Genomic DNA, 230,686 nt, shown 5'->3' with positions numbered 1-230,686 from the left:
TTGCACCACTCACTGACACACCATAAGCACTGGCAAGGTGGACTGAGCTTCCAAAGAGAATTGCCACCAGTATTACCGCTGTCATTAATAGGTAATTGACGCCGGGCATGTAGACTTGTCCCGCGAGTGCTGATGACGTGTGCCGGATGGCAAAACGGGGCATCAAGCCAAGCTGGATTCCTTGTTTTGTCAGGGAGAAGGTCCCCGAGATACAGGCCTGGGAAGCGATGCAGGTTGCTACAGTTGCAAGAATAATCATTGGGTAGAGCGACCAGTCCGGGTACATCCGGTAAAAGGGGTTGTCTACCGCAGAGGTGTCACTAATAAGTAGAGCGCCCTGTCCCATATAGTTCAACACCAGGGCGGGGAACACCAAACCTATCCAGGCAATTCTTATAGGCATGCGTCCAAAATGCCCCATGTCGGTATATAGAGCCTCTCCTCCGGTAAACACCAGTAACACTGCACCTAATATCCAGAATGAAGCCATGCCATGGTTAGTGAGGAAGCTCACAGCATGCAGGGGATTAATGGAGTGGAGGATTACAGGGTTCTGGAGCACCCAGTAAAGGCCCGCGAGCAGCAAAACTAAGAACCAGATGGCGGTAATCGGGCCGAACAGTTTCCCTACGGTTTCGGTGCCGAAGCGCTGTACAAAAAACAATCCAAAGAGTATGCCGATAGAAATTGGCAGGATAAACGGTTTTAGAGTCTTGTTGACTATCTCCAGTCCTTCGACTGCGGAGAGTACGGAGATGGCTGGTGTGATAACGGCATCACCAAAAAATAGTGCCGCCCCACAGATCCCGCCGCCGATAATGAGCTTTCTTAATAATTCTCGCCCTTTTGTCGCTTCCAGGGCCAGTGTCATCAGCGCCATGATCCCACCTTCCCCTCGGTTGTCCAGGCGCATTACCAATATGACGTACTTAATAGTGACAATGAGGGTAAGTGCCCAGAAGACAGCAGAGACCCCACCAATAATGGTTTCGGTGTTATGGGGAATTCCAAACCGGGGATGGAAAATCAGTTTAAAGGCGTAGAGTGGGCTAGTGCCGATATCACCAAATACAACCCCGAGAGCGGCAAGTGATAGAACCCAGTGTTTTCTTGCGCCTTCTGAGCGAGATTCCATTTGCAACTCTTATCATCCGGTGTCATACAAAGGCAGTGATTTAAGACTTATCAGGGAGTTTGCTGTCATCACTTGGATGGTGGATATCAGCGCGCAAGAAATTAATTTTCCCTGAGACTGATCTTAGCAATACATTACCAAGGCACCATGTGAGCTACTGTGCAGGGTGCAAACTTACGAGCCGATAAAGTGAGATGTAAGAGAGGTATCCGCGTAATTGAGCAATCGTGTCAGGCAGTTATAAAAACAGCTCTTTTGGCGGGGATCTTATTGTTAGTAAGGCGGGACTACAGGAGCCTCCCCAATGAAAGCATCGGACCTTTTTATTCGTGCCCTGGAGAAAGAGGGCGTTGAGTATATCTTCGCGATTCCTGGTGAGGAAAACCTGGATATGCTGGAGTCTTTGCGGGGCTCAAAGATAAAACTAATTGTCACGCGCCATGAACAGGGTGCCGGTTTTATGGCTGCCACCTATGGTCGGCTTACGGGCAAGCCAGGTGTCTGTATGTCTACTTTAGGTCCGGGGGCCACGAATCTGGTGACTGCCGCAGCTTATGCCCAGCTCGGTGGAATGCCGATGGTGATGGTCACCGGTCAAAAACCTATCAAAAGTTCCAAGCAAGGGCAGTTTCAGATTATTGATATTGTTGACATGATGCGCCCCCTGACCAAATTCACCAAGACAATCGTGGGGGGCGACTATGTGCCAGCTCATGTCCGTGAAGCCTTTCGGCAATCTGAAGAGGAGCGGCCGGGGGCAACCCACTTGGAATTTCCTGAAGATATTGCCCGTGAACACTCCACCATGCCGGTCTTGGAGCCCAGCTATAACCGCAGGCCAATTGCCGAAGAGAAGGCAGTGCGTAAAGCTGCAGAAGCGATTGAGGCATCCCGTAAACCTCTGCTGTTGGTGGGAGCAGGCGCAAACCGTAAATTAACCGCCAAAATGTTGCGCAAGTTTGTCGACAAGCTGGGTATTCCGGTGGTGACAACTCAGATGGGTAAGGGAGTAATTGATGAATCGGGACCGCACTTTATTGGCAATACCGCGCTATCCGACGGGGATTTTGTTCACCGGGCCATTGAGCAGGCCGACCTGATTATCAATGTGGGCCACGATGTTGTAGAAAAGCCGCCTTTCTTTATGCGTCCCGGTGGCCCGGAAGTTGTACATATCAACTTCAATTCAGCGCAGGTGGATCCGGTCTACTTTCCGCAGATAGAGGTGGTTGGCGATATTGCCAACAGCTTGTGGCAGCTGGACCAGCACTTGGAACCCCAGGATCACTGGAGCTTTACCGATGCGCACCGTATCCGTGCCGCGCTTCAAAAGCATATCCAGGAGGGCTCAAATACCACCACTTTCCCAATTCGTCCGCAACGACTGGTGAAAGACCTCCGCGAAGTAATGCCGGAGAAGGGCATTATTGCGCTTGATAATGGCATGTTCAAAATATGGTTCGCGCGAAATTACCCGGCTTTAGCCCCCAATACCGTGCTGCTCGACAACGCACTGGCAACGATGGGGGCGGGCTTGCCTTCGGCAATGGCCGCCAAGTTGGTGTGCCCAGACCGCCGTGTGGTCGCTATCTGTGGGGATGGGGGCTTTATGATGAACTCCCAGGAGATTGAAACGGCGGTTCGCTTAAAGCTTGACCTTATCGTACTTATTTTGCGCGATGATGCCTACGGTATGATCAAGTGGAAGCAGGCGATGATGGAATTTGATGACTTTGGCCTGGATTTTGGTAATCCTGATTTTGTCGATTACGCAAAATCCTATGGTGCTCATGGCCACAGAATAACCGCCACGGATGAGTTTAAACCGATGATAGAAAAATGTTGCAGGGCGGGTGGGGTACACCTGGTGGATGTGCCTGTGGATTACAGTCACAACGACCGTATCCTGAATCATGAAATTCGCGAGTTGTCGAGTAAGTTGTAGGGGTAGCCGGCTCGGGTAAGGTAGTTGTAACAGGGAGGTGTTTGGCTTTCTTTTAAACAAGCTCCTCGGGCCCAAGTACTTTAAAGTAGGGGCCAATATCCAGCCTTATGGAGGACATGGCAATCTTGATCATTTCTCTGCGATCTTCGAGTATGTCCTCCTTAGCTATTCCATGTAGAACCATATAATCTTCATATTTCCCGGTAATAAAGTCCTCTTTCCGTATACCTTCGTAAGCTCTACATAAAACTCCATGAAGGTTCTCTATGAATTGGCGGCGGCTCTGCATTGTTTGTCGGGGCCCATGCTCGACTTCGAGTTCATGAGCATGTTCATAGTTGATATTCACCAAGCAAAAATTTGTTTTGTTCTCTTTCCATGCTCTTGCCGCCTGGTTGAGTTCTACGATCAGGGTGAAGGGCAGGTCGGCAAACATGGGATTGTGGTCAGTGAAATCGAGAAATGCGTATCCTGCCCTAAGGTAACTGCTGGCTCTTTCAGTGAGGTCGTAACTATGAATATCACCGGTACGGATTGACTCGCTATCGGTATCCATCTGGCAGTTGAGACACAAAAACCCTATTTCCACTTCTGAGCTGGCATGGCCGCAAGCATTGCAAATAAGTAGTGTGCCGGGTTTGTCGTAGTCACTGCCAAAGTGTAAAAGCTCCTTTCGACATTTGGGGCAAATCAGGTCTTCACCTTCCCTGAAGTCAGCTTCGCGTCCAAGGTAGGCGCAGCTGAAATGGTGCAGATAGAAGTCTTCGGTAAGGTTAGAGGATCTGCATACCGCGCACTCTTCGCGGACATTAAACTGGGAACCTCCACAGCCGTTACAGATATGGCGTCGATCGAAAAACTTGCCCAGTAGAAATCCTGATTCGATCAGTTTTTCGCATTCCGTCACAACCGTCGGGCTATCGAGGATAATATTAAAATCAACAGTCGCTTTGGAGTTGGGACTATAGTGCGGCGAGAGACTTACGCCAGATACAAATAATCGCGCTAGTATTTTGTCGCTATCTTTCTGAGTGGTGTGGAAATCCAGGTGGACTTGCGCGCGCCGATAATGAAAGTCGTCAATAACCTGGCTCACAACGGGTATATCCTGCGCACTAAGCTTTGAGCAATCCAGATCTGCCTTCTCGCCGACTGTTCCAGTGAGATCAATAACCGGGAGTAGATACAAGCCACCACGCATATGCCATATATGCGTCAGGTCATCTACTGATGCTGGCTCCTCAATCAAAATAGCGTCTTTGGATTCACCGGTATGCGATGTCACCTTGGAGTCGCCGGGCCAGCGAAAAAAGCTATATTCGTCACTTAGAAAGGAGATACTGATTCCTCCACGCCTATATAATTTTTGGTGCTTGAAAGATTAACTGAGTGTTTTAGCTTGTTTCATGCCAGTTATACGTAATTGTGTAATCTGTGATGTATATGACGTCCTTTTAACTGAATAGATTGTTGAGTATTAAGAAAAGATAGGTGAAAAATTGGCAATAGGCAGGGATAGGTGTGTTACTTCACTGGCAGGGATTAGGAATAATTGTATGACATAAAAAATAGTCGTCATCTGGGGGTTAATTAATGAATTTATCAATAATGATATCAATCCAGTCAATCTTTAGGGTTATGGTAACTTTCTCATTCACCGGAAATTTTGATGGGTCAAGTAAGACTATTTTGGCCAGCTGATTGCGCGATGTGGGTTTGAATGTATTTTGGAATTCCTGGGGTAGTGCGGCTGAGAGGGGGATCATTTCTACAAGCACTCCTTTATCTTTAAAGCGCCCACCAGCAACCAACACCTCCATTCCAGGCTTGATCGCGAACTGATATTGATTGGGCAAGTAGGCAAGGACATAGGCCTCCCCGGTGTAGATAGCCATTAGTGGCTCTCCGGCATCATAAACATTGCCTACATGGGGAACCGATGCGCCCACCAGCCCAGACGTAGGGCTTTGAATAATGCCGTTGTTGTAATGTTCTTCCAGTTTTCTTAATGCTTGTTCTGAGCGGTAGAGCGCCTCGTCTACAGATCTACGTTTTCCTTCTAATGTGGCGCTTTCTACTTGAAGTTTTACCAGGGTTTCACTGGCCTCGAAGCTATCTTTCAGTACATCTTGATAGCCGACCTCGCTGACAACGCCTTTATCCGCAAGCTTATTAATTCTATTTACGATTCTTCCAATTTGCTCCTTTCGTTCTTGTGCTGGTAGTAATAATTTTTTGGCGGTTTCGGCTATTAAAGTAAATTCTGCGGAGATTTGCATCAAGTTGGCCTGTCGGTTGGATAGGTCCGCTATACGCTCCAACAACTCCATAGATTCGATCTTTAGTAGCAGTTCACCTTCCTTTACCATTTGTCCTTCATCAACAGCAACCTCTACCACTTTTACTAGATAGCCCATTTCAATAACGCTTTGATCGCGTAGTACTAACCCATCGCTTCGCAGTAAAAACCAGTCACCCCATATATAGCGAATAACGCCAATGCCAAATAGGATTAACATGGCTAAATATATTCGACGGCTTGCAGAACCCCGGGTTTTTCGCTGTTCACTTTCGAAACTATCAGGGCGTAATCGTTTTCGCAGAGCCTTCATAAAAACTACTCGCGAACACGATGGACTTTTAGTGGTGCGAAAGAATCTTTATAGGATGTTCTAAAAATCCACTCCTGCACATATGCGTAGAGTCGAACAACTCTCATGAAGTTTACATAAAAGATGCTGTAAGCTGGAATATAAGGCCAAAGGGGAAGTGATTTAACTTTTGGAGTCGCATAAGAGGCTAAAGCAAAGGTAATTGTATCGAGCGCAATTAATACAACCTGGGCCCCAGCCAAAATAAACCAGGCATTTTCGCCATAACGCACGAATAGCCAGATTAAATAGACTGGTAAAGCTATTGCGGCAATAACATTGAAAACCAGGAATTCATATTGGTGAAAAAACTCTTTTAGCTGCATTCCTTGGCGGAACGGATTAATAAAATGCAGGTACTTGCGATAGCGAAGACGAATAGCATCCCGCTCCCACCTAAAGCGCTGGCGCATTAGAACGGTGATGCTGGTGGGAACATCGGTATAACAAATCGCCTCAGGTGCAAATTCCACTTTCCAACCGTAATCCCGCAAACGAAAGGTGATATCTAAGTCTTCTCCTCCGCCGGCATCAAAGCCGCCAATTTGATTCATTGCGGATACCCTAAAAGCACTGAAGGCACCGGAGGCACAACACATTTGGTCGAGCATTGCCAGTGAGTGTCGCCCCAAGCAAATACTGATTACATATTCAATAGCCTGGAAGGAGCTGAGTATATTTTCTGTGGAGTTTCGGACAATTACATTACCAGAAACCACGCCAACCCTGGGATCTGCAAAGCCTTGCATCACGTATTTCATAGCGTGGCGATCGAAGGTGCAATCGCAATCAATTGATGCGATAAAGTCGCCAGTTGAAAATCTCTGTCCTAAGTTGAGGGCTGAGGCCTTGCCTCCACGCAGTTCTGTTGCATGAGCGCCATCCAAGCGGCCCTTGTTTTGCAGGTAGTGAATATCGTCTCGGGTTTTATCTGTGGAGCCATCGCTGATTGCAATTACTTCATAGGGGATATAGCTTTGTTCCTGTAAGCGCTCGCCGCACTTTTCAATAGAGTTTTCTTCGTTGTGACCGGCGATGACTGCAGTGAGTCTGCCCAGGGATTCAATGTCCTCCTCGTACTCTGGTTTTGTGGCGAAAAAGAATACCGAGGTAAAAAACGACATTAAATATCTAGGGAATTCCAATACCACCACGATCCAAAACATCGTAAAGAGGGTGGCGTAGCTCTGAGTGGCAAAGAAAGTAATTCCATCATCGATCATTTCCCACATTTAGGTCTGCTCCTGAATAAGCGAATACAGGCCCCGGCTATTGCTGTTACCTATCTGTGATGTGGTAGTGAACTTATTTGGAGAACAGCGAGTGTCTTGCGGCACTTCGCTTGGGTGGACTAGGGGGCGAGCATGGAAGGTTGGTCTTACGCTTGGCTTCCATTCACTGGTAAGGGCTATCAGCTCACTGCTTGTATAGGCTAAGCCCAATTTTGATACCCCCTGACTTTGGCCCTTTATGCTATAGAGCCTGTAAAAGAGACCTTGGCTCAACCAGAGGGGCAGCCATAAGTCTCCCTAGAAGGAAATGCTATCTCTGAGACTGTCAGTATAGTCCACGGTGGTTTGAGGTGTCGGGCAATGCAGAGCCCCAGAGCCAGCAGAGGCTCTGGGTTGATTTATTCGCTGCTAATAGGAAGGGGGGAATTCGGAGGCGGCGGTTCAGCCTTTATCGAACCTCAAGGTCCAGATTGTATTGAGCAACCACGCGACCTATGTAGCCCAGTTTTAGAAACGTCGCACTAATCACCATAAAGATATGTCCTGCGACCTGTGCGGGAATTGAAAACAGGTGAGACAGGGGATAGCAAATAACAATCGTCAGAATAAGCAGGGGAACTGACAGAAGCAGCGTAAAGTTACCGGCTTTTAGTAGAAGCTTGAAACGCTCACGCAGTAAGGGGTTTTCCGTATTCAGCATATCGGCCTCAGGTTCAAACGGCGTCAATCTATCTTTAGCAACTGCTATGCCAAATATAAATACCAATAAAAACAAGGGGTTATGGTTTATTCTTGGTATTTATGTGTCAAATTGACCTTTATGGTTGCTGTGTCATAATGACTCTAAAAGGTCTTTTGGACTGATTTGGCTATGGTAGATACCAACGCAACCTTACTGCTCGAAGTGGCTCTGGACCTGGCTAATAGCCTTAACAACAGCGATCGTTTTGAGCGTCTGCTCTCTACTATCCGCAAAGCGATCAAGTGCGATGCTGTTGCCTTGCTTGGGCTCAATGGCGCTACACTCACCCCTCTCGCAGTTCAGGGGCTTGCCCGAAGGACTCTGGGGCGGCGATTCCTGATTGATGAGCATCCACGGCTAGCGCAAATCTGCGCCTCGGAACACCCGGTCCGCTTCCCATCTGACTGTCAGCTACCTGACCCTTTTGATGGGTTGCTGTTGGATAGGGAAGGGGATCTTCCCGTGCACTCTTGTATGGGCTTGCCTCTCTATTCAGATAACCATCTGATTGGTCTGGTAACTGTGGATAGCATGACAGCAGATGCCTATGCCCGAATCAGTGATCGAACCCTTGAGTTGATAGCCGCACTATCTGCGGCCACTTTGCGCACAGCCCTCGAGCTAAAAGCCCTGTCACACTCCGCCGAGCATGCCGAGCAATTGGTGAAAGACCTAACCCAGCAGGCACTGGAGCGGGATGGAGGCGAATTAATTGGGGAGAGCGCGGAAATGCAGTCCCTGCGCAGTGAGATAGAGCTGGTGGCTGGGTCGGATTACAACGTGCTGATTCTCGGTGAAACGGGGGTGGGGAAAGAGCTGGTGGCCCGTACCGTCCACAGGTTGTCGACTCGCAAGGAGAAGCCCTTAGTCTATTTGAACTGCGCTTCCCTGACTGAAACCCTGGCGGAAGCTGAACTTTTTGGCCACTCAAAAGGGGCCTTCACCGGCGCAGATCGCGAGAGGCCCGGTAAATTTTTACTGGCGAACGGCGGCACTATTTTCCTGGATGAGGTTGGCGAGTTACCGCTTGTGGTGCAGAGCAAACTGTTGCGTGTATTGCAAAGTGGTGAGATTCAGCCGGTAGGTAAGGATACGGTGCAGCATGTAGATGTTCGTATTGTAGCGGCGACTAATAGGGATTTACGCAAAGGGATTGATAACGGTACTTTCCGAGCTGATCTCTACCATCGCCTCTCTGTATATCCCCTTGAGGTCCCGCCTCTATGCCGGAGGGGTAATGATGTTCTGCTGTTGGCAGACTACTTCTTGGAGCGCTCCCGCAGGAAGCTGGGTTTTCGCCAGTTGCGTCTCAGTACAGAGGCCACCAATAAGCTACAGCGATACGCTTGGCCGGGTAATGTTCGCGAGTTGGAACATATTATCAGCCGCGCAGCCCTTAGGGCCCGCAAAGGTAGCTCTCCAGAAGCTATTGTTGCCATTACTGCAGCACAAATTGAAATTCCCGATGACCTGGTTATTCAGAAGCCTCCGCACAAACCGGTAGAGTCGCTGTCTGAGGCTATTGATTTAAGGGGGGAAACGGAAAACTATCAGCGCGAACTCATTGGGAGTGCCCTGGCTAAGACCGATGGGAACTGGAGTAAAGCGGCCAAATTACTATCCGTAGACCGAGGGAACTTGGTGCGTCTCGCTAAAAGATTGGGCGTTTACATCAAGAAAGAGGTTGTTCGAGGTAAGTAATCTATATGAAGCAAGGGGTTGCAATGTTGATTAGCGATAAAGGATTACGGTTTGCGCTGGTTGTAGGGGTAATTTCCCTGACTATCGGCTTACTGGCATTTGCGTATAACTGGAAAATTATTGGTGGGGGTTGGCCGTATTTCGGTACATTTTTATTTCCAGGCAATCTTGTACTGTCATTCTTCTCTGAAGAAATAGATTTCTGGCCAAAGTTTGCGCTGCAGATGAGTGGCCAGTTTTTGGTTCCTTTTTTGGTTACGCTCGGTGTTTTCAGATTAAAGAATTGATTAAGAAAGCGGGCTATAAGGTAATTGAGGTATAAGTTGGGGCAGATAGGCTTCCCGAATTGATGAGCGCTGTGAACTTTGCTATCGGTAATATCGACACATCGTTCTCCAGCGCTCGATTAATTGATGTAAGAGGATTTCCTATTTTCTCATCACTCGGAGCCCATTAAAGACGACTAACAAACTGGTCCCCATATCGGCAAAAACAGCCATCCACATGGTTGCTTCTCCGGCAAAAGCAAGCACTAGAAAGACCGCTTTAATGCCCAGCGCCAAGATAATGTTCTGCCAAAGAATGTGGGCCGTTGAACGAGATAGTTGAATAAAAGTGGCGATCTTGCCCAGATTGTCGTCCATCAGGGCTACATCAGCGGTTTCTATCGCTGTGTCGGTTCCCGTTGCTCCCATCGCAAACCCTATATCAGCACGGGCCAAGGCGGGGGCATCGTTAATGCCATCGCCAACCATACCAACCTGGCCTTTTCCTGATAGAGCATCCACTTCTCTGAGCTTGTCTTCCGGCAGTAGGTTGCCTTCAGCCCGATCGATGCCGACTTGTTTGGCAATCGCATCTGCAGTGTGCTGGTTGTCCCCGGAAAGCATCAGTGTTTTCACGCCCAGCTTGTGAAGGCTCTCAATGGCGTGTTGGCTCGATTCCTTCACGGTATCGGCGACAGCAAATATCGCCAGAACGGAGTTCTCCCGGGTCAGCATCACAACAGTTTTCCCTTCTTCCTCAAGGGTTCCCAATTGGCGCTCCAGCTCGGCGGAGCAAATGCCTAATTCTTCAATAAGCCGGTGGTTACCCAGGTAGCACTGATCCCCTTGAATTCTGCCCCTGACGCCGCGCCCGGCCAGGGCTTCAAAAGTATCCACTTCTTGTAGGCGTTCGTGGGGAATCTGAGCAAACTCCAGTACGGCCCTGGATACCGGATGATCGGAACGTTCGGCTAGGCTCGCCGCCAGGGTTTGTACCTCTTCCGCGGGCATTGGCGCTAACACTTTAAAATCCGTGACGGTTGGCAGGCCATGGGTGATGGTTCCAGTTTTATCCAATGCCAACCAGCGAAGGTGGCGCCCCTGCTCAAGGTAGGCCCCGCCTTTAACAAGGATTCCGTGGCGGGTGGCCGATGCCAAGCCGCTTACGATGGTGACAGGAGTTGCGATCACCAGTGCGCAGGGGCAGGCGATTACCAGTAACACGAGTGCGCGATAGATCCATTCCATCCAGCTGCCGGCAAAAAGCAGCGGCGGTATTACCGCAGTAGCCAGTGCCACTGCAAATACCAGGGGCGTATACCAGCGGGCGAATTGGTCGACAAAGCGCTGGGTTGGTGCGCGACTACCTTGTGCGGCTTCCACCGCATGAATAATTCGGGCGAGCAGGTTATCGTTGGCTGCTGCTGTAGATTGGTATTCGAGTGCCCCGGATTCGTTGATACTGCCGGCGAAAAGTTCATCTCCAGGACCTTTGTCTACCGGAAGGCTTTCCCCGGTAATTGGGGCCTGGTTTACTGCTGAATTGCCGCGTATTACCTCCCCATCTAGAGCGATACGTTCGCCGGGGCGCACCCGGATGGTTGTGCCAACCGGAACAATCTTGGCTGACATGGAAACCCACTCGCCATCTGGCCCCTGTACGGTGGCGGTTTCCGGGGCCAGGTCCATTAACTCCCGAATCGCATTGCGGGCACGATCCAGGGATTTGGCTTCAATTAATTCTGCCAGGGTGAATAACACCATCACCATTGCCGCTTCGGGCCAGTGACCGATAAGCAGGGCGCCGGTGACCGCGATGGACATCAGCGCGTTCATATTCAGGTTGCGATTGCTGAGCGCGATCCAGCCCTTTTTGTAGGTCGTGAGTCCGCCGCCAGCGATAGCGGCCAAGGCCAGTATCATCACCAGCCAATTGTTCCCCCCCTGTAACCAGAATACGACCTCGGAGGCAATCGCCGCCAAACCGGCGGCGCCCAATAACCACCAGTTTGCATGGGTGGTCGGTGGCGCGGAATCGATGTCATCTTCCGTGGCCAGGCGTGCGTCCAGATCAAGAGGAGTTAGGGTGTTGAGGATCTTGCTCTCCATACCTGGCGCGTGGCGCACCTGTAGGATTCGCTGCACCAGATTAAAGTCCAGCTGGTAAATGCCCTGCATACCGGAGAGCTTGGCACGGATTAGCCCCTCTTCAGTGGGGCAGTCCATCTTGCTAATGGAGAACAGGGATAGGTCACCTTTGTCGCTGTTGTTATTGGTGTTTTGAACTGGTGCCATGGTTGCGGCTTGGGTTTCCCCACTGCAGCCACAGCTGGAATCGCGCTTGACCATTATTCACTCTCGGATAGATCAGTCGGTGAGCCAGTATTACAATCCCTCTAGTAACTATAGAGTCAAGAGGGAGTGGCATGGCTTACAAGATTGGTGAAGCTGCCAGGAAGGTTGGCTGCAAAGTGGAAACGGTTCGCTTTTATGAGCAGGCGGGGTTACTTCCCGAGCCCGCTCGCTCTGAGGGCAACTTTCGACTCTATTCTGACACTCACCTTGAGCAGCTCCGCTTTATTCGCCACTGCCGCTCATTGGATATTCCCCTCGATGATATCCGTACCTTGTTGCAGCTAAAGGAGCACCCAGCTGAAAACTGCACCGATATCAATCAGGTGATCGATGAACAGATTGTACGAGTAGACGCACAACTGGAATCGCTGAAACAATTGCGAGCCAGTCTGCTTACATTGCGTAGCCAGTGTGTAAGTGGTGAGGCGGAAAATACCTGTGACATTCTGCGGGAACTAATGGGTTGTAGTTGTCACGATCTCCAAGCTGATAAACAAAGAAGATAGTTAGCCTCTGAGGTAATTTTGATGGCTTTAAGAAAGTTGCGCATAACTTTTATCGTTTTATGCTGTTTGGGATTGCTGCTGGCCATCTGGGCATTTTTTGTTGAGCCTTCGAGTTTAAGAATCAAACAAGATCGGATCGAAATAAAAGCTTGGCCAAAGACATGTAACGACCTCAGGATAGCGGTGCTCGCTGATCTGCATGTGGGCTCACCCTATAAGGGGCTAGAGAGCCTGCGTAAATTGGTCGCTGCCGTTAACAAAAGTAAGCCCGATCTTATCCTGTTGCCCGGGGATTTTGTTATTCAGGGCGTTGTGGGTGGTTCCTTCGTATCGCCAGAAGACGCAGCGCGAATTCTCAAGGCTCTCAGAGCACCTATGGGGGTGTTTGCGGTGCTGGGCAATCACGACTGGTGGCTCGATGCTGAGCGGGTAGAGTTGGCCCTTTCGCAGAATGGCATCCCTGTGCTGGAAGATCGCTCCCAGCTAATTACAAAGGGCAGTTGTAAACTGCGGCTTGTGGGTATCAGTGATTTTTGGGAGGGGCCCCATGATATTGATAGGGCGATGAGCGATGTGCAGGATGGGGAGACTGTCTTGGCTTTTACCCATAACCCTGACATTTTCCCTCAGCTGCCTGCCCGTATCACTTTGACAGTAGCTGGGCATACCCATGGCGGGCAAGTTTATTTACCTTTTATTGGCCGCCCAATAGTTCCCTCTAGTTATGGAGAGCGCTTTGCGATTGGCTACAAGGTAGAGGAAGGGAGGCACCTTTATGTAAGCCCGGGTGTGGGCACCAGTATTTTACCGGTTCGGTTTCTGGTTCCTCCAGAAGTGACAATATTGGCTGTCTCCAACGGGTCTTCTTAGATACTTAATTTTCGCAGGATAAAAATTCAGGATGATTACGATAAAAAGGCAGGTATTGTTTGGTGACTGCGACCCGGAAGGCATCGTCTACACCCCGCGATTCTCACACTTTGCCTTGGAAGCCACTCATGAAGCCATGGGGCAGTTAATGGGCGGGCCGGCAATTGCCACTATGAAGACCTTGGGGTTTTTAACCCCGGTTAGAGCCTTTGATCTCGAATTTCTTAGCCCCGTTAGATGGGATACTGAACTCCGAATGGCCGTTGAAGTATCCAAAATCAGTAAGCATGCTTTCTCGTTTTTGGTGAACGGCTATGTAGCAGATGAGCGGCTGGCATTTCGGGCGACTATTACCTATGTCACCATCTCCGTCTCCACAAGGGAAAAGATACCGGTCCCGGATCACTTCAGGGAACTGCTCACACCGTCTTGTCCCCAGTTATCGCTCCAGGTAAGCGGCTGTCGCCATACCGCCAGCGGTGCAGACTCCAATAATTGCTCTATGGGCGTCGCGCCGGCCCAGCTCTAACAGGGTCGAACCGAGATAGCGGATGCCCGACATACCGTAGGGGTGGCCGAGGGCAATCGCACCGCCATTGACATTGGTAATGTCCCAAGGGGTTTTAAGTTCAGCCTGGTTGTAGAGGGTGGTGACGGCAAAAGCTTCGTGCAGCTCCCAAAGGTCAATCATATCCTGGGTGAGTTGGTGGTGCTTCATAAGCCGGCTAACCGCTGGCGCTACCGCAATACTCATTTCTTTTGGCGCTACTGCACCAAGCTGCATACCGCGAAACAGCCCCAGAATAGGCAAATTTTTCTGTGCTGCCAGCTCAGCATCCATCATAACGACGGCGGCGGCTCCATCAGATAGTTGGGAAGCATTACCGGCAGTTACTGTCCCCCCGGTATTCACGGGCTCCAGTGCAGATAGGGCCTCCATGGTGGTGCCGGGGCGGGGGCCTTCATCTTCTGACAGGGTAACTTTCAGGCGATTGGTTTCGCCACTCTCCTTATCTTTCACAGCCATCACCGTATCAAACGGCGTGATTTCCTCGGCAAACTTTCCGGCCTTTTGAGCTTCAGCAACACGCTTTTGTGACTCAACCACATAGCGATCCTGATCCTCGCGACTGATATTGTATTGATCAGCGACATAGTCTGCGGTTTGGATCATGGTCCACCAAACTGCCGGCACTTTCTTTTGTAAGGGTTCATAGACAAAATGGTTCAGGTTCAAGTTGAACTGCACCAGGCTGATACTCTCGACGCCACCGGCCACCCCAATTTGCATTTCGCCTGCGGCAATACGATTGGCCACAATAGAAGCCGCATTAAGGCCAGATCCGCAGTAGCGATTAATAGTAAAACCCGGCACCTGAGACCCAAAGCCAGCATAGAGCGCCGCGTTGCGGGCCACATTGTGTCCGGTGGCTCCCTCGGGCAACCCGCACCCCAACACAACGTCTTCCACTTCCTGTGGCGTCAAACCGGCCTTATAAACGACCTCCCTCAGGACATGGGCAGCCATAGAAATACCGTGAGTTTCATTTAGTGCGCCCCGCCGGGCTTTGGCGATGGCAGTTCGGCAATAGGCAACAACGGCGACATCTCTCATGGGTGTAGCTCACACGATCGGGGAGGGGATGTGTTTACATTAGATCAGATAGAGGGGCTTGCAGGAGGGGACATGAGCCACGAGTTGTTTTCTAGCGTTACATTGCCAGTGGTGTGGTTGTTTTGGAATCTAATTCCACCATGCTTGGCAGTTAAGGTAATGAGGGAATCTGCGGTACACGTGATAACCCACTGGCGGTGACTGATTCTATGAGTTTTGCATAAGAGAGAGGGTAGAACGCAAACCTATTAAAGAAGAGGTAGTGGGGTTAATTTCAGAAATGCCGATGATAAGCGGTGTCGCGTGACGGCTAGTTAGGTTGCCTCTGTTGAATTAAGGGAAAGAACAATTACTTATATATGGCCGAGGTGGTGGAGTAATAAATCAGGTATTGGTGGGATTGTCTCTAAATAAACACTGGGCACGCGAGGATAGAATAAGTGCGGAGAAATTTCTAGGTGAAGTTCTATCTAGTTTTTCTTTTGCCTATCTTGTGTTTTGTAAGCAGTATTTTATCCGAAGGGTATGAAATAGATTTGGCAATGATGAGCAAAATGGAAAAATAAGCAGTGCACTGAAGTTATATGAATGTTATGGGTAAAAAAGGTTAATGTTGAGGCTGTGAACTACTGGCTATTGGTAGCAGCAATGCAAAAATACCATAAATAAATGGTCAATTATTCTGGATGCTCAGTACGGCCAAATAAGTTGGTAAATAGTAGCAGGTGGAGGCCCTCTGCCCAGTAAACGGCTGGATGCTGAGTTTGTTTGGTAGTGGTCAGCATTAAGTGTTTGTAGGGGCTGGCTAAGTTCTCTGTGATATAGATACCTCGTTTGTATAAGAGTGGAAGTTTTAGTGTATTTGAGAGTGTCTGAAGGTTTGCTTTTAGGTTTTGGTCGTTATGTTGGTACGCTTATATTAAGTCGATGTATCCGAGTTGCTTAGATATGACTTCTGTTTTTTAATTAAAGTGCAAATAGGCAGTATTGTCAGGGAAAAGGTATGTGTATATTAAAAATATAATTTTCAAATGGTACCAGTCTATAGAAAATGCCATAAGTCCAAGGTATATTCCGCGCACTTAAAATTACTTGATCGGAAAGGATGCTGGGATGAGTGTTTTACGGGTAGTTAGTGCGGTTTGGCTTTTGCTATTTTCTCTATGTGCTCATCCAGCAGCGACACTAAGGGTATCCCCAAGTTCGTCAACTGGGAGTTACACCCTCAGTTGGGATGCTCATTCCGATGTAAAATTCAACTATAAAATCGTTGAAAAATACAATGGCTCAGAAAGCTCCTCTACGGTGGGTGTGAGTATTCTGTCCAAGAGCTTTTCCAAGGTGAAGAATGGGACTTATACATATCAAGTATATGCTCAGGGCGAGTATTACAACCCTGAAGTTGGGGAGTATTTCCCTAAGAGTTACTCTGTTGGAAGTGCTGTTTCTGTAGTTGTAACTGTACCAAAACCCGGCGCTCCTGGTTCAATTTCTGTCCCTTCTTCAACTGACACTGATGGCTCCTATAGCGTTAGCTGGACTTCGTCGAGTGGAATTGTTGACTATTATCAGTATCGACAGTCAAAAAATAGTAGTTGGGGAAGTTGGGTTGGAATGGGGTCTAGTAAATCCAAATCCTTTAGCGGTATGGGTGATGGAACTTATAAATATCAAGCTAGGGCTTGTAATGACTCTGGATGTGGCAGTAGTAAAACCAGTGGCTCCTTTTCTGTTTTGCAAAAGCCTGGCACTCCCAGCTCTATCACTGTTCCCAGCGGTTATAATACAACTGGCTCCTATAACGTCAGCTGGGGAACTGCATCGGGAACTGTTGAATACTACTCATATAGGCAGCTTAAGGGGAGTAGCTGGGGGGCTTGGGTTAATAATGGTACAAGCCGGACAGAGCCTTTTTCAGATCAAGATGAAGCGCAATATCAATATCAGGTAAAAGCCTGTAATGCTACGGGTTGTGGCGGTACCAAAACTAGCAGTTCATTTATAGTTCTAGAGCTGCCTAGTGCTGTTACTGGACTTTCCTCACCTGTTTCTCAAGTAACATCCAGCGTTTTATTAAGCTGGAATCCGCCATCCAGTGGTTCCTACGATGAATATCTGATCGAAGAGATGCATGAAAGTGGAACTTGGATTGAGAGTAAGAGAGTCGATGCTGAAATCACCGAAGATACCCTCGATATTGAACTGCAAGGTGACTATACCTTTCGAGTTTCAGCTTGTAATGCTGCAGGTTGTGGTAGTACCTCAAATACTGTAACGGTTACAGCTGACGCAATAATGGTGGAGCCCTCGCCGTCAGAAGGAAATTATATTCTCCGTTGGTTACCTTACGATTCTGAAAATGGTTGGCAATATGAGATTACAGAAACATTCAATAATGTTTCTACTGTTTTGAGTGCAAAGAAATATGAAACGAGTAAGGAATTTACCAAAACCAAGAACGGCACTTACACCTACTGGGTAAGCCAGAATGTTGATGTTAACGGTGATGGCTCCGAGTTTAAATTTTATGATGTTGGCAATATTGATGTTGAGGTGATATTACCCTTACCGACCATGGTAGGTATTAGTGTTAGTGCTAACAAAAAATGGGTTAATGAATCAGTTGTTGTGTCGTATGCCCCCCTTACTAATGTGCATGTTGACTCGTATGAGCTTCAGTATAAGAGTACCGGAGGCTGGACCCCAATCAACAATGGGGACTCCGTAACCTTATCCAATTCAGGGACATATACCTTCCAGGTTCGTGCTCGCAATGACTCCGGTCCGGGCCCTTGGGGTCAGGTTGATGTTGAAGTCTATGAAAAACCCGAGGCTCCAAAACTGTTTGTAAATCATATCGGTAAAGATGGTGAAGTTGAGCTGTGGTGGGATGAGACTGCCGGTGATGCTGACTACTTTCAGCTTACCAGCTCTACTGATTCAAACTTTGAAGACCCAGGTCCTTTAAGCGGAACTAGCCATACACTTATTGATGCCCCTGTCGGTTACCAGAAATATCAACTGGCCGCTTGTCTATCAAAGATGAATGACTATTGCTCAGACTACTCTGAAGAGGCGATGGTTTATGTCTTTAACTTCGATGAAAATGATGAAGATCTAACTGTTCTTGCCGCGGCTACAGAAGATTCCCTCTTTAGTATCCCATCTGATGAAAATGTTGCGATTTGGGAGGGCGACATCTCTGTTAATGGCGGGGCGGTAAATTACAATTTTCCTGTCGCATTGCCCCCCGGCAGAAATGGCATGGCTCCAAGCCTTAGCGTGAGTTATAGCAGCCAGTCTGGGTACGGTAACCTTGGCTTTGGCTGGTCAATAGGCACCGGTGGAGCGGTGTCTCGCTGTCAAAAAACCTTTGCTATTGACGGAAAATCGACTCCTGTTCAGTTTGATTCCAGCGATAAACTCTGCCTTAACGGCCAGCGCCTGATTTTGGTGTCGGGTTCGTATGGGCAATCTGGCGCTGTTTATGCTACTGAGATTTATGATGGCAGTGAGATTACTCAAAAGGGGGGCGCAATAAGTTCAAGTTCCTCCTACTTTGAAGTAGAGACGAAAAACAACCAAATTCTGACATTTGGTGGAGGTAATAACGCGGTATTTGTGCCCAGTGGCACTTCCGCCCCCATGGCTTGGAAGCAGGCCTGGGAAGAAGATGCTTTTGGTAACAACATTGCCTGGAAGTATCAAACCGTCAGCGGTGAGCACCGCCTGGATGCAATCTATTACACCGGTTATCAAGGAGCCTATGGCAGTCGAGAAGTAGATTTTATCTATGAAACTGCCAATCGTTACCGGAGCCAGTTTGTTCACGGAGCAGAAGTGGTAAGCGCAAGCCGCCTTGAAAAATTAAAAATTTATATTAATGGAGCAGCTGGCCACGAGTATCGCTTTGATTATGCGAATGATAGTGCGATTGATCGCCTTGTTAGCTTGAGCTACTGCCCAACAGGTTCAAATTGTACGGTGAATGATATTGAATGGGGGCAGGAAGAGTCCCTGCTTGGCTCTGATATTCCCGCCGTTGATATTGAACCGAACTATGTCGAGCACGAAGATGGTTTGGCAACGCAAGCCGTGGGCGGCCGCGACTTTGATGGCGATGGTCTATTTGATATCTGGGCCCGGGATCAGGGAATCTACCTATCCTCTGAGCAACAGTGGGTAGACTATCCGGAAATTAATGATCTTAAGAGTTTGTCTAACCAGTTTGATGAATCCCGTATCGATATCAACCTGGATGGTCGTGATGATCTGCTATTTACCACCAGTGACAAAAAGCTGAAGTACGCAACTTGGGATTCCAGCAGCTCCAGCTTTAAGTTTGTTGATACTGGTATACAGTCCAAGTGTGAATATATTTTGGCGGTGCCGGCTAACCCGGCGGCACGGGCAATGGTCAACTTCTGTGAAAGTGCAGCTTCAGATATCGATGGCGATGGAGCGATTGATATCCTCATGCCCGATGAACAAGTGGATAACTACACTTATACCTATAATCTCTATCGCAACAATGCCGGCACCTTAGTTAAGCAAGCCCAGTTTGAGGCGGGTGCCTTCGGGGCAATTAGCATGAAGGACCTGGATGGCGATGGAGTTAAAGATGTTCTTGTGAGTGCCTCCCTGTTAAAGTCAGATAATAAAATTTACTGGTATAAAGTCACCGATATTAATGGAAGCTGGTCAGTCGGCGCAGAACAAACCATAACTGTTTCAGGCCTGGTTGGTAATCGCTTTTCTGATGGCCGTAGTACCATTAAGTGGGCAGATGTGAACGGTGATGGACTGCAAGATCTCCTGGCTTTAAGCACACCAAACGACCTTGAGTACGAATGGTATTACGCTCTTAATAAAGGGAATGGCTCTTTTACCAGCTTCGCCAGTACCGGCCTGGAAGAGTTCGCCTCGATACGTACGATGACTGGTAACACCTCCAATGGCGCTTACGCATGGAATCATTTGGCTTTTGCGGTTGATATCAACCATGATGGCATCGAAGACTTAATGGCACCGAGCCGCACTACCTACAAAGCCCTTTGTGATAACGGTTCTTACCAAAACAATCCGTGTAATATTGATACGGAGCTTGAAGCAGCCCCCGTTCAGTATGATGTGTATAAGTGGTCTGCCTATATCGCCACCTATGATGAGAGTGGCCTCAGCTATACCGAGCAGGACCTTGGCATCCAGTCTCATCAGGAAAACCTGTTCCAGGCAGATGTGAATGGCGATGGGGTAACAGATTACGGTGCCTATCTCGGTGCCAGCGGAAAGACCTATACTTACCGTGGTCCAACCCCGGGCGTTTATCTGTATCTTGGTAATCGCAGTGAGTACGACCTGGTGAGTGGCATTAAGTTGGCCGATGAGCGTATCGAACGACATCGTATCAACTATGCGACTCTGGTAGAGCAGCACGATAGTGGAAGTCGTATTTTTACACCTAACTCAGAGGCACAATCCTATCCCTATACCAACTTTATCAATGGTATGCGGATCGTAAAAAGTGTGGAGTCCGATAATGGAGTCGGCGGCTTTAATGAAGAGCGCTACACCTACAAAGGTGCAGTTGCTCACTTAAAGGGTAGGGGCTTTGCCGGGTTTGGCCAAATCACCCGCGAGGAAATGACCACCGGCAATCGTGATATCAGCACCTTCTATCAAGCATTCCCTTACACTGGAATATTGGAAAGTCGTCAGCAATACAGTGGTGATGACATCCTATTTTATGATTACCAGGTCAATACAAAGAAAAATAGCTTTGGCCAACCCAGCGGAACTTATCTGCCCCGCGTTACCAAGGACACGACCAAAGAATATGAAATCGGAGACAATGGTCTTGCTGCTACAGTCACCAACACCAGTGACTACGACAGCCTGGGCAATCAGGTTGAAGCGATACTTGTAGAAGTGGACCCCTACGGCCGCTCCAGCCAAACCACCACCAGCGAATTTTCTACTTCAGCTAGCTGTCGCAACACCCCGGTTTATACCCAGGTGGTTAGCCAGCGCAATAATTACGATGTTGGGGTTGGTAGTCTCAACACAACAGATCAGGATGTTCGCAGTGATTTCAGCAGCTTCGAAAACTGTGCGCCCAAACGCACCGAAATTACCGCCAGTGGCAGTACCCTTACCAAAGCGGTAGTACTGAGCTTTGATCAATACGGCAATGTAATAAGCTCCACCAAGCAGGGTGGCAGTGACGCAAACCGGGTTGCTACCAACGTTTACGACTCCGAAGGTTATTTTGTTGAATCGACGTACAACAACGAATGGGGTAGTGGCACAAGGAGCTATCAAACCACCAACCCCTGGTTTGGCACCGTAGTCTCGGCCACTGATCCCCTGAACCGTCAGGCCGATACCACCTTAAATGATTTCGGCCAGCCGCTTACAGTAACTTCTGATGCAGCCCCCACGGTCAAGAGTCGCCGCGCCTGGTGTGATGGAAGCTGTCCGCAAGATGCGCTGCAAAAGAGCGTTACCTGGAGCCTGGGCAGCCCACCGGTAACTGAATACCTGGACAGCCTCGGCCGCACCCTTCGCACTGAAACCCTGGGCTTCGACGGGCGCACCGTGGTTGCCAATAAAGCGTACGACCAGCGCGGCAATTTGGTTCGTACGGAAGAACCGCACTACGATGGCGCCACTACCACCTATGAAACCTGGTCTGACTTCGACGACATGAACCGGGCCGGCAAGCACGAGCGCTACAATAACCCGCTCAGCTTTACCACCAGCTACACCTACAGCAGTACCGGTGTTTCCGTAGATGTCGTCAATGGTGATGGGGCCAGCCTCTCCATGTTTAAGGCTTTTGCCGCGAACAAAAAATTGGTCTACACCCAGGACGCCAAGGGCGGTAAAACCTACTACCGCTACGACGGTGCCGGCCGCCTGGTCTCTTTAGTCGACGCTGCAGCCAACGATATTCGCTATGAATACAACGGCTTTGGGGAAGCCATAGCAGTAGATGATCCCAACAGCGGCCGCAGCAGCTTCGAATACAACGCCTTCGGTGAGCGCACTGTCAGTACCGATGCCAACAATCAGGTGACTGACACCTTCTACGATAAACTCGGCCGGGTTACTGGCACGGTCAACAATGGCGATACCATTGCCAGGTTGTACGACCAAAATGGCCACTACGGGCTTTTAACCACCGAAGCTCGCAACGAAGACTATATCCGCCTGTTTGAATACCAGCCGGGCACCTACCATCCGGCTGCTACTTACACGGTGATCGACGAAGAAAAAGTCTTCCTGGAAAGAACAGCCTGGGATACCACTTACCACCGGTCCACCGTTACCCGCGCTGCCGATGGGGAAATTTTCCGCAGCCGCTATAACAGTCGTGGCTACGGCTACCAGCACCAACACTATCAAGCGGATCAAAGCTGGGTCACCACCTGGACACTGACCGACGCCACCGCCAGCGGTGCCCCCGTGTTGCAGCAGTTTATGAGCGGCATTGAACAGAAGATCAACCGCTATGCCGGCAGCGATATCATCGATGGTATCTGTGCCGGCGGTGTTAATTGCCTGCAATCAGACCAGATCCAATCTATCGACTACCGTCACAACGCCTGGGGCAGTGTTACCGGCGAGGCCCACCAGCACAACGGCCTGGATTACGCCTACAGCTACGACACGCTACACCGCCTGGAAAGCCAGACCGTCACTTCCAGTGACTACCCCCAGTACGACCGTAGCGTAAGCTACACCTACGACGCCGTCGGTAATCTCACTTCAAAAAGCGACTACGCCACCAGCCTGAGCTACGGTAACAGCGCCAGAAGTGCCGGCGGCAATGCCGGTCCCCACGCCGTACGCCAAGTCACCACCACCGATGGCCAAAGCCACAGCCTGGTCTACGACAACGCCGGCAACCTGATTACCGGTATCGACGGCCTCAGTGTGGGATACGACAACTACAACCAAGCCAATCGTATCGAACGCAATGGCATCGTGACCGAGTACTTCTACGGCACCGGCATCGATGCCTATAAAAAAGTGGAGACAGAGGGTAGCGACGTTACCACCACCCTCTATATCGGCAATTACGAAGAGATCACTACCGACAGCGCTACCAAAGAGCGCACCACCCACGGTGGCTACCTGGTAATTACCCGTGAAAACGACAGCATAGAGCAGAGCATCCTACTGCAAGACCGCCTCGGCAGTATCACCACCATCGTCGATGCCAACCTGCAACCCGGTGATAGTGATTTTGTACGGCAGTTCCGCAGCTACGATCCCTTCGGCCAGAGTCGGGACTTCCAGGGGCAGGATCACCTGGATAGCTTTAACACAACGGATCAGGGCTTTACTGGCCACCGCCACCTGAACGACCAAAAGCTGATTCATATGCGCGGTAGGGTGTATGATTACCAGCTCGGCCGCTTCCTCTCTCCAGATCCGATTATTCTGGACCCGCAGGACAGCCAGAGCCTGAATGCCTATAGCTATGTGATGAATAATCCACTGGCGGGGACAGATCCTACGGGTTATTCGAATCAAGGTAGTGAAACGGGGCAGAAGCCAAATGGGCGCTCTAAGAGTGAGGATGATCCTACAACTGAGAGTGGGCAGAAAGCATTAAAAGTAGTTATTGGTGAGGCGAAAATCAGTAAAACGGGTAGCCGGATCAAGAGGACAGAAACGGTTGCCGCAAAGGTGGATGGTAATGGGAATGTTACCAGTTTTACCGTTCTTAGTCCGAAGCAGGGCTCTGGTCAGGATGCTACTTTTACTGCTGGTGAGGGAAGTCGGGCTGGTGGAGCGAGTGAGGGGCGCCAAGCTGATGGGGGGAGTGGTGCAGGGAATACTGCTACTAGTCAGTCTCAGGCTGAGGGAGGTGCTGTTACTAGTTCAGATGATGGTGCACAAAAGGGGCAAACGTTTGCGGGAAGAGCCGAAATATACCGAGATATGCAAGCGCAACTAAGTGCAGCCGGAATTGATACAGTTTGGTTTGGTGTCGCCGCTGACTTAAACGAGTTTTTTGCTGGCCGATCCGGGTTGCTCCTTACTTCCTACGAATATATGAATGAGCTAGGTATATCGTTGTTGGACCATAATACGAATATGTTTAATTCGCTTATGGCCGGTGATATAAGTTTAAGTGGTCAATCTCTTGATAATTTTTTGGTTCAAGGTGAGCAAATGCATGTCCAGTCTTTCACTGTTGCCAGATATGGTACGAGTGTTCCTGTTTCTGTGAGGGCTCCTGTTAATTTGGCGTTTAGTGTGGGAAGGATGGCTTTAGCATCTAATATCCGGTCTGGGGTCAATTACGTTGAGCGTAGATATAGTGAGAACTTTAATTTTTGGAATACTTCTCACAGGATATTATTGGGAGAGTCAATGATGTCAATGGCACGTCATGGTAATTAATAATATGAAAAAATCTTTAGATTCCGTTCCATATTTACTTTCGTTTATTTCTTTGGAGGTTCTGGTTTTTTTTATTTTGTACGTTGTCCACGCTCTAGCTTTAAAGGGGTTTGGTTTATCAGATGCCTTTGTAAAAGGTGGGTATGAATTCTTTTGGAGAATAATTTCTTTACAGATATTTATGCAGTTGGGTTTTTTGATGTTAGCTGCTAATTTTGAGTTTCATAAAAACTATGTAGTGATTCTTTTTTTATCCCTTTTGGCTTATTCGATTGCCTGCCTCATTTCGTTCTCTGATGCATCCTCTATTTGGAAGCTGATGCAAATTCCAAACAAAGATGAAATGGGCGAAGGGTTTGCGATTTTTATTAGTGTTACCACTGCCTATTTACTTTTTCTTTTTTGGGGTATGGTTAAGTCGTAAACAAATAAAGCAAGTAGCCCCGCTTTGCGGGGCTACTTGCTTTAATCAGCGGTAAAAATCAATCGCCACCTGAACGACCAAAAGCTGATTCATATGCGCGGCAGGGTGTATGATTATCAGCTCGGCCGCTTCCTCTCTCCAGATCCGATTATTCTGGACCCGCAGGATAGCCAAAGCCTGAATGCCTATAGCTATGTGATGAATAATCCACTGGCGGGGACAGATCCTACGGGTTATGCGGCAGAAGGCGGTGATACGGGGCAGAAGCCGAATGGGCGCTCCCACGGTGAGGATGATCCTACTACTGAGAGTGGGCAGAAGGCATCAAAAGAAGTTATTGGAACGGCGAAAATCAGTAAAACTGGTAGCCGGATCAAGAGAATATTTTCCTGAGAATATTTTCCTGGGAAGAATATTTTCCTGGACACCCAAAGAATATTTTCCTGGACACCCAAAGATTAGGTAGAGGCGCGAGCGGTGCTGTTAGTACCAGCTCTAGCGACTATTTCTTTCTGGTTTAGTGTTAAGGTGCAGTGAATGACTGAGAAGATATACTAGGGGTTGGAAAATCGTGGTTTGGATACAAGCCGGGAGGAGAAGTATCGATAGATTGGGTGGTAACTAGCAGGATGCTGCAGAAAGGAAGCGCCGACAGTCGCCTATACCGTGCACCCAGCGTTTATTGAGCTGTATACAGGCTTGTTGTACTGTCTCCACTGATCCCACCAATCCTTTGAAGCGACTTTCAAAGTTTCGAATATTTTCCTGGACACCCAAAGATTAGAGAGAGGTGCGAGCGGTGCTGTTAGTACCAGCCCTAGCGACTATTTCTTTCTGGTTTAGTGTTAAGGTGCAGTGAAAGACTGAGAAAATATACTAGGGGTTGGAAAATCGTGGTTTGGATACAAGCCGGGAGGAGAAGTATCGATAGATTGGGTGGTAACTAGCAGGATGCTGCAGAAAGGAAGCGCCGACAGTCGCCTATACCGTGCACCCAGCGTTTATTGAGCTGTATACAGGCTTGTTGTACTGTCTCCACTGATCCCCCCCCAAACCTTTAAAGCAACTTTCAAAGTTTCTGTTGAGGTGTAGCCAGTGTTTTGGTGAGATGCCTAGTCGTTTGAGGATGGGTGGCGTGCTTTCAGCAACATTACCTCGTTTTCTAGGGGCTAAATGTCGACTACTCCAATCCATTAGTTCTAAATAGTGATCCAGCCGAAAGGGCAGCCCTTCCGGCATGTTCAGTTTCTCACTTCCTGCTCCTTTTTATACGCACATAAATCTCTTCGCGGTGAACGGATAGGGATCTGGGGGCGCTGATTCCTATCTTTACTTGATTACCTTTAACCTCCAATACTGTGACTGAGATATTGGTTCCAATTCTCAAGTTCTCGCCAGTCTTACGCTTTAAAATCAACATGGTCATTGCCTACAGATACTAAAATCATATGCGGATCTTCCGCATGGGGATTGCTTGGTAAGTAATACGAGGCAGAAGTGAAGGGCGGTGCACGAGAACGGTAGGCGTAGAAGAAGAAAAGACGGACGCAACGCTGCCAGAGCTTGAAGAACCTCTTCAAGCCTCTGAATCTACTCCACTTTATTGAAGATGAGCGGGTTTCTAGCGTATTATCCACTGAGCCACTTTGATAGGTATGATATCAATTTGGTTAGCTGGCCCCGGGTGTTGGTAGCACCTTGGGTCAGCGCCTTTTACTTACACTTACGTCACGCTACCGTTCTCCTTTGAGATATGGGTTTTAAAACTCTTGGGTTTCTTGATCTTTTTGCTACGAGCCTATTCAGGCATACTCAATTACGGCCAAAATATCGATAAATATCTATCAATTTTACGCAGCTTTGACACTAAAACAAACTGAATAAAATCCAATAAGATCATTTTCGTGCCTATTTTTTTATGGTCTTTTATCCATAAAATCTCACTTTCCTATTAAAAGTTGCAGCTTAAATTGGAACCTTCTCTGATTTAAAAGGCAGAGTAAAAAAATAAAAATTATTAATGTTCCAGCAGCGGCCACAGCAGCTTCGAATACAACGCCTTCGGTGAGCGCACTGTCAGCACCGATGCCAACAACTAAGTGACTGACACCTTCTACGATAAGCTCGGCCGGGTTACCGGCGAAACCCACCAGCACAACGGCCTGGATTACGCCTACAGCTACGACACGCTGCACCGCCTGGAAAGCCAGACTGTCACCTCCAGTGACTACCCACAGTACGACCGCAGCGTAAACTACACCTACGACGCCGTCGGTAATCTCACTTCAAAAAGCGACTACGCCACCAGTCTGAGCTACGGCAACAGTGCCAGAAGTGCCGGCGGCAACGCCGGCCCCCACGCCGTACGTCAAGTCACCACCACCGATGGCCAAAGCCACAGCCTGGTTTACGACAACGCCGGCAACCTGATTACTGGCATTGATGGCCTCAGTGTGGGATACGACAACTACAACCAAGCCAATCGTATCGAACGCAATGGCATCGTCACCGAGTATTTCTACGGCACCGGTATCGATGCCTATAAAAAAGTGGAGACAGAGGGTAGCAACGTTACCACCACCCTCTATATCGGCAATTACGAAGAGATCACCACCAGCAGCTCCACCAAAGAGCGCACCACCCACGGTGGCTACCTGGTAATTACCCGTGAAAACGAAACCATAGAGCAAAGCATCCTACTGCAAGACCGCCTCGGCAGTATCACCACCATTGTCGATGCCAACTTGCAGCCTGGTGATAGTGATTTTGTCAGGCAGTTCCGCAGCTATGATCCCTTCGGCCAAAGCCGGGACTTCCAGGGGCAGGACAACCTGGATAGCTTTAACACAACCGACCAGGGCTTTACTGGCCACCGCCACCTGAACGACCAAAAGCTGATTCATATGCGCGGCAGGGTGTATGATTATCAGCTCGGCCGCTTTCTTTCTCCAGATCCGATTATTTTGGACCCTCAGGACAGCCAGAGCCTGAATGCCTATAGCTATGTGATGAATAATCCATTGGCGGCGACTGACCCTACAGGTTATGTGGAAAATAAAGGTGATACGGGGCAAAAGCACAATGGGCGCTCTAAGAGCGAAGATGATCCTACAACTGAGAGTGGGCAGAAGGCATTAAAAGTAGTTATTGGTAAGGCGAAAATCAGTAAAACCGGTAGCCGGATCAAGAGGACAGAAACGGTTGCCGCAGTAGTGGATGGTAATGGGAATGTTACCAGCTTTACCGTTCTTAGTGATTCTGGCCAGGGAGGGACACAGGGTGCTGGTCAGGGTGCGGCTTTTACTACTGGTGGACGATAGAATCCTAGATACTCAAAGATAGTGTTCTCTTATTCGCTGTGGCAGGTTTCCCTTTAGGGATTAGCCCTCCTATTCAGAGGTTAAGGTTGCGATGCCTTCCTTGGGCTTCAGTCCGAAATGCCGACTGATATCTTTTATTGTCATGTTGGATCTCACTTGGCAGTTTTACTATCCTGGTGAAGTGTCCAGAAGCATTGGATCACTGCCGATGGTAGATAGCAGGTATCGACTCCAGCCACTGTTTAAACTCTCCTCTCTTGAATATGTTTTACCTATTGTTAGATGGATAAGTTAAGGAAAATCTATTTGTTTGATATAGTCACCCTTTTGTTATAAGGAAATATTTAAGATGTTTTATAAGGGAAAAGGATTAGGGAGGCAGTTTGCTTGTCTTCTTTTAGGGTTATTGGCAACTAATCAGGGTTGGGCTTTTAAGCTAAAGAGCCATGTGTTTGTTGGGCAGCAAGTGATTAATGACCTTGCTGATGATGGCAGGGTCACTTTTGAAATCAATAATAATTACTATGATATTGATGTTCCTGATGATGTTTCTTCTGCGATCCTAGAGAACCAGTCCGCTTATCTGCTTGGCAATATAGGGCCTGATGCTTCTCCTGATTTCGTAGTTGGGCAGACCAGTGTTCACCCTGGAGCTTTGGATAAGAATGAAGCTGGAGATGCAATAGTCCAAGAGGATAGTACGCGCTATAACACAGACGATTGGCTGAAGTACTTGTTGACTCAAAAGGATGCCTCAAATACGGGTAAGGCGTATGTCTATGGATATCTCGGGCATGCTTCGGCAGATGTGTTTGCTCATACATACGTAAATCAGTATTCGGGTGATATTTTCGCTATTTTTGATGGCGAAAGTCTAAACGAAAAGCGCCATATTGCCCTTGAATCTTATATCGATTCAAGGGTGCCGGTGTTACGTGATTACCTGGGTGAGGCACTTGGCGAGCCTTATCAGAGGATTGACTTGAATGATGATGAGCTATTTGAGTTTCTAAGAGATAAGTTAATTTATGCGGATATCCCTACAGAACAATATGAAAAAAACCCGATGGCTTCTCATTTAGCTGCGATTTCAAAGTTTAGAGAGGAATTATATCGGCAGGCAACGGACGCTAGAGGATATTGGCACACTATTGATGTTTGGGTAGTTCAGTATCTTATCGAATACTATGCGGGTTATTCTGTGCCAGAATCACTTGCCAGTGATCTTGTAGATATTGGTAATGATCTTATTGACGAAACCAATGTTGCAATAGATAAGCTCCAATCAATTAATAGCAAACTTCTTAGTTATAAGCGAGACTTTGAAGATTTTGGGTTTGATTCAGTAACTTCTGCGCTGGATAAAGCTCAATCTTCTTACTCTGATCTGACCAATAAGAGGCAAGAGCTTGAAGAGGCGCTTTTAGATTGGCGCAGTGAGGTAGCTATTAATGGCTGCGAATTTGCAATTAAATCAATTGACCCCACTGGCTTGGTTGATGAGGCAATTAATCTTGATCCGGTTGCCAATATGTTGGGTCTTGATAGTGTGGAGGAGGTTGTTGAGTATTCTCTGGATCCGCTAGGTTTATTTGGTAGTCTATTTGGTGGGGATGATGGGGATCACTGGACTGAGACAGGTAATGGCATCTCGGCATATGAAGTTTTCTCTGATTCATATTTTAATGAGTGGTCCGAAAATCTAAAGGCTGATATTGAATCAGAACAGATAGCGTATACAAGAAATTTTGCTCTAGGGCACTTGCCTTTAATAAATAGTGGGGTTTTGGCAGCTCTTGAATTGACTCGGGAGATAATCCCTGCACCGTTTGTTCCCATTGCTGTTGGTGATGTTGTTGTCCCCATCGTTAACAATAAAACCTATGACTGGAATGTTCGTGTATCCACCTCTTATGATTATGTAGACCGTTTCTGGGTTAAAGAATCTAGTTCAGGAAAGATAGTAATTCATTTTGAAGCAGAAAAATTGGCCTCTGATGATGTGGGAGTTTGTGAAAATTTATCAAAGATGGTTTATTCAGCAGACTATGCAGCTCTTAATGCCATCCATAAGCTTGAGGACGAAGTTAATGATATGGCAGAAAAGAATATTGAGGATGTAGAAGCTGCTTATGAAGAGATGAAGGAGGCTGAGGACCACTTATACGCTATTCAAGATGCTGCTGTAGACTTGATGCAGCTGCTAAATAGCAATGTGAGTCCAGTTCAGTCAATATTCGAAATGTGGCAATCAAGTATTGATGTTGCAATGACTGAATATACTCGCACTACCGCTACCATGATGGTCAATACCATGAATGAAAATGCTAGCAATGTAGATCCTTTGTCAGATTGGGTATCTTGTTATGGCCCCACCTTTATAGGTGTTCCGTCACAGGCTTGTGATATATGGAAAAATACTAGTGGTATAATTGAGGCGCTCTCCAATGTTTTAGATATTCTTGATAGTGCTCCAATACCTGTAGGCTTGATTGATGCAAGGGAGGAGCTTCGAAAGGTAATCGATGGGTTAAAAGAAGAAGTAAAAGAGTATGCGATTGAAGAGGTGGAAGATATGCTGCCCACCGAGTTCAAGGAGCTAATCGATCTGCTTGATGCACCCATGACCGATACGGCACTAAATACCTGGTACTCAAAAAATGAGTCGCACAGTGAACATTTAGTTAAAATCCCGGATATGGCCTATAGGGTTACAGCAGAGATGCAGCTGGATGGCAATGGCGATTATAGTGCAAGTGGTTATCCGGTAGTTGCCAACGCAATTACTTTGGCAAAACTAGCCTTACTGGATGCCGAGGGCCTGAAAGCCTTGGCAAGGACCCAGGGTTTGAGTGAGTCTACTTTTAATGGGGTAAGCGCAGATAACTTAGTTGCGGGAGCCTTCAAAAGTATCGACGGTAACCATCAGTGGATGACATGTGCTCCTCCGTTACCAAGATCTATTGGTAGCGAAGATAAGTATCGCTTCTTCGATAATTACTCTTCCAGCTCAGGTTTCGTGCTTTGGCAGGACGGGAGTGCTAGAGAGTCTTTGTTTAACGGGTTATTTAAAGGACCGTTAACTTCTGGAGTGACGAACCCCTCTTTGATAGGTTTTGAGTGGATTCTTGATGCGGGCTCTGCTTATAAAACGCTGAGTGAAAGCTTCCCATATCCAGATGAACAGTGTGCTAGTGACAATAATTTTGATATGGGCTTGTAATACATGCCATCTAAAAACTTACCTTAAATAAAAGATTAAAAGGCTATATCTTGAGGAAAAAGGCACCTATTTTAGGTGTCTTCTTTGTCAAGCGGCTACTATCTGGGTTGTGGGCTGGTTATTTTTTGTGCAGGAGCGGTTAGTGATATCTACCGTTCCGTTAGTGAAAGCCTTAGCCCGCAATTCAAAAGTCTGCTTATTTAAGATTAAGTTGTAGTATCGGATAGTACAGAAAATCATCCTGGACACCCAAAGATTAGATAGAGGTACGAGCCGTGTTGTTAGTACCAGCTCTAGCGACTATTTCTTTCTGGTTTAGTGTTAAGGTGCAGTGAAAGACTGAGAAGATATACTTGGGGTTGGAAAATCTTGGTTTGGATACAAGCCGGGAGGAGAAGTATCGATAGATTGGGTGGTAACTAGCGGGATGCTGCAGAAAGGAAGCGCCGACAGTCGCCTATACCGTGCACCCAGCGTTTATTGAGCTGTATACAGGCTTGTTGTACTGTCTCCACTGATCCCACCAATCCTTTGAAGCGACTTTCAAAGTTTCTGTTGAGGTATAGCCAGTGTTTTGGTGAGATGCCTAGTCGTTTGAGGATGGGTGGCGTGCTTTCAGCAATATAACCTCGTTTTCTAGGATCTAAATATCGGCCACCCCAATCCACTAGTTCTAAATAGGACGACTTTTGTGGGTGTCCAGAATTTTTGTCCGTTCAGGGAGCTGGTCAGAGTACTGCTTTTACTGCTGGTGAGGGAAGTCGGGGAGGAGGATAGAATGGAGAAGGTAATCTAACTTCTGCTGATCACTTACAAAGGCCTCAAGAGAGTAGTTCGGAAAATGCACAATCGCGCTCTAAAAATGACCCGGAGGGAATTCGAGATGGTGTTTTAGAAAGGGGGCTTGATTTAGAAGTTGTTGATGGGGTACTAACAGGGGAAGTTGTATTTCAATGCCAATACGGCACCGCAGAATGTGGTGATGCTCTTGCTGATATGGCGTCCATTGTTAATGCTCATAGCAAGATTGATATTAGTTTTAGGCTCTCTGGAAGGGATGAGGCTTACGATATTGGTTTAAGGTTTGGGGATGAGAGTTCCTTATTTAATAAAGACCATGCAGGGGAATATGCTTCTCGAAGTGCTTTAGAGAGATTTCTTGGGCGGAAACCTATTATATACCTCAGGGCGTCTGGAAACCGAAGAATTACTACAGCAGCTCATGAGTTTGGACATGCTATGGGAATTGGACACCAAGCAAATCACACTAGTCGTTTGATGTCATATAGCCACCTTGATGGCGTTCCTAGGGCTAGACAGTTTTCTATGAAGCTGTTGGCTGGTTACACTCTCATTAAGGAGGCTAAAGATGAAGACTGAAATTTTTTGGAGTGTTTTGGGTTGCATCTTTAGTGTGTGCTCATATGCTGATATTGTTTTTGGAAATTGTGAGCTTGTTAAAGAAAATTTTTGTGTTAAAAGCAGTGCAGAAGAAAAGAAGTATTTTGCAATTCATTCCAAGGATTATCTTGATCGTCAGGTTGTTTGGCTATCAGAAGTTGATAGTCTAGATGGGAAGCATATTTGGCGTGATGAGCAAGAAGGTAAATCTTCTTTTTATGTGTTAGCGAAGGGTACCTCTTTGAGGGATATTGAATTTTTAGATACGAGAGACTCTATTTATGTAAAACTTGCTAATGATTCTGCTGGTAAGTCAATCCGCGAGTTCTTTCAACTATATGAGGTTCTAAAAAAAGGGCGGATGTCCGAAAAGCAGTTTGATCAAGCTTTCTATGGATTAAGTTTTTGGAAAAAGATTCTTTATGGTTTTGGATGGTTTAAGGATGCATATTTGAGTGAGAAGAACTTGCAATTAAAATCGCTTGTATTTGGCTCTAGTTTAGAGTGCCCTGATTGTTTGCATCTGGTTTTCCAGGCGGGAGAGAATCGTTGGCTTGTTTCTGGTAAAGTTGATAAAAGTAGCTCTATAAAGGTGGTTGATGTTTCGAGATTGGAATAAGGTTAGTTTTTTATTAGGAAGAGAGAGCTTTGGACGCCCAGTACAAACGATCCCAATTATTTAGGGTACCCATAGATTGAAAAGGAGGTGCTAGCAGAGACGCAGACGCCCTCTTGGCGAATTTTTCTTCTTTGATTGGTACTAAGACGTAATGGAAGGATCAAGAGTTAGGTTTTGGGGAGGCCTTCTTAGTAATGGTACTGCGCTTTCTGGGATTTAAATGTCGACCACTCCAGTCAATAGTTCTAAATAGTGATCCAGCCGAAAGGGCAGCCCTTTAGGCCTATTCAGACGCTCTCCACCTACAAGTGGTAGAAGTTCTTTGGGTTGCTCATCTAAGATTGCTGCACGAATGCGTTGTTGGATCGAGGTATGATTAGAGTCTTCTGGTGTTTTTGCCATATTGGCACGGATAGGGTTGAGGTCGACATAAGCCATACAGGCAGAGGGCTGGCTCAGGGGGCGGGCTAGGAGTGGCCATGGGTGAGCGAGGAGATTTAAATGTTGTTTCTCGATCTTTGAGAAACTTTATAGCGTTGGAGTTATAAAGATGAGATTAATTTTAGTGTTAATTATATCTGTTAGCTTGGGGGAGTTAGCCTATACCTATAATCCTAAATTGGGAGTTAATCCGATTTTATTTTTGTTTATAATTTTGGGGGCACTTCCATATGTCGCATTGTTAATAAGGTCTAGTTACTTTAGAAAAGAAATTAAGTGTTGGGTGGAAAACAATAATATAAAGGTTTTAGATGTACAGAATAATAATCTATTTAAAGGAAAGTTACGTTGGAGGGTGTCAGATATTCAAGATGTATTCCTTTTAAAGGGATGTGATGCTGAATATTGGGTCGCCTGTGGGACATGGTTTTTAGGTTCATTCAAGTGCGGATTGAAAGTTTACAAAGAATCAAACGGACACTTAAAGGTGGTGGCTTCCTTATAAGTCACAACATCTACACAAAAGGGGGATGTTGAAGTTTTTGGTAAGCTCAATAGGTCTTTGACTTGGCGTATAGGTGTGGGGGTTGGGTTATATGGAAAACTCGAAACTTCTCGTGTTAGTGCCGAGCTCGGTGGTGCTATTACCTGGGGTGGCGTTTACTCATAGAAAGGGATCTGGTCGGAGCTGAAAGGCAAGACTGGTTTTTAATTTGAGCTTGATAAGGTTATACAAGCGGAGTTGAAAGGAAAGTAGGTGAGTAAAATATTATATTACGGAGTAATTCCAGGTTCCGTAAAATTAGATAAGGAGTTTGCAATCAATGATAGCAATTTTTCTCAATAGTTGAACGGAGTTTCAGGGGTTACAGTCACAGTCTTTATCGTTAAATTTTTAATGAAAGTTGATTGGCTAAAATATGATTGTTATGAGCGGCAACATTTTTAAAAAGAATGGTTTTTGGGATTTCTGTAGGCTTGGGTTTCCTACATCTTTTATAGCGGGAATTTTAATTTCATATGCGCCCGCTAGCGAGCTTAGAGATGATGTTCTAATTTTTTGGGGTGCTGCATTAGTAGTTTTTACCTTCTTATTTACGGTGTTTGGTGTCTTTTGGAGTTTATGTAATCGAGAAAAGCTTGGTCTTTTGACTACCTCTGTATACATTTTGGTGTCAATTTTTTGCGTTGCGCTTTTTGGGTATTATTTATACATGTGCGAACGTAAAGGAGCCTTGCCATTGGGTGGCTGATTTATAGGCTTAAAACTAATTCTGGACGCCCACAGATTGGAGAGAAGTACGAGCCGTGTTGTTAGTGTCCGCTCTAGCGACCATTTCTTTCTGATTTAGTGTTAAGGTGCAGTGAAAGACTGAGAAGATATACTTGGGGTTGGAAAATCTTGGTTTGGATACAAACCGGGAGGAGAAGTATCGATAGATTGGGAGGTAACTAGCGGGATGCTGCAGAAAGTAAGCGCCGACAGTCGCCTATACCGTGTACCCAGAGTTTATTGAACTGGATACAGGCTTGCTGTACTGCCTCCACTGATCCCACCAATCCTTTAAAGTGACTTTCAAAGTTTCTGCTGAGGTATAGCCAGTATTTTATAGAGTGCGTGTAGCTAATGGAGACTATTCTAATTATACGCCTTAAGGTGATCGTTATGAAAAAAGAGTTGCTGTTAGTTTTTTGTGTATTGTTTTTTTCTGGTGGTGTGTTGGGCGATAGTGAGATGAGACTTTTCTTGGAAAACGTTGATTCAAAACTTCGGATTTATGTGATTAATGAGGGAGTGCGTGAAATTTATTTTAATAAACGATTTGCTGTTGGTCCTACTGGCGGCCCCAATGAGATTGTACTCCATATATTGGATCAGGAAGGGAGTCCTTTTCCATTTGATGCAAAGATTAGATTGCGTTCGGCAGGTAAAAAAGATTATGTATTTCTGGCGCCGGGGGACTTGGTTGGGCGTGAATATCCTATTGATAATTTGATCACCTATTATAGCTTACAGCCAGGTTCGTATAGTTTAAGAGCTTTTTATGGAAATCAGCATGCTGAACCAGAAGAATTGTCGAGAGTAAAACTTGAATCTAATGCGATAACATTACGAGTAGAGGATTAAGTAATTAGAAGCATATTCTGGACACCCAAAGATTAGATAGAGGTACGAGCCGTGTTGTTAGTCCCCGCTCTAGCGACTATTTCTTTCTGGTTTAGTGTTAAGGTGCAGTGAAAGACTGAGAAAATATACTTGGGGTTGGAAAATTGTGGGTTGGATACAAGCCGGGAAGAGAAGTATCGATAGATTGGGTGGTAACTAGTAGGATGCTGCAGAGAGGAAGCGCCGACAGTCGCCTATACTGTGCACCCACCGTTTATTGAGCTGTATACAGGCTTGTTGTACTGTCTCCACTGATCCCACCAATCCTTTAAAGCGACTTTCAAAGTTTTTGTTGAGGTATAGCCAGTGTTTTGGTGAGATGCCTAGTCGTTTGAGGATGGGGGGCGTACTTTCAGCAATATAACTTCGTTTTCTGGGGGCTAGATGTCGACCACCCCAGTTCATTAGTTCTAAATAGTGATCCAACTGAAAGGGCAACCCTTTAGGCCTATTCAGGCGCTCGCCACCTACAAACGGTAGAAGTTCTTTGGGTTGCTCACCTGCGATTGCCGTACGAAAACGTTGTTGGATCGAGGTATGATTAGAATCTTCTGCGTTTTTTCCATATGGGCACGGATAGGGTTGACGTCGACATAGGCCATGTAGGCAGCAAGAGCTCTTTCATCCAATAAAGCTTAGGACTTGAAGCGACCTCCCCAAAAACGGCCTGCACAATTATCTTCGGCATTGGCCTGGTGGGCGATAGGCTCGTTTGAGCTGCGCATAAACCAGGTAAGACCCATCAAATGATCATACTATAGCGCGACGATTTTCTTTAGCTCACCTTACAGTGATCGAGACTGTCCCTTTGAAGGTAGTCACGGGCCAATTCAGCGGTTTTCTTTGTCGATATAAAGTACGATATAGTTGTGGTTGCTCATAATTGCATAGGCAGCGATATCAAGGGCAAAGATCGAGGTCAGATTATGCATTCTGGATTCAATTCACTCGCGTCGTACCAGGCTCCATATCTCTACCACACAGAAATGCCCTCCGCACGCAGTGGAAGACGCAACGGTAGCAGGGGGTGGCGTCAACGAGACTTGCGCGCTACGAGGTAAGGGCATTGAGTCGATGCCTATATTGCCTCGCCAGGTGGTAGGCTTAAGAAATTTAGTTTTAATGTATATTATAATGACTGCAAATCTAACAAGCCGTTGAAACTTATGTTTCTACGGTTAGTGAAGACATAAATGCTTGGGGCGCTCCATGAATATGAAGAATGTAGTAATTAGTTTACACTTAGTAATTTGTTTTATCTCCATTTCCTTATCCTGCAATGCAGTAGCTAAAGTTGATTCTTGTCAAAATGATAAGTGCTTCGTGTCAATAGTTAGTTTAATCGCGAATGGGAGCGATTTTCATGGGGATAAAATTATAGTTCAAGGTGTTTTTTTCTCGGAGGGTAGAGATGCAGCTATTTACCTTGATGAAGGGTCGGAAAAGTTTCTCATTGATCAGAATGGAATTTATCTTTACATAAAAGATGGGGGGGAGGATATGAGCTTCTTAAATGGGAAATATGTAATTGCAGAAGGGATTTTCAATGCTGGTGAAAGAGGTAATTCTGGCGCTTTTAGTGGGGGGCTTGAGTCTATTGTACGAATTCATCCGTAAATTGATTTCTAATAGGGTAAATTCAAATTCAGGTCGCACTGAATACCTATACCGCTTGGCAAATTAATTTAGGACACCTAGTGTGCTGAGCTGAATCGGCCAATAAATTCAGACACCCAAAGATTAGAGATAAGTGCTGAGGATTCCTGAGGATTCTGGACACCCATGAATTGAGGGGGGAGGTGTTAGCTAAGCTGTAGATAACTCTTGGCGGCTATTTCTCCTTTGCTTGATACTAAGATGTAATGAAAAGGTCAAGAATTAGGTTTTAGGTAAAAAGCAAGAGGAACGAAGGCAGCTGAGGAGGGGGATAATCAGCAGGGTACTGCAGAAAGCAGGGGCCGACAGTCGCCTATACCGTGCCCCCAGCGTTTATTGAGCTGTATACAGGCTTGCTCTACTGTCTCCACAAATCCCACCAAACCTTTAAAACGGTAGCGACGGGCCAATTCAGCGGTTTTCTTTGTCGATATAAAGTACGATATGGTAGTGGTTACTCATAACTGCATAGGCAGCGATATCAAGGGCAAAGATCGAGGCCAGATTATGCATTCTGGATTCAATTCACTCACGGCGATACTCATAGTCATTACCAGATTCCATATCTCTACCACACAGGAATGCCTTTCGCAAACAGCGGGAGACGAAATGGTAGTAGGGGGTGAATTGTGCGCTACGAGGCAAAGGCATCGATCTTTGGCTGAGTGTATGATTATACAGTATTTGATCCAGTGGCCCCTGCTATGTCAATATTTTTGGTGCTTAAAGTGAGGACCTTTAGGGGGTAGAATTTTCTAAATTGCGCATCCCTAGCAGTTGGTTTGCTTCAGGGGGGGAGAGTGAGTGTTCCGAGCGGCGTAGGTCGAGTTTACTATAATATTGCTTTTATTTGTTATTCTGACAATGTATCTAATCCATACCACTTGCTGCAGCAAGTGGTATGGTGCTTCAATTGTTCCTACGGAAAGGTTTAAATAATGATGAAGAGAATTTGTTGTTTCTTTTTTACTATTATCCCTGGTTTTAGTATGGGAGGAGATGGATTATTAAATACAAAAGAAAGTGATGCATCTTTGCTTCCAGAGCTGGTTAAAGTTGTGGATACATTTGCAGATGAAAATAATCTTCAGTTTAGTGATGTTACTAAGTTGTTAAATCGATTTGTTTTTGAGCAGGAGCTAATAGCTAAAGGCGGGCTTGGTGCACTAGGGAAAAAGTCTTACCTAGATTTAACTTCGTCAAAAAATAAAATTTTTCTGGCTGATGGCAGAGAGTGGATAGGTGGGGATAATAGTGTCCAACAAGTTATTTTCTTGTTAAACGGAAAGGTTGTAGAGCGGTCTTCAGAGGTGGGAGTTATCGATTCGCTAACTGTTGTTATGTTTAGTTCTGAGCGCATTCAGACTTACGATTTGAAAAGGTTGGTAGGTGGATATTTTATAAGAAGGGAAGCTGAGCGTAGGAACTAGTTCAGGAAACACGGTAAGCTGTAACCGACGAACTTGAGACACCTATAAATTGAGGGAAAGTGGTTAGTTGAGATATGAGTACCCTCTTGGTGAGTTTTTCTTCTTTGCTTGATACTAAGACATAATGAAAAGATCAAGTGTTAGGTTTTTGGTAAAAACCAAGAGGAATGAAGGCAGCTGAGGACGGATAACCAGCAGGGTGCTGAAGAAATGTAGCGCCGGCAATCACGGATGCCATGTACCCAGCGTTTATCGAGCTGAATACACGCCTGCTTTACTGTCTTCACTGATCCCGCCAAACCTTTAAAGCGACTTTCAAAGTTTTTATTTAGGTAAAGCCAGCGTTTTGGTGAGATGCCTAGTCGATTAAGGGGGAGTGGAGTGCTTTCAGCAATATAACCTTATTTTCTAGGATCTAAATGTCGGCCACCCCAGTCCACTAGTTCTAAATGGTGATCCAGCCGAAAAGGCAGCCCTTTCGGCATATTCAGTCATCGTCTACAAGTGGTAATAGCTATTTGGGTTGCTTGCCTGAGGTGGCTGCATGAATACGTCGTTGAATCGAGGTATGGTCAGAACTTTCTGGTGTTTTTGCCATTTTGGCTCGGACAGGATTAAGATCGACATACGCCATGCAGGCGGCGAGGGCTCTTTCATCAAGCAAAGCTTGAGACTTAAAGCGTCCTTCCCAGAAGCGACATGTACAGTTATCTTCCGCATTGGCCTTGCGAGCGATAGATTCATTTAAGCAGCGCATAAACCAGCATCTCTCTCCAGAGAGCGACAAGCTCTTTGAGTTTTTTCATCTCACTGTGATCAAGGGTGTGGCCCTGAATATAGCGTTGGGCCAGTATGATGTACTAAAAAGCTCCTACCAGCGATGAATGACTTCAGTATCAAGCCAAGTTCTGGCTGTATTTGAGTCAATATAGAGAACAATATGGTAGTGATTACTCATTACCGCATAGATTGCGATATCAGGGGCAAAGATTGAAGCCAGATTATGCATCCTATATTCAATCCACTCGCGACCGGGTTCACAGTCATTGCCAGATTCTGATTTCACGGCAAACTCAATTCTAGCCACCCACAGATTGGTACTATTTGTGAGTTAAATTAATAAGTATTAAGAAAGTTATCTTGACCTCATCCTTCTCTTTATGGTTAATTTGATTTCATATGGCCAGTAAATAGCATCTTATAGTTTTTAATATATTCAGCCGGCTTTTATATGAACTAAAAGAGAAGAGTATTTCGATGATCAAAAAACTAAGTCTGATTACTATATTGTTATTTTTGTCTTCATGTGGATCTCTCCCTTTTAATATTCCACGCGACTACGTGCTTAATCCACAGTCTGGAAAAGGGGTGGCTGTTTTTTCTGTTACTGAAAATTGCCCTTCCAAAATGAGCATAAAGTATAGAAAGATAGGAGGGAGATCGGAGGAAGCTATTGCTATTAATCAGGAGAGTACTCTCCGTCCGGCACCTTTGCAGTGGGAGTTCCCTTGTGGCAGGGTGGTAATGCGAGAGCTTTCTGCAGGCGCTTATGAATTCACCTCGTTCATTTTAGTTGACCCCATTCCTGGGGTTACTTATATAAAACCAAGGAGACTACCTGAGAAGAAATTTACTATTGAGCCAGGAAAGATTACATATGCTGGTCATTTAAAGTTTACTTTCAGTGATAGCTTTGCAACGTTCTCATTAGAGGTTGAGAATCAGTGGGAGAGAGATTCTGAATACCTCCACTTACATGCTCCAAAAGTTGATAGTAGTCTAACCATGTTTCAGGTTGATCTTGAGGGGGAGGTGTTTTCTGGGAAAGCTACAGGTGTAAACATTATTTACTAAATAAATGACAGTGAATTATATGTCCCCAGATTTGGTTATTTGGACCCGCAGGATAGCCAGAGCCTGAATGCCTGTAGCTATGTGATGAATAATCCATTAGATCCTACGGGTTACGTGTATGAGGCTGGGCAGAAGCCGAATGGGCGTTCTCAGATTGAGAATGATCCTACAACTGAGAGTGGGCAGAGAACATTAAAAAACCATAAAAAGAGAAGAGGTTCCCCAATCCATAATATTGCGGCGAGTCGGATTGATCGTAGTAAAGGATAGAAAACTGATGTAGCAGGTAGTGGGGGCAGCATATCGATTTCCTCTAATCAGTCTCAGCCTGAGGGGGGGGCTGCTGCTGCCAGTTCAGATGATGATGTCAAAAGGGGCACAGCTTATCGCTGGGAGATAACCCGCTAAAGTGATAGGTTAGTGGCTAACCATGCAGTGGAGGATTATGCAAAGGCAAGCCAGGAGTGTTCTAAGTATAAAACTTATCAAGTAAGGTAATACATTTGGCGCTATTCGTCAGACAATGTTGAGCGAATAAATAATTCAATAGTTTTTTATGAGACCGTTATTGTGGCATTTCCTACAGGGCGAGGGTTTTACAATATATAACCCAGGGGATATAGATATATTGACGTCTACACAATATCATGATCGTAGAGGGGGAAGTAAAAGTCTTCGTGCCTGGACAACGACAACAAGAATGAATAGAGCGGATTGCTATTTATGAACCTTAATAGGCTGTTATTACCTGGCTATTGGTTGGTCATATTTTTACTTGTTGTACTGATTGATTTAACGAATGTCATAGCTTATGTATATTTACTTTTTTTTAATTCAGAGAATCAAAAGCTAATCAGCTCAATTCAGATGGGCTTTAAAGTTGGATTTATAGTTATTGCTTATCATTTGTATGTTTTTATTAAGCGGAAGATCTTGACAGATTTTGATAAAAAGCAATGACACCTTAATCTTGGATACCCATAGATTAGAGAGGTACGAGCCGTGTTGTTGGTACCAGCTTCTGAGGGTAGAGATGTAGCTATTTGGCTTGATGAAGGAGCAGAAAAGTTTTCATTAATCAGAATGTAACTTATCTTTATTTCAACGATGAAGGGGAAGATATGATCTTCCTATATGGAAAGCGCACAGCTGCAGAAGAGATTTTCAATACCCCTGAGAGCGGTGTTTCTGGTTTCGTAAGTGGTGGACTTGGTTCTATAGTACGAATTCAACCTTAAATTGATTCCTATTAGGATGAAACCAAATCAAGGTCGTACTAGATAGCTTTACAGCTCAGAGGTGGTGTGGTCTCAATCGGGATCGTTCTCCCCGCTAATGGTACGATGGTGTCATTTAGCGGCAGTCGGGCCGGATCCATTCCATCGACTACTGCTACAGCGCCTGGAGTAATTTTACCAGCGAGGCTCACTAGCATGCAGTTACGACAAGAGGTACCGCCAGGAAAGCCGCAGCCTGACCACCGGTATCAATGGCCAAAGTGGTGGGCGGCAGTTACACAGCCAAGATAACCTTAGTAAACGTAATGGCATAGTCACTGAACACTATTGTGACACCGGTATTGATGCGTATTGCAGGATAGAGGCAGAGGAGGGTAGCGTTACCACCGCGCTCTATGTCGACAACTACTAAGAAATTACTACTAGCAGTTCGACCAATGAACGCACCACTCACGGCGGCTACCTGGTAGTTGCTCGTGAAAACGAAGTCATTGAACAGAGCATTCTGTTAAAAGATCGACTGAGCAGCATTATCATTATTGTTGATGCCAACTGACAGGCCGGGGATAGAAATTTGCAAAGCAGTTCTGTCTTAGGTCAGAGTAGGGGCTACCTGAGGTTGCGAGCCTTAGGTAACCGATCAGGGCTTCACCGGCCATTCTTACCTGAATAACTAAAAAAACTGATTTGAATACGTAGCAAGGTGTACGATTATCGTATTGGCCGTTTCTTTTCACCGGACCTGATTATTTTGAATCCGAAGGATGGCGAGAGCTTGAATGGTTGCAGCTATGTGATGAATAATCCGTTGGTGGTATTGATCCTATGGGTTGCTTGCCCTAAAGCTATGAGGCAGGAACGAAGCTGAATGGGCGCTCTAGGAGTGGGGATGATCCTGCAACCGGGAGTGGCCAGAAGGCGTTAAAGGATAAGAAAAAGAGAGGAGGTCCCCTGAACCATAATACTGTGACAAGTCGGATTGATCGCATTTAAGGATAGAGTGCTCCTTTATCGGGCAGTGTGGGTAGCTATTGGGTGCCGATGGAATGGTTGAGTAAGAACGCCTGCTAGTGTTGGGGGTAATAGTCGCAACGGGCGGAGTATTGAATGCATCAGCGGCCCCTCATCAATATTGTGATTTTTAAACAGGGTTTCCTGGGAGGGCGCTTCGCGGCTCGACTGCGATCAAAGCACCATTGCCTGGTTCTCTGAGCTAAGTTTTGTATGCGTTTGGTCATCCTGATATAAGCTGATTTGCTGAAAAATTATTCAGGAATGGAGAATGAAGGTGGGTATAAAATAGGTTTTGTATGAAAATAAATAATTTTAGATTGATTATATGTATATGGTTGCTCTTTCAACTCAGTGGCTGTATTACCCCAGTAAAACCTATTGTTGATGGCCAGAATAACAGCCTGGATCTTGATGAAGGTTTTCTTTTGGTTGCGATAGATACCAATTTTAATCTAGACAAGATCAAAATAAAGGGAGCTAAGCATTTTTTACTCTCCAGAGAGAATCTTCATTCGGGTAGTAATTATATTCTATTTAAAGCTCCGGCTGGTGAATACAGGTTTGATAAAATTTTTCTGGGTTATGCTTTTTCTTACGATTTGGATGAGGAATATTGGTCTTTTCAGATTAACCCAGGTGTTATTAGCTATGTTGGTCATTTGGCAGTCGATCAAAGTCTTTTCCAGTTCCGAGCTCGCATAGAACTTGAAAACCGCTCCACCGAAGCGCTAGAGTTTCTCGAGGAGAGTTTTCCAGAACTTATAAAAATTAAAAACATCCAGTATGCTGGACCAGGAAAAGATGATTTCTTTGAAATTGTCGCGCAAACACAAGGGGAGTAGTAAATTATGAGGGTGTGCTTGCTTCTATTGGTATTCCTAATCGGATTTTCTTCTGTCAATGTTGCAGAAACTTTGCCTGCAAATTTGTTTTTTCGCAACCCTGAAGTGCTTTCCTTAAAGCTAGGGCCTGATGCGCGGTACCTTCTGGGGCATATGAATAAAACAAAAAATTATTTGGCATTGGTGGATACAAAGGGAAATGAAGAATATCCAATATTGCTATTTGATACCGGTCAGCTAGTCCTTAATGACTATTATTGGGTTGATGAGTCAACAGTATATTTTAAATATTTTAATAAGATCATAAAGGAGTCGAAGCATGGATTTGTTTATTTTGATTTTTCAGGTGTAAAGCCCGACTTTAATATTTTATATATTAAAGAAAGGGGTGCGCTGGTTGACCCTCTGGTAAAACAAAGGAATAAACTGCTTTTCTCCAAGAAAATGGGTGATTATTATCAAGTACATATTGTATCAACTCAGCAGCTTGTGCATGGAAAGTTATCTAAAGCTACATTGTTTAAGAAGTCTCTAAAAAACGTAATTAACTATTCGTGGGATGCAGCTAGCAATGCTTTGATAGCTACAACTCTAGAGGATGACTTAATAATAGTGTGGCATCTTCCAGAAGGAGAAAAGAAATGGGAACAACTATACTCTTCTACTAACTTGTCTGAAACGTTTCGGCCGGTGGGTTATTTTGATGAGGAGGTGTTGGCTGTATTAAGTAATGCAACCTCGGATAAGGTATCCCTTTACAAGTATAACATCAAGGACAAAGAATTTTCAGATGTACTATATCAGCATCCAAAATATGATCTGGTCAATGCCTTATTTGATCTAGAAAATAACTTGTCATCAGTATCATTTTTTGACCATGGAAGACTGGTGACCGAATATTTTGAGTCTGCATACAAGGATTTACAAGGTAAGTTTCATAAGGCACTTCCTGGAAAGCAAGTTGCAATTATTGATAGGAGTCCGGAACACAATAAAAGCTTAGCTTATGTGTTTGCCTCCGATGATCCAGGATCTTACTATCTGTTTGATACTGAAAATTTGGAAGCTAGACATCTTTATCAGTTGTATCCGGAATTCGATGGTAAGGACTTGGCTCCTTCTTTTTCATTAGCATCGCGCTCAAGTGATGGTGAAATAATAGAATCTATCATCACGCCCCCAAAACATAGTAATGGTGTTTTATTGGTGTACCCTCATGGGGGGCCAATTGGTGTTCGAGAATATCAATTTTATAATCCAGAAGTTCAGTTTCTTGCTAACCGCGGTTATACAGTTCTTCAAGTAAATTTCCGTGGATCTATTGGTTTTGGGAAAAAATTCAATAAAGAAGCCGTTGGTCAGTGGGGAAGGTTGATCGAGGATGACGTTATGTCTGCTGTTGCGAAGGCTAAGCAGGAATATAGTTTTCAGAATACCTGCACTATTGGCACAAGTTACGGCGGTTATTCTTCGATGATGTTGGCGATCAAACAGCCTGAAGAGTATGACTGTGTTATTTCTATGTATGGTGTTTATGATCTGCCTTTACTTTTTAATGCCAGTAACTTGAAAATGCAGGAAGGTTATCTGGAGTCAGTTTCCAGAACTGTTGGAGAAATGGATGAATCCCTAGCGAGGAACTCACCATTTCGCCTAGCTAATCATATAAGTGTTCCTACTTTGATTATTGCGGGTAAAGAAGACGATATATCAGGTTTTGAACAAGCCAATAGAATGCGGTATTTAATGCAGAAATTGAAATCTGACATTGAGTTTATTCCCTACAATGGCGTAGGACATGGGCATTCTAATTGGAACGGCGAATATCACCAATATGCCTATATTGATGATTTTCTTCGCAGGAAACTCTCTATTAAAGCTAAAGGCGAGAAAGCCGCGAACATTCTAGCAGATGATTTATTGTTTTTAAGTAATTCATACCGCCAGGGCGCCTGGACATATCCAGATAGTAATAAGGCCTTGGTTTATCTTAATAAATCGGCTCAGCTAGGGCATGATGAGTCTCAGTATAGACTTGGGGATCATTATTTGAATGCTAAGCTAGATTCTAAAAAAGCCAATTATTGGTTTCAAGAATCGGCTGGGCAAGGAAACGGGAAGGCAGCTTATGCTTTAGCGAAGCTTTATGGTGAGGGAATTATCTCAGGAAAAACTAAGGCGGAAATTTATGAGCTATTTGAGAAGGCAGAAGCATTAGGCTCGCATCTGGCCTACTTGGATGTAGCCAAATATCAGTGCTTCGGGAAGGGGGTAAAAAAGAATCTAGACGCCTGTATTGAAAAAATATTTTCAGAGAAGGATTTGAGTAATAAAAACCTATCTAGAAATCAGCTTGAACGTCTAGAAGAAGAATTCTGGAGCAAGAAGATAGAAATTATGGCAGAGGTTATTGATAGGGTTTCTTTTTCAAAAGGTCAGCTTGAAAGGGTCGGTCAATACTACAAGAGTATCGGCTTTGAACAACTATATCCAGAGCTTGCATCAATTGAGTTTGGTGAATTTTATGGAGAAAAATATCCATACACCCTAAAGAAGTCTACGAATCGCATTCCAATTCGAAAGAGTATGCGTTTCGGTGTTAATTATACCCTTAGGTCGAGTTCAAAAGATGATCAAAATACATATGCTGTTGCTCGGATAAAATGGACTACTCCCAATTTGTCTACACCAGTCGGTGAGATAACTAACTCGACTCAAAGCATGTCCTTTCCTAAGCTAAACCGAAAATCGGGGTATTATTATGTATTGGATTATGATTACGAGATGGTTGAGGGGGAGTGGATAATCGAGGGGTTTAATATTGATGGAAAGAAATTGTTTGAAAAAACTTTTCAAACTTATTTTCCTGAACTCTAAGATGTCCCGCCCGATACGCGTTTATAGAAGGGGAGGGTGTTCGGAACTCTGTGTCAGCCAAATAGCATTACAGGCTGACAATTCAGGATGCCCATAAATTGAAGGAGAGGTGCTAGCTGAGACGCTGGCGCCGTCTTAACGACTTTTCTTCTTTGATTGGAAAATTGCGAGCGGTATTGTTAGTTCCAACTCTAGCGACTATTTCTTTCTGGTTTAGTGTTAAGGTGTAGTGAAAGACTGAGAAAATCTACTAGGGGTTGGATAATCGTGGTTTGGATACAAGCCCTGAGGAAAAGTAGCGATAGATTGGGTGGTAATTAGCAGGATGCTGCAGATAGGAAGCGACGACAGTCACCTATACCGTGTACCCAGCGTTTATTGAGCTGGATACAGGCTTGCTGTACTGTCTCCACTGATCCCACTAAACCTTTCAAGCAACTTTCAAAGTTTTGTTTAGGTATAGCCAGTGTTTTGGTGAGATGCCTAGTCGTTTGAGGATGGATGGGCATGAATTCAGGACACTCAAAGTTTAGAGAGAAGTGCGAGCCGTGTTCAGGCTGTAGGAAAACTCTTAAAGGTTAGCTTTTTTGTTAAGATGGAGGTCTTGATGTGGAGATTATCCATATGCCCAATTTCAGATATTACGATTACAACCAAAATGTAATGGTCGTCATTAATTTCGAAGGACAACTACAGCCTGAAACCTTCGAGCTTACACTTCATCACCTGATTGATGACCATATTGCCCTCTCTGTCTTCCATAAAAAATATTTAAATTATAGCGGCGGGTGAGCCGTGTATAATCCGGGTATTCCACTGAAAATCATATTGTTTTCTTACTCAAAAAGCATTACCTCAGGCCGTTAAATCCAATGGCAAAGTGAGAACAATACCCTCTTCAAAGCACTGTCATGCGATGCCGTTCCGCACTTTACTAGTGTTACGAATTTCGTAAGCAGTTATCCTGATGTGATTGACTCAGTATTTGAGCAAGTGTTACTGGTCTGCGATCAGCAGGGGCTGCTTGGCAACGAACTTTTCACAATAGATAGATGCAAGATGCCATCCAATACAGCAAAGAACATTCGGGGACTTCTAAAGAGCTGAAAAAGAAGCAGGAAAATTCGCAAGAAGATCAAACATTGCCTCAAAGAGGGTAAGAGGTTCGATGGCAGGAAACCTAAAGAATAAGACCGAAAGCAAGCGGTAGCTAAAGCGGTGGATACTCTACAGAAAAACTTCGATAAAATTGATCAGTTCTTAAAGAATCACTCCTCAGGGTGGGGCAGGGTAAAAACCCTACAGAAGTAAAAAGTAATATCACGTACAATAGGTCAGCTAAGATGACTACCAGAATGGGAACCATCCAGGGCTATAACGGTGTTGCCGCAGTTGATTGGAAGCATCAGATAGTCGTTGAGGCACAGGCCATTGTTGAGGTGCAAGAACATCATACACCGAAGCCTATTCTCGATGGCATCAGTTGTCATTATCAGCGTGTAGGAATCGATGAAGACATATTGGCCAAGTAGGCCATCATTACTGTTGATACTGGATTCTCCAACGGTGCTAACTACAGCTACCTGCGAGAAAACGGTATTAATACCTACATCCCTGACAATAAATTACGTTCATGTGATAAAGCTTTTGCTAAGCAAAAAGCCAAGTATGGCATGCGCAAACAAAAACGCAGGGATAATGTCCAGCAGACTATCCCAGCTAGTGAGTTTAAATTCAATAAGAAAAAGAAAGCCTGCATCTGTCCGGCAGAAAAATCCATGTTCTTGTTAAAAGAAGAGCATGTCGATGAAGGTAAGAAAAAGCTATTGTTCAAAGGGCGCTTCACTGACTGCAGGGAATGCAGTCTTAAAAAACAATGTATGCGAATATTGGGACAAGCGGACGTGCAGCCACCGACTGGATAAAAAAGTGGGTTGATAGTATCGAGGGCAAGACCATTTATGGGCATCGAATGTCTATTGCCGAGTCAATGTTTGGGAACACTGGTACCAATAAGCGATTGAATCGCTTCTCGGCACGAAGAAAAAGTAAGGTTCAGGGGTAATGGCAGATGTTCTACTTGGTACAGAACATTGAAAAGTTGATGGGATATTGCAGTATCCACTGATTGAGTATAAATTAAGGACAAAATTCTAGTTGGGGGAACCTGAAGAGTGACAGCTTCTTCTAAAACTATTTTTCTACAGCCTCGTTGTTGATGGGTAGGATCAAAAGCTAACCAGCACCCTCTGCTATCACCAAGCGTGCCGATTGTTGTGAGAATCTAGGAATTAGTTCTGATAGGTTTATGGTGGTAATGCAGACCTGCAGCTTATTTCATGTTCTAGTTTCGATCACTTATCTTTGAGTTTTCTAATATTTTTCTGGTTCGCCTAACACTTATGTTTCATTTTATAGACTCATATGTGGGAATGTTTACTGGGAGAGTAAGATTTTAAAAATAGGTTCGCTTATTTTGATGGTTGAATAAAAAATAGCTAAAACTCCACTTCCGTAAAGTATAGATGCAAGTTTATAATGGCGCGAGAATAAAAATAGCTAAAGCCATGTGGATCAGTTGGTTTTAGGTAAGTTGTTTTATTTCTTCACGACTCTTACCACTAGGTAAGGATATCCTAAGTTAAGATGGTAAATATAGGTTAATATGAAAAAGTCACTCTTCAGCATTTTACTCCCTTTCTTGGCGTCGGGTGTTCACGCTACAACTTATGACCAGGTATTGGCTGAGTATAATGGCGGTGTTCTTGGTAGTGTAAATAATTGTGGAGTTAACTTTTCTGTTGCTCCTCAATATTTGCGGGGAGCTGGCTCTGTACAGATGTTGGAGCCAGGCGAATATTTCTATGGGATTTCCGCACTGGGTGAGGCTGGAGTCGTTTCAGTACTAAAGAATGGTGACGTATTTTATAGTCCTGATGGATTAAATATGGCAGGCGGTGGTGATACTGTATCATTAGGTAATGTAGGGAGCTATGATGATTTTTCTGAAAAACCATATGTTGTAGAAGTTGAAGGTGAAGAAAAGGTAATAATCCAAAAAAGAAGCTCTTATGGTGGTACAAGTATTGATGTTTTTGACTCATCTGGCATCGTGTTCTCTTTCAGTCATGGCGGTTTGAAATTTATCGGTTCTGTTAATGGTAAAATCATTACTCAGACGACTGAAGGAGATATCTATTCACTAGAGTCTATTGAAGATATTATAAGCTGGTCTGGGGCAGAGTTTATTGAGAATTCATCAAAGACTGTTGAGGTTGTGACATCATATAACGGTGGGTTGTTAACAATGGCAGATGGGGGGCTGTACTATTCCCCAGATGCGAATTATTTATTGACAGGGTCTGCAGTTGAAAATTTGCACTCTGAGGATAATGGAAACATTTCTCAGGTAATAGTTGTTTCTGAGGAGCCTACCTATATTCCTATTGCAAATTCTGATATAACATTTTTTATTCCGGTTGAAAATGATCATATCGTATATTCAACTTTTGATGGCGCTATAATCATGGATGGCGAAACTACATTAAGCCCCATTGATACTGAAAGCCTAAAGAGCAGCTTGCAGCAAAATACAATTATAGATGCTTTTGAAATCGATAAAACCGTTGACATGTTAAATTATCGAAAGGGCGAAGAGTATGGTTCTGGGTATTTTATTGCAGAAAATGTAGTTAATGAAACGTCAGGTATTGTACTCGGGCTTAATGGGAGACCTGCTACAGTTGAACTTTTTGATAAAGGTTGGAGTGGTTTTGAGTATAAATGGAGATATCAGGGAGAGGTGACTGGAACATTCTCGCATATATATGATGGCTCATTTATTGGTGAGAATGAAATGAGGGTTGAGGCAAATAATTCATGTGCGATTGTTGCCGCTGTGACATATGAGAATTTAACACCCTATGAATTTTCAATTGGTATGAGTGGAATATATGGCCTGCCTGAGGGTAATAGCGAATTTCCGTTGATTATAGGTGATGCAGGATCTGATACCCAATGGCCAATGTTAAATGCATTTTTCGCTTCCTGTAAAATGATATCAAAGATAGAATTATTTGGTAAAAGTATAGATTCAGATAAGTTGGAGAGCTATGGTTGTCCCACAGGGTATACGATTCCTGTGTTTAACCCTGATGCAGGCCAGCACTTTAAGTTTATCGATGGAGAGCTTGTCTGGAGTACCCTTTGATATTTGAGTTTGTCGGGTACAAAGAGTGACATTAGCTGTATTTGATGGAACGTTATAAGTTCCTTTTCTGTACTCCTATATGTGTGTGGGGTTGCTTTGTAAGCGCCCCACTATCTAGGGGTAAGTTCCTTGTGGCTTTAAAGGGGGGGTATCTGATTTTTTGCTTGCTTTGTTTTTTGTGTTAAAAATTAGATTTTAAATTTAATAACTTCCTTAGGTCTTATTAAGAGGGTTTATTTTTTCTTGATCAGTCTGTCGGTTGTAGTGGTCAACTATTTCAACTCTCTTTAGCAACTCTCTCTCTCTCCTTTAGGACACCCATAAATTGAGGGGGAGGTGCTAGCTGAGCCGCAGGCGCGTTCTTAATGACTTTTTCTTCTTTGATTGATACTAAGACGCACTGAAAGGATCAAGAGTTAGGTTTGGGGAAGCCAAGAGGAATGAAAGTAGCTAGGGAAGGGGAAAATACTCAGTAGGGTGCTGCAGAAAGGTAAAGCCGGCAATCACGGATGCCGTGTACCCAACGTTTATGGAGCTGGATACAAGCCTGCAGTATGGACTCTGCTGATCCAACCAAGCTTTTAAAGCGATTTTCAAAATAGCGATTGAGATAAAGCCAGTGTTTTGGTGGTATACCCAGTCGTTCGAGTATGGGAGGGGCGTTCTCAGAAATAGCGCTGCGCTTTCTGGGATCTAAATGTTGACCACTCCAATCCACTAGCGCTAAATAGTGATCCAGCCGAAAGGGCAGTCCTTTCGGCATACTCAGTCGCTCATCGCCTACAAGTGGCAGTAGCTCCTTGGGCTGTTTGCCTGAGGTGGCTGCATGAATACGTCGTTGAATCGAGGTATGATCAGAACTTTCTGGTGTTTTTGCCATTTTGGCTCGGATAGGATTAAGATCGACATACGCCATGCAGGCGGCGAGGGCTCTCTCATCAAGCAAAGCTTGGGACTTAAAGCGTCCTTCCCAGAAGCGACCTGTGCAGTTATCTTCCGCATTGGCTTTGCGAGCGATAGGTTCATTTAAGCAGCGCATAAACCAGCTGATATCCATCAATCTCTCTCTCCAGAGAGCGACAAGCTCTTTGAGCTTTTCCATCTCACTGTGATCAAGGGTGTGGCCCTGAATATAGCGTTGGGCCAGTATGGATGTACTGAAAAGCTCCTGCCAGCGATGAATGACTTCAGTATCGGGCCAAGTTTTTGCTGTATTTGAGTCAATATAGAGAACAATATGGTAGTGATTACTCATTACCGCATAGGCTGCGATATCAATAGCAAAAATGCCAGCCAGCTTTTGTATTCTGGCCTCTATCCAGTGGCGCCGGTGCTCATAGTTCTTTCCTGACTGGGTATCTTTCCCACAAAGAAATGCCCTGCGTACACAGCGAGAAACACAATGATAGTAAGGTGTTGTTTCAAGAGAGATCTGTGAGCATCGGGGCAAGGTCATGGTATCAAATTTTAACTGTTTTTATATACAGTATGCTGGCGAGGTTTCCATACCGTGTCAATAGAGAAGACGTTTAAACCTTTTTCTTTGGTGGGTGTCCAGAATGGTGGCATTCCAGAATGGTGGCATTCTTTGGTGGGCATCCAGAATGGTGGCAGAAAGGTATGGCATTGGTGGGTGTCCAGAATGGTACAGAATTGTAAAAGTGGTAGGACACCCTCCAAAAAGAGAGCCTCTTATGGCACTGATATCCTCGAGGATTGTGCGAGCTTAGTGTTTATCTATAAGCGCTTGTTATAAATATAGCATGGGTATAGCCCTTTCTCGTTCTATACTATTGATAGTGATTTCCCTATTGGGAAGAGCCTGCAATGAATAAAGCAAAACCTTTTCGTAAGCTTGGGGCTCAGGAAGCACTCTTTGTAGAGTTGACTGAAAAGTCAAACGGTGCAGTCCAGCTGGCTGTCTTCTTCAGGGCACGTAGGTCTTTGGGAGTCGAAGAATTAATAAAGGGAATGGAATACCTCCATAACCTGCATCCCATGCTCCATTCTCGAGTAGAAAAAAATCATCATGCTTATTGGTTCTGCGACGTAGAATTTGAAGCTATTCCTATAGAAATCAAGCGTGATGCATTGCCTTTAAATTATCAGGAAGAGTTCAAACGTTTAGGGGCTAAAATTCTTGAGCTGGAAAAGTATGTTTATCGTTTTACGGTCTATGTGAATGAGCATGGAGATGTGGAGTGGGTTGCTTTTATGGTAAGCCATGCTGCCATGGATGGACGTTCATTATTACTCTTGGTCAGAGATTTGGACCGGTACCTGAGAGGTGATTCAGGAGATAGGCCCTCTGCTTCGATAATGCAAAAATCGGTGGTGGATTATGTTAGCTCCATAAAGCATCTTAAAACAATACAACCGGTGGCTAGTGACGATAATAATGCTTGTTCAAAGTGGCCTGTAGAGCAAGCAGCAAATGCTTCCCTTCGAAAGGGATGTTCTATTTATCGGGTCCTCCCCAAAAGGTATTGTGACCAATTGTACCTACTTTCAAAACATGAGAATGTTCAAATTACCTCTATTTATAACGCTATTGCTATTATTGCTTCCCGGTCATTGCCAGGTTTTCGCCCCGTAACGGAGTTACTGCTGCCTATAAATGCGCAATTCTTGTGTAAACACCAGATAGATCGGGATGTTATAGGGGAGTGCACAACTATCTTAACTATATCCTTATCATCAGATGAAACCAGCCTCGACTTGTTAAGTCTCGCGCATTTAATTCAAAAAAAAGTCTATTTACAGTTGAGAAATGGGCACTTCTTTGAGTCTCCGCTTGTGCCCGATTACAGCCTCGTAGAGATCGAACGTTTAGCTCAAGAATCTAGCACTGAAAAAGATTACTTCCCTTCTGGGATTTGTGTATCCAATGTTGGGGATATAAGTGAGTATACGGGCCCTTTGACGTTCTTTGACTTTGGTGTGGTTATGACCGTTCAAACACATGGAGAACACCCCATAATGCTAGTGACTTGCACAATAGATGGAGAAGGGGTGTTTGTTTTCGGATATTGTGAACCATTGGTTAGCAAAGAGAGTGCTTTAAGGTACATAGAAAAATATATGAAGACATTAAGAGAGTTTTCTGAGAGCAATGGTCCTTATACAAGTTAACGGTCTACTGGGCATAACTAGAGTTTAATGAATTAGGTGCTGGTGCAATTTCTATACTCAGGCGAGCGGTTACGGATCCTTAGCTTCCACGGCCCGTTTTGAAATGGCTCAGAATTACCAAAGTTGGGAAAGTGGTGTGACACTGGCAGATACCTCCCCCCCAATTCAGAGCTATAGCGCAACAAGCCATTCTTGCGTGATGATGCAGATAGGGTTGGATATATACCTTATGGAGAAATAACTGGATACTGGGTGGAGGTTAACATGGCCTGGAGGAAAGGAAGTACCGACAATCGCTTGCGCTGCATACCTGCTGCGCAGGGCTGAGAGCAGGATTGGCACTCTTGAGCTAAAAGTGGTCAAAACTCAGTTTTCGTATTAGGACTGCCATATCTTGTGAGGCTGGGAAGCTGACGCCAGTTGGCAGCCAATTGCCACAACAATCTCTCTGGCCAGCCCAATGGGAAATGAATCTATTGGGGGGCTAAAGTTATATAGAGTCCCGTTCTGTAAAGACCCGCCTGAGGCATGAGTTAAAGCATCATTACTGCGCCTCAGGTAGGTTTGCCCCCTATTTGCTGAAGGTAGTGACACTTTGCCATCTGCTTATCAAAATCATTCCCTGGGTGTTGGGCTAGCTCTTATCGGCGGAGTGTTGATGGGCTGTGTCGGTATTGCCGGTAAGCTTGGTGCTGGCGCGGGCCTCAGTCCCTTTATGCTATTGACTGCACAGGTCGTATTACTTGCTCCATTGTCGGGTATGTTTCTCCTGATGCGGCAAGGGTTGGCGGGAATAAAGCCCGTGAATCCGCAAATCCTTGTTCTTCGCTCTATATCGGGTTTTGTCTATTTCGCTGCTTTCTACTGGGCACTGAAGGGAATACCAATCGCGGATGCGTTGGTACTTGAAAGCACGAATCCATTCTTCGCTATGTTGATGGCAAAGGTGTTTCTTGGCCACCGGGTTAGTACCGCCACAATCTTTTTAGCGATATTGGCATTCTTTGGCGTATGCCTAATTTTGATCCAGCATAGTGTTCAGGGCATTTTCAATCCCTACTCACTGCTTGCCTTGCTGGCGGGAGTGGCGCGTGCCGCAGGCAGTATCACAACGGGTGTTGCAGGTCGGACTGAACCGCCTGAGCGCATTATGTTCTATTTCTCTGTTGGGATGTTGGTCTTTAGTCTGTCTATTGTGTCCTGGGAGGGCGCGAAGGTGGAGACATCGTCTCTATGGATTCTTGCGATTCCTGCACTGCTGTTTGTCCCCCAGAACCTAGCCTACACAATCGCTAACCGTGTCGCACCTGCTTACTTGGTGGGAGCACTGTTTTACAGTGCGATCCTCGTTGGTGTGTTAGCCGATCGATTTATCTTCGGCACGGAATTCGGTATCCGTGGTGTGATAGGCATGGGTATAACGGTTGCCGCTGGGCTCGGGTTGGCCTGGCTGCGGGCGAAAGAGCTTAAATAATAGTCAGACTTTAAGCGTTCCGGTGTTGCAAGTACCTAAGCTCAGGGTTGATCTCAGTCCTTTGGGGGATTAGCTAAGAAGACTCTTAAGTATTCGGCGAGGAATCTATCCTTGATATCGGCTGTCATAACACATGTGAATCTATATGAGTTACCTTATTAAGAGAAGATAATGTTAAATGTTACAAAGCGTTGGTTCTTATCCCTGATATTATCTACAACTAGCTGTTCCTTTAGAAAATAAAATACTGGAGATTCCTTAACTCTCGTGTTTAAAATGTGTTCGGCAGAAGGCAGCACTTGCTGTGCTGTTTTCGGCAATTCTACAGAATTTATAAAGTGACTCTTAAAGTTTCGGTTAGTTTATAGCCAGTATTCCGACGAAAAGGTACTCATTTGAGTATAAGAGGGTGGTGCAAGTTAAGCTGGGGTAAGGTATGGCTTGTTTGAACTAAATTAGATGGTGAGTTTATATCGGGGTAAGTAAGGTGTAGTCAGTAGGATGACCTACGGCTTAAGTTAAGATAATATTACCATTACATAAAATTATCTAGGCTAGTGTATTTCATTTATATACAATATGTGAAATTTTATAGGGATATTACTGAAATGAGAGTTCTGGCACTAGCCTTTCTTGCGATTACTTTTTCTGGCTGTACATCAAATAGTGTTTCATTTTCTGGCTGCACATCATATGAGCAGTGCCCCAAAATGATATATTCACTTAAGGCATCGGATGAGTCTCGTGAAGCCGCAAAACAAAAAGGAGAGCCTGTCCCTTTATTTTCAACTCCTCCTATCTATCCATTACAGGCTGTAGAGGAAAAGATAGAGGGGTTTGTTGTTGTTGAATTTAATGTAGATGTAGATGGTCAAGTTACAGATCCGAAGGTGGTGAATTCCAATCCTGCTGGGGTTTTTGATGAGTCAGCATTGGCAGCTGTAATGCATACTAGGTATGAGCCATTAGATCAGAAATATTATGGGTATGGCATGAAGTATAATTTTGACTATCCATTCGAAAGTGATCATATAGTATGTCGAACTGATAAAGTATTGGGTAGCAGGATAAAAAAAGCCAAAGTTTGTGTTGATAGGAGAAAAACCAATCCCCTTATTGACCGGATACGTAGCGGGACGCACCACTGATATTACCTAATATTAAAGACAGGATTCGAGATTTGGTTAATTTGGGGCTAAGGAGCCTCTGGTCGTGAATTTCTGCCTTTACTAATATTGGATTGGTGGCTTTCGGGTATCGGTAGTTAATCTCATAGCCGAGGTTTTATGATTGCGTACCCTGTAGCTGGCAGCATTGTTTTTGTGCTAGCTGGCTTGCGGGGTTCTTTTATGACATTTGGCATGATAATAGGTGGTTGTCCACTTTTTGATGTTGCGTAGCTGATCTTTACTAATAGAACACCCCCTTTTTAAGTTGATGCTATGGCGGAGAAAGCTAATTTCTTATGCAAGCTATTTACACCGATAAAGACACCTAAGAGCTATGTTCAGCAATACTTAAAAGGTTATGGTTGCGTATCCACACTGGTCGTATATATCTTCGGTAAAAACAGCCAATCTGAACTAAGCAATTGTTTGAGTAAGCTCTATGATTTGGTTGCATTGACTTCTGCACCACATTCAAAACCCTATTATCTAGAGAAAATTACGGAACTTCAAAACGAATTGGTGGGTAGTCACGGAAGGAAGGAGCTCTATAAGAGATTAGAAAAGGCTGATATCCCTATTTATATTCATTTTGACAAGGTATCTGTATATTTTATAGTCAATCATGATTACTTTTCCGGTTATACCGGGCTGCTTTTCTCTAAGTATGCTAATTTTTTATTGAAGAAAGATAAGATTAAGTCAAATGAATATCTCCTAATCATAAGGCGCCTATATAACGGTAATGACCAATATTCATATTTTGATAGAGTCGTTGGTCTGGGTAAAGCTATCTTCTTAGGGATTGGTTTAATATTAAGTAATAAGAAGGAGGGTAGGGCTAACCCATTTTTTTTGAAGGAAGGAGGGGATGTATATGGAGAGCTGGATGATATCGTGTTGGTTTCAGCTAAAGTTGAGTCTGATGAGATATCTTTTGAGAACATTTTAACAACCCTGATAGATTCCTTTACTTGTATCTTTGATCGGCATAGGGCAAATATACTAATAACTCAGGAGTTCATTCACGGTATTCCCAAACAGGGAGGGAATTTGCGTGGAATAGGCAATACGGCTTCTGGTTTCTATTTTTCACTGAAAGGCTTGGATGATTTTGCCAGACATCAAATTTTTCTGTTAAAAAAATATCATATTGCATATTATGCAGTGGTACTACTTGATATGTTAAAGGTAGAGAAGAAACTTAATTCAAATATTAGCGAAGACTTTATCTTTAGTTACCTGCCAGCAAGAGAAGATGGTTGTATAGCAACCTATTCGATCACACGGGATGCTCTGGTTTTTGCAATTAGCAAATCTGTTGATGGTTATCACATTGATGTTACTGTAAATAAGGCTATTTTCTCACTTGAGACTGTCCTTTTTTTCCTAAAGCAGATTTCGGCTGAGGTCGAATTGCTTGAAATTTAAACTTAATCAGTGGGCTGCTTAAATGATTGTAAGTCCAAAGCGCTTAAATTCACGATTACTAAATTCGTAGTATCCGGGGATTTTCTTGCATATATATTGATAGTTCGGGTTTTTTAGATCCTTGAGTTTGATACTTTTTTCGTTCACGGCCTCTGCTGGGTCAATTTTATCTTGATGGTATACAACAGCCTTTTCCATATAAATGGGTCTTACCTTAAGGTTATTGATTACCCGGTAGGCTAGATCTATATCATCATACCCCCAGGTTCCATCATACTTTTCATCAAACAAGCCTGCTTTGATAACATGCTCTTTCTTAAACACCATATTACAGCCATAAAAATGACCCCAAGGATGCTCTGTGTTCGGTAGATGCTCAATTTTGCCCAAGCGCCTGTCTTTACTGAGCCCATAATTTGATGAACTATTAAACCTTGGGAAGTTGCTGAGGTATACGCCACTACTATCTATTTTGCTCGGAACTATTTCTTTGGAATTAATAAATTCCCTTATTCCTGCCATGCAGATATTTGATCCATGCTCATTAATTAATTTTTGGATTTCTGTTAAGTACTGGGGGGAGGGGATACAGTCACTATCTGTAAATATACACCAGTCATATTTGGCAATATTAACACCTAAATTGCGTGCCGAGTTGAGTGCAAATGGGTCTGGTAAAAGGTGCCTAAATAGTAAAGTTACAGTTAGTTGATTCTTGAATTTGTTGTAACATGAAATGATATTGGGATCTTGTGAGTTGTTGTCTACAATGATGAGTTCAAAATGGCTTTTGGGAAATGTTTGTAAAGAATAGCCTTGCAGAAGGTTATATAAGAGGTCAGCGTTGTTGTAACAGGGCATAATGATGCTGAATCGATCGGTCATACACCTAAACTTCCCATCGTTCTTAGATCAATAAATGACTTAGGTTATACATTAAATACACAATAAATCATCACAGGTTGACTTGGTGGCGAGACTAGCCGGATACCAAGCTTGATGGCTGAATTTTAGAGTCGCTTTAAGTAGATAGTGAGCAGGATTGCTACTGGTGGGATATATTTCTTATCTAGAGACATTTCAGGTGCCTTGCAAAATAGGTGGCGGGGAGCAAGAAAAAATGGTTGCTATAATACTTGGTTATTTATTGGGTTTAAAATGCTCATTAATAATCAAATAGAGCAACTGTATAAGTCTAGTTGCAAGTGGTTTCATTCGAGTTAGGTTTTTATCTTTCGTTATTGAATAGATAGCATTTGGCCTGAAGTACATTTTTATAGGAAAAATTCCTGTATGGCCCCCCTCGACCAATGGTATTTCTTATGATTGACTGGAAGTGCTGGGTTTGGCATTAGCTTTTCCCTATGGTTTGTGTTGAATGATACATGGAAACCATAGGTAAATGATTAAAGAAGAGAGAATCTCAACCAAAGATGGGATACAGCTTGGGGCCAAGCTTTTTACGCCCAATGAGGAGCCAAAAGCGGGCATTATCATTAACTCTGCTATGGCTGTGAAGCAAAGTTTCTATTGGGATTTCGCCAGCTTTTTAGCCCAGAATGGCTACTTGGTTCTGACTTATGACTACCGGGGCATTGGGAAGTCTTCTGTCGCCAACCAGAGAGACAAACGGCTGACTTTGAGTGCTTGGGGAGAGAATGATCTGGAGGCGGTAATTGACTGGTGTGGTAAACACTCTAAAGCGCTGGTTTGGCATTGTGTTTGTCACAGTGTCGGTGGACAAATCCTAGGTCTTGCATCAAATAATACTCAACTTTCAAGTGTGTACTGCGTATCAGCTCAAAGTGGCTTTTGGAGGCTTTGGGGGGCTAAGCATCAGCCAAAGCTAGTGCTGGCGTGGTACTTTGCCTTTCCGGTGTTATCGAGGGTTTTAGGGTGGGTGCCAGGCGCACTCTGGGGAGGGGAGAACCTACCTGCAGGTATTGCTAGCCAGTGGGCTTTTTGGGCCCGTCATAGGGACTATGTGGTCGATCGGCAGGGCAGACCTATTCGCGAGGGGTTTGAGCGCTTGCAGTGTGATATGAAGTTCCTGTTTATCGATGATGATAAGGACTTCGCGCCAGAGAAGGCGGTGCGTACATTAAGGGACTTCTATTGCAACGCAAATACGGATATTGAAACCATCCAGTCCAGTTCTATTGGCAATGGATCGATTGGCCATTTTGGATTCTTTAGGAAGAAGTTCAAGGATAGTCTTTGGCGCAACGTTTTAGACTGGTTGGAGTAGGCTGTTAGGGTGTTTTCGTGTGCTCGTAAAGTCGTAGTGTGACCAGATAGGGACGCATGTTAGCCCCATGAAAAGGCGTGTGCTGTGCAATAGTCTGCAAGAACCGGAAGGTCCCGTTTGCCTGCCTGATGGCCACATTTATGTCGCTGAAATGTCATCTTCGCGGCACTGTATAAGCCGTATTGATCCGACAGGGCAATACCAACGGGTAGGAGACCCCGGTTGGCGCCCCAACGGTTTGGCAATTGATGGGAGCGACAGCCTTTGGGTCGCCGGTGGGGGGAGGGAGCGGCTTGTGCGTATGGGGTTAGATGGGGCACTGCTTGATATCTATGGCGGACCAAAAAGCAAGCCTTTCTTATGGCCTAATGACTTGGCTTTTGCTGAAAACGGTTTGCTCTATATGACAGATTCCGGAATTGATCCGGGTGAGTTTGTTCAGGGGCAGGCTATCCGGGCTGATTTCCGAAATTGTCGTTACGATGGACGGGTATACGAGATAGACCCCCGCAGTGGTGATGTGTTGCGACAGCTGGATTCAGGGTTGCGCTTTCCCAATGGTATTGCCATTGATCTACAGGGCCGCTTATATGTGGGGGAGACTATTAGCGGCAATATCTACCGCTACGATCTCGCTTCTTTAGCAACTCCGAAACGGGAGGTTTTCAGCAATGTGGTTTTCGGAGCGCCAGAGGGATTTGTGGGACCTGATGGGATGGCTTTTGGTAGTGATGGGCGATTGTATTGTGCAGTTTTCGGTCAAGGTGATGTGACTGTTCTTGATAGTGATGGAAAAGTTGTCGAACGTATACCCACCTGTGGCAAGCGGCCCACTAATATTGCTTTTTGCGAAGACCCAAGGGGTGGGGCGGTGGTAACGATTTTGGATGTCGGGTGTTTAGAGTGGTTGGGGCTACCTTGCGCGGGCAGGCAGCTTTACCGTCCAAAAATATAGATTGGGTGGATTGTCGACTCAATGGTGTTGCCATGGGTTACAGAGAGGCGTTACTGGGTCAGTCGTTAGTTTTCTGTTGTATATAGTTGCGCCATCCATGAAACTTGGAGATGTCTTCCTGCTGCTGGGTTAAATAGTTTTCGCCCAATATCCCTAAGACTTGCTCACCATTTTCTAACCTCACTTTGCCTAATGTTAGCCCTGTCGCTTCTAAATAGAGCACTTCAATTAAATTGGCCTTGGGAAGGGACCAGATTTCAATGTCAAACCATGTTCCTCCTATAATCACTCGCTGCATAGAAGGGTACTGGCCTTTAATTACCCACATTCCGTAGATGGCCTCTGTTCTGTCCTCCCTGACAAAGGTTGCATCGTTTTGTAGCAGGTTGCTTTCTAACTCAAGGCCGCGCATCAATGGTCCATTTACTGCGACTTCTGTATATGTGCTCATATTGGTTGCCGATATCCGATATTCAATATTAGTGCTACTGATCGGTTTCATTACTACTCATACCCAAACTCTCCGCATAGGCTCGCCAGCCATGCCACTTGGAAATATCTTTCTGGTTTTGCACAATATAGTTTTCACCTAGTATCCCTAATACTTGTGTTCCATCCGCTAAAGCAACTTTACCTAAGACTAATCCTTTAGCCTCCTCCTCTAATAGGTTGACTAAGTTTGCTTGAGGAATTGACCAGATCTCCAGTGCAATCCATGTGCCGCCACTAAGCACTCTCTCCATTGCAGGGTATTTGTCTCCAATGGACCACATTCGATAGATTGGTGCTGTTTTAGCCTCACGAACAAAAGTGGCGTGGTTTTTCAGCATATGTTTTTCAAGGACGAATCCGCGCATTAGGGTGCCATTAACTGCGACGTCGATAGATTCAGCGTTCGCTAGTGGCACCAATAGCATTAAGCTAGCAGCAACATATCTGAGTATCCTGAGCATTGATTTATCTCGAGTTTAGGCTGTATGAATTTAGCTTATATATGGAAATAAGAAGACTCTAGATTATGCTTGGGTCTCGTTAATTATTTTAAATTGGTACCAGAGAAACATCTTGCCACTTACCAATAATCACTAATGGAGATACATTGTGAGTCTGACGGATTTATTGTTACCTACGTATATACAAATGTTGGAGGCTCTTTCCTGTTGGCTTGAGAAAGCAAAAGCAGAATTGCCAGAAGACAAGTCCGAAGCCCTCCTTAAAGCGAGGCTCGCTCCAGATATGTTTCCCTTATCATCCCAAGTTCGGTTTAGTTGCTTACAGGCGCAAGAGGCAATATTTCGATTGGGGCGGCGTGCGATTCCAGATTTTCTGGAGGAGTTGGCTCGAGAAGGGCAGGGAGCTGGTGAAAATCCTGGGTCCATTTCCGAAGCTCAAGAGCGAATTCGACAAGCGCTGATACGTTTAAGAGGCGTTACTCCAGAAACATTGATGTTGAGAAGGGATGAGCTTGTGACAATTAAACTTCCTAATGGGATGATTTTTGATATGACTGATGATCAATATGCCAGGGATTGGGCGTTACCCCAATTTTATTTCCATATTAATACGGCTTATGCAATCTTGAGAAACCAGGGTGTTTCATTGGGAAAAGCTGATTATGTGCAGCATGCTTTTGCTTACCTCAGGTCAGAGATGACTTCAGACGCCTAAATCACGGGAATACTTGATTTTTTTAATTTATGGCTAAAGAGATGTTGGTGTAAATTAATTTCAACTGACTTTTGTGCCTTAACCTTATAAAAGTTAAATTCAGTAGGTGAGGAGATTATTTGATAAAAAGTCAAACTTCTTTGTTGGTACGTTCTTCTATAGAATCCGCCCCCTTTCCGATTCTTCATGCGTACGATAACAGGAAGTTGATTTATGACCATCTCCCGCCGAACTTTTGTCCAGGCTATGGGTGTTGCACTTTTGACCCCCTTTGCGATTCGTTCTCTCGCGGACACTGATAGCGAAACCTATGCACGTTTTGTGCTGGGCGGCACCACATCTACTGATCAAATTGATAACGATGGAATTGTTTTTGATTTATCCGTGGCCTCGGGAGATCCCAGTCAAACAGGGGTGGTTCTTTGGACGCATATTAATCCAGACTCCTATATAGATGGCCAGTCTCTATATGTAGATGTTGCGTTGGATGAGGAATTTACTCAGCCAATTCTAAGTGCTGAAATCAATGCTAGTGATATCACGGCAGACCGCGATTACACCGTCAACATTGACCTGGAAGGCTATTTATCCTCTGACCAGCGTTATTATTACCGGTTCAAATACGGCACTATTTGTAGTCGTACTGGCCGCTGCCACACTTTGCCAACTGGCAGCCTTGAGACTCTAAAGATGGCTGTGGTCACTTGCCAGGATTACACCACCGGTTACTACAATGCCTATAACCATATTGCGGACGAAGATGTACATTGCGTACTGCACTTGGGGGACTTTATCTATGAATATGCCGAATATGAGGGTTTTGAAAGCTCAGTAGTGCATTCGCTCTCTCTGCCTTCTGGCGGTTCGGTTGCGATGGACCTTGAAGATTATCGCCATATCTATAAGGAGTACCGCAAGGATAAGAACTTGCAGCGGGCGATGGAAATGCACTCATTTATCATCACATGGGATGATCATGAAACGGCAGACAACGCCTACTGGGATTATGAGAGAGATACTCTGGGCGTGCCGTCTCACCCCTACCAGACCGGTGATAACGATCCTGATCAGCTGCGCCAGTTACGTCGCGATGCCCAGCAGGCTTGGATTGAATATGTCCCAGCACGGGTAAAAGTTGATGAGTCCGCAAGCCATGCTTTTGACTACTTGCAGATATATCGGTCATTCCAGTTTGGGGACTTGGTTGACCTTTATATGACAGACAGCCGCACTTATCGAACCAAGGAGCCTTGCACTGACGGTACTACTTGGGAAAATTACTGGTGTACAGATTACGAAAAAGATAGCCAAACCATGCTGGGTAAGACACAGCGGGATTGGTTGATAGATGGAATTGTAAATTCCAGTGCCCGCTGGAAAGTATGGGGGAACCAAACTCTACTGGCCCAATTGGCTGGGACTATCTTGGGGCGTTCACTGGTTTATGCCAACTATGATGCCTGGGACGGTTACCAGTGGGAGCGGGAACAGATTCTGTCGTCGGTTAAAGACAGTAACGTTGACAATTTTGTGGTACTGACAGGAGATCTTCATTCCAGCATCGCGTCGTACCTAAAAGTAGACTTCAGCAAAATCAGCAACTGGAACTACGACAACTTGGTCGGTGTTGAGCTGATGACCCCATCTATATCTTCTCCTAATATGAACGATACGATTGAAAAAGGTATTGATGTTGGCAGTGTGTTTACCTCATTGCTAAATGGTGGGGTTCAGGTCAACAATCCACATATCAAAGATTTTGTCAGTAATATCTATGGATATGCGGTGATTGAATTCAATGTTGATGAATTGAATTGGACCGTATACAACATTGATAAGAAGAGTGACAATCCGGATACCGAAAAGGCCATTTACAAGAAGTTTAATTATGAGCCGGTTGGCATGTGGTTGACTGAAAAATAACTAGCTGCCATTCAATATGAAGTTGGGGGCGCTGGCCCTCAACTTCATAAGATTCCCGTATATCTATTTCTTTTTCATCACAGCTAGAAAATCCTCCCCTGCTTCCGGAGCTAATGGGTCTGCGAGTACACATTTGATATATGCCTGCGGGTCATCTATACCCGACGATGGGCACAATGCTGTATCTGGCGTTGGGGCACTCTTGATAGATCAGACATCAAGTAAAAGGATATTACTTTGCTGCAAGACTCTTACCCTTACTACCTGGCCAATGAAGCAGTGCATGCCAACACCGATCTGGAAGTTACTGACAAGTATTCAGGGAAAGTAGCTACCCGGGTTGCAATGGCTGATGCCAAGGTTATTGACAGTGCCATCGACTGGGCGCTTTTGGCAGAAAAACCGATGGCTAATTTGCCGTCTTACACCCGCCAGGAAGTTTTACAGCATTGTGTTGTACGTTTTCGTGAAAGGTTTGAAGAGCTGGCCGAAGCGCTGTGTATTGAAGCTGGTAAGCCGATTCATGATTCGCGGGGCGAGGTACTGCGTCTAATCGATACGTTTCATGTAGCTTCTGAAGAAGCGGTGCGTATCAATGGTGAGATTATCAATCTTGAGATATCCAAACGCTCACGGGGCTATCGCGGATATGTCAGGCGAGTACCGGTAGGCGCATGTTCATTTATATCGCCGTTCAATTTCCCTTTGAACCTTGCTGCTCACAAGGTGGCACCTGCCATCGCTGCCGGATGTCCCTTTGTACTAAAACCCGCTAGCCGCACGCCCATAGGGGCATTGATCATCGCTGAAGTTCTGGCCGAAACACAGTTGCCGAAAGGCGCCTTTTCTGTATTGCCTTGCCATAGAGAGGGAGCAGAGCTGTTTACTGTGGATGATCGATTCAAGCTGCTGAGCTTTACCGGCTCACCGGCGGTGGGATGGGACCTAAAGGCCAGGGCGGGGCGAAAGAAAGTGGTTTTGGAGTTGGGAGGTAATGCAGCCTGCGTTATCGATCGGGATACAGATCTTGATGATGCTGTAGAGAGGCTGATTTTCGGTGCTTTCTATCAGTCGGGCCAAAGCTGTATCGGCGTCCAGAGGATCTATGGGCATTGCAGTCTATATGAAGACCTGAAGCGACGTCTGGTTGAGCGTACCAAAAAGCTTAAGAAAGGCGATCCTCGATCAGAAGATACATTTATTGGCCCAATGATTTCTGAGGGAGAGGCTACCCGCTTGCATACCTGGGTGGAAGAGGGGGTTCAAGCCGGGGGAACCCTGCTTTGTGGAGGTACACGAGATGGCGCCATGCTTGATCCAACGCTATTGGAAAACGTGCCCCATGACTGCTCCATTGTACAGCAGGAGGCATTTGGCCCTGTTGCAATTCTGGAGCCTTTCGATAGCTTTGATGATGTTTTAGACAAGGTGAATGACAGTGCCTTTGGTCTGCAGGCTGGCATATTCACTCGTGACCTTTACAAAGCCCAGCAAGCCTGGGATACCTTGGAAGTGGGTGGTGTGGTTATTGGTGATGTACCCAGCTGGCGGGTAGATAATATGCCCTATGGTGGTGTTAAGGATTCGGGGCTTGGTCGGGAAGGGGTACGCTGGGCTATTGCGGATATGACCGAGGAGCGATTGATGGTGGTACGTGAGTTAAATAGTTAGAAAATTAATAGGTCACCAGGCCCACAACTCTCCTTGCAGCTGTGGCCTTGGACTAAAGATTGACCTTACTTATTAGTTTGGGCATGTCTGGCTGAGATGCTGAGCATGAAACCGAAGATGTTGCTCAATAAAGCTGGCGATAAAGTAATAGCTGTGGTCATAACCGGAATGACGGCGAAGTTGGAGCGGGTAGTTGCTTGCTTTGGCAGCCGCTTCGAGCATCTCGGGTTTCAGCTGTTCAACAAGAAAGCTATCGGCTTCTCCTTGATCCACCAACATCGGCACAGGCTTGTCGGCATTTTTGAGCAGTTCGCTGCTATCGTAGTCTCGCCAACTATCCCGATCTTTGCCCAAATAGGTTTCAAAGGCTTTTTGTCCCCACGGACACTGAGAAGGATTGCTGATGGGGCTGAAGGCTGATGCGGAAACATAACTTGCTGGATTGCGTAGGGCGATCATCAGTGCACCATGGCCCCCCATTGAATGTCCTGCAATGGCGCGCTGTGTTGTTACAGGGAAGGTGGTCTCGATAAGTGCCGGCAGTTCTTCCACCACATAATCATACATGTGGTAGTGGCGACTCCAGGGCGCTTGGGTGGCGTTGATATAAAATCCAGCACCTTGCCCCAGATCATAGGCTTCATCATCGACAACAGATTCTCCACGGGGACTGGTGTCGGGAGCAACGATGGCTATCCCTAGTTCGGAGGCAATCCGCTGGGCTCCTGCCTTTTGCATAAAATTTTCATCGGTACAGGTCAGGCCTGACAGCCAGTAGAGCACCGGAACCTTGTGTATTTGTGAAGCTTGCGGTGGCAAATAAATAGCAAAACGCATTTTGCAGTTTAATGACTTTGAGTCGTGAAGGTATTGCTTGTGCCAGCCGCCAAAACTCCGGTTGGCACTGATATTTTCAATAGACATGCTGGATAGCCCTAACTGGACCACCTCCAAGAGATGGTCCAATTGATCTTTGCTGATTATTGATCGAAGTGAATGACCGTGCGGATACTTTCGCCTTTGTGTAACAGGTCGAAAGATTTATTGATGTCATCCAGGCTCATGGTGTGGGTGATAAAGTCGTTGAGCTGGAATTCGCCATTCAGGTAGCGTTCTACGTAGTCTGGTAATTCGGAGCGTCCTTTAACGCCGCCGAATGCGGACCCGCGCCAGACTCGGCCTGTTACCAGCTGGAAGGGACGGGTGGAGATCTCCTGGCCGGCACCAGCTACACCGATAATGACTGATTCACCCCAGCCCTTGTGGCAGCACTCAAGAGCGGAGCGCATCACATTGACGTTGCCGATACATTCGAAGGAATAATCCACACCGCCCTCAGTGAGTTCGACAATGACTTCTTGAATTGGCTTATCGTAGTTGTTGGGGTTGATGCAGTCCGTCGCCCCCAGTTTGCGGGCTAATTCAAACTTGCTTTCATTGATATCGATGGCAATGATTCGTGAAGCTTTTGCCATGGTGGCGCCGATAATCGCCGAAAGACCGATACCCCCAAGGCCAAAGATCGCAACGGTATCGCCTTCTTGAACTTTGGCGGTGTTGATCACAGCGCCCATACCAGTAGTGACACCACAACCCAGCAGGCAGACTTCCTCTAATGGCGCAGCCGGATTTACTTTTGCCAGCGAAATCTCTGGCAATACGGTGTACTCCGAAAATGTAGAGCAGCCCATATAGTGATAGATCGGCTTGCCATCTTTATAGAAGCGTGTGGTGCCGTCAGGCATCAGGCCTTGGCCCTGAGTTTCACGGATCTTTTGGCAGAGGTTCGTCTTGCCGGATTTGCAAAATTTACACTCACCACATTCTGGGGTGTACAGGGGGATAACATGATCACCCTCTTTGACACTGGTAACCCCTTCACCGACCTGCACGACAATACCGCCACCTTCATGGCCCAAAATACAGGGGAATTTGCCTTCCGGGTCGTCGCCAGACAAGGTGAAAGCGTCGGTGTGACACACTCCCGATGCAATGACCTTGATCAATACTTCACCAGCCTTTGGCAGCATGACATCCACTTCTTCGACCGATAACGGTTGGCCAGGCCCCCAAGCGATGGCGGCCTTCGACTTGATAAATTGTTCAGACATTAGATTACTCGCTGTTAAATCATGTCATTCAGGGCCTGGAGTTGGTTGGCCCCGCTGTGACGACTGGGGAGCCATTATATTGATTGCAGAATTGATTATAATTGGGTGTTTTTGAAACTTTTTTTTACATATTTGCAATAATGAAAGATTGGGAAGGTATTACAGAGTTCGTTTATGTCGCTGAAAGCGAGAGCTTTACCTTGGCTGCGCAGAGGCTGGCTATTTCCACCGCTAAAGTCAGCCGCCAGGTCAGTGCTTTGGAGAGCCGCTTGAATGTCAAACTGCTATATCGAACCACGCGCAAGGTGTCACTGACACAAGAAGGTACGCTGTTTTACCAGCATTGCCGGGGGGTGCTCGATGGGCTGGAAGCGGCGGAACGAGCAGTAACTCAATTACAGACCCACCCACAGGGTAAAATCAAACTGACGGCACCGGTCACTTATGCTGAAAAGAAGGTTGCACCACTGATCAATGATTTTGTGATTCAAAACCCTAAGATTGAGGTCAATGCCTATTTCACCAATCGCCAGGTTGACCTTATAGATGAGGGTTACGATATCGCCATACGCCTGGGTAAGTTGCAGGACTCAACCTTGATGGCAAGAAAGTTGGCGGACCGGCGAATTCATCTGTGCGCCTCACCGGATTATCTTGAAGAGCACGGGACCCCACACTCGTTGTCGGAATTGAACAGGCACAACTGCCTGCTGGGCACACTGGATTACTGGCGATTCAATACCAGGGAAGGAGAAAAAAACCTTAGGGTCAAAGGTAGCCTTCGTTACAACAACGGAGGGGCGCTTTTAGATGCTGCGCTTAAAGGCCTGGGGGTTGTGCAGTTGCCCGATTACTACGTCGAGCAATATATCGCTGAAGGAAAATTAATCACCCTCTTAAGTGATCTCGAAGATAGGGATGAAGGGGTATACGCAGTTTACCCCGGCAGTCGATATATCGCGCCGAAAGTCAGGCTGCTGATTGATTATCTAGCCGAGTATCTCACTTGAGAAAAGGGAGGAGGCAGATTAAGGGTTTGGTGTAGTAAAGGGTTCACAGTGATTTATTGCTAGTGGAGGTGGTTTTTTGAAATTGTTGGCTTACCCACGTGCTGCAGAATTCTGCAATCCGCTTCCATTTTGGCTCCAGCATTAAATAGTGACCATAACCTTCCGCTCGGTAGAAGGTGGTATTTTTTCCTTGCCACTCAGCAATTAACCTTGCTGTGGAAGGGGGGATTGCCAGGTCATCGGTTCCCGAAACCATTAAAGTGGGGCAATTGATTTTTTGATAGTCAATTCTGGTTGTTTTATTACTGTCAAAAATCCAGAAGAACAATTCAAATAGGACTTGCCCAGATTCAGGACCTAATCGATCAAAGACCTTGTGCTGGTCGCCTGGATTGAGTTTGTTCAACCCGAATTTCACCATTGTCGCGAAATCCGGTAACAGGACATCATTCCAAAATTCACCCGCAGCCATAAACAACTTGCCCAGCGCACTCTCTTCTTCTGTGGTGGGCAGTATTCCCCAGTTCACGCTTCCGTTAAGCAATACGATTGCCCGTGCCAAATCCATAGTTGCCAATTTTTGTGCAATAACACCGCCCAGGGAGTGGCCGACTAGAACAGGCTTTTCATCTAAAGATTGTACAAATGCCCTGATGTCATCAACGTAGTCGGCAATACTCAGTCCTTTAAGGTGCTGCTGATTTTGTTCTGACTTTAGATCTTGATGGTAGCGGTAGCTTGGGCTGTGACAATAGAATCCTTCCTCCTCAAAATACTGGTGGAAGTTCTCCATTGTCCAGGGGCCGGCATTGGTCCCATGGATGAAGACGATAGGGGTATCCAACGCTGACTCCTGGTTTTTCAAGGCTTCCTTAGATTTTAGATGCGAGAATATCCGCAGTCATAATTTGTGGTTCTGATGCGAGCAGTTCATCCGCTTTGCCAAGCAATGCTGCAGCGATCTTGCCGTTAAGATGTGCAGTCAAGCCGTCTTCATCGCTAAAAGTGTCGAAAATAGCAAATCGCGTAGCGTTGATTTGTACGGCATACCAGCTCAGGGTTCCTTGCTCTTCCACAGCGAGCGGTTGGGCTGAGGTAAGCAGCGCTTTTACCTCATCAGCCTTATCCGCTTTGGCGTCGATCAGTGCCACGATGGCCAGCTTTGCTTCAGTCATTGTTTTCTCTCACGTTGTTTGGTGATGAGTATCCTAGAGGAAGCTTAGGTTTGACTATCAGTGTCCAAAAAGACAATGATCAGACAAAATTCGCCACTTTGAGGATTTATGGCCCAGATAGTCATCTTATCTATGCCGGGAGTTTTGCCGTCGGCTCTGGCTGGCGTTCAGGATATGTTTGCCCTGGGTGGCCTCCGCTTATCTGAAAGCCAACACTCCCTGGACCCTGCCTATCAACAGTCCTGGTCCCCCGAAATCCTGGTCGCCAGTTCTGATAGCGCCGACATTATAGACGGGCAGGGCAGGTACTTTGCTGTAAGCCATGGGGTATCACAAATATCCAGTTGCGAAGCCGTGATAGTCCCCGGATTTATGCCCAACCAGTTTGGTGTGCCCCCTGAAAAGCTGCTGGATCAACCGACTTGCGAATGGCTGCGAACCCAATATAGGCGCGGGGCGATTATCGCGGGTTCCTGTAGTGGCGTTTTGGCGCTGGGTGAAGCGGGTCTGCTAAATGGACGACAATGCACAACCACCTGGTGGTTACACAATGAGTTGAAATCCCGCTTTAGCAATGCCTGCCCGCTATGGGCCAGTGGACTATTGGTAGATGAAAATATAGTGACAGCGGGTGGCCCTTTATCTTGGGTAGATGTAACTCTACAAGTGATCAAGATGCTAGCTGGCGAAGAAGTTGCAACCAAAGTGGCTGATCTCGCTGTTGTGGATTCCCACCCGCGTTCGCAAACTTTGCATGTACCAAAAGGCTACCAGGTATCAAAAGAGCAGTTTCTGGTGGATGCTGAAAATGTGGTTCGTCAATATTTTGGTCAACAGTTAGGCAGTCAGTTGCTGGCAAAAGAACTGTCGATATCCGAGCGAACATTACACCGGCGGCTAAAACAGTTAACAGCGCAAGCACCCAAACAATTTATCGATAGCGTCCGTATGGAATACGCACGTAGCCTTTTACTAAACCCAGCCAATAAGGTTGCCAGTGTCGCGCAAGAATTAGGCTATTCCGATGATGCAGTATTCCGACGTGTATTTAAATTACATGTGGGGATGAGTCCCAGTCAATTTCGGCAGAAAAATCAGAAGAGTTAATTTGTTTGGAAGGCTACCGTCGGGGCTGGGGTCAAGCTAAACGGTAAAGCTGATAGTTGAGATAAAGAGTATTCTAAAGGTAGATATTATTGACCTTTTCTCCCAAGGATTGGCTTAGATCTTTCCTGTCAGAAAACCAGTAACATCAATATTTATAGAGACTCGTTTGTAGTGGTTGTCTTGGTGTGTGTGAGAGTTCTGATAGGGGTTCACCACATTACTTTTGAGATTTTAGAAAGCATATCAAGGCTCAAGCTAGGGGCAAATAGAAGTTTAACCGGCTTCGATATTCTCGGTGGTTCCAAATAATTTTTTTTGTTTTATATAATTTTATGCAATCAAAAGATTTACTTCGTTGGGTGGGTTGTGTCTGTAGTTGTGCCATGTGGAAAATGTGAAGAAGTGCTTCTAATTTAAAGTGATGATTTGCGTATTGTTAATTTTTGTCACTATTGACAGGTTGCTGATTTAGATCAAGATTGTGTCACTATTTGCACATTCTTTGACGTTTTTTTGGTATGCTGATGATAATTGCGTCAACCAGTATTTTGAAAATGCGTTGGTTGTAGTTTTAAGGAAGGAAACACTCAAGAAGCTTGATTGAGTGTGAATGCATGAAGGGTGCATGGATTGCTGTTGGAAGTGCAGTTTTGAGCAAGTGGTATCAGTACCTATTTCGTTCTTTTAATTTCTGCAGAGCTTTCTTTCAGTTGACTGTGTGGATGGCCGAGTTGCTTGGCTTTCTCGCTGCCCGTTGTGCGTCGATTAGTTCAAGGTGCAAATTGGGAAGGCATGTTCATGCGCAGCTCAGCTTATAATCATTCACGGCTTTTGGTGTTTCAAAATAATGCCAGGCAGCTGTTGCAATACTTGTTTGTCTCATTGGTATGTGTTTCGACATTTACGTACGCTGAAGTGGCAGTGGATGAGGATGTTTCTCCCTGGCAGCTTTCTATCGTTGGTGCCAGCACCGGTGATGTGATTCTAAGTGGTGATGATGCGGTATTAAGCCTAGGAATTTCAGAAATTTGTGTAGCTGAAAACCAGGTTTCCGAAGATTTTTCCTCCAGTTCTAGTGAAGATCTCTCCTCGCTTGGGTTTCATAGCTTTGGTAGTGAAGCTCTATCGTTACGCAATGAGCGCGCCACTGTAACTGCCCAAACTGATCAAGTCCTGCTGGCCCCAACGGTGCTCAGCGATTCAGATGAAATTACTCTCAGTGCCCTCATTAATTCATCAACGGACGCTGGAGCCGGTACTGATTCACTCACTATCTATCTGACTGACTCTGAATATGTTGGTTATGGAGTCCAGTATCAAGGAGATGGTTCAACCGGCGTATGGGCTCTGGTTCAATTTACAGGTGCCGAGAGTCAATCCAATTTAGCTCAGGTGGCTGCAACTGATAATCATCCAACAACTGGGCAAACGGTTACTTTAAATCGTTCTGGCGATACGTTGACGGTTACTATAGGAGGAGGTGATATTGGTCTTACCTATACTGTAGGTGAGGGCATTGGTGATCTTTCTCGCTACGGCATACGTTCTACCTCACTTGGCGTTAGCGACAATAATTACCTAGATGACCTAACGCTGACTTTCTCTTCTACTGCTACTTGTCCAGCCTTGGCTGATACAGGTGAGTGGGATGATGCCTACTCTCTGCACTTTGTATATCAAGAATTGCTGCAGCAGGGAGAATTGATTGCACGTTTATCCAGTCATACCAATAGTGGATCTGGCATTGCTGGTATTGCGCTACGAAATGGCACGGAAGCAACTGATAAAGCCATTGCATTGGTAATGGACCCGTCTGATAACAGTATTGGACTTTTCACCCGATCTACGGATGATGCAGCCAATACGCTAATTACCACTGGACAAACAGGCGCCTTGCCCCAGTGGTTAAGATTGGCGCGTGATGGCGACACGATTACAGCTTATATCTCTACTGATGGAGCAAGTTGGACCCAGGTTGATAGTGTTTCGATCAGCTTTGACGATATTGTCAAGGCCGGAATTGCAGTGGCAGTTACCGGCAGTGAAGCGCAAACACTGGAATACGATAACCTTAGTGTTTTAAATGAACTATCTGGCGATATTACTTCAGATATAGAGCTTGCTGCACATCAAACCTATGTAGTGACAGGGGATGTCGATGTTAATAGTGGGGTAACTCTAACTATTAATGAAGGCGTGACAGTTCTATTTGAGGGTGATTTCACCTTTGAGGTGAACGGTAATCTCACAGCTACTGGTGAAGCAGACGCGCCCGTAATATTTACCAGTGCACAGGCCTCGCCAGCTAAAGGTGATTGGTCTGGCATTGAAGCGCAAAGTGGCGGCGCGGTGGATTTAGACCATGTGATACTGGAGTATGGGGACTACGGTCTTTATGCTGCCTCGGGCAGTACCTTCAGTGTTAGTAATAGCACCTTGCAGTACTTTGACGAAAGCGGTGTGTATGCCTACAACGCCAGTGGCTCAATCAGTAACAATACCATTCAGTATGCAGATGTTGCTGGGGTGTACTTGCAGGGTGTAGCGAATGCTACCGTTAGTGGCAACACGATCACCGATAATACTTACGGTTTTTACATTAAAGGTCTTAGCAGTAATGCGACTACCCCAATCATAACCGGCAATACCGTTACCGGTAACAGCAACTATGGTTTTTATATTGCGGGCGCAAGCGGTAATGTCACTAACCCTACGATTACCGACAATACGATTACTGGTAATAGCGGCTATGGCTTTTACTTGTACGGAGTTTTGGACGCAGATTACGATCCACAGCCAGTGATTACCGGCAATAGTATTTACAGCAACAGCAATTACGATCTTTACGCCTACTGGTACGAAACTGGTGTGGTTACTGTTAATGCCACAGGTAATTGGTGGAATACTACAGATTCGGGGTCGATAGCAGCAGAGGTCTACGATTATAACGATAGTACCTCCTACCGGCCGATAGTGGATTATCGTGGTTATCTGGATGCAGAGGGTGTAATTGCAGAGCCCAGCAATGGCTTGTTCGGGTATCTAACTGAGGATACTACCTTGGTGGCGGGCACCACTTATACTCTCTTGAGTACACTGTATGTACAAAGTGGTGTGACTCTGACGATTGAACCTGGTGCTCGCATTGAGGTGGGTGGAGAATTTAGGCTCAGGGTGTATGGCACCTTGGATGCACAGGGCAGCAGTGATAACCCCATTATATTTACCAGCGATGAAAGCACTCCCCGTGCTGGAGATTGGTATGGCATTGTAGCGCAAAGTGGCGGCACGGTGGATTTAGACCATGTGATACTGGAGTATGGGGACTACGGTCTTTACGCTGCCTCGGGCAGTACCTTCAGTGTTAGCAATAGCACCTTGCAGTACTTTGACGAAAGCGGTGTGTATGCCTACAACGCCAGTGGCTCAATCAGTAACAATACCATTCAGTATGCAGATGTTGCTGGGGTGTACTTGCAGGGTGTAGCGAATGCTACCGTTAGTGGCAACACGATCACCGATAATACTTACGGTTTTTACATTAAAGGTCTTAGCAGTAATGCGACTACCCCAACCATAACCGGCAATACCGTTACCGGTAACAGCAACTATGGTTTTTATATTGCGGGCGCAAGCGGTAATGTCACTAACCCTACGATTACCGACAATACGATTACTGGTAATAGCGGCTATGGCTTTTACTTGTACGGAGTTTTGGACGCAGATTACGATCCACAGCCAGTGATTACCGGCAATAGTATTTACAGCAACAGCAATTACGATCTTTACGCCTACTGGTACGAAACTGGTGTGGTTACTGTTAATGCCACAGGTAATTGGTGGAATACTACAGATTCGGGGTCGATAGCAGCAGAGGTCTACGATTATAACGATAGTACCTCCTACCGGCCGATAGTGGATTATCGTGGTTATCTGGATGCAGAGGGTGTAATTGCAGAGCCCAGCAATGGCTTGTTCGGGTATCTAACTGAGGATACTACCTTGGTGGCGGGCACCACTTATACTCTCTTGAGTACACTGTATGTACAAAGTGGTGTGACTCTGACGATTGAACCTGGTGCTCGCATTGAGGTGGGTGGAGAATTTAGGCTCAGGGTGTATGGCACCTTGGATGCACAGGGCAGCAGTGATAACCCCATTATATTTACCAGCGATGAAAGCACTCCCCGTGCTGGAGATTGGTATGGCATTGTAGCGCAAAGTGGCGGCACGGTGGATTTAGACCATGTGATACTGGAGTATGGGGACTACGGTCTTTATGCTGCCTCGGGCAGTACCTTCAGTGTTAGTAATAGCACCTTGCAGTACTTTGACGAAAGCGGTGTGTATGCCTACAACGCCAGTGGCTCAATCAGTAACAATACCATTCAGTATGCAGATGTTGCTGGGGTGTACTTGCAGGGTGTAGCGAATGCTACCGTTAGTGGCAACACGATCACCGATAATACTTACGGTTTTTACATTAAAGGTCTTAGCAGTAATGCGACTACCCCAATCATAACCGGCAATACCGTTACCGGTAACAGCAACTATGGTTTTTATATTGCGGGCGCAAGCGGTAATGTCACTAACCCTACGATTACCGACAATACGATTACTGGTAATAGCGGCTATGGCTTTTACTTGTACGGAGTTTTGGACGCAGATTACGATCCACAGCCAGTGATTACCGGCAATAGTATTTACAGCAACAGCAATTACGATCTTTACGCCTACTGGTACGAAACTGGTGTGGTTACTGTTAATGCCACAGGTAATTGGTGGAACACTATAGATTCGGGGTCGATAGCAGCAGAGGTCTACGATTATAGCGATAGTACCTCCTATCGGCCGATAGTGGATTATCGTGGTTATCTGGATGCAGAGGGTGTAATTGCAGAGCCCAGCAATGGCTTGTTCGGGTATCTAACTGAGGATACTACCTTGGTGGCGGGCACCACTTATACTCTCTTGAGTACACTGTATGTACAAAGTGGTGTGACTCTGACGATTGAACCTGGTGCTCGCATTGAGGTGGGTGGAGAATTTAGGCTCAGGGTGTATGGCACCTTGGATGCACAGGGCAGCAGTGATAACCCCATTATATTTACCAGCGATGAAAGCACTCCCCGTGCTGGAGATTGGTATGGCATTGTAGCGCAAAGTGGCGGCACGGTGGATTTAGACCATGTGATACTGGAGTATGGGGACTACGGTCTTTATGCTGCCTCGGGCAGTACCTTCAGTGTTAGTAATAGCACCTTGCAGTACTTTGACGAAAGCGGTGTGTATGCCTACAACGCCAGTGGCTCAATCAGTAACAATACCATTCAGTATGCAGATGTTGCTGGGGTGTACTTGCAGGGTGTAGCGAATGCTACCGTTAGTGGCAACACGATCACCGATAATACTTACGGTTTTTACATTAAAGGTCTTAGCAGTAATGCGACTACCCCAATCATAACCGGCAATACCGTTACCGGTAACAGCAACTATGGTTTTTATATTGCGGGCGCAAGCGGTAATGTCACTAACCCTACGATTACCGACAATACGATTACTGGTAATAGCGGCTATGGCTTTTACTTGTACGGCGTTTTGGACGCAGATTACGATCCACAGCCAGTGATTACCGGCAATAGTATTTACAGCAACAGCAATTACGATCTTTACGCCTACTGGTACGAAACTGGTGTGGTTACTGTTAATGCCACAGGTAATTGGTGGAATACTACAGATTCGGGGTCGATAGCAGCAGAGGTCTACGATTATAACGATAGTACCTCCTACCGGCCGATAGTGGATTATCGTGGTTATCTGGATGCAGAGGGTGTAATTGCAGAGCCCAGCAATGGCTTGTTCGGGTATCTAACTGAGGATACTACCTTGGTGGCGGGCACCACTTATACTCTCTTGAGTACACTGTATGTACAAAGTGGTGTGACTCTGACGATTGAACCTGGTGCTCGCATTGAGGTGGGTGGAGAATTTAGGCTCAGGGTGTATGGCACCTTGGATGCACAGGGCAGCAGTGATAACCCCATTATATTTACCAGCGATGAAAGCACTCCCCGTGCTGGAGATTGGTATGGCATTGTAGCGCAAAGTGGCGGCACGGTGGATTTAGACCATGTGATACTGGAGTATGGGGACTACGGTCTTTATGCTGCCTCGGGCAGTACCTTCAGTGTTAGTAATAGCACCTTGCAGTACTTTGACGAAAGCGGTGTGTATGCCTACAACGCCAGTGGCTCAATCAGTAACAATACCATTCAGTATGCAGATGTTGCTGGGGTGTACTTGCAGGGTGTAGCGAATGCTACCGTTAGTGGCAACACGATCACCGATAATACTTACGGTTTTTACATTAAAGGTCTTAGCAGTAATGCGACTACCCCAATCATAACCGGCAATACCGTTACCGGTAACAGCAACTATGGTTTTTATATTGCGGGCGCAAGCGGTAATGTCACTAACCCTACGATTACCGACAATACGATTACTGGTAATAGCGGCTATGGCTTTTACTTGTACGGAGTTTTGGACGCAGATTACGATCCACAGCCAGTGATTACCGGCAATAGTATTTACAGCAACAGCAATTACGATCTTTACGCCTACTGGTACGAAACTGGTGTGGTTACTGTTAATGCCACAGGTAATTGGTGGAACACTATAGATTCGGGGTCGATAGCAGCAGAGGTCTACGATTATAGCGATAGTACCTCCTATCGGCCGATAGTGGATTTCAATGGTTATTTAAATAATGCTAATGGAAGTCCTGTATACGATTACTTTCTTCGCTTTGATATTGACTCAGATACGAACTTGGTCGCAGGTTCCTATATTGTTGTTGATGATATCAATGTAAATAACGGTGTGAGTTTAACGCTGGAAGCTGGAGCAATATTGATATTCCCAGCCGGTCACTCACTAACAGTAGAGGGAGACTTGGTAGTTAGTGGTTCCAGTTTGCAGCCGGTGATATTTACCAGTGAGGCCCAATATCCTGTGGCTGGCGATTGGCAGGGTATCGTCGTAGCAAGTGGTGGCAGTGTCAGTATTGATAATGCTTACATCCAATATGCTGAAAATGCAGTCTCTGCGACTTCACCTTCTGCGTTCAGTGTTACCAACAGTATTATTACTGACTTTAGCGAAAGCGGGATCAGCATTAACAATTTTGCCGGTGGCACGATTACCAATAATTTGATCCAAAATACAGATTACATTGGTACCGGGCTAGCCCTGGATACTGCATCCCCAGCAGTAACTGACAATATTGTTACTGGCTTGAATTACGGTGCCTATATTACCGGGGCCTCTTCACCGAGCTTAACAGGTAATAGTTTTATCGATAATAATTATGGTATTTACCTGAATGGTTCGGGTAGTGATGCTACCAATCCAACGCCCACGATTACCGGCAATGATCTCTATGGTAATACCAATGGCAGTTTGTACCTCAATAACTATGGTAGTAGCTCGGCGGTGGTGTTGAATGTTACTGGCAACTGGTGGGGCAGTGCTGCGCCAGAATGGGGTGTGGATATTATTGGGGTTGATTCTCCAGAGACTGTTGTAGACTACAGCAGTGCCCTGGCTGCAGAGAGCCGCGTAATAACATCCAACTTAAATGGAAGTTACGAGTACTTTTCTCCGAATGGTGATGGCAACCAGGATACATTAGCCATTACTGCCACCTTGAGTTCACGTAGCAGTTGGAGTCTGGAAATCAGTAATGAATCCGGAACTGTTGTGAATACTTTCTCGGGAACCGGTACAGATATTAGTATCGATTGGGATGGTACTGATAGTAGCAGTACCGTATTGAATGATGGTCGTTATTATTTATTCTTGAAGGTAACTGATGCGGAAAATACCAGTTATCGATCGGGTGCCATTTGGGTAGAGTTGGATAACACCGCCCCCATAGCCGAAATGAGTAATGTGAATAACGGCGATACCTTATCAACTGGGACTACGACCCTAGAGATTGAAGGTAGTGCCATCGACAATTTCTTCGTTGACTACACCATGGATTACCAGTTGAGCGGTGATACCGATAATTGGGTAATCCTCGAATCTTCAACATCGGCGATAAACGAAAGCACCTTGGCTGAATGGGTGGTTAGCTCCACCGATGGTACTGTAGCGGCACCAACAAATGGTGAATACCAAATACGTTTGGAAGCCAGTGATAGGGCTGGCAATATCACCACTATTATTCGCACCGTCACCCTTGATCTACTCAGTATTACCAATATCAGCCGCAACCAAACCACGGTTAATCCAGTTGCCGGAGAGAGTCTGGTAATTAGCTTTGATTTGTCAGCCGGCGCTACTGTTACGCTGGATATTAAAGATGAGCAAAGTGAAGTGCTGATGCGCAGCGTGGTGGAAACCTTTGATAGTGCAGGTAGTTACTCCCTAAGTTGGGATGGCAAGGATGATGAAGGTAATTACGTTCAGGAAGAGGCATATACCTATTTTCTCACCGCAGTAAATGGCAGTGTGGAAGGGGTGTATGATATTGAGGATAGTGATAACACCAGTACTATCTTAGCGGGCAGTATGGATGCCACTATGAATGCAGTACAGAACGACTTTATGAAAATTGGGATCACACCCACAGCGAATATCCGTATGAACATGGAGGTAACGCCGGACGGGGGCGATACACGTGTTGTGTATGATAGTGTTCCCATGGAGGCGGGTACCCACTACTTAGTCTGGGATGGACGCACTGCAGATGGAGTGCTTACTACAGGTTCTTTTTATGCCTACGTACCTTCGCATGAAATTTTGCCCACCAACGTTGTCATTATCGACGGCGTAAATCCAAGTATCAGCGGCACACTGGACGCACCCAACATCGAAGTTAAATCCGATCCTTATTTGATGTACCACAGCTACGATCAAATCTCGAAAGTGGCTTACTTGTTGGATCAGGACTCCTACGTAACCTTCAAACTGTTACCGCCGGATATCGGTGACCCGACAGATGCCGGAGCGATCACCTTGATCGATAACCAGCTGCAAGCCGCTAATGACAGCGATGGCGCAGTAGCCACTCACGAGGTGGAGTGGACCGGTTATGAAGAGAGCGATGGCAACGCGATTATGGTCTCGGATGAAGGTGTGTACAGTTTCTGGATAGAAGCGACTTCGGCAACTACCGGAGCCAGTACCACTTACTACGGCGCATTGCAGCTGTATCAATAATGGTTAGAGCGCTAGCGGTGTTTTAGTTCACCGTTAGCGCCTAACTGACAAGTCGGCGCTAAATCAAAAAACAACCAAGAGAACAACGTGAAAGCCTTACTAAAGTCCAACGTGGTCATTGTGACTTGTGCATTGCTATGGTGTGCCTGCGTTTACGCAGAAGAGGATATTGCTTACCTGGCCCCGGGCAAACAGGGGTATTGGCAGGTATGGGTAATGGATACCCAGGGCCAACAACACCGGCAGCTCACCCACTCAGCCTTCGATAAAAACAGCCTTAGCTGGTTTCCCGATGGCAAACGTTTGCTGGTGAATGGCAGCCAGGGTGAACTGCATGAAGTAGAGCTGGCCAACGCCAAAGAATTGCCAATAACAATGCCGCTTAAAGGTTTTATTGATGCGAGCCTAGCGCCGGATGGAAAATCTGTAGTCTTTTCTCTCAGTACCTCCGACAGTGTTGACGATAACAACTTGTGGCGATTGCCATTGGATGGCAGCGACCAGCAAAAACTCACCAATATGCGTCATATGCAGCACGAACCCCGCTGGCATCCAGATGGCAAGACCGTGTATTTCTTGTCCGGGGATGGTGGCGAAGCCCACGATATCTGGGCGCTGGATTTGATTTCCGGAAGCAAGCGGCAACTGACTTTTAACAGTCTTTACAATTTTGATGTTGTCGCCGACACAAAAGGCCGATTGGTATTTTCCAGTAACCGTGCCGGTAACTACGATTTGTGGTTGCGCGAGAGCAACGGAAAACTCAAACAGCTAACCACCGATGCCGCACTGGATGCCGCCCCCAGCTGGTCCCCGAAAGGTGATGCCGTTGTATTTCAGTCTACCCGCGACGGTGCCTATAACCTGTGGAGGTTAACGCTCGATGATGGTGAGTTAACCCAGCTGACCCAATTTACCAGCGGTGCCCGTAAACCCCTATGGCGGCCACAACCCGCGCAAGGCAAATCAGTACTATGAATAAGATGTTAAAAAAAATCGGCCTCACCGCAGTATTGGCCGCTCTGGTTACGCCCTTGGCTGGCTACGGACTGTCTATTTCCGGGGTCAATATTGAATCCCGCTCTTTTGCCCCCGCCCAGGGTGAACAGTTCACACTGAATTACCATATTGATACGCAAGCCAACGTCACGATTAATATCTACGACGCTCGCGACCTGCTGATCAAAACGGAATACCGCGAACAGCTGGCGGCGGGCGATCACCAGTGGCAGTGGGACGGCACCGACCAGCAGGGGCGCCCGGTACCCGCAGAGGCTTATCACTACACCATCAATGCAAAAGCCGGTGAGCAAACTGCCGAGTACGACCTGACCGATATTACCGGTGGTGAAAGTGTCGCGGTGAACGATCTAAGTTGGAATGCGGAGCAGGGCAGTGTGGATTACACCCTGCCGCAAATGGCCCGCGTCGCAATTCGGGTGGGATTAAAAAATAACGGCCCACTGCTGAATAATATTATCGACTGGGTGCCGCGCGCGTCTGGCCAACAAAAAGAAGCCTGGGATGGACAAGATGCCTCCGGCGCCCTGAATTTAAAGGGCCACCCAGCGCTGGAATTAATTCTCAATGCCTTCGCCTTACCCCGCAATACCATTCTGGTGAGCGGAGATAAATCATCTTCTGGCGCCCGCTTTGTACAGGATATGCCGTGGGGCCAAAGCCCGCGACAAAAAAAGAAATCCCATCGCCCGCGTATTCACGCCCCAGCGCAACGGGACGCAATGAGCCGGGGAGATTTCCCGCTGGAAATTTCACTGGTGGGGGACTACCCCCAAAATAGCGAAGGCACCCCGATAGTTAGTGGCACTGTACCGGTACGTATTAATGTACAGCCGGAGCATATCGCGCAGCTGGCCTCAAAAAGATTTGAGCCGGTGTACTTTGTCGACGGACAGTACATTTATGAGAACGAAGTGGGTTACTTCCCCACCACTTATCGCTGGGACAGCCGCAACCACAACCCGGGCGAACACTATCTCACCGTGAATTTGCGCGGTTACCTGGGTAACTTTGGTATGGCCACCTTAAAAGTGGTTATTGAAAAGCCCCAAGCGGAAAGTTCAGCAAAAACTATCGCGCAAAAAGATTAACCCTAATGCGAATTAGCTATTTAGAAGGATGTGAACCATGAAGCGATCTACGGGAATAATCCAGATCCTATCCTTGGCAATCATTGCGCTTTTTGCCAGTACTGGGGCTTATGCCGCCAAGCCGAGCGCCCATATCCAGCAAGTCTCCCAAGCTGAAGCCCAAGCAGCGGTGGAGCAAAAGGATTACAAACGAGCGCGAGCGTTATACAACCGGCTACTACGACAGCAACCGCAAAATTACCCAGCCATGATTGAATTGGCCCAGCTGGAAAAGAAGTTAGGCAAGTACGAAAAAGCCAAGAAGCACGCTTCAGTGGTATTGAAACAAAATAGAACCCATCGCCAAGCCCTGCAATTGTTGGCTCAAATTGCCATTCAGCAGCAACAGTGGGTAGAAGCGGAAACCTATTTCAGCCGCCTAATAAAAAACCACCCGGAACACGGCCACGCCTATCTTGGCCTAGCCCAGGCTTACCAAGCGCAGGGCAAGGATGAGCAGGAACAAACCGCTTTGAAAGATTATCGCCTGTGGCGTGCCGCACAATAATATCGTCTGATTTGTACTGAATAAGAATCACACTCCTGGCCAGTAGTTGGGGGATAGGGAATACCCATGAGCAGTTTTGCCAACAAAATATTAAAAACACCGCTAAAAGCCCTCGCTGGATTTAGCAAAACCTTGGAAGGCGCCCGGCGCGTTTGCGCAAGCGCAGGCTCCATTCGTCCGCCTATAGCCTCAGCGCTATTGGCTTTAACCCTGGCCATCGCCGCCAGCCCCGGTCATGCTCACACTTTCGGTGGAGGTACCGGCTCTAACAGTGATGATAGTGGAGGTGGTGACAGTGGTGATGGAGGAGGCTGCCCAGAAGAGTCTGTCGAAGGGGGAACAGTCGTACTCTACAGCGGCCAGGAACGCCACAAAGAAACCGATATGGTGGTCAACGGCAGCTACCCGATTCAAATTATACGGAAATACAACAACCAATCGGATTACGATAGTGCCCTGGGCTATGGCTGGGCCTTCGATCACGACTACCGGTTGTATGAATACCCCGATGATAAAGTCATTATTCGCTACTGCGCCGGGCACCGTGCCGAGTTTGTTTATAGTGGCGGTGCCTATGTAAGCGATGTGGCTGGGCTGCGTGGAACCCTGAGTGAAGATAGCGATGGTACCTACACCTTTGCCCACAATAATGGACGTAAAGATTACTACGATGCTGAAGGCCGACTGACAGCACGGGAAAATAAAAACGGTCAGCGCCTGGAGTTTACTTACAGCAGTGAACGCTTTCCTATCGTCGGTACTTCTCTTTATTCCGTCGATCCCTCTAAGCCGATGACGGTGGCCTATAGCTACCAGTTGCAAAAAATTGAAGAGCGCCTGGCAGATGGCAGCCTGAGTGGCAACTACGTTAGCTTCAGTTACGATAGCGACACCGGCCGTGTTACCCAAGCGGTGGACCACACCGGCCGCACTATTGTTTATAGCCACGATACGCTGGATGATAGTGAAGGTAATGCCCTAACTTCAGGCAACCTGATTAAAGTCACCGGCCTGGAAGGGCTGGTATCCACTTATAAATACGAAGATAGCAACGACGGCCACAATCTAACCTACTTCCAGGTGGGTGAAAATGCTACTCCCTATGAGGAAACTTACGATACTGAAGATCGAGTAATCAAAGAGGTCTACGGCAATCTAACCTTTGAGTTTGACTATATCACCGAGGGTTATGAAACCGAAGTCACTACTACTATTACCGATGCTGATGGTAATAACCCCTATACCACCACCGAGCGCTACGTATTTAACGAAGACGGCCGTACGGTGGAGTATGAGGACCAGGCGGGCTATCTCACGGTAAAAACCCGCGATGCCAACAACAATGTTACCCGTGAAGAACGTTATGGCCTGGCCGATGACAATGGTGATCGGACACTGGCCCGGGCTATTGATTACACCTACAACACTGATAACCGTCGCCTAAGCAAGGCAGTTAACCTGGCTAGTGGTGAAATCATTACTACCAGTTGGACTTATGAGGGTGGACGGATAGCCAGTGAAGAGATAGTTTCCACTGCTGATGCCACCACTGTGTTCCGCACCGAATATACCTTTAATTATGATAGCGATGGTAATCCCCAGACCCTGGCCAGCATCAAACAATTAAAGGCTGATGGAAGCTACCAAACCACCGGCTTTACCTATAATACCCGCAACCAGCTTACAGTGACTACCTACGCGGATGGTAGCCAGTATGTGCTGGAATATGAGGAAGATAGCCTCTACCCTACTAAAGAGTATTGGAAAGACAGCAATGGCAACAGCCTGACTACTGGGGTGCAACGCTACACCTATGACCAAGTGGGCAATCGTCTAACTGCTACTGATGCCATGGGCAACACCACCAGCTTCGCCTACGACGATAAAAACCGCCCAGTGCAGGTTACCAACCCCCTAAACGAGGAAACCCACTACACCTACGTGGATAATGACTTAGTGCAAGTGGAAATGGGGAGAGCTACAGACAGTTTGAGTGGTGAAGTTTCTTCCGGGCAGATCATTCTGTTCAAGTACGATGGAAAACGCAGGCTTACCAGCATCGATCGTCAGGATAGTACCGGTGCCAACTCCACTTACCAAACTTATACTTACGATAGCCGTGGGCAACGCTTAAGTACTACGGATGCATTGGGTAATACTATTACCTTTAGTTATGATGTGCACGGTAACCTAGCCAGTATTACTGATCCGAAAGGTAGTGTGGTCAATCATAGTTATGATGCCTTTGGCAATGTAGTTAGTACCACCGATTCGTTAAATCGTGTCATTCTGTACACTTATGATGAAGTGAATCGTTTAACCAGAGCCGAACAGCAAGGAATAACCCCCAGTCTGGTTACATCCTTTAGTTACGATGCTAGTAACAATCTCCTGTCAGTCACTGACCCGAAAAGTAATACAACTAGTTATACCTATGATCGGTTGGGCCGCATGATCGCAGAAACCCGCCCTGGTGGGGAAGCTATTAACTACGACTACGATAGCCGCGGCCGCCTCACTATTAAATCCGGTACTCGTGGCCAAGTGTTGGTATATAGCTATGAAGATTGGGGTGGATTAGTAAGCATTGAACATTTTGGAAGCGCTACAGATCATGCGAACAGTAATATTGAGCGTACCCAGAGTTTTACCTACAATGATAATGGTCAACTGACGCAAGCTATTGATACAGCGATACAAAGCTCCGCACTTTATACAAATATTTACGACGCATTAAATCGTATATCCCAAACCACCAGCCATTATATACCTGGTGGGGATAGAGTTCTTAACTACACTTACAACTCTCTGGGTAAGTTGAGTAGGCTCAGTCTTGATAATACTGCCGAGCTAGGTGGCGTGCTAACCAATCATAGCTTTAATTATGATGACTACGCTCGCTTATCTAGTGTCACTTTGGCAGGCCAGACTCATTCATTGGCTTTTGATGAAGCTGATCGTTGGGTTAACCTTAATTATGCATCTGGAGTTCGCCGCACCAATACCTACAATACCGATGGTACTTTATCAGGTTCCACTGTTACTAATTCCTCTAATATCGTCTTGGAGTCCTTGGGCTTCAGTTTTGATGCGGTAAAAAATATCATTGAATATAATGACAATGATGGCACCCAATTGTTTTCTTATGATGGAGTAGATCGACTAACCAGGGCCGACTATCCAGATAATACTGCCTTTACCGATGAGGTCTTTGCCTACGATGGGGTAGGAAATCGAGAGGATCCGAGTGATAGCACGGCCTACGAATACAACAGTAACAATCAATTGATCAGCCAAAACAATAACACTTTGATCCGTGCCTATGATGATGATGGTAACTTAACGTCTATTACCGGGACGGAAAATAAAATATTTACTTACGACCTAGATAATCGCCTTACAGGCTACAGTGAGGCCTCCACCACCGCGAGTTATGGTTATGATGTTAGTGGCAGGAGGCTCTTTAAAACTATTGATGGTATCACCACCTGGTTTTTATGGAATGGCACCCAGCTAATAGCAGAGTTTGAAGAGAGTGATGGCACTGCGAGTCTTACCCAACGCTACGATTATTTACCGAACGCTTATGCCCCGCTTCAGGTTGCAGATACTAACGGAACTTATGTAGTGTACAGTGACCATCTGGATACGCCACGACTGTTGATCAATAGTGATGAGGAAATTATTTGGCGCAGTACTCGTAGTGTCTTTGGGGAAACTGTTGTTGATAATGATGTAGATGGGAATGGACAAGGAATCGTATTCAATGTGCGCTTTCCTGGGCAGTATTACGATGAGGAAAGTGGTCTAAATTATAACTATTATCGAGATTATGACCCCAGTTTGGGGCGATATTTACAGAGTGACCCAATTGGCTTAACTGGTGGAATCAATCTATATAGTTATGTTAATCAGAACCCACTTGCTGGATTTGATCCTACAGGTCTTTATCCAATACCCACTGAGCTACCAGATAACTGTTGGGTAGTTATTGTTAGTTCCTATCTCAGCAGTGATACTGAAATCACACATGGGCCTATTACACTGAAAGAAACTGCTCTTTTAGCGTATAGAAGAGGTAAGCAATCTATTTTGGTTTCAAAAACCCTGAAAAGCGCTTATAAACTTCCAAAGCCAAACTTAAATATGGCTCTTTTATCAATAAAGGTTTGGGAGCAAACTAATACTTGGGAAACCATTGTATATGCAAATTACAATTATGGGATATTGTGCACCGAAGAAGATGAGTGTGGGAATGAAGAAATTCACGAAGATTGGGGGATGTCTCACAAAGAAGAGATAAGAAGAAAAACGAAAACCAAAACGTATGAATGGTCAGAATATGATAAAGTTATAGATATATAACTCGGGTAAAGCTTTATTCAAGTTAAGTAAGGTCGATATTCATAGCTATTTCTAATATGTATGGAGAGAGGTGATTTCCATGTGTATTTGATTGTTTGTCACTTGAAATTAGATTTTTCATGTTGGCTATATGTATGATCATTGTCTAGTGATGGAGAGTAATTTCTTGAACGAGAAAGTACGCAACAGTTATGTACCATGATGAGGCCAAAGAGATTAATCAATATTATTCTTGGTAATACGCAGAAAAATATCGGTAGGGAGCTTGACGTTTGCTTTGAGAGGATAGCAGTACGCCCAAGCGCTCGAAGCCTACTTTTTAGAATTGAGGATGGCGACGCAAAACTAAGCCGTATCAGGGACGAGGATGTACTCAGAGATAGCTTGTGTCGAGCATGCTTGGTTTGAGCGGAAGTCAGTTGAGCAGGTGGAGCCTAGATGCCAACATAAAAAACTTATGCGTACTTTGCGAAGAACCTGAAATACATCATGCCTCCATGCGAAAATAGAGGAAAAAATTTATTGATAGGCAATAGTGTGGATTTCGATTGTATCCTACGTTGATTTTAGTGAGATTCTAGGACAGCCAAAGAAGGGAGGATGGAGCCAGTAACAAAACCGACTCCCTCTCTGGTGGCTCTTTCTCTTTGATTAAGAGGTAAAGAAGGCGAAATGCTGGGAATTAGCAGATTCTAGGACAGCCAAAGAAGGGAGGATGGAGCCAGTAACAAAACTGACTCCCTCTCTGGCGGCTCTTTCTCTTTGATTAAGAGGTAAAGGAGACGAAATGCTAGCTACTGCTACTGCTACTGCTACTGCTACTGCTACTGCTGAAGCTTATTTTGATTCGTTTGATGAAGCTAAAATGGAGCTGATGTGCCTTATTGCTAAAGGATCATAATGCTTTGAGTATTAATATTAGTTTCAAAAGAAAAGTTAAGGCCGTATTGACGTTTGTTTGTGTTATGGTCGTGTACTGGCAGGTTGTTGATTATATTTTTGAGGATAGCAACCCTCCACTAGAAACATTCTCATATCAAAAGAGGGATGCGGAAAAATTACAGCAATTGTGCTTGTCTTTGAACTCAACTTACGATGAAAATAGGATAGATAACTCTCTTGATTTAAGTGTTAGAAAGTTTTCATCTGAATCGAGAGATGGGAGACGGCTTTTTTATTGGGTTCCGGAAGCCCCAGAATTTTTAGCAGTTCCAGAGAAAAATTATTGCCGGGTCATTCTTGATCGTACGGGATATGTTTTGAAGGCTGAGTTCACCAAATGAGAGACTATATTGATAGCTAGCCCAATCAAGTAGTCTAGCTGACTCTTCCCTGAAAGGCAGGTAAATCTAGGCTTCCGAAGATAAGGATGTTTGATTTTTTACTGTTCCCTGCCTATCAAGGGTTACTCTGAATAGAGTCTTGGAGCAGTGTTCATGTATTTAAAGTTCTAACCGACTGAGTAAAACGGGAAGAGTGTTAAATTACTCAGGTGGTAGATAAACATTCACGGTCTCCGCAATTGACTGCGATTTTTCTTTCCCAAATAAACAAGTGACAAGTTCAAAAGCGAACTCTATAGCGGTACCGGGCGATTGGCTGGTGACTAAATTCCGGTCGATCACTACTCTTTGATCACTGGTTTCCTTCACATATTGACTAAGTTCGCCGCGAAACGTCTTGTAACAAGTGGCCGTAAAATTGGTTATCAGCCCCTGCCGCCCAAGAACGATCACTGGAGCGGTACAAATTGCTCCTAGCCAGCGACCCGATTCAAGTTGCTTTTGGATAAGCTTTATTAGGGGGGCTGAGCTATACATTCGCTCGGCACCTTCCTTGCCGCCTGGTAGGGCTATTAGATCCCACGTGGAGTCCAAGCAATCCTCTATGGAGTAGGGGGCTTCAATAACAAGATTGCGTAGGGTAGTTATACGTCTACTCGGCATAATCGATGCCAGTGCCAGCTCTGCACCCGTTCGGCCCAAAATGTCGTAGATGGCAATGGTTTCTATATCCTCGTTACCATCAGCGACGGGAATCAGTATTTTGGGCACGGTTGCAGTTCCAAACGATGGGGTTAACCTATTTATAGGCTTTCTGGGCTAATCCTACCTCTTTGAGCTGGCCTATAACCGTGGTTGAGGGCTTAGATCATTCTCCTGTGAGGCTTACCCCGAATATGTTGCACCAGATGTGCCCTTTCAACTTTGTGTTCTCAATGCTCTTAAGTGCTTGTGCTGGCGGTCATGTCCAATACGTTGAACTTGGTAATATCTTTTCCATTAATCGGTTTGTCGCCACCGGTTAGGGCACCTAGGATATCGGCGGAGCGGCTCTTTTCCTGATTTGTAGGATCCATCGGTGTCTGACAAAGGGGCGCTAAATATGCTGGCTGGTGGCGATGTATCTGGATCGGATAGTGGGTCAGGCTCATACGAAGCGGTTAGCTCAGCAGTGCAACTGCGCTTAACGGCAGGACCGTTCAGGATCTTTGCCGATATTCAGACCGTGAACCGCCACATCGGAGGCCGCTAAAATTGAGGCGCTCAGGCAATTGTGAGCCTTAGTGTCACTCCCTTTTTCCTACTCATAATTCCGCTGGTCTAGCTAATACCTTTAGCAGCGGAAGCCAAACCAAGGGCTTGGCTGCGCAGTGTAGCTGTAGGCAGAGGGATTCAGGCTAAAAGTAGTTAGTTGTGATTATTTATAATGTATTCGAGGTGTCTTGAATCAGTACCGCAGCAGCCGCCCAATATATTGAATCCGTGATTCTGATTTAAGTGGAGCATAAGGTTGCCCCATTCGAATATGCTGTCGGAGTGCGTCGATTCGCTATTTTCTAGCTCATTGTGCGTTAGTGATGAAGCATTGGCTTGTATGCCGATTAGCCTGTTAGGTAATTGATTTGAAGCGTCTAGAAAAGATGGATGAGAACAGTTAATAAAGTACCCAGAAGGTTTAGGTGAAACCTGATAGTCAATATGTGAAATTGCTTCTTGAATGGTATGGCCATCTAGAAGGCGGCCATCTGAGCCAATGACGAAGCTAATAAAATATGGCTTTGAGTGGTTTGACATTAGAGATGCAATTCCAAGTGCCTCTGGTACAGCTGGTAGGGTTACTCCCATGAGGTAGTCAGCATTAGAGGCTCCGAGCTTATCAATTTGCCAACGATGATAAGAAAGAGATTCTTTGTAAGTTAGGCCTTGCTCTGGTTTGTAGCAGTCATTTTTACAGCCGACTAGGCCTCCTACATATACATTTCCTTCTTTTGGCAAGATATTCGAAAGAAAATTAACAGCGTCTTCATTGATAGACGTAGGTGCCTTGGCTAGAGAAACTCTCTCTGAGCTGGCCCTCCATGTGGGAGTTGCAAGCAAAAGAGGGAGTTTTGCATCAATTGCAAGCTTTATGTATTCACTGTAGATTCGTTTAAGGCTTTCAGCACCAGCTTTGCTATAGATTAATTTAGCATGGTCGACATGGCTGCAAAGGCTTATATCTTTGTTACGCCTGACTCTTTCGAGTATGGCCGCTTCAGTAAGAATCAACTTTTCTGAAAGAATTCCTTGCATGATGCTCCTCAGTGTAAGCTGTCGGACGCCGAAGGCGCGAAGTGAATTGACTTGTTATGAATTACCGCGCACCTTGCTTTTTACTCCAGTTAGCTCCAAGGGGGCGAGATACATTTTCGAAGTTTTTAATATAGCTGAAGTGGCTAAAGGAGCCACCAAAAATGTCACCACTACAAAGCCAATTAGATTAAATCTTGCATCTTCTAGAAGCGTTAGAGCCGCTTGAAGTATCAAAAAATATAGGAAGCCCGCTCCAATAATCTGCACAAATTTGAACCAGCCACGAACCTTAAAGATAGATACACAGTTCCGGCAGATAAAAGTTGTCGAGAACAATGGAATTTCCAGAGCCCTTCTCTTACACTCTGAGCAAGTTCGTTTAAGTACTCGTAATTTCAATGGATTCATAACAGTGCTAGCTTACCTTGTGCGCACTTTTTGTGAAAAGTGTACAAGATGAGCCGTCCCGCAAGGGGCCAAAGGCCCGTAGTAACCTGCTTGTATTTGTTAAGCATGGTTTTCCTCGATCATTCTACGGAGTGAATGGCTACCAGGCTCTTCACCCCACTCTTTGAGTAAAAAACTATTACATTTATCCCATTCAGCCTGCACACCTTGCACCGAAAACGACTGGTCTTGATAAGAAGCTGAACCGCCAAATTTACTAATAATGTTTGATGATAATTCTAACGCTAGCAACTGATCTGAGCTTGGACGAGTTGCCAATGGATAAAAAATATGAATTTCATCGAAGTTATCTTGCGCATCTACCTCACTGCCTTCTTTGAATAGGTGGAGGTGCAAAACTGAATCCGATTGCCAAATTTCACTTGAATTTGCATCAAAACTATAAACATCGTAATGAAGAGTAGCCCCTAGTTCACGAAGCAATCTATTGCCTTTTCCGGCATCAATTGATTCAGGTAACTTAACAACTATTTTTTTTACTTCGTGCAATTCTCCCCACATAGGGCAATGCCTCCTGGATGCTTAAAGTTATGAACAAGGGCAACCGAAAAGAGCGTAGGTTGTCCAGCCCGGCCTCCGGCTGAGCGATCTTGCCTGGCCTGGGTATACCTGGCGCTCTCTGAACGACCTGCTTACTTTCTGCTAGCCACCGATGGGTGGTAACTGTCCAATAATTTTGCAGAGAAATACCATATTCCCCCCACCAATTAGCTCTTTCATTGGCACTCCGCAACGGGCTAGCGGAGTTGCAGGACCTACTATTTACTTATTTTCCAGCCGAGTAAACAGAAATAAACCTGTATTTGTAAAGCTCCACTCCTTCAGAGGAACAGCTAACGTCTTGGGTTACTTTCTTCATATTTGCATTTTCTGACACACTTAATACTGAATATTGGGGGTTGACGAAATAGCCTTCGGGTTTATCTAGGTGAAATGAGAACTCAAAATACTTACTAGGCTCTTTTGCTACGCCCTCTAAATTGATTGATGTTGCAGGCTTAGAGTCCCAATACTTACAATCGATTTTTTGATTTGGCTTAGCATCCTTGTAGTCAAATGAGTATCCGTACCAAGTACATTTGTATTCATTTCCATTTGAAATGCATGAACTTTGACCTGTGATTTTAATTTCCTCTTGCGCAAAACAAACCCAGCCCATGTCATCTTTATTAATCCCACACATCAGTCCTGACTTGAAATTACTTATCTCAATCGCTTGAATAGGAATTGAGATAAAAGCAAGCAAGCAAAAAAGTAAATTCTTCATGATTCCTCTTGGAATATAATGTCCAGAGCAGCATAGCGCGTCCGAAGCCTCCCCCGGCGTTGCCAGGGGACAGTCACTCGACTTAGCCTCGAATACGCCGCACCCGAAATTTACGTCCTTTCAACTTGCCGTTTTCTATTTTCTTCAGTGCTTGTGATGCCACATTGCGTTTAATCGCAACATAGGCGGTCATGTCCAGTACGTTGATCTTGCCAACATCTCTACCGTCAATCGGGCGATCACCTCCGGTTAGGGCTCCCAGGATATCGCCGGGGCGGACCTTTTGCTTCTTGCCGCCATCGATCTGCAGGGTAGCCATCGGTGCCTGGAAAGGGGGTTCGCTTAATATGCTGGCGGGTGGTGGTGTATCTGGATCGGATAGTGGGTCCTGGGTTAGGTCCATACGAACCAGTTTGTGGCCTTCCTTCTCGGCAAAAAAGGAGTAAGCGCAACCGCGCTCACCGGCACGGCCGGTCCGTCCGATGCGGTGGGTGTGCACTTCCGGGTCTTTGGCGATATGAAAATTGATAACCGCATCCAGCTTGTCGATATCAAGACCTCGTGCAGCCACATCAGTGGCCACCAGAATTGAAGCGCTGCCATTGGCAAATCGAATCAGGGTTTCATTGCGCTGGCGCTGCTCCATATCACCATGCAGGGCGAGGACATTGAAGCCAGCTTGTTTCAGGTCATCGGCCACTTCATCGGTTTCGCGTTTGGTGTTGCAGAAAACCAGGGTATTGACGGGTTTGTCATTGAGCAGGACACGCCGTGTCATCTCCAGGCGATCCTCGAAACTCTCAGTTCTGTAAAAGCGTTGTTCGATCACCTCGTCACTATGGGCAGAGTCAATTTTAACCATCACCGGTTTTTGCATCACTCGGGTGCTGAGCTTTTCAATTTCATTGGGATAGGTAGCGCTGAATAGTAACGACTGCCGCCCAGTTGGCACCTGCGCCAGAATAGTGTCGATAACGTCCTGGAATCCCATATCGAGCATTCGGTCGGCTTCGTCAAAGACCAGCGTATCGACATGCTCTAAGGAGAGTGTTCCTTTGCGCAGGTGTTCTTCGATACGTCCTGGAGTACCAACGATGATATGGGCTCCATGGGCCAGGGAGCCGATTTGAGGGCCGAAAGGCATGCCGCCGCAGAGAGTCAGAATCTTAATGTTGTGAATTGCCCGTGCCAGTCGGCGCAGTTCCTGCGCAACCTGGTCCGCCAATTCCCGTGTTGGGCACAGAATCAGCGATTGAATCCGAAAGCGGCTGACATTGAGCCGATGCAGCACCCCCAAACCGAAGGCGGCCGTTTTACCGGAACCGGTTTTTGCCTTGGCGATAACGTCCTTGCCGTCAAGAATGATCGGAAGCGTTTTGGCCTGAACCTCGGTCATGGACTTGTAGTTGAGTGACGCCAGGTTTTTCAGCAGGGCGGGGTTTAGGGGAAGATCGGAAAAAGGTGCAGTCAAGGTGAATCCTGGAGTCGTTAAATGTCAAATACGCGTATTACACAAGCAGTAGGGAAAGTGATCGTCACCTACTTAGCCTTTGTGATCGCTGCAATTTTGCAGTTTGTGCGATACAAAATCTGTATGGAATTTTAACAGTTAACCCTGAAGAAACCTATGAATCACCTTGTTCCCATCATAGTCTCTTCTATTCAGATTATCTTCTTGTGAAATGAGAACTGAGGCACTGGGTAGCATAAACCCGGTGCCCCAATTTACTAACGTCAGCTTTGCTTTCCTTCGCGGGCCTTCCACTGATAGAAAACCCCGGGCATCACTAACAATACAAACAGCAGTGTGGTTATGGTGCCGCCCACCATTGGTGCTGCGATCCGTTTCATAACATCTGCACCGGTGCCATCGGAAACCATGACTGGTATCAATGAAATTAACAGTGTCAGGCTGGTCATTAGCATCGGGCGAATACGGCCAGCTGCCGCTTGGGCAACAGTCGCTGTATTACCGCGCTCTGAGTTATGTCCGGCGGCAGATAAGTAGTGCAGCATTAATAACCCCATCTCAGCGGCGAGACCAGCCATGGCAATCATGCCGACCCATACAGCAACGCTCAGTTTGTAGTCGAGCAGGTATAACAGCCAGAAGGCGCCGATCAGTGCCATTGGCATGGCGGTGAGTACAAACAGGGTGTCGGATAGCCTGCCTCGATGCAGATACAGGAGGAAGCACACAGCCAACAAGGTCAGGGGCACTAACCATTGCAGGCGGGACTTGGCGCGCTCCAGGTATTGGTATTGGCCGGCCCAGGCGATACGTTGCCCGGGAATCAGATTAACCTGATCGGCAACAACCTGCTTTGCGCGATTAACATAATCAGCAACGCCGATATCGCCCTTCAAGTCGACAAATACCAAGCCCACCAACTGCCCATCCTCATTGCGGATCATGGGCGGGCCAGTGCGGAAGTCCAGATCAGCCAGCTGGTTCAGGGGCACTTGGGAACCATCAGAGGCGGGGACCAGGATTTGTTCCAGCTGTTCAGGAGTATCCCGGTAGTCGCGGGCATAGCGCACTAACACATCGTAACGTTCGCGGCCTTCGATGGTCTGGGTTGCGGCCAGGCCACCAGCCGCTGCGGCGATCACATCTTCGATATCCTGTACATTCAAGCCGTGGCGGGAAGCCCGTGCGCGATCGATATCAAAGTCCAGGAAGTAACCGCCGGTTAGACGCTCGGCGAAGACGCTTCGGGTTTGTTCCGAAGTGCGTTGGTCACTGCGCAGTGCTTCTTCGATGGCTAAAGCGGTCTGTTCGATTTCCTCCAGGTTATCTCCAAACACTTTGATGCCGAGCTGGCTGCGAATACCGGTGGCGAGCATCTCAGTGCGGGTTTGGATGGGCATCCACCAGATATTGGGCATGCCCGGATAGCGCAGCTTTTCATCCATTTCCGCCAGCAGGTCGTCCCAAGTCATGCCAGGACGCCACTCACTTTTGGGTTTCAGGGTGATAACGGTTTCTACCATTGAGAGCGGTGCAGGATCGGTGGCGCTGTTGGAGCGGCCGATCTTGCCAAAGACATGCTCTACTTCTGGGAAAGCTTTCAGTTCCTCGTCCATTTGTTGCAGCACCTTGCCCGCTTCGGTCACCGACATGCCGGGTAGGGCGGTAGGCATATACAGGATGCTGCCCTCATTGAGCGGCGGCATAAATTCACCACCTAGCTTGCTAATGGGGTAGGCCACAGAAACCAGAGCTAATACCGCGAGAGTGGCCACAACTTTGCGTTGCCGCACGCAGAAGTGAATCACTGGCTGTAGTGTATGGACTAAAACGCGGGAAATCGGGTTTTCCCTGTTGCGAATTTTGCCGCGCATTAGCAGTACAGCGAGCGCTGGAATCAAGGTGATTGCCAATAGGGCGGCGAAAGCCATGCTGTAGGTTTTGGTGTAGGCGAGGGGTTTGAATAGGCGGCCCTCGGTAGCTTCGAGCGCGAATACCGGCAGGAATGAAACCGTGATAATAATCAGGGAGAAGAAAATACTCGGTCCGACTTCCTGCATTGCCCGAACGATTAGCGTTCTTTTTTCGCCCGGAGACAACTCCTTATCCCCATCGGCTGCCAGCTTTTTGTGGATGTTATCCACCATTACCACTGCCGCATCCACCATGGCACCGATGGCTACGGCAATACCTCCCAGTGACATAATGTTGGCGGTAAGCCCTTGTAGGGACAGTGGAATAAAGGCCAGTAAAACTGCAATCGGCAGAGTGATTACAGCTACCAATGCGGAGCGGGCGTGGAGTAGGAAAATAGCGATCACAGCGGCGACCACCAGCATCTCTTCAATCAAGGTGTTCTTGAGATTGTCGATCGCACTATTAATTAATTGTGAGCGATCATAGGTCACTACCAGCTCAACGCCTTCCGGTAAGCCCGCACGGACTTGCTCGATACGCTCTTTAACTCTCTCAATAACCTTGAGGGCATTTTCACCGTAGCGCATCACCACGATGCCACCTACGGTCTGGCCCTCGCCGTCCAGTTCCGCAATACCGCGCTGCATCGCAGGCCCCAGGGTAATATCCGCTACCTGATCCAAAGTCACCGGAATCTTCGCCGCATTGACCCCGATCACCACCTCTTCGAGATCGTCAACGCTGCGGATATAGCCACGGCCACGCACCATATGTTCGTGCCCAGCGATCTCCAGTACCCTTCCTCCTGTGTCATTGTTACTGCGGCGAATGGCCTCGACCACTTTGCCGAGCGGAACCTTAAACATCTGCAAGCGATGGGGGTCGATTTGGACCTGGTACTCCTTTTCGTAGCCGCCAATGGAGGCGACTTCGGCCACGCCCTCGACAGAAGTGAGCCAATAGCGCAACTTGAAATCCTGTAGCGCGCGCAGTTCTTGCAGGTCGTTATTACCGCTTCGATCAACCAGCGCGTACTGGAACACCCAGCCCACTCCGGTAGCATCCGGGCCAAGCTTTGGCTGAACACCTTCCGGGAGCTGGTCGGCTACCTGGTTGAGGTACTCCAGAACCCGTGAGCGGGCCCAGTAAATATCGGTGCCGTCTTCAAAGATGGCGTAGACAAAGCTGAGACCAAAAAAGCTTTGGCCCCGCACATATTTGACTTTGGGCAGCCCTAACATTGCGGTGGAAAGCGGGTAGGTGATTTGATCCTCGACCAGGTCCGGGCTTCGCCCCGGCCAGTCTGTCATCACAATTACCTGGGCGTCGGACAGGTCCGGAATAGCATCCAGAGGGACACTGGTTAGCGCCCGGTATCCCGCCAGGGCCGCGATCGCGACAAGAATCAAAGTGATCCCCGGCCTACCGGCACAGGCCCCAATAATTCGGGCAATCAGCCCTTTGGGTTCGGAATTTACCACTGCTGCACCCCCGACTTCAGGCGGCTTTCCGCCGCGATCAGGAATACACCCGAGGTGACAATTTTATCTCCCGCCTGGAGGCCCGAACGGATAACAATCCTGTCGCTGTCGCCATAACCGGTGCGTACCTGCACCGGCTCCAGACGACCCTGGCCCAAGTCGCGGAAAACAATGCGTTTCTTGCCGGAGATCAATACTGAATCCCTGGGTACCACGAGGAGATTTCCCAGTTCGGCGGTCAACATGATGTCCGCAAACAGTCCCGGGCGCAGTTCACCATCGGTATTGGGCAGGGTCACACGCAGCCGTGCACTGCGGTTATTGTGATTCAGGAAGGGGTCAATCTGGGTGAGGGTGGCTGGGATTTCCTCGTGGTAGACGTTGGTTAAACGCACTTTGGCCGGCATGCCTTTTTCTATCAGTGGCAACTGATCTTCGTAGGCGTGGGCTTCAATCCAAACCTGGCTGAGGTCGGCTATACGCAGCAGGTTGTCGCCCTTTTCAAACGCAGAGCCCGCGACAATATTCTTCTCAATAATCACACCACTGGCGGGTGCAAAAATCGGGATATAGTCCTGCGCTTTTTGCTGTTCAACCAGCCAGTCGATTTGCTCTTCAGAGAGCCCCCACAACAGTAGACGCCTTCGTGCTGCTTTCTCCAGGGCGTCGCCACGGCGGCGGGCCTTTAGATACTCGCCCTGGACTGCGAGCAATTCCGGGCTGTAAACAGAGAAGAGTACTTCACCGCGCTGAACCTGCTTGCCTTCAAAATCTGCATCCAACTCACCAATCCAGCCGTCGAAGCGCAGGCTGATATCCCGCAAGCGGGTTTCGTCATAGGTAACCTGGCCGTGTAGGTGAATGGGCAGAGCGAAAGGTTGCCGCTCGACAATCCCGGTTTTGATACCAATGGCCTGGCGTCGGCCGCTATCCACTACAATGCTGCCGCTTTGCAATTCATCGTGGCTCACAGGTTGCAGGTTCATACCGCAAATAGGGCAAGTACCGGCTTCGGCAGCTCTTACCGATGGGTGCATTGAGCAGGTGTAATAGGCGGTATCTGAGGCCTCAGGCGCAGATTTCAGGCGCAGGCCTTTGCGATTGGTGCTCATATCAAAGGCAAGATCGACATGCTTATCATGGCCTGTCGCTACGTCTACCACCATGGGCCAGGAACCCACCATGGCCAGCTCAATTTCACCGGTGAAGATACCGGGGCTGGATTCACTGATATCTGCCACGGCACGCATAGCTGGCATGGCGCCCATGGCAGGCATCTCGGCTACCGCGCGAACTTCAGCTCCAGATACCGGCTCATTGTCAGCATTGCGAACTTCAATTCGAATTTGGTTTTTACCCGCTTGGGGTTGCAGCGGATCGACAGACACGGCGATCTGGAAGGGGCCAGCTTGCACAAAATCGGCATTTGGAACTGTGGCTTGTGTAGAAATCTTCTTCCAGTAAAAGGCCGCGCCGGCAGCGGCTAACAGCAGGATAAGGGCGATTAAGTTCAATGTTCTTTGCTGGCTCATAGGGCACCCTCCTGATTGAAGGAAAGGCGCATCTGCGTGCAAAGCACCTTATCGATGAGCGAGTCAATGAGCAGGCTACCAATGGCCGCTATAGCTTGTTGGGAAATCAAAAGGTTCACTCCTAGAACAATCTTTCTGAAGCCGCCAGCATGGGCTGGGGGCATATTTCGCTAGTCAGAGAGAAAGGGAGTGATCAAATACGCAGGCGCAAAGTGGCAAGCCAGGTTCGGTTGCCGGGGTGGGATTCTGTCGCAGTAGGAGATAATTCAGGCGTACCGAATGGAGGAGCCAGAATTTGGGGCCATTGGTAAGTTGGCGGTGGCGCCAACTGGGGAAGTTCCAGATTCAAGTATGCGGCGGTGACGGCAACTTGATGGTCGTCCAGCGAAGTCTTCAGGGAGACTTGGGCGTCATAGCCACAACAGTCATCATCTGAGTCTGCCCCCTTGGCCATATCATCGCAGCAACATTCCGCTGATGGCTTGGGGTCCTCCATCATTTCGCAGGCGAGCACGGTCTGTACCTGCAACATCAGCAGGAGCAGGGCCGCCATGGCTATCAGCTTGGCGCGAAATGTGGACGAATAGTTCTTCATTACTGATAAATCATACACCAGAGGTCGGTTGCTCGACAAAGGTTGCTTTCGCTATGTGACCAAGGGGTACCTCCAAGTCTTTCCTTCTTCTACTAAGGGTAATTACGGCACAGGTTAACCCTTCGGCAGAGATTTCTTGACGATAGTTAGTAGATTCCCTTCGATAAATGCGACTACAACAGCACCACAAGGTGTCTCTATGAAAGTAACTCCTCCGGTTTGCCTCCTTCTGATCTTTTTATTGGCGGCACCTTCTTTTGCAGATTCTAAACGCACATCTCTCGAGGAGTTATTTGCGACTACCTATAAACATAATGAAGAGATTAACAGTGAATGGGTGCTGAGTAGGGAGCGGAACTGGGCTGCCTGGCAAAGAATGAGGGCTGTTAGGGAAGCTGCTAATAGGGGGGAAGACTTGTCATACCTCAGCAAGTATGGGCTTGAGAGAAAGTCCGCGTGGTACGAGATTGATTTAGGAAAGCAACGAGCGTGGCTGACGTCATTCAGACTGCTAGGGGTACTCTCTTCTTGGTATATGTTAAAGACGAATCAGGAGGAGCTTTATGAGCTTGGTATGACTGTGGCTGAAGTGGAAAAGTTGGGTCGCTATGTTATCGCCAATGACATCAAAGAAATAAACATCCAGGCAAGATTGGATTATTTCCACAAAGAGGAAGCTGGTTACATAGGCCGGATCCTTCAAGGCGGTGAGGACTTTGCCGCTATCTATTTAGAGCTTCAAGGTAATCTTGAAGCTCTTGAACACCTCTTGGAAACTAATTGGATCATAGATCTATTCAGAAAGTTTGATAGTGAAGCTCAAGAGATATTACTGACCTATAGCTTATCGAAATATAACTCACGAGAGGGAATGGGACGTAGTAGTTACAGTCTGGATCAAGAAGCCGAAATGTTTGTCGATAAATTTCTCTCTGGAGAGATAAACGCAATGACGAAGGAGGCTTTGGAAAGGCTTCAAGAGAAAAGGCTGGGTAAAAAAGCTACCATCAATGTGGAATTTAAGCCTCCGGTTGATTCGCCCGTAAATGAGTGCAAGTGTCCTCCCGATCAATGTTCCTACAATAATTCTTGATTATACTTAAATTAATAGATTTCCCGTCATAATCGACCGCGTGGCATGGTCTTCACTTCGAGTGGTAGTTGTAATGACTGTAACAAGGATCTGTTTTTGGCTTGTCGCGCTTTTCTATTCTTTGTCCCCCTTTGCCGATGAATATATAGTCCAGAGCGAGGACTACGATCCGTTTACCCAGATGACGGAACTCTGGCTAAAGGGTGAAATTTCAAATCGTCAGATAAGGGATTTGGCACTAAGAGGCCGATATCAAAACAGCTCTGCCGCTAATAGTGCTCATGTCTCCTTCTTTCTTGATGAAATGCAGGTGATTGCGCGGGGGAATTCTGTATCGGGTCGTTCGGCCCAGATATCCGTCCAGGTTGATGAGTCAATTTTTGACTTGGATTATGACCTTGTTTCCATGCATATGATGATCAATGGTCATGGAAATGGGTTATCAAGCAAGCAGAAATTCCTTTTGGTTACTTTTATGTACCGGTTAGCAGCAGAAGGCTGGAGCAAGTCTTCTGGAGTCGATGAAATGGAGAAACATCTTATCTATCGAACTCTCGATTACTTATCTGAAATGCCTGCAGATTATAAAATGTGGGTGATAGCTAAAGAGATACAGTATCCGGTTCATTAGAGTATTAATTCATTTCTATAATTAAGTTTAAGCGGGCTTAAGAAGTCATAACAGGCTTCTGCATTGATGATAAGATCATAACTTAACCAGTGATGTTGTTAGAAAGGCTTCGCATACTCTAATTGGTGCCTGCGAGCAGAAAAATATAGTGATTTCTTCCTTTTTTCCTGTAATCTCCTCCTCTTTAAATTCGTATCGAATGTTGGTTTTAAAAGGACTTATATGCAGGATCGAATATCACAGCTGGATTTGTTAAGGGGAGTCGCTTTGTTGGGGCTTCCTTTAATGAATATGATAAATTTCTCTATGCCTATGGCGGCTTATTTGAATCCGAAGGCCTATTTGCCAAATGGCCCTTTGAATGATTTTCTCTTTAGCTTTTTCCATTTGTTTGCTGATCAAAAGTTCATGGGGATTTTTGCCATGCTATTCGGGGCAGGCATCATACTATTAGCTGAGAAACGCGAGCAGCAGAATAAGTCTGCTGCAAAAATTCATTACAGTCGAAATTTCTGGCTGTTATTGATAGGCCTTTTTCATGGCATCTTCATTTGGGAAGGCGACATCCTGATGATCTATGCCTTTATAGCCATGTTTGCCTATTTGTTCCGCAAGTTGCGTGGAAGCTGGCTAATTGCATTGGGGGTGATTACTCTTGCCTTGTCAGCATATAGCTCATATCTGGCAGGAGCTTTTATACAACCCCTAACAGGAGAAGCTCGATATGCAACAGCAGCCATTTTTGCTCCTGATGCAGCGCAGATCCAGAAAGATATAGACATATATCGAGGAGGGTTCCGGGCTCTGTTAGAGAGTCGTTTCCTTGGTGGCAATTTAGCCTCTAGTCCAGAATCGGCAATCGTTATTTCCTACTTTAGTCTCTCCATTATTTTAAAAGCTGCCGCTATGATGTTGCTGGGAATGGGCCTGTTTAAGTTGGATATCCTACGTGGCAAAGCCAGTTCGTCTGTCTACAAAAAAGTAGCTATTGCTGGGGTGGCTATTGGTGTGACATTGACCGGTATAGGGCTTATCTGGAACTATAGTCATGACTGGAGTATGGATGATTACTTCACCTATGGTGCCATTTTTAATTTGGTAGGGTCTACATTTACCAGTATCGGTTATATCGGCTTGATCTGCCTTTGGTTCAAGTTAGGTAAGCACCTATGGATCAAAGGCAAGATCCAAAGTGTTGGGCGGATAGCATTTACCAATTACTTGGCTCAATCCTTTATTTGCATTTATATTTTTTATGGCTTTGGATTGGGTTTGTATGGTGAGCTGACACGTATAGAAGTACTTGGGGTTTGTGTTCTGCTAGGTATGTTGCAGCTGGCCTATTCAGATCTTTGGCTAAAAGTATTCCGTATGGGTCCTCTGGAGTGGATTTGGAGAACACTCACTTACTTTAAGTTTGCACCGCTTATGAAAGATAAGGCTTTACCAGCTGCTGAAGTGAGTAGCTAGAATAGCTACATATTCTTCTTTTTATATTGTTGAGTTACTGCTGACCTTTGTTGGCAGTAGATTATAGGGCATCACACCTTTTTTCTCTCAGTAAACCATTCCCAACATAACAATAAGCTAGAAAAATTAACTATTTCAACTTACTTGTGGTTTTCTTGCGGACACAACAAAGAAGTAACCCAGGGCTCGTCTGCACTGAGTGTCTTCGAAACCGGCTTTTTCAAGCATCTCATTTAGCTCATCGGTGGAATAGAGCTGAGATCCGTGATTCATAAATAGGTGAAAGCAAAACAAGCTCGGGGTCAGGCGGGTTTCATCGAGTAGCATGTCGTGAATAAAGAGATGCCCCCCATTTGGCAAGAATGCGAAGGCTTTATCGATTAAAAATTGGCATGTTTCAGGGCGCCAATCGTGCAGAATATTACTTAAGCAAATCCCGTCACAGCCTTCTGGCCAAGAGCCTGTAAAGAAGTCGCCGGGTACAATTCGAACCTGCTCTTTTTTGCCGAAATTTTGTACGTACTCACTTGCTACTGCGCACACGGGCGTTAAGTCAAACAGTACTGCCTTGCGTTTCGGGTAGGAATCGCAAAACGGTAGGGCAATGGCCCCTGAGCCACCACCCGCATCCATTAAGCACTGAACCTCTGCAAAAATTCCGTTAGAGACAGCTGTGACTGCGGAGGCAAATCCTTGGGAGTGCATCAGGTGTGTAAAGGCCGCAGCGGATTCTGAGTCCATGTCGTTATTTTGCCACATATCGGTTACCGAACGGCCTTTGCACTCAAGTTCATACTCTCGCTCCAGGCTGGTCAGTATCTTTTTATCCAGATGATTGACGTTGTAGATATGGAAGGGGTCTAGTAGCACTTCACCCCAGTAGTAGAGACTATCTTTTGATAGATAAGACTGGCTCAATTCTGTATTTTTTAACCGATGATTGTCGTAACAGATGTACCCTAAATGACTTAAAACCAGAAGAAAAAATCTCATTCCCTTATCGCTGAGCTGTAACTTCTGGCTGAGCGACTTACAGGTGTCATATCCCTGCTCAATCAACCCGGTAATATCCAGCTGAGCGGAAACCATTAGACAGGCAAAATTGTAGTTCCCCATCAACCGGTCCCACATAGGGCTATCGGCAACTGTCGGTGGTGTTATCTTGTGGGTTTTGTTATTACTCATCGTCTGTTACCCATATGACCTGGGGGGTTTTGTTAGTCCGCAGAATTCGTCTGAGTTGGTGTACTTTTTTAGCGTTGAAGGACTGGGGGTATTGTTTTGCTACAGAGGCCAGGTTATGGATATTTTCCTGCACATATTTACTGACTTTGCTGGCATCTGCATTGCCAGTAAACTGTAAGGTAATCCTGTCTGCTGATTTTTGATCGGGTGAGCGGCAACTGAGTAAAAGCTGGACCTCTTCTACACCAGTACAGTCATAGGCGAGGCTTGTGATCTTACTGGTGCTTAAAAGAGCGCTACAGAGGCTGATAGCATCGTCTGCTCGCCCTTCAATCAAAAGTGCTCTGGGGCGGCCACAGCGGCATGTTGTTGGCTTGATCAGATCTCCTAAGCGATAGCGAATAATTGGAACTGTCCAGCCTTCACCAATTCGTGTGAGTAAGGCGCCTTGGTCATCGGTTTCAATAAGCTGCCCCTCCAATAAGTGGTACTTCTCCAGGTCACACCCAGGTGAATTGACAGCAATACTATTGGTTTCTACTGACCCATAGTCGCACCAAAACCCAGCGCTTGGGAAAGCCTTGCGAACAGTTTCAATCTTGGTTTTGGTCCAGGGTTCTCCCATCCATATGATTGACTCAATTGGGAGTTGGCCAACGGAATTTAGTGCTCCCTGGGCAAAGTCAGCTAGGCCTGTAGGGGCGCCAGCCAGGGTATTTACGTGGATGCCCTGTAGAAATTCTATCCAGTTGCTAGCTTCATCTGATACGAAAGGTCCTGTAGGGGCTACGGTACACCGGGAGGCATCGGCCAAGGCTTGAATGAAGTAATGTGCACCCCATAACCGACCAGGGTTGAACAAATTGAGTAGTACACTTTGGGGACTGAGAGGCTGCCACTCTTTAAGAAGTCGATCAATCGCCTGGTGGTAAGGGGTGTAGCAGAGCTTAGGTTGACCGGTAGTGCCTCCACTGGACATTAAAATAGCCCCACCTCTCTGTGCGGCAGCGAGACTGATTCGCTCTATCTCAATGGGACCGCTGATCGGCAGGTCTTCAAAATTACGCACCGACTCAGGTACATTCAGCCCGCCAATTTTGGAGAGCTTTCTTGCTTGAGAAAGTGCGGCACTCCTGTCCAGATCGCCGATATTCATTGAAGTAGGGTGACTCCCAAAGAAGCTAAGCGGATAAAAGGTGCGCTCTAATAATTGTAGTAATCGTCCCGAGCGGTAGTGATTAGGAGGGTCATGGAAGCGCTTTGATTTGGCCGCACTTAACGGTAATAGATGGTGCCAGCTTGCGAAAGCTGATCTATTTCATCCTTCGGGATACCTAGTCCATTTAGTATCTCCAATGTGTTCTCCCCGTAGAGAGGAGCTTGCTGAAACTCCATGGCGGGCGAATCAGGGATGGAAAACGGGGCGCTGATATACTGGACAGATTTGCGCTTCTCACTACGTGTGTAGGGAATAGAAGTTACCTTGCCATTATTCCGTACATAGGTGTTATTAAGTGCTTGAGCAATATCATAAACTGGAGCACAGGGAATCTTTCCCTCCATCTGTGCACACCAATCCTCTGTATTTTTCTTTGTAAAGTGCTGGTCGAGGGTATGGGTCAATAGCTCCCGATGCTTCATTCTGTTGTCATTACTTAAAAAGCGGATGTCAGATTGGAGTTCCGTGGAGCCCAGCTCATCGCATAATAGCTCCCAAAACTTTTCGGTCAAACAGGCGATATAAAGCCATCCATCAGAAGTCTTTACCAGCTGACACGGGGCTTGTGAAGCGTGGGCTGAGCGAGGTTGCTTCCCTGGAACTATCCCCTCGTTGAGAAACCATAACCCTTGGTAGCAGAGGCAATTTAGTGCAATATCGAATAAATTAGTGTCAAAATCACCGCCTTTTCCTGTAACTTCGGTTCGCAGTAGCCCTGAAACTGTGCAGAGGGCTGAATAGACGCTCCCCAGGAGATCCACTACCGATACGCCAACTTTGGTTGGGATAGATCCTGGTTCTCCAGTCACTGACATCCAACCAGTTTCTGCCTGCATAAGGAAATCATATCCTGGCCAATGTTTTCTATTGTTGTCTCTGCCATACCCTGAGAGATGGGTACAAACAATTTTAGGGTTCGCCACTTTGAGGTCTGCATATGTAACCCCCAACTCTTCCGGCAGTGATCCACGAAAATTATCGATAACAGCATGTGAGTTATTCACAAGCTTCAAGAATACCTTCCTGCCAGCGGGAGCCCTGATATCGAGGGCCAAGCTCTTTTTGTTGTGGAGCGTCGATTCACTTGTCTCATTGTCTTCGCGAGCTTCATCAAGATAGATTGATCCCATTTTTCTAAGTGGATTCCCATCTTGTTTAGGGTCTTCAATATTGACAACTTCTGCGCCCAAAAAAGCTAGTAAAGTGCCATGAAAGGAACCTGCGCCCCAGGTTTCGAATGAAAGGATACGCTTTCCGTGGAGAGGGAGCATCATGATATACCTGATTTGCGCAAACAAAATTAGTGACCAGTCAAGTTTTGGCCGCTTAGTTACAAGTGGGTATTAGTTTATAGATCACTGTGTAAATCTGATGTAGGAAAATAGAGTATGAAGTTTGTATTGGTTATTAGGCTCTATTGCAGCTAGGTCGGACATTGAGTGTTTAATTACTCCCTATAGGTTTGGTTGACAAATAGCATTCCGAGCCGAGAAATAGTTTGTGCCTGGTAGTAAGACTAAGTATGTGCCACTTACGCACAAACGGGCATTGCAAACTAGACTCTTTGAGATCCAGTTAATGGCTTTTAAGGATGTGAATATGGATCGTTTTCATATCAGTAGGGTGGAGTTATATGCGATAGCCGATAAAAGTGCGCCGCCAATTTGTTGGACTGCTAATCAAGCCCCGCTGTTATATACCAACAATATTATTCGCATTAAAACCAGCAGTGGTATCGAAGGTATCGGTGCGACATTGAGTTATACCGAGAACGGTTTTGATCGATGCATTATTGAAGCCATGCGCACAATTGCACCGGGTATTTTGGGGAAAAACCCTTTGAGGACAGAGGAATTATATAATTGGCTAATGGAACGGTGTACTTGGGGCGGGTTGCCTGCTAAATCGCCTTTTGATATTGCCGCATGGGACATAAAAGGTAAAAAGGCCGAGATGCCGATTTATGAACTTTTAGGTGGAGCACGCTCAAAAATACAATCTTATGCATCCTCTCCTATGTTTGACACTGTGGAGAAATACGAAACATATGTCGAAGATTGTTTAGCGGAGGGGTTTACAGCAATAAAGTTTCATTGCTCTTGTATATATGAGAGAGATATGGAATTAGTTTCAGCAATTCAAACACGTTTTGAGGGGGAGCGTGTGCGTTTCATGCTGGATACAGCCTCTCTATATACTCCTGCTGAAGCCATGGGCATGGCCAAGTGGTTGAGCGAAAACAACTGGGAGTGGTTTGAAGCTCCAGTTCCAGATTCTGATTGTAGGACTTATCAAGATCTTGTTAATAAGTTCGATATACGAATATTAAGTGATAGCAATTCCCTGTTAACACTACATGAGATAACCAATGCATTGAGCTTGGATACCTGGACTAGTGTTCACCTGGATGCCACTGTTTGTGGAGGAATTACTCCTTTAAATAAATGTTTTGCTATTGCGGAAGGATTTGGTAAAACTTTAGAGATACAGAGTATGGGATTTACGCTTACACAAGCGGCGAATCTGCACGTTGCCCTTGCACATAAAAATTGCAATTACTTTGAGCAGTTTTTCCCTTATAAAGATTTTGAGCTTGCCAGTAAGGTGTCTATTCGAACCGATAAGCAGGGTTATGTCCATGCCCCTCAGGGAAATGGGCTGGGAATAGCCATGGATTGGGAAAAGGTAAAGGATAACTGTTTTTGTCAATATGTATTTGAGTAGGATGATCTAGACTATGCAGGAATCGGACGCCAAGAAATATATCATGGATAAGAAGTTAACATTGGTTAGTTTCTTTTTGGTTTTACTTCTTGGTGTTGTTGCAGTTATTTATCCCGAAGGTACCAAGGACTTTATGAAGGAAATGTTGGCTCTAACTATAATAGACTTAGGGACAATATTTCTTTGGTATACGCTTTTAGGGACATTAGCCCTTTTGTTTTTGGCCTTTTCAAAATATGGCAAACTTCGTTTGGGAGAAGGGGAGGCAAGATATTCACTTGTTCAGCTTTTTTCTATGGCTCTCTGCGCAGGTATGGGAGCTTCGACGATGTATTGGGCATATATTGAAGTAATTCATTACTATATGGACCCCCAGTTCGGCATTTCTGCCGAATCGATTAAAATGGAGTACGCAACGGCTTTCAATATTTTCCACTGGGGGACGGCAGGATGGGTTATCAATTTGATGGTGGCGATCCCTTTTTCTGTGAGTTTTCATATTAAAAAGAATCGAACCCTTAAGTTGTCCTCTGTATTAAATAATATGCTTGATGATCGTATGCCTGAGTGGTTGAAAAAAGGCGTAGATTTATTGTTCATTGTGACCACGCTTTCGGCTACGACATTAACCCTTGGCCTTGCGATTCCAATGATTTCATATAATGTCAGCGCCTTAACGGGTATTCCAGATAGTCTCTCTACAGGAATAGCCATTATCATAGGTTTGTCGCTCCTTTTTTCATTGTCGTCATTTATTGGCATTGAGAAGGGGATGTCACGTATATCTGGGTGGACCATCTATATAGCAATTTTCCTGCTTCTATATACGTTTATTGTTGGGCCAAGTGCTCTTATTGCAAATAATGTAACGAATAGTTTGGGGATATTGTTTTCTGAATATTTCCGCATGTCCTTGAGTACAGACCCATATGGAAGTACACATTTCCCTCAGTATTGGACAATTTTCTTTTGGGCAACCTGGATATCCTATTCGCCGGGTGTAGGTGTGTTTGTTACAAAAATTTCTCAGGGGCACCGTCTGAGAGATGTGATATTAACTTTGATCCTTGGAGGAGGGCTTAGTAGCGCATTTATCTTTGGGATAGCAGGGACTTACGCTGTAGATCTTATGAACCAGGGGGCTGTTAATGCAGTGCAAGAGCTTTCCGGCGGAGAGCCTCTTCGTCTCGCCCATGATATTTTAAATCAATTGCCGCTTCCCGAGTTGGCGATAGCCATTTTTCTGCTGTCAATGATACTGTTTTGCGTGACAACCTTGGATGCAACTTCATATTCATTGACCGGGGTTGTCACAAAAAATCTTGATGCTGAAGCAAATGTTATGCCGGTATATCGGGTTTTTTGGTGCGGGTTGCTAACGGTGATACCCATTGTGTTTTTATTTATTAACGCCGATATGGATACGCTAAAATCTTTTCCCGTTTTAATTGTAATCCCTCTCCTTCCTATATTGGTAATTCTATGTGTTAAAACAGGAGCTTATCTGTTGTCTCAATTTGGCGACATGTCTGAGAGCGAAATTGATGAGTATAGAGCATCTGCTAAGAAGTAACGTGTATAAATTGATTGAGTTGTACCTTAATTATAGAGTGTAACTCTGTGCTAAATAGTTGGACAAATGGCATGAAAAGATAAGTGATCGTGGAGTGTCTCGATTTTCAGTCTTCCTCCTTGTGTTGTCCAATGTAAATGTATGAGTAATGTCAGAGTCTCGGTTTTTATTGAATTTTAGAGCGAAAATCAGAGCGCTTAAACGGGGTGTATAAATCTAACTACTGCGATCTTATATTGTTGTTTTATGCCGTTCATCATATTGCCAACACCTTTCAGTATCCTGGCAGTAAATTGAGCCCTGGAAGCTTGGAGTTGCTGCTACTTTTAAATTCATAGGAGTATAGATTTACTTTGAATCCATTGCTTTTTATTGCACAAGAAAGTCATTTATCGATATTAAGATGAGAGTGTTGACAAATAGTGTCTTGTTCCGCCGTAGAGGACTATTAATCATATCGATAAATCTCTGTATTGGACTCTGTGTGGGTTTTGAGTTGTGTGAAGCGACAAGGAGGTTACTATGCGCCTGCACTCAGCTGTCATTTTGGGAGCACTTATTTTTTCCATGGAGGCCATAGCCGCTGACTATGGCAATCTAGTAAACCTGTGGGGGTTTCGTCCATATGTTTCACTGAATGGTGGGGTTAACAGGCTGGAGGTTAAGCAGGATTATCGTACTGTAGGCGTACTTTATGACCCATACTACTACTACGATTATTTTTACGAATATAGTTACTACAAAACCTCAAGTTCAGGAAGTGAGCCTTGGGGCAGCATTGATATCGGGATCGACTTCAATGGCTATCCGTTTGAACTTCGCTTTAGCTATGGCAGAACAAATTTAGGACGATCGACATCGGTAGAAAATATCGATTATATTGATGACGAAGTTACAGTTATTGAGCGATACCAGGTCAATCAGAAACATCGCTTGGATGTATTTTCAATTACAGGAACTCTGGATTTATCTTGGTATTGCGACAGGTCCTGTATGTATTTGTTGTTGGGCTATAGTTTTGCGCAGCTGGACTGGTCATATACTATGGCTGAATTTTACGCCGGCGGTAACTATTATGGGTCAACAGAATTCAGTAAAAGCTATTTCCATGTAGGTCTAGGTGCGCGCTATGACTTAAATAACTCTTTGCGTATAAGTGCCGAATACATGCTGCACAATGTTGGTAAGGTGGGGGAGTATTATATAAATGACTTTGACCATATAGAATTTGATTTAAGGAATCTTAATGTGTTACAAGTTGGTATATCCTTTATATTCTGATTTATACTTCTTGCTCATTTAAAATGAAAGTATGGATTAAAGCCATACTTTCATGAATATGGGAACTCAATCTCTCAATTAGTACTAATCTATAAGATCTAAGAGCTTCCTCTTATCAACTTTCCCGACTGCGGTAACCGGCAGACGAGATAACACTTTAAGCTGCTCAGGTAGCTTAAAGCTGGCCAGGCCTCTTTCGGTTAAGAAGTCGCGCAACGTTTGCAGGCTTGGCGCTTTATCTACACATACGATAGTCGCTCCAACTTGCTCTCCCATCTCTTGGTCTGGCAAAGCAATGATAGCTGCTTGTTGGATGCCGGGATGGGCGAGTAGATGCTCTTCAATTTCGTCACATGCAAAAGTTTCCCCGCCCCGATTTACAACATCTTTGAGTCGTCCAGTAACTACAATATTGCCGCTATCTAGAATGCGCACACGATCCCCGCTGCGATAGAAACCATCTGGGGTAAAAGCGCGTCGGCTATGTTCTTCTGCACGGTAATAGCCTCTCAGTGTATAGGGGCCGCGAGTAAGCAGTTCTCCTTCTTCTCCGGCTTTCACTTCCTGCCCGTACTCATCAACCACTTTTAGAGTATCGAGGGAACTCATAGGTCTTCCTTGAGTATTGGTGATGGTTTCATTGTTATCTTCGCGATGTGTGTAACAAATCAGCCCTTCGGCCATACCGAATACCTGCTGTAGTGCACCGGGAAAAGCATCTATCGCAGCATTGGCGTCAGTTGGACTCAGCTTTGAGCCACCGACTTGCAGCAAGCGGAGAGAGCTTAAATCAGCATCTTCCCATTCTGTCGCTGCAGTCCAGACTTGAGCCAGTGCTGGGACCAGGGCTGTGGCGGTTACGCCGTAACGCTCTATCAGCTCGAAGCAGTAGTCCGGGCTTGCATCTTTGGTAAATATTACCTGCCCACCCATGGATAGCGTGCCCAGAATGCCGGGGCAACCCAGTGGAAAATTATGGGCGGCGGGGAGTACTGCCAGATAGATTTCATCTTTTCCTAAATTACAAGCAGCCGTAGCGCAGGTAATGTTGTAGCGATAGTCATTGTGGGTGCGTGGAATAAGTTTCGGAAGTCCTGTAGTGCCACCGGAAACGAGGAATAGGGCTGGGGCGTTGGGGTCTACGGGAACAGGGGTGAAGCCTTGGCATTCTCTTCTGGGCAGGGAGGGGAATGTGTCATTTTCATCAGAGCTGTATATGCCTCGCAAAGTCGGAGATTGCGAAGCAATTTGTTCTATCATGCTGTGACGGCTTGCATCACTTTCCGCTCCTGAAGTGATATAGATACTGGCACCCGAGACCTGTGCAAAATGGCATATTTCATTTTGGCGATGCGCAGGCAAAGCTAGTACAGGAGCCAGTCCCGCTCGAAATAAGCCGAGAAGGGTTGTAATAAAACTGACCTGATTGCTCCACTGGAGTATTGCCCGCTCCCCAACTTTGTAGCCTTGTTCCACCAGGCCTGTAGCAATGCTATCGGCCTCATTAACCAATTCAGCATAAGTTAATTGATCCGATAGGTCCCGAACTGCGCATTGATTGGGATAGTTTTTCGCATTACGTGTGATCAGCTCCCAAATAGGTTGGTTATCCCAAATTCCTTGTTGCTGATAGAAATCCTCTAGTTCCTTTGGGTGAGGCGTGTAACCATTAAGTAAATTATTTTCCATGCTGGTCTCCTGAAATGTTTGGGTGGAGCAGGGGAGTGTTTTTTTGAATCTTCTTCAGATTTCTAAATTAAGAATTAACAGTTAGTATTCACGGCTTCAAATTTCTTATTGAGATAAAACTATGTCCGGCGCTTGGCTACAAATCCCTCGCCCTCAACCTAAAGCGGCTATCCGACTTTTGTGTTTGCCTCATGCTGGTGGTACAGCATCACTTTACCGGCCCTGGGCGAAATTATTGCCAGATTCCATAGAATTGGTTCTCGTATGTTTGCCGGGTAGGGAGCAACGCTGTAATGAAGCTATGCCCGCAGATATGCAAACTTTAATTGCTTTGTTAAGTAGGGCTATCAAACCTGTCATCGATAAACCCTGGGCAGTATTTGGGCACAGTATGGGAGCTACAGTTGCTCATGAATTGGCTCTCTCCTTGTATCGCGAAAAATTGCACGGTCCTGAACACATATTTGTCTCTGCGCGCGAAGCGCCACAATTTCAAAAGAGTGGAAACGTACACCAGTTGAGTGATGAATCTCTGTGCCAACAACTCATTGAGCTTGGTGGCACCTCTCCTGAATTATTGGAAATTCCTGAGTTAAGGGCTCTACTACTTCCTGCTATACGCCAGGATTATCGATTGATCGAAACCAGCAATATGTCCTCGGACCAACTTCTAGATTGCCCCATCACCGCGATGCTAGGACGGGATGATCCTGAGTTGAGTACCGTTGAAGCTCAGGGTTGGCAGCAGTGGACCAATGGTGAGTTCCAATTGAATGAATACGCAGGTAACCATTTTTATCTGTCAGATTGCCCCGATCTGGTGGTTGGCCATATTGTTCAGAAGCTCCGCTTGGCCTAACTGTATGTGAAGTTATGTTGGCCGTATAAAATATTTCTGTTTCTTGTAACGCTATCGAAATTAATTGTTGGGAGAATAGGGCTGTTGAGCGGCTCTATATTCTCCATCGTTCAATAGATAGCGGATCTCTACTTCGATTAATCCGGGATCGTTATTTTTAATGATGTTCGAATTATTTCTCTTTAGTAACAAGTGGCACACTCTCTCTCCACCCTGACGCCCAAATCCAAAACAAACATCCCGTTGATTTCAAAAATGATATGTTATAACGTTTCATTATTGATGGGAAGATGAACTGCTTAGGTGATGGAGTTTCTATGCAAGCAACGAAGCTACCAATGGAGTGTGAAAATCTGAATGAGATCCGCCAAGGTATTGATTCCATTGATCGCGAGATCATCAGGCTGTTGCAGCGGCGTATGGGGTATGTTTTGTCAGCAGCCCAGTTCAAGCCGGATGAAACGAGTATTCCTGCTCCAGACCGGGTTGCGGATATGTTGATTGACCGCCGTCGTTGGGCTGAGAAAGAACAACTTTCCGCAGATTATATAGAGCAGCTTTTTACCGGGATTATTCATTGGTTTATCAATCAACAAAAGCTGCATTGGCGCGCTGAGCGCGGCTTGCCCGTTGAGGAAGGTGTATGAAGGGCCGCTCTAAATATGCTGGCCTGGAAGCCTGTTTGCAGGAAGCCAAGTCCAGGGTAAGCCAGGGACAGCCAGAGGTTCTGGCATCGTTTTCAACTCCATGTCATAGACGCAACCCAATAGGGTTGTTTGCCACCGGCTATCAGCATGAAAGATTCGCGTCTCTGTGGGGTGTGCCCTCTAGAGATGAATATGCTGTGACCTTTGGCTCTGCCTGTGAATTTAGTTGTGCCCCTGGGGAATCTTGGTCTGAAATCCAAGCCAATTGGCAAAAATTACTGCCCTCCGCTGTGGTAAGCGGGGGGCATCGGCCGGTTTTGTGTGGTGGGTTTGCTTTTGATAGCCAAAAAGATTCCTCATCCTTGTGGCAAGACTTTCCCGCAGGGGCGCTTACGTTGCCCGAGTTGGCCCTTTACTGTGAAGGGGATCGCAGTTATCTGGTAATGAATTTTATCGTTACCGATCAAACAGAATGCAATCAGACTGCGGAGCGGGTGAAGGCGCGGTGGCAGCATATTTTGTCTCGTAGCTCTGACCTTTCTGCGAATGATAATGTGTTTTCGGTGGAGTCTGATTTTAGCCAAAATTGTGCAGGCCAAATGGCTTGGCAGCAGCGTGTAGTAGGGGCGGTCGAATCAATCAAGCGCAACGAGTTTCAAAAAGTAGTTCTCGCTCGTTCTGAATCACTGAGCGCGGATTGCTGCCCGGGAAGTATTCTCGGATATTTACAAGAATCTTACCCCGATGCCTATTTATTTGCCTTTTCCCGCGGAAAAAGTTGCTTTCTTGGGGCTTCGCCTGAGCGCTTAGCGGCTGGTAAAGACGGGTGTATTAGCACAGTTGCTTTGGCCGGTAGTGCACCTCGGGGAAAAGACCCGGCAACTGATTATAAATTGGGGATATCCCTGCTTGACAGCGATAAGGACCGATTTGAACACGACCTGGTTGTCCAACATCTCCTTTCTATTTTGCGCAAATACTGCCACAGCGTAGCGGAACCTGAACCGCCCCAACTCTGTAAATTAAAGCAAATTCAGCATTTGCTGACGCCTCTAGAGGGCTTGGTTAAAGATGGCGTAAATCTGTTGGATATCTTATCGGATTTACACCCCAGTGCTGCGGTGGGAGGCCTGCCGAGGAAAAAAGCACTGAAGTATATCCGTGAAAATGAAGACCTGGATCGCGGTTGGTATGCCGGACCTGTTGGTTGGCTCAATGCTGAGGGGGAAGGGGAGTTTGCTGTCGCGCTGCGCTCTGCACTTATTACTCCGGGCAAGGTAACACTATTTGCCGGTTGTGGCCTGGTTGAGGCTTCCCTTCCTGCCCACGAGTATCGTGAAAGTTGTATCAAAATGCGTGTTATCCGAGACGCAATAAGGAGCGTATCTCTTGTCGCCGAAGCCGCAGAATAAATCAGAGCCAATCAGTCCGGCCAGTTTGTTAAAGGATTTAGTTTGTCAGGCTATTGATGCCGATATTTATGGCATTCATCCGCAGGATGACTTAATTGCACTGGGGCTTAACTCAGTACAAGTCATGAAGATAGCTGGTCAATTAAGGCAGAAAAAGATCAAAGTAAAATTTGCTGATCTTATTGCAGTGCCTCAATTGAAAGCCTGGCTTTCTCTACCTCAGTTGGCTACTGGAACTGAAGAAAGTACCAGTGAACATTTATCTGTGCCGGGAGCCTTTGATGAAGGCACTCCCTTTGATTTGGCACCGATGCAACATGCCTATTGGATTGGACGAGACCCGAATCAATATTTAGGGGGCGTTGCCGCACATTTTTATCATGAGTTTGATGGCCAGGATGTAGTACCTGATCGTTTGGAACAGGCTGTGCGCTTCCTGTTCGAGCGGCATGGGATGTTGCGTGTTCAAATCCTCGATGTTGGTCGACAGCAGATTCCCACAGAAGTGAGCTGGCCCGGTTTAAAGGTTCATGATTTCAGGCATCAGGCTGCCGCAGAAGCGGAGCAGAGTCTTATCGCTGTTAGGGAGCAACTCTCCCATCGGCAGCTGGATATATCGCAGGGCGAGGTTTTTGATGTACAGCTCTCATTGTTACCTGCGGAATTAAAAGCTGGCGGCACACGCCTGCATATTAATCTGGATATGGTCGCTGCAGATGCCTTTAGTCTGCGCGTATTACTGAATGACTTGGCCAAGCTCTACCTGGAACCAGAGCAGTCTCTGGTTCCGCTTAATTACAGTTATCCGCGCTACCAGGCTGACCGCAGTGCTCTGCACTCAAAGAAAGAGTGGCAAGCTACAAAGCAACAGGCCAAAGCACACTGGCAGGCTCGTCTGCCAGATTTGCCCGGTGCCCCTCAGTTACCTACCGCAATAGGTGTTGAGCAAAAAGATAACCGTCGAGTGGTTCGTCGCCATTACAGCTTGAGTGCCGAAAAGAAAAACCAGCTGGCGGATTACGCGGGTTGTCATGGGATTACTTTATCCATGACCCTGGCGGCTGTGCTTGCCGAAGTGCTTACGGTCTATAGCGAAGAGTCAGATTTTCTGCTGAATCTCCCCCTGTTTGACCGGGAATCTCTACATCAGGATGTCAATTCACTGGTGGGAGATTTCACTTCTTCGATCTTACTCTCCTGGCAGGGCAGCCAGAGTGGAACCTTTGTTGAGCGTGCACAGCGTTTACAACACAACTTCCGTCAGGATGTAGCGCACGGGAGTTATTCCGGCGTAGAGGTGCTGCGTGACCTCAGTAGGCAACAGGGACAAACGGTGTTTGCGCCGGTTGTCTTTACCAGTGCGCTTGGGTTGGGAGAATTATTTGGCGAGTCAGTTCGCAGTGCCTTTGGAGATGTCAATTGGATTATCTCCCAAGGGCCACAAGTGTGGCTGGACGTACAGGTTATGGAACTCAAAGGTGGCCTGTCCGTAAACTGGGATGCGCGGGAAGCTGCTTTTGCTCCCGGCGTCCTGGATGGCATGTTTGCCGCCTTTACGCAGTTACTGGAATGCCTGATCGGCAGCCCGGAATTCTGGGCCCAGCCGATACCATCGCTGCTGCCAGCGGAGCAAAAGCAGCAACGCCAGCGGGTAAATTCCACGGCTAAAAAAACTCAGTCTCACCAATTACACGAGCAGTTTTTTAACAATGCTGAAAGCCACCCGGAAGCCGCGGCTTTGTATTGGAACGATGAGCAAATTAGCTATGGGGACTTGGCCCACAGCGCCTTGGCAATGGCAGCGTACCTGCAACTTCAGGGGGTTGAGCCTGGTGATATGGTCGGGATTTTATTGCCCAAAGGCGCGGAGCAGATTATTGCCGTTCTTGGGGTAATGGCTGCTGGAGCGGCTTACCTGCCGCTGGGAATAGACCAGCCACCGCTGCGCAGAGAGCGTGTGCTCAAGCTTGCCGGTGCCAAGCTGGTTATTGATGACTTGTCTGTGCTCTCGGGTGTCGCCCCTTTATCCCGGCCCGTAGTGGGTGAGACAAAAGATCTCGCTTATACCATTTTCACCTCTGGCTCTACCGGTGAGCCCAAGGGGGTTGAAATTAGCCACGGGAGTGCCTGGAACACCATAGCAGACATTAACGAGCGCTTTGCTGTTGATGAAAATGATCGCGTGCTCGCAGTATCGGCCTTGGATTTCGACCTATCCGTTTACGATATTTTTGGGCTGCTGTCCGCAGGTGGTGCACTGGTATTGGTTGAAGAGGAATCTCGACGGGATGCAGAGCGCTGGCACCAGCTGGTGTGTCAACATAACGTTACTGTTTGGAATACAGTGCCGGCCCTTTTGGATATGCTGTTAACCACCGGTGATGATACTCCAGCGGGAGAGCTGCGCCTGGTATTAAATTCCGGAGACTGGATCAGCCTGGACCTGCCGGAAAGGTTAAAACGTGTAAATCCGGATTGCCGCTTTATCGCTTTGGGGGGTGCCACCGAGGCTTCTATCTGGTCCAACAATTTTGAAATAAAAGAAGTCGATCCCTCTTGGAGATCCATCCCCTATGGTTACCCCTTAGCCAACCAGCAATTCAGGGTGGTGGATTCCCTGGGCCGAGATTGCCCTGACTGGGTGGTAGGGGAGTTGTGGATCGGTGGTGCGGGCGTTGCCCTTGGATACCGAGGTGCTGCTGAAATCACCGCAGCACGTTTTGTAACAGACGGAGGCGAACGTTGGTATCGCACCGGAGACCTGGGCCGCTATTGGCCAAATGGTTGCCTGGAATTTTTGGGCCGCGCCGATAACCAGATCAAAGTGCGTGGATACCGTATCGAACTCGGCGAGATTGAAGCCGCACTGACTGCGCACAAAGGGATTGCGCAAGCGGTTGCACTACTGACTCAGCGAGGTGTGGTTGCAGTTGTCGCTCTGGAGTCCAAATTATCGCAAGGGAATATAAATCCAGAAAAGTGCTTTGTTGATTTGCAGCAGTTGCAGGAACCCTTGAACGACCTGCGTGAATTCCTGAGTCAACGATTGACCAGCGCCATGCTGCCCAGTGAACTTTGCTGTCTCGCTGAAATACCCCTTACCGCCAATGGCAAAATTGATCGCGGCGGTTTACAGCAGTTTGCCGATGAATCCATAGCGCAACACCAGGCAAAGCAGAATCCACCGCAAGGTAAATTGGAGCAGCAGGTGGCTGCCGCCTGGTGCAAATTCCTCGATGTTACCGATATAGCGCGGGACGATAACTTCTTCGCACTCGGTGGTGACTCCCTGTTAGCAACCCGTGTTGTGCGAGACCTGCGTGAGTCGGGCTTTGAGGGTGTCACACTGTCGGAATTGTTTAGCCAGCCCAGCCTAGCCGACTTTGCTGCGACATTAGTTCAAGGCACACCTGAGAACCTAGAGCCAAATAAAGGCACTACCGAAATTGCCGCTACACCCTGGCAATCGGATAAGGCCAATCGGTACGCTGCTTTTGAACCTACCGATGTTCAGCGGGCTTATTGGCTGGGAAGGGACCCAGAATTTGTTTTGGGTGGTATCGGTTGTCACTTTTATCGCGAATACGACGTTGTTGGTCTCGATCTGGAGCGCTTGGAATCTGCGCTAAACACGATGATTACCCGCCATGAAATGCTGCGGGCTGTATTCGACAGCGAAGGTCGACAGCGCGTCCTTGCCGATGTGCCGAGATTTTCCATTGATGTTACAGACGTAGACAGCGATCCAACTTCTGCTTTTGCGCAACTGCGACAGGAGTGCGCGGAGCAGGTGTTTGAGCCCAGCAGCTGGCCACTGTTTGATGTCCGTGCGGTGCGCTGTGGGCGCAATACCCGATTGGCTATCGGTTTGGACAATTTGATTCTCGATGCCTTCAGTATTCTGCTGTTTTATCGTGAGCTAAATATCCTCTATCAGAGCCCTGAAACTCATCTACCTTCTATCGAACTCTCTTTCCGCGATTATGTGCGCAATATACTGCCGCAAACTATCGCCGTATTTGATAGTGATCTTGTCGAAGGTCCCCTGGCTGCCGCAAAAACATTTTGGCAGCATAAATTATCGGAGCTGCCTCCCGCGCCCCAGCTGCCCATTGTGCGGGAGCCGGCATCCATTGAGCGCCCGCACTTTGTGCGTCATCAACAGCATATTGATAAAGGGACCTGGCAAAACCTGGTTGCGCGCGCGGCTGAGCAGGGAATTACGCCATCAAGTCTGCTTCTAACCGCTTTTGCCGAAGTGCTTAGTCGTTGGAGCAGTCGCCCTGACCTGAGCCTGAATCTTACCTTGTTCGATCGCCGTGAAGTTCACCCGGATATCTATCGAGTGATGGGGGATTTCACCTCCTTGACCCTGGTGGGTTACCGGCCAGAGGCCGGTGACAGCTGGTTGGTGAGAGCGAAAAAAATACAAGGGGAAGTTGGCGCGGCCCTGGAACATCGCGATATTTCCAGTGTTAGCTTGATGCGGGAATTAGCCCGCCGACAGAGCGACGCGGAAGCCACAATGCCCGTGGTCTTCACCAGTGCACTGGGTATTCCCGGTGGCACAGCGGCACCGGAGGATGGGCCTCTGCGGGAACCCATCTGGGCCCTGACACAAACGCCGCAAGTCTGGTTGGATCACCAGGTGGTCGAAGTCGAGGGAGGCGTTTTCTTAAATTGGGATGTGGTCGAAGCGCTTTTCCCTGAGGGGATGTGCGCGGAAATGTTCCAGGCCTATATCGGCTTACTCCAATGGGCGGGTGACGCTGAATGGGATTCCACACCGCCTGATTTATTACCCAAGGCTCAACGGGAACTGAGAACCCAGCTTGAAAAGCGTACCGCAATTGACCCAACGGATAATTTGTCGCAGCGATTTTTCCAGCGGGCAAAAGCAAATCCCGACAATATCGCCTTATATTGGGGAGACGATAATTCTCTGAGTTATGGCGTTCTGGCAGAACGTGCTTTGCGTATCGCTGCCTGGTTATTGGAAAGCCAGGTTTCACCTGCCGAGGTGGTGGCCGTTAACCTGCCGAAAGGACCCGACCAGATTGCCGCTGTTTTGGGCGTACTCGCAGCGGGAGCCACTTATTTACCTGTCGGTATCGATCAACCGCAGGCGAGGCGTGAGTCAATGTTGCGCCGTGCCGATGTAAAAGTGGTGCTCGACCAAAGTGCAATTCAACAGGCCGAACAGTTCGCTCCTATAGATGAGCCTATTGCAACAGAAGCTGAGCAACTGGCTTATATCATTTTCACTTCCGGCTCCACAGGTGAACCCAAGGGCGTCGAAATTAGTCATGGTGCCGCCTGGAATACCATTGCGGATATCAACGAACGTTTCTCTGTTGATGAAAATGATCGTGTACTGGCCATTTCAGCCCTGGATTTTGACCTCTCTGTTTACGATATTTTCGGGCTGCTATCGGTGGGCGGTGCGCTGGTATTGATTGATGAAAAGGATCGGCGGGATGCCGAGCGCTGGCATCAACTGGTATGTCGATATGGCGTTACCCTCTGGAATACAGTACCGGCGCTACTGGATATGTTGCTCACTGTCGGTGCCGATACGCCGCCGGGCGCATTGCGCTTGGTATTGAACTCCGGGGATTGGATTGCCCTGGATTTACCGCAGCGCTTAAAACAAATACAGCCCGATTGCCGTTTTATCGCACTGGGTGGTGCCACTGAAGCTTCTATTTGGTCCAACAGTTTTGAAGTAAAAGAAGTTGACCCAAGCTGGCATTCGATTCCCTATGGATACCCACTGGCCAACCAGCAATTTAGGGTGGTGGATACCCAAGGGCGCGATTGCCCTGACTGGGTTACAGGTGAACTGTGGATTGGCGGTGACGGAGTCGCCATGGGCTATCGCGCAGCACCAGAGTTAACCGAAACGCGCTTTGTCACTGTCAATGGTGAGCGCTGGTATCGCACAGGGGATCTTGGGCGCTATTGGCCGAATGCCTGCCTGGAATTTTTGGGACGTGCCGATAGCCAGGTCAAAGTGCGTGGCCATCGTATTGAGTTGGGTGAAATCGAAAGCGTACTTACTCGCCAAGTGTTTGTGCAGCAGGCCTTGGTGCTGGTTAATGCACAAAAGTTGGTTGCTGCCGTTGTGCTCGGGCCCCAGTGCCCAACAGATTTTAATACTGACGACCTACGGGAATACCTTCGCTCCCAGCTGCCTTCTTATATGGTCCCGGATTTCGTTGTGACTTTGCCGGAAATGCCCCTGAGTGCAAATGGCAAAGTGGATCGCGCTCTAGTTTTAAAGCAAGTAAATGCAGCAGAAAAGCCGGAACAACAGAAAGCCCCTGAACTGGTAACAGACAACGAACGCTTGGTGGCGCAGATTTGGCAGGAGCTTCTCAGCTTGCCAAAGATTAACCGCGATCAAAGTTTCTTCGAACTCGGTGGCGATAGTTTATTGGCGACACGCTTTATTGACCGCCTAAAACAGCAGCACCGTTTGCTCCTTCCCCTCAGACGTTTATTTGCCTCTCCGAGACTGGCAGATGTTGCCGGTGCCCTAAGCACAATGGAACCGCCAGTGGATATTGATGCGGATATGGTGGAAGAGGGCGTGATATGAATTTGATAAGTAAATTATTTTTCAGCGATTGGACGGAGTTTTAACCCCATGACGGCTATGGAACTGATCGACGAACTACAAGGGCTTGGGGTTGAACTTTGGACCGAGTCTGAACAATTGCGTTTCCGCGCAGCCAAAGGCCTGCTGACCGAGCAGCACAAGCAAGGGTTACGGGAGCATAAGTTACAAATTATTGAAATATTAAACGCTGCTCAATCAGGCGCTGGCAATGATTCTGGTTTGGGAGTGGTGGTCGAGACCGACACAGAAAATCGGCATGAGCCTTTCCCTTTAACCGATGTACAGACTGCCTACCTGTTGGGGCGGCAAAATGCATTTGGCTATGGTGGCGTTGCCTGTCACGGCTACCTGGAGCTGGAATATCCCGGATTAAACCCAAAAGGTTTGCAGGAAGCCTGGAACCAGCTGATTGAGCGTCACCCTATGTTGAGGGCGGTTATTGAGCAGGAGGGATATCAGCGGGTTCTCCAGGAAGTGCCGCACTACCAGATGATCAGTCAGGACCTCACCGGCATGGATGAGGAAGCCTTGGAGCTCGCCCTTAAATCGGTGAGAGATGAATTGGACCACCGTGTGTACACCATTGGTGAGTGGCCGATGTTCGAGCTGCGCCATACCCGCACGGATAAAGGACATATCGTACATTTCTCTATGGATGCACTGATCGCAGACTGGGCCAGTGCGGGCATATTGTTTAGCGAGCTTGATGTTCTGCTAGCGAATCCCGGTGCGTCCCTACCTGCACTGGAAATCGATTTTCGCGATTACCTACTGGCCGAACGGAGTCTACTGGACAGCCAGGGTTACCAAAACGATCGCCGCTATTGGTTGGACCGCCTCGATCAACTGCCGGCAGCACCTGAGCTACCGGTATTGCCGCCAGCCTCAGAAGCGGAATCTGTGCGCTTTAATCGCCATCACTACCGCTTGGATATTACCCATTGGCAGAAACTGAAGCAGCGAGCCGGTGCTGCTGGACTGACCGCATCAGTTGCCGTACTGGCTGCCTACGCCGGGGTATTGCAGCGTTGGAGTCGTCAGCCACGCTTCAGCCTGAGTCTTACATTATTAAATCGATTGCCCTTACACCCTCAGGTCAATCAGCTGATCGGGGACTTTACTTCGGTCAGTGTACTGGCGATTGATGATTCCACAGGAAAGTCCTTTCGCGATTGGGCGGCCAGTATCGGCGAGCAGCTGTTCAATGATATTGATCACCGCTTGTTCTCCGGCGTGGAATTACTGCGGGAGCTATCCCGTGCACGAGGACCGGAGGCCGCATTGATGCCGGTGGTATTTACCAGTGCTATTGGCCTGGGAGATACAGAAAAACCTGCCAGCGGTAGAGAGTCTGGCAGAGGAATTACCCAGACACCGCAAGTCACCTTGGACTGCCAAGTGAGAGATGACGCCGATGGTCTGGAAATCAACTGGGATGTGCGCCAGGGCGTTTTTCCATCGGGCCTGGTGGAAGATATGTTCGCGGCATTTACCGGCTTGTTGAATGAGCTTTCCACGAGTGGCGATGGGCAATGGCTGAGTACGTCTCCGGTTTCTTTACCCGAGTGGCAGCAACAGGAGAGACATCAGGTTAATCAAACCGATGGACCTGTTCCTTCAGCGTTATTGCATCAGGGCGTATTTGTACAGGCAGCGGCGACGCCGGAAGCTATCGCCATTATTGATTGCAATGGCAGTGTGAGTTATGGCGACCTGGCAAAAAAAGCGGCGGGCATCGCCAAAGCTCTGGCTAAAGAAGGTTTCCAGCTGGGTAGCCGTGTCGCTATTGCAATGCCGAAAGGGCGAGAGCAAATAGCGGCGACTCTTGGTGTGCTCCTGGCCGGTGGTATCTATTTGCCACTGGATGCGGCACAACCGGAAATACGGCTCAATAAATTATTGCTCAGTGCAGAGGCGGAACAGGTCCTGACTCTCAGTGACCTCGCCAGCCAAGTTCAGTGGCCATCAGAAGTGCAGGTGATCAGTGTCGATACCCTGGCTCCTGAAACTGAAATTCCGCTGGCCAGCAACGGTGACCCGGAGCAGCTCGCTTACGTTATCTATACGTCCGGTTCTACCGGCGATCCCAAAGGAGTGATGATTAATCATCGGGCCGCTTTGAATACGGTGCTGGATATTAATCGCCGTTTCGAGGTGGGCCCGAGCGATCGTATCTTGGGTTTGGCTCAACTCAGTTTTGATTTGTCGGTCTACGATATTTTCGGCCCCTTGGCAGTGGGTGCGACTTTGGTATTGACCGATCCGGCCCGTGGCGCAGACCCTTCGCACTGGGCGGAGGTCATGGATGAGCACCGGGTGACATTGTGGAACTCTGTTCCTGCGCAGTTACAAATGCTGGCTACCTATTTGGATACAGAGCCTCGTCCATTGTCTGATTGGCGATTGGCAATGCTGTCGGGAGACTGGATTCCGGTTACTTTACCGGAACATATCCGGCGCCATGTGCCAGCACTCGACCTGATCGGTATGGGTGGGGCTACAGAAGCTGCGATTTGGTCCAATTATCACCGTATTGATCGGGTCGACTCTGCTTGGACCAGTATTCCCTATGGCGTGCCGCTGACGAACCAGGGCTTCAGGGTATTGGATAGCCAATTGCGCGATGCCCCTGTGTGGGTAGCGGGTGAGCTGATGATTACTGGCCTCGGATTGGCCGATGGTTACCTCGGTGATGCGGCCCTCTCTGAACAGAAATTCTTCTATCACCCGACGGATGGCCAGCGCCTTTACCGCACTGGTGACTTGGGCCGCTATTTACCCGGTGGTGAACTCGAATTCCTGGGCCGTGAAGACGGACAGGTAAAAATTCGCGGACACCGTATTGAGCTGGGAGAAGTGGAGTCTGCATTGCTGGCCCACCCCGCAGTGTCAACAGCGGCGACGGTGATTGAAAAGAAAGAGGGAGACTCGCGAGCGGATTTAAATCTGTTGGGTTTTGTGGAAAGCCGTCGCTTAGATGATGCAGAACCGGCGACTATTGATCCTGAGCTGGTGAATTCAGTGCGTCAGTTTGCGGACTATCAGGCTGGTGAGCCAGAAGCTGTCAGTGTCGGCGATTATGTGCAGGCACTTGAAAATGCATCCCTGTTATCGATGCTTCACGGTCTGGTGGAATTAGGGGCGTTTACAAATTGTGGGCAGGGATATAGTTCAGAAGAAGTTCTCTCCTTAGCCAAAGTACATGAAAAGCATCACTGGTTAGTGCGTCGTTGGTTGGACCTTCTCGTTAACGCAAAGCTGCTCAGCTTATCCACTGCCAGCTCCAGTACTGAGGAAAAATACACGCAAACCCAAGAAGTTGATGCTTCCGCAGTTGATGCTGTGTGGAAGCGAGTTGAGCAGGGGATTGAAAGCGGCTTTTGTAATCGGGAATTCCTGCAATATCACCGGGATCATATCGAGTTATTACCGCAGTTATTAGCGAATCAACAAAACCCATTTGAGTTGTTGTTCCCCCAGGGCGACCAGCAAGTGGCTTTGGCTCTCTATCGAGATGATCTTATCGCCCGCTATAACAATGCCGCCGCTGCCGCATTAATTAACCGTATTGCCGCCCAGAGCGATAGAGGGTTAAGGGTTCTTGAGCTGGGTGCGGGCACAGGGGCTACCAGCGCTTCTGTTATTCCTATGTTGGATGGATATGACGTCGATTATCTATTCACTGACATGACTGCATTTTTCCTGACTGAGGCTCGCCGCCAATTTAAAGAGTGGCCTTGGGTGCGCTTTGGATTAATGGATCTCAATACCGACTATCGCGCCCAGGGTTTGGCTCCTAATAGCGCAGATGTCATTTTATGTGCAGGTATGCTCAACAGCACCCGAGATCCAGAGGCGGCTATTGCCAGTGTTGTGGAGTTACTGGCACCCGGAGGCTGGTTAATCCTGACTGAGCCAACGGTGGATCACGCCCATATCTTACTCACCCAGGGCTTTATGATGGACCCGGCGGGTGATGATCGCGCTTGTGGTGCGACCAAGTTCCTTTCTATCGGGAAATGGCAGTCGCTGTTGAAAGCCAATGGAGCCGGACAGATTCTTTCTCTGCCTGAAGATGACCATCCTTTGTCTGCCTTCGGCATGAATCTACTGGCCGCGCAGATGAAAACTGACAGACAGGATTTGAGTGCCAGGACACTGCGGGACTTTTTAGCGAATCGGTTGCCCGCACATATGGTGCCCGCACATTTGCAAGTTCTCGACCAGCTACCGCTCACCGCCAATGGCAAGATCGATCGCAAAAAGCTGGCTGGTTGGCGCCCAGTGACGGGGGATACGCAAGAGATTGGGAACTCAGAGCAAATGGACCCACTGGAAACCGCTCTGTGCAAACTCTGGGCGAATGCATTGGGTCTCGATAATGTCGGCCGCCAGGATAGCTTTTTTGATCTCGGTGGTGACTCGCTGATTATGGCGCGGGTTGCAGGGCGATTGCTGGAAGAAATTCCGGAAGCGAAACCTTTCACTTACGACGCCTTGTTGCGCCACATGCTCAACGGACCAACGGTTGCTGCATTGGCCAGAGCCCTGAGAGTTGAGCCGGATGCTGTTGCCGAGGGGCAGGAAGATACTGAGAGCGACACTTTGGTTGCCACTACCCGAGAGGGCAGCAATTCCTTGATGGTTCCTTTCAGTCATATAGGCGAGGGTAAAGGGGCATCTAAAGAAGGGGCGCCGGTACGGATTATGTTCCATGCAGCCCTGGGTACCCTGGATTATTTCCAGCACTTGGGCAAAGCGCTTGCGGCTCAAGATCTGGGTCCAGTATTTGGGATTGCGGTAGCGAATACGGAAGAGTATTTGTCGATTGATGCAAAAGAATTAATCGAGCGCACCGCCGACGATTACGCCCAGCGAATAATTGACGAGGGCTACCAGCGCTGCCAGTTAATTGGTTACTGCCTGGGTGGTCTGCTGGCGACGGAAGTTTCGCGGAGATTGCTGGAGCGCGGGGTCGATGTGATTGACCTGAGCCTGATCGACAGTATCCCAATGTTTGTCGATACCGATGAAGAGCTGGCTTTCGAAGCGATTTTTGCCCCCAACCTAAATCTCGATCCGGTAAAAGCGGTATTTGGTGAGCATATCGAGAGCGAAGACATTTCCCGCGCGATCGAGACCTTAATGCAGAAACACAACGGTCGTGTTCCCGCCGGTGTGATGGCAGAACTCAATGGTGATGCGGGGCTGGAAGCGGTAGCCGAAGCCGTGCGACAACGCTCTGAACTCACCCAGGAACAGCGCCTGGCCAGTTATACCGAAATGGCCTCTGCCCAAGCGGGTGTGCCGGTCGAAGCCGCGATGATACCGGGGCTTTTCCGGGTGTGCCGACACAGTATGCGCGCCGCCTGTTTTGACCTTCCTCCCTATATTGGCGATATGACCTACTTGCGCTGCCAGGAAGAGCAATCCTTCGGTGTCACCGCCGGCGTAGGGCATATGGCTGCGCCTTATTGGCAGGAAGTTTGTCTGGGTGATTTTGAATTAATCGATGTGCCGGGCAATCACTTTAGCGTTATGGAACCGCCGCAGGTTGCCACCGTCGTCGAGCATTTGGCAAAACCATTACAGCGCAGTAAAGCGGGTAAATAGATGGCTGAGCAAATTTTGCCAAAGTCTGACCTGCGGGAACTGATGCGTCCATTTCGTGGCCTCGTGTGGCTGGGGGTGGCGCTCGGTGCTTGTGGTGCACTCACTTCGCTGATCCCTTTTATTGGTATCGTTGAGTTGGCTCGCCTGTTCCTTGCGCCGGATATCAGTGATATTGCCGAGGCGATTATTCCTGTTGTGTTGGCGATAGTTGCCGGGCTGGCGATGGGCTGGATTTGCACCGTAATCGGTTTGTGGTTAACCCATATTGCCGACCAGCGTATGCAGGCGGAACTGCGACGTGCCCTGGTGCGGAAATTGGGACAGGTCCCTCTGGGTTGGTACAGCGAGCACACTTCCGGTGCGGTCCGTAAGGCAGTACAAGACGATCTCGATGATCTTCACCATATGGTTGCGCATCATCAGGTGGAGTTGGCCGCTGCGTTTGCACTGCCGCTGGCGGGCTTGGGCTACTTATTCTGGCTCGACTGGCGCTTGGCCCTGTTAGCGGTAGTTACCCTGCCAATTTACCTGGTGTCCTACGCCTGGATGATGCGTGGTTTCGGGGAAAAAATGCAGCAGCTGGATAAGGACTTTGGCCGGGTCAGTGCTGCGATTGTTGAATTTGTCCACGGCATTGCGGTGGTCAAGGTTTTCTCGCAAACCGGTCGCGCCCACAGAAATTACCAACAGGCCGTCGAGGATTTCAGTCGCCGTTATACAAGCTGGGTTACACCGCTTGTGCGTCTGGAGGCAGTCACCTCTCTGGCCCTGTCGGTGCCAGTCATTATGTTGGTGAGTCTGGGGGGGGGCGCCTGGCTGGTAGTGAATACAGGCATTCAGCCAATCGATGTTCTCGCAACCACATTGATCGCGGTAATGATTCCTCAGACCATGCTGACTTTGAGCCAGGGATTAACCGCCCAGCAAAAAGCCAAAGCCGCCGCAGCCAGAATAGATCAATTACTGAAGGTTGCACCCCTGGCTAGTACCTCGGAACCCAAAGAGCCCAAAGATACAGGGCTGCTCTTTAAGCAGGTCAGTTTTGCCTATACCCGGGATCGGCAGGTATTAAGCGATATTACTTTGCGCTGTCACCCCGGCTCGATCACAGCTTTGGTGGGGAGCTCCGGTGCCGGGAAATCCACCCTGGCCAAACTAGTTCCCCGTTTTTATGACGTGGCCCAAGGTGCTGTGCTTCTGGGAGACGTCGATGTCCGTGATATAGATCCGGACAATTTATATCGACATGTTGGCTTTGTACTTCAAGAGACCCAGCTATTGGGTGGCACTGTGGCAGATAACCTGCGCCTTGGGCGCCCGGATGCCAGTGACCAGGAGTTGGTAGATGCAGCGCGCAGTGCCTGCATCCATGAAAAAATTTTAAGTTTCCCCCAAGGTTACCAGGCGGTTATTGGCAAGGATGCCTTTTTTTCTGGTGGAGAAGCGCAGCGTTTAAGTATCGCGCGGACGCTTTTAGCAGATGCCCCTGTGTTGATTTTGGATGAGGCCACAGCTCACGCCGATCCGGAATCCGAAGCCCAAATTCAGCAGGCATTGTCCTGCCTGGTGCGCAATCGCACGGTACTGGTGATTGCCCATAAGCTGCACACCATCACCGAAGTCGATCAGATTGCGGTCCTGGACGGCGGCCGCTTGGTTGAATGCGGAAGTCACCGACAACTGTTGGCTGAGAGCAAGCACTACGCGGAACTATGGCGTTTGTACAACAGTGCTGAACAAAACGAAGAAGCAATGAATGGTGGGGCTCAGGTTATTAGCGGGGTCTCATCATGATTCGTAGTTTGCTTGCCATTCTCGGACCCGCGCATCGCCGTGAAGTTGGCACTTATACAGTATGGCTTCTCGCCTATGGCGTGTTGCAGGGAATCGCGGTGACGCTTCTGGTACCTCTGCTCAGCGCACTGTTGGCATCTGAGATGGAGGCGGTTGGGTATTGGTTGCTTTCCCTGTTATCGGTAGTTGTGATTGCTTGTATTGCCCGTTACCAGCAAACCGTAAAAGGGGCTGCACTGGCCATCCTGGTATTGAAAACCCTGCACAATCGCTTGGGTGAACACCTCTCTCAACTTCCCCTCGGTTGGTTCAGTGCAGAAAAAGTCGGTCGTTTGTCCCGCAGCGCAACCGGGGGCACCTTGATGGTGACTAACGTTTTTGCCCACCTGTTGCCCCCTGTTGTCAGCGGTGTTGTCACTCCGCTGACAGTGGGGGTGGCAATGTTGTGGTTTGACTGGCGACTGGGGCTGACCGCTTTGTTGTTTGTGCCCTTGATTTATGTCGGCCATCGTTGGTCCTCCCAGTGGATCGGCGCCATGGAAACGGAAGTGGATGCTGCTGGTGCTCGCGCCAGCAACCGGGTAGTGGAGTTTGCGCGCAACCAGGCGGTAATGAGGGCATTTGGTAAAAACGTCAGTGGTTATCTCCCACTGGAAGAGGCGATTGCCGGGCAAAGCAGAGCGGCGGGTTCCATGTTGCAGCAGACCTTCCCCCGCTTGTTTGCCGGTGGATTTATGGTGCAACTCGCCTTTGCCGCAGTGATTGCCGTGGGTGTTTGGCTCACGCTCAATCAACAACTTCCCCCTATTGAATTGGTGGCTTTGCTAGCTTTAGCGGCCCGATTTACCGGTCCTCTGGCGGAACTCGCCGGGCGCAGTGGTCTGCTGCGCATGGCCGGTAATGATTTGCACAGACTGGCCGCTATCTTTTTTGAGCAGTCGCTACCTGAGCCATCCAGATCTCAGCCTTTTACCGAGCAGGGTGGGTTGGTTGAATTTTCAAATGTGAATTTTAGCTACGAGTCGGGGCAACCGGTATTGAAGGATCTTTCCTTTAGGGTTTCTCCGGGTACCACTACAGCGATAGTCGGTGCATCAGGCTCGGGTAAAACCACCATCACCCGTTTGTTATTGCGTTTTTTTGATACCGACCAGGGCCAGGTAAAAGTGGGCGGGGTGGATGTGCGGCAACTGCGCACAGAAGACCTGATGCGGCAGATCTCTATCGTTATGCAGGATGTGTATCTGTTCAGCGACACCCTGGAAGCGAATATTCGCTTGAGCTGTCCCGAAGCCAGTCAGGAAGAACTGGAACGTGTGGCGAAACTGGCTGGCGTGGATGAGATTATCGAGCGTTTGCCCCAGGGATGGCAGACGCAGGTAGGTGAGGGGGGCGCTGCACTTTCTGGTGGCGAACGCCAGCGGGTTTCTATCGCCCGTGCCCTATTAAAAGCTGCACCTATTGTTGTGTTGGATGAAGCAACAGCAGCACTCGATCCGCGCAATGAAAAGTACCTGAACAGTTCCCTGCAGCAATTAAAACAAGGGTCCACTGTCATTGTGATCGCCCATCAATTATCCACCATTATGAACGCGGATCAAATAATCGTACTTGAAGAAGGTGCGGTGGCTGAAGTTGGCAATCACCGCAAGTTGTTATCACAGCAGGGGCTGTATGCACATTTTTGGCACCAGCGCAGCCGTGCTACTGGCTGGCGTTTGGTTGAGTCCGATACGGAGGTAAGCCTATGACAATTGCGATTTTAGGTGGTTATGGCGATGTGGGCGCAGCGGTTACCGGTTATTTACAGTCCCTCGAGTTGGGTGCTATGCGTATTGGTGGTCGCAATGCACATAAACAGCCGCTATCCAGTGATTCGGTAATTTCTTATCAGACGGTGGACTACCTGGATGCAGCCTCACTGGATCAGTTTGTATCTGGCTGTGAGGTTCTGATCAATTGTGCAGGACCTTCACATTTAATTGGCGACAGGGTTGCCAAAGCTGCGGCACAAGTGGGAGCAGCCTATATCGATGTTGCTGGCGATGAAGCCCTCTATGAGCAACTCGATGGATCCTATTACCAGAGCTATGGTCTGACCGCAGTTTTATCTGCTGGATTACAGCCGGGGCTCAGTAGTCTGCTACCACGCTGGCTGGCAGAGCAGGAGTTTTCACAGGTAGAGAGCCTGATCAGCTATTTCGGCTTGCGCGATCGATTTACCGATGTCGCCGCCGATGATTATTTGCAAGGTGCCAATGAACAGCACAATAAACCCTTGGCAGCCTGGCGCAATGGACGCCGGGTGAGTGGAATATTGAAACGCCGTTCCGATGTCGAGCTGCCCTTTTTTCCTGCATCTACCACTGTGCTTCCGTATTTAAATAGCGAGGGCGAGCTCCTGGCTCAGGATTTATCCCTCTCTGATGGTGATTGGTATAACGCGGTTAGCGGCTCTTATATTTTATCCGCCTTTAATACTGCCCATGGTTTTAGCCGCGATGAAGCGCGTGCAGCCCTGTGTCGGGCCAGTGAATTGGATCTGGCGGGGCGCGATCCCTATGTGCTGATGCTTTTGCAACTTACCGGTAAATACAACAAGCAAGAGCGCACGCGCACAGCCGCGTTGCGGGGCACTGGCAATGCAGATCTAACAGCAGCGGTAGCCGCAGTCACCACTATGGCTGTACTTCGCGATGAAATCCCACCGGGTTGTCATTACTGCGCCCAAGTATTGCCGCCGGCATTGGCGATGGAACGCATGTCGAAGATTGGGGCATTGAGTTTTTTAACCACCCTGGAAACAAGTATTGAAGATATGGTGTGCCTTGAGGAGGGAGCCATTTGAAAAACCTAACACCTCCACCCGCCGATATCACCCATGAGGCTGGGCTGGCAGCTTTACCCGCTGAGCTTGCTACAGACAGTGGTTTGGCAAAACTGCCGGCTGCAATGCAGAGGCTTGAGTTTATCAGCCTGCGGGCGATTATGGAGTTATTTTCCTCCAGCGGAGTGCTGACTCCAGAGAGTGTTGGGCGCGGCAGTGAGGAAATTATTAATACGCTAGGTACCGCCTGCCGACACCATTGGTTAATTCGCCGCTGGCTGGTGGCCTTGGTTGAACGAGAGTTTTTGAGGCTCAGTAATGGCAACTACTCCTGGGAGCAAATTCCTGAGAGTGCAGTCGGAGCAGATAAATTACCGGAGGCCTACGGTGCGCTGGGATTCCCCCCTGAAATGGCCGAGTCACATCAAAAGCTCCTGACGCATTTGTCTGAACTGGTGCGGGATCAAGTCTCCATTAATCAATTGCTGTTCGAGAATGGAGAAATACTAACGGCACTGGCCGCCTACCAGAACAACTGGTTTACGACGTATCTCAATTATGCCGCAGCGTACATCGTAAAACAGGCCGTCAAGCCAGGGCCTATGCTGAGAGTGCTTGAATTGGGGGGAGGTGCAGGCCTAACCACTTCGGCAATTTTAGATACTTTAGCCGGAAGGCCGGTTAATTATCGCTTTACCGATGTATCGCCAGTATTTACCACTGCGGCACAGAAAAAATTTCGCAATCACATCGGTTTGCGTTGCAGCCTGCTCGATATCAATGCGGATTTCACTGCGCAGTCAATCCCAGCAGCTAGCACCGACATTGTTGTGGCTGGCAATGTTTTGCACAACGCCGCTCATATTGGCCAAACCCTGCAGCGTATTCGTCGTTCTCTGGTCACCGGTGGCTGGCTGTTGTTTAGCGAATCCACTCGGGATAACCACGCCATGTTAACGGCTATGCAGTTTCTGCTTTCCCCTGCTGAATCCGGGACTCTTTTGGGCAGTGAAGATCGGCGAGGGGGCTCGGATCAGGTATTTATCGATAGCGCAGCCTGGCAGGAAGAGCTGGTTAGCGCTGGCTTTGAGATTAAGTACTTCCTGGCACCCTCGACATCGCCGCTATCAGTAGCCGGCCAAACCTTATTTGTTGCAAGGGCGGTTTAAGGGACTGTGATGAAAATTGAAGCAATAGCAGCAAATATTTTAAGTGGTTTGGAACAGTTGGGTGAAGATCCCGCATTATCAGTTGAAGGCTGTGACTGGAGTGGCAGTCAGGTGCTGACTTGGACTGGTTCCGTGGTTGCAAAGCTCAGTGAGCAGCTTGCAGAACAGGGCTCACAGCGAGGCAAAACACTACTCTGGCAAGCTGATAATTCTGGGAATGGGTTGCCTCTGCTGATGAACTTGGTGGCACTAAGGCTGGGTATCGGGTTTGAACTTGTGCCTGAGGCGAACCCAGAGAAGGATTGCTTGACCTTAGAGGTACAAATCCCGAATGCGTTAGAAGGCCATCGAGGTGAGTTTTCGGTATTGCTGGCAGAAAACACCTCCGTGGAGACAAACCTGACCTTACTCGAAGCGCAGCAAGAAGCTTTGGGGCCTATTCAGGGAAAGGTCGCCGTATTTTCTCCGTTCAATGAATTTGCTCGCTTTGGTATTTTCGCAGCATGGAGTTGTGGGCTGCCTGTGCGATTGCAGGACCCCGCTATCAACCCAGCTAAAGCGCTGGTGGCTCTGGAGCGTTCAGGGTTTTCCGGTGCGGTATTGACGTCAACTTTGCTAAAAGGCTTGGTCGCACACCCGGCATTGGCCTTGACCAATCTCAAAAGCCTGCAATGCCTTTTGTACGAAACCGATGTCTTGCTATCACAATCTCTGTTGCGGGATATTCAACGCTTATTGGCAAAAGATATTTCCGGTTGGGTCTGTACCGATAAAGGTATAGAACCTGTTGCAAAGGCCCAGCAAGCTCAGACCCAAAAGCTTGCGACTCTTGTTGAAAGTGTTGCGAAACACCCTGCGGTTGCCAGCTCCGTGACAATTCCCCTTGCTGGAGAGAATCGCTGGGCAGTCTTTGCGCAGCCCAAAATGCGGGCAGAGGCCAGTAACCTTGATATGGCAGGGTTGTTCGAGCGAATTAATACCGAGCTGGATGCGGAATTTGCCCATATTGATTTGGAATATGCGGTAAAGATTACGGAACAACTTAACGCTACTGCTTTGCTATCCATGCTGAATGCTTTCAGCCACCTGGGATTGTTTTGCGATCGACATTCAGTACACAGCTTAGCGGAAATACTTGAACCCCCTCCGGTGGCTCAGCAGCACCGAGCTTTGATCAAGCGCTGGATCAAGGTTTTGCAGGAGCAGCAGTTACTTCGTACTGATGGCGAGTATTGGTCGCCAAAGGTAGATCCAGACAGCTACAGTGATGCTGCCCTGGCTCTGGCATGGACTCAGCTGGAACAGGAATGGCGGATACTGTCTGGAGCCAGTAAAACGATCGATTACGCCCGCGCTAACGCGGAACAATTACCGGATCTGATTCGGGGTAAGGTTCAGGCTGTGCATCTGTTGTTCCCTCGTGGAAGCACGGAGTTAGCGAGTGCGCTTTACCGGGAGGGTATAGCGGCCAGGTACCAGCAGCATTCAGTAAGAGCTTTATTGAAGTCCATCTTAAATAACTGGGAAGGGCAGCAACAGACTCTGAAAATATTGGAAGTTGGCGCTGGCACTGGGTCGACTACCCAGGCTCTACTGCCAGTGTTGGATGGTGTCAGTGGCCATATCAACTTTGAATACCAGTTTACGGATATCTCTGCGGCTTTTCTCGACAGCTTTTTCGCAAAATATGGGGATCAGGAGCGGCGCCCCTGGTTGCACCGTGGATTGTTTGATATTGATCGTTCACCGCGCAGCCAGGGATTTTCCCCCAATAGCTTTGATGTAATTATTGCCGGCGGTGTTTTTAACGCCGCCCGCGACACAGATGCATCATTGCGCAGGGCAGCCGAGTTATTGCGCCCTGGTGGTTGGTTCATTATGACGGAGCCAACCAGTGAGGAGTTTTGGGTAATGGCATCACAGGCGTTTATGTTGGTGGATGCCGTCGATGAGCGCACAGATACCGGTGCAACCTTCCTGTCACTTTCCCAGTGGCACAACGCCATGGATGCCGCCGGCTTACAGCTGGTCATGGATTTGCCTGTCTCCGAACACCCTTTGTCCAGGCAGGGGCACCGCTTCTTTGCCTGTAGAGCCAAGCAACATCAAATGCGACTGTCAGCAGATTGCCTGGCCGAATATCTCGATCACTTTAAGTCAGAAATTTATATCGAAGTTTTGGACAAATTGCCTTTGACTCTTGAGGGGCAGATAGATAAGGACCAATTAGAGAAATGGGCCGTGTCCATGGCTGAAAACCGAGGAGAGTCAAATGGGAATTGATAACCGCAAGCGGGTTGTCGTTGCAGGGACAGGTTTTGGTCGTATTTATCTCGAAGCCCTGACATCTTCCAGATTACCCGGCCGTGAACATTTTGAACTCTCAGGATTATTGGCTCGTGGCAGTGATTATTCCAGGAGCTGTGCCGAGCAATATGGAGTACCGCTCTATACCGAGGCAGAGCAAATTCCCGATGACATCGACATAGTCTGTGTTGTTGTTCGTTCAGGGGCAACGGGGGGGGAGGGTTCTGAATTGGCCCAATCGCTACTCAAGCGGGGCATTCATGTATTGCAGGAGCATCCGGTCCACACCAAGGAAATTACCGCCAACCTGTTAGCTGCAAAGCAGGGAAATTCGGCCTATGCCGTTAACACCCTCTACCCCAATTTGCGCCCCACCAGGCAGTTCCTGGCTGCGGCAGAATACTTGCGTCGGCACCAGCGCCTGGAAATGATCGATGCTATTTGCAACAGCCAGATGGCCTATCCGCTATTGGATGTTATTGGTCGTGCAGTGGGCGGGCTTCGCCCCTGGTCTTTTAGCGAGCCGGTGCAACCAGAGGGCCATCCTTTTCAAAGTCTGTCGGCTACCTTTGGTGGTGTGCCCATGACTTTGCGTATTCAGAATCAGGTTCATCCACAGGACCCTGATAATCATTCCCTGCTATTACATCGGCTTGCTATAGGTGGCGAGGCTGGGGTTTTGACTTTGACTGATACTCACGGCCCCGTGCTCTGGAATCCCAGGTTGCATTCACCCAGGGACCAAACCGGCCGGCTTATTTTAAAGGGTGAGGGTACAGAGCGGCTGGCCGTTCCCAGCATGGTTACCCTGGGCGATACGGAAATGCGTAGTTACCACGATATTTTTGCCCTCACTTGGCCGGAGGCGGTTATTGAGGCTCTGCACTCCCTTTGTACTGATATCGCACAACCCGAGAAGCGCAAGCAAAGTGGTCAATGGGCATTGAGTGTCTCAATGGCGTGGAGTGATTTAACGGCCCGAATCGGTATGCCGACTTTGATCCAGCCAGGGGAGCCGGAGCCGGTATCAGTTCAGGCACTCGCGGATATTGTCGGCCAGGCTTGCGACTAGAGTTTTAAGAAAACACGAACAGCACAAAAAAAGTGATTACGGAATTTTTACTTATAAAACGGGGTTAGGAGGAGAGATGCAAAATCAATCAGGGTTGATCATCGAAGGGCTCTTTAAGACATATAAAAATGGGGTGAAGGCGTTAAACGGCGTTAACTTGGAAGTTGGCCCCGGCATGTACGGATTACTTGGGCCTAATGGTGCCGGGAAAAGTAGTTTGATGCGTACCTTGGCTACCCTGCAAACCCCGGACAGTGGTCGGATCATGCTGGATGGTGTGGATGTGCTGGCAAAGCCGGACTTTATGCGCAGTAAACTGGGCTATTTGCCGCAACATATCGGCGCCTATCCTGGAATTGCAGCGCGGTCATTGCTGGAGCGTTTTGCCTGGCTCAAAGGCTTCACCGAAACAAGTGCAAGGCGCCATGAAGTGGATAGGCTATTGGAGCAGGTCAATTTGGCCGATGTAGCCGATCGAACCGTATCAACCTATTCCGGCGGTATGCTGCGTCGTTTTGGTATTGCCATTGCACTGATCGGCGAGCCGCGCCTGATCATCGTTGACGAGCCAACCGCTGGCCTGGACCCGGCTGAACGCAATCGCTTTCACTGTGTTTTGGCGGATGTCGCAGCGGATGCCATTGTATTGCTCTCTACTCATATTGTTGAAGATATCGAAAACGTGTGCCAGCGCCTGGCCATATTGGCCTCAGGGCGCATTGTCGTTGAGGGGACAGCCCCGGAAGTGACTGCGCCCCATAAAGACAAGATGTGGCAAGCACTGATTCCCCGTGGCGAATCACTTCCCGCATCCCTGCACAATATTGCCAGACCCGATGGTACCCAGGTAATCGTACACGGGGAAAAACCCGCAGACTCTCGTTTTACTGCCCACACGCCTCGCCTGGAAGATATTTATCATCTGGCTATTGAGCAGGTAAAAGACCAGCGGGAGGCTGCATGAACAAGCTGGCGCTTATTGCCCATGAGGCAAAGCTGGAGATAAGAGCCGGATTTAGCAGCGGCATCGTGGCTTTGGCCTTCTGGGGGCTGGTGATCTACCTGCTTCTGAATTTGGTCAATGCCGACTATATGCAGAAAATGGGGGCCACAGATATTCCCCGGAACTCACCGTCACTCATTTACCTGATGGGTGCGGGATGTATGTTCTTTCAGTTTTTTGCCTGGGCCTGGGTATTTTCACAACCGATTCTGCGCGATCGCAAAGCCAGTTTGCACGAAGTCATTTACACAACACCGAATTCCCTGAGCGTAATGCTTTGGGGGCGGTTTCTTGGCGCTGCGGTAATAGGAGCCATTTTAAGTGCATCTGCGCTGGTAGGGTTTTTGGTCTCGCCGGTATTGGTGTGGATGGGCTTGCTTCCCGAAACAGCGATTGGCCCAGCGCCCTGGAAAGCCCTTGGATTTGCATGGATCTGGTTACAGATTCCCGCGAGCATCGGTATTGGCGCTCTGTATTTTGTCGCTACGTTGCGAACTCGCAGCCTGGCCGGTCCTTTTGGACTCGCAGCGGCTTTAATGATGTTGTGGATGTTTGCTGTGATCGTTCTTCGGGGTGGCAATATTAATCCGCAGCTGGCTGCGGTAATGGACCCCTCGCTATTTACTTTCGTTTATACGGAGGTTACTTCCTGGACACCTCTGCAAAAATCAACCTCGCTATTGCCGTTTACTTTGGGTTCGGTACTGAATCGAATTCTATGGTGTCTTGTTCCTTTGCTTGCCTTGGCGGCTTGCCTGAAATACTTGCGAAGGGAAACACTGGTACTGGAAGGGGCTGCCAAGCCTGCCCGGGCGAAGGCCGCTAAAAAGGCAGCCACTCGCAAGGTTAAAGATTTCTCTCCATCTAAGCCCGATACCGCATCGGTTGGCCGCTCCCTGCGTCAACTCATGCTGGAAGCCCGCTGGAGATTATTTCACGTATGGAGTAGTCGCGCTTGGTGGGTCGGTGTTGCGGTCCTGGTAATAATGGGGGTGGCTAGCTCGTTTACCCAGATCATCTGGCACGCTGAAGGGCCTATGGCACCGCGCTTGGAAATGCTATTGCCGCTTCTCAAGGATGTTATTTTCCTGGTTATTGCTTTTGTAATCGCCGCATTGACTGGCTTGGTGTGCCGCAGGGATCAGGTGCCTGGGTTTGACGACATGCTGTCTGCAACCCCCGCGCCCGACTACACACGATTATTTGGCGTTGCCCTTACCGTATTCGCCATGACGGTGCTGTTGGCCCTGTTGCCGGGTCTATCGGGCATTATTGCTGTGCTTCTCACCTCTCCGGCATCTGTCGATATCGTACAGGCGTTCACTTATCAATTGCTGATAGTGACAGCTCCTTTATTGGAGTTGTCGATGATGGTGCTTTTGGTGCATGCACTGTTCCGCCATGCGGGCTTTGCCTATTCCATGTCAATGTTTGTGACCTTTATTCTGGTCCTCAATCATGAGCTGGAGCTGGTGCATTACCCGCCCTATGAAGTGGGTATCACCGCTCATATTCAACTGTCAGCACTCAGTGGTTGGGAACCCTGGATCGGTTATATATTGGCCTTGGATGGATTTAAAGTTGCGCTTGCCATATTGATGATCGGCCTGTCTGCTCTTTTGATTCCCCGTGGACTGGATAGCCGCATGTCTCAGGGTTTTGCCCTGATACGTTCACGTCTTATGGCCCCTCAGGGCGCCCTGGTGGCTTGTTCCGCTTTATTTCTTCTCGGTCTCGGTTCTGTATTGGGAGATAGGCTGGTAGTGCAGGGCGGGTATCAATCACCAGAGCAACTCAAACAAGAAGATGCCCTCTGGGAATCTTATTGGCTGCCGAAAGCGAGTGGGTTTGAGGTGTCCGGTGGTGAATTGAATATCAATATCAACCCGGATAACCAAACAGTAGAAGGTGAGTGGTTATTGCATAAAGTTCATGTCGAAGGGCAGGGCTTGCAGTTTGAATTACCCCACGGATTTGTATTGGTTAAGGCCTTAGTGGGCGGGCGTGAAGTCACACCGGATCAGCGTTACGACCATATGTCGCTGCCAATATCAGGCTGCTCTGAACAGGGTTGTAACATCAAACTGTTGTGGCAAATGACGGCGCCGGGGTGGTCCGCAGAGGGAGAGCCCTCAGGGCTAACTGCCAGTGGAGTCTGGTTACAAGCGAGCGATATTGTTCCGCGTATCGGTGTTGACCCCGAGCGTATCTTGCGTGTGTCAGCGGAACGTGAAGCGCTGGGCTTGAACCCTGAGTTCAGCCTGCCGGCTTCACAACTGGCCACAACCCTTGAGGGCGCGGCCCCATCGGGGGACTGGCGCTGGCAGATCCAAATCCAACGGGATGATAAAAATGTCTTTAGTGAGCAGGGGAGCACTCATGGCCCCTTGGATTTCTCCATTCAATGGGCACCCAATACGAAACTAGCGGTATTCGATGGGTTTGATGTTTCCCATGATTCCGATCGCTCAAATATGGTTTCTGCCATTGCTAAAGACGTTGGGCAGATGCAGGCCTGCGTGAGCCAGCGGCTGGGTACTGATATCGAAATTAAACGGATTGCCCAATGGCCAAGAGGACTTGGAGAGACACGGGCCAGCGGTAATTTGCTGCAATTGTCCGAGGGGCCTCATTGGGATATTGCCGATGAAGGTACAGGGCGTTGGCTGCGGCGGGTCGATATCGCCCGAGCTTTGGCCCGCCAGCATTTACTGGAAAGTTCGGACATACGACGTATTGCCGGCTCCGCGTGGCTCAGCGATGGAGTTTCCGGAGCGATTGGCCTGCTTTGTGTAGCGGAAATCGATGGCATCGAAGTGCTTGATGATGTGCTGGTTCGATACTCCGATAAGACGACCAGAGACTTGGCTGGCAGTGAGGTACCCGTTGAGCGCTTGAGCACCGCACCGATTTCCGGTTGGACTCGCTACTATGCGCCGGTGGCCGCACTGGACTGGACGCTTCTGCAATCTCCTGAGTCCCTGTCCGCGTTACTCGATGACATCAAGCAGCAGAAGAATATTGAAAATGTACTGAGCGCTTATGTCGGTGAGACACGGACGCAAAATATGCTCGGGGCTCCTCTTTCATCAGCTCTAACGGTCGAGTACCTGGAGTCCGGTCAAATACGCCTGGACGGACAGCGTTGGCGCTGGGAGAAGGGTGGATGGCAGCCGGTCGCACAAACGGCCAGCTACCGTTTGCTAGCCGATATCAATGAGTTGGATTCCGAGGTCATCAATGGAAAAACGCTGATTGAGCGTCTGCCCTCGGAGAAAGTTCTAGCGCTGGATATCTGGCCTTCCTATCAGCGGGACCCTGCACAGAATTTACTGGCTGAGAGTTCTGAAGTATCGAATATCAATTAATAGCCTAAGTAATAGAAAGGAAATTCAATTTATGCTCAGCTTAAACCTTGATAAGAAAGTACTTGCGAAACAAATTTCGCTAATATCGGCAAGTCTGCTATACGCTTCCGGAGCCTACTCTGCGGCGGAAGGAGCGGAAAAGGAGAGTTCTTCCGAAACAGAAATGGAAGTCGTTGAAGTTACTGCCCGGCTTACAAAAGAGAAAGCCAAGGATGTTCCCTTTAGCTTGAGTGTTGTTAGCGAAGAGGATTTGAAAAACCGATTGCTGCTCAATTTTGAAGAAGCATTGCGCAGTGCACCTGGAGTAGATGTTTATTCTTCCAGTGGTGCGGTGGATGCAAATATCCGTATTCGCGGGGTTGGTTCACTGACTCAGGTAAATAAGGATGATGGCTCCGTTGTAGTGAACCTTGATGGCGTATCTATGCCTGCGGGAAATGTGTCCCTTGGGACCCTTGATATCGAAAGACTGGAAATATTAAAGGGGCCTCAAGGGACCTTATTCGGGCGCAACAGTGAAGCTGGCGCTATTAATATTACCACTAACAAGCCAACCGAAGAGTTTGAAGCTTACGGACGTGTAGAGCTCGGAGAGGATAACCAGAGTTTATATCAAACTGTGATCAGCGGCCCATTCTCTGAATCACTCCGTGGCCGAGTAGCCATCCGACATATCAGTGAGGACCATTGGGTTGAGAATACGACTAACGGCGATCCAATGACTGAACCCAAAGACCTGGCTTTCAGAGGTAGTCTGGAATGGGATTTGGGTGCGAAAACATCAGCCTTATTTATTGCTGAGAAGCAACAACAGGAAGGCTTTCTGAACCTTCAGTTATTACAACCTTTCGGTGATGACCCTGGCAGTGAACACACACCAGGCGCTTTTGACGATAATGAAAAAACCGTTGAGCGATTTTCCACTGAAATCAATCACCAATGGGCTAATACTCAACTGACTTCTATCACTGCATTGGTCAACACGGATTTTAGTTACCTAACCGGTTTTGACCAAGAGACTGCCCAAGCAGTGTTCAATTTTCCAATGGAGTATCTTCGTGGCGATAGCCAGGACGAGCAGACTATCAGCCAGGATCTACGCTTGTCCTCATTGCCTGAGGCAACTACATTCTGGGTGATTGGACTCAATCTACAAGAAGGTGAAAGAAGTTTTGACTCAATTGATTTGGTGTCCTTCGCCAATCAATACCGGGATTACGATACTGATAGCCAAGCTATTTACGGTGAGACTACATTACCTGTAACTGATTCCCTGAAATTTACAGCTGGACTACGTTACACCCAAGAGAGTAAGAAGTACGCCGGTGAGTATTCCAGCTACGGTACGGATGGCAATCTCTACGTTTCTCAAGATCAAAGAGATCTGGACGATAGTTATACAACTGGCCGCTTGGCTCTTGGTTATTCGCTGTCCAATTCCACAAATATCTATGCAGTTGCCGCACGAGGCTATAAATCCGGTGGGTTCAATGACTTTGCTTTGCAGTCTGCCGATAGCGTTGCTTACAAGCCCGCAACTGTCGACACCTTCGAGCTAGGCATTAAAAATGAGTCAGACAGTCTGAATATCAGTGGTGCTGTATTCTTTAGCTCAGTGGAAGATGATCATTTGTTAGGCTTTGATTTTGCTTCCTATTCCTCTGCTGCAGTAAATGCAGATACGGAGACATTTGGTGCAGAGCTTGAGGCCGATTGGTTTATAACCGAGCAGTTTAGTATTGCCGGTGGTTTGAGCTTCCTGGATACGGAAATTACAAAAGATGTGTATGGTGTTTCCGGCGGTGACGTTTTGGCCGGTAATGAAGTGCCTGACGTACCCAGCTGGAGTGCTAGCCTGGCATTGAATTACTACCAGCCTCTGCCAGACTTTATGGGGTTAAGCGCACCGGCTCTCAATACTAACTTGACTGTACGCCATGTAGATGAGCGCCCGGCAGATGCACAAAACCACTTTAACCTGGATGCTTACAGCAAGGTGGATCTTCGTGTAGCACTGCAAACGGACTCTATGGAGCTTTATCTGTTTGCTGACAATCTGCTTGATGAGCAGTATCAGTTATATGGCTACACCAATGCGATATTTGCCCCTGATGCCAGAATAGGGGCGCCGGCAAAAGGACGTCGTGCGGGAGTTGGAGTTCTATACCGTCTGTAATGAGATTTCGACAGTTTAGTTAACGACTGTTTTATCTATCTTGATGGTGAGTGGATCAATCTCTGTAGAGATTGATCCACTAAATAGCTCAGAGGCTCCTTAGCTTGCTGGGTTGATTGTACTCCCATGCAATAGAGTCGGGTCCAAATTTTCTCTCAGTCCACTAACCTCTATACCCGTAACTTTGGTTGTAGGCCCGGGTTTGATATTAAATGTGGAATCTTTATCGATTAAACGTTGTACAGTTTTCCAGTCCTGTTCACTGACTTCCATGTGCACTTTACTCAGGCCAGTAGCACCATTTTTATGGTTTGTTTCTTGAGGGTACTGAGGTGGGTTATATGGACTTACAATAAATGGCAGTCGCTCAGAGCGAGGATAAACAAAGCGGAAGCTGGTTTTTTGTCCGTTTGGCTTGGTTCGTTGCCAGGGAATCACTCGCCCGGTTTGAACACCCTCACGCTTCATCGCTGAAAGATCATTATCAAAATCGTCACTGACTAAGGCAACATCACAAAAACCTTCCCCTTCTTGCGACCAACGTATCATCCTACGTCCTGCGCCCCGGCCGGCAAAGAGATCAATAATCCATTTGAAGTATTGAGCATTGGATGGTGATGTCAATAACTCAATAATAGCCCCTTCACTAAACCAAATATGGGCGTGCTGGGCGTTCTTTTCTTTTGTGGCGTAATCCACAGAAAAACCGAGCTGACGAAAATCTTGTACAGCTTGATGAATATCCTCCACCCAGAGTAAAACGTGGCTACAGCGTGTTCTCATAAGAGTGCCTTTTGTCTAAAATAGTGTTGTTTGTTTGGTTTTTATTTTTTTGGCGGCAGTTGTTAGTTAATCATTTCTTGTGGTTGATTTAACCATACCAGAAATTACGATAAGGGTGATTTAACTTTTGCCGAAATTTTAATAATTATGAAAGTAATATAATCTACTTGGTGATTCTTTCAGAAATTGTATGGGCCGCTAAACAGTGTAGGGATCAACGGCCCGTACTGCGAATCGGGTATCTATTTCTAAAAAACACAAAAGATTGGTGTGACTTGGATCGGGCAGAAATTATTCTGAAACCTCAGGTTTCATCCCCACGCAATATTTGGCGGGAACCTCATCTAAGCTAAATGCCTTCATCAGTTTTCTGCTTGCTCCCACATAGGACTCTGCCGTTGCACCTGACCAGTAACCCGTATCACAACTCAGGGAAACACAATCGCCTCCAAAAGTTACAAAAGACTTATCCCGTACAATCTTGCATGTGCATATGGCTTTAAGTGGATTCATCGGGTCGACAATGCAGGGTTGATCCAGGCAATCAGTCCACGGTTTACCTTCGGGGCAGGAAAGTACAGGCTTGGTGGAAGCCTGCGCGAAAGAAAATGTCGATAAGGCTTTTTTGACGTCGTTTGAGTCAGTCTCAGGAGTCCGGTTTTTACATTCAGAAAACCCGAAGTTCAACCCCTTATTAACGTCACATCTGCAAATTGCATTTGAATCTGGATTACTGGGATCTGGAATGCATGGGGCAGATGTGCATAGAACATACTCATTATTACAAATGATGCCCTCACTATTCTTGATTGAGTTATGACTATTCTCTTCTGCTGCCGTTTTAGCTCCCATAAAAGCAAGGGAAATCAAAATTATTGTGAATAGAAGTGACAGTTTCATCATGAGCAGCTCTTTAATACGTTAATCGCCAAAATAGAATGTAAGCTGATATTTCTCAGATGAAGACGATTGAAGTGTCGTTTTTTCGATTGGACTTGACTTCATCCCCCTCGATATCTCATGGACTATAAGCCCGTTTACGGTGCCTCTGTTCTATTCGACAAGGGATCTTTGGAGTTAAAAGATACACTGGGGCCGCCGTGGGAGTATGGTTGGGAGGCTGAAGGTTTTAGCGGTAAAATTTGGGATCGAACCCTGGCTCCATCCTTGGGGCCACAAAAGAAGTGGGTAGCGGCTAGGTCAATGACATATAGATAAAATTCAAGTTAGCTTGCGGTGGTTTTGGCCAATTTCAATAATCCAGCTTTCAGAGACACCGGAGGCTTCAGCGAACTGCTCCCAATTTGCTACCGCACTTGCGACCTGATCAATTATCTCCATTGGACGCTTAATGCTGATGGATTCCCCTAATGTTATTAAGTCATCTAAATTGTAGTGATCACGCTTTCCGTTAATACTCATCTGGTGTTGACTTGTCCAAGCTCCGCCAGGATTGTGGGCATAAGTCAGGTCAAAGGCTGGTGAAAGAGACCATTCTCCGGCTGGGTCCATAAGAAATGCAATATTCTTTGTATGATCATCTTGATTCCTGGCCAATACGTTGAAGACCATACGGCGATATTGCTGAACGGCTTCATTTTTAGACAGATATAGTTCACGTATTATGCTGAATACTTGCTCATAGGAGTGTGCGCCTGCCATGTTGAAATCTAAGTGCGCAATACCACATAGAGACTGCATATGAAGCTTTTGCCCGTTTACCCGATCAAAGCGCCGCGTCATAAAATGCGCTCGGCCATTTTCCTCCAGTAGCCCGCACTCCGCCATATTGATACCCGCTTCGCGAGCCATATGATAATAGGCGTATTCAACCCGCCCATAGCCATCGCTTGCCCTGAGTTCAAGATCTCCCGCGCCGTCAAATTTTAAAAGCCAGTAGTCATAGCCTTTAGGGGCGGGGACCTGACCAGAGCGAATATCCCCCTTATCATTCATGGCAATAACTGCTTTTGCTCGAGCGCCTCCGGCACTGGTGCCAACGCGCAAAATGTCCAGCAAGGAGCCTGATTTTTCAGTATCACTATGTCCAAATTGCGTATTGAGATCCGTCTGCCTATTGGTAATTGCGGCAGCTAGATTGACTAATTCTTCAACGTTCAGGTCGACAGAGTCTTTGAAGGTGCCGTCCACCGCTGGTTGAAATTCAAGCGCGCCCATGCCGCGAGTACCGGTGTAACAGAGTCGCTCAATAGGGTTGAAGCTGTCTGGAGTTCGCCCTTGGCGTGCGAGCCAGGCATCAATCACCGCATTGCCGAATTTGTCAGGCAGGCAATCGGCGAGGAGTCCCGGTAATCCTTTAAATGTTTCCCGACCGAGGCCGCGAAATGTATATGGCTCTTGTGAAGTTTCAATTGGCATGGTTATCGGAGCAATATCCAGCCCCCGACGCAAGAACTCCGGTGCATACTCGAATGAACCATAACCACTGTCACCCCAGTGGACAGCGCCTACCAACTCGCCCCACAAGTGAACTGTTGCGGCATTTGTCTGGCTTACCATTCTGGCTTGCTCCTTTTCTTATTGTTGTTCACGGGCAGAGTATCGCGCTGATTCTGTGAGCTACGGCTGGCTCTCTGCCGTTGCTTGCCTTGAGTAGCAATTTGCATCGGACTTACTGCCGGTTCAGGTAAAAAGTTATCCAATGAATCAAGTTGGCGAAGTACCCTTAGTGCAGCAACAAGGCTATCAAGCCTGCCACGACCAGCCTCCAGCCCTTTAATGGTGGAGGTGGATAGGCCTGCACGCTCAGCCATGTCATCCTGAGTAAGGTTCATTCGTAAGCGGTACTTTTTGAGGCGATTGCCCAGCTTCCCAAGTATTTGCTTATCTGATTGACCGTAAAAGCCCATAATAGTTGCCTTTCCACCCTTTAATTGGGCTTTGTTAAGTTAATGGGTGCTTTTTGATCTATTATAGCCTGCATAGGTCAAAAGTGTTAATAGGTGGGAGTATAGCCATTAAGGCTAATTTTAATCGTTTACAGGTGCTTTTTCGGCTGTTATATGTATTAATTCTAATTTCTATAGAGGCTCGCCTTTACCGGAAACCCAACTTCTGCTGGAGATAAGAGAAACACCTGTTCTACATAAGATTTGATGCCATAGGCGGGCGACTACTTTCCTCGGGGATGATTAGGCTCCACTGCTGCTATTAGATTTCTTGCCGTTGCCAAATGGGAACAACTAAGAGGTTTCTATGGAGATTTACATTAGCTACTGCCATGAACAGTGGCCGCAAATTAACTAGAAGCAAATTGTTTCCCTATATTGTTCTATGGGTAAACCAACAGTAGCTGACCGTTACAAAATTTATCCCTGTTAACTCCTAGTTAATAGGAAAGCTTATTTATAAGCTTACTTGTAGTTTGTGGGGGAAGTTTGGTTGTGATTAACTTTTTATAAATCTGAATACCAGTTTTAGTATAGAGAGTGTCAGCTCTTCTAAATCTTATATCTTCTGCTATTTACGTTGTCTTAGGTTCTTAGTTAATGGACTATCGTACAAAAAATATCGGGATAGCTCGCATTGTGACTCCATATTGGACTTTCGAGTGAAAAACGCCTTTACTAAGCTCCTCGTACAAGCAGGTATTGAGTTAATTGGGTTTGCAGTCTAGTTTCACTGGTGCGCATCCATTTCGTATTTGAAAGCCACTCTAAGTATTGTAGAAAAGTAGATAATGAAGAAAAAAATTGATGCGGCTATATCAATAGTATTAGTGATTTGTTCATTGTTGGCCGTAGGCAAGGTTTGGGCAAGGGAAGAAGTTGCTACGTCTCCCATACCAGATTGGGTTACAAAGGTAGTAGTTCCTGAAGTAAATGAGCGGCCTGTGGATAAGATCCAGGATGGGGTTCACTATCTTCTGCTGGACTCCCAGATCAAAGCAGGGGATGAGCCAGGATTTGAATACTTCTTTCGAATGGCTGAATACATTATTAACCCTGAAGGGGTTGATGAAAGCTCACAGATAAGTATTGATTATGACCCAGAGTATCAAAAGGTTACATTACATACTCTTAATGTGATCCGCGATGGACAGGTTTTAAATAAACTCAATACTGCGCGAATAGATCATATTCGGCGCGAAGAGGAGATGGATGAGTCAGTCTACCATGGTCAATTAACACTCAATATTTTGTTAGACGATATCAGGGTGGGTGATGTTGTAGAGTATAGCTACACGCGTTCGGGGGTGAATCCTGTTTATCAGGGGATATTTGCATATAGCTCCAGTCTGAATTGGTCTGTCCCACTTGAGAGACTCTATTTGCGTATATTGTGGGAGAAGCAAACACCTCTCTATAGTTCAATTTTAAATAGCGATTTGGAACTCAAACAAAAAGATCTGGGTGGTGCCAGAGAGTATGTCATCGAGGACAATAAACTTGATCCAGTTAAATCTGACGATGGGACTCCTTCCTGGTTTAGTCCTTGGGGCGCTATTTACTTTAGTGAACAGGCAACCTGGGAAGCTGTTGGTGTCTGGGGGTTAGGGTTATATCAAGGAGTTTTTAATGTTGATGCGGAGATAGCTAAATTAGTCGCTGACATCAAGTTAAATCACAAAGATAAGAGTTCCCAAATCTCTGCCGCACTTCGGTTTGTCCAGGAGGAGATACGTTACTTAGGAATAGAGTTGGGGGAAAACTCACACAAGCCCAGACCAGCCAGCACGACTTTGCGGTATAGATATGGAGATTGTAAAGATAAAACTGTACTGTTTTTAACTCTATTGAAAGAACTTGGAGTTGATGGCTACCCGGCTCTAGTGAATACCGAAACAAGACTTAAAGATAGAATCCCCAGCGTACGGTCATTTGACCATGTTATCAGCTATTTTGAATTTGAAGACAAAGAGTATTGGGTAGATCCAACGCGTAGCTATCAGCATGGTGACTTGAGTAGTATTTTTCAGCCAGATTATGGAAAAGCACTAATACTCAGGCCGGGCACTGATGACTTGGTAAATATGGAGCCAGATGTCGCAAAGTATGGAGTATTTGTAAAAGATGAGTTCACAGTACTGGATGACGGCCCTGCAACCTTTACAACCACTACTGTAAATTATGGTAAGGACGCCGAAAGGCAGAGACAGCGTTTAGCTAGCAATGGGCGAGATCAAATCCAGACAGAATATTTGGAGTTCTTTGAGGATTATTATCCCGGGATTGAAGTCGCTGCTCTAATTGAGCTAGAAGATAACCCAGAGCGAAATATATTCACCTCTCATGAGCAATATAAGCTGGAAAATTTTTGGGAAGATAAACCAGATAGAAAGCGCCACGAGGTTGATTTTTATGCAAACATTGTTAGCCCATGGGTATCTGAGCCGGATGATCAGGATAGGCACCATCCGTTGGCTTTATCGTATCCAGAGCATATAGAACAGGTTATTGAAGTTCACTTCAATGGAGATGATTGGTTTTTTGATAGTGAGTATTTTGAAGAAGACAACAGCTTTTTCTATTTCAAAAATGAAGTTTCCTTTCAGGAAGACAGTAAGACGCTTTCTCTGAAATATATATACCGCAGTAAGGCTGATCATGTTAAGCCGAGTGAATATCAAGCCTACGTAGAGGCTATTAACAAACTCAAGAATCAACTGAGTTACGGTATCTATCAGTCTTATGAAAATACCTCAGGAGATACTGAGAGTGATTTCTTGTCACAGTTATCGCTCGCCACGTATATCTATATCTATGCCGCCATGTATGTCTTCCTGGTCTTTATGTGGCGCTTTGATAGATGGAAGAACCCTGTAAAGGAAGATACGATTTTTTACCCTGTCTCCCTGGGTAAGCTGACGGCGATGTGGGTTTTTACATTCGGAATTTTTGGTGTTTATTGGTTTTATAGAAACTTCAAATATATCCGGGAGCAGGAACGTAGTGCGATCATGCCGCTCGCTAGAGGTATTTTTAACAAGTTCTGGTACTTCCCCCTTTGGAATAAACTCCGTGAAGATAGTGAAAATCGATATGGTAAATCATATTTGCCAAACAAAGGATTTGCAGTTGTATTGGCCATTACCTTTTTGATCTCACCAGTCTTGGGTAGATATACGGGCTACCCCCTGGTGTTCCAGCTTCTAACCGTGCTAACAGTATTGCCATTGGCAAACTATTTACTGTTTGTGAATGGTGATAAGTCACCAGCGGTAATTGAGGGTTCCAAATGGCGTGCTAGGCATGCTTTGTTAGTGGTGTTGAGCTTGCCGGTGTGTGGGCTGGTGGTCGGTGGAGAGTTTGGTATTTTAGCTAGCGACAAGGTTGTTGAAGGAAGTGAGATATCAGATAGGGACCTCAAGTTTATGCAGAGAAAGGGGATCCTAAAGGCTACTGATGAGGTAGCATATTTCTATAGTGATGCGCTTCTATTCGTGAGTGAAGATGGCAATGGTTTTACACAACGCCATGTATTTTCCTATTGGAAAGATGGGGATATTTTGGAAAAGGAAATGGCATCTTACGAGGATATTGAGGATCTACAGGTAGACTGGTCCAGTTCTTTAGGCGATACCACTACGGTAACGGTTGTCAGAAAAGATGGCAGTGATTTTATACTTTATGTTTCCAATCTTGGGGGGAAGGATAAGGTGTTTATATCCTCCCTTAAAGAGCGATTGAAAGCTGTTCTATAGGTAGGTTGGGAGCTGCTGGAGCTTAAATTTATAAAATAGCTCCAGCTGTCCTACCTTGAATTTTTTAGACTTGGGATAAGGTAAAATTCATAAATACCTCTTGTACTTTTTCAGTCTTCAGGTTTCATACCTAAAGACTGAAAAAGCCTCTGATGTTGTTCAGGTTCCATTTCTTCAAACTTATGGTGCTATGCGAGCGTTGAGGCTTCATCAATCCCTTCGGCTCTAATGATTTCTACCCATTGGCTCTTTGTGACCATTATTCAATAGAGAGTTGTCCGCTTTCTTTCCTACGCATCCAGCTTGCTGCCAGTAAAAATTGCTGATAGATTCTAAATGTGATCACATTTCAGCTGGGCAAAAATGTAAATAAGTTAAAGGGAAGGGATAGTTTATGGTGAGTCCGATTGTAAGGGCCGGGGCGAAGCAGAGTAGTGAGGTCGCAGGACTGGTAACAAAATTGCTGCAAGCTCTTGTCGGTCATAAGCGCAACATCGATCCAGAGGTCATGGCAGTAACGGCTAAGAAGTTACTTTCACAAGATAATGGGTTCCATGCTTTCCTATATTATGCCGATGGAGCTCCAGTGGGCGTTATTACCCTATCAAGGTCTGCTGCTATTTATGCCGGTGGCAACTATGGGGTAATTGAGGAATTGTATGTTGAGCCAGAGTTCCGTTCACAGTTTATTGGTAAGGCTCTTTTGGATGAGGTGATCAGATTTGCGAAGGAGGAGGGCTGGCCACGGTTGGAAGTTAGTACTCCGGAAAGAGAAAACTGGCAACGAACAATTGATTTTTACCTCCGAGAAGGTTTCCTCGAAAATTCGGTCGGGGAGAGGTTGAAGCTGGAATTGTAGCTCTTAACCTGAAAAGGAACAGGTCGCTTTGAAAAAAGAAAGTCGTATAGGCTGAGTTTGATCTGACAGGGTAATTCAAAAAGTAGCGCTGTCTGCCAGATCAAGCTTGGGCCACAGGGCTCAGTGGTGTGTTAAACCAGAGCTGCGACTAGCCTCAAACAAAAACCATGACCGCTTTTCCGCCTGATCAATATACTCTTCCAGCAAGCTTGCTGTAGCAATATCTCTGTGCTCATCACAAAGTTCGTGGACTTTACGCATACTTGCGATCATTTCCCGGTTGTCTTCGCCTAGCTCTAACAGCATATCTTGCGGATCTACATACTCGGCATCATTATCTGAAGAACGCTGTAGCTTAGCGATATGGCCAATGGAGCGAAGCGTAGTGCCTCCTAGTTTGCGTACGCGCTCCGCCAGTGCATCGGTCATCTCGAATACTTCATCGGCTTGGTCATCAAAAAGCAAATGGTAGTCCCTGAAGTGGGGGCCGCTAACATGCCAGTGAAAGTTTTTGGTCTTCATATATAGGCTGAAAGTATCTGCAAGTAGTGTATTAACAGCGATAGAAATGCTGGCCCTCGCACTCTCACTTAAATCAGACGGGGCGGCTAGCCTGGATTGTGTGCCTACCGCTTCTCCAGTTGCTTTTCTCATATCAAACCTCATAAGTTATGACAAAGGGACAGGTGTGGCAGTCGGTGTCTCCATGGCACTAGATTAGACACCTATATGGAGACTAGCCATTCAGAAAGGGGAAGATATTTAAGGTCTTCACAAGGGGCTGCGTAACTTGGGGTATTTAAACATTGATAGCGAAGACGCGCTGGAAACAATTGTTTGTCGGCACTGCTTAAACCACCAAAAGTATGCTCTTGCCATTGAAGTTGCTACTGCACTTAAAAAAAGTGTCCTCTCTGAACTTGATAGTTCTCGGGGAAGCAAAGAAGCCTATGCCTATAAAGCTATAGCCAGGTGCGATCGTTTAATTTCACTAGCGAAAGAACACCTATAAAGACCAAGATATAGCAGCTATACAATTCGGAGGGATTAGATTTGCTGTTGATTTGTCAAACGATGAATGGTTAGTTCAAGTAAGAGGCTGATAACTAGATCAACTTACCAATCATCAAAAGTCATAGTTAAATAAAATATTTTTGATGTGATATAACATTGCTTTATGCTTGAGGGATAAGGCCGTATTTTTTGTCATAAGTGATCTGTTAATCCTCCTTGGCCGTGTCTCCCGTGAACCATTCCACACTTTTTTGCGGAAAAATATTTATTACCTGAGTTTTTTGTGGAGATTTAAAACTTGTCATCGCAGTCCACATGAGTTGCGAGATCTCCATTGAGGACAACAATTTCCAAGTCGTTATACATTTGTACCAAGTTGAAACAATGGTACCAATTTCGCTCAAGCTAACTAAATGATCCTAAATTCAGCAGTTTTTGGGCTTTCCCTTTATAGAATTTATTTAGCCAAAGCGGGGCGGTTTAGGAGTAACCAATGTCGAATGATTTTTTGGTATTGGAATAAATATAACTTCGGAGAAACCACAATAATGAAATTATCTTTAAAATTTCTTTTACAAAAGACGGCTTTAGCAAGTGCATTCTCATTGCTATGCACTGCGCCTTTTGGTGCCTATGCGGAAGAAGCGGATAACACGCTGCTAACTGATCGCATCATCGTTAAGTACAAAGAAAGCGCTAAAGTTGGACGGGCCGCTACTATGGCTCAGGAAACTGTGGAAAAAGCTTCCCGTCGCGCTGGCCATAAAATGCACCATCTGCGCCGCATAGCTACTGGCGCTCAGGTAATGCGCCTGGAAGGTCGAAAAAATAGAGCTGAAGTAAATGCAATTATCGATCGCCTGAGGCAAGACCCGGATGTGGAGTACGCAGAACCAGATCTGATCTTGAAAGCAGTGGCTGTACCTAATGACCCAAGTTACCTCAATCAGTGGCATTATTATGAATCTACCGGTGGCTTGAACCTTCCATCAGCCTGGGATACCACTGCGGGTAACGGGGCTGTGGTCGCGGTACTCGATACTGGTTATCGACCCCATGCAGACCTGGCAGCCAACATTTTGCCGGGCTACGACATGATCGACGATACCTTCGTTTCCGTAGATGGCGATGGTCGCGATAGCGATGCCACCGATCCGGGTGATTGGTATAGCTCTGGTACTTGTGGAGATAGCTCCTCAAGCAACAGTAGCTGGCACGGTACCCATGTTGCCGGCACGATCGCTGGCGTTACTAACAATAATCTTGGTATCGCAGGTGTTGCCTATGAGGCCAAGATTGTTCCTGTCCGTGTGCTCGGCCGTTGTGGTGGCTATACGTCAGATATTGCTGACGGAATCATTTGGGGTGCTGGTGGTTCTGTCAGTGGACTGCCAGCCAATGCGAATCCCGCCGATGTACTCAATCTCAGTCTTGGCGGCAGCGGAAGCTGTGGTACTACTACACAAAATGCCATCGATACTGCTCGCAGTCTCGGTGCGACGGTTGTTGTAGCCGCTGGCAATAGCAATGCTAATGCAAGCCAATTTACTCCTGCCAGTTGTGATGGGGTGATCTCAGTGGCTGCGACTAATCGCAGTGGCGGTCGTGCTTACTACTCTAACTACGGCAATGTAGTAGATGTTGCAGCGCCGGGTGGAGCACAGAGCTTCGCCAATGACTCCGACGGCGTCCTCTCTACCTATAACAATGGTGCTACTGACCCCGGCAGTGATAGTTACTATTACATCCAGGGCACCAGTATGGCGGCACCTCATGTGGCCGGTGCTGCAGCATTGCTCTACTCTGTAGACCCTACCTTGACTCCAGATGAAGTTGAATCAATCCTCACCAGTACCGCACGGAGCTTCCCGGCTTCTTGCAGCAGCTGTGGTTCAGGTATTGTCGATGCAGCAGCGGCCGTAGCCTTGGCTAATGGTGGAGGCGGCGGTGGTGGCGGTAACGACGGCGGTGAACTTGAAAATGGTGTTGCTGAGACTGGTATCGAGGGTAACAGTGGTGATGAAATTAACTTCACCCTGGAAGTGCCTAACAACGCTACAGACTTGTCTTTTGTAATGTCCGGTGGAAGCGGCGATGCTGACCTCTACGTTCGCCATGGCAGCGCCCCCACAACCAGTACCTATGACTGCCGCCCCTATACTTCAGGCAATAATGAAACTTGTGATATCGATAACGTACAGGGAGGAACCTATCACGTCATGGTACGTGGATATAGCTCCTTCTCTAACGTTAGCCTCGTAGGCAGCTACACCGCAGGTGGTGGTGGTGGCGGTGGCGGTAGCGACAGTTGGGAAGAGACAAATCTCAGTGGTTCTCGCAACAGCTGGCAGCACTTCACTATCGACGTTGATAGCGGAGCTTCATCGCTGAGCGCCGTAATGTCTGGTGGCAGTGGGGATGCAGACCTCTATGTTCGTTTTGGCCAAGAGCCCACCCGCACAGCGTACGATTGTCGTCCTTACGAATGGGGTAATGATGAAAGCTGCAGCATCAGCAATCCAGACGCAGGTACCTGGTATATCAGTATCCGCGGTTACTCTGACTACTCTGGAGTTTCTCTGAGTGCTAGTACTGAGTAAATGGGCTAACTCCCACTCGACAGGTTCCTGTGGGGTGGATAGATAGCTGTTCTACTCAAATAATGCCAGTCAGTTAATCTGACTGGCATTTTCATTTAGCACGTTGATCTCCGCAGAATCCTTTCCCAGTTATATTACCGGCAATATCACCAATTCTGTGATGATCATTTCCACTGCTCGATTAAGGCTCGTTTTATCAGAGTGGATTAACTTCAAGCTCCAGCCTTTTCTTTAAAGTTGATAAATTTCGAAAAGTATTTTGCAGCCTTTCTGTGCACAGTGATTGGAAAGCCCTTAGTTATCTCTATATCGGTGCAAAGACAGATAAATAAGTTTATTTAGGTGGAGGCTGTCACAAGAATAGAAAGAGGCCGGCAATCACCTAAGAAGGATACATCGGTTGCCACTACTATCCCTGCGGGCAAAATTGAAACACTGGTACTAATTTTGTCTCGATATCCAGCCATGACTTGCTCAGGCATATATCTTGCGTAAAGCCTAACGTGCCCTGTCACAACAGGGACAGTGGTACTAATGGTTAGGATGTTACACCCCGTCGGCTAAATCATCATGGAGAGATAACAATAATGAAGTCACTGTTGAAAAAATCCACTCTAGCAGGTGTGTTTTCACTTCTATGTACAGGCTCCTTCGCCACCCAAATGGATAACATAAGTAGTTCCCCAACAACTGACCGGATCATTGTGAAATACAAGCAGGATTCCACGATCGGACGGTCAGCGAGCATGACTCAGGAAACTGTGGAGAAAGCCTCTCGCCGTGCGGGCCACAACTTGCGCCACTTGCGGCGCATGGCGACGGGTGCACAAGTCATGCACCTGGGGAGCCGAAAAAGCCAAGCCGAGATCAACCTGATAATCAACCGCCTAAAACAAGACCCCAATATTGAGTACGCTGAGCCCGACTTGATGATGCACCCTATGGCGATCCCAAATGACCCCAGCTATTACGACCAGTGGCACTACTTTGAAGCTGATGGCGGACTGAATTTGCCCGCAGCCTGGGATATAACTCAAGGGGAGGGCGTGGTAGTAGCAGTTATTGATACCGGTTATCTCGCTCACTCAGACCTCATGGACAACTTGCTGCCTGGTTACGACATGATTTCGGATTCCGATATCGCTGTAGATGGGGATGGCCGTGATAGTGATGCCAGTGATCCCGGGGATTGGTATACCGATAGTTACTGCGGAAACCCACTGTATCCGGAGTTTGATAGCAGCTGGCATGGCACTCATGTGGCCGGCACCATTGCTGCCGTCACCAACAACAATATGGGTATCGCTGGGATAGCCCATAAAGCAAAAGTACTCCCCGTTCGAGTACTCGGCCGCTGCGGCGGTTACACTTCTGATATTGCCGACGGCATTGTCTGGAGCGCTGGCGGCTCGGTTAATGGTGCACCAGCCAATGAAACTCCGGCCCAAGTGTTGAACTTGAGCCTGGGTGGTCTTGGCCTCTGTGGAAGCACAACTCAAAGCGCCATTAATACGGCCCGTAACCTGGGCGCAACCGTTGTTGTTGCGGCGGGTAACTCTGGGCGGAATGCCTTCTGGTTTTCCCCGGCTAACTGTTCAGGAGTCATTACAGTATCCGCGACCAACCGCTCCGGAGGACTTGCTTACTACTCCAACTACGGCAATGTGGTCGATGTCGCTGCCCCCGGAGGTGAAACTAACTCGGTGGAATCCGATGGCGTTCTCTCTACATTAAACAGCGGCGCGCGAACTCCCGGTAGTGATAGCTTCGCTTACTACGCCGGCACCAGCATGGCCGCTCCACATGTTGCCGGTACAGCCGCACTTATATATTCAGTCAAGCCCGATGTTACACCAGATGAGGTTGAATCCATTCTCACCAGTACAGCCCGAAGTTTTACAGGCTCATGTCGGCGCTGTGGGTCAGGCATTGTTGATGCGGCGGCAGCCGTTGAGGCCGCTATAGAGAATTGAACTGTCGAAAGGCGCTAGCTTAATAAAAGACCGACATTTCGTCGGTCTTTTACACTTTCCCACTAAAGGATCTAGCCAAGTACAGGGGTGAGGTTAATATTCATCCTTGTTCCCATGCGGGAAATGGATCATTCAATGTCGCCCAGTATTCTTTGCCTCGTAGCACTTCGTCCTCGCTTAGCAGGCAGTCATCAAGCGCTTTTGTCATGCTGGTTTGATTCAAACTCTGGCCAATAAATACTAGTTCTTGCCGCATATCACCAAAGGGTTCTACCCATTGTTTTTCAATGGAGCTGCGATAATTTTCGTCTGTGGGCCAGTTTTCTTTGGGTATAGCTTTCCAGAACATCCCAGCGAAACCATAGTGGGCAATGCCTCCCGCTTGACTCCATTCGCCTGCAAACTCAGGGCGGGACGCCAGCCAAAAATACCCTTTGGAACGAATTAACTTGCCGTGCCTCTCAGTATTGTGCAGAAATTGATGAAATTTTTCTGGATGGAAGGGTCTACGTGCTTCGTAGCTGAAACTGCTAATGCCATACTCTTCCGTTTCAGGAATATGTTCACCTCGCATCTCTTTAAGCCAACCAGGTGCTTGCTGCGCGCGCTCGAAGTTAAATAAGCCGGTACTTAGAACCTCGTCAATATCGACTTGCCCTTGAGAGACCGGAACTATTTTTGCCTGCGTATTTAGAGTTCGCAGAATGGCCTCTAGGCGCTCAACATCAGAAGGGCCAGCTAAATCTGTTTTACTGATCAGAATGACATCTGCGAACTCGACCTGGTCGATCAGCAAATCAGTTACACTGCGTTCGTCGTCTTCACCTAATGATTCACCAGCATCCTGTAAAAATACGGCCTCGTCATAGTCCTTTAAAAAATTGACTGCATCGACCACCGTCACCATTGTGTCCAAACTGGCAACATCAGAGAGAGAAACACCATTTTCGTCGGCAAAAGTGAAGGTTTCTGCAACGGGTAAGGGTTCAGAAATCCCTGTTGATTCAATAACGAGATAATCAAACCGTCCTTCCTGCGCAAGCTTAGTGACTTCCTCCAGAAGGTCTTCCCGCAGAGTGCAGCAAATACAGCCATTACTCATTTCAACAAGCTTCTCCTCACTACGGTTAAGAGAAACTTCGCTCTGTACTTTCGTCGAATCAACATTGATTTCACTCATGTCATTGACGATTACAGCAACTTTTTTGCCTTCGCGATTGTTCAGTATGTGGCTAAGTACGGTAGTTTTACCGGCACCTAGAAAACCTGAAAGGACGGTGACTGGGAGTTTGTTTGTATGTGCCATTAGTCTCTCCACACTCTGAGTATTCATCCATGTGTACTAGGTTAATCAGATTGTGTGCAATGATATATCGTATCTTTTATGGGTCAAGCTATTTCATTTACATGAGGGTAGGGCGGTAGTATTACCGCTCCTCCTTTACCCGCTTACTCCGCCCACTTTCATGCCGCTCCCGCATATCGGAATCAATGTAGCGATCGGTCGTAGCCATACTTGCATGGCCCGCATCATCGCGCACATGCTCGCGGGGGCGGTACTTCACATCTTCAGAAATACCCGTATGGCGGAGCCAGTGCACAGTGGCAGCCTTAAGATCTTCAGCATCTTCCCCTAAGCCTTCTTCAACCATCCGTTGGTGGGCAGCATCAAAGCAGTTTTGAACAATCAGGCGAACCTGTCGGGTACTGGTAACCGGTCCCTTGCCACGGGACTTGTGCACCAGAGGTGTCTGCTCATTAAAGCTGGGCAGAGTAGGGAGCTGCAAATAATTTCTGTAGCGCTTCAAGGCCTTCAACATTTGGTCGCAAACAGTGATCGCCCGGCCTTTGTTACCTTTACCCGTAACGTGAAACCACCAGTTTCCGTCGCGATCTTTCTTGAAATCACCCATAACTGGTGCCGATCTTTCATCCGCAACCAACTCAGAGATTCGCAAATACATAGCGAATAGGGCGTTCATAATGAATAAAGTTCGCTCGTGATCTGTTGGTGATGTCTCGGCCATGATCTCAGCAGTCTCCAGGACATAGTCCCACTGCAAGTTGCTGATTCGGCGCACAACCTGGCTTTGTTGCTCACGTCGAACAAACTTACTTTTCTGGCGAATCAGTGCCACAGGGTTGGCTGGAACCAAGCCTTCTTGATAGAGAAAATCGAAGAAGGATGACAATGCAGTAAAGATGCATTTGATCGCTGCCTGGGATGGCCGGAACTCCTTGGGAGAAGCCGTCTTGCCAGCACGAAACTCAACTTTGGACACACTGACTACGAATGGCCGCCAATCGGCATTCACAACACGCTCGCCATTCTGTGTTTTGAATCTGGCAACATTCTTAGTTCCGATCCAGGCAATTGGCGGCTCAATGCAAAACTGCACAAACTCCTCAATGTGTTCGCGCTTCAGAGTCATTATTGAAACTTCTTTAATGCGCCACGCCCATTGCAGCAAGCGCTCAAGTTCACGGCGGTAGCTGTTAAACGTTGCCTGGCTGCCGTTATAGCTGTAAAGAAACTTAAGCGTGAACTCCAGATCGGTATCAGCACCAGGAATCTGCTTGCTGAGATAACGGCTAGCTGAAAAGCTGGTGCAGCGGAATGGATTCTCAAGATTGTTCAGGTTGTCGATGATTGGTGCTGGTGGCCGGTTGGAAGCAGACATAGAAATATGGAGTTGTTGTTGGAATGCTGCAAATTATACGGAAAAACGGGTATTTATAAAATATCCGATATTCACAAATATCGGAAATATCGTAACCCCTTGAACCCCCTCAGGTTTTCAATTTTTTCTTGACGGTTTTTTCCGATATCCACGTATCTCCTTGCTGTGGGAATGCTTGGTTGCGGTGCTCGGGTCGAATCTGGGTACATTCCAGCTCCCCGATAATCCCCTGTAGTACTACCATAACCCTCTCCGTTTGTTTTGGTTCCGGTTAACCAGGTCGGTGTTTATGCTCGCGAGAAGCTGCCGGAGCGGCTGAATTTCGTTAGCGATGCACGTCAAACGGAGCTGGGTTATCTAGCAAGATTCCAGCTCCATTGCCTGAGTCATAAGAAAGCCTTATGAACGCGTTCAGCTAGTTCACAGTTAACTCTTCAGTAACCTCGTCAACCCATGCCTGAAACTGCTGTAGCGTCTTAGAGTGTCGGCGTTTCAATCGGAATTCATTGCATATGTATTCGACAGGATTCTCGGGCGATTTTTCAATGGCCAATCGAGCAAGTCCCAAGGCTTCAGGATGAGGTATTTCTGCCCAGTCCCTCTCCTCTTCCCAAGGTGCGAGCCCTCGCCATGGGATTTCATCGACGATGTCATTCGGGGATAGCCAAACTACAGGCTTATGAATGTTATCTCTTTTAATTCCTGCCCAGGGGGTGAGCAATTCAAATATGTGCTTGAGCTGTTTTTTACTTGTCCTTGATAGGCCATGCAGGTTGGCAATATCAAGTGCCAATTCATGAAGTGTAATACCATTTTTCTGGGATAGAATTGATTTTGCTATACCCACAAGTGTTTCCTTGTGGTCATCGTCGAAGTAGCGCAAATGGCTATATTCGTCGGATGATATCGTCTCTTCTACACGCTCAGCCTCTTCTGTCAAAATATCATCCACAGGTTCATTGTTAGCTGGGCTAATCTGCTCGTCGCCTGGGGCTGACCTTCTGTCCTCTTCTAGTATTTCATTTAACCTGCGATCAATTTTATCGATCGCCTCTTCTGGATCTTGAAAATAGTCTGTAGACCACAGTCTTACTAATCGCCACCCAAGGTTTTCGAGAATAGCGTGACGCACTCGATCACGATCTCTTGCTGAAGGAGATCCGTGATACGTTGCTCCATCACACTCAACGCCTGCCAAATAAACACCTGGATGGTCTGGATGTATTATTCCTAAATCAATTCTGAACTTACTAACTCCAATCTGAGTTTGAACCCTCCACCCCTTATCTCGTAGTGCCCAGGCTACAGATTGCTCAAAATCGCTATCGAATTGGTCTACCCCATAATCTGCGGTCGCTTGCTCTGCTAGAGCAATAGGCCCCTTCTCAGCAAATTCTAAATAGTGTTTTAGATGTTCAACTGCCAATGCCGACGTACGGCTAAGATCAATCATTGAAGAGTCAAAACTCGAGAATATCAGTACTTCACTGGTAGCCCTTGTGATCGCTACATTTAAACGGCGTTCGCCACCGGACTTATTCAATGGCCCAAAGTTCATACTCATCGTTCGGCCATGTGCTTCGGTAGGTCCGTAGCCCAGGCTGAGGATAATAATGTCACGTTCATCACCCTGCACAGACTCCAGGTTCTTAACAAAAACTCCATCATAAGTATCAGTAGACTGAAAATATGGTTCTATGTGGGGATGTTTTCTACGGGCATCATCCAGTAAATCTTCTACTGTTCGCTGTTGCTCGGTATTCAGAGTTACGACGCCGATAGTCTGGGAAGTGTTTGCAGGATTGGTCAAACGTCGAACAATTTCATCAACGACTGCTGCCGCTTCAATAGGATTGTTCCTTCCTTTACCTTTTGAATAAACGCCATTTACACGATGTAGTGTAACTGCAGACTGCTTGGTGTCGGACGATGGATATGTAACGAGCGAGTTCTCGTAATACTTACTGTTGGAGAAGGCAATAAGTGTTTCGTGCCGGCTTCTATAGTGTCCCTTCAGTCTCAAATGAGGCAGTCGTGCGGCTAGAGCCTGATCCAGAATAGATTCAAGGTCTTCTTCATCTGGATCATCTACATTCACTGCCCCACTAAAGAAGCTGGTCGGCGGCATCTGTTTAGGGTCACCGACCACAATCACATTTTTCCCTCGGGCAATTGCCCCTACTGAATCCCACGTAGTCATCTGCGATGCTTCATCAAAAACGACCAAATCAAAACCGTTAAAATCTGAGGGTAAAAATTGGGCAACTGACAATGGTGACATCATCATACAGGGACATAGGTCCAGTAATCGCCCGCCCATTTCATTGAATAATGAGCGTACTGGCTTATGGCGTGTTTTTTTCTGCAGCTCCCTGGCCAATAGCCCAAATTCTTTAGGGCTACTTTTGGCGAATGGATCTGGAATCGCCTTTGCTGCGATCGCTGCCACATAGTCACTGGTTGTTATGGAAACTTCTTCGTCGAGCTTTCGGAAGTCATCAATCAATTGCTCATGTGTAGAGGCCTTAAACTGCCGCAACTCTTCACTCTGATCGATCAGCTGTGGCGCCAACCAGCGACAGAATGCCGTGAGAGCTTGATCTTCAGCATCGTCCGACAGAATAGTTCTGGCTTCTAGATCTTTGGTGAGATTATCGAGCTTGTAACGTGACAGTTCTTCTTTCGCAGAAAGCCATTCACTCCACGCCTTGAATTTGACTGCTCCAGTGAGCAGCTGCTCAATAGCTGGTGTTACTTCTTCTAACGTGGCGTTTTCATCAAACGAAAGCTCTAGTTTTTCAGCTTCTTCAGCTATGGCCTTGTAGGTTGACCAGTACTGTTTAAACTCATGTTTCTGTTTTAAAATTTTAGAGCTTTCGAGAAAATCACGTCCATCAACTAGCCTTGACTTAATCGCAGTAAGCAAGACGGCAGGATCGTCGGTTAGCGCTACTGCGTCGACCAGAGCGTGATACGCTGATTTTCCTATTGATGCTGACTGTTGAAGACTTTCAGAGCTGGTCTCCCAGCCATGCCAGATGTTGTCAGATTCGAACTGGCCTTTAAGGGAGTTTATGTCCTCTTGAAGTGCAGCAGCTTTTCCCAGATCAGGAAGGACGTCAAGGTCGCTGAATTTCGAGTATCCGAGCTTTTTCACTGCCCCGTTTATCTTGAATTTGACCAAGACCCGCTTAAACCAACTCTCTTTGGCTTCCTCGTACATTTCCACCCATTCGGATACAGGGCTTTTAGCTAGCATTTCTGCTGTAACCTTATACTCTATAGTATCGAGGGCTTTATCAAATGAGGCTTTAGCTCTGCTTAATTCTTCTAGATCGTCTAACGATTCTTTCACGCCTCGTTTAACGATATAGCCGAGGGAGTTTGATTCGGCTAGCTCAACGAGGTTTGCTAGCTGATTGGCACGAACAAGATTGTGCGGTGTGTTTTCCGGCAGTTTAAGGTTGAAGCTGGATACAAGAGTCGCTGCAGAACGGTAGACTTCGTTGAGCGATGTTTGATATCGGTTTAAACAGTCCAAAACCTGGTTTTGCCACGCGTTAGACCAGCTTTTTGCGAGGATTATACGAAACGGTGTAGGATCCAAGCGGGATATATCGTTATACGCCAATGCAGACTCTTTAACTGCAGCCAGCATATCATCTAGCTTTTCTTGGCTGTTAACTGGTGCACTGTTGAATCCAAGGGGCCAATTAATACTTAGTGAATGTTTGTCTTTGTAACGCACATCTCTAGCAATCGCATCACGAGCGGAGATGCCATATATCGATTTTTTGTGAAGTACCTTTACAAAACCATTGAGTTTATCTCGTTTCTCTTTGAGTGCTCGAACGGAATCAACCCATCCGGCGCTCTGCGACTCGTCGCGTTTATCGGTAGCCATCCTCAGCTGTTCCAACACGGCTTTTTTATTGGCTTTATTACTGTGTAGCTCGAGGCACAAATGGTCGAGTCCAACCTTTTCCATGCGCCGATAAACAACGTTTAGGGCCGCCATTTTCTCAGCGACAAATAGTACCTTTCTACCGAGTGCAAGATTGTGGCAAATGATATTTGCAATGGTTTCCGATTTACCTGTGCCAGGAGGGCCTTCAAGCACGAAATCTTGGGGTCTACCAGAGGCCTCTACCGCAACTAATTGGGAGCTGTCGCAGTTGAGGGGTGTGAATACCTTTTCGGGATCGACCTTCTCATCAACTTCATCCCTTAGAACGAAGCTGGCGTCCTGAACATATGCATCCTGGGGATGGTCAACGAGGTGTTTAACAAAAGGGTTATCTTTCAAGTCGTCGAGGCGATCTTTCAGATCCATCCACATTAGATATTTCGCAAAGGAAAACGACGCTAGCACCAACTCTTCGACAACTTCAAACCCAGGTTGTTCAGCAATCGCTGCACGTACTGTGTTCCAGACAAGAGCCACATCTACACCGGACTCATCTTCAGGCATAGATTCTCTGAACTGATTCAGGTCTATATTGTGCTCAGTGTTCAGAAACTCAATGAGCGTCATATTAAAGATCGGGCTTTCATCAGGTAACTGACGAACTTTGACGGGTGCTCTCGCACTGCTACGTGTAAGTTCTGCCGGGATCAGGATTAAGGGGGCTCGGTATGAACGATCATCCTCCGGATTCTCCTTCCAGCGCAGCATGCCCAAAGCCAGATATAGCGTGTTAGACCCGCCCTCCTCTAGATCATTCTTAGCCTTCCGAAGAAGATTGACTGCATTTTGCTCGAGTTTCTTCCTGGACATGTTGGCAAGGAGAACATGCTTGTTGAGCTGCTCTAAAGCGTATTCCCGATGAATATCGGACCCAGCCTGTAGACGAAAGGTCTCTCCACTGCGTTCCCTGTCATTGAGAGGACTTTCTTCTGAAGATAGGAATTTGAACGACGCGCCGTCAGCGAGACTATCCTCCATTGCACCGATATCAGGACAGTAGAGCTTTATTGCCACAGCGCGGTCTTTTAATGACAACAATGAATTGCGTTTTGTTAGATCAAGCAGCTTCCTTTGCCAAGTATCAATACGTGTATCTGGTGTTTCATCGATAACTTGTTCATCCGCTCTGACCGGAGGAAGCGGCGGAATAATCGGTAAGCTTAGCGCTGTATCTGAGTCGGAAGGCTTTTCCTCCAGCTGTTCTTCAATGGTGGAAATTGGCTTAATCTTTCTCGCACGGGCCTGTTTGATATCAATCAAATAGACGAAGTCGACCTCTTTGTCCTCGCTAACTAGGTTCCGTGCGTGCTCCTTAGACTGCTCAAAGGTCACAGGCGAATCATTAGTGACAAGCGTGCTTTCAAAAAGTACTAAATCGCGTGCATCAATACGTTTACGTAGATCCATGGGATCATCATTGGTTAAAACAGGAAAATGCTCATCGATCAGCCAGACACCAACGAATGCGTGATTTTTCGTTATCGCTACTACCGGATTTAGGCCCATCGCTTCTAGGCAGCTGGCAAAAAGCAGCGATGTGTCAAGGCAGGCCGCAATTTTAGAGGCGCTGATGTCAGCGGCTAGCCGTATACGTTGTCCGTGCCTGGCAAAACCCTGCGGTGGTGTAACGTAGGCAATTCGTTGAGCGAATATAACGTTCCATAATGCGGCGGCCATCATGTAGGGCTTTTCACGAGTATTAGATTGGTAGCCATCGATGCTTCTTCCGTGGCCACCGTTTTCCAGCATTTCCGCCACTTGCCGTAATAAAGATTCAACATACAGCCCGTTGGGTTTCACGAAGGCAGCCAACAGGTCTGGCTGTCTACTCTCCCCGCCCCAAAAGTTAGCGGGAAGGACCTCAATGATAAATCTAGAAGTCGTTAAGGCCTCATCAGTGTTGTCTCGTAAATTGACTGAAAGTGAAACGGAAACCTTCATTTCTTCTGTTAAATTAAACAACAAGTCATGCGGCACGTTGAGCGGGCGTTTTTGAAGCGAGATCGCTTGTCCTGGACGAATTTCATCGATAGACCATTCTTCTGGAGCGAAGATTTCGGGATCCGAACGTAGCGTGACAACCAAGTTCTTTAATAGTGCGACTGGTGCATTTTCCACTGGCTCTTCGGGCGCGGTTGGCGCGTACAAGCTAATTGACCTGAATATTGGATACGCATTTTGTTGTGCGGCCAATGAGAAGGTGGATAATTGATCTATCTTTAACTGAACGGCGGGCTCAGATGCCATTGGTTCATCCGTATTCGTAGAATTCATGTCAGAACTTTTCTTTCAGAATATTTTGCTAAAAACTTATTGTTATACCGCAACCGCAGTTCGATCAAATACTGCCGCAGTGGCAGTTCATTTAATGAGCCATATCAATGCAAGCCGCATGGAGGTCGCTACTACCAGGGCTTTTCGGTCCTACTACCTGATTGACCGCTGTGTAATCCCATTCAATGAGTACGGACTGAATCGGAAAGGCTACCACTGACGCTTCCGCGGGGTGAAAGAGTTGGTTGGATTGAGGGGTTGAAAAACCGCTGTTGCTGTGCCGTTTGTGTATCATTTCGCCTTGGTCCGTGGTGGAGTCCAAGCGCCATTATGCGCCTCTATTTTGCCTGACACAATTGATGGAGATCAGAAAATAGCCGTTAAAAACCGGTCAGTAACTGGTGCATCTCCAAGTTGTTAGAGGTGATTAGCCTCTATATTTAATCGTATTTAGGAGTCAACACAAAAAAATTTTTTTAAATGTTTCCACTATACATATTTAGTCTTGATTTGAATCATTTCGATATTGCTAGCTTTAGAGGGAACTTCATTGGAGAGGGTCAAAATATATTAATAGAGTATATTTGACGTGTGAGGCTCACAAGGAAATATCAAACTAAAGGGGCCATTCTTTCAGTATATCACTAGTAATATACTGGTCAGACTCATACTTACTTAGAAATCTTTTGAAATCCATCCCAAGCTTTCCCGGCGAGGATTTGGACATCGAATCTAAGTCTTTCAGTACAAAGCCTACCTTCACAGCCCCCTCGATATTAGCTTGGTACTTAGTCAACACTGCATTCCAGAGGAAGGAAATAGGACGAGCCCATTCTCGCAAATTGCCGCTATGAGATAAAGGTACAAACTTCCCGCTAGAGTCAAGTATCCAACCATCTTTTGCTTTTGATCGCCGATTCTCCAGAGTGACAAATGTCTGCTCGTCCAAAAAACGAGCCCCTAATGCTTTGAAGCTACTCTTTGTGTGCACTGTAATTTTTCCATTTAAAAAGCACACCACAGGAAATCTAATAACAGGACCCATTTATTATCCTCAATTAATTGCCCTTTCCAATGCACACTTAAATTTGAATGAGCCACTTTGCCGTTGAGTCACATGTGTTTGGGTGGGTTGTGCCCACCCTTTTCGTTATAAATTATCTGACACGGGGTTACAGCCGATTGTCATCTAGGTACTTTAGCGCAACACTTAATGCTTCATCAGGCTTTGTATTGATATCTGGCTGGATTTTATATACTAGCTCGCCACGTATCTAGGTTGACAACCCTATTGGCAGCGCAATAATTCCCAATCCTCAGAAATTTGTAAGGTCTCCAAGTTTGATTCAGGTGCTGAATCTAATCATTGCAGGAGGAAAAGCTCAGGATTTCATTGTGTTAGCAGATAAAGTTTTATTAACTGTAAAGGGTTCATTTGTACTAATTTATTGCGGTATATGTTGATAAAATATTAATCGGCACCGGGATTAAATTCTCATTTGATGTATCAGGGTGGATTTTAAATATTACTTCGATGCCAAATGATAAAGGTCTTATGACATGGAATATCATCACATTAAATACGAAAAAGATGGTCCAGTAACCATCATTACCCTTAACCGCCCGGAAGTTAAGAATTGCATTGGGACACGTGCTCACCGCGAGCTGGTGGATGCATTCGATCGTTTTCGTACCGATGACGGAGCTAAAGTTGCGGTAATCACCGGCGCTGGCGATTCTGCATTTTGTGCAGGGGGTGATTTGAAAAGCAATCTTGCTGCAACCGAACCCACTAATCACCCCGATCCTGACGTGGCTGTTTTATGTCCTGTAGAGCCCGCTGATATTGCCCGGCATAACCGAGGAGAAGCTCCAGGTATTATAGGTCCATCCCGCTGGACCGATATTTATAAGCCTATCATTGCGGCTGTGAACGGAATTGCTTATGCGGGTGGCTTTGAGTGGGCATGTTTTGCCGATATGCGGATTGTAGAAGAGCACGCATCCTTTGGAATGACTTGTCGTCGTTGGAATATCGGCCTAGCCGATGGTGGTACTCAGCGTTTGCCGCGTATTGTTGGTATGGGGCGAGCGCTGGAGTTAATCATCACGGGAAAAGTTATTGATGCTAAAGAAGCTTATCGCATTGGGTTGGCCAACGAAGTGGTGCCAAAGGGAGCCGCATTAGATCGTGCCGTAGAGTTAGCACAGTATATCTCCACCCTTCCCCAGCCAGCGATTCACTCTGATAAAGAAGCTGCCATCCGTGGTTATGGAAAGGATCTTGATGAAGGTCTACGAATTGAGGCTGAGTGCTTTAACCGATTATTCAGCGACTCTGAATCCAAAGAAGAGCTGTCCGAAGGCTTGAGGCGTTTTAACGAGCGCGATCATCCTGACCGAGTACGGGGACAAGCCAAAACACCCGGCATTATTCGTAGCGAAATGGAGTAATTGTGATAAGCCAAAAGAAGGCTGTATTCAAGAGGATGTATTGTTTAGGGGCTTAGATACCACGAATATCTCGGACAATATAGTAGAGGCCCATAGTGGCTATATGGGCCTCATTACTTTGGTGAATCAGTGGGGTTCTTATCGTCACTTTTATGATCTGGACAGGCGCCCTCTTCCCAAGGCCCAGTCTTTATTAGACGCATGAATCGGATGCATGTTTTTTATTTGCTGTTACGCTCAACCATTCGAATCCATATCCTTACTCCAGGCCATTGGCAAAAACGCATCATCGAGACTGACATTCAGATTGTGGGTAGAGTAATTCGAGAGTACTTTTAGACTGGTTCCAACTATCACCTCTAGAACTGTCTCTTTCGTATAACCTGCTGCAAGAAACGCCTCAACCTCCTCTTCTGTAGCCCATCCACGTTTCTCATTGATAATGACACTGAATGCTCGGAGCGCTTCGAGTTTAGGATCATCGAGTTTTTTGCCACTACGCAGCGCCTTGATGAGATTTTCATCTACACCGGCCATTTTGCAAACTGCGGTATGCGCAGCCATGCAGTAGGTGCAACCGTTTAGGCGGCTGTTTGTCATCAGGATTATCTCTCGCTCTGTTTCGCTCAAGCGAGATTTATCGAATAATCCCATAAGTGTTAGGTAGCTCTCCACCATTACAGGTGATTCGGCCATGGTTGCCATTAGATTGGGTACAAATCCCATTTTCTTTTTAGCGGCTTCTAGAGTGGGCTTAGAGGCTTCTGGCGCTGTTTCAATTGTGTAACGTGTAAAATTGACCATGAGTCTTACCATATAAGTTGGGTTTTACGGTGCTCGATATCGATTTACATTGAGTGCTTCCACCTCTTTGGCGCTAGTCAGCGCTAAAGAGGTGGAGGTGTTTACATACTATGCAGTTGTAGACTGACTCAGCTTTTCAAGTACGGGAAATAAGTCGCTGGGTTCGGGGCGACGTGTATAGTCAGGATTCACCTCCGCATATGCGATTGTTCCATCGGTATCTATGACATATCTTGCAGGCATAGGTAAGTTCCACGCGCCGTCACGATGGATGGTCGGGAGTTCGACTTTGAACATCTTGTGGAACTCAATTACATAAGGTTGTAATGTCCAGCGGATACCAAACTCTTCAGCAAGTTTTCCACTTTGATCAGTCAGAATTGGGAAGCTTAGCTTGTTATCCCTCTGAGATTTGCGGCTTTCAGCGGGCCCCTGCATGGAAATAGCAACCAGGGTTGCGCCACGCGCTTTGATCTCTGCAGCAACTTCTTCTAACGCTTGCAGCTCAATATTGCAGTAAGGGCACCACACGCCTCGATAGAACGTTAGAATAACGGGCCCTTTGGCTAGGAGTTCTTCCAGGACAAGGTCGTTACCTTCTGAATCTGGCAATGTAAAGTATGGGACTTTCTCCCCTACTTTAATCGAACGTTCAACTTGGCCACTAGCAGCCAACTCCTTGGATGATCTGGCAAAGGCTTCAAATGCTCCTTCCGGGGCCTGTTGCTTAAATACTTCTTTGAAAGCATCTAGTTTGTCTTGAAGAGACATAACCTATTCCTCTAATGGTTTAAAGTTTGGAAGCGCGAGCTTTGGGTAAGCCTTCGATGTGACCTGGCTAATTCTCCAATTGGTCTCTATGCAGGTACTTACGCCAAACCACTATTGGGAAGATTAGTTACTTTGATTTGCGCTATAAACATGCTATTTTGATACTCATTGTATCCATTAGGGACACAATCTGTGTTTCAACAAGCCCATTTGAACGAAATAGTTGTATTTATTGCCGTTGCCGAACATGGAAGCTTTACAAAAGCGGCGGCATCATTGAACTCAACCAAATCAGGCGCTGGTAAGGCAGTGAAGAAGCTTGAGGAGGAATTGGGTCTTAAGCTATTCAACAGAACCACACGAAGTATCAGGCTGACAGAAGAAGGCAAAATATTTCTAGATGCCGCAAAACATGCGTTAGAAACAATCAGTGAGGCCAGGCTTTTGCTGCATGCCAGAAAGGATGAGCCTGCCGGACGATTGCGTATCAATTTGCCAATAGGCATAGGCCGAAATATTGTCAGTGCGTTAAAGGGGTTCACGCAGTTGCATCCCAAGGTTACGGTCGAGGTCTCTCTTTCAGACAGTCTAGAGGACGCTATTAGAGGTGAATGGGATGTCGTCGTGAGGATTGGTGAACTGGAAGATAGTTCTTTTATCGCAAAAAAAATATGTGAAACCAGACGTATCCTGTGCGCTTCACCTGAATATCTTTCACAAAAGGGTATGCCAAAGACTTTGGAAGATTTAAAGGAGCATGATTCTCTTGTTTTCCGTGCACCTACAGGAAAATTGAGAGGCTGGTTGTTCCAAGAAGATGGAGGCCCAATTACTGAATTTTCCCCCTCACCGCTAGCAATATTCAGAGATGGACGAACTCTGATTGACGCAGTGGTAGCCGGTATGGGAATAGCTCAGGTATATGATAAAGCGCTTGGCTTTTCTGTTCAAAATAGTGAAGTTGTTGAGTTATTCCCAGAGAAAGCAGTTCCAGGACCGCCTGTTAGCGCACTGATTCCCAGTGGTCGAGCGATGCTGGCAAAGACCAGAGTCTTTATCGAGTTTCTAAAAAAGGAACTGAGTTAAGCCCCGGATTACTAGGTGGACTAGGAGCAACCTAAATTCCAACTAGTGCTGTTTCTATTGTTCTTTACAGCCCAGCTCTCGATAGTTGACGGTTCTTTACTGTTGCAAGGCTTCAAAGTTCGATATTACTCTCTGTAACATCCGATATTAATTAATGTATCTTTGAACCCAGGCTCCAATAACATTACCGACATATTCAGCATCTGATTTTTTCATAAGCAAATGATCGGCTTTGTCTAAAGAAATAAAACTTTTAGGATGGTTCGCAGCAGCGAATATTTTCGCCGCATGCTCAATTGAAACAGTGCTGTCTAGTGGTGAATGCATTACTAGCAGCGCTTTCCTTAATTCCTTAAGGTTAACCAAGACGTCTGCTTCATTTATATCATCAATGAATTGCTTCTTTAGCGTAAACTCTCGGCCAGCCAGAACCACTCTTGCCTGACCTGTTTTATTGATGCTATCGAGTTCCTCTTTAAACATATGCTGGATGTGTTTAACATCACTTGGAGCAGCTATAGTAACAACAGCTTTAGCTGTCTTTATCATACCAGCGGCTTTCAAAACGGCAGCACCTCCAAAACTATGCCCAATTAACAATTTTGGTGCCTCGAAGCGGTTTTCGATTTCATTGTAAGCACTAAGTAAATCATCAACATTGGATGAAAAATTAGTATTGGAAAAATCTCCATCACTATTACCCAATCCAGTGAAGTCAAACCTTAATACTGATATCCCTTTACTGGTTAATGACTTACAAATATTGCTTGCTGCAATAATATCTTTTGAGCAGGTAAAACAATGTGCAAAAATTGCATAAGCCTTTGGGGTTCCAACAGATTCCTCTAACTTGCCCTTTAATTCTACGCCATCACGATTTGGGAAGTTAAACTCCATGACGTTCTCCAATTTCAATTACTTATAGAATACTCTAATCTCAACAAGGAAAAACCCCTGTCTATCATAGAAAGGGGTATGTAAATATGTGATAGTCTTTTATATGTCAACTGATATAAGGTAGACCTGTATTTGCTTAGGCATCGATAGAATCTTCAGGCTTTATATAATCCATATTGGTTGTTCTAAGGCATTTACTTAATCCAGGTTCAGGCCTGCGACAATATTGCTAGCTAGACAGTTATCTTTCACTCTTCATGGGCCTATCGATAAGCTCTATGAGAGATTGATATTTTACCTCACTAGGCGGTACCTTTGAGAGTTGGGTTAGCATCTAAAGTCTGCGGCTTTGAGCCTTCAAAAACATGCAGAAACGTTGTCGGGTCTGGGCGTCTCCGATAATTGTCGGTCTCATCACCGAATATAACCGTACCATCTTCATCCAGTGCTATCACTGTGGCCATAACGGTATCCTTAGGGTACCCAGGCATTCCTGCAGGGGAACCGCCAATATCTTCAATGCCTAGAGCTTTAGCACCCATTAAGTTGTCATCTTGAAGAATTTCAAAATGACCAGGTAGGTCAAGCTTGTCGGCTAACTTCCTTGAGTTATCGTAGCCTTGGTTAGAGATAAACTTTACCTTCACATCATATTGCTTAAGTGTCTCAGCATACTTCTTCACTTCTTTTAACTGGTTCATACAAAATGGGCACCAGTTGGCTCTAAAGAACACTAATAGTGTTTTAGATTCGTCAAAAGAAGTGGAAGACACACCTGATTTATCTAATCGATTAAAATTCATTTCAGGAAGTTTTTGGCCTTTTGATATGGCCTTGCTCTTTCTGCGGTTGTAAACGGAGAATGACCAGACATACCAATGAAGGGATACGAAGCCCAGGGCAGCAGCTGCAATAGGAACGTACTGAGACAAGGACATTGGAGCCTGGTTCGAATAAGTTGAATAAGCAACCAGTGCAACTCCTAAAAAGTTAACGGCTTGAATAACTGGCAGCCTTTCTGATGTTCTTGAAATGCTGAACACATTTGTCAGAACCATCAAGAAAAATGGTAAAGGCAAGGTCGTTAAAAGTGCGCCGACCCAAACCGGATCGCCGCCAGACATATAGATCATGATGCCGGACCCTACTCCGCCAAGCATGTTTAATAGAATCATTGGTAAAATAAGTTTTGCTTTCATTTCAAGCTCCTGAAGCGTTGGGTTAATGTCCAAAACTTGCGATCTACCCTAGTACATCACATTGACTCAATAATTAGTTCAAATAGAGAAACAATGTTGCGAAAACGGATACAATGCTTTTGAGATGACTGCTCCAAACGGCAGTTCCTGCGTTATGTCTGGTGTGTATCGCAGCGTTGACAGGCCGAAGCGATTAGTTTTTGAAGTCCACGAGCATTGCAATCTTAATCTGCCAAACAGCACCGAGTCGCAAGAAAATGCATCTTTGGTTGAAGTTGCATTCAGGGGCTCTGAGCTTGGTACCATCGTTACTCTGACACATACGCTTCTCAACACTGACTACGCAAAACTGGCAAAAGTCAGTTGGACTCAATCAATTCGTCAAATGGAAGCTGTACTTACCGAATCTTTCACGAGCTAGTGTTTTCTCTAATGGGCTGGATTAATGAGTTAATGTAAGTTTTCTTTGGATCAAAAATATAATCCAGCTAGCGATAACAAATGGTGCGGTTAATACAATAATATCAGCGCTCATAAAAGCCATTGCGATTGGAACGGTTAATATGCTCCCTGCAAGTGGGGCTAGCCATCGCTTACGACCATTTGATAATGCAATAGCGCTCAAAGATGCATTGTAACCGAAGAGCCCGGCAAGAATTAAAGTGGGTGATAATGCCAGGAACATGGCCAGTGATGTGGCCAGCATTCCACCAATAATACTCCAAAACGCATGAGATTTATTCGAGATAAAAATCCCAATTAAAAAACAAATACCTGTAATGGCATTGTTCTGAAAGATGATTTGACCAATACCTTCGAATATCCCCCAGGTTGAGGTGTTTTCGTTAACGATTGCTGCAGTTGGCGCTAGATCTAGTGCTGGAGCCAATATCCATATAGCCCATATCACCAGAATGTAGGGTGCAGTATAAGGCGGAAGGACAAAGTTAAGCAGCATAAAGCGCATGATCAAGACTGTTAAAGCACTTCCACCGACAATCAATAAAACAGTCATTAAAGATGGAGCATATAATAAGAATATGACTACACCGATCAAAGCTCCATTGTACCCAAATAGTCCGTCTTCAATTTGTTTTACGGGGTAATTAAGAATAGTTGCACAGGCAGTTGCGCTGATAACCCCAATTGTGACCCCTATAGCCATGGTAATAGAGTTAACTGTTACTCCGAGTATGAATAGAAAGCCACTCAAGGCGTTTCTTTGTAGGATGACCTGGCTAATTCCTCTGAAGATACTGACAAGACAATTTCCGAGTTTTGTAGTTATTGGCTTTGTCATAGTATCTCTATTACAGCCTTAATTCGAATTAGTTAGTGTGGCTGCCAGATTTTGAGCCAAGTGAAATTAGAATATATTGTGTATGAGATTAGCAAAGGGGTTATCCATTATCTTTCTTAATCTGAATAAGTTGTAATTGACCCTACCCGCTCACTTGTTCACGGTCATAAATATACTATTAACTTTAGGTTATCCAGAATAAGCCATGGGCAATACACAGTTACCAGGTAAGCTCGATATATTGTAGTGCTACTTAGTTGACTGTCACGTTCTGACCAGAAGCCTGTAGTCTGCTTTAGCTTATTAAATTTTCTTCATACCTGTGATTGAATGTGCTTCCCCAAAAACCATCTACAATTCAACACACCACTTAAGCGCCGTGGGTAGTACTTTAAGCTATTCCGGTGTATATGGTTAAACGATACTTTCGGTAGTGAGGTAGCAAGCATGTTTAACAACGTAGGTTGGATTATCGAGGGAAAGATAAGAAAGGGACATGAAGCGGAGTTCAAAGCTGTTGTGAATGAGATGGTCGCAGCAACTAAGAAAGAAGGTGGAACCCTGAACTACCAGTATTACGTAACCGATGATGGAAACGTGCTTATCTATGAGCATTTCAAGGATTCCAAATCCGCTCATAAGCATATTGACTCGTGGGACAACTTTGCCGATCGTTGGATAGCGGCTGCTGAACCGACTCGCTTAGTCCACCTGGGAGATATGCCACAAGATCTTCGGGAGCGTCACTCAGGCCTGCAATCAACTCTATACCACCCTTACGCTGGATTTGAACGTTCAGGCGGTAAGGCTCACTAACCGTTTAGGGAAGAAAGTAAAGGTGTAAGACTTTCACCAGTTGAGTTGATAACTACATGTTTCAAGACAACTGGTGAAGGTTGGGTACCCTTTCATTTATAAAAAGTTACTCCAGCAGCTTCATGGAATCCCATATTTCTCAGCCAATCGATCGATTTCTGCTTGTGATCTGGAATTATCTGGACACTTCGCACCAAACCATGGGTTTAGATCACTATCTGTATTTGTAGCAGGTAGCTCTTTAACATCAAAACAACGGTCTCCAACTTGAACAAAGGTTCCTGTCGAGGTCTGGTATCTGTTTTCTGTAGGCTGATATCGACGGACTTTGTTGCGTTCCCTGGCTATTTTTCTCTCGAGTACGGGATTGAATACAGTCGGTTGTCGCCCTGACCTTGGCGCAATTGGGAAATCCTCGGAATGGGGCCTTGCCTCTAATGCTCCTTCCAATTTGGGTGGTGGCTCTTCTATTTTGGTTGGCTTCACATTATTCAAACTATCAGGTATTGGCGGGCTAGTAACGGTTACTACATCTGTCGGAGCGGTATCCTGCTCTGATACTACGCTCGGTTCTTCAGCAGTTGGCGGAGACGTAGAAGGCAGAGGAGTAAATGGGGCCAGTAATTTGACTTCTAGCGACGTGTTGGTTCTAGGAGTTGGACCTGGAGCTATTGATACTGGAACAACTATCAGTGCTATATGGGTTCCAATAGCAATAAGTACTGACACTGCAAAGCGCCAATTTTGGGTGGTTTTGATGTTGGAGAGTGAAGGTGTCGTCGTATTAAAATCCATCTACTTCGTAGACCATATCTCAATAGACCTGGCCAAAATCCTTTTCCGAAAAACTCTGTGATTAGTGCGATAACAGGTAGGACTCCCACAGATCTTATAAGTTCTTTGGAGGCTCCAACTTCACCTGGTTGTTACTTTATGACAATGAGGCCATCGCCCTCCTCCAGTTAGCCTTCTTCGTTCCTGAATACACAGAGAATCGCCCCAGGGTTCCTAGTCAAACAAATCCTCTGTTGTGGTCAACTCCAACCGGACACTTTCCTAAGCACATTTTTCAAATTCGATAGGGGTTACGTCCCCCAGTGTTGTATGTATCCTGCGTGAATTGTAATACGCAATATAGGCCCTCACGTCTGTTATCGCACCCTCCCTTGTCGGATAGAGGTTTCCTGTTAACCATTCCCGCTTCAGGCTACTAAAAAAACGCTCAGTAGGTGCATTGTCCCAACAATTTCCCTTGCGGCTCATTGAGCACACCATTCCATGCTGCTTTAGTAGCGCTTGGTAGCTATGGCTGGCATACTGGCTACCTCGATCAGAGTGATGCAGCAGACCTTTTGTTGGGGTGCGCAAATTGATAGCCATAACCAGTGCACGACTTGCCAGGGCCGTCTCCATCTGGCGGTCTAAGTGCCAGCCAACAATCCGGCGTGAATAAAGATCAATTACCACTGCTAGGTATAACCAACCCTGCAAAGTCCAGATATAGGTAATATCCGTAGTCCAAACTTGATTTTTAGCACTCGGTGAGAAATCCCTATTTAGAAGATTCTCAGCAACTGGCAGTTGGTGCTTGCTATTTGTGGTTAGTGTAAATCGCTTCTTCTGTTTTACTACCAAGCCGAGCTTTTTCATGAGTTTGCGGACTCGATAACGCCCAATTTCAAAGCCTTCTTTGCGCAACAGCTTCATTAACCGACGGCTTCCGAGACTCTCACGAGATTCTGCAAATAAGGCCTTCAATCGATGGCATAGTTGCCAAATCTGGCCATCTATTGGGCTATCACTACGACGACACCATTCGTAATAGCTGCTCTTATTTACTTGCATTACTTGGCAGAGCACTCTAACTGGAAAGCTACCTTGCTGCTTTTTAATAAATTCGTACTTTATTTCATTTCTTTCGCAAAGAAGGCGCTGGCCTTTTTTAGGATTTCCTTCTCCCTCCGCAATTGCTTTACTTCACGTCGCAGTTGATCCAGTTCAGCTCGTTCGCCCGAATCCAACCTTACTCCGCTCTCTTCCTGCTCCAGCTCCTTTATCCAGCGTCGCAGATTGTTAGCAGTGGTTCCTACAGCCTCTGCGGCCTTGGAAATCGAATACCCTTGTTCTGAGACAAGAGCTACGGCGTCTTTCTTGAACTCCGGCTTGAATTTCCGGCGTGTACCTTTTGTTGTCATACTTCACCTCGCTAGGTAGTTTTACCATCTTAACGAAGTGTCCGGAAGGATTAGACCACTACACTCTTAGCCTTACTGTAAGAAATTGCACTCCAATACGACCAAGATGGGTATCTAAACAGACTCTCTTCAAATTGGGGCTTATACCCTGCCACTAAGGATATGGATTGTATGAAATTTATCCGCTTAGCTCTTCGCACCTTGATCGCCGCTACATTAGTTTTTTCTATGCCATTCGCTCTAGCATCAGAGCCATTTTCCGAAGAACGATTCAAGGAGTTACAAGCCGCCAAACGACCCATTTTGATTGATGTGAGAGCAGATTGGTGCCCAACCTGTAAAAAGCAGGGCGAGATTCTGGCGCAGTTTCAGAGGGACAATGCCCAGTGTGGCCTTACGATCCTGAATGTGAATTTCGACTCCCAGAAAAAGTGGGTTAAGCACTTCCGCGCTCCTCGGCAATCAACGCTACTACTGTTTAATGGAGAGCAACAGGTGTGGTTCAGTGTTGCCGAAACTCGTGCCGATGTAATTCAGCATAATATCTTCGATTCAGTTAAGGCTTGCACTGACAATGCTTGAGCTTAGCGCCATCCCCCTGGCTTTGATAGCGGGTACTCTCAGTATTCTCTCTCCCTGCGTTTGGCCATTGGTGCCAATGGTTGTCGGGGCTTCTAATAGTGCCGGGCGCTGGGGGCCGTACGCGTTGGCGATTGGGCTGAGCTTGTCATTTGCATTAGCTGGTACTGTGCTGAGCTTTCTATTGGTCTCCTTAGGATTAGACCCAGAACTCTTCCGCTATATTGCCGCGATAATGTTAGTGGCGGTTGCACTCGTCTTGTTGATCAAACCACTTTCCGATTGGCTTACCTTACGCTTATCAAAAATCACCGCAGGGGCGAGCATTACCGGTGATGGAGCTTGGGCTGGGCAGTTTGGTATTGGCTTCCTTACCGGAATCATCTGGCTGCCATGTGTTGGCCCTACCCTGGGTGCCGCTATAGCACTGGCTTCCATGGGCCAACAATTGGGGCAGTCATTTATGGTGATGTTTGCTTTCGGACTAGGTACCGGTATAGCGCTTTTAGTGGCTGGGGGGCTATCGAGGCAGATTTATACTCGACTGTCACCATCAGTTGGGGCTTTCGCGATTGGAGGCAAAACAGTACTAGGTCTTATACTATTACTACTCGGGGTACTGGTCTTGAGTGGGCTTGATAAGGTAATGGAAGCCTGGGCTTTGAATTGGATTCCCGAGTGGACTTTCAGTTTTTGATGGTCTTTTAGTGGTAAGCCAAGCCATATTGGTTTTTATGGGCCGGGTATTCTTATTCGGCCTTCTTAACTTGGAATCACAAAATTAGCCTTACGACTCAATAGGTACTCGCTCCCTTCATCGGCGTGAATGCGCACTTTTCATATTGGAGGATTTACGGTGGTAGAAATCGAGTGCCTATGGGAGTGCAATGATGGATTGGGCGAGACACCGATTTGGTCAGCGGAAGACAAGTCTATCTATTGGGCTGATCACGTTAACCCCGAACCTGACCCCGCTGATGCCCGGCCTCCATCCATAAGAAGTTTCAATATCGAAACAGGCGAACGCAAGACCTGGGAGATGCCTGAACAAATAGGCTCCTTTGGCTTCCGTCGTGGAGGCGGAATGATCGGAGGTGGATGCTCCGGTTTCTTTGCGATCGACTTGGAAAACAGGCGTGTCGATACAATCGTTAATCCTGAACCCGGTAGGCCCCACAGTCGTTTGAATGATGGCAAAGTGGACCGCTATGGGCGTTTCTGGTGCGGTAGCATGGATGTGCGTTTTAAAGACAAATCTTCCTATCTCTATTGTTTGGAACCCGATCTAACCTACCGAAAGGCCGATAAGGATTTTCGCTTTGTTGTAGCCAACGGCATTGCTTTTGACCCTGAAGATACGCGAATGTATTTCGGGGATACCTTTGGACATATGGTTTACGTATTCGATCTGGATATCATTGACGGCCGGATTAGCAACCGGCGCCCTTTCTTCTCCATTGAAGACCGACAACCAGGAATTGTCGACGGTGCAACGGTAGATTCGGAGGGGTTTTACTGGTTTGCGTTGAATCTTGGGGGCAAAATCTTGCGAGTAGATCCTAAAGGAAGGCTTGATAGAGAGATCGACCTGCCGATTCGCAGCCCTACCTGCATCGCTTTTGGCGGTAATAATTATGAGACACTGTTTGTCACATCTCAGCAGTCATTCCTCACTAAAGAGGAACTGGCTCGACATCCTCAACCGGGCTGTATCTTAGCCGTTCACGGGCTTGGAGTTCAGGGGCTTCCTGAGCCAAAGTTCGGCAGTTAATCTGCTGTTGAATGCAACTCTTCAAACAGGCATCCCGAATCTTGCGTTCTGTCGGGCTAGAATCTTTGTGTGTGATAAATCTGAATCGCCAATTGGACAAGAGAGGTGTCAGTTGCGTATCCCTGCCATCCCACCTGAAGAACTCAGCGAAGAACAGAAACCCCTTTACGAAGATATGAGTAATGAGATGAAGGGGTATTTCACAGGTTTCATCAAGAAGCGCAAGGATGGCGCTTTACTGGGGCCCTGGGCACCAGCACTGCAATATCCCAGGTTTGGAAAGCCCTGGTGGGACAATATCAAGGCTATTGCAGACAAACCCACGCTTCCTAAGACCGCTCGGGAGGTTGCGATTCTAATCACCGCGGCTCATTTTAAAGCGGGTTATGAGCTGTACTCCCATACGGTTATTGGTGAGAAAAGTGAGTTGGCAAGGAGCAAAATTGCCACTATCGCAGCGGGCCAGCGCCCAATAGACCTAACTTTTGAGGAAGCCGCTGCTTATGATGTCGCCGCATCACTTGCAGCTGGAGGCCGCCTGCCAAAGGCTACTTGGGAGATGGCCGTGAGTGCTTTTGGTAACGAGGGCGCCGCCGAACTGGTCTTTCTCGTGGCTGGCTATCATCAGGTCTCTGCCATTTTAAATGGTTTTGATATTTCCATACCCAGTGATGGAAACTAGGAAACCTCTCGTTGTATGGGAGAGTTCAGGTGGCCAATTTCATCTGCACACACATCATACTCAGCTCGCGCCTGAAGGCGAACACCACGGCAAAGTAACCACCGATACCCAGGAGTATATGACTGACTGAAAGGTGTGCAAAATGTATGTTTAATAGTCACTTTAACTCTTCGTGGAGTTGTCTGGCCGGCTGTAACTCTAGAGAATGCGAAGGTAGGATAGACGCTAAGAAGATTGGTAAAATAATAACTAGCGATACCAACCAGGAACTGTAAATTCCCGCTTTATCAATACCCCACTTAGTCTTCAGCATTTATATTGTTAAGTTGTAGTTTGTAACAATGAAAAATTTTCTGAGAAAAGCCTACGTAATCTACACTTCTCTTTTGGCAGCAGGAATGCTCTCAATGCACATTCTTGCAAAGGATAGGTATTCCGAAGCCCTTGGTCCCCCAGTTTGGTTTGCCTTTACTTCTCAACTTGTACTTTGGCTGCTGGTAATGCCAGCTCTATTTCTGAACAAGAAATGGGCATACTTTGCGTCCATTTCTGTATTGCTGTTCCACCAACTGACATTTGTTGCACAGGGAACTTGGAAGCCAGATAGTTTAGGATTTTTTGGAATCTCGTTGATATTGTTCTACTGGTTCAGTGATGGGGAGATCTTCACTAAAAGAGGTTCCAGAAAAGCTATTAAAACAGACCCATCGAATCGATACGCTCCACCTGAATCGGAGTTGTAGACGCCAGTGGGCAGGTTTAGTCTGCCCTATTCCACCGGCGTACAGATTCCATAGCGTTAGCAAATGGCATTCTCCATCTCGCAGGAAATAGCCCGTTATTGGGCGGCAACAGCTTGGGGTATATCTGCAGGCTGCTTTAACTGGGATACCTGTCTATAGATATATCTGCTCGAATAGAGGCAAATGACACCCATTACCAGGGCGCCCAGGTCAGTGAAGACCACTGGCAAAGTGACGGACTTCCAGGGGACCAGCAGACCATTTCCAGTTACCAACGCATTCAGCAGCGGGATGCCGCACAGCAGCAAGCCTGCACAAAGTGAGAGATCTGCTAATGCGGGTTTTATCTGGCGGCGCAACATCGCCCAGGCTATGGCCACTCCCCATACAGAGAGATACACCATTTCAATCCAGTGAAAGCGCTGATCGCCACCACCACCGGGAGGTAACAGCTTATTGGCATAGAAAGTGGCCGCGGTGGCGACAACCAAACCGGCACAAACCCCTACCGTGAGCAAACTGAGGAACCAGCCGGAACCTCGGGTATTAATATCACCAGAGGGGAGCTTCTGTCTCTGTGCCTTGCGAACCTGCCAGATAACGGTGCCCGTTACCATCATCAAACACAATGCCAGTCCCAACACAAAGTACAGGGCTTTTATCAGGAAGCCACCGTAGAGTGCGTAGTGAAGTGGAGTCAGTGAAAAATACACCCGCATAAACGGACCTGAGTCCTGCACTGGGTTATTGATGTTAACTACTTCGCCATCTTCACTGCGGTATTTGACATCAACAAAGCGCACCAGCGCCTCGTTTGTTTGGCCCGAGACTTGGACAACCTGATTGCGATCCCCGTAGGCCTCCACATAAATGGCTTTGGGTTTCGCATTAGGCACTTGGTCCTGGTAGCGCAGCAGCATTTGGTTATAGCTATTGGACAGCAAAGGCTCGCCAGTTATCTCAGGATGTTCCCCCACTACCGAGGCGACTGCAGCTTCCACATTACCTTCGAAAGCAGAAAATGCAGCAACCTGGATCATAATGCCATTCAGGCCAAGTATTGCGCCGGTAAAAGCAATCACTATATGGAACGGTAGCGGCCAGACCCCTAATACTTTGTGCAGGTCTGTCCATTTGAGCCGCCTGCTGCGATCCACACGGAATTTAAACATCTCTTTAAAGATTTTCTTGTGAATGATGATGCCACTTAATATGGAGAGCAGCATCACCAAGCCCATCAGTCCAACCAGGTAGCGTCCAAAAGGCCTGGGAAACAGTAGATCAGTGTGCATATACGTCAATAGCTCAGCGAAATCAGAGCCGCTGGACGGCAGCACTTCACCGGTATTGGGGTTTATATGGCGTACCTCGGTTTCCTCGCTTTCAGCATCAGTCCAGAGCACTTCCAGCATAGGATGGTAGTAGTCTGGCATTGAGATCATAAAAAAGCTGTCCTCGCCGATATTTGCCTCGGCGAGCACCGGAGCGACCAGTTGATCTACATCCACAGGCGCTTCAGCATCGAAGGCAATACGATGCTCGGGGCGTTCCCATTGGGTCAGCTCGTGGCCAAATAGTGCGACCACGCCGGAAAAGGAAATTACGAATAGCAGAATAGAAAATAACACCCCAATCCAGGAGTGAATTTCGTAAAAAAGGATATTGCTACGCTGTTGCATTTAAGTTGGCTAGACCGAAAATTATAAAAAAGAAAGAGCGCTTAGTCCGAGCATGACCAGCAACAGGGATAATAGGTATGCCGCTGCGCGCCAAGTGGAGGCGGCGAGTAACCCCATACTCATATACCCGACCCATAAAAGTGTCGATAACATAGATCCCGCTGCCATCCGTTCTGTTGGCTCGGCGGACGGCCAGTAAATCGACAACATCACCGTGCTGGAAAACATCAAGATAATGCTCAGCACAATGGTCAGGGCGACCTGTTGCCAACTGATTTTTATTGAAGCAGCCATAGAGTTATCCGATAGTCAGAAGAGCCTGCTCTAATACCAACAAGCCCACTACTAACAGCGGAAAATGGCGAAGCAGCCAATTAGGTTTGATTGGGGCGAGCAGTGCTTGTAATAAAGCGCAGAACATCGCGACACAAAGCCAGATGGGTATCCCTACCTCCCAACCATATAGGAGTCCATAAGGAATTGAACTCACCGGAAGCACCCACCAGGCAATTCTTCGTAAGCGCTTAAAACTACTGAGCTGTAGATCTTTATGTCTGGTTACAAAAATAAGTAGTACAGCCGAATAAGTAAGTAGGAAAGCCACCAGGTTAGACATTGAAGTTTTCCAGCCTTCTTTGCTTAGAGGTCGCGGATTTTTTGAACATTGCGCTTATTCTTTACAGAAATGGAGTTTCGTAGTTGCAAATATTGCCTTCAATACTGGGAAGCTTTGTATTTAGCGATCTACCGGGTTTAAATTTAAGTCACAAATAATAATCATTATCAGTTGTAGTCTATCTTAAGATACATGTTTGTTCAATTGGCTTGAAAATGCAGACAGACTGGAAGGTAGCAAGGAAGAGGTGCTAAGTTCTTTTACCTTTCTTCCATATCTTATCGTTCTTACCATGTGGATTATTGACTTCGAAGCCAGTGGCTTATCCAAGCAGAGTTACCCTATAGAAGTTGGCCTCTGCTCTGAAACAGTGGAATACCAGGCGCTAATAAAACCAGTGCCACACTGGTCTTATTGATCCGATGATGCTGAATCGATACATAACATTTCCCGGTCAAGGCTGGAATCCGAGGGTATAGATCCAGCTACAGTGGCTTATAGCCTAAACAGGATTCTTTCAGGTCAGGTTGTCTATTGCGATGCCCTGCACTGGGACAGTTTTTGGTGCAATGCCCTTTTTTCTGATACTGGTATTCATCAGGAGTTTGAACTCAGGGATATTCAGGTGCTAATTGGTGGCTCTGAAAATCACCTAAGAGCATTCATTAATGAGCGCGAAAAGCTGGAGGACTCTGACAAATTCACAGTTCATCGAGCACTGGATGATGCAAAAATAATCAGGAAGGCATTAGAAGTAGCATTAGCAGGCCGACATGAGTGAGTAGCTTTAGAGCTAAGTAAAACGGTCGTCCTCCTTAGACTAACTAACAGAGAGCAGTAATTAGGGAGCCTCTGAGTAACTCCGTGATACCTCTGGCATGCAGAGCGGTTCACAATCAAGGCGCGGCTTCGCAGGAATGTCTAGACCTTTCAAGAAATCGCAACGCGGAGTGTGAATCGCTCTGCAAGCCCCGAAGGGCGGGCCTTGAAGGCCACAGCTGCTGCGTTGCAGCTCTTGCAAAGGGCTACGGCCATTCGCGGCGAGCTGCGCCTAACATCTGCAGCCTTCAAGACCCGCAGAGGCATTACGGAGTTACTCAGAGGCTCCTTAGGTCTATTACTTCTGCACCTTGTGTAGGCACTAACTTTTTGCCGCAATAAAAACACCACTTCCTATAAGCAAAGCCCCAGAGCCGTATTTTAGAGCCGGGGTCTTTCCTGATTGACTGATTGTTGACCGTGCCTTGCAGGCAAGGTACGCATAACCTGCCATTACACTGCCTACGGTTAGCGTTGCAATTGCAAATATAATTGCAATGTCCAAAGAAGCAACGCGAGTTAGATCGAGGAAGGCTGGAAAGAAGCTTACGTAGAAAAGAATAGCTTTCGGATTACCCAGCGTGGTGACTAAGCCCAGTAGAAAACTTGAAAAGCTGCTATGGGAGTGGCTTGTAGCTATTTGGTTTTGGTCGACTTGTCTTTTCTTTGCTGAGAGAAAGATATTCATTCCCAGCCAGATAAGATAGGCTGCTCCAGCATATTTAATAACGATGAATAAGCTCCCCAAGGTTTCGGCTAGCGTTGCTAAGCCAAGCAGAGCTAACAAAATAAAGAAATAATCACCTACAACAATTCCCATTACTGTAATTAATCCCTGGCGCAAGCCGAGTGTCACTGACCGGGAAACAACAGCTAATACTCCCGGCCCAGGTATCAGTGCTAGAACTAGCATTGAAATGAACAAAGCTAAGGATGTAGAGATTGTCATGAGGCACTCAGTGATAGTTAGGGCTTTTATGCATTGATTTTATATGCTCAAAAACTGTACGTAAATTGTGCTTTTGAGGCTTCTGGCTAGCAAATCCTTGGCAACTGCTCGCCAGGTAAACGCTGCAATAGCCGATCACATCCCAAATTGTTTTTTAAAATAACCTGGGAGCTATTTCCTCCCCCAACAGTACCAATAGTTGCAAAGCTGCTATCTGCAGTTGCTTTTCGAAGAGTGGAAAGTGCCAGCTTAACACCTGCTTCGGGGACAAAAGACACAAAACGCCCCTCATTCGCTACATAGAGTGGGTCTAGCCCCAGTAACTCACAAGCGCCTTGCACAGCATCACAAACAGGTATCTTGCTCTCCTCCAAGACAAAGGTCCGTCCGCAGTTTTCTGCTAGCTCCACCAATGCGGTGGCTAGCCCACCTCGTGTGAGATCTCGCAGACAATGAACTTCAATTCCGGCATTGATCATTTGTGCAACTACGCCATTCAGTGGCGCACAATCGCTGAGGAGATCACTTTCAAACTCGAGTCCTTCGCGGCAAGCCATTACCGCCATTCCGTGGCGGCCAATATCGCCGGATAGAATAATAGAATCACCCTGGCAAATGCGGTTGGGATCAATGGGTTGTTCTCTTATCAGGGTACCGATACCACTGGTATTGATATAGAGCCCATCCCCCTTCCCTTTCTCTACCACTTTGGTATCGCCGGTGACTAAGGTAATTCCTGAGTTCCGGGCAGCCTCAGCCATCGAGATCAGAACCCGTTGGAGAGTTTCCAGGGGCAATCCCTCTTCGAGAATCAAGCCGCAGCTTAGAAACTTGGGTTCCGCGCCTGCCATGGCCAAATCGTTGACGGTGCCATAAACGGCGAGCTCACCGATGTTTCCTCCGGGAAAGAAAAGCGGTGAGATTACAAAGGAGTCGGTGGTAAATACGAGCTGATCCGGTTTCCATGGAAGTGTTGCACTGTCATGGGCCTGGGATAGCCAGGGATTAGAGAAGACAGGTTGAATATATTGATCGATCAAGCGTTGGGTCATCTCCCCACCGCTGCCATGGCCAAGGCGTACGACCTCGTTAGCGGTTGGTGGAATTGGACACTGCAGATTCATTCGATTCCACCTGGTTCTGGTAGCGATAGTAGGCCGCGCAAGCGCCTTCAGTGGAAACCATTGGCGCCCCCAGCGGTTGCTGGGGTTGGCAGGTCTTAGCGAAGTGAGGGCAATCCCCGGGTTTCTTTAGCCCCAGCATAATATCCCCACTGATACATCCCCTGTTTTCAGAAATGCTCAATGCTGGAAGATTGAATGTTTGTTCTGCATTGAATCCTGAGTAGTCGTCGCTCAATACCAGACCGCTAGCGGGAATTTCACCTATACCGCGCCACTGTTGTGTTGCTACTTTAAAAACCTCTTTAATCAAGTCTTGGGCAACGGTATTACCTGTTTTAGTAACCGCGCGCTGATATTGGTTTTCTACTTCACAGCGACCACTCTCCAATTGACGGACACACCGGAGTACGCCTTCAAGAATATCCAGGGGTTCAAATCCTGTAATCACTATTGGAATCTGGTGCTTTTTCACCAAGCTGCGGTACTGACGATATCCGGTTATTGCACAGACGTGACCGGCAGCTAGGAAACCTTGAATCCGGCAGTCTTCACGGGCACATATCGATTGAATCGCCGGTGTAACCAAAAACTGGGATATCAATGCGTAAAAGTTGTCGATTTGCTTTTGCTTGGCGAGGGACAGCGCCAGGGCATTGACGGTAGCAGTCGTTTCAAAACCCACCGCAAAGAATACGACCTGCTTGGTGGGGTTCTGCTCTGCCACATTGAGCGCTTGCAGCGGCGAGTAAACAATACGGACATCGCCTCCGGCTGCTTTGACCTCTAGTAAATCTCGATCTGAACCGGGGACTCGCAACATGTCGCCAAAGGAGCAGAAGATAACATTGGGCATTGCAGCAATCGCAATAGCTCTATCGATGATTTCCTGAGGTGTGACACAAACCGGGCAACCGGGCCCGTGTACTAATTGAATCTCCTCGGGCAGTAATTGCTGCAAGTTGTATTTTGCGATGGCATGGGTTTGCCCTCCACAGATCTCCATTAGAGTCCATGGGCGAGTGGTGACTTTCTGAATCTCTGCCGCAATTAGTTTGATGTTCTCGCCGTTGCGGTATTCCTTGAGGTATTTCATTACAGGCTGACTCAACCCAATGTTTTGAGGTACTCGAAAACCTTATTTGCTTCTTTTGCTCTCAACTTGCTGATCGCGACTCCAGCATGAACGATCACGTAGTCTCCTACTTCAGCCTCGGGTACCAGTGATAAATTTACAGCTTTACTGATACCGCCGAAGGAAACTTTTCCAGTGCGCTCCATGGCTGATTCTTGCTCTATTAATTCGATTCTTCCGGGAACTCCCAGGCACACTAGGAACTCTCCTCTCCCAATGATTGCCCAGCAGCATCCATACACTGTGCGTAGTGGATCTGGCCCAGCGATATTCCGCCATCATTTGGGGGGACCTCGCTGTGGCTGTGAACGGAAAAGCCCTGACTTTCCAGAAGCGCAGTGACGGTTTCGGTAAGCCGCTTATTCTGGAAAACACCGCCAGACAGAAAGATATTCATTTCACCTTGTTGCGTTGCTACTGCCAGCGCCATCTGCGCGAGTGTGTTGTGAAATGCAGCGGCCCTTTGTGGCAGTGATCGGTTTTCATCGTAGATCAAAGCACTAATACAGGGTGTCCAGTCCAGTTCCAGCAGGTCCCCTTTTTGAGCAATGCTAAAGGGGTAGCTGTCTTTAGAGCTGACGCCACGGGCACACTGTTCTAGAGCCATGGCTGCCTGCCCTTCAAAGCTGGTATGCGTAGTCAGTCCCAGGAGTGCGGATACCGCATCGAAAAGGCGGCCGACAGAGCTACACGGTGGACTGTTAATCTCACCTTTTAACATGGTGACCAGGTTTTGACGCTCGCCACGGGTGAAACAGCGCTTTAATTGTCGATTCTCCAGGGCGACAAACCCGGAGATTTCATACAAAAGTCCGGCCGCAGAGCGCCTGGGCTCGCGTACGGCCTTTTCACCGCCCGGCAGTGGGAATGTTCGAAAGCTGGCGATGTGTTTGACTGGAGACCGTCCATTCCAGTGAAAGAATTCTCCACCGCGAACAATGCCACTGCGGTCGTAACCAGTTCCATCCCAGCAGATTCCCAGTGCAGGTCCCGAGTGAGCGTGTTCTGCCATGCAGGAGAATAGATGGGCAATATGGTGCTGAACGCCAATACGCACAGCTCTTTGCTTCATAGCCCAGCGGTGAGAGGTATAGCCTGGATGGAGGTCGTGGATTAATTTTTTCGGGCGGCACTGCTGTAGTTTGGTGAGATCGCCAATAGTTTGGTTGAAGTGCTTCAGGGTGTTGGCACTACCTAAGTCGCCAATATGTTGGCTGGGATAAGCCCACCCGGCGTGAGACAGTGCAACTGTGTTTTTCAGGTCCGCGCCCAGGGCCAGGAAGCTCTCTCGTTCACTTTCGCCCTTTTGGCCTGGGCTAGGCAAGGTAATGGGAAGTGGCGCGTAGCCCCGGGCTCGACGCAACATCAGCGGACGGTTATTGACCACCCTGAGTACAGAGTCATCCAGCGGGCGTAAAATTCGGCGATTGTGAACCAGAAAGTAGTCAGCGATTTTACCCAGGCGCTCAAACGCCTCATCATTTTCTGTACAAATAGGCTCTTCCGCAAGGTTGCCACTAGTAGCGACAAGAGGGGCTCGATACTTACGCGCAAGCAAGTAATGCAAGGGTGATGCAGGTAACATCACCCCCAAGTCGGCAAGATTTGGAGCGACCAACGGATGTATCCTGGAGTGATTGTCATCCTTCGCTTCCAATAGAACAATCGGTCTTTCTCGGGTCGATAGTAGTTGCGCCTCTTGCTCCGAGACGCAGCAATCCTGGCAGACACTTTTCAGCTCGTCATATAAAAGTGCGAACGGCTTATGCGGACGTTGTTTACGCTGGCGCAAGTTGGCGAGCGCCTTACCATTGGAGGCGTCGGCTAACAGTTGAAAGCCGCCTACCCCTTTAAGGGCGATAATTTTCCCTTGGGCAAGGGCATCAAGGGCTTTGGATAGTGCCCGACTCTTCTTCGCAATTGTAACGCCGGCAGTATTACAGAAAAGCAATTGAGGGCCGCACTGAGGGCAGGCATTGGGTTCCGCGTGAAAGCGTCGATTGAGGGGGTCCCGATACTCCCCCGAGCATTTTCCGCACAAAGGGAAGTGGTGCATGGAGGTGTTGACACGATCGTAGGGCAGTTTGTAAATGATGCTGTAGCGGGGGCCACAAAGAGTGCAGCTGATAAACGGATAGTCGTAGCGGCGATTGTTGGGGTCTGATAATTCCCTGAGGCAATCATCACAGGGAGCCAGGTCTGGTAAAACGATGGTTGAACTACTGGCATCACGGACACTGGGTAAGATTCGAAAACCGTATTCTGCCTGAAGAGCCACCGGGTAGGATTCAATGTGAGTGATGCGACTGTAGGGTGGCTTCTCTGAAGATAACTTATCGATAAACTTTTCGATTTCCCGGCTTTTGCCCTGGACTTCAATTCTCAGGCCACCGCTGTAGTTGGCCACCCAGCCTTTCAATTGAAAGCTATCGGCCAGGCGATAGATAAAGGGCCGGAATCCTACTCCCTGCACCAATCCGGCGATTTCAATCCGGCGGCGTTCAGTGGCCATCAGTCTCCTCAAACTTTAAGCTCTCCAGGATTACATCCTGGGCTTCCTTGTGATTAATATCCTTAAGCTCATCAATTTCCAGCTTAATCCCCTCGAGAGAAGTCCCGAGTATCTCCCTGTCAAAATGCTCTCTCAGATGCGCTGCAGACATATGCGCCAGGGCACCCAAGCGTAAGCGAACGCCGATCGGCCTGCCTGGTTCATCAGAGGCCAGTTCCTGGATTTTATCGATCAGGTTTTTGATGAGATTCTGTTCGTGCATAGTGGTCTCCGCTGTATAGCGTTAGGTGCGCGATAATCATTTGCTCTGCTCGATGGGCTGCACTGGCCACTTTGGGTGATAAGCCCTGTCCTTTTGCCAGACTTTCTGAGTTGATCGCAAAAACATCCAGATGTGCCGGCAGCGAATCAATATGCTTTCCCATGGTCAGCGCTTCAGTCAGCCCAAATCCATGGCTTGATGTATTGCACATCGAAGGAGCAAGAGCACTTTCAAGCCCATCAATGGCGACGACCTCCCCGATAGGGTGCTGATCGCTTACCATGGCATCTACAAGGCAAACCCATCGACCTTTCCATTGCGCGAGCAAATGTAAAATATCGCCGCCGCTTTCGAGGTATTCCACCGCCCCTCCAAGTTTTTGGCGAAGTCGAGCGATGATATGTGGCCCTACTCCATCATCACCGCGCAGGGGGTTGCCCAGGCTTACCATTAACCATGGATTGCTTACTTTGCGCTTGCCCATAATTCAAATGTAGCTGTAGGAAGTGAGTGGAGCAGGAAATGCAGGGGTCGTAATTCCTTATCGCCCGTTCACATAGCCCCTGTAATTTATCCTCAGGAAAGTGCATAAAGCTCGGCAACATTAAGCGGAGGTCATCTTCGATGGTCTTCTGGTTTTGGGAGGTGGGAGCGACAATTTTTGCTGTCGTAATCTTGCCTTTCTCATCAATATCGTAGCGATGATATAGAAGCCCTCGGGGTGCTTCGGTGGCTGCACAGCCGCTTGCGGTTCTCGGCTCGGTCTTTAAATGAGGCTCGGCTGGGGGTTGGTATCTATCAATAATATGCAGAGCTTCTTCAAAGGCATGTAGTACCTCCAGGCTCCTAACGAGGATGCTTTGGAAGGGATTTAAACAGGGGGCGGTAAAGTTGATCTCCTCCGCTAATTGCAATGCTCGAGGCGACAGCTTGTCGCGATTAAGGTTGTAGCGTGCGATGGGTCCCACCAGATAGGCACCTCGCTCCCGTAAAGTACAGTGCAGCGCGGTGCTGTGAGCGACGTGCTCTTCTGCAAAGTGGTTCTCATAGTCTTGGGCGCTAATATTGAGTCCCGCACTGGAGGTAATCCTGCCCTCGTTCATTGGGTATTCTGACGGGTGCGTTAGAGCGACAAATTCGTAGTGATTATCCCTTCGCCATTCGTAGCTGGGGAAAGGCAAAGCTGCGGACCAGCGCACCAGTCGCTCGGTGAGATCACGGGCCATTTGCAGCTGCGCTACCAAGGCTGTGAGTTCACGAGCTTCCGGAACCTTGTAGAAACCCCCTACCCTCACATTAATCGGGTGTACTTCCCTGCCACCAATAAGGCGAACCAGGGCATTGCCCGCCTTTTTAATCTCCAGCGCATTCTTAACAATCTCTGGGTGATCCTTAGCCATCGCGACTGCATTGGGATAGCCGAGGAAATCCGGTGCATGGAGCATACTGATATGCAGCATATGGCTCTCGATCCACTCACCGCAGTAAAGCAATCTACGAAGCATGCGCAAAGCGCCGCCGGGCTTTAGGTTCAGGGCATCCTCCATGGCATGCACAGCACTCATCTGGTAGGCCACCGGGCAGATCCCACATATGCGTGCGGTGATATCTGGGGCTTCCAAGTAATCGCGCCCTCTGAGAAGGGCTTCGAAGAACCTTGGGGGCTCAAAAATCTTGAGTTGTACATTTTGTACGCCGCTGTCGTCGTAGTCGATATGGAGGGCTCCCTCCCCTTCGACCCGAGCGAGATAATCTACCTTAATCGTTTTGCTGCGATCCGCCATAAAGCTCACCTGGAGGCAGATTTACCACCAATGTTTGGGGAAATTAACGCTCCCCGTCTTCTTGTCTATCTTCACTTTGTACTTTAAAAGAATGTGCTAGTGGATTGAAATTTCTGAGGTTTTCAACAATTAAAGTATTTTCTACATTTAGTTTTTCATTCCACCAGTGGCACAGTGATTCGGTGTTGGGATTTTCCTTGGGACCGTAGCAAGCGTAGCAACCGCGGTTGTAACTGGGGCAAATAGCGCCACATCCTGCGTGTGTAACAGGCCCCATACAGGGGGTGCCATGGGCAACCCAGATGCAAACATTGCCGCGAAATTTGCAGTCAATACACACCGAGTGATTGGCAATCTGGGGGGCTCGCCGGTGCAGGTATGCACTGATTACTTCAAGCAATTGATGCTTGTTGATAGGACACCCCTGCAACTCAAAGTCCACTGCTACCCTCCCTGATATTGGTGTGGATTCCTTGAGAGTGGCGATATATTCCGGGTGGGCATAGACCACATCGGTGAACTCCTGCACATCGGCAAAGTTGCGAAGTGCCTGAATCCCTCCAGCTGTTGCACAGGCGCCAATACTGATTAGAAAGCGGGACTGACGTCTGACCTCTAGGATTCTCTCTTCATCTGCTGGCGTGGTAATGGAGCCTTCAACGAGAGAGATATCAAAAGGACCCTCTTTCACCTCACTGGAAGCCTCCAGGAAATAGGCGATATCTACCTGGGCTGCCAAAGAGAGAAGCTCATCCTCGCAATCCAATAGGCTCAATTGGCAACCATCACAGGAGGTGAACTTCCAGACGGCAAGCTTGGGGGTAGGATTACTACTCGCTATAGGCTGTTGATTTGAAACCATGAGCGAATATCCCGGTAGCAAAAGACAGGGCCATCTTTACAAACAAAGTTAGGTCCCCACTGGCAGTGGCCGCAGATTCCAATGGCACACTTCATGTTGCGCTCCATGGATAGATAGATATTGGATTCAGTCACACCTTTATGGAGAAGAACCTGTATGCAAAAGCGCATCATGATCTCGGGTCCACACACAAACACTAAAGCATCATTGCACTCCAAATGAGTGACACGCAAAGGGTCGGTAATCACACCAATATGCCCGTTCCAGTCTGTGCTGGCGTGGTCTACAGATGTCACCAGTTCAAATGAGCTGCGCCAGTGACCAAGCTCTGGCTGGTAAAGCATTTCTTCGGGGCGACGCGCCCCATAGAAAACTTGTAGGCTCCTGGCCGGCAAGTGCCCGTTAAGAAAGCTGTAGATCAGGGGCCGCAAAGGCGCTAGCCCGAGTCCGCCGGTGATGATCACTAGGGGGCGATTTTCCGCCAAGTGAGTTGGCCACCCCTGCCCGAATGGTCCCCGGATACCCAGTTGCGCACCAACTTCCAATTTGCAAAGCGCTTGGGTTGCAAGTCCCTGGCCTTTAATCGTATGGGTAAGTGGCTCAGCGGATGACGCACTGGGGCCGCTCAAGGAGATAGCAGCCTCCCCGGCACCAAAGGCATAAAGCATATTGAATTGCCCGGGCTGAATGGGTGATGGTGTCCCAGCTACTTGCGTCAGGGATAGAGTGACAGTGCCCGGAAATTCTTCGCGCCGATGAGTAATACGCCATAATTCAGGGATCACAGCGAGGGATTCCCTGTGACGGATGTGGCCCGTAAAGGTCCAACAACTGTATTCGTGCTGCCTGCAGTCGTTCTGTAGCAACTTTGGTAAACCGTTTCATCAATTCGAAACCGAGTCTCGGTTCTTTTTCGCATTTATCTCGGAGGCACTGCCCGCCAAGTTTAAGGCTGCGAACTGAGGTCAGGGCCCGGGCATCGAAAGCACTCAAGTAGGGAGGATACAGCCAGGACCAGCCGAATATATCTCCACCGTGCAGTGTCATCAGGCAAAGGGGCCCATAGTTGGGGACAAAGGTTTCTACGGCGACACGTCCAGATCGAATTAAGAAGAAATGGCTAGCCGGAGTGTTTTCCCTGGCAAGGTATTCGCCTTCTTTATAGTGACTATTGCTTGTACACCCGGAGAGGAATGCCAGGTCCTTGTCTGCCAGCCCGGTAAAGAAAGGGTGCTCCTTGAGTAAGGTGGTGACAACTTTCATTTTTGTTCCTGGGCGCGAATATTCTGTATCTCTTCCGTGATATCGATGCCTACTGGACACCAGGTAATACAACGTCCACAGCCGACACAGCCAGAGCTGTCAAATTGGTCATACCAAGTGGCCAGTTTGTGAGTCATCCACTGCCGATAGCGGCTGCGGGTATCCGTTCTTACCGGGCCGCCAGACAAATAGCTCAACTCAGCCGTAAAGCAGGAATCCCAACGCTCCCAGCGCTGTGCTTCATTTCCGGTTAAATCTGTTGTGTCCTCAACGGTTGAGCAGAAGCACGTGGGGCAAGCCATAGTGCAATTGGCGCAGGAGAGGCAGCGCTCCGCGACTTTATCCCAGTTTGGGTTGTCATAATTGCGATAAAGCAGTGTCTTCAGGTCAGAGCTGTCAAAGCTGCGGCGACCGTTACTCACTTGATTTTCGGCTTGCTGAACGGCAGCTTGCCCCTCTTGTTTCTCCGCTTCTGAGGCATCAACAGTGGGTAATTGCTTTAACACTCTGTTGCCTTGAGGGCTGCCGCAGCGTATCAGGAAGAAGTGGGTATCGGAGGTCAGAACTTCGGTGATTACCAGATCACTGGGCAGTCGCACCTGCGGGCCTGTGTTCATTGAGGTACAGAAGCAGGTATTTGCTGCTGTTGTGCACTCCACAGCGATAGTGAACAGCTGAGCTCGACGTGCCTTATAGCTGCTGTTGGCGTAATCCCCCTGTGCGAGGACACGGTCCTGGATAGCAATGGCGTGTAGCTCGCAACTGCGAACACCGAGAAACGCTAACTTGACCGGAGGCTCTTCAATTTCCAGAATCTGGACATCCTCTCCATAGCGGCTAGCGCTCCAGAGCTGGCGCTGGGGCAGCTGAAGAAACTGCTTCCAGGAATGGGGTCCAACGGCGTAGCCAAAATAAGCCTTGTCATTGCGGCGCTCCACCCGGTATTGCCCCGCCTCTTGCTGATCCGTCCATCCTTGGGGCAGATCTGTGGAAGTTTCAATCTCACCATAGGTAATAGCCCCGTTATGTAGTATCGGGCCAAAGAGCTGGTAACCTTCACTGCGAATTGCCTGAATCAAACAATCCAGGTCATTCGCTGCCAGTTTAAGTATTTCCACGAATAGCCGAGAGCAGGCTCCGAAAGAGCAGTAGTTGGTGATCTACTGATTTTTAGGTCTGTACCGGCGAATTGCACTAAGACAAAAGTGCCAAATTATTAAGAAGAAAGTTTAGAGACATATCTACTATTTTGGGCTTTATCAAGGGAAAGTGTTGCCCTCTAACCAAAGTACTTCATAACCTTCTGATATTTATACACTACGTACCATCTAAGCAGAATAACTGGCGCACTGGTCGCCATCACAAGTACTACATCTGCCCCAAGCTTGTTTAGATTGATAGCGAGTAAAGAAAACTCGAAGATATCGATAAGCACAATTACTGGAATAAAGAAGATCCAGAGTTGCTCGAAGCCTATTCTCTTGCCAAACGCCAGCCCAAACAACACTACGTAGAAAAGGGAGGATACAGTCAGGCTGACTACCAGCCACCAAAAGGGAATGCCTGTGGAGCCATCAGTAAAGACTGTATATTGGGAATATAGCTCCAATGGAAGCAGGATAAAAAAAGCAATTTTCCAGCCTACACTGGGACTATAGGTGATACGAGTGCTATCGAGATCACTTTCTGGAGCTTGGTAGGGGTTCTGCACACTTAGCCTTTATCTTGAGTCGCCGTTGAGAGCGTAGAAGCTTCTGATCATCTCAATCCTATGAGTTAGTACTCAGCTAAGCAATTCTTTTTGGTTGCTATTGGGGTACCTAATTTTCTTTGCCGTTTTCCCTGCAACTTATATAGATTGACATCTCAGTTTTACCTTGTTAACACTGTAAGGAAGCAGGTTGTATTGTCACATTTATGCGATGAGATGCCTCACATTATCGACAAACACTTGTGCCAAGTATTGACTTTAAAGCTGCAGACAATATCCTCGCTGTTCAAATTTTGATAGTCACAGAACCTAGCTGGTAAATAATGAGCACTTCAATTTAGCTCAGGGAATGGCGAGAAGTAACTTTCGGATTGGTAATTGATACCTACCCGGATTAGTGGTGAATAATAAGGAAGTTCGAGATGCAGAATATGTATCAAGCACCAGATAGCCCTCTTACAGACTCTATTCCGCACTACAAGCCTAGTGTGGGTTGGAAGATACTTTTTTTTATTCTTGCACCTCTGGAAATCTACTCCCAATATCTTGGTTTCACTGCTGAAGAGTGGGAACTCCCCATTTGGTGGATGATTTTTAGTCTATTGGTATATGTTGTATTTTTTGTTGCCCTGTTTGGCCTGGCCTTTTCGAAAAGAATTGCTCCCTCAAATGTATGGCGTTTCTATTTACCCATTTTAATTTCCACCGACGTATTTGAATTTTTTTCTATTATAGGGGATTTCAATATGTCGGTACTGAGAAACCAAATCATTATTATGATTTGGCTTTCAGTCATATTTTTTACTTGGTATATCGTTTACAAATATCAAAAAGTAATGAGATATTTTAGCTAATATCAGTAGTCCACTTACTTACCGCCTTTTTAGTATGTTATTGGAAGGTATTGCCGACATTACCTGTGCCAGTTTGCGTAGTTAGCGCGACTTCACCGCTGCCAATCTGAAAGGTTGTTTGAATATTGGAGACACCATTTTGCGTCACCAGGATACTGCTACTAGTACCGCTATGTTGATTGATTTGGGAAGAGTTAGAATCACCAAACTGACTCAATACTAATGAGCTTGAGAACAAAGCCCCGTCTTGCCCTTGATCTATTTCTGCCGTGTTCGCAGAGCCGTCTTGGTTGACTTGGGTAATACAGGAAACAACCTCTATCGCAACGATATTTTCGTTGCCTTGATCAAGATTTACGTTATTAGATGTTCCCGACTGGGTAACCTCGCCCACGCTAGAAGTGATATTTTCCTGATCCATCAACGTAAAGTTGCTATTTCCAATTTGAGTAATGACGCCTGTTGCAGCAGACATATCGGTTTCCTGTTCTACTCGTCCAGTATTCGAATTGCCGATTTGTGTAACTATTGCTGTACTGCTGGTGGCTACCTCATCCTGCTCGATATCTATGAAATTGGAAGAACCCGTTTGGCTGGCCATAGCAAAAGTAAAGGTTACATCTCTATCCTGGTCTAGGTTGGCAAAGTTAGAATCACCGGCCTGGCTGTAGGTTGCCGTGCTGCTGTCTACTCCGAGGCGTTGATCTAGAACTACTGTGTTCGACATGCCCTGCTGGGACGCAATGAGTGTACTGGAAGTAACATCCACCTGTTGTCGGATTTGGATGTCGTTTAAGTCTCCAGTCTGAGTGCCGGTGAAGGAGCTGAATTGAGCATCATCCTGTAGAAAGGTTGCTGTATTTTCGTTGCCATTTTGGTTCAGGAGAGCTGAAGTTAACTGGGTTCCGTCTTGCTGTACCGCTGAGGCTTGATTCAAGTTTCCCGTCTGTACCAATTCGATAGTACTTTCGGAAGTCCCCGTAGTTTGGGATGCATCCGAGTCATTGAAATCTCCGAGTTGGGTCTGAACAATCAAGTTGTTATCCACAGTGCCATCGGACTGATCAGAATTTGCATTATTTCCAGTACCTTCTTGGAATACCAGGGTGACATTATTATCAGCTAGAGGGGATATGCTGGCGGCAAATAGCGCGATTGCAGTCACAAAAGTGGTCACTTTCATAGAGGTAATCCCTTATTGGTTAAATCTTATCGGGCGACCGCTTATAAGCCTCGACTGCAAGCCTGGATGAGTATTTAGGGAGCCGCCATAGGAAAAAATGACTGAATAACTAAGAAGAAAGCTTAAGTTGCTGTTTGTTCACCGGGCCGACTTGCTGTATAACCATACAGCCCCAAAGTAACCTCTGCCTCATTATTTGCATATCATGTCATAAGGAACTGGTGTGCGGTATCGACGATAGATAGATCGAAAAACTAGCGCTTGTGCCATGACCCAATCGATAGAATTGCCAACGGGCTACTACCTGGACAACTTTAAAGCGTTGATTGAATTTGTTAGCCAACATTATTCCTGGCTTATCACCACATCTGAGCAAAATTTTTTTAAAACCTTCCAAGAGTTGGATATCTATAGTCAGCGGCTCTATGTGCGTTTGCTGTCCCGTAAAGGAGTACCTTCCTCTAGAGGATCGCTTTTCCGCCTGGGGAAGCTTAGCTATGGTGAGATAGAGAGCATTGAAAGTGCTGCAGCTGTTTTGGATCGCGCTGGACTACTTTGTTTTAATCCGGTCTTAACGGCACAAGAATATCTACCACTATTTACCAAAGCTGAATTGCTTGCGGCAGGACCCATGGGTATACCCAAGTCTCTCAGCCGGCCTTCCCTCGAGCAACTATTGCTTGAAGACTCCAGTTCGAGTGACTGGTTTGTGAAGTTGCTTTCTCAGCACAGGGTACTAGCCGTCCAGGGTGCTGAGCATTTCCAGACTTTCAAACTGTGCTACTTTGGCAACTTGAACCAGGACCTTACCGACTATGTATTACGGGATCTTGGGCTTTATCGCTATGAATCCTATCCGCTGGATAAGCAAAATCTCCCCTTTCAAAGCCGGGCACAAATTGATCAGTATCTGCTTTACTATCAATGCCTGGAGCTGTTAGAAGAGCCATTACTGGAAGATGCAGAAGCCATAATAGCCTTATCTGCTCAACTGCCAGAAGGTATTGATGGTGACTCAACCCTGGCTCGTCGGCTGGACAGAATACGTCTTAAGTTGGCACGGCAGCTTGAGCGGCTCAATGCTCTTGAGCAGGCCGATGCACTATATCAACTTTGTAAAACCCCTCCCGCCCGTGAGCGCCGCGCACGCATTGCCGTAAAGCAAGGGTACGACACTCTAGCATTGGAAATATGCGAGGAAATAATAGCTTCCCCTATGGACCAGGCAGAAAGAGAGTTTGCTCTTAGCTTTGGTTACCGCACAGCCAAACGAAGTGGAGGCCTCAATAACTGGCAGGCACCTCATAAAATCCAAGCCCCCACTGAAGTGGTAAGTTTGGCGCAGGGGGAAATCAGTGTTGAGCTACTGGTGGCAGAGCACCTTGAAGGTTCTAGCGGTGGTGAGTGTTTTTATGTAGAGAACACCCTATTCACCGGTGTGTTGGGCCTCTATATTTGGGACATACTGTTTGCACCTGTGCCTGGTGCTTTTTTCAATCCCTTCCAGGTAGCCCCAGCCGATTTTCGCACCGCGGATTTTTACTATTCCCGTCAAGCGCTATTCACCCAGCGATTGGCTGAAATAGAGCATGAGCCCTTGAAGTCCCGTGTCCTCTCTACCTTTGCAGAGAAACAAGGTATTGCCAACCCTTTGGTTACTTGGGAGCCTTTGTCTACAGAACTACTTGAGAAGGCGCTGGATAGAATCCCACCAAGTCATTGGCGTTCAATTTTCACTCGCATGCTCAGTGATATCACACAGAATAGAAATGGGCTGCCAGACCTCATTTGCTTTACTCCCTGCGGTCACTATGAACTCGTGGAAGTTAAAGGTCCTGGGGATCGCTTACAAAAAAACCAAGAACGCTGGCTGGCATTTTTTGCTGAAGAGGCGATCCCTCATCGGGTAATTCATGTGGAATGGCACTAGCTTTGGATAGCTTAGAGTCGGCTGAGACTTTGAATCTTTCTGTGGGAGAGCTAGTCGCTTTTTCCTGCCGCAGCGGGGATTTGATTCGGGAGCCAACTTCTGGGCCCTCTGCCCAGGAAGGAATTCGGGCTCATCAGAAGCTACAAAATCAGCGGCCCAAAGGCGCTGAGGCAGAATACAAGCTCAAGACCCAAATAGATTGGATGGAACAGCAGGTTACTTTGAGCGGCCGGGTTGACATTTTTCACCCGAAAAGTGATTTGCATAAACCGGCTCAGCTGGATGAAATTAAGACCTCTTATTTACCCCCATCGAAGTTGCCCGAAGCCGCCAAGAAATTGCATTGGGCCCAGCTAAAAATTTACGGCTATTGCCACTTGGTAAATGAAGACGCTACAGGTGGTACAGATACAGTTGCCCTGCAAGTTGTCTGGTATAACCTCAAGGAGCGCAAGGCCTATCCAGAGTGCATAGAGTACCGCTTTAGTGAGTTAGAGGCCTTCACTCTTGAGGCTCTCACAAAATATTTGTGTTGGCACAGGGCTTGGCAGGAACATCGGCAACAGCTTATTGATACGGCGAAACAGCTCGCTTTCCCTTTTCCACAATACCGCCCCGGCCAGCGCCAACTGGCAGTGGAAGCCTACCGGTGTTTCCGGGACGGTGGTGAGCTGGTGGCTGAAGCTCCAACGGGAACCGGTAAGACAATCAGCACCCTATTCCCAGCCATAAAGGCAATTGGCGAGGAAAAACTGGATCAGCTGGTTTACCTGACCGCAAAGAATTCCGGTCGGCAAATGGTGCGGGAAAGCATTGAGGCACTTCAGGCGAGTGGTTTGCAGTTATCTTTACTTGAAATTCAAGCAAGGGAAAAAACCTGTGCCTGTAACCTGGGGCTTTGTACCCGTGATGATGACGGCATCTGTCCGCGTACAAGAGGATTTTATGATCGACTTCCAATTGCAATGGATGCCCTGCTCGGCCGGCCCCAGTTAACTCCCAAAGAGATTGCTGATGTGGCGGATCAGCAGCAGATCTGCCCCTTTGAACTCTCCCTTCAAATATTGCCTTGGGTAGACTTGGTGGTATGTGATTTCAACTATGTATTTGACCCTTTGGTACGCCTGACCAGTTTTCAGGACCAGCGCAATCGCCGCGCATTGTTAGTCGATGAAGCTCATAATTTGATCGACCGCGCCCAGGAAATGTACAGTGCAAAGTTATCCCGCCGTGATAGTCGCCGCGCAGCTAATGCCTGCAAAGGGCACTCTCCTACATTGCGGAGAAGTATCCAGTCTCTGGTTCGGGCAATTGAAAATTGGATCAAGCGATTGCAAGAAGTTGGTGTAGCTCAAAGCCGCAGTACTTTTGAAGGGGGTGAAGTTTGGGTCACTGCAGCAACAGGTGAAGCAGAGAATCCAGAATCGGTTTCCCGAGCAGTGCAAAAAGTGCTCTCCACGGTCAGCCAACTTACAGAAAGCTCTCAGTCGCCCCCGGAAGAAATAGCGGAGTGGTTAAGGTCTGTCTATCGTTACGCCGTTATTGAGCAGGAGCTTTCCAATCAGCATAAAGTCGTCACACGGGTGATTGACCGGGATGCTCTCTGGCAGGAGCAGGAAATTAAGCTACTTTGTTTAAATGCTGCACAGTTTTTACAGCGATCCTATCAGCAAAACCAAGCCGCTATACTCTTCTCTGCGACTTTGCGCCCAGCCGGCTATATATTTAGTCAACTGGGTGTAGAGCATGAGTCGCCCTACCTAAGACTGCCCTCGCCTTTTCAGCCGCAGCAACAGGGCGTCTTCCTGTGTCCATATATAGATACGCGCTACCAAGCCCGCGAACGCTCAATAGAGAGCCTCATCGACATTATTTCCCGTACCGTTTACAGCCGAGCAGGAAATTACCTGGTATTTTTTCCCTCTTATCGTTACCTGGAGCAAGTTGCTGAGAGTTTTAAGGCGAGATTCCCGGAAGTGTCCTTATTACAACAGCTGCCGGGACAGGGAGAGACAGAGCGCGCTGAGTTTTTGTCTGGATTCAACGAAGGTAACAAGCGCCTTGGGTTTGCCATTATGGGGGGCATCTTTGGTGAAGGCATTGACTATGTTGGGGAGAAGCTGGTTGGCGCTATTATCGTCGGTACTGGGCTCCCGCAAGTTAATGTTGAGCGGGAGCTACAGCGCGATGCTGCGGAAACCACTGGCATCCATGGATTTGACATCGCCTACCGCTATCCAGGGGTGACTCGCGTACTGCAAACCGCCGGTCGGGTTATACGTTCCGAATCTGATAAAGGTGTGATCATTCTGGTAGATAGCCGCTTTTCAGAACCTTTTTATTGGCAGCTTTTTCCAGAGCACTGGCAAGCGGCGGTTTGTCGCAACACCGATCAATTAACGGGCAACTTGGAGCAGTTCTGGAGTTTAAGCTAAATCAGGTTTAGGAATTTCTCTCCCTTAACCCGAACTTTCCCAACACCCAAGCGATAAGCGTGCCGCTCAATATCCCCGCCGTATTGGCCGCGAAATCCAACCACTCACCTGTACGATTCACGTAAGGTTGGAGCAACTCTATGCCACCGCTCCACAGTACAAAAAATAACCCTATTAGCCACCAGTAACTAGGCCTGCGCAGGGCGACGGGGAACATCAGTGCACTATAGGCAATTAAGTGATTGGTTTTGTCGGTGCCGGGTATATTGGGTACTTCGGGAAGCGGAAACAGGGATAGGCTCGTAATAATGCACAAAAACACCACTGTTAGCAGAATCCAATAGTTGTAGACGAGCCTTAAGGGAAGTTGAATTATCATTAGTACTTACTAATTAGGGTTACATTGTTAGCCTAGTGGCACTGCATCTGCATCCAAACATCTGAGAACTTCAATTGCGCAAGGTCTTCATTGTGTATAGAGAAATACAATCTTCCTGCATCTCCCCACATAAAGCCACCAAGACTATTGAGTTCCAATAGCAACTGCCAATCTTCAGCTTTGCCTTTACCCATAACCCTTGCCGCATCTTCAGTAATACCATCGTACTGTACTGGATTGGGGTAACCAGAAATTTGGAGTAATTTTGATCCTGTAAGGTTTTCCTTCAGGGTGCAATATGCATCAAGTAAATAATCATCTTCTTCAAATATCTTTAACTCCTCATAAGGATACTCGCCTAAATCTGGAAGGGAAAAAGAGCGCTTGAACGATATTTTACTTTCAGGATAAATCGAAGGTAGTCTCTTTGGCTTTAACAGTCCCCCAAAGCGCTTTTTATGGATACAGGGGGCCTGGTGATTCGAGAGTGTTACATCAGCTGGGATATAGATTATCCGTATAAAGTCTTCCTTACCTCGCACATCCGCCCAAACTCCATCACAGTAAAAAAAGAGCAAGTAGCCTGCCGATGGCAGGATAGGTGAATTGACTTCTGCGCAATTGAGCTGAAGGAGAAACTCCAAAGGCAAACCTCGATAGAATGGCCACTCAAAGTCAGCAGGGACATCAGGGTGCCCCCCAATCTTAGATGAGCCCTGCTCAATAATATCAGAAGACAATTCAGCGGTAGTACATTCAACACACAGCGATTCTATTTCATTCAAAAAAGCTTCAAGACCGACCGCTTTAAGTTCTTTCAATAACAACGCTATATACTTCCTTCAATATTCGCCCTGGCACGCTTTTCATATCTGTCATAGAAGTAATCAGTGTGATAAAGCCTCTCTTGAGACAAAAATTCCTTTAATAGTTCCCTGCGTTTCTTTTTGTAAATCATAATCGGTACCAGTCGATATTCTTTACGGACTTGTTTTTCATAAGCTTCGAAAACGCTTGTGCTAGCACCCAGGATCGTTAGGTCAATGTCGATAATTAGCTTTTCATCAATACTAACTGGCGTGTAATTGTGGCAGGTTGCCATAATCAATTGGTACACCCTATCCACTCCTGCGGGACAATACCCGGAATCGATCAGGAACTTTTTTGCCCATAGAGCACTGTTTTCTTCATTCTTAGAGGAAAATGGCTTGTAAATCGCATCGTGAAACCAGATAGCCAACTCGACCTCATGGGGGTGCTCGGCAAGCTCTGCAACTTTATCAAAGTGCTTCAGCATCGCATCAATGTGATGCCCTGTATGATAATGCCTGTGATTCTCTGCATACGAAGAAACTAACTTTTCGAAGCACTGAAGTGATTCAGGAAGATTGAGTGCCCCCATTAGGTTGAGCCATCTATTTTGGTTCATTGGCTAACCCTCGGAGCGTCATCTTTCCGAAAACCCGTAGCTTGTAAAATGTTTTTCCCTGCCAATACCAAATAAAGCCATGCCTTTCTCCATCGATTCCCCAATAATACGATATGAATATGCCAGCCTTTTTCCCGTCGAGCACTATAACCACTGTAAAGGAGAGTATAGGCTTCTGGGTCACCGACTATTGATTCGGCAATGCTTCTTGCATGCTCAATGCCAAGTGAAACCATCTCACTAACCTCCTCCTTACTTGGTTCTCCCTGGGATTTTGGAAAAACCAAGAGGTGGTAATTCGGTATTAAGTCTCTGCGAACCCTGATCAACCGGCAATTGTTCCCAGAGGCTAAAGTAATATTCCCGTTGTCGTCCGATGAATTGCCAAATACCCGCTGCTTCATGAATCCTCAGATTCTTATTTACTTTTGTACCAGGATGCAAATTGAGAACTGGTAAAGACTCTATTTGCGCCTATTCCCCATAGTAAGTATCGGGAGGCCACTCTGACAAGCCGTTGGCCACTTCATTGGGGAGGCAAGCCAGCTTTGGTAGGCAAACTTTAAAGGCAGTTAGCCAACGTTGCGGTTAACTCCTGGGTTTTGAGGAAAGCTCGTTTAATCGAATCCCGGTGCCTTTCATCAGCAAATTCTTGGTACTCCGCATTGATTTCATGGAACTCCTCAACCCCCAAATAGTGGCTTAAGGTTCGGATATGTGGCCCCAGATGATTCATTTGTTCACGGATTCCTCCTTGTCCAAAGCCAAACTCTCCGGCAGAGGTGATTAGCACCAGCTTTTTGCCAGACATAATAGGCTCTAAGGGGAAGTCACCACGGTCTAAATCAAAGGTGAACGTCTTGTTGATACGAACAACTTGATCGAACCAGGCCTTGAGTGCGGCAGGCATGCCGTAGTTATACATCGAAGTGGATATGACAATGATATCCGCCTGGGATAGCTCATCAATCAAGGTGTCAGAAAGCGCGACCAAGGACTGCTGCTCCTTGGTGCGATCCGCTTCAGGCGTAAAAACAGAGGCAATCCAATCTTGATTAATAAAGCCTGGTGGGTTTAAACCGACATCTCTATGGATAACTTTATCTTTAGGCCTCTTTTCTAGCCAGCTGCTTACAAAACTCGCGGCAACTGCTTTGGAGATTGAGGTATGCCTGGGGATATTCGCACTGTCTTGTGGTGCTGCTAAGCCGCCCCACTTCTGGGCACTAGCGTCAATATGTAATAGTGTTTTCATAGTCTGGAACCTTTACTAAACCGTCTGAAGGTTCATCTATGGTGATGCTGGGGAGTATCCTTGACAAACGAGTTATTCCTTCTTATAGATGAGGAAAACTCATCTATAAGAGATTCTGATCGGTGTACCCAAACCTACCCTCCCTCCACGCCCTCAAAGTATTCGATGCCGCCGCCAGACTGGGCAGTTTCAAGAGAGCTGCGGAAGAACTCTTTATAACGCCGACAGCCGTATCACATCAGATAAAGGGTTTGGAAGAATCCCTGGGCACAACATTATTCGAGCGCAAAACCCGTGCCGTGCAGTTGACCAGTGAGGGGCGGATGCTCGCTCAAACTACCTCTCAAATTTTTCAGCAGCTCGCTGAAGCTGTGAATGAAATAACGAGTTCAAAGAAAACACTGACCGTCAGTGCTACATCAAGCTTTGCTGCTATGTGGCTTGTGCCCCATCTGGAGAATTTTTATCAGAAATTTCCAGATATCGTTGTTTCAGTAGTGACCGGGGAAGAAGTGAGTGATATCGAGCGAGATAGACGCATCGACGTCGCTATTCGGTATGGGAAATATGATGAAAGTACAAAAAATGCTCTCCACTTGGTCACCGAAACAATCGGTGTCTACGCTGCACCAAGCTACCTGACTCAGATTAGGGATATTTCTGAAGCTCAACTTCTGGAAACAAAATGGGTCAACTCATCACTTCCACCGCTGAACTGGCAAACTCTCCTCAAAAGAAAACTTGATGGCATTCGCGTGCGGCAGTTTGACCAGGAGCATCATGTGATCCAGGCAGCCCTAGCTGGCCAGGGTATTGCGCTAGTAAGTTCGCTTCTTGTTCAAAATCCTTTGCGCAATCAATGGCTGGTTCCTTTTAGAGGAGGCTCCAAGTTTTCAGGGATTGAGGGATTTACCTATTCCGCATTAATACCTGGCCGCCATTCAAGAAATGGAAATGTGTTGGCTTTCGTAACCTGGCTGAAGGAAGCACTTCGCGATTCTCCCTATAGTTAGGTACATCCGACTGGCACTGAACTCGCCTTCGGACTTGCCGAGAGTAGGTATGTACCTAATCTAAGCTCACACCAAGAGCACAACATATTGTGTTCATCTATTAATCAATGCGCCATATATAGTGATCTGGATCAATTGGCGTTCCTGTCTCTTCGATATGCTCTCCCCACAAATTGTGAGGAAGTCCGATGACCAGTACCGCTATACCCGACAGCGAAGCCGCACCAGCTTCAGAACAGATTTCGCAGGTAAATTCAGATCAACTGTTGGTGCGTAAGCGAGATGGCAGGACACTGGCTTTTGATGCTCGCAGGATCACCCTGGCTCTTCTCAGTGCTGGCCAGGCAACGGAATCTTTTGATCAACAGGAAGCGGAACAACTTACCGAATCTGTCCTTAAAGTGATCAAGCACCGCTTTGATAGTGGTGAGCCCATTGATATTGAAGAGATTCAGAATATTGCTGAACAGGTATTGATCAATAACGATTACATTGATACTGCTCGCGCCTATATCGCTTATCGGGGGCGGCATGCGCAAATGCGCACTGATCGGCAAACACTGGTGGATGTCGGTGCTTCTATTGAAGAGTATTTAGAGCAAGCGGATTGGCGAGTTGCAGCCAATGCGAACCAGGGATATTCCCTCGGGGGATTGATCCTGAACAGCGCAGGTAAAATGATTGCCAACTATTGGTTAAATCATGTTTATTCCCCTGAGATCGGCGCAGCACACCGGGATGGCGATTTACACATCCACGACCTGGATATGTTGGCTGGATATTGTGCAGGTTGGTCGCTGCGCACCCTATTACATGAAGGGTTGAATGGTGTTCCGGGAAAAGTCGAATCAGCACCGCCGGCCCACTTGACCAGCGCGGTCGGACAGATTGTTAACTTTCTTGGAACACTTCAAAACGAATGGGCGGGCGCGCAGGCATTTAGCTCTTTCGATACCTATCTTGCACCTTTTGTGCGCAAGGACCAGCTAGACTACGCGACCGTACGCCAGTGCATTCAGGAGCTGATCTTTAACCTGAATGTGCCATCCCGCTGGGGTACCCAGACCCCCTTTACTAATCTCACTTTCGATTGGGTTTGCCCCCAGGATTTACGCGAGCAGGTGCCTGTGATTGCCGGTCAGGAAATGCCTTTCACCTATGGCGACCTGCAAGAAGAAATGGATCTAATCAACCGCGCCTATATCGAAGTCATGAGCGAGGGGGATGCACGCGGTAGGGTATTCACCTTCCCTATTCCCACATACAACATCAGTGAGGATTTCCCTTGGGAGAGCGAAAATGCTGAGCGGCTGTTTGCCATGACTGCTCGCTACGGTCTGCCCTATTTCCAAAACTTTATAAATTCAGACTTGAGCCCAAACATGGTTCGCTCCATGTGCTGCCGCTTACAGCTTGATCTACGCGAATTGTTAAAGCGTGGTAACGGCCTCTTTGGCTCCGCCGAACAGACAGGTTCGCTCGGCGTAGTAACTATCAACTGTGCCCGCCTTGGATATCTCTATAAAGGAAACTGGCAGCTTCTGCTCTCCCAGCTGGACAAACTGCTGATACTTGCCCGTGATTCACTTGAAGTGAAACGGAAAGTCATCCAGCGGCATATGGATGCAGGTCTGTTTCCCTACACTCGCCGCTACCTGGGGACTCTACGCAACCACTTCTCCACGATCGGGGTGAACGGCATCAATGAAATGCTGAGAAACTTTAGTTGTGACAACGAAAGTGTGGTTACGGAAGATGGGAAAGCACTGGCCGAGCAATTACTCGACCATATCCGCATGCGCATGACTGAATTCCAGGAACAAACCGGGCATCTCTACAACCTGGAGGCAACTCCGGCAGAGGGCACTACTTATCGGTTTGCCCGCGAAGATCGCAAACGTTACCCAGATATTATGCAGGCAGGTAGTAGTGAAGCGCCCTACTACACCAATTCATCCCAGCTGCCGGTGGGCTTTACCGATGATCCCTTCGAGGCCCTGGCCCGACAGGAATCCCTCCAATCCCGTTACACCGGTGGCACTGTACTTCATCTTTATTTGGGCGAGCAGTTGCCTGATACCGATAGTTGCCGCCGCTTGCTGCGGCGTGCTCTGGAAAACTACCGCCTGCCCTATATCACCGTGACGCCGAGCTTTTCAATTTGCCCGGTCCATGGATATCTGAGTGGCGAACACGAATTCTGCCCTCGCTGCGACGAAGCTCTCCTGGCCCGAGAGCAATCCTGCTGTAGCGACTAAACCATACTTTCAAGGAGAAAGACCATGAGCCAACAAGACACTTTATTGAGAGAAGAAGATCGCACCCGCTGCGAGGTATGGAGCCGGGTAATGGGGTACCACCGCCCAGTTTCATTTTGGAATCCGGGAAAACAATCAGAGCACCGGGAGCGCCAATTCTTTGTGGCGGACAACAGTAGGAATGCACTAAAAACTTATGAGTAATAAGTTACGTGTCGGTGGATTCACGTCGTTTACGGCAATCGACTTCCCCGGCGAGTTGGCAGCGGTGGTTTTTTGCCAGGGATGCCCCTGGCGCTGCCGCTACTGCCATAACGGCGATCTGTTACCTGCGCGAGCACCCAGTGCCTATGACTGGGATCAGATCCTCACATTTTTAGACAGTCGCCGGGGCTTGCTGGATGCCGTTGTGTTTTCCGGTGGAGAACCCACCGCCCAGAGTGCCCTGGAACCGGCGATTGCCCAAGTTAAGGATCTGGGATTCAAGGTCGGGCTTCATACTGCGGGAATCTACCCCCGCAAGCTGGAACGCCTGATCCAAAGTCTTGATTGGGTGGGGTTGGATATCAAGGCGATGCCGGAAAACTACCCTTCCATTACGGGTGTTGATGGCAGTGGCGTGGCCCCCTGGCAATGTGCGGAGCTTCTTGCTCAGTCCAAGATACCTCTGCAAGTGCGCCTTACCAGGCACCCGAGCCTTACAACTGATGTTGAACTGAACCAAATACGAGAGAAACTTAGTGGTATTGGTATTGAAAAGTTGGAGGTCCAGCGCTGCAATAGTGAGCAAGCGATAGATCAGACACTTAAATTTATGACTTGTTAAGCTAATACTCACAGATAAGTTCAATATCTAAGTAACTAAATATTACATGAGTATTAAAATAACTTGCGGTCAGCTTAGCTTAAGGTGCTTATAACTTCGCTATATTTCTCAATTTTTGCCGCTGTAACAAGAATGTAAGCTAGTTTTGCAAAAATGTTCTTTAAGTGATCGGTGTTCCAATGCTGGGCCTCGGCCTCTGGAGACCCTCATAATTCCAGGGTGGTGAAAATATTGCCTTCATCCAGTGATGGGTAAAATTTTATAAGATAAACAGCCAGACTCTTGTTCTGACTTATATGCCAGCTCGATTAAAAGTGCTGATGCCTGAGAAGTATATTGTGGGCAGACTGTGACTTTTGCCATAACGATTAAATTAGCCATATGCTCTCAGTACATAACGATTTGTATTGTGAAATTAAGGAGCCTCTGAATAATTCCGTAATGCCTTTGCGGGTCTTGAAGGCTGCAGATGTTAGGCGCAGCTCGCCGTGAATGGCCGTAGCCCTTTGTGGCCTTCAAGGCCCGCCCTTCAGGGCTTGCAGGGGTATCACGGAATTATTCAGAGGCTCCTTAAGACGTGCGCTTTACTACCAACAGTACGCCAATAACCATCATGGCAAGACCAATAAGGCGCTTGGTATCCAAGCTGGTTTGCTGCGTACCCAGTAACCCAAAAAGGTCGATAACGCTAATGGCGAGCAGTTGCCCTAGAAGAACGAAAGATACCGCATTACCCACACCATACCTTGGCGACACCCAAGTCACACTCAATATATAGAAAGCCACCAGAATCCCACCCAAGTAAAAGTACCAGGCAATACCTTTGCTAAAAACAGCACTGGGTAACCCCTCCGTTTTCAAGAGATAAGCCGCGGAGATTACAAGCCAAACGAGAAATAGCAGTGTAGTTGCCAGGGCTGAACTACCAAGCTTAATACCGAGACCACTATTCAGCGTTGCAATAACGGTATACCAATGCCTGCAATAAGCATTAGAGACGGGTAGATAACTGCATTTTGCACTACGGGACACCTCTACTTAGAATCACGAGCCGACCCCAGAGGGGCCGGCCAGGCCATGTATTAGCTGGCAAGCTGTTTGGCGATAGCAACACCAACACCGTGCGCACTTGCCGGGTTTTGGCCACTAATCACTCGCCCATCTTCAATAACAAACTCCTGCCAAGGTTGTACTTTGTTGTAGCGGGCAGCGCCCCTCGCCAAAGATTCTTCCAGTAAAAATGGGATGTCATTAATGGTGCCGAAGTCAATCTCCTCCTCACGAGTGAAGCCGGTGACAGACTTGCTATCCAAAAGCTTTTCGCCATTGCTCAGGGTGATAGGCAGGAAACCAGCGGGGCCGTGGCACACTGCGGCCAATGTGCCACCCTCTTCGTAGATCTCGGCACTTAGCTTTGCGAAGTCTTCGTTCGTTGCCAAGTCAGAAAGCAGACCAAATCCGCCGGGGTAGAATACTGCATCATAGTCTGCAGTATTCAGCTGGCTCATAGGGATGGTGTTATTGATACGGTTTTGGAAATCTGAATCATTAAGCACCATTTGGTTGATGTCGTCACCTTCGATGTCAGTGCCATAGAGTGGTGCTTTCCCCCCTTTAATAGAGGCGATGTCATAGTCGAGACCACTCTCCATAAATACGTGAATCGCGTGAGTCAACTCAGGTGAGTAGGTGCCATTTGCCTGGTCAGTTTCACCAAGGGTGGCGTGGTTGGTCACTGGTATAAGTACTTTCTTCATGTTTCTTTCCTCTGTTGGTCAGCATTCAGTGGGGAGGGATTGTAGACTGTCCCTGTTCTGCTGATAATGCGTAAAACCTGTTAAATACCTTTGCAGAATGGCAACAATCGAGTTTGAGAAACATGGAAAATTTTGACGGCATAGTCGAGTTTGTAGCGGTGGCAGAAAGCCAAGGTTTCTCAGCGGCTGCCAAGCAACTTGGCTGCAGTACTAGCCATGTGAGTAGGCAGGTCTCCCGCCTGGAGGAGCGCTTGGGCTCATCCCTTTTGGCCCGCTCAACACGTCAGGTAAGTCTGACTCAGGCTGGGACCGCCTATTACCAGCGCTGTAAAGAGTTAGTGATAGGCCTGCAACAGGCGAATGAGCAGGTTAGCCAGCAACAGTTTCAGCTCAATGGAACACTAAGAGTTAGCGGAGCTGGTATCTTTGCTGAGCAATATGTTGCCCCTGCCCTGATGGACTTTGGCTTGAAACACCCGGGGTTGAAAATCGACATGGACTTCAATAGCAGGATGGTCAATTTCGTCGAGGATGGGATTGATTTTGCCATACGCTATGGTCGCCTTGAGGATTCCGGCTTAGTTGCTCGTAAACTGGCCGACCGCCAAATGATGGCTGTCGCAAGCCCGAGTTACCTGAAAGAGAATGGTATTCCCAATCACCCTGACCAACTAAAAACTCAGAGTTGCTTGGTGGCCAACAATGATGAATGGGTTTTTGACCTGAATGGAGAGCCTGTAAGCGTAAAGGTTAGTGGGCGCTGGAGAACAAATAATGCCCATGCGATCGTGAAAGCTTGCGAGCAAGGCCTGGGTATAGCTTATATGCCCAAAAGCAGCTTTAGTGGTTCAATTCAACAGGGCTTACTCGAGCCCATCTTGGAATCTTTTTGTGGGCGCGGCGCCAGTAGCTGGATCGTGTATCAGAATCGTCGCTTTTTACCCATGCGAGCGCGAATGGCGATTGACTATTTGGTTGATTACTTTTCTGACTGGGTGGAATAGAAAGCGATTGGATTCGTTGACAGGAATAGAAGCACTCCCCACTTCTTGCAAGCCTTCAATCTGGAGGATTAATATCCACCCCCCTCCAATCGACTGGCATTGATTATGGTCCTGACCAGGGCATTTTATCGCAGTGGTCACACTGCAACCCAGCAACGACAACCCGTTTCGTTTGTGGATGTCAGGAAGCGATTCGGCTTTCGCTCTATTGCTGTTGGCCGATGGGTCACTCGCGAGGAGCGCGATCGGGCCGCTGGGCTTTTTTATGATGCACTTGTTGATCTAATGACCATTCTTCAAGGACCGGAAGCATTGGTATCCCTCCGAGGTACATTGTCTTTTCAATATGGAATCGGCGGGCGCCCAGGGATGGCTGCCTTTTATGACCCTACTGCCCGGAGCTTTTCTCTTGCCAAGAATGCGGGGCCTGGCTCCATTGCCCATGAATGGTTTCATGCATTTGATCATTACTTGGCCCAAAAAGCGTTCAGTGACACGTCCAGTACCATGTATGCCTCAGAGGCCTGGTTACGGAATGCAACTCCAGTACCCCACCCGCTCAATGACTTACTTTTTGCGTGCTTTAAAACTGTGATGCTGGATGAGAGTGGTAATAACCCCAGTGACTTGGTGACTGCTTCCATCAGTGCCGATAAAGCAAATGGTTCTGTCTACTACAGTGAGCCTGTGGAGCTGAGTGCCCGGGCCTTTGAAGCATTTATTCAGGATGCCAGTATCAACAATAATTTTTTGGTTGCTGGCTCAAAGGCTAGCCAAGAGGCGAAGTTGGGACTGTATCCACAGGGAGAGCAACGACAGAGAATTAATCAAGCCTTTAATAGGTATTTTACTTTCCTTGGGAGAGCTCTATTGGCTGAATAGAGTACTAAATGATCGATGCGAATTCAGTATCATGTACGAAATCCGAAAATTACTAAAACATGAAATATGCTTAAGTAGGAAATAAATACGTTCTGCTTTTATCATCTTTCAACGACTTTTCTTCCTCCCTGGCTATATTTATGTTCTCACAAGGAAGGCAGCAATATTCTATTTGACTGATATTATTTAAAATATAATCCCGTTTCTCTAAATTATTTCTAGTTCCTGATCCAAGCTCTTTTGGTAATAAGCTAGACATTCTAAAAGCACAGTTCTTTCCTCTGCCAAATAGAACAAACTCTTTAGTCTTCCTATTCCTTAAAACATAGACTCCTGCGCCAAAAGGGGCGGTTATCAGCTCATTTTTCCTCGGGTCAGGAAATGATTTCCACTTTGTCCACTTGCTCATAAAACCTCTTCCTTTGTGTAATTTACTTACATTAGGCTTTTTATCCTTATTTGTTATAGAAGGTATAAAAGTGGCTCTCGATATTTGTCAAGTTGGGGCCGCATGTCAACTTCTAACTTCCGATCTTTGTTGTTATTAAACAATCTCATGCCAATAATTTATATTTCCTGTGGTATCTTCCACCAATTTACATTTCTTTTGTGCTTAATAAATAGTCAACTAGGTCTTCATGAGCCAAAAATCGCCCTCACAATTCAATATCCTAATCGTCGAAGACGATCGAGGCCTAAACGATCAGCTCAGCGAAATGATCCAAGATGCAGGGTATCAAGTGAATGCCTGCTTTGACGGGAATACCGCGCTATTGGAAGCCGCAAAGCAACAACCGCAGTTAATTTTACTCGATCTAATGCTGCCAGAAATGGATGGTATTTCCCTGCTCAAGATTTTGCGTAAATCCAGTCAGGTGCCGGTCATTATTCTCACCGCTAAAGGGGCTGAAGAGGAAAGGATCACTGGCCTGCGCTACGGGGCAGATGATTATGTGGCTAAACCTTTTAACCAGACTGAGCTTTTACTGAGAATTGAGGCCTTATTACGCCGAAGTCAGCCAGCTCAGGCAGAGAGCGTCCACTACACCGAGATCGATAATCTTCGGCTTGATTTGAATGCCCTGCAGGTATTCGCAGGTGGCCAGCCTATTGAATTCACAGCTGCTCAATTTAAGTTGCTATGGGAATTGGCAATACATCGTGGTGAAGTTTTGAGCAAGGCATATCTTTCCCAGCAGGTCCTCAATCGCACCCTGGGTGCCTATGATCGCAGCTTGGACATGCACCTTAGTCGGGTCAGGCGCAAATTGACTGGTGCTGGCTGGCGAGGGGATCGGTTACAGACGGTACACGGCAAGGGGTACTGCTTGAAATGAACCGGAAACTTCTTTGGAAACTCTGTCTGCTGATTACGTCCGGTATTGTCACCCTCTTCTATCTTATTAACTCCCTCACCATCCGTACTGAAGAGCAGATGAGTTTACTGGACCCCTCTCATCGGCAGGAGTTAAAGCAGTGGGGCAAAGAAGCAGAGATGCGCTTTCTTTCTGGCGACAAAGCCGGATTGGAACAATGGCTGAAAGTGCTTCAGGAGCGGGAGGATACCTGGGCCACTGTTACTCAGTATGAAGTAACCCATATCGCAGGTGAGCGAGGGAATGAGCATCGGTACATTGGATATAATCTCGGCCGCGATGTGGATTGGAAGGTCCACCTGTATTTCGAAGACAATCCGGTAATGGAAATCCCGTTTACAACCGAGAGAACCAGCTTATTGATACTGCTCCCTGACAGGATGCGCCCCGGTGGCTACTGGCAAACCACTCGACTAATGATGCAGATACTACTGCCGATGGGCATTTTAGCGCTGGTATCCCTGATGCTTTATCGTCATATTATGCATCCCTTGCGAAAGCTGGAGCAGGCAACACGGGAATTCAGCCGGGGGAATTTTGATGTGCGAGTCCACCATCAGTTGGGCAGCCGTGACGATGAGATTTCCGAACTGGCCAAAACCTTTGATCAGATGGCAACCCGGATAGGCGAGCAAATTGTCAACCAGCGGCAACTGATCGCTGATCTTTCCCATGAATTAAGAACTCCTCTTACCCGCTTGGATATTGCGATAGAGGGCGCCGGCACCCGCTATTCGGACGATAGAAATATCCGGAGAATTCAAAGGGAGTCTGCCCATATTCGACGTTTGGTGGAGGATACTCTTACCCTTGCCTGGCTAGATAATGAGCAACCCTCTATAGGTACCGAAGACCTGGACTTGGTAGACCTTATTGATGTGATTGTCGAGGATGCCCGCTTTGAATTCCCAAATCGCACTATCTGTACCCACTTGCCGGACTCAGCGAAAATAAGGAAATCCAATCATCAGGCTGTTGGCCAGGCACTGGAAAATATCTTGCGCAATGCGATGCGCTATACCCCTGCGGGACAAGCTGTTCACATCCTTCTGGAGAAAACTGGGAAAGACCAAGTCATTATTGATATTGAAGACTCGGGCCCTGGTGTACCGGAAGCTTTACTGGACAATATTTTTAAGCCCTTCTTTAGGGCCGATCAATCACGAACTTCAAAATCGAAGAATTTTGGACTTGGCCTAGCCCTAGCACGACGCCAGCTGAATAGTGTAGGCGCAACAATTAGAGCCTCCAATCGATCCGCTGGGGGTTTAAGTATGAGGGTCACACTTCCCACGCAGTTTTCCGAGTGTTTGGAGCCTTCGTAAGCTGAAATCGCCATCAAATGTAACAAATGCAACACTGCTGTACTTTGTAAGCGCCAATAGGAATAATTCGCATTAGCAAATAGGTAACTCTGTGAAGGACACCACATGGCCCGCAATATTTCTCACAATAAGTACGCGTTACTCCCCTTGATGGTATCCAGCGCCCTGGCCTCTGGCATCAGCCAGGCACAGGAAGCGCAGGAACCAGAAGATACCGCTGAAACCCCGATGGAAACCGTAGTAGTTGTCGGTGTAGCAACGGATACTGAGATTACGCCTGAAGAACTTGATAAGCAGCAGGCAAATGATCTTAGTGATATTTTTCGCCAGATACCATCCGTATCTGTTGGTGGATCACTGGGTATCGCACAGAAAGTTTATATTCGCGGGATGGAAGACACTCTTCTCAATGTTACGGTAGATGGCGCGCCACAAACCGGCACCCTCTTCCATCATATTGGCCGGGTATCGATAGAGCCGGAGTTATTGCAGAAAGTTGAAGTACAGGCTGGCGCAGGCGAAGCTACCAGCGGTGCTGGTGCGATCGGAGGTGCAATCCGCTTTGAAACGAAAGATGCCGATGACCTGCTTGACGAGGGTGAACAGTTTGGGGCAATAGTGAAAGGCGGTGTCTTTAGTAATGATGGCCAAAAAGCCAGTGCCTCAATTTACGGGAAGATTACTGAAAACTGGGGGCTTCTAGGGTCATTTGTGACCATTGAGCACGAGAATATGGAAGATGGTGACGGCAACACCATCTATGGCACCGCTTCTGATCAGGACCTCGCCTTCATGAAATTGAGTGGTGATGTATCTGAGAATCAAAAGCTGAGCGTCAGTTTTGAGCAACGGAATGAATCTGGAGAACTCAGCCAACGCCCCAATTGGCCTGCCTATGAGGGGCAAACACTCTATCCAATGGATGCTGAGCGCCAAACGTTTGTTGCCAACCATCAATTTTCTCCCAGTGCTCTGATTAACCTGGAAACTACGGTTTATCACACTAACTCAGAGATGGAGCAAAATGTCTACGATCGATGGGGCAAGTACGGCGCTTCGGTAGAGTCCCTTGGCTTTGATTTGCGAAATACCAGCAATATCGGACAACACACTATCACTTATGGTGTGGAGGGCCGTGAAGATGAAGTGGAGAGCCGTTACCTCTCTGAACCCTATATTGGTATCTCCTACAGCGAGGAAGGCCAAATTCTCAGCGCTTATGTTCAGGATCATTGGCAGGCAACCGACGCACTATTGTTGAGCTTTGGAGTGCGCTATGACGAATACCAGCTGGAACAGGTTACCTATGATGATGAGACCGATAGCCAGGGTTTCAGCCCCAATATCGGCATGAGCTATTCGATTACTGATGCCCTCACCCTCACTGCTGGCCATGCAACAGCTATGCGCGGCAAGGAGGTTGGAGATGGATTTACTCTAGAGTCGGCAGTGATTGATCCTGACCTGGATGCTGAGACCGTTGACAATACCGAACTTGGGCTGGAATACCTTCAGGATGGCCTTGGGCTAAAAGCTGCTATTTACCGCAGTACAATCGATGATGTTATTCTCGATCAGCTTGGAAGTGGTACTTACTACGAAAATATTGGCGAACTGGAGACTGAAGGTTTTGAGCTTAGCGCCTCTTACGCTTGGGACAAGTTGTCACTCAGTGCTGCTTTCAGTCATAGCGATTCGGAACTTAATGGATATACCGTTGAGGGCTATGAACACAACGGCTTGGCAAATGCCCGTGGCGATACCTGGAACCTGACTGCCACTTACGCCTTTACACCCAAGTTAGAATTAGGTTGGAACTACACTCTGGTACAAGACCTGAATGATATTGAGGTTTTACAGCGTGCAGTTGAAATTGGCTGGATCGATAGCACCCAAACAGTGGATAAGCCGGGTTACCAGGTACACGATCTTTACTTGCACTGGGAGCCTCTTGCAGATGATCGCCTGAATGTTAATTTAGCGATTCAAAACCTTCTTAATGAGCACTACCGCGACCATTCCAGTGTAGCGGATTATAGTGGCATTGATGGTTGGGGTATCGTAGCCGGGTTATACGAGGCAGGTCGAGATATCAGACTATCAGTTGACTACCGTTTCTAATTTCCTCTTATTTTTTATTTACGATCTGGGCCCAGTACATTTGTATTGGGCCCTTTATTGCCTATGAAATCCAGAAACCGTTTACTGTGGATCAAACTCCACACCTATTTTTCCTGCTTTTTTTTACCCATTGCTATTTTGTATATCGCCACTGGCGTACTCTACCTATTTGATATTGAGGGTGGTGTCGATGAACAAATTGAGTACACCGTTTCCCTTCCGAAGGGTTTACCCAACAATGAGCAAGAAACTCTAAATGTTATATCTCCAATTGTGCAGCCTGCAGAGGTGGCACTACCAGCAGATTTTTATTTGGAAGATGGGTGGATTGGTTGGTATGGCTACAAGCGCCAAGTCTATTTGGAGCCAAGCGAAGACAAGCAATCTGCGATACTCCATGTAAAGGAGCACGACCTATGGCATCAGTTTCTGCTGATACATAAAGGTCATGCCGGGCCGCTTTTCTGGTTCTCAGCTATTATGCTCGGTGCCAGCCTACTATTTAGCCTGATTAGTGGGTTAGTAGTTGCCTTTGCGGTACCAAAATTCAGGAAAGCCGCTGTTCAATTTACTTCATTGGGATTCATTGCCCTGGTAGTTGCCTTTTTTATTGGGGGCTGAATGAGGAGCTTTTAGCCAAGGGGCCTTTGAATAATCCCTACGGGCCTGAAAGGCCCGCGATACAGATGTTTCAGGGTAACTCACAGGCCCCAAATCCAGCCAGGTGACCTTAGGCCAGTTGACAAATCTTATCTTCTAACTGCTGTTTAAATTGATAGAGATGAATACCATCTAAAAAACAGTGGTTCACTTCACTATATAACGAGGTGATAAGACGTCCCTCCTGACTTTGATATTTCCCCCAGGCAATAAAAGGTATTCCAGGGTCACAGTTTTCTTTCTGTACCGGTTTTACCTGTAGGCTGAAAAAATCTCCCCAGGGGTAGCTGCTAATATTCAGAATATCATGGCGGTTTATAAACTTTTCGACAGGGAGGTGCTCAGTTTGCGACAATGAAAGCTCTTTTGTCTTGTGTACGAACTCCGTCAGACTCCTCTCCATTTGTTGTGGTCAACTCCAACCGGACACTTTCCTAAGCACATTTTTCAAATTCGATAGGGGTTACGTCCCCCAGTGTTGTATGTATTCTGCGTGAATTGTAATACGCAATACAGGCCCTCTCGTCTGTTATCGCACCCTCCCTTGTCGGATAGAGGTTTCCTGTTAACCATTCCCGCTTCAGGCTACTAAAAAAACGCTCAGTAGGTGCATTGTCCCAACAATTTCCCTTGCGGCTCATTGAGCACACCATTCCATGCTGCTTTAGTAGCGCTTGGTAGCTATGGCTGGCATACTGGCTACCTCGATCAGAGTGATGCAGCAGACCTTTTGTTGGGGTGCGCAAATTGATAGCCATAACCAGTGCACGACTTGCCAGGGCCGTCTCCATCTGGCGGTCTAAGTGCCAGCCAACAATCCGGCGTGAATAAAGATCAATTACCACTGCTAGGTATAACCAACCCTGCAAAGTCCAGATATAGGTAATATCCGTAGTCCAAACTTGATTTTTAGCACTCGGTGAGAAATCCCTATTTAGAAGATTCTCAGCAACTGGCAGTTGGTGCTTGCTATTTGTGGTTAGTGTAAATCGCTTCTTCTGTTTTACTACCAAGCCGAGCTTTTTCATGAGTTTGCGGACTCGATAACGCCCAATTTCAAAGCCTTCTTTGCGCAACAGCTTCATTAACCGACGGCTTCCGAGACTCTCACGAGATTCTGCAAATAAGGCCTTCAATCGATGGCATAGTTGCCAAATCTGGCCATCTATTGGGCTATCACTACGACGACACCATTCGTAATAGCTGCTCTTATTTACTTGCATTACTCGGCAGAGCACTCTAACTGGAAAGCTACCTTGCTGCTTTTTAATAAATTCGTACTTTATTTCATTTCTTTCGCAAAGAAGGCGCTGGCCTTTTTTAGGATTTCCTTCTCCATCCGCAATTGCTTTACTTCACGTCGCAGTTGATCCAGTTCAGCTCGTTCGCCCGAATCCAACCTTACTCCGCTCTCTTCCTGCTCCAGCTCCTTTATCCAGCGTCGCAGATTGTTAGCAGTGGTTCCTACAGCCTCTGCGGCCTTGGAAATCGAATACCCTTGTTCTGAGACAAGAGCTACGGCGTCTTTCTTGAACTCCGGCTTGAATTTCCGGCGTGTACCTTTTGTTGTCATACTTCACCTCGCTAGGTAGTTTTACCATCTTAACGAAGTGTCCGGAAGGATTAGACCACTACAATTCCAGCCATAACGAGCTTAAACAACTCATCCTCGTCCCCTAAATCAGCAAACAATGGGTGCACCATATCGTGCTCCATGGGTTGGCTATCGACAATACGGTGTTTAAAACCCGCTATTTCATTTGCAACCTGAGTGACCAAAAAGATGAGGCTATAATAAAAAGGGAGCGCATTTTGTTTACAAAAAGAGACTAAATTTGTCACATCCAACGGCTGGGTTAGGCCTATTCGAGTTGATCCGGCACTGCTCATAAAAAATTTAAAGTGGGCCTTTCTATCCCAGCGTTCGATATCTATCGGGGTCATAGACATACCTAATTACCACCTATGCTAAGCTAATTTTCAGCAACCTTTCTGGCATCGGTGGTGTCCGAAGTGAGACAAAGACAAGTCGGGGAATAAGTGCTGACAAATTAAATCTCCGATTAAATCGGTATTGGAACTCAGCCAAATAACGCTGTGCATACTTCGGTCTAATTGCATGGTAGGTGCTACGTAGAGCACTCTTTAAATTACCGAGAACCGTATTCACCCAATAAAATTCAGGCTCCTCAACGGAACTCCGACCGCCACCACAAACGATCTTGTCATGTGCACATCCCGCAGCTGTAACGGCATTGAAACACGCAAGGCCATCAGAGATCACTGTACTGCCGTTACAGAGGTGTTTTTTGCTCCAGGCAGAAATTTCACTGCTCCTGAATCCCTTGACAATAGAGAGCTTGATGCGTGTTGGCCGTCCTTCTTTAGTAGTTTCAACCGCAGCCACAAAGGGCGTTTTACCCTTAGCCCCACGCCCGGGTTTGCATCCTGTACGCTCTCCCCCGAGATAGGCATCATCCAGCTCAATGAAGCCAGATAGCTTGTATTGGTGGTCTCGCTCCATCATCACCTGCATGAGTTTGTGCTTCATACGCCAAGTTGCGTTGTATGAGATACCCAAATGACGTGACAACTCCATACAAGAGATACCTTTCTTATCCTGAGTGATGAGAAAAATCCCAAGGAACCAAGTAGTTAGGGGCAACTTGGTGGAATCGAAGATTGTGCGGGAAGTAATCGATGTCTGGCGCCGACATCGATTACATTGTTTGAGCTTTCGGTGAGATAGATCACAATGCTTGTCATGACCACAGTGAGGACAAGAAAACCCGTTTGGCCAACGCCACTGGCAGAGAGCCTCGAAACACTGCTCTTCAGTACCATATTCTTTAAGGAATTGGGTCAAACTAATGCCTTTTTGGAACTGTACCTTGTTGCGAGCCATGATCTATTCCCTACGTCTAACTGTATTTATATACAGTTAGATATAGCTTTGCAAGGGTGGTAATTAGGTAGACATATGAATATCGGGCCTTCAATGGATATTCATAGTTTAGGGTAGATTATAAGCAGCACCGGTGATGCTAGTAGTTTTTACCTAGTTGGAATACCCGGAATATATTTAGAGGCATTAGAGAATATGCTGTAATCGCCATATCAAAACGCCCTTCCCTTCTGGCTCATACCATTTTTAGCAGCGCTACCATATTCCTCTTTCGCCCCTGCTAGGGCACTAGAATAAGTCTAACAACAGACTGTGCCACCTCATTATCAGCGATCATCTGTGCATAATTTGCAAAAGTGATGTTCCTGCTTATAAGTTTTAAGAAGGATACGACTCCCTATAATAACTTCCAGCTGTTACAGCGAAATATCATCTAGATAACCAGGACTATTAACTATGACTACCAAGTACGAAAATGCCGTTTTGGATGATCAAGTATTGATCGAGGGACTTAAGTCTATTAACCCTGTATGGGGAGATCTAGCTGTACGAGTCGCAGGTGAGGTATGGGGAAAGCCGCTTCTGGATCAGAAAACGAAAGCACTAATCACTATCGCTATTGACCAAATGGCGCTCAATGTAAATGGTGAAGGTAACCCGTTTGGAGCCCATGTTGATATGGCACTCAAACAAGGAGCAACGTATGAAGAGATTGAGGAATTGATTGTTTTCGCCTCAATGTATACGGGCTTCAATAAAGGGGCTACCACTATGGGCGCACTGAATAAGCTTCGCCATGATCGAGGAGATATCTAATGGCTATCCCCGGACTTAAAAAAGCAGATCATATAGGATTCACCGTCCCCGATGTTGATTTGGCGGTTGAGTTCTTTAGTACACACTTTGGCTTTGAGTTGGCTTATACGTTTGGGCCATTTGCTTCAGACGATACCTGGATGACGGATCACCTTAATGTAAATCCTCGTGCAGAGATCAAGAAAATTGCTGTTATGAATGCAAACAGCATCAATCTGGAAATATTCGAGTATGCCGACAACATAGATCAAAATAAGGTGGCACCAAACAATGCTGATGTTGGGGGGCATCATTTAGCATTCTATGTTGAAGATATTGATGCTGCGGTTGAATACCTCAAGAAACAGAATATAGAGGTACTCGGCGCTCCTACGGTAATGACTGAAGGACCAACTGAAGGAGAGACCTGGGTGTATTTCATGGCTCCATGGGGCATGCAACTTGAACTTGTTTCATATCCTAATGGAAAGGCCTATGAGCATTTGACTAACGTACGCCTATTTGACCCTCGATGAATATTCTCGCCACTATTTTGGTTGTTATCGCAGGTATGGGACTCTCCGTCGAGGCGGGATTGTTAGGGCCCCTAGGTATGCAGATTGGTCACTTGTGGGCCACCTTAAGCATATTTGGTGTTGGGACAGCCCTACTTTGGCTCATCAGTCTATTTGTCCCCAGTGCAAAGTTTATAGGCTGGCGAGAGGTTCCAAAGTGGCAGCTTTCAGGTGGCTTATTGGGACCTGTTTACGTTGTTGTTCTAACTTTAGCCACTCCTATACTTGGAGTAGCTATGACCATGATCGGGATTCTTGTGGGGCAAACAGCCAAAAGCTTCCTAATTGACTCCCTAGGGTGGTTTGGGGTGCGTAAGCAGCCCATTAATCTCCTAAGAATATGTGGGGCAACATTTTTATGCCTTGCATTATATTTTACCTACTTGGGAGCCAAATTATGATTGGGCTGATGTTACTCGCAGTACTATCCGGCGTAGCGTTGAGCACCCAGGCGGCAATTAACGGAAAATTTGGAGAAAGTGTAGGAGTTGTCCAAAGCGCCCTATTTACCTTTGGTATCGGAGCTGTAGTGATGGGCTTACTGGTGTTTTTCTTTGGAAAACACAGCGGCCCATCAATTCTTTCCGTACCTAAGTGGCAACTAACAGGTGCACTTTTTGGTATCTTCTACATGATAGTCGTAGTTGCTGTTGTTCCTAGAATTGGTGTGGCATCAACAACAATTGCAACGATTTTTGGGCAGATGAGCATGAGTTTGATTATTGATACCCAGGGATGGTTTACGAATCCGTCTATCCCGTTAAGTTCCTGGCGAATTGCCGCAATGGTTTGCGTAGTTCTAGCGTTGATCTGTAATTACCTTGCTAATCGGAGAGCTCCAGTTCGCAGTAATGAGGCACTGCAGCCCGCCATCCAAAGTTAGCTGAATACAGGAGTAAAGCACTACTCAGAGGGGCTATAACATCACTCAACAGTTACCCACTATCGACCGCTAGCTAATGAATTACGATATATCAATATTAGAGTTAAAACTGTTCTTAATGACGGCCCAATTGGGTAACTATTCTGAGGTTTCCAGGCAGCAGGGAATGACACCGTCCTCTGTATCGCGAAAAATGGCTCAGCTAGAGGGGAAAGTGGGAACCAAACTACTGCACCGTCATACCAGGGCAATATCACTGACGGATGAAGGTACGGCCTTTGCAAAGTATTGTAGCGATATTGTTCGTCAGTATGAGCTAGTTTGCGGGCAAATTGAGCAAAGGGCCAACACACCACGGGGGGTTGTTAAAATCAGTGCCCCCGTTGCTTTTGGGCGGCTTCATATTGCTCCTTATATTCCAGATTTGTTAGAGCTTTATCCGCTGCTTAGGATCGAAATGCAGCAGACAGATAGCTTTATTGACCCTGCTAAGGAGGGTATTGACTTACTTATCAGAATTGGAGCGCTCCAAGATTCAGGCTTGAAAATGAATCGCTTTGGCAATCATAACTTTGTATTAGCAGCCAGCCCGGAATATCTGAGGGTAAATGGGATTCCGGAAACCCCAGAGCAGTTAATTGCTCACAACTGTTTGGTATTTAAGGGAACCAATGGGCTACAGCGCTGGTTTATCGGTAAAGATGGTTTGACACCCTATGAAGTTAAGGGATCACTTTACAGCAATAATGCAGAAACACTGGTTTCCAGTGCTATAGGGGGAGCTGGGGTTGTTATGTTCCCAACTTGGTTAATCAATGAAGAGATTCGGTTGGGCAAGCTGGTTCCTATTTTGACTGACTACCGCGCATCTTCATCGGCAGAAAACCAAACTATCAATGCACTCTACTTACCTACGGATAACCTGGCTCCCAAAGTACGTGTTGTTATTGATTTCCTTAAGGAGAAATACGGTAGTCCCTGCTATTGGGATGCTAAATAGAGAAGCCCTCTTGCTATGACTCTGTGGGTATCGTGTACATTGTACTGCAAACAGGTTTTGGTTACAGGCAGGGGCTCCTGCCTCGGCCTGTAATTTCTGCTTGGTATTGACTAGCCGGCTAGCCTAAATAATCTACACTCATCAAATATCATAAGAAGAGTTAAAATTTATAACTCACCATTAGTGACGTACGTCTAGAGCTATCAGTGTCCACGATTGGGCTATTACTAATCTCATCGCCATACCAGGTTTGATATACGCCCCCCATAAGAATAAGGTTTGGGCTAATGCTGTAACCCACTTGTACACCTAACCGGGTAATGATATCTGCATCTGCTTCATACGCTGCCCTATCTTGAGTTACTTCATTTAGGTCCACGCCATAGTAGTAATCCAACGCACTATCACTTTGCCAGCTAATAGTGAAGTCGGGTTTGATGATCCACTTTTGGTGCTTGTAAGGCAGACTATATCCAGCCGATAGACTGTATCCGTCGTGGGTATTACTGATATCTTGTGAGACGCCAACCTTCCAAAGGCCTACCGGGCTTTTATAGTTCATAGATAAGTTGGCAAGAATCGCCAGGTCAAACTCTTCCATATCGCTGAGCTTATCACTGTCCCCTCTGTCTCTATCACTAGCGAAGTCGCCGCCAATACCAAGCTTCACTCGAAGTTTATCGTCGTGGTACAAATCAGCACCCAACTCAAAACCCTGAAAGTAAAAGCGCTTGTAGCGGGCTGAGATCAATGGAAATATGTTGTTTTGGTCCTCGCCATCAACGTAGATTGACTCAACGCTAAAAGCCCCAATACCTACAGAAAGTGCCGTCTCATCCTGCTTTGGCGGCTTCTGGGTAACTTCATCTGCAAAAGCTAGGCTGGATAATGCCGAACTCACCAGCGCGGTGCACATACTCAAAGTTAATGGCAGAGAACTCTTATGGTTTTGATCTCGCAAACTAGACATATTGAATCCCAATTTGAACTGGTTGAAGTTCCGTTATTTCTGGAGTGAATTCTATGCCGGTAAAGGTAAACGCCAGGTAAATAAACTCATGCCCAGGCCAGGTTAACGGTTAAGTATTGTTCATTTTTGTTGTAAGAAAAGATCCATTGCTGCTGATCGGCCACTTGCTTCAGAATATGAAGACCTAAACCAAAACCCTGCCCTTCCCCCCTGTCAAAATGCACCTGCTGCTCCGGCAGTATGGGGTTCTGAACCCGGATTCCATTTGCATCAAAATCAATATCGATACTTCCCTCAAGGGTATGCTCAAAGGCATTTCTGAGCAGATTGGTTATAGCGATATCCAATAGCACTTGTACTTGCTTCAAGTTGACCGAACTATCCGAATTGAGATGAACCTGTACATCTCGCTGACCCAAGAGGTATTTGAGCTGCTCAACTCGAGTTTGAATCATATTGCTGAAATCAAATTCTGTTGATTCCAAATTTACCTTGCTTTGAGATAGCAGCAGAAGTGCCTGTGTCAGCTGGGTCATCTGCTCATAGGAGCGCTCAATCTGCTCCAGTTGAGTATCGATTGGCTTACCTTTTTTTTGCCTTACCTTCACCACATGCAAGGCACTGCCAATGGTTGCCAAGGGGGTTCTCAATTCATGGCTCGCATTCTGTAGAAATTGCTTTTCCTGCTCTTGATGATTCCATACCTGCTGTAGCGACTCTTGCAGTACTCGTCCTACACGGCCAAATTCATCCTTCCTTTGATTTAAAGATTCCGGGATCGGAGTCAACTTATGCCGGCTCTTTTGCGCAAATTTCTCCAGGGCTTTTAATGGCGATATCACTTGTCTTGCAAGAATAAGAGGCACACTTAATGCTAAAGTAAGGGCTAGTAAGATACCGATAAGAACTTCAATTTCTACCTTTTTGTACTTGCTGGGTATTGCAGCTTCTTCTATTTCCAGCACGTAGTAAGTTATCTTAAGGGCGCTTTCAGCATAAGGCATAATTGCTAAATAGTAGCGATCATCAATTAAGTCTTTGCTAAAGTGCACCCTTTTTTCTTCGCCGTCAGCTTCCTCTAGCACGCGCTTTGCCGTATCTGGCAGTGAACTGTACTCATCATATGTTTGTAACTGGGCAAAAAAAGGGTCATCAATAACCCCTCCAGCCTCAATGATACGTTTTTCAGCTACAGATATCAGTGTCGCACCTAAGGCGTGCTTAACCATTTTTACTTTGGATTTCTCAACGACAACTGCACTGCACGCCACAATTGCGGCAAGAATCCAAATATAGTGAGAGAAAAATTTTCTGCGAATGGAACGGTCAAAGGCTTTCATCACGCTTCCCCAGGATAACGCCCTTCCCTCTGATCGTGTGTAGTAGCGGAAAACTGAACCCCTTATCAATTCCCTGCCGCAACCGATACAGATGTACTTTGATTACGTCGGATTCGGGGGAAAGAAACTGCCATAAATGCTGTTCAATTTTTTCTTTAGTAACCAGCTTTGGACTCTGTTGCATCAAAAACACGAGCAATTCCCAACAGATTGGGGGAAGATTTATAGATTTCCCCTGCCTGGTGACTTCATGGGTCTCTAAATTAACTTCCAGGTCCTCAACTTTATACCGGGTTTGGGTAACGCGTCGTTTTATTGATAGAGACCGAATCCGTGCGACCAGCTCAAGCATTTCGAAGGGTTTAACCAGGTAGTCATCTCCTCCAGATTGGAAACCGGCAAGTTTATCGTCCAATTGGTCCAGCGCGGTCAGCATCAATATTGGTGTCGAGCTTCCTGCATTGCGCAACTTAGAGCTCACTTCGAAACCACTTCTACCCGGCATCATGACATCAAGTACGATTACATCGAAGTCATGCTTTAAGGCCAGCTCAGTGGCCATTATTCCATTGTCAGCGTAGTCACATCGAATATTGTACTCTTCGAGGCTCTCAATAATATTGGACGCCAGTGCGTGATTGTCTTCAGCTAAGAGTACCAATAATGGCGTTTTGCAGTCAGGCCCCATTGATCTAGTCACTCAAAAGTTCTCGATAGACCTGGAATAATAAAAGCCATTGGGTAAACGGAAAGTAAATAAGTGTAAGATTGTCCACTTACTGATCACCTATGGGAAGCTTGCCTGTGACAGCTACTGCCATGTCTAAAAATGTCGGAGCCATCACGCTTGACAAGAAATGACCCTATCAAATCTTCAGAAGTTCTTTCAAAAATTTGCCCTCTGGCGATCCTTGTTGGTACTGCACCCTTCATTTGGATAGAGTTGATCCAGGTAGATCTGTCGTCGAGTTAAGAGAGGTGGAGGGGAAAATTGACAATGCGTGATAGGCCTAAAGAGTTGGCTGTCACTACAGAAAAGAGAGGGAGGTATGTGGTTGAGAAAGCACCTCCCCAGCACTTGTGCGGCTGGGGAAGCAGGCGGTTTCGCCCCTTATTGGGGGCGAAGCCTAAAGTTTACAGGCAGACAATATTTTCTGCTTGTGGGCCTTTAGCGCCCTGAGTCACGGTAAACTCTACCTTCTGGCCTTCGGCCAAGGTTTTAAAACCGCCACCGGAAATTGCGCTGAAGTGAGCAAAAACGTCGGGACCGGATTCCTGGGCGATGAAGCCAAAACCTTTCCCTTCGTCAAACCACTTAACGGTACCAGTAACTGTATTAGACATAATAGATATCCTTGATTGAACAATTGCGCTCCAATTGAATGGAGTTGTGCGGGCAAAAAGTATTATTTTAAACGAGACCGAACGAAGGATTATGACTAAAACTACGAGGTAAACTGCAATAAAAAATGGCTTTTAAACCGGCGGACGAATAGTAGCACTAGCCTGTCACCTATGTCCACTTTTTCCTAAATCTACCCCCGACATTGGCACTCAGACCGCCGTCCACTGCCGCATAAAGGCGCGATGAACCGGAGGCACTGAGGCGATACAGTGGGCCGATAGCCACAATGCCGATTTTGCCAGAGGATTGCTCGAGGAGATCAGCTTTCTCGCCAGCTCTGTTTTCTTAACCACAGACTCTCCGGCCTCATGCCGGGAGGTGGGGTAGCTATCGACCGTACCGTTAGCGATAGCAGATGCTGCGGCTATGGCGTCAGCCATACCCAGATTCATCCCCTTCCCTCCTACTGGAGAGTGGCAATGGGCTGCGTCACCAGCCAATAACACCCGGTGCTTTCGGTAAGTTTCTGCCTGTCGGATGGAGATTTTAAAGGCCGCTGTCCTCCGGATGTTGGCGATTTCTATCGGCAACCTGAGGGTTGCCAGGGCATCTTCGGTTGATGATGCGATGCGAGCGCGGCGCCGCTCGATAGGGAGCACCAAGGTGAACTCACCTTCCCCGCCGTACAGGTCCAAGGTAATCTCTTCTGGATCAAAGTTTCCTCTCAAATCCACATCCGCAATTGACCACTTATTGGACAGATCAATACCCGGGTACCGTATTTTCAGCTGTTGTCGCACGGCGGACTGTATGCCGTCTGCGGCAATCACCCAGTCAAAAGAGGCGCTGGT

General features: G+C 47.1%; 172 protein-coding genes and 3 pseudogenes (2 of these 175 running past the window's edge). 94 read left to right on the top strand and 81 right to left on the bottom strand.

Annotated elements, in window-relative coordinates; translation table 11 throughout:
- Positions 1–1,135, bottom strand: partial view of a potassium transporter Kup gene (locus ACJJIE_RS06595; RefSeq protein WP_282932992.1) — the 5' portion only. 755 nt of this gene lie to the left of the window's left edge; the window shows 1,135 of its 1,890 coding nt (coding positions 1–1,135); its start codon is at positions 1,133–1,135; its stop codon lies beyond the left edge, outside the window.
- Between the two features lie 304 nt (positions 1,136–1,439).
- Here ACJJIE_RS06595 and ACJJIE_RS06590 point away from each other — a divergent pair, with 304 nt between their 5' ends.
- Entirely contained in the window at positions 1,440–3,080 is a 1,641-nt protein-coding gene (locus tag ACJJIE_RS06590) for an acetolactate synthase large subunit (protein WP_444894016.1), read from the top strand.
- 52 nt (positions 3,081–3,132) lie between these two features.
- Here the strand turns inward: ACJJIE_RS06590 and ACJJIE_RS06585 are convergent, their stop codons facing one another.
- The 4 genes from ACJJIE_RS06585 to ACJJIE_RS06570 form a co-directional block, all read right to left on the bottom strand.
- Complete coding sequence (locus tag ACJJIE_RS06585; RefSeq protein ID WP_282932990.1) at positions 3,133–4,365, bottom strand: TackOD1 domain-containing metal-binding protein; 1,233 nt, start codon at positions 4,363–4,365, stop codon at positions 3,133–3,135.
- A gap of 301 nt (positions 4,366–4,666) precedes the next feature.
- Positions 4,667–5,692, bottom strand: coding sequence for an HlyD family secretion protein (locus ACJJIE_RS06580; RefSeq protein ID WP_444894015.1), 1,026 nt, complete (start codon positions 5,690–5,692; stop codon positions 4,667–4,669).
- 5 nt (positions 5,693–5,697) lie between these two features.
- Entirely contained in the window at positions 5,698–6,963 is a 1,266-nt protein-coding gene (locus ACJJIE_RS06575) for a glycosyltransferase family 2 protein (RefSeq protein WP_444894014.1), read from the bottom strand.
- 448 nt (positions 6,964–7,411) lie between these two features.
- Complete coding sequence (locus ACJJIE_RS06570; RefSeq protein WP_444894013.1) at positions 7,412–7,663, bottom strand: hypothetical protein; 252 nt, start codon at positions 7,661–7,663, stop codon at positions 7,412–7,414.
- 171 nt (positions 7,664–7,834) lie between these two features.
- On the opposite strand from ACJJIE_RS06570, the gene norR reads away from it, so the two are divergent.
- Both norR and ACJJIE_RS06560 read left to right on the top strand, forming a co-directional pair.
- The gene (norR, locus tag ACJJIE_RS06565; RefSeq protein ID WP_444894012.1) at positions 7,835–9,406 is read left to right on the top strand and encodes a nitric oxide reductase transcriptional regulator NorR; all 1,572 of its coding nucleotides are present in this window, start codon (positions 7,835–7,837) and stop codon (positions 9,404–9,406) included.
- Between the two features lie 5 nt (positions 9,407–9,411).
- The gene (locus tag ACJJIE_RS06560; protein ID WP_444894011.1) at positions 9,412–9,693 is read left to right on the top strand and encodes a hypothetical protein; all 282 of its coding nucleotides are present in this window, start codon (positions 9,412–9,414) and stop codon (positions 9,691–9,693) included.
- Positions 9,694–9,834: 141 nt separating this feature from the next.
- On the opposite strand, the gene ACJJIE_RS06555 is transcribed toward ACJJIE_RS06560, so the two are convergent.
- Positions 9,835–12,021: a heavy metal translocating P-type ATPase gene (locus tag ACJJIE_RS06555; RefSeq protein ID WP_444894010.1), complete on the bottom strand. Its 2,187-nt coding sequence runs from the start codon at positions 12,019–12,021 to the stop codon at positions 9,835–9,837.
- A gap of 77 nt (positions 12,022–12,098) precedes the next feature.
- On the opposite strand from ACJJIE_RS06555, the gene ACJJIE_RS06550 reads away from it, so the two are divergent.
- From ACJJIE_RS06550 to ACJJIE_RS06540, 3 genes are read left to right on the top strand one after another with little or no spacing between them, the layout of a single operon-like run.
- Positions 12,099–12,533 (top strand): Cd(II)/Pb(II)-responsive transcriptional regulator, encoded by a 435-nt coding sequence (locus tag ACJJIE_RS06550; protein WP_444894009.1) that lies wholly within the window; start codon positions 12,099–12,101, stop codon positions 12,531–12,533.
- Between the two features lie 21 nt (positions 12,534–12,554).
- On the top strand, positions 12,555–13,403 hold the full coding sequence (locus ACJJIE_RS06545) for a metallophosphoesterase (protein WP_444894008.1): 849 nt from the start codon (positions 12,555–12,557) through the stop codon (positions 13,401–13,403).
- A gap of 31 nt (positions 13,404–13,434) precedes the next feature.
- A complete protein-coding gene (locus ACJJIE_RS06540; protein ID WP_444894007.1) occupies positions 13,435–13,932 on the top strand; it encodes an acyl-CoA thioesterase in 498 nt (165 codons plus the stop codon).
- Here ACJJIE_RS06540 and ACJJIE_RS06535 read toward each other — a convergent pair.
- The gene (locus ACJJIE_RS06535; protein WP_444894006.1) at positions 13,843–15,018 is read right to left on the bottom strand and encodes a thiolase family protein; all 1,176 of its coding nucleotides are present in this window, start codon (positions 15,016–15,018) and stop codon (positions 13,843–13,845) included. The genes ACJJIE_RS06540 and ACJJIE_RS06535 overlap by 90 nt on opposite strands.
- Before the next feature lie 1,113 nt (positions 15,019–16,131).
- Between ACJJIE_RS06535 and ACJJIE_RS06530 the strand changes: the two genes are divergently transcribed.
- Genes ACJJIE_RS06530 through ACJJIE_RS06520 form a run of 3 tightly spaced genes read left to right on the top strand, consistent with a single transcriptional unit; the run spans position 16,132 to position 25,252 of the window.
- On the top strand, positions 16,132–24,435 hold the full coding sequence (locus ACJJIE_RS06530; protein WP_444894005.1) for an FG-GAP-like repeat-containing protein: 8,304 nt from the start codon (positions 16,132–16,134) through the stop codon (positions 24,433–24,435).
- A gap of 4 nt (positions 24,436–24,439) precedes the next feature.
- On the top strand, positions 24,440–24,859 hold the full coding sequence (locus tag ACJJIE_RS06525) for a hypothetical protein (RefSeq protein WP_444894004.1): 420 nt from the start codon (positions 24,440–24,442) through the stop codon (positions 24,857–24,859).
- A 57-nt stretch (positions 24,860–24,916) separates the two neighbouring features.
- A complete protein-coding gene (locus ACJJIE_RS06520; RefSeq protein ID WP_444894752.1) occupies positions 24,917–25,252 on the top strand; it encodes an RHS repeat-associated core domain-containing protein in 336 nt (111 codons plus the stop codon).
- A gap of 856 nt (positions 25,253–26,108) precedes the next feature.
- Here ACJJIE_RS06520 and csrA read toward each other — a convergent pair.
- Positions 26,109–26,279 carry a carbon storage regulator CsrA gene (gene csrA, locus ACJJIE_RS06515; RefSeq protein WP_282932942.1) on the bottom strand — a complete coding sequence of 57 codons (171 nt, stop codon included), beginning with the start codon at positions 26,277–26,279 and terminating at the stop codon, positions 26,109–26,111.
- Positions 26,280–26,958: 679 nt separating this feature from the next.
- Here csrA and ACJJIE_RS06510 point away from each other — a divergent pair.
- The 9 genes from ACJJIE_RS06510 to ACJJIE_RS06470 all read left to right on the top strand — a co-directional run bounded on the left by ACJJIE_RS06510 (position 26,959) and on the right by ACJJIE_RS06470 (position 39,116).
- Positions 26,959–28,179, top strand: coding sequence for an RHS repeat-associated core domain-containing protein (locus tag ACJJIE_RS06510; protein WP_282932941.1), 1,221 nt, complete (start codon positions 26,959–26,961; stop codon positions 28,177–28,179).
- A gap of 349 nt (positions 28,180–28,528) precedes the next feature.
- On the top strand, positions 28,529–31,402 hold the full coding sequence (locus tag ACJJIE_RS06505) for a zinc dependent phospholipase C family protein (RefSeq protein ID WP_282932940.1): 2,874 nt from the start codon (positions 28,529–28,531) through the stop codon (positions 31,400–31,402).
- Between the two features lie 996 nt (positions 31,403–32,398).
- On the top strand, positions 32,399–32,782 hold the full coding sequence (locus ACJJIE_RS06500; protein WP_444894003.1) for a zinc metalloprotease: 384 nt from the start codon (positions 32,399–32,401) through the stop codon (positions 32,780–32,782).
- A complete protein-coding gene (locus ACJJIE_RS06495) occupies positions 32,772–33,422 on the top strand; it encodes a hypothetical protein (protein WP_444894002.1) in 651 nt (216 codons plus the stop codon). Before ACJJIE_RS06500 ends, ACJJIE_RS06495 begins: the two co-directional genes overlap by 11 nt.
- A 550-nt stretch (positions 33,423–33,972) precedes the next feature.
- Positions 33,973–34,368 (top strand): hypothetical protein, encoded by a 396-nt coding sequence (locus ACJJIE_RS06490; protein ID WP_444894001.1) that lies wholly within the window; start codon positions 33,973–33,975, stop codon positions 34,366–34,368.
- A 415-nt stretch (positions 34,369–34,783) separates the two neighbouring features.
- A complete protein-coding gene (locus ACJJIE_RS06485) occupies positions 34,784–35,116 on the top strand; it encodes a hypothetical protein (protein ID WP_444894000.1) in 333 nt (110 codons plus the stop codon).
- Between the two features lie 413 nt (positions 35,117–35,529).
- Positions 35,530–35,991 (top strand): hypothetical protein, encoded by a 462-nt coding sequence (locus ACJJIE_RS06480; protein WP_444893999.1) that lies wholly within the window; start codon positions 35,530–35,532, stop codon positions 35,989–35,991.
- A gap of 1,248 nt (positions 35,992–37,239) precedes the next feature.
- Positions 37,240–37,647, top strand: a complete 408-nt coding sequence (locus tag ACJJIE_RS06475) for a hypothetical protein (protein ID WP_444893998.1) — start codon at positions 37,240–37,242, stop codon at positions 37,645–37,647.
- Between the two features lie 977 nt (positions 37,648–38,624).
- Positions 38,625–39,116, top strand: a complete 492-nt coding sequence (locus tag ACJJIE_RS06470; RefSeq protein WP_444893997.1) for a hypothetical protein — start codon at positions 38,625–38,627, stop codon at positions 39,114–39,116.
- Positions 39,117–39,630: 514 nt separating this feature from the next.
- Here ACJJIE_RS06470 and ACJJIE_RS06465 read toward each other — a convergent pair.
- Positions 39,631–39,873, bottom strand: coding sequence for a hypothetical protein (locus tag ACJJIE_RS06465; RefSeq protein WP_282932936.1), 243 nt, complete (start codon positions 39,871–39,873; stop codon positions 39,631–39,633).
- 114 nt (positions 39,874–39,987) lie between these two features.
- Positions 39,988–40,182, bottom strand: a complete 195-nt coding sequence (locus ACJJIE_RS06460; RefSeq protein ID WP_444893996.1) for a hypothetical protein — start codon at positions 40,180–40,182, stop codon at positions 39,988–39,990.
- 191 nt (positions 40,183–40,373) lie between these two features.
- Between ACJJIE_RS06460 and ACJJIE_RS06455 the strand changes: the two genes are divergently transcribed.
- The 7 genes from ACJJIE_RS06455 (at position 40,374) to ACJJIE_RS06425 (ending at position 51,151) form a co-directional block, all read left to right on the top strand.
- On the top strand, positions 40,374–40,970 hold the full coding sequence (locus ACJJIE_RS06455) for a hypothetical protein (protein WP_282932934.1): 597 nt from the start codon (positions 40,374–40,376) through the stop codon (positions 40,968–40,970).
- Between the two features lie 2,548 nt (positions 40,971–43,518).
- Complete coding sequence (locus ACJJIE_RS06450; protein ID WP_444893995.1) at positions 43,519–44,064, top strand: hypothetical protein; 546 nt, start codon at positions 43,519–43,521, stop codon at positions 44,062–44,064.
- 18 nt (positions 44,065–44,082) lie between these two features.
- Positions 44,083–46,941, top strand: a complete 2,859-nt coding sequence (locus ACJJIE_RS06445) for a DUF3859 domain-containing protein (protein WP_444893994.1) — start codon at positions 44,083–44,085, stop codon at positions 46,939–46,941.
- A 624-nt stretch (positions 46,942–47,565) separates the two neighbouring features.
- Positions 47,566–47,733, top strand: a complete 168-nt coding sequence (locus tag ACJJIE_RS06440; protein WP_444893993.1) for a hypothetical protein — start codon at positions 47,566–47,568, stop codon at positions 47,731–47,733.
- 551 nt (positions 47,734–48,284) lie between these two features.
- Entirely contained in the window at positions 48,285–48,473 is a 189-nt protein-coding gene (locus ACJJIE_RS06435; RefSeq protein WP_444893992.1) for a hypothetical protein, read from the top strand.
- A 141-nt stretch (positions 48,474–48,614) separates the two neighbouring features.
- Positions 48,615–48,866: a transposase gene (locus tag ACJJIE_RS06430; RefSeq protein WP_444893991.1), complete on the top strand. Its 252-nt coding sequence runs from the start codon at positions 48,615–48,617 to the stop codon at positions 48,864–48,866.
- Between the two features lie 740 nt (positions 48,867–49,606).
- Positions 49,607–51,151, top strand: a complete 1,545-nt coding sequence (locus tag ACJJIE_RS06425) for a hypothetical protein (protein WP_282932927.1) — start codon at positions 49,607–49,609, stop codon at positions 51,149–51,151.
- Positions 51,152–51,620: 469 nt separating this feature from the next.
- Here ACJJIE_RS06425 and ACJJIE_RS06420 read toward each other — a convergent pair whose 3' ends face one another.
- Positions 51,621–52,607, bottom strand: coding sequence for a transposase (locus ACJJIE_RS06420; RefSeq protein ID WP_444893990.1), 987 nt, complete (start codon positions 52,605–52,607; stop codon positions 51,621–51,623).
- 371 nt (positions 52,608–52,978) lie between these two features.
- On the opposite strand from ACJJIE_RS06420, the gene ACJJIE_RS06415 reads away from it, so the two are divergent.
- From ACJJIE_RS06415 to ACJJIE_RS06400, 4 genes are all read left to right on the top strand, one after another.
- Positions 52,979–54,283, top strand: coding sequence for a hypothetical protein (locus ACJJIE_RS06415; RefSeq protein WP_444893989.1), 1,305 nt, complete (start codon positions 52,979–52,981; stop codon positions 54,281–54,283).
- Between the two features lie 595 nt (positions 54,284–54,878).
- On the top strand, positions 54,879–55,757 hold the full coding sequence (locus ACJJIE_RS06410; RefSeq protein WP_444893988.1) for a DMT family transporter: 879 nt from the start codon (positions 54,879–54,881) through the stop codon (positions 55,755–55,757).
- A 608-nt stretch (positions 55,758–56,365) separates the two neighbouring features.
- Positions 56,366–56,905: an energy transducer TonB gene (locus tag ACJJIE_RS06405; RefSeq protein ID WP_444893987.1), complete on the top strand. Its 540-nt coding sequence runs from the start codon at positions 56,366–56,368 to the stop codon at positions 56,903–56,905.
- A gap of 294 nt (positions 56,906–57,199) precedes the next feature.
- The gene (locus ACJJIE_RS06400) at positions 57,200–58,354 is read left to right on the top strand and encodes a hypothetical protein (protein ID WP_282932920.1); all 1,155 of its coding nucleotides are present in this window, start codon (positions 57,200–57,202) and stop codon (positions 58,352–58,354) included.
- 18 nt (positions 58,355–58,372) lie between these two features.
- On the opposite strand, the gene ACJJIE_RS06395 is transcribed toward ACJJIE_RS06400, so the two are convergent.
- Positions 58,373–59,239 (bottom strand): glycosyltransferase family 2 protein, encoded by an 867-nt coding sequence (locus ACJJIE_RS06395; protein ID WP_444893986.1) that lies wholly within the window; start codon positions 59,237–59,239, stop codon positions 58,373–58,375.
- 517 nt (positions 59,240–59,756) lie between these two features.
- On the opposite strand from ACJJIE_RS06395, the gene ACJJIE_RS06390 reads away from it, so the two are divergent.
- Both ACJJIE_RS06390 and ACJJIE_RS06385 read left to right on the top strand, forming a co-directional pair.
- Positions 59,757–60,602: an alpha/beta hydrolase family protein gene (locus ACJJIE_RS06390; RefSeq protein ID WP_444893985.1), complete on the top strand. Its 846-nt coding sequence runs from the start codon at positions 59,757–59,759 to the stop codon at positions 60,600–60,602.
- Positions 60,603–60,669: 67 nt separating this feature from the next.
- On the top strand, positions 60,670–61,557 hold the full coding sequence (locus ACJJIE_RS06385) for an SMP-30/gluconolactonase/LRE family protein (RefSeq protein WP_444893984.1): 888 nt from the start codon (positions 60,670–60,672) through the stop codon (positions 61,555–61,557).
- Between the two features lie 58 nt (positions 61,558–61,615).
- Here ACJJIE_RS06385 and ACJJIE_RS06380 read toward each other — a convergent pair whose 3' ends face one another.
- Both ACJJIE_RS06380 and ACJJIE_RS06375 read right to left on the bottom strand, forming a co-directional pair.
- A complete protein-coding gene (locus ACJJIE_RS06380) occupies positions 61,616–62,059 on the bottom strand; it encodes an allophanate hydrolase-related protein (RefSeq protein ID WP_444893983.1) in 444 nt (147 codons plus the stop codon).
- On the bottom strand, positions 62,043–62,510 hold the full coding sequence (locus ACJJIE_RS06375; RefSeq protein WP_444893982.1) for an allophanate hydrolase-related protein: 468 nt from the start codon (positions 62,508–62,510) through the stop codon (positions 62,043–62,045). The genes ACJJIE_RS06380 and ACJJIE_RS06375 overlap by 17 nt, the downstream gene beginning before the upstream one ends.
- A gap of 148 nt (positions 62,511–62,658) precedes the next feature.
- Between ACJJIE_RS06375 and ACJJIE_RS06370 the strand changes: the two genes are divergently transcribed.
- The 3 genes from ACJJIE_RS06370 (at position 62,659) to ACJJIE_RS06360 (ending at position 66,819) form a co-directional block, all read left to right on the top strand.
- Complete coding sequence (locus tag ACJJIE_RS06370; RefSeq protein WP_444893981.1) at positions 62,659–63,225, top strand: DUF1993 domain-containing protein; 567 nt, start codon at positions 62,659–62,661, stop codon at positions 63,223–63,225.
- 213 nt (positions 63,226–63,438) lie between these two features.
- Positions 63,439–65,148, top strand: a complete 1,710-nt coding sequence (locus ACJJIE_RS06365) for an alkaline phosphatase D family protein (protein ID WP_444893980.1) — start codon at positions 63,439–63,441, stop codon at positions 65,146–65,148.
- A gap of 237 nt (positions 65,149–65,385) precedes the next feature.
- A complete protein-coding gene (locus ACJJIE_RS06360; protein ID WP_444893979.1) occupies positions 65,386–66,819 on the top strand; it encodes an aldehyde dehydrogenase family protein in 1,434 nt (477 codons plus the stop codon).
- A gap of 72 nt (positions 66,820–66,891) precedes the next feature.
- Here ACJJIE_RS06360 and fghA read toward each other — a convergent pair whose 3' ends face one another.
- Both fghA and ACJJIE_RS06350 read right to left on the bottom strand, forming a co-directional pair.
- Positions 66,892–67,743, bottom strand: a complete 852-nt coding sequence (gene fghA / locus ACJJIE_RS06355) for an S-formylglutathione hydrolase (protein ID WP_444893978.1) — start codon at positions 67,741–67,743, stop codon at positions 66,892–66,894.
- Positions 67,744–67,799: 56 nt separating this feature from the next.
- Complete coding sequence (locus ACJJIE_RS06350; RefSeq protein WP_444893977.1) at positions 67,800–68,930, bottom strand: S-(hydroxymethyl)glutathione dehydrogenase/class III alcohol dehydrogenase; 1,131 nt, start codon at positions 68,928–68,930, stop codon at positions 67,800–67,802.
- 140 nt (positions 68,931–69,070) lie between these two features.
- On the opposite strand from ACJJIE_RS06350, the gene ACJJIE_RS06345 reads away from it, so the two are divergent.
- A complete protein-coding gene (locus tag ACJJIE_RS06345; RefSeq protein ID WP_444893976.1) occupies positions 69,071–69,940 on the top strand; it encodes a LysR family transcriptional regulator in 870 nt (289 codons plus the stop codon).
- Positions 69,941–69,983: 43 nt separating this feature from the next.
- Here ACJJIE_RS06345 and ACJJIE_RS06340 read toward each other — a convergent pair whose 3' ends face one another.
- Both ACJJIE_RS06340 and ACJJIE_RS06335 read right to left on the bottom strand, forming a co-directional pair.
- Positions 69,984–70,784 (bottom strand): alpha/beta hydrolase, encoded by an 801-nt coding sequence (locus ACJJIE_RS06340; protein WP_444893975.1) that lies wholly within the window; start codon positions 70,782–70,784, stop codon positions 69,984–69,986.
- A gap of 28 nt (positions 70,785–70,812) precedes the next feature.
- Positions 70,813–71,115: a putative quinol monooxygenase gene (locus tag ACJJIE_RS06335; RefSeq protein ID WP_444893974.1), complete on the bottom strand. Its 303-nt coding sequence runs from the start codon at positions 71,113–71,115 to the stop codon at positions 70,813–70,815.
- A 108-nt stretch (positions 71,116–71,223) separates the two neighbouring features.
- Here ACJJIE_RS06335 and ACJJIE_RS06330 point away from each other — a divergent pair, with 108 nt between their 5' ends.
- The 7 genes from ACJJIE_RS06330 to ACJJIE_RS06300 all read left to right on the top strand — a co-directional run bounded on the left by ACJJIE_RS06330 (position 71,224) and on the right by ACJJIE_RS06300 (position 89,753).
- Positions 71,224–72,222, top strand: a complete 999-nt coding sequence (locus ACJJIE_RS06330; RefSeq protein ID WP_444893973.1) for a GlxA family transcriptional regulator — start codon at positions 71,224–71,226, stop codon at positions 72,220–72,222.
- 798 nt (positions 72,223–73,020) lie between these two features.
- Complete coding sequence (locus ACJJIE_RS06325) at positions 73,021–81,447, top strand: right-handed parallel beta-helix repeat-containing protein (RefSeq protein ID WP_444893972.1); 8,427 nt, start codon at positions 73,021–73,023, stop codon at positions 81,445–81,447.
- Between the two features lie 87 nt (positions 81,448–81,534).
- Positions 81,535–82,425: a TolB family protein gene (locus ACJJIE_RS06320; protein ID WP_444893971.1), complete on the top strand. Its 891-nt coding sequence runs from the start codon at positions 81,535–81,537 to the stop codon at positions 82,423–82,425.
- Positions 82,422–83,558: a FlgD immunoglobulin-like domain containing protein gene (locus ACJJIE_RS06315; RefSeq protein ID WP_444893970.1), complete on the top strand. Its 1,137-nt coding sequence runs from the start codon at positions 82,422–82,424 to the stop codon at positions 83,556–83,558. Before ACJJIE_RS06320 ends, ACJJIE_RS06315 begins: the two co-directional genes overlap by 4 nt.
- 37 nt (positions 83,559–83,595) lie before the next feature.
- A complete protein-coding gene (locus ACJJIE_RS06310; protein WP_444893969.1) occupies positions 83,596–84,105 on the top strand; it encodes a tetratricopeptide repeat protein in 510 nt (169 codons plus the stop codon).
- Positions 84,106–84,171: 66 nt separating this feature from the next.
- The gene (locus tag ACJJIE_RS06305; RefSeq protein WP_444893968.1) at positions 84,172–88,470 is read left to right on the top strand and encodes an RHS repeat-associated core domain-containing protein; all 4,299 of its coding nucleotides are present in this window, start codon (positions 84,172–84,174) and stop codon (positions 88,468–88,470) included.
- Positions 88,471–89,375: 905 nt separating this feature from the next.
- The gene (locus ACJJIE_RS06300; protein ID WP_444893967.1) at positions 89,376–89,753 is read left to right on the top strand and encodes a hypothetical protein; all 378 of its coding nucleotides are present in this window, start codon (positions 89,376–89,378) and stop codon (positions 89,751–89,753) included.
- Positions 89,754–89,954: 201 nt separating this feature from the next.
- Here the strand turns inward: ACJJIE_RS06300 and ACJJIE_RS06295 are convergent, their stop codons facing one another.
- On the bottom strand, positions 89,955–90,524 hold the full coding sequence (locus ACJJIE_RS06295; protein ID WP_444893966.1) for a DJ-1 family glyoxalase III: 570 nt from the start codon (positions 90,522–90,524) through the stop codon (positions 89,955–89,957).
- 170 nt (positions 90,525–90,694) lie between these two features.
- On the bottom strand, positions 90,695–90,829 hold the full coding sequence (locus ACJJIE_RS06290) for a hypothetical protein (RefSeq protein ID WP_444893965.1): 135 nt from the start codon (positions 90,827–90,829) through the stop codon (positions 90,695–90,697).
- A gap of 2 nt (positions 90,830–90,831) precedes the next feature.
- Here ACJJIE_RS06290 and ACJJIE_RS06285 point away from each other — a divergent pair, with 2 nt between their 5' ends.
- Complete coding sequence (locus ACJJIE_RS06285) at positions 90,832–91,005, top strand: hypothetical protein (protein WP_444893964.1); 174 nt, start codon at positions 90,832–90,834, stop codon at positions 91,003–91,005.
- Positions 91,006–91,160: 155 nt separating this feature from the next.
- On the opposite strand, the gene ACJJIE_RS06280 is transcribed toward ACJJIE_RS06285, so the two are convergent.
- The 7 genes from ACJJIE_RS06280 to ACJJIE_RS06250 form a co-directional block, all read right to left on the bottom strand.
- A complete protein-coding gene (locus ACJJIE_RS06280; RefSeq protein WP_444893963.1) occupies positions 91,161–92,045 on the bottom strand; it encodes a homocysteine S-methyltransferase family protein in 885 nt (294 codons plus the stop codon).
- 507 nt (positions 92,046–92,552) lie between these two features.
- Positions 92,553–93,014 carry a hypothetical protein gene (locus ACJJIE_RS06275; protein ID WP_444893962.1) on the bottom strand — a complete coding sequence of 154 codons (462 nt, stop codon included), beginning with the start codon at positions 93,012–93,014 and terminating at the stop codon, positions 92,553–92,555.
- A gap of 265 nt (positions 93,015–93,279) precedes the next feature.
- On the bottom strand, positions 93,280–93,780 hold the full coding sequence (locus ACJJIE_RS06270) for a hypothetical protein (protein ID WP_444893961.1): 501 nt from the start codon (positions 93,778–93,780) through the stop codon (positions 93,280–93,282).
- A gap of 82 nt (positions 93,781–93,862) precedes the next feature.
- Positions 93,863–95,251 (bottom strand): ATP-dependent RNA helicase DbpA, encoded by a 1,389-nt coding sequence (gene dbpA / locus ACJJIE_RS06265; RefSeq protein ID WP_444893960.1) that lies wholly within the window; start codon positions 95,249–95,251, stop codon positions 93,863–93,865.
- A gap of 263 nt (positions 95,252–95,514) precedes the next feature.
- Positions 95,515–98,649 carry an efflux RND transporter permease subunit gene (locus ACJJIE_RS06260; protein ID WP_282932887.1) on the bottom strand — a complete coding sequence of 1,045 codons (3,135 nt, stop codon included), beginning with the start codon at positions 98,647–98,649 and terminating at the stop codon, positions 95,515–95,517.
- A complete protein-coding gene (locus ACJJIE_RS06255; protein WP_282932886.1) occupies positions 98,643–100,181 on the bottom strand; it encodes an efflux RND transporter periplasmic adaptor subunit in 1,539 nt (512 codons plus the stop codon). Before ACJJIE_RS06255 ends, ACJJIE_RS06260 begins: the two co-directional genes overlap by 7 nt.
- A gap of 193 nt (positions 100,182–100,374) precedes the next feature.
- Positions 100,375–100,776, bottom strand: coding sequence for a hypothetical protein (locus ACJJIE_RS06250; protein ID WP_444893959.1), 402 nt, complete (start codon positions 100,774–100,776; stop codon positions 100,375–100,377).
- A gap of 199 nt (positions 100,777–100,975) precedes the next feature.
- Between ACJJIE_RS06250 and ACJJIE_RS06245 the strand changes: the two genes are divergently transcribed.
- From ACJJIE_RS06245 to ACJJIE_RS06235, 3 genes are all read left to right on the top strand, one after another.
- Entirely contained in the window at positions 100,976–101,869 is an 894-nt protein-coding gene (locus tag ACJJIE_RS06245) for a hypothetical protein (protein WP_444893958.1), read from the top strand.
- Positions 101,870–101,942: 73 nt separating this feature from the next.
- On the top strand, positions 101,943–102,500 hold the full coding sequence (locus ACJJIE_RS06240) for a hypothetical protein (protein WP_282932883.1): 558 nt from the start codon (positions 101,943–101,945) through the stop codon (positions 102,498–102,500).
- Between the two features lie 285 nt (positions 102,501–102,785).
- Positions 102,786–103,970, top strand: coding sequence for a DUF418 domain-containing protein (locus tag ACJJIE_RS06235; protein WP_444893957.1), 1,185 nt, complete (start codon positions 102,786–102,788; stop codon positions 103,968–103,970).
- Between the two features lie 135 nt (positions 103,971–104,105).
- Here the strand turns inward: ACJJIE_RS06235 and ACJJIE_RS06230 are convergent, their stop codons facing one another.
- The 3 genes from ACJJIE_RS06230 to ACJJIE_RS06220 all read right to left on the bottom strand — a co-directional run bounded on the left by ACJJIE_RS06230 (position 104,106) and on the right by ACJJIE_RS06220 (position 107,648).
- Positions 104,106–105,155 (bottom strand): methyltransferase, encoded by a 1,050-nt coding sequence (locus tag ACJJIE_RS06230; RefSeq protein WP_444893956.1) that lies wholly within the window; start codon positions 105,153–105,155, stop codon positions 104,106–104,108.
- Entirely contained in the window at positions 105,148–106,311 is a 1,164-nt protein-coding gene (locus tag ACJJIE_RS06225; protein ID WP_444893955.1) for an AMP-binding protein, read from the bottom strand. Before ACJJIE_RS06225 ends, ACJJIE_RS06230 begins: the two co-directional genes overlap by 8 nt.
- A 119-nt stretch (positions 106,312–106,430) precedes the next feature.
- Positions 106,431–107,648, bottom strand: coding sequence for a CaiB/BaiF CoA transferase family protein (locus tag ACJJIE_RS06220; RefSeq protein WP_282932879.1), 1,218 nt, complete (start codon positions 107,646–107,648; stop codon positions 106,431–106,433).
- Between the two features lie 325 nt (positions 107,649–107,973).
- Here ACJJIE_RS06220 and ACJJIE_RS06215 point away from each other — a divergent pair, with 325 nt between their 5' ends.
- The 3 genes from ACJJIE_RS06215 (at position 107,974) to ACJJIE_RS06205 (ending at position 111,952) form a co-directional block, all read left to right on the top strand.
- Positions 107,974–109,098 (top strand): mandelate racemase/muconate lactonizing enzyme family protein, encoded by a 1,125-nt coding sequence (locus ACJJIE_RS06215; RefSeq protein ID WP_444893954.1) that lies wholly within the window; start codon positions 107,974–107,976, stop codon positions 109,096–109,098.
- A gap of 43 nt (positions 109,099–109,141) precedes the next feature.
- The gene (locus ACJJIE_RS06210; protein ID WP_444893953.1) at positions 109,142–110,671 is read left to right on the top strand and encodes a BCCT family transporter; all 1,530 of its coding nucleotides are present in this window, start codon (positions 109,142–109,144) and stop codon (positions 110,669–110,671) included.
- 522 nt (positions 110,672–111,193) lie between these two features.
- Positions 111,194–111,952, top strand: coding sequence for a hypothetical protein (locus ACJJIE_RS06205; protein ID WP_444893952.1), 759 nt, complete (start codon positions 111,194–111,196; stop codon positions 111,950–111,952).
- 84 nt (positions 111,953–112,036) lie between these two features.
- Here ACJJIE_RS06205 and ACJJIE_RS06200 read toward each other — a convergent pair whose 3' ends face one another.
- Complete coding sequence (locus tag ACJJIE_RS06200) at positions 112,037–113,641, bottom strand: (2,3-dihydroxybenzoyl)adenylate synthase (RefSeq protein ID WP_444893951.1); 1,605 nt, start codon at positions 113,639–113,641, stop codon at positions 112,037–112,039.
- Positions 113,642–113,762: 121 nt separating this feature from the next.
- Between ACJJIE_RS06200 and ACJJIE_RS06195 the strand changes: the two genes are divergently transcribed.
- The 14 genes from ACJJIE_RS06195 to ACJJIE_RS06130 all read left to right on the top strand — a co-directional run bounded on the left by ACJJIE_RS06195 (position 113,763) and on the right by ACJJIE_RS06130 (position 144,510).
- Positions 113,763–114,500 carry a thioesterase II family protein gene (locus tag ACJJIE_RS06195; RefSeq protein ID WP_444893950.1) on the top strand — a complete coding sequence of 246 codons (738 nt, stop codon included), beginning with the start codon at positions 113,763–113,765 and terminating at the stop codon, positions 114,498–114,500.
- A 317-nt stretch (positions 114,501–114,817) separates the two neighbouring features.
- Complete coding sequence (locus ACJJIE_RS06190) at positions 114,818–115,147, top strand: isochorismate lyase (RefSeq protein ID WP_020415350.1); 330 nt, start codon at positions 114,818–114,820, stop codon at positions 115,145–115,147.
- Positions 115,144–116,559 (top strand): isochorismate synthase, encoded by a 1,416-nt coding sequence (locus ACJJIE_RS06185; protein ID WP_444893949.1) that lies wholly within the window; start codon positions 115,144–115,146, stop codon positions 116,557–116,559. The genes ACJJIE_RS06190 and ACJJIE_RS06185 overlap by 4 nt, the downstream gene beginning before the upstream one ends.
- Positions 116,537–123,160, top strand: a complete 6,624-nt coding sequence (locus ACJJIE_RS06180) for a non-ribosomal peptide synthetase (protein WP_444893948.1) — start codon at positions 116,537–116,539, stop codon at positions 123,158–123,160. The genes ACJJIE_RS06185 and ACJJIE_RS06180 overlap by 23 nt, the downstream gene beginning before the upstream one ends.
- Before the next feature lie 48 nt (positions 123,161–123,208).
- Positions 123,209–128,794, top strand: coding sequence for a non-ribosomal peptide synthetase (locus tag ACJJIE_RS06175; protein ID WP_444893947.1), 5,586 nt, complete (start codon positions 123,209–123,211; stop codon positions 128,792–128,794).
- On the top strand, positions 128,795–130,588 hold the full coding sequence (locus ACJJIE_RS06170) for an ABC transporter ATP-binding protein (protein ID WP_444893946.1): 1,794 nt from the start codon (positions 128,795–128,797) through the stop codon (positions 130,586–130,588). It begins immediately after the preceding gene.
- Complete coding sequence (locus tag ACJJIE_RS06165; RefSeq protein WP_444893945.1) at positions 130,585–132,339, top strand: ABC transporter ATP-binding protein; 1,755 nt, start codon at positions 130,585–130,587, stop codon at positions 132,337–132,339. The genes ACJJIE_RS06170 and ACJJIE_RS06165 overlap by 4 nt, the downstream gene beginning before the upstream one ends.
- On the top strand, positions 132,336–133,436 hold the full coding sequence (locus tag ACJJIE_RS06160) for a saccharopine dehydrogenase NADP-binding domain-containing protein (protein ID WP_444893944.1): 1,101 nt from the start codon (positions 132,336–132,338) through the stop codon (positions 133,434–133,436). The genes ACJJIE_RS06165 and ACJJIE_RS06160 overlap by 4 nt, the downstream gene beginning before the upstream one ends.
- A complete protein-coding gene (locus ACJJIE_RS06155) occupies positions 133,433–134,584 on the top strand; it encodes a class I SAM-dependent methyltransferase (RefSeq protein ID WP_444893943.1) in 1,152 nt (383 codons plus the stop codon). Before ACJJIE_RS06160 ends, ACJJIE_RS06155 begins: the two co-directional genes overlap by 4 nt.
- 9 nt (positions 134,585–134,593) lie before the next feature.
- Entirely contained in the window at positions 134,594–136,867 is a 2,274-nt protein-coding gene (locus tag ACJJIE_RS06150; protein ID WP_444893942.1) for a class I SAM-dependent methyltransferase, read from the top strand.
- On the top strand, positions 136,857–137,963 hold the full coding sequence (locus tag ACJJIE_RS06145) for a Gfo/Idh/MocA family oxidoreductase (RefSeq protein WP_444893941.1): 1,107 nt from the start codon (positions 136,857–136,859) through the stop codon (positions 137,961–137,963). The genes ACJJIE_RS06150 and ACJJIE_RS06145 overlap by 11 nt, the downstream gene beginning before the upstream one ends.
- 76 nt (positions 137,964–138,039) lie before the next feature.
- Entirely contained in the window at positions 138,040–138,927 is an 888-nt protein-coding gene (locus ACJJIE_RS06140) for an ABC transporter ATP-binding protein (RefSeq protein WP_444893940.1), read from the top strand.
- Positions 138,924–142,334 (top strand): ABC transporter permease, encoded by a 3,411-nt coding sequence (locus ACJJIE_RS06135; protein WP_444893939.1) that lies wholly within the window; start codon positions 138,924–138,926, stop codon positions 142,332–142,334. Before ACJJIE_RS06140 ends, ACJJIE_RS06135 begins: the two co-directional genes overlap by 4 nt.
- A 31-nt stretch (positions 142,335–142,365) precedes the next feature.
- Complete coding sequence (locus ACJJIE_RS06130; RefSeq protein ID WP_444893938.1) at positions 142,366–144,510, top strand: TonB-dependent receptor; 2,145 nt, start codon at positions 142,366–142,368, stop codon at positions 144,508–144,510.
- Positions 144,511–144,609: 99 nt separating this feature from the next.
- Here the strand turns inward: ACJJIE_RS06130 and ACJJIE_RS06125 are convergent, their stop codons facing one another.
- From ACJJIE_RS06125 to ACJJIE_RS06110, 4 genes are all read right to left on the bottom strand, one after another.
- Positions 144,610–145,293 carry a VOC family protein gene (locus ACJJIE_RS06125; RefSeq protein WP_444893937.1) on the bottom strand — a complete coding sequence of 228 codons (684 nt, stop codon included), beginning with the start codon at positions 145,291–145,293 and terminating at the stop codon, positions 144,610–144,612.
- 291 nt (positions 145,294–145,584) lie between these two features.
- Positions 145,585–146,196 (bottom strand): hypothetical protein, encoded by a 612-nt coding sequence (locus tag ACJJIE_RS06120; protein WP_444893936.1) that lies wholly within the window; start codon positions 146,194–146,196, stop codon positions 145,585–145,587.
- Positions 146,197–146,514: 318 nt separating this feature from the next.
- On the bottom strand, positions 146,515–147,813 hold the full coding sequence (locus ACJJIE_RS06115) for a type II toxin-antitoxin system HipA family toxin (RefSeq protein WP_444893935.1): 1,299 nt from the start codon (positions 147,811–147,813) through the stop codon (positions 146,515–146,517).
- On the bottom strand, positions 147,807–148,163 hold the full coding sequence (locus ACJJIE_RS06110; protein WP_444893934.1) for a helix-turn-helix transcriptional regulator: 357 nt from the start codon (positions 148,161–148,163) through the stop codon (positions 147,807–147,809). The genes ACJJIE_RS06115 and ACJJIE_RS06110 overlap by 7 nt, the downstream gene beginning before the upstream one ends.
- Positions 148,164–148,993: 830 nt before the next feature.
- Here ACJJIE_RS06110 and ACJJIE_RS06105 point away from each other — a divergent pair.
- Both ACJJIE_RS06105 and ACJJIE_RS06100 read left to right on the top strand, forming a co-directional pair.
- Entirely contained in the window at positions 148,994–151,957 is a 2,964-nt protein-coding gene (locus ACJJIE_RS06105) for a DUF3857 domain-containing transglutaminase family protein (RefSeq protein ID WP_444893933.1), read from the top strand.
- Between the two features lie 394 nt (positions 151,958–152,351).
- Entirely contained in the window at positions 152,352–152,816 is a 465-nt protein-coding gene (locus ACJJIE_RS06100; RefSeq protein ID WP_444893932.1) for a GNAT family N-acetyltransferase, read from the top strand.
- A 120-nt stretch (positions 152,817–152,936) separates the two neighbouring features.
- On the opposite strand, the gene ACJJIE_RS06095 is transcribed toward ACJJIE_RS06100, so the two are convergent.
- Positions 152,937–153,470, bottom strand: a complete 534-nt coding sequence (locus ACJJIE_RS06095) for a Dps family protein (RefSeq protein WP_444893931.1) — start codon at positions 153,468–153,470, stop codon at positions 152,937–152,939.
- Between the two features lie 908 nt (positions 153,471–154,378).
- Here ACJJIE_RS06095 and ACJJIE_RS06090 point away from each other — a divergent pair.
- Entirely contained in the window at positions 154,379–156,430 is a 2,052-nt protein-coding gene (locus ACJJIE_RS06090) for a S8 family peptidase (protein ID WP_444893930.1), read from the top strand.
- A gap of 587 nt (positions 156,431–157,017) precedes the next feature.
- Positions 157,018–158,403, top strand: a complete 1,386-nt coding sequence (locus ACJJIE_RS06085; protein WP_444893929.1) for a S8 family peptidase — start codon at positions 157,018–157,020, stop codon at positions 158,401–158,403.
- A gap of 100 nt (positions 158,404–158,503) precedes the next feature.
- On the opposite strand, the gene zigA is transcribed toward ACJJIE_RS06085, so the two are convergent.
- From zigA to ACJJIE_RS06060, 5 genes are all read right to left on the bottom strand, one after another.
- On the bottom strand, positions 158,504–159,709 hold the full coding sequence (zigA, locus tag ACJJIE_RS06080) for a zinc metallochaperone GTPase ZigA (protein ID WP_444893928.1): 1,206 nt from the start codon (positions 159,707–159,709) through the stop codon (positions 158,504–158,506).
- Positions 159,710–159,830: 121 nt separating this feature from the next.
- On the bottom strand, positions 159,831–161,084 hold the full coding sequence (locus ACJJIE_RS06075; RefSeq protein WP_444893927.1) for a tyrosine-type recombinase/integrase: 1,254 nt from the start codon (positions 161,082–161,084) through the stop codon (positions 159,831–159,833).
- 109 nt (positions 161,085–161,193) lie between these two features.
- The gene (locus tag ACJJIE_RS06070) at positions 161,194–161,328 is read right to left on the bottom strand and encodes a hypothetical protein (protein WP_444893926.1); all 135 of its coding nucleotides are present in this window, start codon (positions 161,326–161,328) and stop codon (positions 161,194–161,196) included.
- A 171-nt stretch (positions 161,329–161,499) separates the two neighbouring features.
- Positions 161,500–167,298 (bottom strand): anti-phage protein ProA, encoded by a 5,799-nt coding sequence (gene proA / locus ACJJIE_RS06065; RefSeq protein WP_444893925.1) that lies wholly within the window; start codon positions 167,296–167,298, stop codon positions 161,500–161,502.
- Between the two features lie 643 nt (positions 167,299–167,941).
- On the bottom strand, positions 167,942–168,370 hold the full coding sequence (locus ACJJIE_RS06060; RefSeq protein ID WP_444893924.1) for a hypothetical protein: 429 nt from the start codon (positions 168,368–168,370) through the stop codon (positions 167,942–167,944).
- A 515-nt stretch (positions 168,371–168,885) separates the two neighbouring features.
- On the opposite strand from ACJJIE_RS06060, the gene ACJJIE_RS06055 reads away from it, so the two are divergent.
- Positions 168,886–169,779, top strand: coding sequence for an enoyl-CoA hydratase-related protein (locus ACJJIE_RS06055; RefSeq protein ID WP_444893923.1), 894 nt, complete (start codon positions 168,886–168,888; stop codon positions 169,777–169,779).
- A gap of 237 nt (positions 169,780–170,016) precedes the next feature.
- On the opposite strand, the gene ACJJIE_RS06050 is transcribed toward ACJJIE_RS06055, so the two are convergent.
- Together ACJJIE_RS06050 and ACJJIE_RS06045 are read right to left on the bottom strand one after the other, a co-directional pair.
- Positions 170,017–170,583, bottom strand: coding sequence for a carboxymuconolactone decarboxylase family protein (locus ACJJIE_RS06050; RefSeq protein ID WP_444893922.1), 567 nt, complete (start codon positions 170,581–170,583; stop codon positions 170,017–170,019).
- Positions 170,584–170,691: 108 nt separating this feature from the next.
- The gene (locus tag ACJJIE_RS06045; RefSeq protein ID WP_282932839.1) at positions 170,692–171,354 is read right to left on the bottom strand and encodes a peroxiredoxin-like family protein; all 663 of its coding nucleotides are present in this window, start codon (positions 171,352–171,354) and stop codon (positions 170,692–170,694) included.
- Between the two features lie 192 nt (positions 171,355–171,546).
- On the opposite strand from ACJJIE_RS06045, the gene ACJJIE_RS06040 reads away from it, so the two are divergent.
- Positions 171,547–172,440 (top strand): LysR family transcriptional regulator, encoded by an 894-nt coding sequence (locus ACJJIE_RS06040; RefSeq protein ID WP_444893921.1) that lies wholly within the window; start codon positions 171,547–171,549, stop codon positions 172,438–172,440.
- A 147-nt stretch (positions 172,441–172,587) separates the two neighbouring features.
- Here ACJJIE_RS06040 and ACJJIE_RS06035 read toward each other — a convergent pair whose 3' ends face one another.
- The gene (locus ACJJIE_RS06035) at positions 172,588–173,337 is read right to left on the bottom strand and encodes an alpha/beta hydrolase family protein (RefSeq protein ID WP_444893920.1); all 750 of its coding nucleotides are present in this window, start codon (positions 173,335–173,337) and stop codon (positions 172,588–172,590) included.
- 302 nt (positions 173,338–173,639) lie between these two features.
- Positions 173,640–174,536 carry a peroxiredoxin family protein gene (locus ACJJIE_RS06030; RefSeq protein ID WP_444893919.1) on the bottom strand — a complete coding sequence of 299 codons (897 nt, stop codon included), beginning with the start codon at positions 174,534–174,536 and terminating at the stop codon, positions 173,640–173,642.
- A 124-nt stretch (positions 174,537–174,660) separates the two neighbouring features.
- Here ACJJIE_RS06030 and ACJJIE_RS06025 point away from each other — a divergent pair, with 124 nt between their 5' ends.
- Positions 174,661–174,957 carry an SRPBCC family protein gene (locus tag ACJJIE_RS06025; RefSeq protein ID WP_444893918.1) on the top strand — a complete coding sequence of 99 codons (297 nt, stop codon included), beginning with the start codon at positions 174,661–174,663 and terminating at the stop codon, positions 174,955–174,957.
- Positions 174,958–174,978: 21 nt separating this feature from the next.
- Here the strand turns inward: ACJJIE_RS06025 and ACJJIE_RS06020 are convergent, their stop codons facing one another.
- Positions 174,979–175,836: an urea transporter gene (locus ACJJIE_RS06020; RefSeq protein WP_444893917.1), complete on the bottom strand. Its 858-nt coding sequence runs from the start codon at positions 175,834–175,836 to the stop codon at positions 174,979–174,981.
- A 447-nt stretch (positions 175,837–176,283) separates the two neighbouring features.
- Here ACJJIE_RS06020 and ACJJIE_RS06015 point away from each other — a divergent pair, with 447 nt between their 5' ends.
- Positions 176,284–176,652 carry a putative quinol monooxygenase gene (locus ACJJIE_RS06015; protein ID WP_108733199.1) on the top strand — a complete coding sequence of 123 codons (369 nt, stop codon included), beginning with the start codon at positions 176,284–176,286 and terminating at the stop codon, positions 176,650–176,652.
- 120 nt (positions 176,653–176,772) lie between these two features.
- Here the strand turns inward: ACJJIE_RS06015 and ACJJIE_RS06010 are convergent, their stop codons facing one another.
- Both ACJJIE_RS06010 and ACJJIE_RS06005 read right to left on the bottom strand, forming a co-directional pair.
- Positions 176,773–177,447, bottom strand: a complete 675-nt coding sequence (locus ACJJIE_RS06010) for a hypothetical protein (RefSeq protein WP_413661973.1) — start codon at positions 177,445–177,447, stop codon at positions 176,773–176,775.
- 261 nt (positions 177,448–177,708) lie between these two features.
- Positions 177,709–178,847, bottom strand: a pseudogene (locus tag ACJJIE_RS06005) (IS3 family transposase).
- A gap of 171 nt (positions 178,848–179,018) precedes the next feature.
- Here ACJJIE_RS06005 and ACJJIE_RS06000 point away from each other — a divergent pair.
- The 5 genes from ACJJIE_RS06000 to ACJJIE_RS05980 all read left to right on the top strand — a co-directional run bounded on the left by ACJJIE_RS06000 (position 179,019) and on the right by ACJJIE_RS05980 (position 182,622).
- Positions 179,019–179,429, top strand: a complete 411-nt coding sequence (locus ACJJIE_RS06000) for a thioredoxin family protein (protein WP_413661972.1) — start codon at positions 179,019–179,021, stop codon at positions 179,427–179,429.
- Complete coding sequence (locus tag ACJJIE_RS05995) at positions 179,422–180,123, top strand: cytochrome c biogenesis CcdA family protein (RefSeq protein WP_444893916.1); 702 nt, start codon at positions 179,422–179,424, stop codon at positions 180,121–180,123. Before ACJJIE_RS06000 ends, ACJJIE_RS05995 begins: the two co-directional genes overlap by 8 nt.
- Before the next feature lie 129 nt (positions 180,124–180,252).
- Positions 180,253–181,197, top strand: a complete 945-nt coding sequence (locus ACJJIE_RS05990) for an SMP-30/gluconolactonase/LRE family protein (RefSeq protein ID WP_444893915.1) — start codon at positions 180,253–180,255, stop codon at positions 181,195–181,197.
- A 112-nt stretch (positions 181,198–181,309) separates the two neighbouring features.
- On the top strand, positions 181,310–181,879 hold the full coding sequence (locus ACJJIE_RS05985) for a carboxymuconolactone decarboxylase family protein (RefSeq protein WP_444893914.1): 570 nt from the start codon (positions 181,310–181,312) through the stop codon (positions 181,877–181,879).
- Positions 181,880–182,220: 341 nt separating this feature from the next.
- The gene (locus tag ACJJIE_RS05980) at positions 182,221–182,622 is read left to right on the top strand and encodes a hypothetical protein (protein WP_444893913.1); all 402 of its coding nucleotides are present in this window, start codon (positions 182,221–182,223) and stop codon (positions 182,620–182,622) included.
- Positions 182,623–182,717: 95 nt separating this feature from the next.
- Here the strand turns inward: ACJJIE_RS05980 and ACJJIE_RS05975 are convergent, their stop codons facing one another.
- Genes ACJJIE_RS05975 through ACJJIE_RS05965 form a run of 3 tightly spaced genes read right to left on the bottom strand, consistent with a single transcriptional unit; the run spans position 182,718 to position 184,917 of the window.
- Positions 182,718–184,301, bottom strand: coding sequence for a PepSY-associated TM helix domain-containing protein (locus ACJJIE_RS05975; RefSeq protein ID WP_444893912.1), 1,584 nt, complete (start codon positions 184,299–184,301; stop codon positions 182,718–182,720).
- A 21-nt stretch (positions 184,302–184,322) separates the two neighbouring features.
- Positions 184,323–184,595, bottom strand: a complete 273-nt coding sequence (locus ACJJIE_RS05970; RefSeq protein WP_108733205.1) for a hypothetical protein — start codon at positions 184,593–184,595, stop codon at positions 184,323–184,325.
- A 4-nt stretch (positions 184,596–184,599) separates the two neighbouring features.
- Positions 184,600–184,917, bottom strand: a complete 318-nt coding sequence (locus tag ACJJIE_RS05965; protein WP_444893911.1) for a hypothetical protein — start codon at positions 184,915–184,917, stop codon at positions 184,600–184,602.
- Between the two features lie 490 nt (positions 184,918–185,407).
- On the opposite strand from ACJJIE_RS05965, the gene ACJJIE_RS05960 reads away from it, so the two are divergent.
- Positions 185,408–185,698 carry a hypothetical protein gene (locus ACJJIE_RS05960; protein WP_444893910.1) on the top strand — a complete coding sequence of 97 codons (291 nt, stop codon included), beginning with the start codon at positions 185,408–185,410 and terminating at the stop codon, positions 185,696–185,698.
- Between the two features lie 360 nt (positions 185,699–186,058).
- Here ACJJIE_RS05960 and ACJJIE_RS05955 read toward each other — a convergent pair whose 3' ends face one another.
- The 13 genes from ACJJIE_RS05955 to ACJJIE_RS05895 form a co-directional block, all read right to left on the bottom strand.
- The gene (locus ACJJIE_RS05955) at positions 186,059–186,685 is read right to left on the bottom strand and encodes a LysE family translocator (RefSeq protein ID WP_444893909.1); all 627 of its coding nucleotides are present in this window, start codon (positions 186,683–186,685) and stop codon (positions 186,059–186,061) included.
- A gap of 86 nt (positions 186,686–186,771) precedes the next feature.
- The gene (gene hypE / locus ACJJIE_RS05950; RefSeq protein WP_444893908.1) at positions 186,772–187,809 is read right to left on the bottom strand and encodes a hydrogenase expression/formation protein HypE; all 1,038 of its coding nucleotides are present in this window, start codon (positions 187,807–187,809) and stop codon (positions 186,772–186,774) included.
- The gene (gene hypD, locus ACJJIE_RS05945) at positions 187,775–188,902 is read right to left on the bottom strand and encodes a hydrogenase formation protein HypD (RefSeq protein ID WP_444893907.1); all 1,128 of its coding nucleotides are present in this window, start codon (positions 188,900–188,902) and stop codon (positions 187,775–187,777) included. The genes hypE and hypD overlap by 35 nt, the downstream gene beginning before the upstream one ends.
- Positions 188,903–188,913: 11 nt before the next feature.
- Positions 188,914–189,138 carry a HypC/HybG/HupF family hydrogenase formation chaperone gene (locus ACJJIE_RS05940; protein WP_444893906.1) on the bottom strand — a complete coding sequence of 75 codons (225 nt, stop codon included), beginning with the start codon at positions 189,136–189,138 and terminating at the stop codon, positions 188,914–188,916.
- Positions 189,138–191,453, bottom strand: coding sequence for a carbamoyltransferase HypF (gene hypF / locus ACJJIE_RS05935; RefSeq protein WP_444893905.1), 2,316 nt, complete (start codon positions 191,451–191,453; stop codon positions 189,138–189,140). Before hypF ends, ACJJIE_RS05940 begins: the two co-directional genes overlap by 1 nt.
- Positions 191,443–191,715: a hydrogenase/urease maturation nickel metallochaperone HypA gene (locus ACJJIE_RS05930; RefSeq protein WP_282932830.1), complete on the bottom strand. Its 273-nt coding sequence runs from the start codon at positions 191,713–191,715 to the stop codon at positions 191,443–191,445. The genes hypF and ACJJIE_RS05930 overlap by 11 nt, the downstream gene beginning before the upstream one ends.
- Complete coding sequence (locus ACJJIE_RS05925) at positions 191,678–192,166, bottom strand: hydrogenase maturation protease (protein WP_444894751.1); 489 nt, start codon at positions 192,164–192,166, stop codon at positions 191,678–191,680. The genes ACJJIE_RS05930 and ACJJIE_RS05925 overlap by 38 nt, the downstream gene beginning before the upstream one ends.
- Positions 192,135–193,499: a Ni/Fe hydrogenase subunit alpha gene (locus ACJJIE_RS05920; RefSeq protein WP_444893904.1), complete on the bottom strand. Its 1,365-nt coding sequence runs from the start codon at positions 193,497–193,499 to the stop codon at positions 192,135–192,137. The genes ACJJIE_RS05925 and ACJJIE_RS05920 overlap by 32 nt, the downstream gene beginning before the upstream one ends.
- 43 nt (positions 193,500–193,542) lie before the next feature.
- Positions 193,543–194,361, bottom strand: a complete 819-nt coding sequence (locus ACJJIE_RS05915) for an NADH-quinone oxidoreductase subunit B family protein (RefSeq protein ID WP_444893903.1) — start codon at positions 194,359–194,361, stop codon at positions 193,543–193,545.
- Entirely contained in the window at positions 194,337–195,146 is an 810-nt protein-coding gene (locus tag ACJJIE_RS05910) for an FAD/NAD(P)-binding protein (RefSeq protein ID WP_444893902.1), read from the bottom strand. Before ACJJIE_RS05910 ends, ACJJIE_RS05915 begins: the two co-directional genes overlap by 25 nt.
- Positions 195,136–195,624 (bottom strand): cyclic nucleotide-binding domain-containing protein, encoded by a 489-nt coding sequence (locus ACJJIE_RS05905; protein WP_444893901.1) that lies wholly within the window; start codon positions 195,622–195,624, stop codon positions 195,136–195,138. Before ACJJIE_RS05905 ends, ACJJIE_RS05910 begins: the two co-directional genes overlap by 11 nt.
- On the bottom strand, positions 195,621–196,742 hold the full coding sequence (locus ACJJIE_RS05900) for a 4Fe-4S dicluster domain-containing protein (RefSeq protein WP_444893900.1): 1,122 nt from the start codon (positions 196,740–196,742) through the stop codon (positions 195,621–195,623). The genes ACJJIE_RS05905 and ACJJIE_RS05900 overlap by 4 nt, the downstream gene beginning before the upstream one ends.
- Before the next feature lie 161 nt (positions 196,743–196,903).
- The gene (locus ACJJIE_RS05895) at positions 196,904–197,335 is read right to left on the bottom strand and encodes a hypothetical protein (protein WP_282932823.1); all 432 of its coding nucleotides are present in this window, start codon (positions 197,333–197,335) and stop codon (positions 196,904–196,906) included.
- A 422-nt stretch (positions 197,336–197,757) separates the two neighbouring features.
- On the opposite strand from ACJJIE_RS05895, the gene ACJJIE_RS05890 reads away from it, so the two are divergent.
- Positions 197,758–198,189: a hypothetical protein gene (locus tag ACJJIE_RS05890; RefSeq protein WP_444893899.1), complete on the top strand. Its 432-nt coding sequence runs from the start codon at positions 197,758–197,760 to the stop codon at positions 198,187–198,189.
- Positions 198,190–198,226: 37 nt separating this feature from the next.
- Here ACJJIE_RS05890 and ACJJIE_RS05885 read toward each other — a convergent pair whose 3' ends face one another.
- The gene (locus tag ACJJIE_RS05885; RefSeq protein WP_444893898.1) at positions 198,227–199,372 is read right to left on the bottom strand and encodes a hypothetical protein; all 1,146 of its coding nucleotides are present in this window, start codon (positions 199,370–199,372) and stop codon (positions 198,227–198,229) included.
- A 268-nt stretch (positions 199,373–199,640) separates the two neighbouring features.
- On the opposite strand from ACJJIE_RS05885, the gene ACJJIE_RS05880 reads away from it, so the two are divergent.
- Complete coding sequence (locus tag ACJJIE_RS05880) at positions 199,641–201,302, top strand: VRR-NUC domain-containing protein (RefSeq protein ID WP_444893897.1); 1,662 nt, start codon at positions 199,641–199,643, stop codon at positions 201,300–201,302.
- On the top strand, positions 201,293–203,737 hold the full coding sequence (locus tag ACJJIE_RS05875; protein ID WP_444893896.1) for an ATP-dependent DNA helicase: 2,445 nt from the start codon (positions 201,293–201,295) through the stop codon (positions 203,735–203,737). The genes ACJJIE_RS05880 and ACJJIE_RS05875 overlap by 10 nt, the downstream gene beginning before the upstream one ends.
- A gap of 7 nt (positions 203,738–203,744) precedes the next feature.
- On the opposite strand, the gene ACJJIE_RS05870 is transcribed toward ACJJIE_RS05875, so the two are convergent.
- From ACJJIE_RS05870 to ACJJIE_RS05855, 4 genes are all read right to left on the bottom strand, one after another.
- Positions 203,745–204,116 (bottom strand): VanZ family protein, encoded by a 372-nt coding sequence (locus ACJJIE_RS05870; RefSeq protein WP_413665805.1) that lies wholly within the window; start codon positions 204,114–204,116, stop codon positions 203,745–203,747.
- A 32-nt stretch (positions 204,117–204,148) separates the two neighbouring features.
- Positions 204,149–204,937, bottom strand: a complete 789-nt coding sequence (locus ACJJIE_RS05865; protein ID WP_444893895.1) for a YwqG family protein — start codon at positions 204,935–204,937, stop codon at positions 204,149–204,151.
- Positions 204,938–204,945: 8 nt separating this feature from the next.
- On the bottom strand, positions 204,946–205,545 hold the full coding sequence (locus ACJJIE_RS05860) for an HD domain-containing protein (RefSeq protein ID WP_444893894.1): 600 nt from the start codon (positions 205,543–205,545) through the stop codon (positions 204,946–204,948).
- A gap of 562 nt (positions 205,546–206,107) precedes the next feature.
- Positions 206,108–206,800: an FMN-dependent NADH-azoreductase gene (locus tag ACJJIE_RS05855; RefSeq protein ID WP_444893893.1), complete on the bottom strand. Its 693-nt coding sequence runs from the start codon at positions 206,798–206,800 to the stop codon at positions 206,108–206,110.
- A gap of 122 nt (positions 206,801–206,922) precedes the next feature.
- Here ACJJIE_RS05855 and ACJJIE_RS05850 point away from each other — a divergent pair, with 122 nt between their 5' ends.
- The 3 genes and pseudogenes from ACJJIE_RS05850 (at position 206,923) to ACJJIE_RS05840 (ending at position 210,897) form a co-directional block, all read left to right on the top strand.
- Positions 206,923–207,813 carry a LysR substrate-binding domain-containing protein gene (locus ACJJIE_RS05850; protein WP_444893892.1) on the top strand — a complete coding sequence of 297 codons (891 nt, stop codon included), beginning with the start codon at positions 206,923–206,925 and terminating at the stop codon, positions 207,811–207,813.
- A 188-nt stretch (positions 207,814–208,001) separates the two neighbouring features.
- A pseudogene (locus ACJJIE_RS05845) lies at positions 208,002–210,275 on the top strand (ribonucleoside triphosphate reductase).
- On the top strand, positions 210,268–210,897 hold the full coding sequence (locus ACJJIE_RS05840) for an anaerobic ribonucleoside-triphosphate reductase activating protein (protein WP_444893891.1): 630 nt from the start codon (positions 210,268–210,270) through the stop codon (positions 210,895–210,897). The pseudogene ACJJIE_RS05845 and the gene ACJJIE_RS05840 overlap by 8 nt, the downstream one beginning before the upstream one ends.
- Before the next feature lie 570 nt (positions 210,898–211,467).
- On the opposite strand, the gene ACJJIE_RS05835 is transcribed toward ACJJIE_RS05840, so the two are convergent.
- Both ACJJIE_RS05835 and ACJJIE_RS05830 read right to left on the bottom strand, forming a co-directional pair.
- On the bottom strand, positions 211,468–211,929 hold the full coding sequence (locus ACJJIE_RS05835; RefSeq protein WP_444893890.1) for a DMT family transporter: 462 nt from the start codon (positions 211,927–211,929) through the stop codon (positions 211,468–211,470).
- Positions 211,930–211,979: 50 nt separating this feature from the next.
- Positions 211,980–212,654 (bottom strand): type 1 glutamine amidotransferase domain-containing protein, encoded by a 675-nt coding sequence (locus ACJJIE_RS05830; protein WP_444893889.1) that lies wholly within the window; start codon positions 212,652–212,654, stop codon positions 211,980–211,982.
- A 122-nt stretch (positions 212,655–212,776) separates the two neighbouring features.
- On the opposite strand from ACJJIE_RS05830, the gene ACJJIE_RS05825 reads away from it, so the two are divergent.
- Complete coding sequence (locus ACJJIE_RS05825) at positions 212,777–213,658, top strand: LysR family transcriptional regulator (protein ID WP_282932808.1); 882 nt, start codon at positions 212,777–212,779, stop codon at positions 213,656–213,658.
- 105 nt (positions 213,659–213,763) lie between these two features.
- Positions 213,764–214,540: a CLCA_X family protein gene (locus ACJJIE_RS05820; RefSeq protein WP_282932807.1), complete on the top strand. Its 777-nt coding sequence runs from the start codon at positions 213,764–213,766 to the stop codon at positions 214,538–214,540.
- A gap of 70 nt (positions 214,541–214,610) precedes the next feature.
- Here the strand turns inward: ACJJIE_RS05820 and ACJJIE_RS05815 are convergent, their stop codons facing one another.
- Positions 214,611–214,949, bottom strand: coding sequence for a hypothetical protein (locus ACJJIE_RS05815; protein WP_282932806.1), 339 nt, complete (start codon positions 214,947–214,949; stop codon positions 214,611–214,613).
- Positions 214,950–215,178: 229 nt separating this feature from the next.
- Between ACJJIE_RS05815 and ACJJIE_RS05810 the strand changes: the two genes are divergently transcribed.
- The 4 genes from ACJJIE_RS05810 to ACJJIE_RS05795 all read left to right on the top strand — a co-directional run bounded on the left by ACJJIE_RS05810 (position 215,179) and on the right by ACJJIE_RS05795 (position 219,983).
- Positions 215,179–215,877 carry a response regulator transcription factor gene (locus ACJJIE_RS05810; RefSeq protein ID WP_282932805.1) on the top strand — a complete coding sequence of 233 codons (699 nt, stop codon included), beginning with the start codon at positions 215,179–215,181 and terminating at the stop codon, positions 215,875–215,877.
- On the top strand, positions 215,874–217,241 hold the full coding sequence (locus ACJJIE_RS05805) for a sensor histidine kinase (protein ID WP_444893888.1): 1,368 nt from the start codon (positions 215,874–215,876) through the stop codon (positions 217,239–217,241). Before ACJJIE_RS05810 ends, ACJJIE_RS05805 begins: the two co-directional genes overlap by 4 nt.
- Positions 217,242–217,346: 105 nt before the next feature.
- Positions 217,347–219,362 (top strand): TonB-dependent receptor, encoded by a 2,016-nt coding sequence (locus ACJJIE_RS05800; protein WP_444893887.1) that lies wholly within the window; start codon positions 217,347–217,349, stop codon positions 219,360–219,362.
- Between the two features lie 63 nt (positions 219,363–219,425).
- Entirely contained in the window at positions 219,426–219,983 is a 558-nt protein-coding gene (locus tag ACJJIE_RS05795; protein ID WP_444893886.1) for a PepSY-associated TM helix domain-containing protein, read from the top strand.
- A gap of 109 nt (positions 219,984–220,092) precedes the next feature.
- Here ACJJIE_RS05795 and ACJJIE_RS05790 read toward each other — a convergent pair whose 3' ends face one another.
- The 4 genes and pseudogenes from ACJJIE_RS05790 to ACJJIE_RS05775 all read right to left on the bottom strand — a co-directional run bounded on the left by ACJJIE_RS05790 (position 220,093) and on the right by ACJJIE_RS05775 (position 222,927).
- The gene (locus ACJJIE_RS05790) at positions 220,093–220,425 is read right to left on the bottom strand and encodes a CatA-like O-acetyltransferase (RefSeq protein ID WP_444893885.1); all 333 of its coding nucleotides are present in this window, start codon (positions 220,423–220,425) and stop codon (positions 220,093–220,095) included.
- A gap of 31 nt (positions 220,426–220,456) precedes the next feature.
- Positions 220,457–221,595, bottom strand: a pseudogene (locus ACJJIE_RS05785) (IS3 family transposase).
- A gap of 50 nt (positions 221,596–221,645) precedes the next feature.
- Complete coding sequence (locus ACJJIE_RS05780; protein WP_444893884.1) at positions 221,646–221,966, bottom strand: CatA-like O-acetyltransferase; 321 nt, start codon at positions 221,964–221,966, stop codon at positions 221,646–221,648.
- 19 nt (positions 221,967–221,985) lie between these two features.
- Positions 221,986–222,927, bottom strand: coding sequence for an IS1595 family transposase (locus tag ACJJIE_RS05775; RefSeq protein ID WP_444893221.1), 942 nt, complete (start codon positions 222,925–222,927; stop codon positions 221,986–221,988).
- 456 nt (positions 222,928–223,383) lie between these two features.
- Here ACJJIE_RS05775 and ACJJIE_RS05770 point away from each other — a divergent pair, with 456 nt between their 5' ends.
- From ACJJIE_RS05770 to ACJJIE_RS05750, 5 genes are all read left to right on the top strand, one after another.
- Positions 223,384–223,743 carry a carboxymuconolactone decarboxylase family protein gene (locus tag ACJJIE_RS05770; RefSeq protein WP_444893883.1) on the top strand — a complete coding sequence of 120 codons (360 nt, stop codon included), beginning with the start codon at positions 223,384–223,386 and terminating at the stop codon, positions 223,741–223,743.
- On the top strand, positions 223,743–224,258 hold the full coding sequence (locus ACJJIE_RS05765) for a VOC family protein (RefSeq protein WP_444893882.1): 516 nt from the start codon (positions 223,743–223,745) through the stop codon (positions 224,256–224,258). Before ACJJIE_RS05770 ends, ACJJIE_RS05765 begins: the two co-directional genes overlap by 1 nt.
- Positions 224,255–224,698 (top strand): DMT family transporter, encoded by a 444-nt coding sequence (locus tag ACJJIE_RS05760; protein ID WP_444893881.1) that lies wholly within the window; start codon positions 224,255–224,257, stop codon positions 224,696–224,698. The genes ACJJIE_RS05765 and ACJJIE_RS05760 overlap by 4 nt, the downstream gene beginning before the upstream one ends.
- Positions 224,695–225,180, top strand: a complete 486-nt coding sequence (locus tag ACJJIE_RS05755) for a DMT family transporter (RefSeq protein WP_444893880.1) — start codon at positions 224,695–224,697, stop codon at positions 225,178–225,180. Before ACJJIE_RS05760 ends, ACJJIE_RS05755 begins: the two co-directional genes overlap by 4 nt.
- A 76-nt stretch (positions 225,181–225,256) precedes the next feature.
- Positions 225,257–226,180, top strand: a complete 924-nt coding sequence (locus ACJJIE_RS05750) for a LysR family transcriptional regulator (protein ID WP_444893879.1) — start codon at positions 225,257–225,259, stop codon at positions 226,178–226,180.
- A gap of 160 nt (positions 226,181–226,340) precedes the next feature.
- Here ACJJIE_RS05750 and ACJJIE_RS05745 read toward each other — a convergent pair whose 3' ends face one another.
- From ACJJIE_RS05745 to ACJJIE_RS05725, 5 genes are all read right to left on the bottom strand, one after another.
- Complete coding sequence (locus tag ACJJIE_RS05745) at positions 226,341–227,150, bottom strand: MipA/OmpV family protein (RefSeq protein ID WP_444893878.1); 810 nt, start codon at positions 227,148–227,150, stop codon at positions 226,341–226,343.
- Between the two features lie 86 nt (positions 227,151–227,236).
- Entirely contained in the window at positions 227,237–228,490 is a 1,254-nt protein-coding gene (locus ACJJIE_RS05740) for a sensor histidine kinase (RefSeq protein WP_444893877.1), read from the bottom strand.
- Entirely contained in the window at positions 228,477–229,190 is a 714-nt protein-coding gene (locus ACJJIE_RS05735; RefSeq protein WP_444893876.1) for a response regulator transcription factor, read from the bottom strand. Before ACJJIE_RS05735 ends, ACJJIE_RS05740 begins: the two co-directional genes overlap by 14 nt.
- Before the next feature lie 434 nt (positions 229,191–229,624).
- Positions 229,625–229,834, bottom strand: coding sequence for a cold-shock protein (locus tag ACJJIE_RS05730; RefSeq protein ID WP_108733254.1), 210 nt, complete (start codon positions 229,832–229,834; stop codon positions 229,625–229,627).
- A gap of 210 nt (positions 229,835–230,044) precedes the next feature.
- A protein-coding gene (locus ACJJIE_RS05725; protein ID WP_444893875.1) for an FAD-dependent oxidoreductase crosses the window boundary here: on the bottom strand, positions 230,045–230,686 show its 3' portion. Its footprint extends 423 nt past the window's final position; 642 of the gene's 1,065 nt are visible here — the last part of the coding sequence; its start codon lies beyond the right edge, outside the window; its stop codon occupies positions 230,045–230,047.

This window comes from Microbulbifer maximicatervae (SeqCode) (assembly GCF_052467325.1).
Note: the sequence above shows the minus strand (reverse complement) of the source record. Positions and strands in the feature narration are given on the sequence as shown.

What these genes read in the sequence shown, in the direction of transcription:
- ACJJIE_RS06495 (WP_444894002.1), top strand. Translation starts at nt 32,772, where the DNA reads ATGAAGACTGAAATTTTTTGGAGTGTTTTGGGTTGCATCTTTAGTGTG.
- ACJJIE_RS06405 (WP_444893987.1), top strand. Translation starts at nt 56,366, where the DNA reads ATGAGAGTTCTGGCACTAGCCTTTCTTGCGATTACTTTTTCTGGCTGT.
- ACJJIE_RS06030 (WP_444893919.1), bottom strand. Translation starts at nt 174,536, where the DNA reads ATGAAAGCAAAACTTATTTTACCAATGATTCTATTAAACATGCTTGGC.
- ACJJIE_RS06120 (WP_444893936.1), bottom strand. Translation starts at nt 146,196, where the DNA reads ATGATGAAACTGTCACTTCTATTCACAATAATTTTGATTTCCCTTGCT.
- ACJJIE_RS06390 (WP_444893985.1), top strand. Translation starts at nt 59,757, where the DNA reads ATGATTAAAGAAGAGAGAATCTCAACCAAAGATGGGATACAGCTTGGG.
- ACJJIE_RS06430 (WP_444893991.1), top strand. Translation starts at nt 48,615, where the DNA reads ATGCGCAAACAAAAACGCAGGGATAATGTCCAGCAGACTATCCCAGCT.
- ACJJIE_RS06145 (WP_444893941.1), top strand. Translation starts at nt 136,857, where the DNA reads ATGGGAATTGATAACCGCAAGCGGGTTGTCGTTGCAGGGACAGGTTTT.
- ACJJIE_RS06435 (WP_444893992.1), top strand. Translation starts at nt 48,285, where the DNA reads ATGACTACCAGAATGGGAACCATCCAGGGCTATAACGGTGTTGCCGCA.
- ACJJIE_RS06165 (WP_444893945.1), top strand. Translation starts at nt 130,585, where the DNA reads ATGATTCGTAGTTTGCTTGCCATTCTCGGACCCGCGCATCGCCGTGAA.
- ACJJIE_RS05975 (WP_444893912.1), bottom strand. Translation starts at nt 184,301, where the DNA reads ATGCAACAGCGTAGCAATATCCTTTTTTACGAAATTCACTCCTGGATT.
- ACJJIE_RS06230 (WP_444893956.1), bottom strand. Translation starts at nt 105,155, where the DNA reads ATGAGTAATAACAAAACCCACAAGATAACACCACCGACAGTTGCCGAT.
- ACJJIE_RS06255 (WP_282932886.1), bottom strand. Translation starts at nt 100,181, where the DNA reads ATGAGCCAGCAAAGAACATTGAACTTAATCGCCCTTATCCTGCTGTTA.
- ACJJIE_RS06440 (WP_444893993.1), top strand. Translation starts at nt 47,566, where the DNA reads ATGCCCAATTTCAGATATTACGATTACAACCAAAATGTAATGGTCGTC.
- ACJJIE_RS06220 (WP_282932879.1), bottom strand. Translation starts at nt 107,648, where the DNA reads ATGATGCTCCCTCTCCACGGAAAGCGTATCCTTTCATTCGAAACCTGG.
- ACJJIE_RS06025 (WP_444893918.1), top strand. Translation starts at nt 174,661, where the DNA reads ATGACTGCTCCAAACGGCAGTTCCTGCGTTATGTCTGGTGTGTATCGC.
- ACJJIE_RS05815 (WP_282932806.1), bottom strand. Translation starts at nt 214,949, where the DNA reads ATGAGCAAGTGGACAAAGTGGAAATCATTTCCTGACCCGAGGAAAAAT.
- ACJJIE_RS06090 (WP_444893930.1), top strand. Translation starts at nt 154,379, where the DNA reads ATGAAATTATCTTTAAAATTTCTTTTACAAAAGACGGCTTTAGCAAGT.
- ACJJIE_RS06060 (WP_444893924.1), bottom strand. Translation starts at nt 168,370, where the DNA reads ATGGGTCCTGTTATTAGATTTCCTGTGGTGTGCTTTTTAAATGGAAAA.
- ACJJIE_RS06070 (WP_444893926.1), bottom strand. Translation starts at nt 161,328, where the DNA reads ATGGTAGTACTACAGGGGATTATCGGGGAGCTGGAATGTACCCAGATT.
- ACJJIE_RS06450 (WP_444893995.1), top strand. Translation starts at nt 43,519, where the DNA reads ATGAAAATAAATAATTTTAGATTGATTATATGTATATGGTTGCTCTTT.
- zigA (WP_444893928.1), bottom strand. Translation starts at nt 159,709, where the DNA reads ATGGCACATACAAACAAACTCCCAGTCACCGTCCTTTCAGGTTTTCTA.
- ACJJIE_RS06245 (WP_444893958.1), top strand. Translation starts at nt 100,976, where the DNA reads ATGAAAGTAACTCCTCCGGTTTGCCTCCTTCTGATCTTTTTATTGGCG.
- ACJJIE_RS06550 (WP_444894009.1), top strand. Translation starts at nt 12,099, where the DNA reads ATGGCTTACAAGATTGGTGAAGCTGCCAGGAAGGTTGGCTGCAAAGTG.
- ACJJIE_RS05750 (WP_444893879.1), top strand. Translation starts at nt 225,257, where the DNA reads ATGAATTACGATATATCAATATTAGAGTTAAAACTGTTCTTAATGACG.
- ACJJIE_RS06195 (WP_444893950.1), top strand. Translation starts at nt 113,763, where the DNA reads ATGTCCGGCGCTTGGCTACAAATCCCTCGCCCTCAACCTAAAGCGGCT.
- ACJJIE_RS05990 (WP_444893915.1), top strand. Translation starts at nt 180,253, where the DNA reads ATGCGCACTTTTCATATTGGAGGATTTACGGTGGTAGAAATCGAGTGC.
- ACJJIE_RS06035 (WP_444893920.1), bottom strand. Translation starts at nt 173,337, where the DNA reads ATGGAGTTTAACTTCCCAAATCGTGATGGCGTAGAATTAAAGGGCAAG.
- hypE (WP_444893908.1), bottom strand. Translation starts at nt 187,809, where the DNA reads ATGAATCTGCAGTGTCCAATTCCACCAACCGCTAACGAGGTCGTACGC.
- ACJJIE_RS06075 (WP_444893927.1), bottom strand. Translation starts at nt 161,084, where the DNA reads ATGTCTGCTTCCAACCGGCCACCAGCACCAATCATCGACAACCTGAAC.
- ACJJIE_RS06465 (WP_282932936.1), bottom strand. Translation starts at nt 39,873, where the DNA reads ATGCGCTGCTTAAATGAATCTATCGCTCGCAAGGCCAATGCGGAAGAT.
- ACJJIE_RS06205 (WP_444893952.1), top strand. Translation starts at nt 111,194, where the DNA reads ATGCGCCTGCACTCAGCTGTCATTTTGGGAGCACTTATTTTTTCCATG.
- ACJJIE_RS06175 (WP_444893947.1), top strand. Translation starts at nt 123,209, where the DNA reads ATGACGGCTATGGAACTGATCGACGAACTACAAGGGCTTGGGGTTGAA.
- norR (WP_444894012.1), top strand. Translation starts at nt 7,835, where the DNA reads ATGGTAGATACCAACGCAACCTTACTGCTCGAAGTGGCTCTGGACCTG.
- ACJJIE_RS06110 (WP_444893934.1), bottom strand. Translation starts at nt 148,163, where the DNA reads ATGGGCTTTTACGGTCAATCAGATAAGCAAATACTTGGGAAGCTGGGC.
- ACJJIE_RS06085 (WP_444893929.1), top strand. Translation starts at nt 157,018, where the DNA reads ATGAAGTCACTGTTGAAAAAATCCACTCTAGCAGGTGTGTTTTCACTT.
- ACJJIE_RS06170 (WP_444893946.1), top strand. Translation starts at nt 128,795, where the DNA reads ATGGCTGAGCAAATTTTGCCAAAGTCTGACCTGCGGGAACTGATGCGT.
- ACJJIE_RS06475 (WP_444893998.1), top strand. Translation starts at nt 37,240, where the DNA reads ATGAATATGAAGAATGTAGTAATTAGTTTACACTTAGTAATTTGTTTT.
- ACJJIE_RS06470 (WP_444893997.1), top strand. Translation starts at nt 38,625, where the DNA reads ATGATGAAGAGAATTTGTTGTTTCTTTTTTACTATTATCCCTGGTTTT.
- ACJJIE_RS06055 (WP_444893923.1), top strand. Translation starts at nt 168,886, where the DNA reads ATGGAATATCATCACATTAAATACGAAAAAGATGGTCCAGTAACCATC.
- ACJJIE_RS05770 (WP_444893883.1), top strand. Translation starts at nt 223,384, where the DNA reads ATGACTACCAAGTACGAAAATGCCGTTTTGGATGATCAAGTATTGATC.
- ACJJIE_RS05925 (WP_444894751.1), bottom strand. Translation starts at nt 192,166, where the DNA reads ATGGTAAGCCTGGGCAACCCCCTGCGCGGTGATGATGGAGTAGGGCCA.
- ACJJIE_RS06010 (WP_413661973.1), bottom strand. Translation starts at nt 177,447, where the DNA reads ATGGATTTTAATACGACGACACCTTCACTCTCCAACATCAAAACCACC.
- ACJJIE_RS05860 (WP_444893894.1), bottom strand. Translation starts at nt 205,545, where the DNA reads ATGAACCAAAATAGATGGCTCAACCTAATGGGGGCACTCAATCTTCCT.
- hypD (WP_444893907.1), bottom strand. Translation starts at nt 188,902, where the DNA reads ATGAAATACCTCAAGGAATACCGCAACGGCGAGAACATCAAACTAATT.
- ACJJIE_RS06130 (WP_444893938.1), top strand. Translation starts at nt 142,366, where the DNA reads ATGCTCAGCTTAAACCTTGATAAGAAAGTACTTGCGAAACAAATTTCG.
- ACJJIE_RS06425 (WP_282932927.1), top strand. Translation starts at nt 49,607, where the DNA reads ATGAAAAAGTCACTCTTCAGCATTTTACTCCCTTTCTTGGCGTCGGGT.
- fghA (WP_444893978.1), bottom strand. Translation starts at nt 67,743, where the DNA reads ATGTCTATTGAAAATATCAGTGCCAACCGGAGTTTTGGCGGCTGGCAC.
- ACJJIE_RS06280 (WP_444893963.1), bottom strand. Translation starts at nt 92,045, where the DNA reads ATGCAAGGAATTCTTTCAGAAAAGTTGATTCTTACTGAAGCGGCCATA.
- ACJJIE_RS05955 (WP_444893909.1), bottom strand. Translation starts at nt 186,685, where the DNA reads ATGACAATCTCTACATCCTTAGCTTTGTTCATTTCAATGCTAGTTCTA.
- ACJJIE_RS06270 (WP_444893961.1), bottom strand. Translation starts at nt 93,780, where the DNA reads ATGAAGAATTTACTTTTTTGCTTGCTTGCTTTTATCTCAATTCCTATT.
- ACJJIE_RS06530 (WP_444894005.1), top strand. Translation starts at nt 16,132, where the DNA reads ATGAGTGTTTTACGGGTAGTTAGTGCGGTTTGGCTTTTGCTATTTTCT.
- proA (WP_444893925.1), bottom strand. Translation starts at nt 167,298, where the DNA reads ATGGCATCTGAGCCCGCCGTTCAGTTAAAGATAGATCAATTATCCACC.
- ACJJIE_RS06325 (WP_444893972.1), top strand. Translation starts at nt 73,021, where the DNA reads ATGCGCAGCTCAGCTTATAATCATTCACGGCTTTTGGTGTTTCAAAAT.
- ACJJIE_RS05820 (WP_282932807.1), top strand. Translation starts at nt 213,764, where the DNA reads ATGGTCCTGACCAGGGCATTTTATCGCAGTGGTCACACTGCAACCCAG.
- ACJJIE_RS06365 (WP_444893980.1), top strand. Translation starts at nt 63,439, where the DNA reads ATGACCATCTCCCGCCGAACTTTTGTCCAGGCTATGGGTGTTGCACTT.
- ACJJIE_RS06385 (WP_444893984.1), top strand. Translation starts at nt 60,670, where the DNA reads ATGAAAAGGCGTGTGCTGTGCAATAGTCTGCAAGAACCGGAAGGTCCC.
- ACJJIE_RS05915 (WP_444893903.1), bottom strand. Translation starts at nt 194,361, where the DNA reads ATGGTTTCAAATCAACAGCCTATAGCGAGTAGTAATCCTACCCCCAAG.
- ACJJIE_RS06235 (WP_444893957.1), top strand. Translation starts at nt 102,786, where the DNA reads ATGAATATGATAAATTTCTCTATGCCTATGGCGGCTTATTTGAATCCG.
- ACJJIE_RS06500 (WP_444894003.1), top strand. Translation starts at nt 32,399, where the DNA reads ATGGCGTCCATTGTTAATGCTCATAGCAAGATTGATATTAGTTTTAGG.
- ACJJIE_RS05810 (WP_282932805.1), top strand. Translation starts at nt 215,179, where the DNA reads ATGAGCCAAAAATCGCCCTCACAATTCAATATCCTAATCGTCGAAGAC.
- ACJJIE_RS05780 (WP_444893884.1), bottom strand. Translation starts at nt 221,966, where the DNA reads ATGACCCCGATAGATATCGAACGCTGGGATAGAAAGGCCCACTTTAAA.
- ACJJIE_RS06555 (WP_444894010.1), bottom strand. Translation starts at nt 12,021, where the DNA reads ATGGTCAAGCGCGATTCCAGCTGTGGCTGCAGTGGGGAAACCCAAGCC.
- ACJJIE_RS05775 (WP_444893221.1), bottom strand. Translation starts at nt 222,927, where the DNA reads ATGGCTCGCAACAAGGTACAGTTCCAAAAAGGCATTAGTTTGACCCAA.
- ACJJIE_RS05995 (WP_444893916.1), top strand. Translation starts at nt 179,422, where the DNA reads ATGCTTGAGCTTAGCGCCATCCCCCTGGCTTTGATAGCGGGTACTCTC.
- ACJJIE_RS06150 (WP_444893942.1), top strand. Translation starts at nt 134,594, where the DNA reads ATGAAAATTGAAGCAATAGCAGCAAATATTTTAAGTGGTTTGGAACAG.
- ACJJIE_RS05965 (WP_444893911.1), bottom strand. Translation starts at nt 184,917, where the DNA reads ATGTCTAACCTGGTGGCTTTCCTACTTACTTATTCGGCTGTACTACTT.
- ACJJIE_RS05760 (WP_444893881.1), top strand. Translation starts at nt 224,255, where the DNA reads ATGAATATTCTCGCCACTATTTTGGTTGTTATCGCAGGTATGGGACTC.
- ACJJIE_RS06330 (WP_444893973.1), top strand. Translation starts at nt 71,224, where the DNA reads ATGGCCCAGATAGTCATCTTATCTATGCCGGGAGTTTTGCCGTCGGCT.
- ACJJIE_RS06525 (WP_444894004.1), top strand. Translation starts at nt 24,440, where the DNA reads ATGAAAAAATCTTTAGATTCCGTTCCATATTTACTTTCGTTTATTTCT.
- ACJJIE_RS06095 (WP_444893931.1), bottom strand. Translation starts at nt 153,470, where the DNA reads ATGAGAAAAGCAACTGGAGAAGCGGTAGGCACACAATCCAGGCTAGCC.
- ACJJIE_RS06570 (WP_444894013.1), bottom strand. Translation starts at nt 7,663, where the DNA reads ATGCTGAATACGGAAAACCCCTTACTGCGTGAGCGTTTCAAGCTTCTA.
- ACJJIE_RS06215 (WP_444893954.1), top strand. Translation starts at nt 107,974, where the DNA reads ATGGATCGTTTTCATATCAGTAGGGTGGAGTTATATGCGATAGCCGAT.
- ACJJIE_RS06420 (WP_444893990.1), bottom strand. Translation starts at nt 52,607, where the DNA reads ATGACCTTGCCCCGATGCTCACAGATCTCTCTTGAAACAACACCTTAC.
- ACJJIE_RS06015 (WP_108733199.1), top strand. Translation starts at nt 176,284, where the DNA reads ATGTTTAACAACGTAGGTTGGATTATCGAGGGAAAGATAAGAAAGGGA.
- ACJJIE_RS06580 (WP_444894015.1), bottom strand. Translation starts at nt 5,692, where the DNA reads ATGAAGGCTCTGCGAAAACGATTACGCCCTGATAGTTTCGAAAGTGAA.
- ACJJIE_RS05740 (WP_444893877.1), bottom strand. Translation starts at nt 228,490, where the DNA reads ATGAAAGCCTTTGACCGTTCCATTCGCAGAAAATTTTTCTCTCACTAT.
- ACJJIE_RS05745 (WP_444893878.1), bottom strand. Translation starts at nt 227,150, where the DNA reads ATGTCTAGTTTGCGAGATCAAAACCATAAGAGTTCTCTGCCATTAACT.
- ACJJIE_RS05765 (WP_444893882.1), top strand. Translation starts at nt 223,743, where the DNA reads ATGGCTATCCCCGGACTTAAAAAAGCAGATCATATAGGATTCACCGTC.
- ACJJIE_RS05920 (WP_444893904.1), bottom strand. Translation starts at nt 193,499, where the DNA reads ATGGCGGATCGCAGCAAAACGATTAAGGTAGATTATCTCGCTCGGGTC.
- ACJJIE_RS06535 (WP_444894006.1), bottom strand. Translation starts at nt 15,018, where the DNA reads ATGAGAGATGTCGCCGTTGTTGCCTATTGCCGAACTGCCATCGCCAAA.
- ACJJIE_RS05755 (WP_444893880.1), top strand. Translation starts at nt 224,695, where the DNA reads ATGATTGGGCTGATGTTACTCGCAGTACTATCCGGCGTAGCGTTGAGC.
- ACJJIE_RS05795 (WP_444893886.1), top strand. Translation starts at nt 219,426, where the DNA reads ATGAAATCCAGAAACCGTTTACTGTGGATCAAACTCCACACCTATTTT.
- ACJJIE_RS06540 (WP_444894007.1), top strand. Translation starts at nt 13,435, where the DNA reads ATGATTACGATAAAAAGGCAGGTATTGTTTGGTGACTGCGACCCGGAA.
- ACJJIE_RS05855 (WP_444893893.1), bottom strand. Translation starts at nt 206,800, where the DNA reads ATGAAAACACTATTACATATTGACGCTAGTGCCCAGAAGTGGGGCGGC.
- ACJJIE_RS06545 (WP_444894008.1), top strand. Translation starts at nt 12,555, where the DNA reads ATGGCTTTAAGAAAGTTGCGCATAACTTTTATCGTTTTATGCTGTTTG.
- ACJJIE_RS05970 (WP_108733205.1), bottom strand. Translation starts at nt 184,595, where the DNA reads ATGGCTGCTTCAATAAAAATCAGTTGGCAACAGGTCGCCCTGACCATT.
- ACJJIE_RS06290 (WP_444893965.1), bottom strand. Translation starts at nt 90,829, where the DNA reads ATGGATCCTACAAATCAGGAAAAGAGCCGCTCCGCCGATATCCTAGGT.
- ACJJIE_RS06275 (WP_444893962.1), bottom strand. Translation starts at nt 93,014, where the DNA reads ATGTGGGGAGAATTGCACGAAGTAAAAAAAATAGTTGTTAAGTTACCT.
- ACJJIE_RS06135 (WP_444893939.1), top strand. Translation starts at nt 138,924, where the DNA reads ATGAACAAGCTGGCGCTTATTGCCCATGAGGCAAAGCTGGAGATAAGA.
- ACJJIE_RS06375 (WP_444893982.1), bottom strand. Translation starts at nt 62,510, where the DNA reads ATGCTCAGGATACTCAGATATGTTGCTGCTAGCTTAATGCTATTGGTG.
- ACJJIE_RS06505 (WP_282932940.1), top strand. Translation starts at nt 28,529, where the DNA reads ATGTTTTATAAGGGAAAAGGATTAGGGAGGCAGTTTGCTTGTCTTCTT.
- ACJJIE_RS05800 (WP_444893887.1), top strand. Translation starts at nt 217,347, where the DNA reads ATGGCCCGCAATATTTCTCACAATAAGTACGCGTTACTCCCCTTGATG.
- ACJJIE_RS06160 (WP_444893944.1), top strand. Translation starts at nt 132,336, where the DNA reads ATGACAATTGCGATTTTAGGTGGTTATGGCGATGTGGGCGCAGCGGTT.
- ACJJIE_RS06310 (WP_444893969.1), top strand. Translation starts at nt 83,596, where the DNA reads ATGAAGCGATCTACGGGAATAATCCAGATCCTATCCTTGGCAATCATT.
- ACJJIE_RS05730 (WP_108733254.1), bottom strand. Translation starts at nt 229,834, where the DNA reads ATGTCTAATACAGTTACTGGTACCGTTAAGTGGTTTGACGAAGGGAAA.
- ACJJIE_RS06575 (WP_444894014.1), bottom strand. Translation starts at nt 6,963, where the DNA reads ATGTGGGAAATGATCGATGATGGAATTACTTTCTTTGCCACTCAGAGC.
- ACJJIE_RS05875 (WP_444893896.1), top strand. Translation starts at nt 201,293, where the DNA reads ATGGCACTAGCTTTGGATAGCTTAGAGTCGGCTGAGACTTTGAATCTT.
- ACJJIE_RS06480 (WP_444893999.1), top strand. Translation starts at nt 35,530, where the DNA reads ATGAAAAAAGAGTTGCTGTTAGTTTTTTGTGTATTGTTTTTTTCTGGT.
- ACJJIE_RS05980 (WP_444893913.1), top strand. Translation starts at nt 182,221, where the DNA reads ATGAAAAATTTTCTGAGAAAAGCCTACGTAATCTACACTTCTCTTTTG.
- ACJJIE_RS06190 (WP_020415350.1), top strand. Translation starts at nt 114,818, where the DNA reads ATGCAAGCAACGAAGCTACCAATGGAGTGTGAAAATCTGAATGAGATC.
- ACJJIE_RS06560 (WP_444894011.1), top strand. Translation starts at nt 9,412, where the DNA reads ATGAAGCAAGGGGTTGCAATGTTGATTAGCGATAAAGGATTACGGTTT.
- ACJJIE_RS06100 (WP_444893932.1), top strand. Translation starts at nt 152,352, where the DNA reads ATGGTGAGTCCGATTGTAAGGGCCGGGGCGAAGCAGAGTAGTGAGGTC.
- ACJJIE_RS05805 (WP_444893888.1), top strand. Translation starts at nt 215,874, where the DNA reads ATGAACCGGAAACTTCTTTGGAAACTCTGTCTGCTGATTACGTCCGGT.
- ACJJIE_RS06225 (WP_444893955.1), bottom strand. Translation starts at nt 106,311, where the DNA reads ATGAATATCGGCGATCTGGACAGGAGTGCCGCACTTTCTCAAGCAAGA.
- ACJJIE_RS06020 (WP_444893917.1), bottom strand. Translation starts at nt 175,836, where the DNA reads ATGACAAAGCCAATAACTACAAAACTCGGAAATTGTCTTGTCAGTATC.
- ACJJIE_RS05790 (WP_444893885.1), bottom strand. Translation starts at nt 220,425, where the DNA reads ATGGAGAGGAGTCTGACGGAGTTCGTACACAAGACAAAAGAGCTTTCA.
- ACJJIE_RS06485 (WP_444894000.1), top strand. Translation starts at nt 34,784, where the DNA reads ATGATTGTTATGAGCGGCAACATTTTTAAAAAGAATGGTTTTTGGGAT.
- ACJJIE_RS05905 (WP_444893901.1), bottom strand. Translation starts at nt 195,624, where the DNA reads ATGAAAGTTGTCACCACCTTACTCAAGGAGCACCCTTTCTTTACCGGG.
- ACJJIE_RS06105 (WP_444893933.1), top strand. Translation starts at nt 148,994, where the DNA reads ATGAAGAAAAAAATTGATGCGGCTATATCAATAGTATTAGTGATTTGT.
- ACJJIE_RS06415 (WP_444893989.1), top strand. Translation starts at nt 52,979, where the DNA reads ATGAATAAAGCAAAACCTTTTCGTAAGCTTGGGGCTCAGGAAGCACTC.
- ACJJIE_RS06315 (WP_444893970.1), top strand. Translation starts at nt 82,422, where the DNA reads ATGAATAAGATGTTAAAAAAAATCGGCCTCACCGCAGTATTGGCCGCT.
- ACJJIE_RS05885 (WP_444893898.1), bottom strand. Translation starts at nt 199,372, where the DNA reads ATGAAAGTGACCACTTTTGTGACTGCAATCGCGCTATTTGCCGCCAGC.
- ACJJIE_RS06350 (WP_444893977.1), bottom strand. Translation starts at nt 68,930, where the DNA reads ATGTCTGAACAATTTATCAAGTCGAAGGCCGCCATCGCTTGGGGGCCT.
- ACJJIE_RS06000 (WP_413661972.1), top strand. Translation starts at nt 179,019, where the DNA reads ATGAAATTTATCCGCTTAGCTCTTCGCACCTTGATCGCCGCTACATTA.
- ACJJIE_RS06125 (WP_444893937.1), bottom strand. Translation starts at nt 145,293, where the DNA reads ATGAGAACACGCTGTAGCCACGTTTTACTCTGGGTGGAGGATATTCAT.
- hypF (WP_444893905.1), bottom strand. Translation starts at nt 191,453, where the DNA reads ATGGCCACTGAACGCCGCCGGATTGAAATCGCCGGATTGGTGCAGGGA.
- ACJJIE_RS06345 (WP_444893976.1), top strand. Translation starts at nt 69,071, where the DNA reads ATGAAAGATTGGGAAGGTATTACAGAGTTCGTTTATGTCGCTGAAAGC.
- ACJJIE_RS06590 (WP_444894016.1), top strand. Translation starts at nt 1,440, where the DNA reads ATGAAAGCATCGGACCTTTTTATTCGTGCCCTGGAGAAAGAGGGCGTT.
- ACJJIE_RS06185 (WP_444893949.1), top strand. Translation starts at nt 115,144, where the DNA reads ATGAAGGGCCGCTCTAAATATGCTGGCCTGGAAGCCTGTTTGCAGGAA.
- ACJJIE_RS06240 (WP_282932883.1), top strand. Translation starts at nt 101,943, where the DNA reads ATGACTGTAACAAGGATCTGTTTTTGGCTTGTCGCGCTTTTCTATTCT.
- ACJJIE_RS06490 (WP_444894001.1), top strand. Translation starts at nt 33,973, where the DNA reads ATGAGATTAATTTTAGTGTTAATTATATCTGTTAGCTTGGGGGAGTTA.
- ACJJIE_RS05840 (WP_444893891.1), top strand. Translation starts at nt 210,268, where the DNA reads ATGAGTAATAAGTTACGTGTCGGTGGATTCACGTCGTTTACGGCAATC.
- ACJJIE_RS06115 (WP_444893935.1), bottom strand. Translation starts at nt 147,813, where the DNA reads ATGGTAAGCCAGACAAATGCCGCAACAGTTCACTTGTGGGGCGAGTTG.
- ACJJIE_RS06335 (WP_444893974.1), bottom strand. Translation starts at nt 71,115, where the DNA reads ATGACTGAAGCAAAGCTGGCCATCGTGGCACTGATCGACGCCAAAGCG.
- ACJJIE_RS06045 (WP_282932839.1), bottom strand. Translation starts at nt 171,354, where the DNA reads ATGTCTCTTCAAGACAAACTAGATGCTTTCAAAGAAGTATTTAAGCAA.
- ACJJIE_RS06200 (WP_444893951.1), bottom strand. Translation starts at nt 113,641, where the DNA reads ATGGAAAATAATTTACTTAATGGTTACACGCCTCACCCAAAGGAACTA.
- ACJJIE_RS06395 (WP_444893986.1), bottom strand. Translation starts at nt 59,239, where the DNA reads ATGACCGATCGATTCAGCATCATTATGCCCTGTTACAACAACGCTGAC.
- ACJJIE_RS06305 (WP_444893968.1), top strand. Translation starts at nt 84,172, where the DNA reads ATGAGCAGTTTTGCCAACAAAATATTAAAAACACCGCTAAAAGCCCTC.
- ACJJIE_RS06140 (WP_444893940.1), top strand. Translation starts at nt 138,040, where the DNA reads ATGCAAAATCAATCAGGGTTGATCATCGAAGGGCTCTTTAAGACATAT.
- ACJJIE_RS05830 (WP_444893889.1), bottom strand. Translation starts at nt 212,654, where the DNA reads ATGAAGAAAGTACTTATACCAGTGACCAACCACGCCACCCTTGGTGAA.
- ACJJIE_RS06400 (WP_282932920.1), top strand. Translation starts at nt 57,200, where the DNA reads ATGGCGGAGAAAGCTAATTTCTTATGCAAGCTATTTACACCGATAAAG.
- ACJJIE_RS05870 (WP_413665805.1), bottom strand. Translation starts at nt 204,116, where the DNA reads ATGATAATTCAACTTCCCTTAAGGCTCGTCTACAACTATTGGATTCTG.
- ACJJIE_RS06050 (WP_444893922.1), bottom strand. Translation starts at nt 170,583, where the DNA reads ATGGTCAATTTTACACGTTACACAATTGAAACAGCGCCAGAAGCCTCT.
- ACJJIE_RS05890 (WP_444893899.1), top strand. Translation starts at nt 197,758, where the DNA reads ATGCAGAATATGTATCAAGCACCAGATAGCCCTCTTACAGACTCTATT.
- ACJJIE_RS06250 (WP_444893959.1), bottom strand. Translation starts at nt 100,776, where the DNA reads ATGAAGAACTATTCGTCCACATTTCGCGCCAAGCTGATAGCCATGGCG.
- ACJJIE_RS05880 (WP_444893897.1), top strand. Translation starts at nt 199,641, where the DNA reads ATGACCCAATCGATAGAATTGCCAACGGGCTACTACCTGGACAACTTT.
- ACJJIE_RS05930 (WP_282932830.1), bottom strand. Translation starts at nt 191,715, where the DNA reads ATGCACGAACAGAATCTCATCAAAAACCTGATCGATAAAATCCAGGAA.
- csrA (WP_282932942.1), bottom strand. Translation starts at nt 26,279, where the DNA reads ATGTTGATTTTAAAGCGTAAGACTGGCGAGAACTTGAGAATTGGAACC.
- ACJJIE_RS06380 (WP_444893983.1), bottom strand. Translation starts at nt 62,059, where the DNA reads ATGAAACCGATCAGTAGCACTAATATTGAATATCGGATATCGGCAACC.
- ACJJIE_RS06455 (WP_282932934.1), top strand. Translation starts at nt 40,374, where the DNA reads ATGATCAAAAAACTAAGTCTGATTACTATATTGTTATTTTTGTCTTCA.
- ACJJIE_RS05825 (WP_282932808.1), top strand. Translation starts at nt 212,777, where the DNA reads ATGGAAAATTTTGACGGCATAGTCGAGTTTGTAGCGGTGGCAGAAAGC.
- ACJJIE_RS06210 (WP_444893953.1), top strand. Translation starts at nt 109,142, where the DNA reads ATGGATAAGAAGTTAACATTGGTTAGTTTCTTTTTGGTTTTACTTCTT.